This window comes from Paenibacillus sp. alder61, from assembly GCF_020179875.1.
In the GTDB taxonomy this organism is placed as follows: domain Bacteria; phylum Bacillota; class Bacilli; order Paenibacillales; family Paenibacillaceae; genus Fontibacillus; species Fontibacillus faecis.
Genome location: NZ_JAIUDG010000011.1, coordinates 57,672 through 244,801 on the forward strand (window position 1 = coordinate 57,672; position 187,130 = coordinate 244,801).

Sequence of the window (187,130 nt, forward strand, 5' to 3'; positions counted from 1 at the left end):
CGGAAATCTGCCCTTTGGTGGGGACTTCCTCCCGATATATGAGCTTCATAAAAGTCGATTTTCCCGCACCCGACGGGCCGACCAGGTAAACGAATTCATTGCGGTCGATCTTGACCGAGACACCCTTCAGCGCATGCGTGCCGTTCGGGTACGTCTTCCAAATATCCTGCATTTCTATCACTAGATCACGTCCTAAACTTGATTCCAAACCCTAAGTTGTCCATTCGACGGAGTTGCCTCTTTTTACCACATTGCACATTGTTGTACATTCGACATCTTCTCGCCAATTCCTTTAAAAGGCGAGCCATTTCATCAGTCCGTTACTTATTGTAACAAATATGTTACCACTTGAGTACCCGAAAGTTTCCTGAAACAGCAACATATATATGGTTGTACAATCGGGTTCCAAGAAAATTCGGAGCCTGACAAGGAGGCACCATGCAAAAATACATGCGAGTAGGTGCGGTGACACTCGTCGGCTTGGCGCTTGCCGCCGCTTTGCTCTATGGCGGTCTTTGGCTCTATGTATCACGGGATCTCGTACCTGCGGGAACGACGGTCGGCTCTCTCCGGCTCGGCGGCCTTTCCGCCGATGAGGCGCTTCGATTGCTGGACGCCCGAATCGCCGATTTGGAGAGTCGTCGGGTGGAGTTTGCCGACACGGACGTCGCGCTTTCCTGGCGGGAGGCGGGGATCACCTGGAGCTCCCCGGGTTTCCGGGCCGGTCTGCGTTCCCTGACGGAAGGAGAAGTATGGCGGCGGACCCGGGCGCGGTTCCATTTCAAAAAGGAATGGGACCTTGAGGCCTCGTTCCAGGCCTCCTCGTTAAAGCGGACCTTCAGTCCGGATTGGGAAAAACGGCGGTTTGGCAGTCCGGTAAACGCCGTACGCACCATCAACCCGGACGACTCCATCATCTATTCGCCGGGCGCATCGGTTCGGCGCATCGACTGGCCTCTCCTGCAGCGGCGCTTGCTGGCCGCCGCCAAGGAGGCCGAAGGCGGCGGCCAAGCGGGCAAGCCCGGCCCCGGCGGCTCCAGGGGAGGGATCGCCGCCACGGTGCAGCTGCCGCTGATCGAGGTGCCGCCCGCCGTCACGGTCGAGTCTTTGAAGCGGCAGGGCATCCGGCGCAAGATCGCCGAATTCTCGACCGAGCTGGGAGCCAGCGGCGCCGGGCGGGTGCACAACGTGGACGCGGCGGCCCGCGCCCTCGACGGCCTGCTGCTGCCGCCGGACGGCGTGTTCGACTACGCGGCGGTCGTCCGCGCCGCCGAGGAGCAGTACGGCTTCCGCGAAGCCCCTGTCATCTTCGGCGGCCGCCTGGTGCCCGGCGTCGGCGGCGGGATCTGCCAGGTGTCCAGCACGCTGTACAACGCCGCCGTCCGCGCGGGCCTGGACATCGTCGAGCGGCGCAACCACTCCGTGCCGGTCCGCTACGTGCCGCTCGGACAGGACGCCACCTTCGCCGAGGGCCACATCAATTTCCGGTTCCGGAACACGACCGGAAACCACCTTTTGATCGCGGCCCGGGCGGAACATGGGCGGATGACCGTCAAGCTGTTCGGCGATATCCCCGGGAACGTGCTTTACGACATGGAATCCAAGACGGCAAAAATCCTCCCCGCCGCAAATAAATATGTCGTAAATCCCGCCCTGCCCGCCGGCGGACGCAAGGTCATCGTCAGGGGCAAACCCGGGTTCGTCGTCGACACGTACCGGGTCAAGTACGTCGACGGCCGGATCGCCGAGCGCATCCGCCTGTCGCGCGACACGTACCCGGCGCAGCCGAACGTGATCGCCGTCCCGCCCGGCGAGGGCGGTGGCGCGGGAGCGGCGCCGGACGACACGGGCGGGGCGAGCGGCGTGGGCGATGTGGCGGATGGCGCGGGCGGGGCGAGCGACGCAGGCAATGCGGCGGATGGCGCGGGCGGAGCGAGCGACGCAGGCGATGCGGCGGATGGCGCGGGCGATACCGGCGACGCAGGCGATGCGGCGGATGGCGCGGGCGGGGCGGGCGACGCAGGCGATGCGGCGGATGGCGCGGGCGGGGCGGATGGCGTGGGCGATACCGGCGACGTGCCCGCCGAGCGCGGCGCAGGCGATGCGCCAGCCGGGCGAGATCCGCAGCGCGGCGAAGACGCCCGCGAGCGAGGCCAGTCGCCCGAGGCACGCCCCCCGGCTCTGCTCGAGGACGGCGTCGGCGCTCCGCGCTTTCCATAGCCGCCGCGCACACCCGCGTTACCTTCGCCGCCCCCTAGCCGCCGCTCGCCCGCGCTTCCCTCGCGCCCGCCCGCATTAGCGGCATTTTGAGGCGCTATTCCGGCCCGATTCGGCTTTTCGGGCAAAATAGCGGTCAAAAGGGCGCTTATTTTACTGGTACGGGCCCCGAAACCGGCTTTCGGCCCGTTTTTTCCAAAAATAAGGCCTCTTGCGACCGCTATTTCCCTCCATTGAGCCGATTTCGACAAAATAGCGCCCCAAAAGGCGCTTATTCCCCCGACCGCCTCCTTCCGAGGGGGAGGCCATCGCTCGGAGGGCGATACCGGCGACGCTCCCGCTGAGCGCAGCGAGACGATGCTCCCGCCGGGTACGGCGCAGGCGATGCGCCCACCAAGCGCGGTCCGCAGCGCGGTGAAGACGCCCGCAGGCAAGGCCAGTCGCCCGAGGCAAGCCCCCCCGGCCCTGCCCGAGGACGGCGTTGGCGCTCCGCGCTTCCCTTAGCCGCCACTCGCCCGCCCGCGTTCCCCCTTGCCGCTCCCCGCCCCCCTCTCCTGCCCCGTCTCAAAGAGTGAGATCCCGCCCAGCCGAGCTCAGCCGGTATGAGCGAATTCGCTCATTGCCGCTGTGGGGCACGATCCATTTTTTGCGGGCCAGGTCGTACAGTACCGCCCTTGTCTTCTTTTCGCCAATCCCCATGCGCTGCCTGACCTCCCCGGGCGTTAAAGGGCCCCCGTTCCTCAAGAACAGCCGGATGACCTCCTTTTCCAGCCAGTCCGCCTCCGCCGCCGCGTTTTCTTCACCGAGCCAGCGCCCGAGAAGCTGCTGGATTTTCTGCTGGCAGTAGCGGGGACCCTCTTTGACGTCGTCAAAGGAGAACCGCAACACCTTCCAGCCATCGATCATCAAATCGTTCTGTCTCCGACAATGGTCGGAAAACTGGATACGACTGACATTCCTCCAATGAGGGCCGTAACCGTCAATTTCGATGGCCAGTTTCAATGGACCGCGAATGTACGCAAAATCGAGAAACCTGTATCCATCCTTAAAATCACTCACCTCGTATTCCGGATGGAGGTGCTGAAAATGTCCGAAAGCGGGCCACCATACCGCCTCCAAAAACCATTTTTCCGCATAGCCATGCCCTTCCAGCAATCTTCTCGCACGTTCCCCCTCCCTCACTGCCAAGTGTTCTTTTATAATTTTCGTGCGCCTCAGTGAAACCCATGCTTGTTCCCTCCTTTTCTACTTACTTAGGAAAAATGTCTATCGCTGGACTATCAGAGCAAAGCAGATCGATCACGGTTAGCGGCGATTTTTGACGCAATGGATTCATAAGCTCATGAAAACGCAAAAACGCCCTCTGCCCGGAGTTTATCTCCAAGGCAAAAGACGTGTGCTTCACGACTCTGTTCTGACTCTGTTCTGACTCTGCTCTAATATGAATTGGCCGTCTCAGCTATAGATTGACTATGTCAGCTTCAACCTGATTTTACCATTAATTGTACCACAATCGTCCCTCGGAATTCCATAAGTTCTGCCGTTTCCAGCCGGCCAGGGAACCCGGAAAAGAACGGGACTCCTATTGATTAATTTTCTTCTCGTGTGGTAAGGTAAACCCACCTGATTTCCGACGGCTTCGGCTCGGGACCCAGCAGAATTACACAGAAAGGATTCATTGCATAATGAAGTCTAATTCAACGATTTCCGATCTCCTGCAAAAAGAGGAGTCCAATTCGACAAATAACGCGGCAGCCTCAGCTTCTCCTACGACGATCGATTCGATTGCCGAGTCGACACCGGATACAGCGGCCGGGTCAGCAGTCGGGTCAGCGCCCAACTCAACGGCCGGGGCAGCGGCCCAGTCGGCGCCCGACCCGGCGCCCAAGCCCGCGCCGGGCGGCCTCTCGCGCGGCACCGGGACGGCGCTGGCGGTCGCGGCCATTCTGCTTACGGCTGCGACGCTGCGCTCGCCGATCACGGGCGTGGGGCCGCTGATCGGCGAGATCCAGAGCAGCACCGGCCTGTCGCACACCCTGTCGGGTATGCTGACCACGCTGCCGCTGCTCGCCTTCGCCGTATTCGCCCTGGCCGCGCCGCGGCTGGCGGCGCGCTGGGGCAGCGAACCGACGCTGCTCTTTTGCATGATCATCATGACCGGAGGGATCCTGCTTCGTTCCCTGCCGTCAGTTCCCGCCCTGTTCGGCGGTACCGCGCTGGTCGGCAGCGCGATCGCCGTCGCCAACGTGCTGATCCCCGGCGTGATCAAGCGGGATTTCCCGCTGCGGATCGGTCTGATGACGTCGCTGTACACGTCTTTCATGAACATGTGGTCCGCCATTTCCTCGGGCGTCAGCATGCCGCTGGCCCGGACCTTTTTGGGATGGCGCGGGGCGCTCGGCTTCTGGATTCTGCTCTCGGCGGCAACCGCCCTCGTCTGGATCCCGCTCGTACGCCGCTACGCCGCCAACCGGAAGAGTGCAGGCGCAGGGGCCGGGGCTGGCTACCGGAAATCCGGAGCGGTCTGGCGCTCCCCGGTCGCTTGGCAGGTGACCTTGTTCATGGGCCTGCAATCGGTCATGTTCTATATCGGCATCTCCTGGCTGCCGGAAATTTTGCATGAACGGGGGATGAGCATGGACCAAGCCGGGTGGATGCTTTCCATCATGCAGCTGCTCAGCATGGTCGGCTCTTTTACCATGCCGTTGATCGCGGCGCGGACCCAAAGCCAAAAATGGCTGGCCGCCGCTTCCTCCGCCCTGTTCCTCGCCGGTTTCGCCGGCGTATGGCTCGGTCCCGCGTCATGGGCCATGCTGTTCATCATGCTGATCGGCCTCGGCTGCGGCACGACCTTCAGCCTGGTCATCATGTTCTTCGGGCTCCGTGCCCGCTCCGCCGATCAGGCCGCCGAACTGTCCGGGATGGCCCAGTCGATCGGCTATCTGCTTGCCGCGGTCGGGCCGACGCTGTTCGGCTTTCTCCACGACCAAAGCGGCGGATGGACGGTCCCGCTCGCAACGATTACCTCGCTATCCCTGCTTACCATCGTGATGGGTTATGCGGCCGGACGAAAGGGTCATGTCGATCCCGCCTAATTTGTAACGCAAGGCATCATCACAGCCAAAAAAACGCCGCAATCCTCGCGTCTTTCGCAATAAGACGGGGATTCCGGCGTTTTTTTCAAGAAAATTAGGTTTCGCTGTGCCACACACTCCGCACCACTTCGGAACGGGAATCCTGATGGAACCCGGTGCGGTATTCCACGAGTTCAATCCTGCAGTTCGGACCGATCGTGACCTGCCCGCCCCGGACCGTTTGGGCTATCGTGTTTTCCAAGTAGACGTGATCTCCCTCAATGACGTTCGCCACGAGCTCCGGGGATTCCCTGTAAGGCAGCCAGAGCACCCATTTATGCGTAGCATGAAGCTTGACCTCTACCCGGCCTCCGACGATCTCGCCGATGGCGCTTCTGCCCAGCAAACGGATATCGACATGCTCGGCATTCAACATCCCCTCGCTTTGGAGCGATCCCTTCAAATGAAACTGTTCTCCCTGGATCCCGGCCTTTACCGTGCATCCCCCAAAAATATGGATCTCTTCTCCGGTAAGTGCGCCTTTTATATCCAAGTCCCCGGTTACGCGGATACGGGCGGACTCCAACGAGCCTTTTACCGCGAGGTTGCCCGTCGTCTTCAGTTCCCCGCTTTGCAAGCTTCCGTCCACATCGGCGTTCCCGGTACATTTAAAGGAACGGCAATCCACATCCCCGCCAATCTCCACGTCCCCGGTGATGCTTACGTTTCGGAATGCGCCTCCGTTCGCCGTGCTGTTGCCGACCAGCTTCATATCCGCCTGCTGCGGTTCACGGGTGGATTCATACATCTTCCCATCCTCCTTTGATGAATAAACCGATGATTAAAGCTGCACCGCTTTTCCTACCGAAGCCTTGGGATCCGCCTCATAAGCGTGCCTGTATTCGACGACGCCGATTTCGCAGCCCGGACCGATCCGCACCCGGTTGCCGCGCACCACATCCGCCTTCGTATCTTCAAGCACGATATCGTCGCCTTCGATCACGTCCGCCGTCAGACGTATGGCCAGGGAAGACGTGAACAGCCCGAGCAGTTTGCGGGACCCCTTCTTCGCCGCTACCCGGATCCGTTCCCCGCCGATCTCCCGGGCCTGGCAAGCTGCCGCCATTTTAAGTTCCAGCGTTCCCGCGTTCAGCATCCCGCCGACTTGAAAGCCGCCGTACACCTGCACGGTCTCAAATTCAACATTCCCGGACGACTTCAGACTGCCGTCGATCTCGAGAGTGTCCCCGGCAGCGCCGCCTCCGATCCGCAGCATTCCGTTAATATCCATCCGCTCCGAGCGAACGTCTCCATCCACCTTAAGCATACCGTCCACCCGCAAACGCCCGCTTCCCACCTTGCCGCCGACCGAGCTGTTGCCATTGATCCGGATCTCGCCGCCCTGAATCGAATGCTTCGTCTTTAAGCTGCCGTTCACCGTCAGCAAGTCGCAAACCGTATCCCCGTTTAAAGTTCCGATGCCGTCGATGTTGACTTTTCCGTAGGTTCCGCCGGCGGCCTGCCCCAGACCATTGATCTTCAAATCCCTAACGAGTTGTTCGCTCACGAACCTTCACTCCCGTTCATTCTTAATTTCAATTCTTCAGTGCACGCCGGCATGGACAGTCTTGCTACCGTTTTAACCTCGCTGTCCAGATAAACTTCGCCATCGCCCGGCACCAGCAGAAAAGCCGCCACCCCCATCTTCCGGGTCAGCCGGATTCCGCATTCCCTGCCGGTTTTTTCGGGAAAATTGGCCTCCAGCGTTCGGATCAGGAGTCGGCCTTCATCCAAAGAAATATCCCCGCTGCGCAATAGCTTATCGAGCACATAAATTATTAGTATTTTTTCAAAGCCGAGAATAGGCTGTTGTACCGAATCCATGGTCTCCAGATACAAATTTATCGAAACGGATGACACAATGTTTCGTTCCAATATTTCTCCAACACTCATGCTGCTTTCTCCCGGACTGGGAGAAAACATATCCGCCAGCGCATCCAACGACAGATCGTCCTTCATGTTCAGAATCCGGTCGATGCGCTGCAGGATCTTTTCCCGCGGAAAAAACGTCTCTTGCCCCGTAAAGGAAGATTTGCGAATAAACCACTGTTCGGGGATGAGGTTTTTCCGCTTCCAGCGGTACAGCTGACCGTAAGAGATTCCAGTGACGTCAAGCAGTTCCTTTTTTGAGATCAGTTCCTCCGTCATCACCAAACTCCTTTCTTGCTTTTTTAATGTAACATAACATTGTTACGTTGTAAATGAGCAGACCTCGTCATTTTCTGACGGAGTGCGATTACTACTAGGTGCCCCTTCAGACAACCTTGATAACATAGAATTCCTGCATATCTGCATGCTTTTTTCCTGTTTGGACTCAAAATTTCAAAATCCCTGCAAATCTGCAGGAATTTTCGACGAAACCGGCTCGTTTCTCTAAAATCGCTGGAAATTCCTGCAGATTTGCATCTTTTTCTACAATCCCCTCGCGGATCGGCCTAAATACCTGCAGATTTGCATTTTTTTGGAGTTTTAAAGCTTGGAAGCACACTAGGCGTTCTTTGTAGGTGACATATCACTTCGATTAGCCATTAAGCCACCTTTTCCTTTCGTTATACATAGCAGCTTGAACACTCCTATGATAACGAGCCCATCAGTGTTTTTGCTATAAGCATCACTACAACACCCGCAGGTGGTTTCTTGTTTTGTACGCTTCGCGAGCTGAACTAGCTAAAGCCACTAAAAAAAGCGCGCCGGCCGGATCCCACGCAGGGTTCCGGGCAGCACGCTTTTCATTCTAATATCTATTCCAGCTTAAAATGATCGATTTTGGAGTGCATGTCCGCCGCCATCCGGGCCAAGCCGTCCGATGCCGAGGAGATCTCCTCCATCGATGCCAACTGCTCCTGCGTCGCCGCCGTTACGCTCTGGAAGGATTCCAGACTTCTCGAAGAGGTTTCGGCCATTTGGGTCACCGACGCGGCGATTTCATCGGCGCTGGCCGACATTTGCTCCGTAATCGCGGAGACCTCGTGGATCTGTTCGGCGATTTGCTTCGTCGAAGCTTCGATTTGCAGGAACGCGGTCCGCGCCTCCTCCGTAACGGAAATGCCGCGCTCGACGCTTTCGTTCACCTCACGGTTCATCACTTCGTAGGCTTTGGCCGTCAAGCCCGTCATCTGCCCGATGCTGTCTTGAATCTGCTCGGCCGTTACCCGGGACTGTTCCGCCAGTTTGCGCACTTCGCCCGCCACGACCGCAAAGCCTCGGCCGTCCTCACCCGCCCGGGCCGCTTCAATCGCGGCATTCAGGGCCAGCAGGTTCGTCTGGTTGGCGATCTCGGAAATGGCGCTGCTCATGCCGGCCACTTGAGCGCTCAACTCATTCATCTGATGCATTAATTCCGACGACACCCGCGTGGAGCGCCGGATTTCTTCCATCTGCTCGCTTACATGGCTCACTTTCTCGCTGCCGAATCTTACGTCCTCCTCGGTATGGCGCGAGGATTCTACGATGTTGCCCGACGCCTCCGCGATCTTGCGGATACCCATCGACATTTCCTCCATCGTCTTTGCGCTTTCCACGGACATGGCCGCCTGCCTTTCAGCATCCTCGGACGTCTCCTGCACCAGGTTGACCACATGCTCGACCGCTTTGGAGTTCTGTTCCGTCCCGGCCGTCAACTCCTCGCTTGAAGCGGCTACCTGGCTGGACAGCTCCGAAATTCCCAGGACCATGGTGCGGATCGAGCCGACCATCTCGTTGTAGTTCCCCGCCAACTGCCCGATTTCGTCGCGGCGTTTGGTGATGACCTTTTCATTCAGATAACCTTCGCCCACCCGTTTCGCCGAAAGATTCAGCGCTTCGATCGGACGGGTGATGCTGCGGATCACGAAGAACAGAACCACGCCGGCCACCAGCAGGGATACGGCCAAGACGATCAGCGAAGTCCAGAAAATCGGCATCGACGCTTCGGTAAACTCGTTGGTCTCCAGCACCCCGACGATCTTGAATCGGGTCAACTCGTTCGTCGTATAGTAACTGCTTTGCGGTTCTCCCGTCACCGGACTGGTATACCGCATAAAGCCGGACTTCCCGGCCAGAATTTTGGCCACCTGGTCCCCGGTGGCAGGTTCTCCGCTCTTTACGGTCGGATCGGCCACGATTTTGCCCGCCGCGTCCATGATGTAGACATAACCTTTGTTGCCTAACCGCAAGCTGGCCACCTTTTTGTTCAGCTCCGCCATGTTCAGGGACAACGTGATCGCCCCCTGACCATCCGGCAGAGCCCGGCTGATGAACAGATTGTAGTTGCCGGTCGTCGCCGACGTGAACGGATCGAGAATCACCGTCTCATTCGGCGCGGCGAGCGCCTTCTTGAACCAGTCCCGCTCCCGCGGATCATATTCCTGCGCGCCGGGATCCGGCGCTTTCATCCAGGCTCCCGTCTGCGTCCCTACGGTTAGCAGCTCAAGCTCGGGATGCTTCTCCATAAAAAGCTCGATATGCTTGCGCAGCTCCGGGGATTTATCGTTGATCTGCTGCGAGGTTATTTCCATCACAAGCTGCTCGACGTTCCGAACCTCCGCCTCCACGATTTGGCCTAGCAGATCGTTCATCAAGTTAACGCTCGATTGGGTGCTTTGGTCCATCTTGGAACGCAATTGTCCGCTAGCGCTGGTCAAGCTGGAAACAGCGATCACCAGGTTCGGGATGATCAGCGTTATCGCAAACAACAGCAGCATTCGGTTTCGCAGCGTGCGCACTTCAAGAAGGCTCCTCATACGCTTAAATAGGGTCTTCATATTTTTCCTCCCTCAATAAAGTAGCTTTGTTTTTATGTATCTTCCGGATGAATTGCAGGCCGTTAAGTCGGTGTAAGTCTACGGATGTAAAAAAATCCATCATGATACCGCGGCGGTCGGCCTTAGCTTACTCACCTGACATTGACAGTGAGCGATATAACATTTATTTCGACAAAAAGTGACTATCTTTTTATATATTTTTGAAAATAAAAATGAAAATTTTATTTTTACTTTCATCATGAAACTAAAAAAACAGCCTCCGTCAGCAGCAAGGCTGCAAAACGAAGGCTGTCTCCCGCCTCACGGTTATTTGCTTTTCTCCATATAGGACCGGACCCATTCGCCCGTATCCGCCAGCTTCGTTTCGGCCCGGGCAATCGCGGCCGCCACTTGGCCGGAGGCCGTTCCGCCGTATACGTTGCGCGCGTTGACGACCGTTTCGGGCTTAAGCACTTCGTAAATCGTTTCGTCGAACAACGGCGAAAACTGTTTAAACTCTTCCAGCGACAGATCCAGCAAAAACTTTTCGTTCTGTATGCAATACAGCACCGTTTTGCCGATCACCTCATGCGCCTGCCGGAACGGCAGACCTTTGCCCGCCAGAAAATCGGCGATGTCCGTCGCATTGGAGAAGTCCTTGTTCACCGCTTCGCGCATCCGGTCTCCGTTCACCTTCATGGTAGCGATCATCGGGGCGAACAGCCGCAGCGCTCCCTGCAAGGTAGCCACCGTATCGAACATGCCTTCCTTGTCTTCCTGCATATCCTTGTTGTAGGCCAGCGGCAGCGACTTCAACACGGTGAGCAGACCCATCAGGTTGCCGTAAACCCTGCCCGCTTTGCCGCGCACGAGTTCCGGTACGTCCGGATTCTTCTTCTGCGGCATAATGGAACTGCCCGTGCAGAAGGCGTCATCGAGTTCGACGAACCGGAATTCGGTGCTGCTCCACAGGACCAGCTCCTCGCTGAGCCGCGACAGATGCATCATCAAGATGGAGGCGTCGGCCAAAAACTCGAGGATAAAGTCCCGGTCGCTGACCGCGTCCAAACTGTTTTCGTAGACCGCGTCAAAATTCAGCTGCTCCGCCACGAAATGACGGTCGATCGGAAACGTCGTTCCCGCCAGCGCTCCGGCCCCCAAAGGCAGCACGTTTATGCGCTTGTAGCTGTCCTGCAGCCGCTCGATATCCCGCTGGAACATGGACACGTAAGCCATCAAATGATGGGCGAACAAGATCGGCTGCGCCCGCTGCAGGTGCGTATACCCAGGGACGATCGTATCCTGGTTCGCCTTGGCCTGTCCGATTAACGCCTCCTGAAGATCATGGAGCAGTCCCACGAATTCGACGACCCGTTTGCGCAAGTACAGGTGCATATCCGTGGCCACCTGGTCGTTACGGCTTCGGCCGGTATGCAGCTTGCCTCCGACCGAGCCGACCTCGTCGATCAACTGCTTCTCGATGTTCATATGAATGTCTTCGTCCGAAACGGAATACTCCAGCTCGCCTCGACGGATTTTGTTCAGGACGGCATGGAGGCCATCCTTGATTTTGTCCACATCGTCCGCCGGAAGGATGCCGCATTTGCCCAGCATCGTCACGTGCGCGAGACTTCCTTGCACGTCCTCCTCCGCCAGCGCCTTGTCAAATCCGATCGAAGCGGTATATTCCTCCACCAGACGGTTCGTTTGCTTCGTAAAACGTCCACCCCACAGCTTGCTCACCTGATCCACTCCTTAGTTCTAAACGCTCTGAAAAACGTCCCTATGAAAAAACTTGGTTTATCGCATTGATAAACGTTCACGTTCCATAAATGCTCTATAAACGCTCCATCGCTGTTTGAGCACATAAGCACATATAGGTTGAACTCCAATTAAAGGGAATTCTTCCCGTTAATTCGGTGCCTATGCGGCTGCAAAAGCAAATTAACGGGAAAACCTCCCGCTAATTCGCCTGGAATTATATATATCGGCCATTGGACCGCAAAATAGATGGATCTTTTCCCGCTAAATCCGATCGACGGGCCAAGACCCGTACATTAACGGGAGGTTTTCCCGTTACTTACCATAGACCATCCATCTATTGCTTGTTCTGCTCGACGCCCGACCCCACTTTTAAACGCAGCGCGTTCAGCCGGATAAATCCGGTCGCGTCGCCCTGATCGTAAGCTTGCGTCGGATCGGCTTCCATCGTCGCGATGTCCGGATTGTACAAGCTGACCGGACTCTTCACGCCGGCCGCGATGATATTGCCCTTGTACAGCTTGACGCGTACGGTGCCCGTCACGTTCTTCTGGCTTTCGGTAACCAGTGCCTGGAGGGCAAGCCGTTCCGGGGCGAACCAGAACCCGTTGTATACGAGCGTACTGTAACGGGTAATCAAACTGTCGCGCAGGTTCATCACCTCGCGGTCCATCGTCAGCGACTCCATTTTGCGGTGGGCCGTGAACAGAATCGTGCCGCCCGGCGTCTCGTATACGCCCCGGCTCTTCATGCCGACGAAGCGGTTCTCCACCATATCGACGCGTCCGATCCCGTGCTTGCCGCCCAGTTCATTCAACTTCTCCATGACGCGGAGCGGATCCAGCCGCTCGCCGTTCAGCGCGACGCAGTTGCCCTGCTCGAATTCCAGCTCCAGGTATTCCGGCTGGTCCGGCGCATCCTCCGGGGAGGCGCTGAGCAGGAACATTTCCTTGTTCTCCGGCGCCGACGGGTCAAACCAAGGATCCTCCAATACGCCGCTTTCGTAACTGATATGCAGCAGGTTGCGGTCCATCGAGTACGGCTTGGCGGCCGAGGCGGTCACCGGGATGCCGTTCGCTTCGGCGTAGGCGATCATTTCCGCGCGGCCCGGGAAACGGTCGCGGAACTCGCTGAGCCGCCAGGGAGCGATTACGGCGATTTCCGGCGCCAGCGCCGCCGCCGCGAGCTCGAAGCGCACCTGATCGTTACCCTTGCCCGTAGCGCCGTGAGCGATCGCCGCCGCGCCTTCGGCCCGCGCGATCTCCACCATCCGCTTCGCGATCAGCGGACGGGCGATGCTCGTGCCGAGCAGATACTGCCCCTCGTAGAGCGCCCCGGCCTGGAACATCGGGTAGATGAAGTCCTTGGCGAACTCCTCGCGAAGGTCATCGATGTACACTTTGGAAGCTCCGGTGGCCAGCGCTTTTTCCTCCAACCCGTCCAGCTCTTCCTTCTGTCCGATATCCGCCGTAAAGGCGATGATTTCCGCGTCGTATGTCTCTTTTAACCATTTCAAAATAACCGACGTATCCAGGCCGCCCGAATACGCCAATACGATTTTTTCTTTTGCCATGATCGTTAGTATCCTCCCTTATCCCATTAAAGCCGCCATCAGCGCTTTTTGCGCATGCAGCCTGTTCTCCGCTTGGTCAAAAATAATCGAATGCTCGCCGTCGATGACGCCCTCGCTGACTTCCTCGCCGCGATGCGCCGGCAGACAGTGCATAAACAAATAATCCGGCTTCGCGTACGCGGCGAGTTCCTCATCCACCTGGTAGGACGCGAACGCCGCTTCCCGGGCTTTCTGCTCCTCTTCAAATCCCATGCTGGCCCAGACATCGGTGTAAATCACATCGGCGTCCTTCACCGCCTCCCGGGGATCGCGCAGCACCTCGATAACCGCGCCCGTCGCTTGGGCGATATCCCGCGCGGACGCCACCACTTGCGGATCCGGCTCATACCCTTCCGGGCCCGCCACCGATACGTGCACGCCGAGCTTGGCTCCGCCGATCATGAGCGAGTGCGCCATATTGTTGCCGTCGCCGATATAAGCCAGCTTAAGCCCCTTCAGCGTGCCCTTATGCTCATAGATCGTCTGGTAGTCCGCCAGCACCTGGCACGGATGAGCCAGATCGCTCAGCCCGTTAATCACGGGAACCGTGGAATAACGCGCCAAATCCACCACTTTATCATGGCCGAAGGTACGGATCATAATCCCGTCCAGGTAGCGGGACATGACGCCCGCCGTATCGGCGATCGTCTCGCCGCGGCCCAACTGGATATCGTTCTTGCTCAAAAAGAGCGCATGGCCGCCAAGCTGGTACATTCCGACTTCGAAAGACACGCGGGTACGGGTCGACGATTTTTCAAAGATCAGCCCGATCGTTTTCCCCTTGAGCGGCTGGTAAGCCTCACCGCGCTTCTGCTTGGCTTTGATTTCGATCGCCAGATCGATCAAGTATTGAATCTCCTCGGTGGAGTAATCATCCAGCTCCAAAAAGTCGCGTCCGGTAAGATTGAATTTTTTCTGTTCCGTCAGGCTCATAACTTCATTTCCTCCTTTACGGCATCCTTGGCGGCATGGTCGGCGATGAGGCCCGTCAGCGTTTCGACCGCCTGGTCGATCTCCTCGCGGGTCACGAGCAAATTCGGCAAAAGCCGGATAACGTTCGGACCGGCGGTCACGAACAGCAGCTTGTTTTGCTGCCCCGCGGTCACAATCTCTCCGACCGGTCCGGCACACTCGATGCCGATGATCAGGCCGAGGCCGCGAATGTCCCGCACGAACGGTTGGTCCGCCAAGGCCACGCGCAGTTGCTCCATCAAATAGGCGCTCGCCTCCGCCGCCCGTTCCGGCACGCGCTCCTCACGCATCGTCTCGATCGTGGCGATCACCGCCGCCGCGGAAACCGGGTTGCCGCCGAAGGTCGAGGCATGCGTCCCCGGCGTGAACGCTTCGCGCAGGAAGTCCTTCGCCAGCATCGCGCCGGCCGGCAGTCCGCTGGCAATCCCCTTGGCCGTGGTGAAAATATCCGGCTCGACGTCGTACTGCTGATGCGCAAACCAGGTGCCGGTCCGGCCCATACCGGTCTGCACCTCGTCAAGGATCAGCAGCAGCCCCTCCTGTTTGCAGAGCGCCGCAAGCTCCTGAACAAACCCGCGCTCCACCGGGTACACGCCGCCCTCGGCCTGCACCAGTTCCAGCATGACGGCCGCCGTCTTCGGCCCGATCGCCGAACGGAGCGCGTCCAAATCATGCAGAGGCACCGTTTTGAAGCCTTCCGGCAGCGGAAGGAACCCGTCCTTCACTTTCTGCTGGCCGGTGGCGGTCAGCGTGGCCAGGGTCCGGCCGTGGAAGGACTGCTCGAACGTAATGATTTCATAGCGGTCCGCGCCCTTCACCTTCTGATGGTAGCGGCGGGCCAGCTTGATGGCCGCTTCGTTCGCTTCCGCGCCGCTGTTGCAGAAAAAGACCGCATCCGCGCAGCTGACTTCCGTCAGCAGCCGCGCCGCTTTTTCCTGCTGGGGAATGTGAAACAGGTTCGAAATATGCCACAGCTCGTCGAGCTGGGCTTTCACCTTCTCTTTGACTTTCTCCGGGGCGTGCCCCAGATTGGTGACGGCCAGGCCGCTCATGAAGTCCAGGTACCGGTTGCCTTGATCGTCCCAGACCCAGCTTCCGTGCCCTTTGACCAGATTCAGCGGATAGCGGGCATAGGTCGTAAACAGCACGCTTTGCGTCATTTTCCCATCTCCTCTACATTAAACGATTTCTTTTACTGCATGCGCAATATCTTCGTGCCGATCGCCTCTCCGGCCAACACCTTGCCCAGCACGCCGGGGACGCTGCCGTCGACAATGACCACCTCGTTCACTTTGCCGCTGATGCAGGCCACGGCCGCCCGAACTTTCGGAATCATGCCGCCGTAAATTTCTCCGGTAAGAATCATATCTTCAATCTGCTGCACGGTCACTGTCGGCAGGACTCTTTTTTCCCCGTTCACCGTCTTCATAATACCCGGCACATCCGTCACCACGATCATCCGCTGCACGCCGAGCACCGATGCGACGGCGCCCGCCGCCGTATCCGCGTTGATGTTGTAGCGCTGTCCTTCGCGGTCCATGCCCACCGGAGCGATAACCGGAATATAACCCAGCTTCTGCACCCCTTCAATCAGCTCGGCATTGACGCCGGTAACGTCGCCGACCCGTCCGACTTCCGCGGCGTTCACGACCGGCTTCGCCTGAATCAGGCCGCCGTCCACGCCGGACAACCCGACCGCCTTTCCGCCCGCCTGCCCGATCCGGCGGACGATCTTTTTGTTGATGCTGCCCGCAAGCACCATCTCCACCACATCGAGCACCTCTTCGGAGGTATAGCGAAGTCCGTTCACAAAGCGCGATTCAATCCCCAGTTTGCCCAGGTTCTCGGAGATCGCCGGCCCGCCGCCATGGACGATCACGGGCTGAATCCCGTCCTCCTGAAGTCCGGCCAAGTCCTTGTAAAACGAATCCGGCAACTCCTCCAGCGTGCTGCCCCCGCATTTCATGACAAACGTCCGCTTCACGGCAATCCCCGGCGCTCCGGCGGATAATTGGCCGCCTTCCAGTACGATTCTCACTCCCGTTCTCCCCTCTCTGCGTTCACTGAACCGCTCACTGAACCGCTCAGCAACATCGAATTCCTGCATATCTGCAGGTTTTTCCCTGTAAGAAGCCATAAATCTCAAAATTCCTGCAATGGTGCAGGAGCTTACATCGAAATCGGCGCGATTATCAAAAAGCGTCCGAAATACCTGCGGATTTGCAGCTTTTTTCGCATACCCCTCATGGATCGGCCAGAATTCCTGCAGATTAGCATCTTTTCATGCTACGACCTCTCTGATGGGCACCCGTTGGGCACCAGATGGCACCAAACCAACCTGCCATTTCATTTATCTTTCGTCGGCTTATGTCCGATAAGCCGCATTGATTCGCACATAGTCGTAAGTCAAATCGCAGCCCCAAGCCGTCGCGCGGCCGCCGCCCCCGTGCAGGTCGACATGGATCGCAACCGTGTCGCCCTGGAGGTAAGCCAGCGCCTCTTCCTCGTCGAAAGGAATCGGGCGCGAGCCGGCCAAAACGACGATGTCGCCCAGCCGGATATCCACGGTATCCGGATTCACCGGCTCCCCGGCGCGGCCGACCGCCGCGATGATGCGGCCCCAGTTGGCGTCGGCCCCGAAAACGGCCGACTTCACCAGGCTGGAGCCGACGATCGTCTTGGCGATGGCGCGCGCGGAAGCATCGGTGACGGCGCCTTCCACCGTCACTTCGACCAGGCGCGTGGCGCCTTCGCCGTCGCGGGCGATCGCCTGTGCCAGCGTCTGGCACACGTGGCGGAACCCGGCCGCAAAGGCCTCCCAGTCGGGATGGCCCGGCGCCAGCTCCCGGTTGCCCGCGAGCCCGCTGGCCATCGCGACCAGCATGTCGTTCGTGCTCGTATCCCCGTCGACCGTGATCATGTTGAACGTCACGTCGGTGGTGGTGCCGAGCAGGCTTTGCAGCGCCTGCGGCTCGACGGCGGCATCGGTCGTCACGAAGGCGAGCATCGTCGCCATGTTCGGATGAATCATGCCCGAGCCCTTCGCCGCCCCGGCGATCCGCACCTCGCGGCCGTCCACCGCCAGGCTCACGCACACCTCCTTCTTCACGAGGTCGGTGGTGAGAATCGCCTGGCAGAACTGCTCGGCGCCGTCGTCGCCGCCGGACAGCACGCCCGGCAAGCCGGCGATGCCGCCTTCGACGCGGTCCATCGGCAGCAGTTCGCCGATGACGCCCGTGGAGGCGACGGCGACTTCGTGCTCGGCGAGCCCGAAGGCCGCGGCCGCCGCGGCGCGCATGGCGTAGGCATCGGCCTCGCCCTGCTGCCCGGTGCAGGCGTTGGCGTTGCCGCTGTTGACGACGACGGCTTTCAGCCGCCGCCCGCCGGACGCGAGACTCTCGCGCGTCACTTTCAGCGGGGCGGCCTGGAACACGTTCGTCGTATAGACGGCCGCCGCCACCGCGGGCACCTCGCACACAATCGCGCCGAGATCGTTGCGCGTCGTTTTCTTAAGACCGCAATGCAGGCCGCCGGCCCGAAACCCTTTCGGCGAAGTAACGGAACCCTCCGGCGCCACGCTAAACAAACTAACTACTCCCATGACGTTCTCCTTTCGTATTGCCACCTCAATCTTTTTTATATGAAACGTTTTATAGAGCGATTTACGGATACACCGGACTGAGCTGAAGGCCCAATGTCTCGTCCCAGCCCATCATCAGGTTCAGATTTTGGATCGCCTGCCCGGCGGCTCCTTTGACGACATTATCGATGACCGAGATGATCGTCAAACGCCCGGTGCGCGGGTCGGCGGCGAAGCCGATATCGCAATAGTTGGAACCGAACACCTCTTTGGTCGCCGGCCACTTCCCGGATTCCCTGATGCGGACGAACGGCTTTCCTTCGTAATATTGACGATATAGTTCGACGAGATTTTCCTCGGTATAAGTTCCTTTTAAACCGGCGTATATCGTACTCATGATGCCCCGGGTCATCGGTGTCAGATGGGTGGTGAACGTCACGGTCACCGCTTCTCCCGCCACCTCCGACAGGCATTGTTCAATCTCCGGAATATGCTGATGCTTGTTGACTTTATACACTTTCAGATTCTCGTTGATTTCCGCGTAATGCGTTATCAGGCTGGTGCCCCGCCCCGCGCCGGAAACGCCCGACTTGGCGTCGATAATGATCGAGCCGGGATCGATCCAGCCCTCGCGCAGAACCGGTATCAAGCCCAACAGCGTGGCTGTGGGATAACAGCCGGGATTGGAGATCAACTCCGCCCCTTTGACCTGGGCCCCATTGACTTCGGACAGGCCGTAGACCGCTTTTTCCAGCAGCCCCGCTTCGGGGGCCTCATGTTTATACCATGTCTCGTATACCGCACCATCCTTGATCCGGAAGTCGCCCGACAGATCGATTACCCTAAGCCCGGCGGCCAACAGCTGCGGAACCAGTTTCCCGCTTACGCCGGAAGGAGTGGCGGTGAACACCACGTCGGCTTTTTCGGCGATTTCGCGCGGATCGACACCGTCCAAAGGCCGGGTAACGAGGTTGGACAGATGCGGAAACCCTTCCGTGATCGGCGCTCCCGCGCTTGATGCGGAGATGACCGAAGCGATTTCCACCCGCGGATGTCCCAATAAAAAACGAATCAGTTCCACACCGCCATACCCCGTGGAACCGACAATGGCAACTTTAATTTTCTCCATGCTCACCTTCCGCCTCTCTTTCTCCTCCCAAGGACGCTTGGAATATCGGAATCGGAATGTATCCCTTTATTCGTAAGTACGTATTATTATACATTCATATTTATATATATACAACGATAAATTTTCATGACATGTCAGCCTTTTTCATGACACTTCCATTTTTTGGTTTGTATTCTTTGCGCCTTGCCACTATCCTGAATTAAGTGCCTGTTATACCTTGAGGAGGTAGAAATACATATGATTTGTATGCAATGTGGTCAAATTTATGAAAAGGGAAAATTTTGCGTGAAATGCGGAAGTCCCCTGGCGAAGGAACCGGGGCCGTCCGCGGAACCTCAGTCGGCGGCCGCCTCGGAGACCGGGGGTGCCGTCACCTTTACGTTCCCGTCCGCTTCTTCTGCCGCATCCGGCTTGGACAACCCTGACCGGGAACCGGAGACAGCCGCTCCAAACGCTCCAAAGGAATCGGCTACTCAACCTTCCCCCGCTTTCGGCGCGAATCCGGCACCGAACGTGAACCCGACAACTCACGGGGAGCCGGCTCCCGGAGGACATCGGGCCGCCCCGTCCGATTCTTCGGACATTCCCGCGCTGCCGTCGATGGCCAAGGGCTGGGAACAGGTGAAAAAGAGCCAGGTCGTCCAACAGGGAACGGTGATCAGCAAACAGTATTTCGCCTATTATTTGAAGGCGTTGAAGAATCCGTTCGACACGGCCGTTAAACTGGACAAGTCCCATTTTACCAACGGGATGCTGACGATCGTCCTTACCTCGCTGCTGCTTCCGCTCGTGTTCTATTTTACGAGCCTGCAGAACGCTTATTTTCATCTCCCGTTTTTCCGCGGCGTGATCAAACCGTTTCTGCTAATTCTGATCGCCCTGCTTCTGACCAGCGGGATCGTGTTTGGACTCATCCGACTGGCGCGTGTCGCCAGCGACTATATGTCCGTCACCACCAAGCTCGGGACCCTGCTCGTTCCGGCGACCGCTTCCCTGGTGCTGTGTATTGTCAGCGTGATTCTGGAACTCAATCCAAACGTGCCGCTGTTCTTTTTTCTGGTCGCCCTGACGTTCATCTTCACGGCGATTACGGCGGCCCTTCTGGGCAGCCGCAAAGCATCGGCCGGCGGTTTGGATCCGCTGTACGGCGCCGTCGTCGCCTGCATCGCGTTCGGCTATATCCTCTTCAAGTTTGCCGACTTCGGGAGTAACGCGTTTATGGGCGGCATCCTATAACGGAATTTCGGAGGGAATTCGTTTATGGTGAACTACTGTAGTGAATGCGGCGTAAAGCTTGAAGCGGAGTCGCGATTTTGTCATGAATGCGGTACTTTGGTGGAAGACCCTGACCTGGCGGAGGCGGTTCCCGCCGCCGAACCCGCCGGAACGGAAGCTGTGAACCTCCAGAACCAAGCGGCGCCCTCGGGCATCTCTTGGTTGAGGCAGCACAAGTGGGCAGCTTATGGCTTCCTGGCACTCCTGCTTGTGCTCGGCGGTTTGTATTCCGCGGGCGCCTATTTTACCGATGGCAACCGGATCGTGTCCCGGTTCGAACAAGTCGTCAAAAAGGGCGACGCCGCTGCGCTCGCCTCCCTGCTTCAGCCGGGGGACAAAGCGTTGATCGTCAACAAAGATACCGCCCTGCCGCTTCTGAATTACCTCAATAAAGACGAGTTTGCCCGCGCCTTCCTGGTGGAAGAACTGCGGGATCAAGTGGCGAGGGCCAAAAAGGCTAACAAGGCTGACAAGTCTGACAAGGGCAAGGAGGAGTTTACCGCCTCTGAGGGACTTGGCAACAGCATCATTCAAGTGAAGAAGTCGGGGAAAGCGCTGTGGCTGTTCGATCATTATTCCCTAGTCGTGACGCCTATTTATCCCTATGTCGACACGACCTACGAGGGAACCGAAATTTCGGTCGACGGCAAGGCAATCGCAACTTCCGACGACGAGTATTTCGGCGAGGAACTCGGCCCCCTTATGCCGGGCACCCATGACATGACGGCCAAATACGTTGGCAAGTATGCGACGCTCGAAACGAAGGAGACCGTTACCTTCGGCGATGCGCTCAAATATTATGAGGTCGACCTGGACCTGGAAGGCAGCTATATTAACGTGGCGTCCGATGAACGGGATGTCGCTATTTTCATCGATGGCAAGGATACCGGATTGACCACCGGCAGTTTCGAAGATATCGGCCCGCTCCTGCTGGACGGAAGCAGCGAGGTGTATGGACAGAAAGAGTATCCTTGGGGCGTCGTACAAAGTGAAAAGCTCCCCATCAAGAACACTTACATCCGGGTAGAGCTCGAACCGGAAAACGAGGCGTTCCGGACCACCGTTCAGACCGCCGCAAAGACGTTTTTTCAAGAGATGATCACGGCCCTAAATACACAGGACACCTCCAAGGCGGCTCATATGTCGGAACCGGTCAAACAGTCTATTGACACGTTGATCCAGGAACTGAAAGCACAAAAAGCCGTTTACAACGGAAAAGTGAATAAGATCGCGTTTGATATGGACAGCATCAAGCTGTCGGACTGGGGCGGGGAGTATAAAGCTACGGTTAACATGATGGTCGATTTAACCGAATCCGTCCACCTTTCGGTCGACCCTTCGTCCAAAACGACCGAAGATACCAGCATCAAACAGACGCTGGAGCTGACCTATTTGGAGCAGAGACAGTGGATCGTAACGGACTTCTATGACGCCTATTCCTTTAACGGGGCGAATACGGAGGAAATCTTGCTGTAATTAGAAAAAAGGTGCGGGTTTGAAAGGAAAATTCCTTTTAACCCGCACTAGGTTGCATCAAACCCGGCGCCGCATCCCCACGCCACTCCGCCTTTTTGAGGCGGTTGCGGCATTTGATTCGGGGACGCTGTTTCGGCCCAAACCGAAAGCGCGCGTCCATATCGCAAACCAAAATTCCTGCAAATCTGCAGGAATTTTTCGTCGTTTGGAGCCCGAATTATAAAATTCCTGCAAAAGTGCAGGGATTTTCGTCAGAAAAGTGCCCATATCGCGAATCTTCCAAAAATTCCTGCACTATCGCATCTTTTTGCTTGAAGACCGGCAAAAGCCCCGTGAAATTCCTGCACTTCTGCATCTTTTTGTTAGTTTCGACGCTCTGGCAGTTGCGCATCCACCGGTTGCAGCGGCAGTCAGTCCGAGCAGCGCCTGCCACAGTCCGGCTTGCGGCCGCTACGCCTTCTGCTGGTATCTGCAGCAGTTCTAGCAGCTTCTCTGGCGGCCGGCATCCACCAATTGCAACGGCAGTCAGTCTGAGCAGCGCCTGCCACAGTCCGGCCCTGGCAGCTGCGCCTTCTGCCAGTATCTGCGGCTGTCCGAGCGGCATCTCTGACAGCTGCAGCATCTGCTGGCCACGGCTTCTGCCCCCCAGCTTCTGCCGGCTTCTGCGGCAGTCTGGTGGCTGCGCCTTCTACGGCACTCCGCCGCTGCGGCTGCCCTGCAGCCTTGGCTCGCAGCTTTAGCCGCCAAGCCGCCGGCCAAGGCCCCTGCCTCACAGCTCTCTACCCCTGCTCCGTGCGCTTGAATCCCTCGCCCAACACTTCGTGGGCGTTGGTAATAATAACAAACGCTGTTGGCTCCAGCTTTTGGACGAGCGTTTTGAGCCGCGTCACCTCGCTCTGGCCGACGACGACCATCAGCACGGTCCGGTCATCCCCCGTGTAACCGCCGCGGGCGCTCAGCTTCGTCAGCCCCCGGTCCAGCTCCGACAGGACCGCCTCGGAGATGGCTTCGGTATTTTCCGCGATAATATAAGCCACTTTGGTGTAATTGAAGCCCAATTCGATGGAATCGATAATCTTGCCGGTGATGTAAAGACCGATCAAGGCGTACAGCGCCTTTTCCGGAGAAAGGATAAAACCGGCCAGCGCAATCACCGTTCCGTCCATCAGGACGACGCAGACCGACAGGCTGAGGCCGCTGTATTTTTGAATGATTTGGGCCAGGGTGGACAGCCCGCCTGTCGAACCGCGGCCGCGGAACACGATGCCGAGTCCCAGACCGACGCCGATTCCGCCGTAGAGGGAAGCCAGCAGCGGGTCGGTGGTCGGAACGGGGAAATCGCGCGTAATAAACACAAACAGCGGCAGGACCACCGTTCCGAGCAGGGAGCGGATCGCATAGTCGCGCCCCAGCAGCAGGAAACCCGCGATAAACAGCGGGATGTTCAAAGCCCACTGCGTATAAGCCGGCTCGATGCCGAACAGCGACTGGGCGATGACCGACAAACCGGACACTCCGCCCGAAGCGATATGGTTCGGTACGAGAAACAGGTTAAAGGCCAGTGCGGTAATGAACGAACCGATAATAATCATCAATGTATCGATCGTATGCCTTACCGGACCGGTGACGGGAATATATTCATTGAATCTGCGTTTGCGGGTTTTTGGCGGCACCCCTGCCCCTCCTCACTTATCCAAAAAAATTCCTACACCCCCGGCAATCCGCCCTGCCGCCGCGAGCAGCGGGCTCCCGCTTCTCTTCCGGCACATAGGCTTTGCCTTGGTGTAGGAAATCGATTTATCTCTCGGTAAACCTCCGGCTTAGTTCGCCTCGGTTTTGATCTGGCTCCGCAGGTATCCGTCGATGAACGCATCCAAATCGCCGTCCATCACGGCCCCGACATTCCCGGTCTCCACGGAAGTACGATGGTCCTTGACCATGCTGTACGGGTGGAATACATAAGAGCGGATCTGGCTGCCCCACGCGATATCGGATTGCTCGCCGCGGATTTCGTCCAGCTCCTTCTGTTGTTCTTCCAGTTTCCGTTCGTACAGCTTGGAGCGGAGCATCGTCATCGCGCGCTCCCTGTTCTTGATCTGCGAGCGTTCATTCTGGCACGTCACAACCACCCCGGTTGGCAAGTGCGTGATCCGCACGGCCGAGTCGGTCGTATTGATGTGCTGACCGCCGGCGCCGCTGGCCCGGTACGTATCGATTTTCAGATCCTCCGTGCGGATCTCGATTTCGATGTCGTCCGTAATTTCCGGCACGACGTCGCAGGAGACGAACGAGGTATGTCTGCGGCCGGAGGAGTCGAACGGCGAGATGCGGACGAGCCGATGGACGCCTTTTTCCGCCTTCAGGTAGCCGTAAGCGTTATACCCCTTGATCAGCAGGGTTACGCTCTTGATTCCGGCTTCGTCGCCGGGCAGGTAATCCAGCGTCTCCACTTTGAAGCCGCGTTTTTCCGCCCACCGCGTATACATCCGCAGCAGCATTTGGCCCCAATCCTGGGATTCGGTACCTCCGGCGCCCGGGTGAAGCTCCAAGATGGCGTTCATTTTGTCGTACGGCTGGCTGAGCAGCAACTGAAGCTCGAAATCCTCCAGCTTCTTCAATAGCGACGCCACCGAGGCGGCGATTTCTTCCGCCAGCGACTCGTCGCCTTCCTCCTCGGCCAACTCCGCCATCATTTCGGCATCGTCATACTCCTGCTGAAGAGCGGTATACTGGTCGACGGAAGACTTGACGGCGTTCAGTTCCGCAATGACGCTCTGCGCCTTGTCGTTGTCGTCCCAGAAATCGGGGGCGGCCATCTTTTCCTCAAAGTTCGCGATCATTTCCTGTTTGAGGTCTAAGTCAAAGAGACCCCCTAAGATTGGATAATTTCTTGGTTATTTCACGCATGTCCTGTTTCACGTTAGGATCGATCATGCTGGAACTCCACCTTTCGTCATCACATAATATGCAAGCAGAAACGGGGATGCCATCCGACGGACGGCCCCCCGCTTTATCCTTAAACTACCCGAGCCCGTTCTGCTCCTTAAGCGTTCTGTCCGTGGCAGTGTTTGTACTTCTTGCCGCTGCCGCATGGGCAAAGATCGTTGCGTCCGATTTGATCTCCGCGCTGTACCGGACGTTTCTCGGCCGGCTCGCCGCTGGTAGAGATTTTGTCTTCGTCCACGACCGCCTGACGCTCCTGATTGCTCTCCACTTGCGCCTTCATAATGTACGTGGCCACTTCCTCCTGGATGCTGGCAACCATCTGGTTGAACATCTCGTAGCCTTCGAACTGGTATTCGCGAAGCGGATCCGTACCGCCGTAGGCGCGAAGATGAATCCCTTGACGCAGCTGATCCATGGCGTCGATATGGTCCATCCATTTGCTGTCGACGGAACGAAGGGCGATAACCTTCTCGAACTCACGGACCATTTCCGATCCCAGCGCTTCTTCGCGGGCATCGTATTTCTGCATGACGCGTTCAAAAATGAACTCGATCATCTCGTCCGGCTCTTTACCCCACAAATCGTCTTTCGTCAGTGCGCCTTCTTCCAGCAGCTTGCTGTTCACATAATCCGCAACCTCTTGCAGTTCCCAGTTTTCCGGAATTTCATCCGCCGTGTGCGCTTGAACGACGCGTTCAATGACCGGCTTGATCATATCGATGATCAGCGGCTTGATGTTCTCGGATTCCAGCAGCTCGCGGCGCTGTTTGTAAATGATCTCCCGCTGTTGGTTCATGACGTCGTCGTACTGCAATACGACTTTACGTACATCGAAGTTGTTGCCTTCCACCCGTTTTTGGGCGGATTCGATCGCGCGCGTAATCATTTTGCTCTCGATCGGCTGATCTTCTTCGAAGCCTAGGCGGTCCATCATGTTCAGCACGTTGTCCGCCCCGAACCGCTTCATCAGCTCGTCGCCCAGGGACAGGTAGAACTGGGTCGACCCCGGGTCACCCTGACGTCCCGCCCGGCCGCGCAGCTGGTTATCGATCCGGCGGGATTCATGCCGCTCGGTCCCGATGATGTGCAGTCCGCCCAGCTCGGCCACGCCTTCGCCCAGCAGGATGTCCGTACCGCGGCCCGCCATGTTGGTGGCGATGGTCACGGCTCCCGCCTCACCGGCGCGGGAAATGATTTCGGCTTCCTCGGCATGGTACTTCGCGTTCAGGACTTTATGCTTGACGCCTTTGCGCTTCAGCATTTCCGCAATCCGCTCGGAGTTCTCGATCGAAACCGTACCGACGAGCACCGGCTGGTTGTTCTTATGCCGGTTGACGATTTCGTCGACCACCGCTTTGAACTTGCCGTCCACGCTCTTGTATACCACGTCCGGCATATCCTGACGACGGTTCGGCCGGTTTGTCGGCACCTGCAGAACTTCCAGGCCGTAGATTTTCTTGAACTCTTCTTCCTCCGTTTTCGCCGTACCGGTCATCCCGGCCAGCTTGCGGTACATCCGGAAGTAGTTCTGGAACGTGATCGTGGCCAGTGTCATGCTCTCGTTCTGAACCTCGATGCCTTCCTTCGCTTCGATCGCCTGATGCAGACCGTCGCTGTAACGGCGGCCCTGCATGATGCGCCCCGTAAATTCGTCGACGATCAGGACTTCGTCTTCGGTGACCACGTAGTCCACGTCGCGGCGCATGATCACGTTCGCTTTAAGCGCCTGCACCACGTGATGGTTCAGCGTGATATGGTTAGGATCGTACAGGTTGTCGATGCCGAACGCCTTCTCGGCTTTGGCCACCCCTTTTTCGGTCAGGGCTACGGCCTTCACCTTGATATCCACGGTATAGTCTTCTTCCGGCTCCAGCCGTTTCACAAAACGGTCCGCCGCATAGTAGAGCTCGGTCGATTTCTGAGCTTGTCCCGAAATGATCAGCGGCGTCCGGGCTTCATCGATAAGAATGGAATCGACTTCGTCAATGATACAGAAATAGAGCGGGCGTTGTACCATCTGTTCCTTGTACAGCACCATATTGTCGCGAAGGTAGTCAAACCCGAATTCGTTATTCGTGCCGTAAGTGATATCGCAAGCGTAAGCTTCCTGTTTCTCGTGATGTTCCATCCCGTTCAGGTTAACCCCGACGGTCATGCCGAGGAAGTTATAAATTTGCCCCATTTGCTGGCTGTCCCGCTGCGCCAAATAATCGTTGACGGTTACGACATGAACGCCTTGACCCAAGAGCGCATTCAAATAAACCGGCAGGGTCCCGACCAGGGTTTTACCTTCACCGGTTTTCATTTCGGCGATTCTTCCTTCGTGCAAGGCCATCCCGCCGACCATTTGCACATCAAAGTGGCGCATGCCCAGCGTTCTCTTCGAAGCTTCTCTCACTGTGGCAAAAGCTTCCGGCAGGAGCTCATCCAGCGTTTCGCCCTTCTCGATCCGTTCCCGGAACTCGGTCGTCTTCGCTTTCAGTTGCTCATCCGAAAGAGCTTCAAATTGCGGTTCCAATGTATTGATATAATCTACCGTTTTCATAAGACGTTTGACATCACGTTCGTTCGTGTCGCCAAATATCTTTTTCATAATTCCCAGCATGGTTTACCCCTTTCACGCAAAAACAGATGATTTGCCTAAATTGTAACAGTTTGTAGAGCGTGCCGCAACAAGCGGCGTCATGGCATAAATGCCGCCAAACCCTCTTCTATACGAATAAAGAGCCCTATCCGCAGGCGGATAAAGGCTCGTTCCTTGGACTTCAATTGAAACAATTACCACGAACATTCAAACAATCGTCATGTTTGGATACGTTATAATGGCTGTTCAACCCTTATTATTCGGAGGTTGCAGGCTTGAGCCGGCACTTTGGCAATAACGCGCTATGCCTTCTCGATCAGCCCGTATTTGCCGTCGTTTCGTTTGTATACGACGTTGATTTCCTGCGTATCGATATTGGTGAAAACAAAGAAGTTATGACCCACCATGTTCATCTGCAAAATCGCCTCTTCCACATCCATCGGTTTCAGATTAAACCGCTTGGTGCGGACCAGTTCCAGCTCTTCGTCCGTCTCTTCCATCGTGGCTACGGTGTCGCTGCCGTTCTCGACGAACAGGGTCTTCAAGCTGCCTTCCTGGCGGAATTTGCGGTTGATCTTGGTTTTGTGCTTGCGGATTTGCCGCTCCAGCTTGTCCGCGACGGCATCGATCGATGCGTACATGTCATCGCTGCGGTCCTCGGCGCGAAGCACAGCTCCGGTGAGAGGGATCGTGACCTCTACCACGTGCAAGCCTCGTACGACACTCAAGGTGACGTTTCCATCGGAGATAGGGGGTGCATCAAAGTACTTGTCAAGCCGGCTGAGTTTCTTGTCCACGTATTCTCTCAAGGCCTCAGTCACTTCAATCTGCTGTCCACGAATACTATAATTCATTGGGCACTCCTCCTTTGCTTTGCACCTTCATTATAGCATAGATGTCAGCCCAAAGTAAAAAATGTTAACGGGACGTAAAACGCTCTCTTGGTCACTTCCCCCGTTCGATCTTGTGATCCATACGATCACGCTTAACGCGATTCGGAGGCCCGGGACGGGCCTCCTTCTTTCCTTCCGTTGTCCAACGGCCCCTTCCCTCGCTTATGCGCCAGCTTCCGCCCCGTTCTCCATCGCCAAAACAGAATCAGGACCAGCGCGCCGCAGACGGCCCCTGCAGTATCCAGCAGGACATCCTGAACCATTGGGGTGCGATCTGGGGTAAACGCCTGGTGCAGCTCGTCGGAGCACGCATAAAGGAAGGAGATGAACACAGCCAGAGTAAAGTCTCGCCCCCTCCGCCCGGAATTCAGCGCATAGAGGACGAACATTCCCAATAGTCCGTAGATGGAGAAATGGGCGGCCTTACGGATAAAAAATTCGATAAATCCCCCGATCCCCAAACTTTGTATACTCACTTCATGCCCCGCATAGGTAAACGAGAAGCCGCTTAGACGTTCCTTTACGGAGTGTTGTGTAATGCTTTTTTCAATGTCGGTTTTAAGGCTCTGCTGCTGATAGGGCTGCGATGAAAACACGAAAAGCAGCATCATGATCATCACGGCCGGAATCCATTTGTAAAGTTTGCGGAATTGCATGTCGGTCACCTCGTAAATACGGCCATAACTCGGCCGGTGTCTATACTTTTAATAGCAGCCGATTGTAATTTGTTTTAATTCTGCTATCTCCATTATAGACGAGCCAAGAAAGACAACGCCAGGCGGGCTTACCGATTCAAAATAATGACCCTATTTCCTCTAAATAAGTATTGATTATGACGCTCCGGTCGTATTCCTTGACCATTTTGGCCCGCCCCGCGAGTCCCATATACTCCTTCTCCGCATAGGGCAATTCAATGAACCGGTGGATTGCATCCATTAAACTGTTCGCGTTTTTGGCTTCAAAACCGAGCCCGCTGATCCCCTCGTCGAACGTTTCCCGGCATCCCGTCACCCGGGAGGCCAATACGGGCCGGCAGGTGGCCGCCGCTTCAAGCAGGACATTGGAGGCGCCTTCGTGATAAGACGGCAGGATCACCGCGTGCGCATTTTTGATGTACGAACGGACATCCCTCTGTTCGCCGTGGTACTTGATAATCCCGTAATTTTCGTATTCCGCCAGCTTTCTGCCCAAATGCTTCTCCTCCATGCCGCCCACGAGATGAAACCGAACGTCAGGATGCTGGCGCTTGATCCGTTTGGCCGCTTCCAGCAACTCGCCGACCCCCTTCGCTTTCATGATCCTGCCGACGAACAGAAAGTGGATAAGTCCGTCGGGAGGATACGCCTCGCCCCCATGCTCCTCCAGGTTGACCCCTGAACCGGGCAACAGTCGGGTCTTCGAGCGGACAATCCCTTTGTTTAAGAAGTACTGCCGGTTCGATTCATTTTGAAAGAATATGCAGGAAGCATTTTTCAAGCCCACCTTATAAAGCTTTAGCAGGGTCACTTGCAGCACCCCCTTGTTTTCCAAGACAGCGCCCGGATCCGTGATATTGGCCAAATACGGTGTGTTCGTGACCCGGCAGGCGACCCCGCCGTAAATGTTCGGCTTCACGGAATAAGTCAACACGGCGTCCGGCCTCAAGCCACGGATCGTGCGGATATAAAAGCGCAGCAGCCCCCCATCCCTTAAAAGATGGATTCCCCTGCGGTCGATGCGCGTACGGATGAACTTGCAGCCCAACTCTACCAAACGGGCCGTGTATTCGTCTTCAGGAAGCGAAATGTACACTTCATCGTTCTCGGCTATGAGCTTTTGCAACAGTTCTTTCCTGAATTGATACAAGCCCATCCCGGACTCTGCCAATACCAAAATTTTTCTGGCCATCCCTTTGCTCTCCTTGCCGGGACTCCCTTATAGTTCCCGCTCTTCGTGATATCTTAGTTCCTTCCTGGAAAAAATCATACTTCTTTTACGGAGGCGGGTTCTGTAGTCTGGGCTACAATTCGGGTAAATAAAACTTACACTCGTGGAGAAACGGAGTTATGTCTGTGATCACCAACGATCATCGGGAAGAGCAGTGCGTTTCTGGTCATTCTGCAACTTGGATAACGAGCTTTGAAAGGAATTCAAAATGGTGGGAATTCTTTTGGAACTGATGAATAGGGGTTGGGGAGGCGGATGCGTACTACCGGGTTGATGAGTTTTAGTATGGCCGCTGTGGAGTATACAAATAAAGACCCTAGGTTCCCCTAGGGTCGATAGCTAGCGAATCTTCAATTGTTAACCATCGTACCGTATATGTAGGTCGGCTGTGCCGGATGATTATAATTTGATTACGTTAGCGGCTTGCGGTCCACGAGCGCCTTCAACAATTTCAAACTCGACGGATTGGCCTTCTTCCAAAGTCTTGAAGCCTTCGGATTGAATTGCGGAGAAGTGTACGAATACGTCGCCGCCTTCTTCAGTCTCGATGAAACCATAACCCTTCTCTGCGTTGAACCATTTAACTTTACCTTGCATGCACTAACATTCCCTTCATTATCAAATAAGAGTGTGACCCTGTGACCAAGTCCACATTTCTGACTATACCACCCAAACTTATCCAGTGTCAATTCCCAAGGAAAAGGTTTTATTGTTAATAAATGTAACCCTGTGTCGAATTGACGCTTTAGGGAGTTAGTAAGCAGGTGTGGGTGGCGGGTCTAAGTTAGAAATACCCATTTCATCAAAACTTGAAACAGTTTTTCTCAATAAATAAAACTTCAAAGGCAACTTAGGGAATATTTTTTACGAGTTGGAACATTATTCACCTGACCCGTCCCCCTTTCACCTAAAAAGAAGTATAAGCTTGGCCTCCAAGTGAATATCATAAAAATCAAGTATTATGGAGTCGATTGTAGATACTCCTTAATACTATGATTTTAAAGGTTGATATAAAGCATAGGGGATTGCGAGAGAATACAACGCGGATAGAAGAAGCACCTATTTTTATTCCCTGGATATGGAACTAAAGTCTTGGAAACCACTAAAGATCTATGTTAATTATTCAACGATAAAGTCCTGATACTTTCGCTAGTACTTTTTAAAGTAGTCCATGTTAACCCATCCAGGGAATAAAGTAAGTTGTTAGCATATGATCCAACACATAAATTCGAACTTGAATCATACACAACATTATCAGCCTTTATGTTAGTAGATTGTTGACTACTCCATGTTTCACCGTCTATAGATTTCATAATGAATCCACCGCTACCGTACCATTTGTTCCCGTATAAGACGAATTCGTCATTGACGAGCACAAGAGAAGTAAAACTATCATAAATTGTCGAAACAGGAATTTTAATAGATTTCCAATTGACCGCGTCACTCGATGTTGCAACCCATTCCCATGAATGTCCATCTCGGCCATCTGTAAGAGCTATTACATATTTTCCATTACTATATTCCATCCCAACAGGAATTACATTATGCCCACTAATAAATCCATATTTCGGAGTGCCTACTTGCTGCCAATTAACCCCGTCCTCGGACTTTAACATATATAAATTAGTCCCCGCATTTCCAATTGTAAAAAAGGTATTGTTTAAATAATATACTTTAGTAATTGATCCACCGAATATTGTGGGTTTCTGATTTATATCGGTTACATCAAGATTCGATGAATGAGTTGTGGTGAAAGTCTCCCCGTTATCTTTAGATGTCATAATTACTGAGTAGTATCTATCCGTTCCTGGATATACCATCCCTCCAGCCGCTACTATAGTCCCGTTATAATCGGAGGCTATTGCTACTAATGGATCAGCGTTCCCCGCAACTTCTCTATAGTTGACTCCATCCGTGGATTTAAGAACTTTACCAGCATAATTCACCGAGGACTTTGATTCATCGTGTATGTAAGCTGTCATATAAGTGTCAGCCCCCGAAAAAGTTGATCCAGAATATACATAATTATAACTATACATTCTGGATGGAAAGACCAACTTTTCAAAGTTCCCTTTGATATTTCCACTTTTATTTATCCCGTTATTACTGTTACTTCCACCAAACATAATAGCGGGATAGGGAGTATCGGCACTAGCCTGACTTATAAAATTAGTATTGATAACTAGAAATAATGAAAATAAAATCAAACTGAATTTTTTCATAAGTTCTCCTCCTAAGTAATATGAATTGAAACCGCTATTATTTCTTTATCGTCATTAAAATACAATAAAAACCGATGCCCCCTCTCGACATAAAATCGGAGAAAAACAATGTTACACCCATATTTGTATTTTCCTGTATATATTATATCATAGTATGTAACATTGTGATACAAGGGTGATTGAAATTTGATATCATGCCTTTTTATAAATTACAGGAAATTAATTATAAAAGTGAAGGAAGGGAGGAATAAAAAAAGGAGCGCCTTGCATGATAGGATTTGAGGCACTAAAACACAAAAACCTAACATGAAGACGCCAACTTGGTGGAAGTCTCGTCGGAATTTAGCTATTATCATTCAAGTATTTAGGTGATTAATTATTTTTCTAATTCCGTCATCAATCCCATCGTTCCAACTCCAACCCAACTCATTTAATTTTAATGTATTTGCATATGAATCCATGATTTCCGATTCTCGATACGGTAAAGCACCAAATTTCAGCTTGGTTTTAGAGTTTGTTAAAAGATGGGCTGATTCAATAAAATGCCTTATTGATACACTCATTCCTCTTCCGATTTCTATCTCGTTGTAACAATCTGAAAATATATGTAAATTTTTTATCACAAGTCGATATGCAGAGGTAACATCATCTATAAATATAAAGTCTCTTTTTTGTTCCCCTAGAGTCAGATCCAGAGATGGTATATTATTCAACATTTGCGTAATCACATGAGTAGTGAATTTATTGGGGCCATCATTCGGTCCATAGACATGCTCTAAACGTGCATTTATGAATTTTGTCTCCTCTTTATTCTGAAAAAAGGGAACCAACTCTAAAAAATATCGTTTTGTTTTCGAATATGAACCGAGATACTTATAGTTTCGATGAGCTGGTTTATTGAAAAAGGTATCGGTATTTATAAATGCATTGATTTTATGTTCAAGAGCACTTTCCAATAACTTCATAGGGAAAACTACATTACTTTCTATTTGTTCGCTTAAAGACTCTCTACTGCCATAAGATGTTGCCGCGTGGATTACAACATCGATACTTTCATTTTCAAACACACTTTTAATTGTAGTTTTATCGATATCATACGACACTATTCTGTCTAAATAGTTAGAAATACGATCGGTGTTGGAGAAACTCCTTTTTATAATAATTACGTGATGATCATCCTCCAACAACCCTTTGACAAGGTGACTTCCTACGAAACCTGTTCCGCCAGTTACAAGAATTCTCATTGTCCCAATCCTCTAATTTATCGGCTGATATATTCAAGAATTTGATTCTCACAAACTTCTCTCATATCTCTTTCATTCATGTACGCATAATTCCACTCAATGATCTTTTCAATGGATTGTTCCAGTGACCATTTAGGAGCCCATCCCAATTTATACTTTGCTTTTGACCAGTCAAGTTTCAAATAATGCGCTTCATGAAACTGATTGTCACGCCTTATCTGGAAACTTGCCTTCCCATTGCCCCATTTGGAGCAAAATCTTTCAACAATCCACTGAACCGTTCTAGCATCATCGTCTTTCGGCCCAAAGTTCCAAGGTTCTGCATATTCGCAGCCGTAGAGATAAAGCTTTTCTGCCAGCACTAAGTATCCACCCAACGGTTCAAGTACATGCTGCCAGGGTCTAATAGAGTCGGGATTTCTGATAATAATGGGGCTATTGTTTAATAGAGACTTCACAATATCTGGTACAAGTCTGTTATTAGACCAGTCCCCTCCTCCAATGACATTACCAGCCCTTGCAGTGGCTATCGCTACCCCATGCTTTTCATAATTTTCTGAATTAAAGTAGGAGTTTCGATAAGAGGAGGTGACTAGCTCCGAACAAGCTTTACTGCTTGAATAGGGATCATACCCCCCCATCGGTTCATTCTCGCGATATCCCCAGTGCCACTCTTTATTTTCATAGCACTTATCTGTTGTCACGTTTATAACAGCCTTTATATTATTATCCGTTCTCCTAATCGCTTCCAGCAAGTTAACAGTACCCATAACATTTACCATATAGGTCTCAACCGGGTTAATATAAGACTCTGTAACAAGGGGTTGAGCCGCCATATGAATAACGATTTGAGGCCTAGCTTCCTTTAATGATTGTTCTAACAACTCTAAGTTCCTAATGTCACCAATTATACTTTTTTCTATAACCGATTCAATTTTACACGTTTCGAATAAATTTGGTGTCGTGGAAGGAGGTAATGAATAGCCCGTTACCTTAGCACCTAACCGCGTTAGCCACAATGATAACCAAGACCCTTTGAAACCGGTGTGCCCGGTCAAAAATACCTTCTTATCTTTCCAAAAGTTTTTATTTCTCATTGTTTGTCACCACATCCAAACCCCATGTTTTCCACGGAGCTCTCCCCATTTTCCATAACTCTTCAAGGAGGTTCTTGTCTCTGATAGTATCCATGGGTTGCCAAAACCCTTCGTGTTTATAACTCATTAATTCACCGTTTTTTGCCAATCCTTCTAATGGATCTTTCTCGAAGACAGTAGTATCATCAGAAATATAGTTGAAGACCTCCGGTTGCAAAACAAAGAAGCCAGCGTTAATCCAGGCTCCGTCTCCTTTGGGTTTTTCCTGAAAGCCTTTAACTTCATTGCTAGCAGTAATTGTAAGTGCGCCAAATCTTCCGCTTGGTTGTACCGTAGTTACCGTTGCAAGTCTTCCATAAAGCTTATGCTTCTCAACCAATTCCGTTAAATTAACGTCCGAAACCCCATCACCATAAGTAAGCATAAATGGCTCATTTCCTACATATTTTTGAATTCTTTTCACCCTGCCGCCGGTCATGGTATCTAAACCGGTATTCACTAAAGTTACCTTCCAAGGTTCCGCTGTATGGTTGTGAGTAATAAGTTCATTATCATTTCGAAAGTCAAATGTTACATCCGACTCATGTAAAAAATAATGAGCAAAATACTCTTTAATATAGTAACCTTTGTATCCTAAGCATATGATAAAATCATTAAATCCATAGAATGAATAATGCTTCATAATATGCCACAATATCGGACGTTCGCCTATTTCAATCATAGGTTTCGGCTTGAGATGTGACTCTTCACTTATCCTAGTTCCGTATCCACCCGCAAGAATAACTACTTTCACTACGAAGGCCTCCTAGTTAGCAGTTTTTGATAGAACAAATTCTCTTATCTTTTCGATTACATAATCAATCATGGCATTAGTTAGACCAGGATAAACCCCCACTAAGAATGTATCATGTAATATCTTATCCGTATTCGTTAAGTCCCCATACACTCTATAGTTAACACCTTGATATGCAGGTTGACGAATTAAATTTCCAGCAAAGAGCATACGTGTCTGAATTCGGTTTTCCTCAAGAAAATTAACGATTTCGTTCTTTGTAAACTTCGCCCCATCACGAACCGTCAATATGAATCCAAACCAACTCGGATCCGCATTGGCAGTTGCCCTAGGTAAAATGAAGTAATCCTCTAGATCTTTTAATCCCTGGTATAACCGATTGAAATTGTTTTTTCTTGCTTGGACAAAGTCAGGGACCTTCTTCAACTGTGCCACTCCAATAGCAGCCTGCATATCTGTAACTCTCAAATTGTATCCTATATGAGAATAGGTGTACTTGTGGTCATAACCGTATGGCAGAGACCCTAATTCCCAACCAAACCGTTTACCACACGTATTGTCACAACCCGAAGGGCACCAACAGTCCCGTCCCCAATCTCGGAAAGATTCAATTATAGTTTTCAACAGAGCATTATTGGTATATACAGCTCCCCCTTCCCCCATAGTCATATGATGAGGAGGATAAAAACTTGATGTTCCAATATGTCCGTGGGTGCCAGTTAATTTTCCATTGTAAGTAGATCCTAAGGCGTCACAATTATCTTCAACGACCCAGAGCTCGTATTTGTTGGCAATTTCAAGGACTTTATCCAGTTCAAATGGGTTACCCATGGTATGGGCAATCATAATCGCTTTTGTCTTTGGTGTAATAGCTCCTTCGATACGCTCCGCAATGATGTTATATGTTCCTAGCTCGACATCAATAAAAACTGGAATAGCTTTGTTTTGAACAATTGGACCAACTGTGGTGGGAAAGCCAGCCGCCACAGTAATAACCTCATCCCCCGGCATGATGCGCTTCTCTTTTAATTTAGGGGAAGTTAAGGCTGAAATAGCCAATAAATTAGCTGAGGATCCGGAATTTGTTAACAAAGCATATCTTACTCCCAAATACTCGGCAAATTCTTTTTCAAACTGCTTATGGTATCTTCCTGCTGTAAGCCAAAAATCTAATGAGGAATCGACAAGACTTCTCATTTCTTCTGCATTGTAGACTCTGCCTCCATAGACGATAGTAGTAGACTCATTATTATTTTTATTTGAGTGGAATAAGTTATGGTAATTTTCAACACTGTACAAAATCTCTAATCTTAAAATCTTCTCAAGCTCTTTCTTGTCTAGTTCTGAATAGAATTGAATGTCTTCTGAGTTCAAACTAACTTTTTCACGTATATCCAGATATAGCGGAGTAGCAAAATCAGAATGATTAATTTCTAGGTGATAATTGATGGAGAAATCTTCAGGTTGTTTCTTGTGTAACAAATAGCCATAAGCCATCTGTCCATTAGTAATTACTACATGACTATTAATACTTTTAACTAAGACCATATTCCCCTGTTGTTTTAACACTTTTGCGGCACTCCTTCTGACCCTATGCAATTTTAGAAATCCGTTCCGATAATTGGTCATAAAAAAACAGCTGACTGGCAGTTCAATTTACCCTATCTCATTATATACAGTATATCTAAATCAGGACTTAAGGGACATTATAAAGTTACCGAAGGATGCATATTCCATATAATTCAAAATCAGATAATAAATTTAATTTTAACGAATTGTCAAATTACAAAATTATACATCTCTCAATTGGATAAAGTTAATGCTATAATTTACTTAAAAAAGGTGCTGAATTGAAGATGACAGAAAAAGAATTATCAATACAAATCGATCAGGATCTACAAAAAATAGACAGTCTGTTAGACAGTCAATTGATTGATGAAGCATACACGGAGTATGTTAATCTTTTAGAAAAGATAGAAGGTAAGGAATATAAAGATATTAATCGTCAATATAAAGCTAAAGTTTATATCTCTTTTGCTTATTTTCTGTTCAGTGGGTCTCAATTCAACTCTTTTTTTGAAATGCTATTGAAAGCCCAGGAATACGGACACCCAAAAGATGAAATAGAAGAAGTAATTTTAGAAGCTTTTGTTAGGCCTAACCTTAATGAATTTAGAAATCTTTATGAGGCCAATATTAATTTCTTACATAAAAATAATTATATAGATATTGAAAAAATCATACATTTCGATGATCTACCATTCTGGCTCCTTCCCAATGGTATCCCTAATGAATACTATTTATATAATAAGAGTCAGAAGCTTCTACAAGATAAAGTGACTTTATTTACCTACAAGCAAGTACAATCTCTTCCGACTTTGGATGCCTTTTCAGACTATTTATTACTAGGGGATTGGAATTGGAATACTGTATTGGCATATAACAATTCCGCTAGAAAAAGAAGTAAAAAAACTTATGTCGTACTAAAAGATATTGAAAAATCCCTCTCATGCTTACAAGGTGCATTATTAAATAGTGCAATAATCTCTAATGTTGTGATATTTGATTCCCTTGATCGCTTCAGACAATATATGTCCAGTTCTGATTTATTTCTCCCAAGAAATATAATCAACTTATCTGACAGTAGTTCAATGCCTCAATATATTTTGGATGAAATTCATGATAACCGGATTCATAAGGATAATCGAAAGGGCAACCGCGTTTTGCTTAGCGTTTGTATTCCTAGTTACAACAGAGGAAAAAGAGCGTATGAAAATGTAGTTCATCTACTGCAATCCCAATACGATGAGGAAATAGAAATTATTTTATCTAATAACGGGACACAAAATGAAACAAAAGCATACTATGATAAAATAAGTGAAATTGAAGACGCAAGATTAAAATACTTTGCCTTTAACGAGAATCAAGGATTCGCCAGTAACTGCTGCAAAGTCTGCGAATTGGCAAGTGGAAAGTTTATATTATTGTTAAGTGACGAGGATCTTATCAATCTGAATAATTTGCATTTCATTATGAACAAATTATGTATCTCAAATGATACGATATCTGTAATGAGGACCTCCTCCACCACACAATACAACTTATCAAATTTGGTAGCGAATCCCGGAAGGGATGCCTTGATAAATTTTATGTTATCTTCTAATTATATGTCAGGTATTATTCTAAATAATAAACTTCTCAAAAATTATAGAGGAATCGAGTACATTAAAGAAAATCTAAATAACAGTGTTTGTTACTGGTATCCTCATATGTATTGGGAGTTATTGTTGTGCCAATATGGATTTGTTGAGAGTACAGATCTTGTTCTTGTAAACGAAGGAAAAGCTGAAAAGAGTGAATTCGATAAGTTAAAGATAGATGACGAAGTTGTAATACCCTATTATGCATCAATTAAAGGTCGATTGGAGCAGCACGAAGGGTTTACCCATATTTTTCGGGATCTAGAAATTTGCGCTAAGGACCCCGGCCTTTATAGGGAAATGTACCTTCAACTTTGTGCAAAAACTTTGTTTCTAACAACGGTTTCAATAAATGGATACTACAAAAGAACAAGTACGGACTATAAACAATTATATGAACAAGTGTACGAGTTTTGCTCAAGTGAAAGTTTCTATAAAACTAAGATTAGTAATACTAACGACAATTATCGAAGTGATCTAGAAATACTGGCTCAAATTTACGGCCACTTTAAAAAGTCGATATAAAGCATCTAGCGCTTCAAGCAGACGTAGGCACCGTATATATAATTAATCGCCTGAGTTCTTCCTATCTTTGTAAAAAGTTTAAGCGGCCCTAATCCTTTAGATTTAGGCCGCTTATTGGGCTTTTAGTTATCCCCTGCAAGAGAGAATTCTACTGATCACTCTGTCTTCCCATGTAATCAATTCGCTTGATTATATTCTCGCTACTTCTTACCTTTATATCTTCGGTAAATACTCTTCACAGCTGCAATTACACTACTAACATCATCATCAGTCATCTTGGGAAACAAAGGAATTGTAATAGCTGTTCGGTAGTAATTTTCAGCGTGAGTGCAAGGCTCGAAGGAATAGGGTAATTGTTTATAATACGGTTGATTGTAAACGGGAATGTAATGCACATTGACACCTATATTTTCATTACGTAATGCTTGGAACACTTCGCTTCGATCAAAATAATTAGCTTCCCACCTCGTCACATATAAATGCCAAGAGGATTGCGTGCCCTCAAGCTGATATGGGAGAATCAGGCCCTCCATATTGGATAATTCTTCGTTATAAATGTCTGCTATTTCTCTTCTTCTAGCCACAAAATAATCAAGCTTATCCATTTGTGAGATGCCGAGGGCTGCCTGCATATCAGTCATTCGATAATTATATCCTAGGGCCTGCATTTCATAATACCATGGGCCGTCATTTTGGGTTAGTTCATCAGGTTCTCTTGTCATCCCATGATTGCGGAATTGAAGAAGCTTCCGGTAAAACTCTATATTATTGGTTACAATCATCCCTCCCTCCCCAGTAGTTACATGTTTCACAGGATGAAAACTAAACATGGTCATGTCTGCCAATCCCCCAACCTTGTGACCGTTATAACTGGCACCAAGAGAGTGGGCTGCATCCTGTATAAAGATTAAATTATGATCACGTGCGATCATGGAGATGCGATCAGCCTCTACAGGTTGACCTGTTAAATCAACAGCAATAATTGCTTTGGTTTTATCCGTTATTTTAGTTTCTATCTGCTCAGGTGAAATGTTATAAGTACGCATATCTATATCTGCAAAAACCGGCGTTCCCCCTTGATATAGAACACTGTTACTGCTAGCTAAAAAGGTAATGGGACTTGTAATGACTTCATCACCGGGACCTATGCCTGCTGCATAGCACGCGCCGTGAAGGGCCGCTGTCCCATTGGTAAAAGCTACGGCATACATAGCCCCTACATACTTTGCCACCTTTGATTCAAATGCCTTAATAGCAGGCCCCTGTGTAATGAAATCTCCACGAAGCACCTCAACTACGGCGTTAATATCATCTTCATCCAGCCACTGTTGGCCATAAGGTAATAGGCTCGATCTTTTCCCCGTTTCCATTTCAGTCCCTCCTTTAAAGAGAAAGGCTGGCTCAAGCAAGCCCGCCTTCACTGATCCATTCTCTTGTTCTTTTTATCCCCTCTTCCAACGAAACCTGAGGTTCCCAACCAAGTAAATCTTTTGCCTTCCCTGAATTACAGAGGAGTTTCTGAATTTCGCTCTGGGGATGGATATGTGGTACATGTCTGATCCTTGAGGAGTCGCCTGCGATTAATAGAGCCAAGTCGTTCACGGAGATATCCCGGCCTAGACCGGCGTTCACAATTTCTCCATTTACCCGGTCATTAAAACCGGCAGCGACGACAAAGCGGGCACAATCTTCGACATACAACAGGTCTCTTGTTTGAGTGCCTTCACCATAAATGTTTAAAGTTTTACCTTCAAGGTCATTCTTTATAAAGATGGCCACTACTCCACCTTCACCACCCGTTTTCTGGAATGGCCCGTAGGTGTTAAATGGACGAATAACAACTGTAGGAAGACCATATGCGTAATAATAGGAAAGGACCATGTTCTCCGCCCCAATTTTCGCCCCTGCGTAAGGAGAGGCTGGCTTGGTAGGGTGATTCTCATCAATCCCCCTTTCATCATTACAACGATCATAAACCATACAGGTACTCATAAATACAACCTTGGTATTATGCTTACGGCATTGCTCTAATACATAGAAAGTTCCGATCGTATCATTATTGAAAGTTGTCCGCGGATCATCAATGGAGTCTTGAACGTTAATAGATGCTCCGAGGTGATAACAGATTGAGAATTTATTTTCCGTGAACAAATCATCAAGCAGTTTTTCGTCTAAAATACTTCCACGGACAAACGCTTTGAAGTTGGGGTATTCCATCAGTTTAGAAATATTAGATTCGCGCCCATTTGAGAGATCATCTAAGATCCAGAGATTATGTCCCTCGTCTAATAGACTTTTAGCAACCCAGCGGCCAATGAAGCCTGCGCCACCTGTAAGCAAGATATTTTTTGTCAATCTAAATAACCTCCCATGTAAGCGGTGTCCCCTTGCTAACATCGCAAGATACTGCTCTTCCAAGTATTTGATCCAAGTATTTTGTAGGCAAACCAAGGCCGGGACGAATGGCTTTCACGTTATCTCGTGTAAGAATGTCCCCTTTCTTAAGAGTTTGCGAGATATAAAGTGATCGACGGTGCTTTAATGATTCTTTCTCTCTCTCTGTTGCCCCATAAGAAACATTTCCGAGCGATAACCAAGCACGCTCAGTTTCAACAACAAGCGAAGCCATTTCCTCAGGCTCAAGGGAGAATGCAGAGTCTACCCCACCATCAGCACGACGTAGTGTAAAATGCTTTTCCACAACCGTTGCCCCCAGAGCAACTGCTGCTACTGAAACCCCAACTCCCATTGTATGATCGGATATCCCTACTGAACATTTAAAAAGATCTCCCATGTGCGGAAGTGTAAGAATATTGGTATTGTCGGGGGCAGCCGGATAAGTGCTTGTACATTTCAACAGAACTAAATTCCTACATCCAGAAGAACGCGCTTCACGAACAGTTTCATCTAATTCCGCTATGGAGGCCATACCAGTAGAAATAATAAGCGGTTTTCCTGTGGCCGCTACCTTACGAATTAACTGAATATCCGTATTTTCGAAGGAGGCTATTTTATACGCTGGTACGTCAAGACTCTCGAGGAAGTCCACTGCCGTTTCATCAAATGGTGTACTAAATGCCAACATCCCATGTTGAGCAGCACGCTCAAAAATTGGCTTGTGCCATTCCCATGGGGTATACGCTTCTTGATAAAGATGATACAAGGAGTTTCCTTTCCATAAACTATTAGGATCTTCGATATAAAAGTCCCCATCATGAATATCAAGAGTCATTGTATCGGCCGTATACGTTTGCAGTTTCAAAGCATCCACACCTGCGGCGGCAGCCGCATCAACGATTTGCAGTGCACGTTCCAGGGACTGATTGTGATTACCTGACATCTCTGCTATTATAAATGGTTTGTGATTTTTACCAACCCATCGGCTTCCAATTTGAAATTCCATTAGAATTCCTCCTTTAATAATGAGAGTAGAGGATGCTCCCCTTTTTTGATTAGAGGGTCCATAAATTCCAGACATGTCCGACTTCTCTCAGCAATGATCTCTGGATTTCTTATTTTATCTATAAGAAATTCTTCAATGTCATTCGATGTTACGTCAGCCGACTTCCCCAAGTTCCAAATTAACCCTAGACGTTCAGCTTCCTTCACTGCGGCAATTTGATTATCGGCAATGGCGATAACACCTGAAGGTACTCCCATACAGCATCTTTCCCAAAGCGTAATCCCACCAGCCCCTATTGCCAGATCAACTTGTTGAAGCAACTGGTCCATCTCTACTTTTTCAAAATATTCGACGTTAGGGAGGCCATTACAAACAGACTTGATATTTTCCTTATATTTGTTAGCTGGCCCGGCAATAATGTAAAACTTAAGTTTGTCTCCCCTTGACCCTAAACTTTCAATTGCCGATAAGACTTTTTCAATTTCGCGGGTCGGATCACTTCCTCCGAAATTGACCATCACTTTACGCACCCTAGTTCTTGGTTGCTTTATTTGTGCATAGTATTCAGGCTTAAGCAACAAAAAGGCGGGACCCAATAACTTTTGACAATGCAGGGGAACTAGAGCATCATACCTCGAATTAAAATTTGGATACAAATTCTGGTCTAAAAGGATGTCACAATCATGGAATCTATTCGCCAAGTCATCAATAACAATAATTTTTTCAAGAAGCGGTCGAACCCTCTGTTCCCATTTCACGTCAATTTGATAATGATCAACGATTATCCATTGTACTCCCTCTTGGTTTAAGATTTCAATCGTCTGCTCCACATCATTGTTCAAATCGATCCCTGTGTGATTGTCTTTGAAAATAGCTCTCCACTCAAACTTATAATTTAATAATAGATTCGTAAGATCTGTTGGCAAATTCTCATTACATATAAATAACATCCTTACTGGAAAACCTCCAGCTTCCAGCATACGTGCAAGATTGATACAACGCATAAAATGACCAACACCTATTTCCGAAGAGGCGTCCGTACGCATAGCTATTGTCTTCAATTTTTATTCTCCCAATTCTCCATGACTTCAAAGATCTGTAGTAAATTATCCACTTGAAAATCTGCTTGGAATTCTTCCGGTAAAATGGAGCGAAAGAAAGCACCTTGGTTTATCTGAATAGTTTTAATGCCAAGAGGCTTAATACCAACGAAGTCTTTGTTTGGGTTATCACCTACATAGACTATCTCTTCATATGCCGCTTTCTCTGCAAAGGCAATTTTTTGAAAACAATAAGGAGAAGGTTTCGAGTGAATTCGACCGTAGCGATAAGTGATAAAGCACTTCTTCACTCTTTGATCCAGTTTAAGAGCTCTGATTTTGTTATACTGGACGATCTTGTTTCCATCAGTTACGATATAAACCGGTTTCCCTTTTAATCTGTCCAATACCATTTCCGCCTCATTAGACAACTTGATATCTGGTGTATGCCCTCTATATACTGATATACATTTTTTCAAGTTTTTTGAGGTCAACAAATTATGCTCCTTCAACACTCCATTAAATACCGCGCCGCGTCCTTCTTTTTCGAGCAGTTGAAGCATTTTTTTATAAGACCTTTCTGGGTCTATAGCAAAAGAACTATAAAGAAATTCGGCAACTGCTCGAAACCCGCTCTGCACAAACTGAATCTCTTCATACAATGTATCATCCAGATCAAAAACGTAAACTCTGACACTCATATTATATAATCCTCCGGGTAACGGATGAGCATTTTGGGGTGGTTTGATTTTTGAAAAGAAATATGATCTATTGGCTTATTCTGCATCTCTAAGAAAAACCAATAGAAACTATCAAGCCCCATTTCAATACTAAGTGTAGACGCACCGCCAAATCTACAATTGCATTCCAGGACATGAACCTGCTCTTGAGCGTCTACAATAAATTGCAAAAGCACATGCCCTCGAAGTTGCAGCTTTTCCGCGATTGCCCTACTCATATTTTCTAGTTGGGGATTTTCACATGCAATAGTAATTTGCGATTCCCCTCCCTTGACTTGAACCCTTTTTCGGACAACGACTCCCTTGGTCTTTCCTCTTGCATCCATATACATGTCAACGCTATACTCAGTACCTTCAATATATGGCTGATATATCGGTTGCTCCATTTTTTTTGCATGCAGGTTAGCCGAGTGCTGATTGAGATTGATCCCCATGCTTCTTGCTCCAGAGCCAAAACGTTCTTTGACAACATACTTCCTGATCCATGGTTCTGGTTGAAGCACTGTCGGGATAGAGGGAAAGCCCATTTCTGACAGCGTGAGGTGAAATAGATATTTATCCAGACAACGCTCAATCGCCGCACTATCGGAAATCATGACATGTATTCCAAACTTTTGGAAGTACTTCTGATGCTTAGCGAAATAAGTGAGCTCACCATCCCTGCTTGGTAACACGAAAGAGATTTGATGCTTTTTGCAAAAATCAACGAAAGATTCCGGAGTTATTTCTTTGAGTGAAGGACAATTCCAGAATCGATCAACAAAGTACTTTCCAATGCACTCTTCATCTGTATCCATGCCGAATAATATGCTATCTTTCCCCATCTTGTTAAGTGCTTTTCTTACGGCTTTAATCATCGGAATTTTCTTGGAAATACTCGTTATCAAAACATTCATAGGACCTTCACTTCCTTCAGACAATCTTGTTACTCACCAAGTTTTTTTTGAACAACTTCAGAATTAATAAGAACTAGATCAGGTCTAGCTTCCAGCAACGCTCTTATATCCGGCCAGAAAAAAAGGGCTCCTTTATATAATTCCTCGTATATAATACGAATTAATTCCCAGTCCTCTTGAGTATCTAGAGTTATTCGGTAGCGGGACTCATCCGTCAGATTGCTATATGAGTGGTAGTTGAAGATTTCCGGATGCTGGTAGATGTACGGCGTTACGTGCTCAAATTCATATTCTTTGTGGGCATTTAGATACGCCTTCTCCAAAGCAGCAAAAGTAAACACCTCTGTGTCCAGTCCTCTTGGAAAGGTGCCACTTAAACCACTACTCGAGTAATCATAACTATGTTGCAAGAAATGGCGAATTACCTGATCAGAGATGTTGGGATCTAATAATGGACAATCCGAGGTAACACGAACTACCACATCCGCACCCGCCAGTTTGGCAGCTTCATAATAGCGGCTCAACACGTGATCTTTGCTACCACGATAGACAGAGGCCCCATATCTTTCAGCTTCCCGGCAAATTTCATCATCCTCGTCTAAAACGGTTGTAGCCACAACAACCTGATTCACTGAAGGTACAACTTGACATCGAGTGATCACATGTCCTAAAACCGACTTATCAATTAACCTTTTCATTACCTTGCCAGGTAATCTAGTTGAGCCCATTCGGGCCTGAATAATGGCTGTGATGTTCATTAAATTCATCCTTTAAGTTATTACTATATATGAACATAATGGATTAAGAGGACTGCGTTGAATAGCAAATGTATTTAATCCAATAACCTCTTTTAGAGCCTGGGTTTCCCCCGGGAATTTTGAGTAATTAAGTTCATCAAATGCTAGGATCGTTCCCTTAGTAGTGTGCTCCATAATAGCCTCGAGACAATCACGTGTTGGTTTATACAAATCAAAATCAAAATAAGCAAGTGAAATAATTGTTTCGGGATGCTCCTTCAAATATTTACTCACTGTCTCGGAAGCATCACCTTTTATTAATTCATATTTCTTGATATGCGACAAAGGACTTTCCATCTCATGAAAATTCAAGATTTCCTCTAATTGTAGTTCATAGTTATCAGAAACGGAATAATCCCCCGCTTTTACATACCCTCCATCTTCTGGCCCAACATCGATAAAGCCGCTAAAGGTATCGAAACCGACAATTTTTCTATTATAATTATAAGGTTCATAAATACCTCTGAATGATTCATACAAAGCCAAGTTCTGACCCCAACGCACTCCAAATTCCATAATAACTCCATGGACATTGATAATCTTCTTATATAGGTCATGAATATATAATATTCTTGATAAGCTTGGTCTTCTTAAGTATAAACCTAAATTATCAAGCAACTCGGAGTCTGGTATATCTGAATTTCTTAGCCTTTTCGCAACCTCGATTCTACGTTCAATTTCATCATTTTTTGCGTTTCCTATTGTTTTACTCATTTTATACCGCCTTCTCGCTTCTTTTGAAAAAGCCCGTAATCTGCCTACCAATTCCCATTTCTGCATACAATCTATAGAGTTTGTTGGTTTTTTCAATGGAGATATTATGAAGCAAATTCTCTACCTTTAATCTAGCATTATGCGATTCCTTACCAACTTCTGGTTTTATTTTGTAATTTGAATAAGAATTAAATAAATCAAAGTCTATAGCATAGTCAGAGATCATATCAACGCAAGTTAGACCTGCAGTTTTGCATAACTCAATTAATCCATCATTATTAAAGTAAGATATGTGGTCAGGACTTACAATCCAAAATGGTTCTTTTACGTTTCCATTCGAGAGCAGTTCTTTTTGAACCACTGAAAAATCATTTGGCACTTCTATAACCAAGAGTCCCTCATTGGATAATAATGCAAGACAATATTCTAACATGCCCAAGGGATCAATCAGATGCTCCAATACATTATCCAGCCACAAAACGTCATATCTTTGCCCTTCACTCCCTAATCTCTTCAATGATTGAATAGGATCTCCCTCATCAAGGAATTTGAGCATTTCAGGATTATGAGTTTTACATCCATGGACTGAATGATCTAATCCCTTTACGTTCCAGCCGCGCTTCTGAAAGAAGCTAAGCCCCCAACCTTCTCCACACCCAATATCTAAAAAACGCTTGTTGGTAGCGTCCAATATCCCCTGCTCAATTAAAATATGATATTTTTGTTCGAGTTTGTTATTGAAATATATAATTTCCTCATTACTGTACGACCTCGAATAAGTGCTTTTCGATTCTTGATAGTATTTATTTTTGTAATAATCTTGTAGTTCCGTTTCTGATGGTTTATCACTTAATTCAAAAAAACCATATATATTTTTAAGTACTTTATCGTTTAACATAAGTAACCCCTTTTGTGCCGCTCAGTTTGATATCAGTCTAGTAGATTATGATCTCTCAGGAGCTCATTTAATTCATTAGCGCTAATAGGTTGTAAACCATGGGAACTGTAACTTTTTTTCGTACTTGGACTTGCTCCTGAATAATTTTGAGGTGTGAGAAAAGAATTTCTTATAATAAACATATCACTGGTTTCAAGAGCCCCAGTAGATTCCTCCTCAGTCATTAATTCTTCATACATTTTCTCGCCAGGCCGAAAACCTATTTCCTCAATTTTAATGCTATCCGGATCAATTCCTAACGTTGTGGAATAATTCCGAATAATAACTTCTGCCAAGTCTATAAGTTTTACGACCGGCATCTTTAACACAAACGTTTCTCCACCTTGTGCAATTTGCATTGCTTTCATGGTAAGTTCCGTAGCTTGCCTCAGTGTCATCATAAACCGGGTCATATCTCTACAGGTTACCGTAATCTTACGAGACGTTTTGATCTGCTGCTTGAATAAGGGAATTACTGAGCCTCTCGAACCCATTACATTACCGAATCGGACAGCTGCAAAAACGGTTTTCTTGGACCCTGCGTGATATTGAGCGGCAGTAATTAACCTTTCCGCCATCAACTTCGAAGCACCGTAAGTGTTAGTAGGGGAAATTGCTTTATCGGTACTAGTAAAGACAACTCTCTCAACTTCGCAGGCCAGGGCGGCCTGAATTACATTCTGAGTGCCAATGATATTTGTCTGGACTGCTTCAAACGGGTTATATTCACAAGCAGGCACATGCTTCATGGCTGCAGTATGAAATACAAAGTCTATGTCCTGCATGGCTCTTTCCAGTCGGTTATAATCCCGAACATCACCGATAAGATATCGAATGTTGGTAAACTCTTTATACTCTTGCTGGAGTAAAAACTGCTTATATTCATCTCTACTAAAAACTCGAACAACCTGAGGGTGATCAGCCAAAATACTATTTAGTAAGCTTTGGCCAATTGTTCCTGTGCCGCCAACGATTATTATTTTTTTACCACTAAAAAATCCTGTCATCTCGTTCCCCCAAGTTGTTTAAGCGTTTTTTTTCCAAACGAGCTATAGCATTTTCCAAAATTACAATCAAGTGTGGAGTAAATTCGATAATCTTGGTTAAAAGGCTCCCTAAATGCTTAACAATCAACGCCGACTTTTTATAAGGATCCTGTGTTTCTACAATTGTCGGAACGTATCTTAGATAAATATTAATGTATTGTTCTAGGGAAAAAGAATAAAATGTCTTAAATACCTCTTTATTAGTGATCCATTTCCAACTATCGTTTACTTTCAGTAGAGCCCGATTTAAATCCTTGGAATTCCCCCTTTTGCTGCTTAATTTATCTATTGCTTCTTTCAATTCAATTATTTTTTTACTAATCTTATTGGTTTCTTTAAGACTCTGATTGAGCTTGTTTATAATCTTAGTAGTTTCAACTAGATAATTTGGGTTAGACTGATTCGCTTCAAAAATATTGTCGTAATTTTTTGACGGAAGCTCAAGTAGTTCCTTATAAAGTTTATCCATCGACTCCCACAAAGTTCCTTCGATCTTTGCACCATGCTTAGAAGTGTTGATGATGTTAACTTCATCCAAGTTAACTACTTTAATCAACATTTCTATATCTTTTAAGGTGGAGAGCATACTTTCTGTTGTGGGATTTTGATCTCCGTCAACATTGTCCACCCATAATTGGGCTGACTGTAAAACTATATCTTTGGTTTCTTGTGAAATATGATTAACCCCAGGACTGTAAAATTCTTTTTTAGGATATGATAAATCTTGCCCCATTAATATTATTTCTTTGGCACCAACGTACTTGGCAACCTGTATAGCAGTTCCCGTTACTGACATCGTGGATACGAAAACAGGGACATCTTTATCCTCATATAAATAAGAGCTTAATTTATTATTGAACATACCATACATCATGTTAGTCCTATAAATATCTAAAATTCCATAATGAATCTGAGATATAAAAAGTAGTGGAACTTGAGTAGTATCCACATTTTCAAATACTTTGTAATTCGGTAGCCCACCGTCTATTGATATGACTAAATGAGGCTTAATTCCGTAATGCTGTAATGCTTGTATACTTGATCCTGCGGCTATAATAAAACACTTATCTCTTAGTTCAGACAAATAGTGGATATCTTCTTTTAGCGAAGGTCCGGACCCAACAATTATTACTTTGCAATCTTCGAATGCGTTTTTTAAAAAGGAAGCAGTTGGATAAGCTAAAGTATATGGTAAACTAAATAACACGTTCTCCAACCATGCGGTTTGAAAGCTTTGTAACGTATGAAAGTTTGTAATTTGATTAGCAAAGGCTTCTTTGATATGCCCGGTTAGTTCCTCCAAAAAGGTTGCATATAACTTTTGATACACGGGAGGGGCTAATACTAAGAATGACTCACTCACATTTTCTGAAATATGGTAAGCAAGCTGTAGCCTGATAAACTCATCAGCCCCCACAGCAATAGCCTTTATTTTTTTGTTTGAAAACAACTTGGTAATGTCTCTGGATTCTATTAATTTACGAAAAATTTGTCTGTCGGGTTCATAAATAACAATATTATTAATATGGGACAATGCCAAAACAGCCTCTAAGAAATAACCCATCCCCATACCAAATAGAAGAATAAAATTAGCCTCTTTTAATTCTCTTTTCGAAGCTAGCCATTTCCTTGCTTCTTCTGTTGCATTGTATTTACTATGGAGGTGTATATCTTTCCCTTCCTGTTTTACGATCAGATTCACTTCATCATTTAAAGTCTTCGTGTACTTATAACCAATTCTTTGTTCTTCTTCCTCATTTAATAACGGTAGCAAATCAGGGTAGCTTTGCTTAAAGAACTTAATGTTGTTTTCGAATACATTCATGTTTGTTCCCTCTTTGCTGTTCTCAATTGAAACCTTTGGAGATTTTGGGCTAGCTCGTACTGTAATATATCTCCTACCGAGACATAATCTTGATTATTCATACTTTGCTCAAGTTCACCCAAAGCTTTTTCGAGTATTTCTACTACCGAAAGATAATCAGGCACGCTGCTTCCCAATCTTAAATATAGCGTACGTTCAAACTGCAATGCCTGCATGATCCATTCCAAGCCTTGAATAACTTCTGAAAACTTTTGCCACACTTCTTCGTTTACATCCCCATAAAAAGAATCCGAGATCTCATTTACTGCCGGAATAAAATTAACTAAATAATTATTGAGGGAGATTTCCGTATCATCTATACTTTCCAAAAGGGATATTGTATTAATATCAATCTTCTCTATTATATTAATATTGTTAACAATGAACTGTTCATAGCTGCTATAAAGTTTTTGTCCGTCCACCTCCACATAATGAATCAATCTATCTCCACTGTAAATCTCAGCGGTTTCTTGCCTCCACCATTTGTCCAGTTCTTCTATTGAAGGGTTTAAAGTCGCCTTTTTATTACCATCAACATAAAAAATCAATGTAATCACCTTCTTCTAAGTATACTAATTATATCGGCGTAGTTTAAACTTTTCTGTATAGAAAAAATAAAAGGACCCCCGTTGAAGGGGATCCTTTATTTTACAAATCACTTTATTATCCGAGCAATTTAAGCACTGCTTGTGGTGCAGAGTTAGCTTGAGCCAACATTGCTGTACCAGCTTGAACCAAGATTTGGTTCTTCGTGAATGCTGTCATTTCTGTAGCCATATCAGCATCCTTAATACGAGAGTTAGCAGCAGAAAGGTTCTCGGAAGTTACACCCAAGCTGTTGATGGTGTGTTCCAAACGGTTTTGGTAAGCACCAAGAGCGGCACGGTTAGTCGAAACTGTGGAAATGGCAGACTTGATAAGCGCCAATGCAGATTTCGCACCAGTTTGTGTATCAAGCTTAATGTCCTTAATTCCCAGAGCGCTTGCACCGTTCGCAGACAAAGTTACATCCAGTGTTTCAGCTTTAGTTACGCCGATTTGGAAAGAAACTTTAGCGCTACCGCTTTTCAGCAAGCTGACACCGTTGAAATTGGAGTTGTCCGTAATTCTGTTGATTTCATTAAGCAATTCTTTAACTTCCGCGTCAAGATTCTTCCGGTCTTCTGATTGATAAGTACCGTTCGCAGATTGGTTAGCCAGCGTGTTCAAACGTTGCAGCATGGAGTGAACTTCAGTCAAGTCACCTTCAGCCGTTTGCAAAAGGGAGATACCGTCTTGAGCATTACGCTGAGCTTGGTTCAAACCATTGATTTGATAAATCATTTTTTCGGAAATTGCAAGACCGGCAGCATCGTCAGCAGCGCGGTTGATGCGGTAGCCGGAAGCCAGCTTTTCCATCGTTTTACTCATTTGAGTGTTGTTGAAGTTCAGGTTGCGGTTAGCGTTAATTGCGCCAACGTTAGTGTTGATAAACATTCCCATCGTAATCATCCTCCATGATTGGTTTGTATTGGCTACATCCTTGTGGCCTATTATTTATATCGGCAGAAGAAACTAATTATTTAGGTCTTTAGAAGAGTTTTTTTAATTTTTTTCATCAAAATAAAATGAAACAGGTGTTTTGCGGGCTCCACCATAATAAGCGTTCATCAGGGTTCGCTGATCCCTGATATTTTGAAAGTCGCCCCCTAAACTCTCCTTGTAGGCTGTCAACTTTTGTTGTAGCAGACTCATATTTTCGATGCACTCTTGCATAATCTCTACCAGTTCCGAGTCTTGAATACCCATTTCCGGTGCCATTTCATCCAGTTTCTTCTGTATCTCATTAATATCTGACGAAGTACTCTCCCACTGGTCCTGTAATTCCAGGAACTCGGCAGGGAGTTCCTCTTCACTTCTTAACCGGTCAAACAGGCCAAGCTGTGCTCTGGAGCATTGCAGCAGCTTGCCATACAGACTTTTTCGTTCCACCAACAGTGAAGTCACCGACTCAAGATTGTCCAAGTGTGCCTCCTTTTCCAATCTGGTCCCAAGCCTCTCTTAGCTCGTTCAGCAGACCTATAATTTCCTCAATAAAATCAACACGTTTTTTTATATTCGCGTCAATTAGCTTGTTTATCATATAAAAGTATAATTGACGCAAATTTCGTGCAATTTCCCCTCCCTCTTTCATGTTAAGAGAAGAGATCAGCTCATAGATGATATCCTGGGTCTTCTGGATATAAGTATTTGTATCCACGATATTATTTTGCTGAATAGCTGCCTTGGCCTGACCAGCAAATTGGATGGCCCCATTGTAAAGCATTAATGTTAACCTATGAGGGGAAGCCGTCTGGTATTTATTCTTCTGATACGCTTGGTAACCTGCTGTGTTAAAAGCCACTAGCTCCAACTCCCATTAATTGGATGATGAAGATTTAGTCAGAGATGCTACCTGACCCTTAATCCACGTCAATTGATTATTTAAACCTGACATCACTTTTTCCAAGTTCACAAATTTACTTTCCAGTGTCGCTTGTCTCTTTTTTAATCTCAGATCCATATTGTCCAATTGTTCTGTCATAAATTTTATATCGGATTCGTACGCGGTAATTCGTGACGCCATATAGCCGTCGGTACTCCGGGTCCAGGGGGTGAGATTATTTTCGAAAATGGCACCTATCCCATCAACTGCATCCCCTTTAGTTGTACTAGCCGTGAACATCTTTTGAACGGCTTCCGGATTCTCGGCCAGCTTACTCTTAAACAATTCGGTATCAAACTTAATTTCACCAGTCATTAACGCAGCAGTTTTAACGCCCTTATCCACTTCCAGCCCAATATCGCTTAGCAGTTTAAAACCTTGGACATCCCCTACAATGCTGTCCATCCAAGAACCAAGCTCATTACGGAGTGTTCTTAAAGTTGAATCGCCTTGTAAGGTTAGTGTTAAGGACCCGTCACTATTCTTACTGGATTTAGGTGTGTTTGCTTTTATTGTCTTAATAATATCATTATAGGCATCCACAAATGCTTGCACTTTGCTTACGATCTTATCCGTGTCTTGGCTGACCTTGACCGTTGACTCTCCCGTAGCGGTCAATTGCATCGTTACACCCGGGATTGCATCCTTAACCGAATTGGATGCACTGCTTACGGAAACCCCGTTAATTTTCAATTGCGCATCGCTGGCTGCTTGGATATGTGCATCAGCCGCATCGAATCCTAGCGCCGATTTCACGGAGCTAGACATAAAAATAACAGGATGATCCCCCGTCGGCTGCAAAACCTGTTTTCTATCTTCAGGAGTCAATGTACTCCAATTCGTGATAGGCTCCATAAAGTTGATTTCATGAGCAACACCGGTTTCTTTAGAGGTAAGGACCAACCGTTTTTCAGTAGAGGAAGTTTGCACAATCGAAGCAGAAACTCCGGATTTGGTGTTATTATTGATGCTTTTAGCCAAATTATTAAGTACTTCGTCAATATTAGCACCTGTCAATTCAATTTCCGCAATTTCCGAATCCGACACTTTCAATTGAATTTTCTGACCAACTAAGCCGCTAATATCAGCATTCTGTTGCATTACTTTACTTTGATAGACCCCTTGTTTAGCTAGATCAGTCACATTAATGGCATAGCTGCCTGCCAAAGCTGACTCACCCGCAGTTACCGTCATTTTTGTAGCATCCGATACCGTGGCATTGTTTACCGAAAAACTGCCGACTAGTTTCAAATCCGCCGCAGCATCCTTAAACTTAGTTAACTTAGTTCTCAGATTGTCAAAAACGCCCTTATAAGCTGTCGTGATTTCCTTCTTTTCTTCGAGCCTGTTATAAGGAATTCTCTCCGCTTTCATAACCGCATCAATGTATTCTTTCGAGTTAAATCCCGAGGCCAAGCCGGGAAACGTAACTGTTGGCATAAGTACCATCCTTTCTGTGATTTAAATTTTCTTATCGAAAAACATTCCTATCATTTCCTTCATTTTCACAGACAGTTCAATTAAAAACTCCGGAGGGAGACTGGTCAGGACCTCCTTCGTCCTCGAATCGATGATTTCCACATACAATTCTTCGGCTTCATCGCTGTATTTAAACTTTAGCTCTTTACCGGTCGACGCAATCGATTCGTTTAATTTTTTGGCTTGCTTTTCAAGTTCTTCTTGCTGCTCTTTTAAAAACTTTTGCGCTTTCAGCTCATTGATGTTAGCACTGTTGTCTGACAGGGACGGAGCGTTTTTTTTGATTCCGAGTTCCACTGATCTTACGGTGTCCGAAATATTACCATCCACGCGATTCATGTTGATATTCATCCAAACCCACCTGCCTTAAAAATGAATTTACATTTTAAAATTTTTCAGCAGGTTCAGGATTTGCTCTTGTTGTAATTGATTTGTGTGCTCCTTAGCTGCCAAATTCTCGGCAACGATACCTTCGTATAATTCTTGCCTTAAAATCTGTACATCCTTGGGAGCCAAAAACCCCAGCTTAATCTGATCCCCTTCGATCCCCAAAATTTGCACTTGAATATCACTGCCGATCATCACCGTCTCGCCGACTTTTCGTCTCAGCACCAACATTTAGGCTTCCCCCTTCGGTACCAACGGATGACGGACCGGAAGCTCCTGATCCTTGATAATATATTGACATCCTTTCTGGGAATGCGGAGAGAGGAGTATCGGAGCCATCAGGTTAACATAGAGCTCGTCCTGATTGATGTTCACAATTAACATAACCCCGACATCTTCCGGTGATATCAGTTCAAGGAACCCGATGGTCTCATCGGTGATGCGGAAGCTATAATCCTCCACAGCTTCGTGCGATGGCAGCAAAATAAAGCTGACTTCTTCTTCAAGCGCGTGCAGAACGAAAAAAGGAGTGCCTTCCATCGGAAGCAGGGCATACTGCCGGATATCGGGAATTCCCAGAATTCCCGATTCAAACAGATAGATCTGGCTGTCTTCAACTTCAAGCATTCCATATGCCTCACTATGCAATTTTTTCATTTTGGAAGGGCCCCTCTCGGATCAATCGAAATTTCGGGTGGATAGATACGAAAATCTATCACAACGCCCTGGTGAGGAATGGCCTCAACCGTCACTTCCTTTTGGCCGTTGCGCATGTAACGGTCATGAGCGATTCGTCCGAAGACATTTTTCTCCCCGGCGGCTATATTCATCATCCGGTCACCTTCTTGCGCCTTAATAGCTACATTTTGAATCGCCTGGGTACGGGCTTGTTGTTCCAGTTCTTTGCCTAATGTCATCGGTCGCTTTAATTCCAGATCGTTAAATACGCTTGTCCAATCCGTCTCCATTTCGGCCGATTTCATCCGAATATTTAATTCAGCTGGGCGATAAGCTCCCCAATCACTTGACAGCATAGGTTGAATCCCTGGCATATTTCCTCCTTCGCTTTGCAGCCTCACCAATTATCTCAGGAAGTCAACAAGCGAGGTCTGCATAATTCTTGCTCCCGTTGAAAGAGCGGCCTGCAGTACCGTCTCCTTGGACTTTAGATCAATAATCGCGGTAGGAACATCTACATCGGCCACATGCGCACGCTGCTCTTTCAAACTGACTTGATCATCGGAAATCCGATTCTCCATCAGCTCAAACCGATTCATCCGGGCCCCGATTTCCGCCCAGCTTACCGATAAACGGTCCGCCGATGCGTCAATCTTCTCTAATGCAGCACTTATACCAGTACGGTTATCCGTATCAAGAGCAGTAGCAAGATCATCCAACACTTTAAATACGTTGTCCGTCCCGGCAGCTCCGAATACAACTTCACCCGTTATACTAACCGGCACCTTTACGGAAGGACTCACATTCAGGTAAAACAATCCCGGATCCGTGTTTTCGCCGGCTGCTCCAGCAGCTGTGTATGGCGCCTGATCCGTTTTCTGTCCATTAAACAGGTATCTTCCGTTATAGGTACTGTTACCGATCGTCACCATCTGTTCTTTCAATTGCTTAATTTCAGCGGCAATGGTTTGTCTCTGTTCAAGAGCATAAGTTCCGTTAGCCGCTTGCATGGTCAACGTACGCGCACGTTTCAAAACATCCGAAGCCTGCTGCAGCAAGGAATCCATCGTTTTCAGGATTTCCGAACCCGTCTTGGCATTCGTCAGAAACTCCTCGCTCCGCGCAAGGTCCGTGTCATAACGCATTTGATATCCCGTGCCGATCGGATCGTCACTCGGTTTGCTGATTTTTTGACCGGTAGCCAACTGCTGCTGCCCCGTGGTCATGGACGTATTAATGTTGCGTAAGTTTTTCAAAAGCTGAATATTTTGCATCATGCCTGTTACGCGCATGGATGAACCTCCTTCATAAAGCTAGTCAGCTAACTTTGATTTTATAACCCTACCCGTCCCATCTGATTGATTACCCGATCCAGCATTTCGTCGACGGTGGTCATATTCCGGGCGGCCGCATTATACGCTTGCTGAAAACGAATCATATCCGCCAGTTCCTCATCCATGGAAACCCCGCTCACGGATTGACGCTGCATTTGCAAATTGTCGGTCATCGTTTGTTCGTTCTGATGGTTCCGTTCCGTATTGCTGGCCCGAATCCCGAGATCGGCCGTCAACGCGCGGAAATAATCATCCGTCGATCCCTGGGACATGGAGGTAAGCGCATCTGGGAAAGTAAAGATCGCGTCTCGCATACTCGCCAATGCGTTGGCCACGTCGCTGTTCCCGCGAATAACTTTGTTTACGCCGTTCACGGTCTCATACTGCGAGGATGCGGCAATTTTATTCGTGTCCGCCAGAATTTCCGGATTCACTTGAATGCTGTCGATTGTAAAATTGCCGCTAGCGGACGTAAAGAAAGGAATGCCGGAGGTCGTCGGTTCCGTTAAGGTATATCCCAATTGATGCAGTCCATTAAAACCTTTAACCATGACATCCATGGAAGACGTAATCTTTGACCCGGCCGGAATAGATTGGCCCGCAGGGATGACGCCCAATCCATCCACCGTCACATCGTTTAAGGCCACCATATTATTCGTAGTAATATAACCGTTACTCAAGGTCACCTTAACTTCGCCCGTTACCATAGTGCCCACCAAACCGTTCAACTGGTTGCGGATCAGATCGGTTTCTTGAAGGGACCGTGTGTATCCGTGAAGTTGCCCAGCGGTAGCCGTGGCGGCGTTCGCCGCAGTCAGAGGCGTAACGTTCTCGCCTTCCAATACATTCGCACCGGCGGAGATGATACTAACCATACCATTCTCGTCCTCGACATACTGGACATCTACAATCGTCGACAGCTTATCCAGCAGCAAATCGCGCTGGTCCCGATAGTCGTTGGCGTTATCGCCGAAGCTCTCGTTGTCGCGGATCAGCACATTCAATCTTGCGATATTTTCAACGATATTGTTGGCTTCCATTACCTTCTTATCGATGTTGTTGTTCAAGTCATTCGTCAGGTTGGTTAAAGCCTCGCTGATATGTTTCAACGTGTCCACCATGTTGCTGGCCGCACCGGCTACAGCCACACGCGCGCTGAGCAAGGAAGGATCCCGGTTCAATGTTTCCCACGAATTCCAAAAATCGTCCATCACCGCGCTAAGCCCGCTGCCCGATGGTTCGTTCAAGATATTCTGGATGGCGGTCATACTGGCGTTCTGGATTTCCCAGGAACCCAGCAACTGATTCTCGCGCCGAAATTGGGTATCCAGGAAGCTGTCCCGAATCCGCGTAATGCTCGTATACTCGACACCGGTTCCCAATTGTCCGGGCTGCTGGCTCTTCGTCATCCCCATCGCCCAGATCGGGTTGGCCTCTCTCAGGTTCACCCGCTGCCGCGTGTATCCCTCAGTGTTGGCATTGGCGATATTATGCCCCAGCGTTTGCATTGATACGGTATTTACAAACAGAGCGCGCTTGCTCGTTTCGATGCCATGAAAAGTGGAGGTCATCTGCAGTTCTCCTTTAACGTTTCGTAATAATTATGCTCTCGTGTCAAACATACTTCTCGTTGCAGGCTTTCTGTCCTGGCCCTGAGGAGGGGAGTAAGTCGCTCCATCGTCCTCTCCCCCGATCATCAGGTTCAAAGAAAAATCGATGAAGGACAGCGATTGTGTGATCAAATCCTGATTCAAAGCGTTCGCGTGCTTCAATTCCACCAAGCGCTTCCCTAATCTCACTCTTGCCTCATCCAGTGCCCGCTTCTCTTCGGGGTCGAACACCAGTCGGAGAATTTCCGAAATCGTCAGTTCAAGCCGCGATTTAATGCCCTTGGATTGCAAAAATTCCTGCGCCGCGGCCAAAAGCTCCTTCTCGCTCTCTTCAATAACTTTGACCAACTTCGACTCCCTCGACAGGGTCCCCACCAGTTCTTCGTAGTTCCGGTTCAGGATGGATTGTTTCTTCTGCTCCATAATTTCCAGCAACTTGACATGGAGCTCATCCATTTGGGTGAGACCATCGATTAATTTTTGAACTTCCATAGCCGCCCCCTATTATTTATCGGTAAAAGACTTGAAGTACGGAACGAGCTTCTCCGCCAGCTTACCGGCGTCCACATGATAGGTTCCCGAGGAAACCTGGGATTTCAGTTCGGCGATCCGCTCCGCGCGAGCGGAGTCCTGAACGTTGCCCTGAGCTTTGAGCATCTCCATTCCTTCCGTGGAGATCGATACCTCGTCCTTGCGGCGGGTCTTATTGTCAGCGTCTTTTCGATACGTATCCACTTGCCGTTGATAATTATTTATGGCACCAAGCCGTCCGGTCTCATTGATTTTCATAAGGGCTCCACCTTTCTTTCCAAATAAAAAAGCCGATAATCTTTACTAAGTTTATCGGCGTGGATTGAATCATATTTAATAGCGAACCGTTGGATTATAAAGAATATTATGCCAAACTTTCGGGGTTTTTATCTCGAAGGACCACGGAATTTGTCGATAACGCCGTAAGCTCCGCCGGTTTTATTCCCCTCTTCACCGGCTTTCCTTTCTTCCCGGGCAGCGGCCGTCAAATCCCGGGTAAGCCGTCCCCGGCACCCATCGCACATATTGCCTTCACGAATAAGCACACCGCAAACTTCACAGGGATACATCATATTCGGATTATTGGCGATGGAAATCCGACCTTCTTTAATAAATTTCGTAATCTGCCGAACCGAAACTTCCGTAGCGTCGGAAACCTCCTGAATCGTCGCGGTCTTCTCCTGGCGCAGGTATTCAAGACACTTCTCGTATTCCTTCTCGATGTCCTTAATGCAAACCGGACAGATATCTTTAAAATTCTTGGCAAACAGCCTTCCGCAGCGCGGACAATTTTCTACATTTAGAGCCATTCGACCGTTCGTCCTTTCAATATTACGTTATGCTGTTAGATTACCTTATTTAGGGAAGTTCGTCCATGGGTTTTAAAAATATTCCCATTTTCTCGGGTCTCGTGCTCCATTAGTCAGCCTTGGTAACCTGAATTCCTGCATATGTGCATGTTTTTTTTCTGTTTGGAACAATATTTTCAAAATTCCTGCAATTCTGCAGGAATTTTCGACGAAATCGGTTCGTTTCTCTAAAATCGCCAGAAATGCCTGCAGATTTGCATCTTTTTTCCGAATCCCCCCGGGACCAGCCTAAAATACCTGCAGATTTACATCTTTTTGGATTTGGAAAAATCAGAAAGTGCGCCAGGCCTCTTGTTCTCAGTGGGTTAAATACGATTTATCTCCTACTACGATATCTGAAGGGACACTAGGATCTCGCCCAAGTAAGACAATACACTTCCGCCGTACGCCCCCAGTATTCACATAATTCGCGGAGCAGCCCCGCACAGGTATCCACCGTACTCCCGGTAGTATAGACATCGTCTACCAACAGCAGCCGGACCGGCCTTGCTTCGGAGGTTTCAGCGATCATAGCGTCATGCCATGAAAAAACGGACCGTGGAAAAGTTTTGGCGACAGAGCGGTAAAGCGCCGGTTGGAGCAAATCCCATGCGTTGTCCGCGGGGCAAAAGATGCCCTGCAGGTCGCGCAGACGCTGCCAGCGGCTTTTGAAGCTCTGCTTCTCGGTGTGACGGATGCGCTCAAGCAGAGGGAGCAGCGGAGAACCGAGGATGGCGGACGCCTCTAACGCCAGCGTTCTCGCCTGATTAAACCCGCGCTCCATCAGCCGGTCCTCGCTGACCGGCACAAAGGTAACGGCGTCGAAGCGGAAGCGGCTTGTCCCGCCGTTTTTTTCGCTTAACTCCCGAAGCATCCGCTGCGCGGCAAATCCGGCCATGCGCGCGAGAACAGGGCCCAGCGCCTCGTTGCCTCTGAACTTATACTGGGCAAGCCATTCCCGCATCGTGGCATTGTAAGCGACCGCGCTGCGGTTCAGCACAAAATTCCGCGCCGGGACCCCTTCACGGGTACAATCCGGACAGCCTACCGGGCGGCCGCAGGCCGCGCATTTCAAGTTCCTGATCCAAGGGATGGAGGCGTAGCAGGAGGAGCAAATCTCCGGATAGCCTTTTTCGCTGCCCGAGATCATTTTGCCGCAGGTCAGACAGGGAAGGCCGGGAGGAGCGAGCAAATTATGCAATGGAGACAGCACCGCCTCCTTGGCCATGCTCCAGTTGATGCCGGCATAGGATACGGAAGACGCTTCATTTACCAGCCCCGGCCGTCCCTCACCACGTCCCCAATTGTTCAACTGCTCGGACAACACCCCCGCGTTTTTTCCGCATTCCTTAACGGGCCATACCCGATGATTTCTAAGCCGGGTAAGACGTTGCATCTCCTTACAGGCACAAGACGTATCTTTCATTTTTAAACAACCTCCTCATCTTCTTTTAAAAAACCATGCTTATACGCCATTTCATTCATCTCGCGAATTTGACGGACGGCTCCCTTTTGCGAACGGGTCCATTCTGGAGAGGCGAACACGACTCGCCCTTTGGGATCGTCTTTGGACCTTCCCGCCCGCCCCGCCATTTGCACCAACGAGGCCTCGTCGAACAGTTCACTGTCTGCATCCAATATGTATACATCGCTCTTTGGTATGGTTACGCCACGTTCCAAAATGGTGGTCGTTACCAGAATTCGGGTTTGGGCGGCGCGGAATTCGAGCACATGGTCACCTCGCTGCTTGTCCTGCGATGACGTCCCTTCAACGGCCACCGCTGAGAAATGCTTCCGCAAAAGAGCTACGACAGGTTCAATATGGCGAATCCGCGCCACAAAAACAAAAATCTGCGCGCCTCTTTGCATCGACGTCTCCAAAGCAGCAAGCAAGGCCTTGGGCAGCTCCCCCCTACGCAGGCAAACATCGACCGGCTTCATGCCGATCCGCACGGGCAGCGGTAGCGGGTGACCGTGGAACCTCGCCGGAACCTTGGCATGGGGCAGGCTGCCGCTCCGAACCTCACGCTCCAAGCGAGCCGGCGGCGTAGCCGAGAGAAAAACAAACCGGCCGCACGGCTTGCAGGACTGCGCTGCGGCATACGCGAGCATCGGGTCGTTGTGGTACGGGAAGGCGTCGATCTCATCGATAATGACCAGATCAAAAGCCTGGTAAAACCGCATCAGCTGGTGGGTCGTCGACAGAACCAGCTTGGCCTCCGCCCAGCGCTGCGGGCTCCCCCCGTAAAGCACGGCGGTGGGCACTTCCGGGAAAGCCTTGGCGATTCGCGGACCGAGTTCCAGGACGACGTCGCGCCTCGGCGTCGCGACGAGTACTTTGCCGCCGCGGTCCAGGCTGTAGCGGAGCAGCGGAAAGATCATCTCCGTCTTGCCCGCACCGGTCACCGCCCAGAGCAGAAATCGCGGCGGTCCCGGCGTCGGCCCGGACGGAGCCGCGCGGCGCGGCAGCAGTCGGCCAAGAATCGGGATACCGATTCGCGACCAAGCGACGCGCAGCGGGCCGCCGGCCTCGGGGGAGGCGGCCGTGGGGGCTGGCGCAGCCGGTTCCGGCGGCTGCGCCAAAAAACGCAGCGCGGCGGCGGCCGCTTCGCGCTGCGCCGGGCTCAGGCCCCACCGGTCCAGCAGGGACCCGGTGGGGCACCCCGTGCCACCGCCTGCGGCGGGCGGCACCTCGGCGCTGCTGCCGCGCAGCAGCAGCGCACAAGAGCGGCTGCGCCCCAGCGCGAAGCAGGCCTCGCAGTAGGCGCAGCCGCCGCAGCCGCACGACCCGCAGGGCGTGCGACGGTGCACCCCGCTGCCGCAGCGCCGGCAGCGGAGCTCCGGGGCCCGCCGCACCAGCGGGCGGGCCGGCCCGCCTCGGGCGTCCGCTCGCGCGACGCCCGACGTGAGCTGCACGCGCCCCTGCAGGTGCGCGTGCTGCAGCGCGGAGCGCCAGGCCGGGCCCAGCTCCGGCAGGCGTTCCGCCAACAGTTGCTGGAGCTCCGCTTCCAGCAGCGACCGCCCAGCCAGCGCGTCGGCGAGTCGCGACGCTTCAAGCGGCCCCGCTGCGGGGAAGTCCCGCCCGCGCAGCAGGGCCGCCCCCGAGGCCGTAAATCCCCGCCCTCGGACCCACAACCACTTCAAGTTCGCCGCTTCGCCCAGCGAACGGATCCCCATCGGCACGCCTTGTCCTCCGCCAATCACGACCTTCGTTCGTTCCGCCAGCAGTTCCGCGCCTAGAACTCCCTCCATGTACCGGAGCCAATCACGGTCCGACCAACGATCCAACTCCGCCCCCGGACGATGACCGAAATCGTCCCTAAGCGTCACAGCCCATCCCAAAGGCATTGCGGATGAGATCTGAAATACTCCCTCGGCCGCACTAAACCGGCCTCCCGCCTCCTCCAATCTTTTGGACCACCAATCAAGGTCGGTACATAAATCCAAAGTGACCCATAAAGTCCAAGCTTGCTTCCCCCTTACGGCATACAATCCTGCTTTCATTTGGTTCCCCTCTCTTTTAGATAACATTTCATTCTGAATGTAGTCGCTTTCAAACTTCACTCTCAAGTTACTCCGGATTGTAAAAGTCAAAAATACGGATAAATGGGCATAAACGCAAAAAAGCACACTCCCCGGCCTTTCGCCTGAAAGAGTGTGCTTCACACCTTTAACTCATATCCTCTGTAAATTATTGAATTATACCTGGACATAGGGAATTTTCGCCGCCTCCTGCGGCTTGCGAAGATCCACATGAATCAGAGTCTCTTCCCCTGTCAGAGTGCCCGACCCGATTTTTCCCGAATCGCCCGACGCTCGCCATGACCGCAGCGTCAAGTCGATCCCCGGCTGATCCCGCAGCTTGTGCACGATCTTACGGGTATCATCCTGGGAATAATCGTCCAGCACCGTCACCTTAACGGACTCGCCACGAATCCGCGCATACCATGATAAAGCCCTTAAATACCACTCCATTTGGTCCCCGTGATTCCGCGTAACCAAAATATAGTGCGTTCCCCCGGAGTCCTCCGGCGCTTGCCGCCGAAGCCTGCCGTAAGAAAGGTGAACGAGCAGCGCCGCCACCACATAGCCGAACAGAATCCAACCCATGTGAACAACCATGGCCATTCCTCCTTGTAGAGCCCTTCGGCGGCGGGCCTTTCCCACCGCTGCCGAACACCCCTATATAGCGACAATATATGCCGCACCAAGGAAGACGGTTCCAAACGCGTTTTGCTCGTTAAGCTATATTAACAATTTTAATCTTATGTATGCGCCCCGGCAAACCCTCTTACTCTAAAATTTTTTAGAACAAGAGGGCGTCCTCTTATTTCATGTTCCAACAAAATTTGGAACACTAGACCGCAAAAGATCCCTAATTCGTGCTGTACGGCCTGCTTGTCAGTTCCTTTACAGGGTTACCCAGCCGAATTTAATGGCGTTGATAACGGCTTGCGTCCGGTCGTCGACATCCATTTTTTGCAGAATGCTGCTGACATGGTTTTTGACCGTTTTCTCACTGATAAACAAGTGTTCTCCGATCATCTTGTTGCTGCGTCCTTCCGCCATTAACCGAAGCACTTCCGCTTCGCGGCGCGTTAACGGATTATCTTCACCGGCCACGAATTTGACCCCGGCTTCGCGAATCGCATGATCTTCCGCAATGGCGCCGGTTTCGCTCAAATATTCCATACGGCGAAGCTGTTGAATCAATTTGCCCGTTACCTTCGGATGAATGAAGGCGTTGCCCTCCGCCACCGTGCGGATCGCGTTGATCAGCGACTCGGCCTCCATATCCTTCAGCAAATAACCGGTCGCCCCTTTGCGCAGGGTTTCAAATACATAACTTTCATCATCATGAATCGATAAAATAATGACCTTTACCTCCGGAAGCGCATCGCGAAGCTCGGCCGTCGCATCCACTCCGTTCAAGAGCGGCATGTTGATGTCCATGAGTACGATCTCCGGTTCGAGCTGGTGGCAGCACTCCAGAACCTGTGAGCCGTCACCGCATTCCCCCACGACCTCGATATCTTCCTCCATATTCAAAATCCGTTTCAATCCCTCGCGAAACAGCTGGTGATCGTCAGCCAAGAGAACTTTAATTGTTTGTCTACTGTTAGTAACAAGGTTATCCATCCTGGTACTCCTTTCTCTTCTCTGCATTTGTCGGAATGTGGATAATGATTTTGGTGCCTATATTCGCTGTCGACTCTATTTCCATTCTTCCTTCCAGCAATTCTACCCGTTCCCGCATCCCGATCAGACCAAAATGGGTGTGCTCCTTTGTCTTCTGCTCCAACTGGTCAACCTTGAATCCCAGTCCATTGTCCTGAACCACGATTTTGACCATTTGAGCCTGATAGGTGATATCGACGCCAACATAGGTAGGAAAGGCATGCTTGGCTGCATTAGTGAGAGCTTCCTGAACCAGTCTGAATACCGCCGCTTCCATGGGTGAAGACATGCGATGTTCTTTCCCTCTTGTTTCGAAGGTCGTTCTAATTTTGGTCTTCTCTTCGAAATCATGTACATACTTGCGCAAAGTCGGAATCAAACCTAGGTCATCTAAAGCCATGGGACGCAAATTAAAAATGACTTTCCGCATTTCTTCCAGACTGGAACGGACTTGACTCTTCAAGTCTACTATTTCGTCCTGTACCATCTTAAATTCCTGCTTGGCAAGCATTCTTTCCACAATTTCCGTCCTAAGAACTAGATTCGCCAAAAGCTGAGCCGGCCCGTCATGAATCTCCCGCGAGATCCGCTTTCTTTCTTCTTCTTGCGCCAAAATAATCTTTAAACCGATCATCTGACGGTTTTTGGCGGATTCCAAAATCCGGGTCACTTGACCTAGTTCGCCTGACAGGTATTCCAAGACAACGCCCATTTGCGAACTGACGGTTTCCGCCCGTTCCACGGATTTTTCGACATTTCTCGCCCGCTTCTGAAGTTCGTCCCTGCGCGCCTTCAGATACATTTCTTTTTCCCGGTAAATCAAAAGATCCAACTGTAGCTGGGTGGCCTTCTCATACGCCTGCTTGATGTCTTCTTCCTTGTACCGCACAAAATCCCGGCTGACTTCCGTCAGCCGGATGCGGGAACGTCGGTAATTGATTTCCAGTTGGTCGACCTTTTCCACGGTCTCTGCGGTTTCTTTAACGACCTGCTGCAACTCATTGTTGAGCGTCTTCAGCTCATTCCGCGCTGCGTCCAAAATTTCAAGGATCTGCAGCTTGCTATTTTCCATAACGCCTACGGCGTTTTTAATAACGCGGTCAATTGCATCAGCTTGATAGTCTGCCACTTCACCCTTCTCCATTTCCTGTGTCCGTATACTCCGAACTTATCATATCATGATTCAAGGGTAATGGATTTGGTTTTCTTTTCCCAATTTACGGATATCCCTAGCTGCTCCGATACCAACCGTAGCGGGACTAAAGTCCTATTATTGTCAATAATCGGAGAAACCTCGGCCTTTTTCGTCGCTCCGTTAAGGATGAATTCCTTCTTGCCCACGGTTAACTCCAGCACGCTGGTCCCGCGCGTCACGGTGATTTTCCCCGCCGTTTTGTTCCACGCCGCTTCCCCGCCAAAAGCATCCACCACATACTTGATCGGGATATACGTCGTTCCGTCCTTTATAAGCGGAGCCACGTCCATATTTTGTTTTTGTCCGTTTACGGTCATCGATTTCTGTCCTGCCGTCATGATCACCTTAGCGCTCGGCAGGCCGGTATCCAAAGCCGCATTCCCGCCCGTCGCCGGCGCGGTAAACCGGATATTGTCAAAAGATACGCTGCCCGTCAAAGCGCGCTCATCCTGACCGTCCTCCAGATTGACCACATAAAGCCGTTTCAGCTTGGCCGGGTGTTTCAGTCCGCTCGCGGTCAGATCGATCGTCAACGTCTTCCAACCGGTGAAGTCGAGCGGCCGCGCAAGATCCACATAAACGCTCTTTCCGTCCGCTCCGGCAAACTCGGCCCGCAGCCAGTTCAGACTCGAATCCCCGAGAACGTCGATCGCCATCGAAGTGGCCCCTTCAGGAATGGCTTTGCCTGCGGTTCCATTGATCTGGGCGTAACCGAATTTATTGCCGGTTCCTCCGGTGAGGTCATAATCCAGTTGAAGCACCTTGGAGTTGGAGCGCTCTCCAGTGCCCTGCACGATTGCTGCCGTTCCTTTGGCCTCCGCCGGCAACCCTGTGAAGGATACCGGATAGCTCGCGTTTTCAAAGCTTTCCCATACCTGCTCTTCGGAAGAGGACAGCACGATCGGCGTGCCGCTGAATCCGTCATATTTCGGCGTGGCGTAAGCTACCTTCGCTCCGTTGTTAATGGATTGCACCGTCAGAACTCCATTTTGCACGCTTGCCTTCATGCCGGAGAATACCCACTTCACCGCCTCATTCGGCACTTCAACGGTGCGCCCGTTTTTCAATTTGGCGGTCACCGGTACAGATACGGTTGCCCCGGCTTCCAATGGCGCAAACGTCGTTACCGGCGTCAAGCCGTCCAGATCGCTGCCGCCGAGCACGGTCACGTCCATGCTGCTCTTGGCCTCACCGCTTACCGCCGTAATTTTCGCGGTGCCCGCTTTCACGCCCTTGAAGCCCGATCCGGTCCACGCCACATTCCCGTTGCTCGACTTCCAGGTGGCTTGAACGCCCGACGTATCGATCGGGTTGTAATAGTTGTCATAGCCCTTCAAGGTAAAAGACACCGTCTGCCCGATCAGCAATGTCGATGCTCCGCTAACCCGCAGTCCTTTGAGCGTTCCCTGGGGAGCTATCGTGAACACGCCGAGTCCATTGGCCACGGCCCGTTGACCCGCCGACCCGTTGGAGGTCGTAAAGGTCAGTTCGGCTTCCGTCTCCGCGAGCGGACGCGTAACCATCGTCGTCGACCCCCCGCCGTCGAGGTTTAGCCCTTTCCAGACCCCGATCGAAGTCATAAAGCTTTGCAGTTCCTTTAAGGTCATCCCGGGACTGTCGCTGTTCTTCTCGGCCGTGATAATGTAGGCCTTCTTCCCGTCTTGCGAGTAACCTACCGCCGTCCGGGCCACGGAACTGCCTCCGCTGATCGAGGTCGTCGAGCGGGTGAACGAGGAAGCCTTCCCCTGATCAACCAGAAGCGTATGACCCCCGATCATCATTTTGAAATCGGAAGGGTTGATCTCCTGCCCGCTCGTTTGGGAAACCAACTGGTACGTCGTTTCCACCCGCTGCCCAACCGCAAGATGAGCGGATATGTAATCTGCCGCTAGACCATGCGCACGCAAAATATACCCGTCCGCCGGAACCGGACCGGGAATTGCCGACTGAGAAGAAATTTGCTGGACAACTCCGCCCTGAACCAGCACCTCTGTCGGTGTCGTTCCGCTCCCTTTCGGACGGTCTTCGGATTTCCAGGCGCTGGTGTAGATAAACATCTTGTTCACATGGCTGTAAGCCTTCTCCGGCTCCGTTGTATAGGACTCCTGGTTTATCCCCGCCAGCGGGAACGTCGAGCCGTCTTCGGCCAGGATGGTGCCGCTGAAGCCGTAACGATCGATGACCGGCGTATTGTCGCTTTTTACTCCAAAAGCAAACATCCCCGTAAGCTGTGCCGGACTGGTCACCAGCGTGCCTTTGGAAACGGCGGCGCCCATCGGTACCCCTTGTCCCCCGGTGGCAAAGAAGTCCCCGTTCACACCGGCAACGGCGCCGGTTTCCTTGGCCATGCCTTCCACGGCTTGCCGGGTCGTCAATTGGCCTCCCTTGCCCGTCATCACATCCAATTGGACGTACGGGTTACTTAAATCTACTTCGACTACGTCGGCCAGCACATTGACCTGCTTCCCCGAACGTGTAGTCGTGTAACGATATTTTACGAGCTTCGCTCCGGACGTAACGATTTCCTCTCCCAAACGGGTGGCCTGGCTGGCCGCCGCATGAATCGTCGATGCCGAACCCCCGAACAACTCGGGCAACACGACCGGCTGAATCCAGATCAGCCCCGCCAACGAAACTAGAATCCACTTTTTCCCCCGATTTGCAGCCAATTGAACCCGTTTCGTCTTCTTTCCGGTTTCTTCTCTACGAACTACCATTTTATTTTGCTACTCTCCCATCTTTTGTGTGCTATCTATGATCCGGAGACCTCCCCGGGAATCTTCCACCTATTTAATAGACTACAATCGGGCGGAAAAGTTACGAAAAAAAGCAAATTTCATGAGATTTGGCGAAAATTTCTATTTCCAAAAAGAAACAGCCCACTCTCCGAGAAAGAGAGCAGGCCGCATAGCATGGGTCTGCACATATTTTTACAGGTAGTTCAAATTGTTCAAAACCCGCTTAACCATTACTGCAGCTTGGGCACGGGTTGCATTCCCCTTAGGCTGGAACGTATAGGCGTTAACGCCCTGGATAATGCCCGCCTTGACCGCTTTGGCCACCGTTTCCTTGGACTGGATCTTCGAGTTATCTTTAAAGCGGCCGAGCACCTGCGCGGCAGAAGTACCCAGGCTCGTATCCTGTCCGGCATACTCCATCGCCCGTACCATCATCAAAGCCATCTGCTCCCGGGTGATCGGGCTTCCCGGTTTAAACGTCCCATCGGGTGTTCCGTTGATAATTCCCGCTTTCGCCGCCGCGCCAATGTACCCTGCTACCGCGCTTCCCGACGCGACGTCGGAGAACCGGCGTGCATTTGAGGCGTCCGGGGTCAGCCCGAGCCCTTTAGCGATGAACACGGCAAACTCGGCGCGGGTGATGTTTTTGTCGGGTTCAAATTTGGTTCCCGAACGGGTATCGATGATCAGCTTGCTCGCAAGCTCCGTAATATCTTTACTCGCCCAATGCTTCAGGGTATCCGTAAAGTAACTGTAGCCCGCCGCGGGCCCAACCGCTTTGCTTCCGTTGATCTTTCCGCTGAATATAAACGCGTTTCCGGCCCCCTTGACACTCGAAGGTACGAAAGAGGCTGTTCTGCTTAACAGCTCGTATTGAGCCAGGAACGTTTGATTGCTGGCCGTTGTGTTGGGTGCTTTCATGTAAATGGTTCCGGTCGTATTCAACTCGACTGCGTTTTGCGCTGCCGTGTCGCTAAACACCGTCACACCGATTTGAATCGGGTCGATCAAAGGCGTTGTCGTAACCCCATTACTATAGTTCAACGTCGGCATCTGAACCTTCGTTACCGGCTCCAACTGTATGGTGATAAATGCGGAGGTTAGCGCCGATACATTCAAGGATCTCGAGATCTCCATATAAGGGATTTTCTCGATGGGCAGATCATACATTACCGAATTGTATTTCACCGCAAAGTTACCGGTTTTACCGCTGCTGTACATGTCCATCAGGGCGGTTACAGGAACAATCACCTCAGCCGCCTTTTCGGTGGAAGGCACCTCGAACACGATCCGTTTTGTCGCCGCGTTGCTCGCCGTTAGGTATTTGTATGCATTCTGCAGCTTCACCGTATCGATCGTATATTTTTTGATCCCCTGGCCGAATTTGGAACGGCTGTCCGCCGCTTGAGCCGCGCTGATATTCAACAAGTACCCGCCCACGCCAAAATCGACATTCGACATGTTCGTGAGATACTCCGGTTGGGAGGTTGGCGTCGTCGGGGTCTGTCCATTTGGATTCGTTTGGCCCCCCGCCGTATTTTGTACCGCTATGTTGTTAAAGCTTTTCAGTTGATTGCCAAGCGTATCGTAAAGCGGAGCCGCCCCCGTCAAATAAGACAGCGTAACTACCTGCCCGGCCGTTACAGGCGATGCCAGTTTCAGTACGACGGTGTTCCCGCTAATCGTAGCGGATTTGATACCTACGCTAACCTTGTCCACGAATACATTAAATTGATTCACCGGGAGGTAAGACATCCCCCGCAGCGTGTTGTTATAGGTGATCGTCAATGTGTCACCCGTCACTGTGGCGGAACGTACCCCCTCGGCTACCGACGTATAGGTGACAGGCTGCAGATTAATGTAACCCGCCAGATTTCCGTTCAGATCGGCAATCCCGTCACTGCCGTCAGCTACGTAGGAGACGGTTACCGCTTGTGACTGTGTAAAAGAGGAAGCTAAAGTGAGAATAACCTGATTATTCTTAATTTCCACAGCATTTACATATACTGGCGCATTATTAACCAGCACCGAGAACTGGCTTTTTAAAGGTAATTGGGTTGTTCTTAAAGCCTCATTATAGTTTAAAATAATGGTTCTATCGGAGCCTTGCGCACTCTGAAATACGGGTGCCACGGAATCATAAGTATTGCGTACAAAGTAATCATTGAATCCGGCAATTTCCATGCCTCTGTAATCCTGCAACGGATACGAGCCGGGTTTATAAGAGACTTTTACGACTTCACCGTTGGAAATGGAATCGGATAGGTAAAGCGTAATGGTCGATCCACTGTGTGCTAACCTGCTAATGCTCTTTGCCTTGCCGTCTGCCATTATCGTGAATTGCTGATACGCACTGCTCGATGGACTTTTTAATGTTTCGGTAAAGTACAAAGTTACTGTATTTCCGCTAGCTCTACCGTCGCTTGGCTTTGGACTCACCGAATCAATCCCATTGGTAACCACACGGCTGGAGAAAGTCGCAGCGGCATTCCCCGAACGGTCCCTAATCGACTGTCCGGTATAACTAATTTTAACGTCCTGCCCTACCGCTACCCCGGTTCTTAACTCCACGTACACATACTCTCCCGAAACAGAGACGTCATCAACCTTACGGCTTTCCCCATTTACGGTTACCGTAAAACTATCGTCTGAAATATATATGGAGGAATCGAGCCTTTCATTGTACTGCAAACGGATTCGTGTATTGTTATACATCGAAGCATTCTGGAGAACCGGTGCCGTTTTATCGTTATCAGATGCCGTAGTAAAGTACCAACGGCTGCTGCCTGAGAAACCTTCAAAGTATTTGGAACTATCACTAGCGTCCATAATGCCATTGCGGTCAGCTTCCACATAATAAGTCGTTCCCGACTCCAGTGCGGATTTCGGCTTGATCGTGATCGTATTGTAACCGTTGGATGTCACATTAATCGGAACGGAGTAGGAGTTGCTGGATTTGCGAAGCGTAAGCCCCCCCTGCGAAGTATTCAGCTTTACATTTTTATTGAACTGTATGCTCGGCTGGACATTCACACTGACATTCGTGCTCCCGGCAGATGGATAAAAAGAAGACACCGTAATCGAACTTGTGCTTCCGGCGACCGTTCTAAAGGTCCAGTTCTTCACCTCATTCATCGTACCGTCTTCTCCGACAAAGGTACCTCTAGGCACTTCTACCGTATACTGCGTGTTGTAATCAAGCTGTCGTGAGGGAGAAAACTGCACCTCATACGTTGCCGAAGTAACGGTAGCGTTGATTCTTTCCGAACTGGTGGTGCCGCTTTTCGTTAACCAGATCGCCCCATTCGAGGTGACCTTCTGGTTAAACCGCATCGTGATTTTGGTACTGACAGGTACGTTGCTCTCCCCGTTAGCCGGGCTTGAACTGACCAAATCCGTCGGAGAGATGGCCGCCGAAACCGACAAGCTTCCCCAAGCGTTTAACAGATTGATGACCATAAAGATGGCCAAAAATGCCGATACTTTTCGTTTCATTCGTCAAAATTCCCCTTTCACCTGCATCGCTTATGTATCATTTCACGCCATAGGCCATAAAGCGCATACCTATATTTATTAACGGCAGATGAGGGGGCGAAGTTTAGGGAATCCGTGGAAAGGGTTATTTTCAAAATAAAAAACAGGATATCTTACCTCCAAACGGAGCAAGATACCCTGTATGTGTTTTTCTTAGATACCAGCTTGAGCTTTCAAAGCCTCAGCCTTGTCGACGCGTTCCCAAGGAAGGTCGATATCCGTACGGCCGAAGTGACCGTATGCCGCGGTTTGACGGTAAATCGGACGACGGAGATCCAGCATCCGAATAATGCCCGCCGGACGAAGATCAAAGTTTTCGCGAACCAGCTCAACCAGCTTCTCTTCCGCAATCTTCCCTGTTCCATACGTGTCTACGTTAATGGAGACCGGGTTGGCTACGCCAATCGCGTAGGCGAGTTGAATTTCCACTTTATCGGCCAAGCCGGCGGCAACGAGGTTTTTGGCCACGTACCGGGCTGCATAAGCCGCCGAACGGTCAACCTTGGTCGGATCCTTCCCGGAGAAGGCACCGCCGCCATGGCGCGCATAACCACCGTAGGTGTCGACAATAATTTTACGGCCTGTCAGACCGGCGTCGCCTTGCGGACCGCCGATAACAAAACGGCCTGTCGGGTTAATGAAATATTTCGTTTCCCCATCCAGCAATTCCGCCGGAACGACAGGGAGAATGACTTTTTCTTTAATATCTTTCTGGATTTGCTCCAGGGTGATTTCTTCGGCATGCTGCGTGGATACGACAATCGTGTCCACACGTTTCGGTTTGCCATCGATGTACTCGATGGTCACCTGGGTTTTACCGTCCGGACGGAGGTAATCCAGCGTACCATCCTTCCGTACCTCGGAAAGGCGGCGGGCGATACGATGGGACAAGGCGATCGGCAACGGCATTAATTCCGGCGTCTCATTCGTAGCAAATCCGAACATCAAGCCTTGGTCGCCGGCACCGATATTCTCGGTTTCTTTGTCCATTTGAGCCGGATCGCGGCTTTCCAGTGCTGCATTAACGCCTTGCGCAATATCCGCAGATTGCTCGTTAAGCGATGTCAAAACAGCGCAAGTGTTGGAGTCGAACCCGTACTTGGCCCGGGTATACCCGATCTCTTTCACCGTTTTACGCACGATGGCCGGAATATCCACATATTCCGATTTGGTGCTGATTTCGCCGATTACGAGGACAAGCCCGGTAGCGACAGAAACTTCGCACGCCACACGAGCGTAAGGATCGTTCTCAAGGAATGCGTCAAGAACCGCATCGGAGATTTGGTCGCAAATTTTATCCGGGTGCCCTTCGGTTACGGACTCGGAAGTAAATAAGTGTCGCCCTTGGATGGACATGAAAATCAACCTCCCCTTTGGATAGTATGGCAAAAGCCCAAGTATCCAATACTGAATATAATACCGATGAATCCGTGAGGATCAACGATCGGGTGAAATCGACCCTAATCAAAAAATGAACCTTTCCCTTAGCGGAAAAGGTTGAATTGACAATCCTCAAAAGTCATATTAACGTATTTGCCAGGTCATGTCAAAAGAAATAAGGGACAAGTCCGCAGTTTTTATAAAAGAAGCTGTTTTTGCGCCTCAGCGACAAGACGTTTCGTAATTTCCCCGCCGACCGAGCCGTTTTCCCGGGAAGTCATGTATTTCCATTCCGCCCCTGAACCGCCCGAGCCGTAAGCGCCGAGCTCACCGGCAAATTCAGTATCCGCTGAACCTGCCAAGCCAGTACCCGTGGCAACGGGAAGTCCGAATTCCGCGGCAATTTCATATTTCATCTGATTGATCATTTGGCGGCTTTCCGGTACGATTTTACGATTGCTTCTTGCCATTTGGGGTGCACCTCCTGCAGAATTTTTTTCACAGGAATAGTATGTGCACCAACCCTTCGCTTAGCCCTTTTAATGTTTGTTACATCTGGCAAAATCATGCGTATCAGGTTTATGACTTTCTATACTGCTTACTTAACCGAGTAACCCCCACGTACCATGACCGTCAAGTTGTACTTGTTGCCCTCAGCAACCTGAATACCACGTCCCGCACGCGGAAAAGACAGCAAGTGGTTGTTCGCCACAGCCCCCCCGTTGCCGATATCCTTGCCATCGGTCAGATCCGCAACACCACTGGTATCTTCACTGTATACCACCGCTTTACCCGAGCGCACAATAAATTCTGCCCCTGCCGAGGCGATGAGGATCTTCCCTGGCTTCACCTCGACGATCTCGATGGCGTCGGCACTAGCACCGTTGTCTTCATTCTTGGCCGGTGTTGTCGGATTGGTCGTAGACGGCGTAGTCGGTGCCGTAGTTGTCCCTCCGCCTTTTATGGCTTGTTGGATCGCCTGATCCACATAACTCTTCGTCACGACCGGATCATCAGCTGTTCCCGGTTGAGTAGACACGCCGGCCCCTTCTGCCGTTAAATTCATCAATGAACCTGCCCATATTCCTCCGCCAACCACCACAGCGGCCGCGGCTACTTTCCAAGCTATCTTCATGGCTGCTCCTCCTCTATTTCTCCTTTGATGATTCTATCATATTCATTTAATGAGAAAGGAACAAGGCCAAAGTCGTTTATGACTTTGGCCTTGTTTCTGAGTTAGATTAAAGATCAGTATCGGAATAGCCGACTGCTTGAGTAGCAATTTTAGTTTTAACTCCCTGATAGAGATCATAAACAGAAAATTGGAATGAGCCACTTCTGAAATTCGTAAAAATAGGGTCATTGACAACAAAGGTATATTCCCTGTTAGATGCTAATTCAAAATCCTTTTCAAGTTCGATTTCCTTTTCAAACTTGGCTCCGCTCGAGTCCATAACTTCCAACAAGAACTTATGTTGGAACTCGCCCATCTCAAAGGTCAGGTCACGTTTCAGTTCATACTTAAAGCGTACTTCCAGACCTGAGCCACCCGTTTTCCCTTGGATATTTACAATATTCAAAGTGTACGGGAATAGATCGATATCCCGCAACGAAGTTTTAAGATCCCGGCTACCGACATTCAGCTCCATAGCCGACGCGTTCACATAGCCTGTAACCGCCTCTTCTGCAGTACTTGTAAATTTATTTTCCGAAATACTTTCTCCGATTACCAGGTCCCAATTGGAGGCATCCGCATTTTTAGGTATTTGAGCAGAGAAAGTTACAATGCTAGCAGACTTAGGTCCAACCGTACGAGTAACTTGATTAGCAGTTGCTTTATAGTATTGTCCATCTTTTGTACGGAAGTAACCCGTTAGGCGCGAAAGGTTGCTTTGCTTGTCTTCCAGGTTACGCATAATGAGCTCAGTATAAATCACATCATTTGTCGTTCCTTTATACAAGAACGTTTTCCGTGTTTGCAAGTCAGCCTTCTTACCAACTGTGTTCAAATTAAAGAATGCCCCATCAGCTACCAGGTCTAGATCGTTAGTCTTTCCATAATTGGAGAACATGACCCAACTGGATGTTTTATCCGTACCGATTTTTTTCAACAACTGAACTTGAAGTTGCGAGAATTTCAAGCTTGCAGGAACATTGGCTGTTACATAAACATCTACCTTTTCGCCAGCACCCAGTACTTGTGACTTATTGGTACTCACGACATTCACAGTGCTATTCAAGTCCGTTAAATCGAGCTTATAGGCACCGGCAAAATCAGGCAACTTGGCAGCCTGAGTTCCTTTGTTCTCAATTGTAAATTTAGAAGTCAGCAGATTACCGTCATTCCACGGAAGGGTTTGAACACTTTTCAAAGTTACCCCAAATGTACCGTCATTATTTTTTACAGTACGTTCTTGACCCAAAGCATGCTGCATTTCCTCGTAATTAGGCAGTTTATACATTGCGATTGGATAAGTAGCAGCACTGGTTGTTGGTGTTGCCGTGCCTTCTCCCCCACCGCTCGAAGCAGCTGTGGTTGGTGTCTTTAAAACCAACTGAAGCTTCTCGGAATTAGCAATAACTGGAATCGAGCCATCCACAGAAACTATTTCTTCTTCATCCGGCTCCAAAGTAATTTCCGCGAGGTTGCTTGAAGTCAGAGAGTAGGATTTGCCTTCGGCTTGAATTTCGAATAGGTATCCCGGCAAGGTAACTGTGCGATCACCTTTATTTTTTATTGAAAACTGAATAGAAAGAGAACTTTCACCAAAACTTTGATTCCGGGTAACGCTCAGCAATTTAGTAGCTATATTAGTATTCTCTACATCCAACACTTTTTCCTGATTTGCTGCAGTTACCGAGGACTGGCCTTGCTTCGTGCCTAAATTCATGGAAGCTACAGGAAGCTCACTCTTTGCAGTTTCATCCGTCATGGATATCACCAACTGCAAATTATTTAAATTGACTGTACTCGGCAGTTTGGCAATTAGATTTAGTGTCTTGTTCTCTTGTGACAGGATTTGCACATTGGAGCTGGAAGCGTCAGGAGTCAGTGCAAACGGCGTACCGCTTTGGGTTTGTACAAAATACTTAAGCGCCGGATTAACCAGAGATTGCGGACTTGTATTCTTGAGATTTAAAGCGACGTGCACGTAATTATAATTACCTTGATTCAGTACACTAACCGATTTAACGGAGGCCGAAGCTGTCAAGTTGCCCAAAGTTAGTTTCTCTGTGCCTTTTAGCGGTGTTGTGGCGAGGTAATTAGACGGAATACTAATAGTCCCAAGAATCTGCTCATAATTGGCAACATTGAAATTCCACTTTATGACCTGAAAGTTTAAATCACTATATTTCAGCCCTTTAGCGATTTTCGTCGTATATGTAACACTTAATGAGGAACCGGGAACCACCTTTTTTTTGTCTTTATCTGAGCTCAAGACTGTTGCACTATAGACTGTGCCTGTTTTGGTTTTAACCTTTGTCCAATAATCAACTAACGATAAACTTTTGCTCCCATTGTTGTAATAAGTCAGGGTGTAAGTTAACACACTTTGATTATCCTGAGCTAGGATATTCACATTGCTTAATTTGACGGAACTATTTGCCCCCAAATTTACGCCTTTTAGGTCTTTAAGCGTCTTCACAGCCGCTTGCTTTTGTGCATTAGTCGCTTTAGATGCCGCATAAATTGGACTTATCGATGCTGTTCCAACTAAAGTAGCGACAGCCAAAGATGCAGCGATCCATTTGGTTTTATTCAAGTTCAAACCTCCTAAATGCAGTTGTATTTTTCTATCTATAGTATATACGCACAACCTTAAAAAAAGTTTAATAAAGTTTGAGAAAATGACTAAATTCTTTATTTTTATTTACAACAAAAAAAGCGAGCCCCAAAAGGGGCCGCTTTTATGTTGAAACAAATTACTTCTTGTTGTAGTACAAGGATGTGCTAAATTCCAAATCGTTTTCAAACTTATCTTGAATAGCGCCTTTACCACCGTCAAACTCAAGTTTCAATCTATTAAAGCTGAAGTCAGCAGATGGCAATGCAACTTGAATGCGAACAACATTGTTGGTATTGCCATAAGTTACGTTGGTAACAGTAAGTTCTTTATCATCTGCTTTAACTGTGAAGAGGTCATTTACAAATTCCGGTGTGAACTTACCGTCCTTCTTAATTACCAGTTCTTCTGTTGTTGCAACGTCAAGCAAGAGATAAGTTGCATCTGTTGCCGTTTGTACGGAGAAAGTATTGCTAGCTTCTTTTGGCTTCACTTTATCTTTCACAGTATAAGGTTTATCAGCATCAACTTTGTTTCCGTAAACATCGACAGCAGCGTTGCTGTTCGTAACTTCGAAAGTATACGGGCCAGCAGCCTTGAGTTCGTTCTTACCAGTGAATTTCAGGGTAAGAGTCTTTTTATCACTGCTGATACTGATATCATTAGCAGTCTTACCGTCTACACGGAAGTAGTTCTTATTATAGCTGTTAACCTTCGTGTTAAATTTAATTTTAACTTCTTCGGTCGAAACTACTTCGGAATCCTCGGTAACAATTCTGAGCAGATCTTTGGATTCCTTGATTGCGGTGGAAAGTACATAGCCGCCATTGGCGTTCTTGATGTAGTCTCCATCCTTATCGGCAATGTAAGCAACTTCGATTTCAAAGTTACTAGTCAAGTCGGCTGCTTTGCCCTTGAAGTCCTTGAATTTGTCAGCATACAAACGAACACTATCCGCATTGTAGATGTTGACTGTGCCATTGTAAACATATCTCTTCTTAGTTACAGTGTCATACAGCGTGTACTTGTTCTTATCACGTGCATCACCGTTACCGCTTGTAGCCAAGTCTTTGGAGAATTGCAGGTACAGATTATCCCCATCAACCCAAGCTTGCTCCAGCGCGGAATCGCTAGCTTTGGAAGTATTGAGTTCAATCGTTTGCGGCAACATTGTGTTCTTCACATAAGCAGTGTCACCGATACCGCGAACTTCCAGTTGATACTTGGTATCTTTCTCAAGATCTGGACCCAAGTTAACAACTACTTTGTTGTCTTCTGGCAAATCCGTAACGTCAACAGGCAAAGTTGGGTTTCCGTCTTTGTCAATAGTATCAATATCTTTAACTACCTTACCGTCGGCATCTTTCAGTACATAGTTATCCAAATCTTTAGCGTCGTCTTCGCGAACTTCTTCACTGAATGTCAGTGTAACTTTGTAGTCCCCGTCGATCTTCTCAAGTTCGGATTTGATTACTGTAGGACGGATAGTGTCAAGTGTTGGAGTTACTTTCGCATCGCGATCAGCTTTATTTTCGCTGTAGTCTCTTACGCCCTTCACATATACCGTGTTCTCGCCGTAGTTCATCGGGTCGTCAAGAGTAACTTTAATTTCGTTATCCTTGTATTCGATATTGGAAGCGTCGTTAGAAGAAGTATTAACATAAACAGAATCTACACTCTTAACTGTTTCGTTAAATTTGATTGTCAGTTCCTTCAAGTCGTTTGTTTCAACGGAAACAATTTCAGGAGCTTTCGTATCTTCTACAACTTCGAAGCTGTGCTCAACCGGTGCAACCTTCAGACCCGAGAAATCAGCCACATCGCTGATAGCTACTTTATGAGTGCCCACGGAAAGGTTGGCATTCATGATTACGGTATCCGGATAAATGTAGTCCACAGATCCGCCTACAGTTCCTCCATCGATATCGTAGTTGCTGGAAATAGTAGCTTGGTCTTGTTTGATTGGCTCGCTAAATTTAACTTTGAACGCTTTAGTACCCAAGCCAACAACTTCTTTAACCGTCGGAGCTGCTACGTCAGCAGGAGTGAATTTGATTTTGGTATTAAATGTAACAGTACCATCCTCATTTTTCACATTGTTGATTTCGAGCTCGGTTTCTTGTTTGTTATCCAGGTCGCCGCCATTTTCTGTCAACAACAGTGTAACTGATGTTTTATCTTCGGACAATTTAGCGGAATCGATGGTTACGTCGTCGATCTTGTAGTTAGTTTTTGTTTCTGCAGAAGCTTTATCTACAGTACCATCGAATTTAACAACAACTTGTTTCAGGTTGTCGGAAGTAACGCTGCTTACCTTTTGAGCAACAGTTGTTTTGTAAGTCACCTTGTGAGTGTACTCATGGCCATTGTGAGTGAATTTCACTTCAGTCTCTTTGTTCGGCTCAAGAGCTTTCTCCAAAGTTACTTTTACAGTTTCGTCGTTGGAAAGTTTGAATTCTACAACTTTACCAGCTTCGGATACTGTGTAAGAAGAAACTGTTGGGATTTGTCTAGCTTGGTAGATTGCATAAGCTGCAACTACAGCTTGGGAACGAGTAGCGTTAGCTTGGTAGTTGATACCTGCAGGCAGGTAGCCTTTTTCTACAGCAGCTGCTACATAACCTTTAGCCCACGAGTCAGCAGTGTTGTTAGCGTCGGAAGGAACTTCCAGTTTCAGGGCAGTTACCAGAACTTTTGCAAGTTCTTGTACAGTTACGTTACCAGTAGGATCGAACAATTTCGCAGTTGCGTCCTTACCGTTCATGATGCCGGCTTGTGTAGCGGCTTCGATGAAAGGAGCAGCCCAGTGGTTAGCTGTGTAGTTCTTATCTTTGTAAGAAGCAACGCCAGTTACTGGTTGCAAGTCGATTGCTTTAACGATGATTTTAGCCAATTCCGCTCTGGTCAAAGCTTTCCCCAGGCTGGAGCTGCCATCAGGCAAACCAGTCATAACACCGGCTTCTTTCAATGCACTAAACTTTTGCTCGTCAGACAGATTAGCATCTGCACCGAATGCTACGGTAGCAAACATAGAGAATGCCATTGCTGTAGACAAAGCTACGGATAAAATTTTCTTCATAACCTTTTTTTCTCCTCCTTGATTAACTATCGCATGAGAATTTTCTTTAAATGAATAGCTCGTGTTACTCATTAGCCATTGCACCCCCTTTCCAGAGCCTGAGCAGATTTCCTATAAATTAGGTCTGCGATCAACTCGCAGAAACTTGTAAACATAACCATACAAAATAGAATGTAGAAATAGACTAGTTTCCTAATCCTACCTAAACATTATACAATGAGTCCCTAGTGCCGTAAAGCTAAATTTTCTAATAGATAGACAAGTTTCCCCAAAAGGAACAGGTTGGAATGTCTAAATAGGTCATCATTGTCAATGCTCTACATCTTAAACGCACGGGGTTTCAAAAAGTTGCGGTGTTTCGAAAAAAAATTGCAGGATTGTTACCTTTGCTAAGGTTCCCCTCTGTTTCATCTTTTTTCTTGTCCTTCCGCCTTACGGAAATTAGTATAACATCCTTGAATATCCCAGTCATCAAGCAACATTTACCATAACCAATACCCATAATTTATGAGACAAAAACGCAAATAAGACGTCCAAAATGGACGTCTTATTGAATTCTAACAAGGAGACCCTTTCAAGCGCATTATCTTACACGCATAGCCAACTGGATAATACGTGTACGCATAGCCGGATCCGTATTCAGTTTTGCATACATATCGTCGATTGCCTGCTTGTTGTCTTTATACGTCTTCTCATGCTTCATGGTCATGTGCGACCATTCGATGAGTTCATCTTCCGCTGCCCGCAAATCATTAAAGGCATCGTGGAAACCGGTCTCAATGACAAGCTGCTCCATAACCTCTTGGGTTACCTCCTGCAGCTTAGCCGTCTCCTCAATTTTCTTCTCCAATACCTTGGATCTATCCTCAAACTTTCTCTTCGCTTTCGAGTAGCCCAGCTGCGGTTTCGATAAAATCGGTTTCATCTGAATTAGTTCACCCTTTTGCAAAAATATCGATTACTCTGACTATTGTATCTTAATCTCCAACAAATTACAAAATGATGTAATTGGAAAAAAGAAACCTGTCTATGTGATATTCCCATAGACAGGTTCTCAGCTTCGTGGTTTAGCTTAAGTTTTTAGGGAAAATCTTCGTGCTCTTCTTGAGCAGCTCTACCGCAATTTTGCCGGCTTCCGCCCGCGTCATGCTATTCTTCGGATTGAAGTTAATAGAAGCTTTCTTGCTGCCCGGAGTCGTTACGCTCTGTCCATCCATAATTTTGGCTTTATATACAGCTTGGACAGCCGGACGCGCATAGCGGTCAATTTTGCCCGCATCCATGAACTGTTTAGACAGCGCGGCATTCAGCTTATCATCATTTGTGGCCAGCTTCAGCTTGAGCGCACGGGCCACCATCAGAGCAGCCTGTTCTCTCGAGACCGGCTCCTCCACGCCGAAGTAACCTTCGGAGATCCCTGTAATGATCCCCGCTCTGGAAGCCGTCTCAATATACTTGAACTCCCAAGTATCGGTTTTTGCACCCGGCACCACGTCAAAATAAGTTTGTACCTTATTATCATAGTTCAAAGGAATATTCAAACCTTTAACCAGCAGCGTCGCAAATTCCCCGCGTGTAGTCAAGTCATCGGCGCCGAAGGCATTCGCTTGTACGTTCGACATAATTCCTTTGGAATACAAGGCATTCAGAATATTACGTCCCCATGGATGGCTCGTGATATCGCTGAAACCGCGGCTTTGCTTCATGACCATATAATATCCGAAGTCATCGAAAGGAACGGTAACTGTATTGTTCTTGGTATCTACCGCACCGCCAAGGTTTTCCCACTCCGAGTTTTCGTTAAAGCGGAAAACCGTAACGGTTGTTCCCGCTTCATCCACCACGTTTTTGTCAAACTGCAATTTCAATGTTCCCCGTTGCGAAGGAACCAGCTTTCTTTCCGGCTCGCGAATCATAACATCCCGGAAGTTTTGGTTAGTCGAGTATTGCGGCAAGATGGAATATGGCGGCAAGCCGTTGGTTGCCGGTTTATACGTATCCCCACTGCCGGTTTCTCCGATCCCGCCATGAATCCAGTAAACGTTCGAGACACGGGTGAAGTTGCTTGTTTTTGCCGTCGAGTTGAAGAATTCCACCAAGTCTTCCGGCAAAGTAAGCGTTGCTTGTCCGCTTGGCGTTCTTGCGTCTTTATCGATGTTAAAAATATTGCCATAGTCGTTACGGCGTTCCACGATGCCTGTCTTAGGATCGGCAATCCCGAACAGCAGCTTGTTGTCCGGATAAAACTTCGTAACGGAACCCTCAGGCACATTTGCGGTTTTCAAAACCGTACCTTTAGGGAACGACAGCTCAAGCGCCTTATTAAACGCACTATACTTGGTTGCCGGCTTGTCAGTCATATACTGCGTATCCACGGCAATGGCGCTGGTGTAGTATACTTCGATCGTCTCATTGAGCGTTTCTTGACCGCGGACAATTTGAATCTTGATCTTCGTCGATTTGTCCGGTTTCAATCCAACATAATCGTAGATAAACCGTGCCGGTGCGTTATCCGGCAAATCCGTCCGTTTGATGGCTTCGCCTTTATCGATAATAACCTTAGTCGCACCTTCGGCTTCAATATCGAAGCGGACAAAGTTTTTGTTTACGATGATCTGGTCCCCAACCGTAGGAACGGGAGACAAAATACGATACGGCGCCAACACTCGGGTGACTTCCAGTCGCTGCGAAGTACGCGCCCCTGTGGTGTTAATCAACTCGAGGTTGTAAACCTGGCTTCCCAGAGTATCCAGTGAAATATCTTTGATGCGCAATACAAACTTACCGTTATATACGGCCAGGTCATATTGCAAGGTCGGCTGTCCACTGCGGACAATAGAGCCGGTGACAAGTTGTGTGCTAGTCATAGTTGTATTAGTCAGAATGGTATCCAGCCCGGTTCCGTCCGTCTGGGAGGAGAACACACTTTCAGTACCGCGCAGCAAATTGATAATTTTGGCACCCGACCCTTGAATGATCAGATCATATTTTTGCGCGCTCGTCTCATATTTATCGCCCGTTAATTTAAATTCGGGAGAACCAGCCAAAATACTATTTAACTGAGTGTTCGCACCACTGGTGTCCGTTAAATCCAAACCAACAAAGTTTACGGACGGATCAAAAACTTTCGGACGGAACACCGTAATATTCGACACGTTTGTATCTTGAATGTAAATTCTCAGCTCTTTAACAATCTTTCTGGAGTTCCCTTTTCCATCCATCGAAACGCCTACAAACTTAATGCGGTTTTCCCCATAATAAAGAGGTCCGCTGATATCAATGGGAAGTGAAAAATTGAATGTAGGGCTATTTACCGTTGGGTTAAACGTAATCGGTGTGGCCAACTTGTCATTTGAAATCCCGTTCACAAAAAACTGAGGACTAGACAAGTTTTCAAAGTCACGATATTCCCCGGAAATTTCCAAACTAAGGTTTAAATTACTCGAGTCTTTCGTAATTACTTGGCCATCGTAAAGGCCCTCAACATAAATGTAGTTCTTCGTAGCGTAAGAAATCGTTGCTGTCTTCGACGCGTTTGAGTTGCCGATCGAAAATTTCACTTGCTGTTTACCGCTAGAGAAACCAGACACCTTGAAAACTTGCTGATTTCCTGAACCCCCAGCAGGTGTCAAGGTTGGACCTGTATCTCCCTTCGGCATGTATACGGCCTTCAAGTCCGATGCGTTGAAGCTTTGATCAGCCGCAACCAAAATATAAAAATTATCTTTGTCCGCTTCCGTCCCGTCCAAGTCCGGCAAAGTGGTGATATCCGCCGGCGGGGTGGAATTATCCTTCATATACTTCAAATGGGTGATGGAAGCCTCACCAGGCAAGTACTTAAAGTTAATATTTGCAAATGTCGTGTACACATTGTCATATTGCAGATTTAAGCTAAATTTTTGATCCCCGTTAGAGAACGTAATCGGAACTTCAATATCCACGATTCTATAAGCTCTCGTCGTACCGTCCGGAGCCGGAACTTCCGTTTCATTGGTAACGGTAAACGTCGTTACTGGAGTAGCGGTAGGATTGTTCCCATCCGTCAACGTAACGGCACCTTTTCCAGTCCCTTGCGGACCGAAAGGGTTGCCCGTGTCGTTCAGGAGTACCGAGAATTTAATAGTCCCTGTGGACGTAGCCGGCGGGGTCTTGCTGTCCGTAACTACAGCCACTTTATTATTTACGTCGTAGCTTTGCCCGTTATAATCCAATACGATTCTATCGAACGGTTTGTTTTTATCAAAATAATAAATCGAACGATCAATAGTAACGGAATCCGCACCGCTTTTAATCGTAATTTCAATTTTGTTCCGGCCCGGGCTCAGGTTCAGCGACGGCGAGAAAAACTTGCCGGTTTGGGTTAAAGTCGTAACAAGTCCGGTTCCACCGTTAACTTTAACCGTTACTTCGGTGGCGTTCTTTACTTCCCCGGAAATCGAGACGTTGTCCCGGTCGGAGACGACTTCTGCCCCTTCGTTCAAATAAATCGTGCCATAGCTGGATCCAAGCAGCTTCAGGTCTTGAACATATGGCACTTGGTCAAACAAAATATAGAAGGTGTCTTCACGCGTGATGCCGTTCTGGGAACCGGAGAGCGTGATCTTGTTATAGCCTGCAAACAAGGAAAGTTTAGAGACTTTAAACTTTTGCGAATAATCCGTGGAAGTCGTGTCTCGGGAAATACTTCCGTTTTTAAATTGCGAACTGTCGGTTTCCCATTTCTTGGTTTGGGAATTCAACGTCAATCGCTCTACTTTTACTCTCAGTGACTCTTCTGTAACGTGGGAATAGGTCCCCGTAAAGTCTACTGTAGGGCTCGTAGTGATATACATCTTAGAACGGTCTTTTCCGATCTGGTCAGGCGTATCTTCCAAAGTCAAAAACGCAGTGTTTCTAAGCGTGACATCGTCCGGAAGAAAATAGTTCGCAGCCGCAGCGGCGCTCGCCTTTTGAACTATGCCCGGCGGGAATAGGGTGACGATCAAAGCTGCCAGAACGAACCATACGAAAGGCTTTTTGATGCGTTGCATGATTTTATCTCTCCTTTGTGAATATGTCGTGATTTCCGCTGGATACTTACCGGAAACCGTCCAAAAAGTCGTATAGGTTTGTTATCGGACAGCGGGTGCCATTATTTTAGGAAAATAGGTAAATTATACTTAAATTGATTGTTAAAAAATAAAAAGACCCACCCGGCGTTAGCCGGAGGGCCTACTATAGAATGCCTATGAGTTTACTTCGCGAGCTTAATCTCCCGGATATCCGCCTCATGCTCAAGCGAACGGATCGAGAGCTTCTCTAAAATCTTCTCGTGGCGCTCCTGTCCTTCTTTAAGGGACGACAGCTCTCCATGGAGCTTGTGAACGTCCATGCTGAGCGCGTCAAGCTTCGCGTCGGTCTCATCCTGTCTGTCGCGAATCGCTCTGACGATAGCGTTGGTTTCACCAAGCTGCGTCTGCATAAGCTCCTGGGTTTCTTTTAATGACACGACATCCTTCTTCATTGTCTGCATGTCTGAATTCATCGTCTGCACGTCTGTTTCAATCTGATCCAGCTTCTGCAAAATCTGATGGAGTAGTTGCTCGCTCATCCGAATTACTCCCTTCAAAAAATAAACTCGTCCCATGTATTATACCCTTTTCACGGGCATAGCGGCTAGTCCGTTCGATACTTTCCCGAGAAGCATCCGCGAAAGCTAAAACCCCGCCGCTCAACCGAGCTGACGGGGCTTGTCCCTAGCCAAACGTATAATGCATATTATAGCAATTTCCACTAACGGCAAGGCAACACTACTTCGAACCGCGTTCAGCGCCGGCCTTCATCCGAAGCCGGGCAAAAAAGTTCAGCAGCGGACGCTTGGTTTTGCCGATCAGTCCGATCACCTCGGCGCCGATTTGCAGGAAGAACACCATCACGCAAATGACGACGAAAGTAACCCAGTTGGCGTTATACATCGCCGCCGACGATTGGATCACCGCTAACACGCCGAAAAACGCCGCGATCCCGTAAATGATCAGCACCGTCTGGCGGTGGCTGAATCCGATTTCGCGCAAACAATGGTGCAAATGCCCTTTGTCCGGCGAGAAGATCGGCTTCTTCTGCATCCAGCGGCGCACGATGGCGAACAGCGTGTCCGACAACGGCACACCGATCAGAATCAGCGGTGTCAGGAAGGACACAATCGCGACCTGCTTGAAGCCAAGCAGCGACAAGAGCGCCAAACTGAAGCCGAGGAAAAGCGCCCCGGAATCGCCCATGAATATTTTAGCCGGGTGAAAGTTGAAATACAGGAAACCTATAATGCTGCCGAGCAGCAGAAGGCACAGCAAGGCCACAACGAAATTGCCCATCAAAAAGGCCATTACCGTAATCGTCCCGATCGCGATCGCGGATACCCCTGCGGCCAATCCGTCCAAACCGTCGATCAGGTTGATCGCGTTGGTCACGCCGACAATCCACAGGATCGTGAACGGGATCGCAATCCAGCTTTCCACCGAAGCATACGTATGAAATGGAATATTGGCAAATTCAATTCGAATGTCAAAACCGAAAACAACGACGCAAGCCGTGGCGATTTGAACGAGAAACTTCAGCTTGGCCGGCAAATCAAACCGGTCGTCGAACGCCCCAAGCAAAATCGTCATCGTCCCGCCCACGAGGAACGCCTTGATAAAGTTCACTTCGCGTACCGAAATACTATCCGGAAGAAACGGAAGAACCAGGAAGAACGTAAGCACAAAAGATAAGAAAATCGCTAATCCACCGAGTCTCGGCATAATTGTTGTGTGCACTTTGCGGGCATTCGGCACATCCACGGCGCCTACCTTAATCGCAAACTTCTTGACGAGCGGCGTCAGTCCCAATGCCAGCACCAGCGAGACGATAAACCCGATGGTATAAATCATCCACATGTGTATTTCAACCCCCATTTGTTCTGCCGGAATGAATTATACTCCGTTTCGGGAGAAACACAAACCCCGTTTTTGCGCAATTATACGCTGTTTTGGGTAAAATTCAGTCATTTAGCCCATTTTCGTCAGGTTTTCTCCCGCACGCAGTACGCGAACCACGAATTTCGGCAGCGCAAGCATTCTCCGGAAGCGGGTCGGCTCCGACAGCAGGCGGTACAGCCACTCCAGCCGCATTTTCTGGAACGCGACCGGGGCCCGCTTCGTCTTGCCTGAAATAATATCCAGGCTTCCGCCGACGCCCATCATAACCGGAACACCCAAGGTTTGTTTGTATTTTCCGATCCAGGGCTCCTGGGTATCGGCCCCGCGGGCGACAAACAGCAGATCGGGCGCGACCGCCTTAATCGATTCGACGACCTCAAGATCTTGATCCGGCTTGAAATACCCGTCGCGATATCCGACAATTTCCGTGCCCGGATATTGCAATGTTAACCGCCGGGCCGCTTCCTGAATCACTTCCGGGGTTGAACCGAGCAGGTAGACTTTCCAATGACGGCTCTGCCCTTCCCGCATTAGCTCATGCAGCAGGTCAAACCCCGCAACCCGCTCCGTTACCGGCTCGCCGCCCTTCTGGGCGGCCCAAACGAGCCCGGTTCCGTCCGGTACGACCAGTTCGGCCTCCTGCATGATTTTTTTGTATGCGGGATCTTCCATCGCCGCCATCAGCATGATCGGGTTGGCCGTAATGACCTGATGCGGCTTGCGCGAACGGACCGCCTCAATCAGGTAACGGACCGTATCCTGCATGCCCCATTTGCACACGGATACGCCAAAGACGGATACCGTGGGAATAGCCTGATCCTGTTTTTGTTGCGTCTCCACACTAGCTCACCCTTTGCTTCCTAAAAATTCTACGATGCGCCGCGCTGGGGTGCGGGCCTCGCGCTTCAGCTCCGAAATTTTCGGAGCGTGCGCCGTGCGCCAGACATCGCCTTCCAGCAGCAGGCGCTCGGCTTGCGAGGCGACGATCCGGGGATCGAGCTCCTCCGTGGTGCCGACCGGCACACTGCCGAGGCGGCCCAAGAAGTGGTCGATCTTCGGATCGTACGAAACGCCGAGCAGCGGCACTTCCTGCGAAGCCGCATAAATGAGGCTGTGCAGCCTCATTCCGATCAGCAGGCGGCAGCGGCTCACCTCGCGGAGCATCTCGTACGGATGCTCCGTCTCCGCCGCAATACTGACGGTGCTCCCGTGTTCCGCCACATTTCCCAGGCGCTCCATGACGAAGCGCGAAGCTTCGTCATCTCCGGGGACATGAAACGGCAGGAACCGGATATGCACCGGCTTGCGGCGGCAAAGCGAGGCGAGGCCTTCGGCCAGCTTCGCCAGCTCGGTCCGCTCGGAGTTCCAGAAGCGGACCGACACCCCGACCACCGGCAGCTCCTCCCCGCCGGACTCGCCGCCGTTCGGCGACTCGGCGTCGGCAGAAGCACCGCCGATGATAGCGCGCGCGGCCCCCGCCTCCGGCAGGGCCATGCCCATGACCGGGTCCGGAACGACCTGGACGGCCTCCTTCCGGATTCCCATGCTGCGAAGCAGCTCGGCCGATTCGATATCCCGGACCGAAATATATTCGCAGCGGCGGAATACCGAAGCGATCGCCGGCCGGAACAGCTTGCGGCGCACCGGACCGATGCCCTGGGCATAAACGAAGGTCGGTTTGCCCAGCCACTGGGCGATCTTGAGTATTCCCAGATAATAAGGGATCGAGCCAAGCCCGGTCGCGTCCTGCAGCAGGCTCCCTCCGCCGCTGATCAGCCCGTCGCTGTTCTTAATAGCGTTCCTTACCTCTGCCAGTTTCATCCGGTGAACAGCCCGGACCCCGTAAGTCCGGGACGTCCATTCGGGATCGATCGACAACACCACCGGCGTAACGGATATTCCCGCGGTAAGGCTCTCTTCCTCCAGCGCGGACAGAATCGACTGAAGCACGGCCTCGTCCCCGCTGTTGCGGTATCCGTAATAACCGGAAAGGACTATGGTTTGAGAAGACGCGGCGACCATTTATCCCAGCACCTTTCGATAATATGCCAGATCAGAATGGCAATCAGACCGACAAGAAGTCCGAGTCCAAGTCCGAGCAGCCCGCGGATCAACGACAGAACCGCCGGAGTATGAATATGCGCGAACGTATCCACCATGGATAACTGTCCCATAACCGCGACAATCATCGCGTAAATCGCCCAACGGTAACGGAAGGCGGCGAAGACACCGGCAAGGAATAGCGGATGCGCGAGCAAGAACTCCTTGTTGCGCGGACGAACGCCGAACGTGTTTTCCAGGAAGGAGCGGAACTGGGCTTCTCCGGGCAGCAGCGTTCCGGCGTTTCCGGTACGCGACATATAATAGTACGCAACGACGGCAAGCACACCCGCCGCAACCACCCACACCAACGTAATCGGCATACGCATCCAATTGCGAAGTTCCTGCCAAACCGAGCTTCCCTGGTAAAGGAAAACATACACGGCCACCAACAAAATCGGAGCCAGATGCAGCAAACTTACGCCGCGGAATTGGTCAAGCACCAGACTATATGTGATATTGTTCAGCAGTGCAATCACGAACGGGACCGCCGCCAGCGAAATAACCGCCGTTTTGACGTAAAGAACAACCGCGTGGGTCAACCGGCGTCCGGCCGTGAGGCTCGGATGGGCTTCCCGGATGTCCTTCACCTTTCGAATCGCAAGAATGGTCGCGATCGTCGGCGCGCTGATGGCCACGAACAAAGCGAGCACTTTTTCCAGCAAAGAAGGCTGCAATACGTAAAGCCCCGCCGAGCCGATGAGCCCGAGCACGAACGCCAAAAGCGTCAGCGGTGCGATAAAGTAAGAAATCAACAGAGCGATAAAGGCCACTCCGCCCAAAACGACGATGGCTTTCAAATATTTTTGCCAGGAGGCGTCATGAATTTTGAAAGCCTCCGCCTGCCCTATCTCGAAGCCGTTTTGCTGCATGCGTGCAATGGCCCCCTCCGGCCCCTTAAGCGAGTCCACCAAGTTATTGATCGGATTGGTTATGGCCGCTTTGGTGGCGTCCTTGGACGGCGATGCGTTCAAATAAATCATCCGGATATTCCGGTCTTTGGTAGCCAGGGCGAACCGATCGGCCAGCACGGCCTTGTCCTGGCTAGCCTCCGTATCCGCCAGGGAATGCAGGCGGACAACGTTGTAGTCCGTCAAATAGGCCAACTGATTCAACCCTTTTTGCGGGGCTTTCAAGTTTTCGATGGCCGCAAGGCCAATCCCGTGCTTCTTGAGCAGCTCCGCAAAAGATTTAAGGCTGTTCTTCTCGGCGTTTTCCTGAAATCCTTTAACCGCTTCCCCGTCGAACAGAATCCGCTTGACCCCGGTCTCGGCATAGAACGCCAATTGCTGGTCCACCAATTCCTGATCGTAAGGAACATTGTCGGAAAGCCGAGGCAGAATATTGAAACCTTTCTCCCGCAGCATCTCATAGGCGAACGGATCGAGCGGCAATTGTTTCAATACCGCTTCTTCCACACCCATGTGAAGAACAAGCCCCTCATGATCCTCATATTTCCATGGAGCCACGGAAACACCCTGCTTCTCGAAAGTTTCAAGGATCATCGGCCGAAGAATTTCCTCGTTCTCTGGGCTGGTGAAAACGACATACGTATAATTGCTGTCCGGAGAAACGACCGTCCGCGTCAGCCTTGCCGCCTCCGCCGCGCCAAACACCATGATCCGGCGCGTCTTCGACAATTCGTCGAGCGTGCTTTCGAACATCGCCATCGTATTGACGCCGGCCTCTTTCAGCTTGTCCAGCTGTTCATCCAGGTAAGCTGCCGGATTGGCCTGATACGAGGCAATATCCAACAACCCTCTGTAATTAAATACGATTTCCACTTTATTCGCCGACGACTCCGTTTGCACACGCTGCATAATTACGGGCAAAGACGCCACGATGCCGACAATGACCAAGATCCATAACCATTTGCGGGAAGCGTCATTCCACCGCTGCCAACTTCGAATCACAAGGGTACCTCCTCAAAAGTAAAAAAATCACGGCATGGCCGCCCCGCTGAAAAAAGTAATTTTGCGAGGCGGCACCGGTTCGCCGTTAAATCTGTATCTGCTTCCGCCTTTTAAGCGTCTACGCGGGCGAGTACATTCTCCTCCAAACGTGACAGGCGGTCCTTGGCATCTTCATTCGACGTGCCGCGGACGGCAAAGTAGAATTTGATTTTCGGCTCCGTTCCCGACGGACGGAGGCAGAACCACGAACCGTCCTCCAGCAGGAACTTCAGGACGTTCTCTTTCGGGAGTCCCTCGATTCCCTTCAGGTAATCCCGCATTTCCGCAACCCGGATTCCCGCTACATCTTGCGGCGGGTTGGCGCGGAAGTCCTCCATCAATGCCGTGATTTTGGCTAACCCGTCTTTGCCTTTCAATGTGCGGGAAGCGAGGGATTCACGGTAGTAGCCGAATTGCCGGTACAATTCCTCCAGAACGTCGATCAGCGTCTTGCCCTGCCGCTTGTAATAGGCCGCAGCCTCGCAAATCAAGGTAGAGGCAACAATCGCGTCCTTATCGCGGGCATAATTGCCGGCCAGATAACCATAGCTTTCCTCATAACCGAACAAATACGTATGCTGACCGGTTTGATCGAATTCGTTCATTTTTTCCCCGATATATTTGAAACCGGTAAGCGTATTGAAGACGGAGGCCCCGTAATGACGCGCGATCTCCGCTCCGAATTCACTGGTAACAATCGTTTTAACGACCGCCCCGTTCGACGGTAACGCGCCTCTCTCCTTCATTTGGCTGAGCACGTAATGAACGAGCAGCGAGCCCGACTGGTTGCCGGTCAGAATTTCATATTCGCCGTCCTTCGTCCGGACCACCGCGCCCATCCGGTCCGCGTCGGGATCCGTACCGATCAGGATGTCCGCGCCGATTTTTTTACCCAGCTCGATGGCCATCGTAAACGCTTCCCGCTCCTCCGGATTCGGGGATTTCACGGTCGAAAAGTCACCATCCGGCTGCTCTTGCTCGTTAACGACGTGCACCTGCGTGAAGCCGATTTTCTCCAGCGCGCGGCGTACCGGCATATTCCCCGTGCCGTGCAATGGGGTGAACACGACGACGAGATCCTTGGCCGCACCGGCCGCCATCAATTCCCGGTTTACGCTCGTATTCGCCACCGTCTCCACAAAAGCTTCGTCTTCCGCTTCCCCAAGCCAGAGCAGAAGCCCTTTGGCTTCCGCTTCCTCGCGGCTCAAACGCTTGACTTCTTTCAACGAAGTCAAGGCTTGAATGTTTCCGATCACCCGCTCGGCCTCATGAGGGACCAACTGTCCGCCGGAAGCGTTATAGACCTTATAGCCGTTATATTCCGGAGGGTTATGGCTCGCCGTAATGACAATCCCGCCCGTAGCTTTCAAACTGCGCACGGAAAAAGACAGCTGCGGCGTCGGCCGAAGCGATGGAAACAGCTTGGCGACAATGCCGTTGCCGGCCAAAACCAGCGCGGCCTCCAGCGCGAATTCGGGTGAGAAGTGGCGGCAATCATGGGCAATGACCACGGAAGGCCGCCCTTCTTTGCCGGCATGCTCCTCCAGGATATATTGAGCGAAGCCTTGCGTAGCCCGGGCCACGGTGTAGCGGTTCATCCGGTTGCTTCCGGCTCCGATCACACCGCGCAAACCGCCGGTTCCGAATTCCAGATCGCGGTAGAAGCGGTCTTCCAATTCCGCGGGGTTGCTCTCCAAGGAACGGAGCTCTTGTTTGGTCGTCTCATCAATGGATGGATCGTTTAGCCAGCTATCCAATTTCTCTTTAATCGTCACACTCAACTCAGTCATGGTTTCAAAAAGGCCTCCTTACTGGTATCTCAAATCATGGACTCCAAATCCCATTTAGGATAACGCAAACATAATTTCGCCCTCTGCGACAATTTTATCATCGACCTTGGCGACCGCATGCCCCTTGCCGATGGAGCCCTTCATTCGGGTAATCTCCACTTCGAGCCGGAGCGTGTCGCCCGGATAAACCTGTCCGCGGAAGCGAAAACCATCCAGACCGGCCAAAAAGCCGATTTTCCCCTTATTGCTCTCCACGTTCAAGATCGCCGCCGCCCCCACCTGGGCCAGGGCTTCCGTAATCAGTACGCCGGGCATTACGGGAAAGCCGGGAAAATGCCCGGCAAAGAACGGTTCATTGACCGTCACGTTCTTGATCCCTACCGCTCTTTTGCCTTCCTCCATCTCAATAATCCGGTCCACCAAAAGAAACGGCGGACGATGAGGGATGATTTCCTGAATTTGATTAGTATCAAGCATTATGTAATACCTACCCCTTTCCATATCCTTCGTTGGTTTGTTTTCATTTCCGGCCTGCTGGCCTCGCTCATTTTCCGTATAAAAGACACGGTGCGCGGCTACACTGATAGTATCCTCCGCATCTGCAGAAGCGGAGGTTAAGATAAGGGGCTTATCCGCAGACGGTTTACCCGCGTGCGGATCAAGCCCTTTTGATGTTCGAGCCTCGCACATTCCTCCATCATTATACATTTTATGACCCAAAAAAGAAAACTCCCGCCCCCGGGAGTTTCATCCAATCCATGCATTCAGTTTCTTCTATTATAAAAAGCCGAAATTCATTAATACCCTTGTTCATGGGAAGGCCGATCAGGGTGCGAAGACCAGGTCGAATACATGCCTCCATGTATTCCACTGCAAAATCCCCGAAATGTCTTGCTTTCCCAATACGACATAACCGACCGCGGCGCCTCCGATCAGAGCGACGATCAAAAACAACAGAATCAGAAAGATCCGCAAGACGGTGATCCACCCGCTGCGTTTTACCGCTGACGGGGTATTCTCCTGGGTCATGATGCTCCACCTACCCGCGCAAGTTATTCGCCAAGCCCATCATCGTTTCGCTGGAAGTCAGTGCCCGGGCGGCGAGCTGATAAGCGCGCTGCACTTGCATCATCTCGGCCATTTCATCTGCCATATTTACGTTGGAGCTTTCCAATGCACCTTGGCGAAGCGATGCCTGGTTCGTCGTGTCTTCAAGCACATTGTCCTCAATGGCACCCGCAGCTAAGGCGTATAAGTTGCCGTCGACCGATTCGAGGGCATCCGGCCGAAGCGGCGTCTTTAATTGAAAGCGCCCGAGCGCGGTCGCTCCAGCCTCGGTCACCGCGCTGATGTTGCCCCGAGGATCCACCTGCAGTTTGGCGCCGGAAGGCACCGCGATGCGGTCCCCGCCCGCATTTAATACATAGTGGCCCTGCTTGGTTACCAGATAACTGGACTCCGGATCATTCGGGTCCGGCTGGATGCTGAAATCGCCCCCGCGGGTATAGGCCTTGCCTTCAGGCGTCAGTACCGCAAACAAAGCGTTGCCTTCAATGGCGAAATCCGTCGGATTGTCGGTCTCTTTGATCGACCCTTGGGCAAAATTGCTGGTGATCGAGGTCACTCGAGATCCGAAGCCCATATCAAATCCGAGAGGCGTGGCTCTCCCGGGTAAGTCCATCTTGGAAATCTGTTGCTTCACCCGGGTCAGCGTATCTTCAAAAGACGCTTCCTGACGTTTGTAACCGGTGTTGTCCAGGTTGGCGATATTGTTCGAAATCACGTCCAGACGCTTCTGGATTCCGTTCATTGAAACCATCGCGCTGATCATGGAGTTGTTCATGAGGCACCTCCTTGGTTAAAGCCAGATTTAGACGCGTCCGATTTCATTAACGGCCTTCTCCAAGCTTTTATCGTAAAATTGAATAACTTTTTGGTTCGATTCGTAAGCGCGCTGCGCCGCAAGCAGATCCACCATCGCCTGAGCCGTATCGATATTGGAGCCCTCCAGGTATCCTTGCCGAACTTGCACACCTTCCAGCCCTTGCTGCGGAAGCGGCTGAATGTCCGCGGCTTCCGGATCCTTGGCACGGAATACACCGTTGCCGTCGCGCACCAGTTCCTGCGGCCGATTGACTACAGAAACTCCGAGCGTTGCGACATCGACTCTAGTCCCTGTATCGTCATAAGTGAACAGGTTCCCCTGCGCATCGGACTGCATATATTCCAATGACTGACCTTGAGCGAGCACGATCGGGTTGCCCTGGTTGTTAAGCACGCGCTGACCTGTCGAGGTCCGCAGTTCACCGTTGGCGGTTACGGTAAAATTCCCGTCCCGGGTGTAGCGGACTTCGTCATTATTGTCCATGACCGCAAAGAAGGCTTCAGGACGATAGATGACTTCGCCGTCTTCACTGACGTATTTCCCCGAAGCATCGAAAGGAATCGGCTGCCCCGTCGCCGGGTCGTTCAGGCTGAGGCTGGTCATCAGCGCGAAGTTCGAGGCTTTGCCCGTTTCACGCAAGTCCCCCTGCACAAAAGAGGACATGCTCTCCTCCGCAAAAACGCCCGTCGTCAATTTACCGATACGCTTGGCGTATCCGGACTGCTTGTCGCCCATCAGCGAGACCAGCATATCCGGAAAAGAGCGGTTTATCGAATTCACTTGCTTGTAACCCGGGGTGTTGATATTTGCGATATTCTGCGTCACCGTATCATGCCGCCGCTGCTCCGTAATCATCCCGGATGCCGCGGTGTAAAGCCCTCTTAACATGGACAAACCTCCAAACTAAGTTGCCGGTGAATGTTCCGGACCGGATTGATTCATACTATTTATGTCAATCGCGACTCGCGATTGTATTCCTATATCTTTATATCGGCGGATTAGAACTTTTTCTTAACGACCCGGTCCAAATTATCCAGCATGATGCCGGTTCCTTTAACAACACAGTGCATCGGATCTTCGGCAATCAAAACCGGAACGTGAAGCTCCTCGGCCAGCAGCTCGTCCAACCCGTTCAGCAGAGCGCCCCCGCCCGTCAAAATGACCCCGCGGTCGATGATATCGGCGGACAGTTCCGGCGGAGTGCGCTCCAGCACCGATTTCGCAGCGGTGACGATCGAGGATACCGGATCGGCCAAAGCTTCTTGAATTTCGGCGGACGTTACGGTAATCGTAAGCGGAAGCCCGGATACCATATCCCTTCCGCGGATATCCATTTCCGCCACACGTCCGGTAGGATGGACGGTTCCGATCGCGATTTTGATATCTTCCGCGGTGCGCTCCCCGATCAACAGCTTGTACTTCGTTTTAATATATTTAATGATGGCGCCATCAAACTTGTCCCCGGCGATTTTGATGGACGAAGCCGTGACGATGTCTCCCATCGAAAGCACCGCCACATCCGTCGTCCCTCCGCCGATGTCGACAACCATGTTGCCGCTCGGTTCGAAAATGTCCATTCCCGCGCCAATCGCCGCGGCTTTCGGTTCTTCTTCCATAAAAACCTCTTTGGCCCCGCTGTGTTCCGCCGCTTCGCGAATCGACTTCTGCTCGACGGACGTAATGTTCGTCGGCGCACAAATCAGAATGCGCGGATGGCTGTACCAGCTCCGGCCTCCAACACGGTCAATGAAATGCTTGAGCATCGTTTCCGTAATTTCAAAATCGGCAATGACGCCGTCCCTCAAAGGACGGATCGCGATGATATTTCCCGGTGTACGGCCGACCATCTTTCGTGCTTCTTCACCGACAGCCAACACGCGTTTTGCGTCACTATCGATCGCCACCACGGACGGCTCGTCGAGAACGACTCCCTTTCCCTTGACATGAATCAGCACATTGGCTGTGCCCAAATCAATACCAATATCCTTGCTCATCATCACGATGCTCCCCCAAAACGTATTTTCATGACTTAGTATATGGTAAAAGCTTCCCCGAATCACGGAGCCGATATTCGACAAATACGTCGCGAAAAACTGCAAAACTCGGGATTATTGGATAAAAATCCTCATTCTCATACCATATTTAAAAATACCATACTTTGGGGGAGGTGTTCAATCACAATCCTTGCTTGCCGGGTAAATAATCTATTTACCCTCTAACGGGCCGAGCTAATCACTTCCCGCTTCGATTGGCCTTTTTTCTTATACTTGATTTTCGTTGCCTCGCCTCCCCGAAGATGTCTGATCGACTTATGATATTCGAGAATGTGCTTGACCTGGTCCGCCAAATCCGGATTGATCTCCGGCAAACGCTCGGTTAAGTCTTTATGCACCGTGCTTTTCGATACGCCGAATTCCTTGGCAATGGTCCGAACCGTGTGCCGAGTTTCCACAATGCAGCGACCGATTTTTATCGTCCGTTCCTTGATGTAATCGTGCACGCTCCCGCCTCCCTACTCGAGATAGTTTGGTACATTATATGAGGGGCGTGCCTATATATTCTTTGTTTCCAAGCCTGACAAGCCCGGGCGCGGCCAATTATTTTGACCGAGGTTTGTCCGGAGCCGCCAATCACGGGGAGAAAACGGCCGTGGGCATCACAAAAAAACGGGAAGCCCGAAGGGCTTCCCGTTTTGCGGTTAAGTGGCGTATTATTGATTTTTCGGAAGCACTTGGACCGGGTTAACCAGTTCCCCGTTTTCATAAACGGCAAAGTGAACATGGATGCCAAGATCTTTTTCCATCTCGTTCCGGCCGGCCATGGCGATGACATCGCCTTGTTTTACTTCGGCGTTCAGCTTCACTTTCACGTCGGCCAAGCTCTCATACACGGTTTTGAGATTGTTGGCGTGTGTGATTTCGACAACGAAGCCGAGCAGCGGAACCTCTTCCACCCGGGTCACTTTTCCGCCCATCGCGGCGGTAACCTCAAAGGATTGTTTGTCCTCACGGGCCAAATCGATTCCGGTGTTGGCGATAAACGTGTCGTTGTACTGAACCAGCGCAGCTTCGTGATCCTTGGCACTCGCCTCATTGTCGTAAAACGGTCTGACGACGGCCACTTCCGACGCTTTTGCCACCGGCCAAACCAAATCTTCGGCGACCGCTGTCGTTTCGGCCGCTTTCTCATTTCCGGCCTTCGTCTCTTGCGCGGTTTTATCCCCACTCGGCAGGTCCTGGCCGTCCGGCGACTCCACGGAATCCGTCACGCTGGCAGGTGTGGAATCCATCGGCTTCTGGCTGGCATCTTGGTAGACCCACACTAAGGTTAGTATAATTGCCGCTGCTGCCATGTACACCGCCGGGTAAACCCATCTCTTGGACAATAGTTTCTTCCATGCGGATACCGGTACGACCGGCTCTCCCATTGCAATTTTAGGAGATTCCTCATGGGGTTTGTTTTTGTTGTTCTGTTCATTCATTTGCTCATCACCTCAGTAACCAGTGTTACCGCGGCCCGAGCTTTTATACTTCGCTTTATATCAATTTTTAAAAATTTTCAAGAGTCGTGAACTCCCAACTATTTCAACAGATCGACGGTCTCCTCGAAAGAAATTCCGGTATAGTAGTGTTTGAGAATCTCAGCCGCGGTATATCCGTGTTGGGCCATCGCGTTCGCCCCCCATTGGCTCATGCCGACGCCATGTCCATACCCGTAGGTTGTAATCTTCACGTTGTTGCCGTCCACGTCCAGCCTGAACTGGCTGGAGCGCAGCCCCAGCTTCTCCCGCACCTCTCTCCCGGTATATGTTTTGCTCCCTATCTGTATTTCCTTAACGCGCCGGCCCGAAGTATAAGAAAGGATCCGAAAGAGTCGTTCGGGGTACGCCGTTTTCTTCGTTAAGCCCCCGGAGACGGGGGTGGCCGGGACGGTTTGACCCAGCTTGACCAATACCTCACTGACGGGAAGCGTAACGGTTACTTCATGTTTGGGATTCACCCCGGCCTCCCAGGGACTGGCGACACTGCGCAGGTAAGGCACTTTAAGCGACCAGTACTCCTCCGAATTTTCCGTGTAACCCCCGCTCGCCGAAAAAAAAGCGGCCGTGATCGGTCGTCCCTGATACGTCATCACGATTCCGCGGGTTTCCTGTACCGCCCGTTCCAGCTTGGCCAACTGCTCCGTCTTCCCGTCCCGCTTCCAATTCTCCAGCGTCTTCCGGGACAGGTACGCCTGATGGTCCACCGTGTCCTTGACGTCCGCCTTGCCGCCGGGAATGCCGCTTGTATCCCGGGCGGCCAGCCGGCGGACGATAAAGGTGCGGGCCGCGACCGCCTGCGCTTTGAGCGCTTCCAGCTCAAAGTCCGACGGCATCTCGGCCGCCAGCACACCGGTCACGTACTGTTCGAGCGGCAGGGTTTCCACGGACTGGTCGCGCGTGAGGTAGACGCGCACCAGGGTCCGATCCTCGGCGGGCGTGCCCTCCGCCGGGGCAAGCCGCTCCGAGCCCGCGCCGCCTGCGGCCGCGGGCGTCCGGGCCTGCGGCGGCTGCGCGGCCGCAGGAGGGTGCGGCGCCGGCGGCGGGCCCGTGCGGCCGGCCAGCAGCGCCGGCAGCAGCACCGCGAGCGCGGCCAGCGCCACCAGCGCCGCCAGCCCGGCGGCGAGCGTCCCGTCCTTCCTTCCGCTCCTGCGGAAGGAAGGACGCAGCGGCGCGCCGGGCGCAAGGCGCACCCGCAGCGGAGGTTTCCCCGCTGCGGGGCCTGTGCTTGTCGGCCCGTGTGTTCCTTCACGGGCCTCCCCCCTTTCCTGCTCCGCCTCCTTCTTCAAAGCGCTCGGTTCATCCAGCTTCACCTTAATTTTATTTTTTTCATAGATCCATTGTTCTCGAGGTTGGCTCGGGTTCTCTTGCTCCTTCATCTCGTTCTCATCCCCTCCGGATTCCTGCTGCAGCCTCGCTGTGGGCCCAACCGCTTCCATCGAAGCTTGCCTTTGCTGCAACCTAGCTTTTTGGTTCGTACTATTGAATCCCCGATATACTTATAGATATGAGTTTTAACGGATTGCTAGAACTTATTCCGAGAGGGATATAGAAGAAGACATAAGGAGGGAATCCGTGCTTCAATGTTTACTTGTGCCGCCTATTTACGACTTCCCGCCTCGGCGTAGCGGCGCTCAATCCGACGGTGACCGGAATTTTTCCAGCCGCTCGCTGCCATAACGGCCTTTTGGGCCGTTATTTAGACCCGATTCGGCTTCACGGGCATAATAGCGTTCAAAAAGCACTGATGTTGCATTAAAACTAACATGGTGCTGTTTATCCGCAATCTTCCTTATCGCCTGATATATTAGCGGCCTTTTGGGCCGTTATTTCGCCCCGATTTGCGTTTTCGGGAAAAATAGCGGCCAAAAAGGTCCTTATTTCACTGATGCTGGTCCAAAAATCAGGTTTCGGTCCGCTTTTCCCCAAAATAAGGCCCCAAAAGACCGCTATTTCTCACCGAGGGGATGAATTCGACAAAATAGGGCCCCAAATGGTCCTTATCCTCCCGTCAGGCTTCAAAAAGGGAGACGATTACGGTCATTAATCCCTTCGGGTTAATGCAACGCTAGCGGTCAACAAGGGCCTTATTTCCCTTGTGCTAACCCCCGAAACAGGGTTTGGACCGCCTTTTCCCAAAAATAAGCACCCAAAAAGCCGCTATTCGGTTCCGATGAGCCAAAGGAGGGTTTCCTCTTGTTGTGCCCCATAGCAACATGACAAAAAACCACGCCTTCCGGCGTGGTCCGTGTTGTCTTACCTATAGAATTACGCTTGCCGATATCAAGCCCAGGTCGGCTGGACTTTGAACAGCGGCAGTTCCTCTTGTGCTGGGACCGTCGTTTTCTCGGCTACAGCCTCCTTGCCTTCCGTGATCCGCCAAATATCGGCGCCCAGTCCGGACAATTTCTCGGCCAGATGAACGTAGCCGCGGTCGATATGATGAGTCCCGGTCACTTCCGTCGTTCCGTCGGCCACCAGGCCCGCGATAATCAATGCGGCTCCGGCACGCAGATCGGTTGCGCAGACCTTGGCTCCGCTAAGCTTGGCTCCGCCGGTTACGATCGCGCTGCGTCCTTCCACCTTAATCTCCGCGTTCATGAGGCGGAACTGATCCACATGCATAAAGCGGTTCTCAAAAACCGTTTCGGTCACTACGCTGGTTCCTTCGGAAACCAGCAGCAGCGCCATCATCTGCGATTGCATATCCGTCGGAAAACCCGGATACGGCAATGTTTTGACGTCCACCGCCTTTAGAGGCTTATCCGCCATAACGCGCAAGCCATTCTCCTGAATCTCCACGCGCACGCCCATTTCTTCGAGCTTCGAGATGATCGGACCCAAGTGATCGGCGATCGCTCCTTCCACGAACACATTACCGCCGGTTGCCGCGGCTGCGATCATGAAAGTTCCCGCTTCAATGCGGTCCGGGATCACGGTGTGCTCCACTCCATGAAGCTTCTCGACGCCTTCGATTCGAATCACGCCGGTGCCGGCTCCCCGGACGATAGCGCCCATGCCGTTCAAATAATTGGCCAGATCCACGATTTCCGGTTCTTTGGCCGCATTCTCAATCACTGTGGTGCCTTCGGCCAGCGTGGCCGCCATCATGATGTTCTCCGTCGCCCCGACGCTCGCCACGTCCAAATAAATTTTCGCCCCGCGGAGTCTGCCTTGGGATCTGGCTTCGATAAAGCCCTGCCCCAGGTTAATTTCCGCTCCCATCGCTTCAAAGCCTTTGAGGTGCTGGTCGATCGGTCTTGTACCGATGGCGCAGCCTCCCGGCAATGAGATTCGTGTGTATCCCGTTCTGGTCAGCAAAGGGCCCATGACGAGAAAAGACGCCCGCATTTTCCGTACCCATTCGTACGGCGCTTCACATGAAGCGATAGTTTGAGCATCGACCGTAATTACTTCACGGTCGTATGTAACGGTCGCTCCAAGCGATTCCAATACTTTATTTATGGTCATTACATCATCCAAAGGAGGGGCATCACGTATAATGCTTACGCCTTCCTCGCCCAGCAAGGATGCTGCAATGATTGGCAGCACTGAATTTTTAGCTCCGCTAACTTTAACGTTCCCGGCCAAAACATTGCCACCGCGGACGATAAATTTGCTCATCTTGGTTCCCTCCGCGCGTTCATTTTCACCATTTCCCCTAAATTTCATCATATCATCGGTCATTTGAGGCGCACAAGGCTCTAAACCTGTCGAAAAGACGAGAAATACCGAGGAAACGGCGCTGTCTTCAAGCCAGGATCGTCTAAACGTACTGTAGTCCTTATTCACCATTGTTGACACAATGTTTTGATGTTATTCGACAATCTTCCTCGTCCTTAATGTCTAACAGACATATAACCAAAGACTTAGGAATCAAAACATATAGCGCAGCATTTGAGTGTAACCCCAATACTCCAGCACGAAGGAAGCGACGAACCTTCCCAATACGACGGCAAGCAGCAACTGAAGCAGTTTGCCTTGCGGTCCCTTCGGATGCCGGATGAATAAATCGAGCTTGAGGTTTTGCAATGCCCACCAAGACAGGGCCACGCATGCCAGAGACACGAGTATGGCCGTCAAGCCATTCACCCCGACCGATACAGGGACGGACTCGACCGGATTCATAATGAACTCCCTCCTGTCACGTTATATTTATGCCGCAGAGATCTGATCGGTTAATATAACTCCCCTAATATATCGGATAAAGACAAATAAATTTATAGACCTATATATCATACTTGGCTGCGTGATAATAATCCAGCATTTCTTTCGTTTGCAAAGGCTTCCAAGTTCATCTATTCTTCCGAAAATTTAATTTTTGGAAACCTTGAGCTTCCTTATTCATAATATGGACATTCCATGGGGAGGTAATTCCTGAAAAGGCGCCATTTCTCCTGGTTTTATCCAAGTCCGGTTTCCAACGTAAAGATCCCACAAAAAAAGCCGGACACCCTCAGGTGCCCGACTCCCATTTGCTACTCTTTCGAGCGGCTCGAAACATTGATCCGCGTCGTCGCACGCTGCAGGGCCAACTCCGCCCGACGGCGGTCGATGACATCCTGCTTGGTGGCGGACAACCGGCGTTCCGCACGTTCCCTCGCCGCAATGGCACGTTCCACGTCGATCTCTTCCGGCAACTCCGCGCTCTCCGCTAAAACAATCGCTTTATCGCCCTGGACCTCAACAAAGCCTCCGTGCACCGCGATGTTCTTCGTTTTCCCTCCGGCTTTCACGACAATGGGAGCTACCTGCAAAGGGGTAACAAAAGGAATATGCCCCGGCAAAATACCGAGTTCCCCCTCCAATCCGCGGACCGTCAGACTCTCGACCTGTTCGGAGAAGACCACATGCTCCGGTGTGACGATTTCCAATAAAAAGGTGCTCACTTTTCATCCCTCCTGTTCGCGGGATGTTCATTTCTGAAGCATCCGCCCTAACGGTGCGACTTACAGCGTCTTCGCCTTCTCAACGGCTTCTTCAATCGTACCCACGAAGAGGAAGGCCGCTTCCGGAAGGTCGTCGTGCTTGCCGTCCAAAATCTCCTTGAAGCTGCGTACGGTTTCGGCGATCGGCACGTACTTCCCTTTAAGGCCGGTGAACTGTTCAGCAACGTTAAACGGCTGCGAGAGGAAGCGTTCGACCTTCCGGGCACGGGCTACAAGCAGCTTGTCGTCCTCGGACAATTCGTCCATACCCAGGATGGCGATAATATCTTGCAGCTCTTTATAACGAGCCAAAAGTTGCTTGACGCCTTGCGCTACATTGTAATGTTCTTCGCCGACGATTTCCGGTGTCAGAATCCGGGAGCTGGACGCCAGCGGATCCACGGCAGGGAAAATCCCTTTCTCGGAAATTTTACGCTCCAGGTTGGTCGTTGCATCCAAGTGCGCAAATGTCGTAGCAGGAGCCGGGTCCGTATAGTCATCCGCAGGCACGTAAATGGCCTGGATGGAGGTAACCGAACCTTTTTTCGTGGATGTGATCCGCTCTTGAAGCTGACCCATTTCCGTTGCCAGCGTAGGCTGATAACCTACGGCCGAAGGCATCCGTCCGAGCAAAGCGGAAACTTCGGAACCCGCTTGCGTGAAACGGAAGATGTTATCGATAAAGAGCAGCACGTCGCGGCCCTCTTGATCCCGGAAGTACTCGGCCATCGTCAAGCCCGTCAAGGCTACACGCAGACGCGCGCCCGGCGGTTCGTTCATCTGACCGAAGACCATCGCTGTCTTGGCGATAACGCCCGATTCCGTCATTTCCATATAAAGGTCATTACCTTCGCGGGTACGTTCCCCTACGCCGGCAAATACCGAAATACCGCCATGTTCATGAGCGATGTTACGGATCAATTCCTGAATCGTTACGGTTTTACCAACACCCGCACCGCCGAACAAACCGATTTTACCGCCCTTGGCATAGGGAGCCAGCAGGTCGATAACCTTAATCCCGGTTTCCAGGATCTCGGCTTGTGTCGACAGATCCTCGAATTTCGGCGGTTCGCGGTGGATCGGATTACGCAGAGCCCCGTCGATCTGACCTTTGTTGTCGATGGTTTCCCCAAGCACGTTGAAAACCCGGCTTAAGGTTACTTCCCCAACGGGAACGGAGATCGGCGAACCCAAATCTTCGGCTTCCGTACCGCGCACCAAACCGTCCGTCGACGACATCGCGATACAACGGACCAGGTTGTCGCCCAGATGGTTGGACGCTTCCAGCATCAGATCGCCCTTCCCATCCTCCGCGTTTTGCTTCACAATTCTGATGGCGTTAAAGATTTCCGGCAGTTGACCGCGGTCAAACTCGATATCAACAACCGGACCCATTACGCTAACAACGCGTCCTTTGTTCATTTTTTTCGTTCCCTCCTAAAAGTTTTGCGGGGCACATGAAAAAGTTCACAACAAAACTACTCGGAAGATTATCCTGAGCTTTGCCCATCCGCAAACTGTATTCAAACCGTATTAGGCCGTGAAAGATTCCTGAAGCAGGGCTTTCTCCCAACGAAAAAAGCTTGCCTTCAAGGAATCCCCCGGCTTATTGCTGCCCGAACCTGGCTTAATTAGCCTTGCGCGTTCGCGCCTGCCACAATTTCCGTGATCTCCTGGGTAATGGCCGCTTGACGCGCACGGTTATAAGTCAGAGTAAGTTCATTGATCATCTTCGTGGCGTTCTTCGTCGCACTGCCCATCGCTGTCATTTTCGCACCGAGCTCACTCGCTTTACCTTCCAGAAGGGCGCTGAAAATCAGCGTTTCCGCATATTTCGGCAGCAGCACTTCCAGAACCGCTTCCGGTGACGGTTCATATTCCACCTCGGCCTTCACGTCGTGGTTCTGCTCCACCTTGTCGAACGGAAGCAGACGATCCACCGTCGGCCGTTGGGTAATCGCGTTGATGAAGCGGCTGTAACAGAGGTACACCTCGTCATACTGCTCAAGTTCAAAACCCTGCACCGCCGCGAAAGCCAGCGATTTAATGTCGGCGAACTTAGGCGTGTCGGACAGGTCCGTAACCGATTCAACCACAGGAAGTCCCCGGCGGATAAAATAGTCGCGGCCTTTCCGTCCCATCACAAACAAACCGTACTCTTCGGTAGAGGCATGTTTGCGCTTGATTTCATCCATTACCATACGGAGCAGGTTCGCGTTGTAACCGCCAACCAATCCGCCGTCGGACGTAATCACGATGTATGCCGTACGCTTAATTTCCCGCGAAACGAGCATCGGGTGAGAGACGCCGTCCGAGCCGGACGCGATGCTGGTCACCACTTCCTTCAGCTTCTCGACGTAAGGGCGTGAAGCCTGTGCCTTTTCCTGCGCCTTTCTCAGCTTGGCCGAAGCCACCATCTCCATCGCCTTCGTGATTTGACGGGTATTCTGAATGCTCTTGATCTGGCGTTTTATTTCGCGAATCCCTTTTGCCATGATTTCACCACCTTAAAACTTTGGCGGAGCCAAAGTTACTTCGAAAGCATCATCTCAAGTTTTGGCAGAGCCAAAACATAGTCACAAACCGGCGTTCCGGCAAAAAGCCAGGGCCGGTTTATGCGCTATTTATTATACGGAAGCCGCAAAGCCCCTTTTGAACTTCTCGATAACTTCCTTCAATTTCGCTTCATTATCGGCCGTCAGATCTTTCGTATCGCGGATCGACTGCAGCACTTCGTCATGCTGGTTCTTCACGAACGACAGGAATTCCGCTTCGAAGCGGCGCACATCGCCGAGCGCGATGTCATCCAGATAACCTTTGACTGCCGTATAAAGGCTGATAACCTGCTCCTCTACCGGCAGCGGTTGGTTGACGCCTTGCTTCAGAATTTCCATCATCCGGGAACCGCGGGTCAGACGCGCTTGCGTCGATTTGTCGAGGTCGGAACCGAATTGGGAGAACGCCTGAAGCTCACGATATTGGGCAAGGTCGAGACGGAGCGTACCCGCTACCTTCTTCATCGCCTTGATTTGGGCGGAGCCCCCTACCCGGGATACGGAAATACCGACGTTGACCGCCGGACGCTGACCGGAATAGAACAGGTCGGACTCCAGGAAGATTTGACCGTCCGTAATGGAGATTACGTTGGTCGGAATATAGGCGGATACGTCGGACGCTTGCGTTTCGATAAACGGAAGCGCGGTGATCGAACCGCCGCCGAGTTCATCGCTCAGCTTTGCCGCACGCTCCAAGAGACGGGAGTGCAGATAGAACACGTCACCCGGGTAAGCTTCGCGGCCCGGAGGACGACGGAGCAGCAAGGACAACTCGCGGTAAGCCGCGGCTTGCTTGGACAAGTCATCATAAATAATCAGAACGTGCTCGCCTTTGTACATAAAGTACTCGGCCATGGCTACCCCGGCATAAGGCGCGATATACAGGAGCGGGGACGGTTCCGAAGCGGAAGCCGTAACGACGATCGTGTAATCGAGCGCACCATGGCGGCGGAGCGTTTCCACCACGTTGACAACGGTGGACTGCTTTTGCCCGATGGCGACATAAATACATTTTACGCCGTTGCCCTTTTGGTTGATGATCGTATCAAGGGCAATTGCCGTTTTACCGGTTTGACGGTCCCCGATGATAAGTTCCCGTTGGCCGCGGCCGATCGGAACCATCGAGTCGATCGCCTTGATCCCGGTTTGCATCGGCTCATGTACCGATTTCCGTTCAATAACGCCAGGGGCATTATTTTCAACGGGACGGAATTCCGTGGTCGCAATCGGACCTTTACCGTCGACCGGTTGACCGAGCGGGTTAACAACGCGGCCCAGCAGCGCTTCGCCCACCGGAACCTGCATAATTTGCCCCGTACGTTTCACTTGATCGCCTTCGCGAATTTCGCTGTACGGTCCCAGGATAACGACACCGACATTGCTTTCTTCCAGGTTCAACGCAAGGCCAAACACGCCATTCTCAAACTCAAGCAGTTCGTTAGCCATGGCGTTCTCAAGTCCGTGGACACGGGCGATACCGTCGCCTACTTGAATAACGGTGCCAACCTCGGCCACTTCAATTTCCGATTTATATTGTTCAATCTGACTCTTAATCAGTGAACTGATCTCTTCAGGTCTGATACTCAAGTGTTTCACCCCTATCTACAGTGCTTGTCTTCGAAAAGACTTCTCAAGCCGTTCCAGCTTGCCGGCCAAACTTCCATCGTACAGCGTGTCGCCGATTCTGACCTTCATGCCGCCCAACAGATCTTTATCGATCACGTTATCGATGCGGATCTTTTTGTTCACAAGCTGGCCGAATTCGGCTTCTACCTGCCGCTTCTCTTCTTCGTTCAAAGGATACGTGGTATAAACCGTAGCGTTAGCCATACCCAAAGCCTCGCCGGAAATTTGAATGTACCCTTCCAACAGCTCGGGAAGCAGTTCGGTTCTTCCGCGCTCCACCAATAGCTTCATTAAAGATACCACCGGTTTGGACAATTTGCCTTCGATCGCCCGGGAAATCAGTTCCCACTTGGTCTCCGACGAAATATTGGGAGAAGCGATAAATCTCTCAACTTCATCGCCGGCTTTAAAAGAGGACGCCAGCGCTTTCAGCTCGTTCTCTACTTCCAGCGTGCGGCCTTCCTGCGCGGCGATCTCATACAGCGCCTTGGCGTAACGTTTGGCGGCTACGATCTCGCGGCTCATGAGCGGCCACCGACCTCTTTAAGATACTGGTCAACCAGCTCGCCCTGCACCTTCTCCTCGCTGACTTCCTTCTCGATCAACTTGGATGCGATCTTGACGGACACGGCGCCCACTTCGCTGCGAAGCTGCTCGACCGCTCTGTTCTTCTCGCTTTGGATATCGCGTACCGCTTCGTCCTTCAAGCGTTCCGCTTCTTCCTTCGCCTGCTGCAGCAGTTGTGCGGCCTGCTTGCTGCTCGTTTGCTTCGACTGTTCGATAATCTCATAAGCTTCTTTACGCGCTTCCTGAAGAGCCGATTTCTGCTCTTCCACGTAGGCTGCCGCCTGTTCACGGGTTTGTGCGGCTTCGTTAAGCTGCTGCTGCACCAATTCCCGGCGTTTCTCCATCACGGAGAAGAGCGGACCGAAAGCGTATTTATTCAGCAAAAAGTATAAAATCCCGATCGCGATCAGCGCGATGACGGTGTTTTCCCATATGAAACTCAATCAAAGTCACTCCTTTCCGAAGCCCATCCGTTATGTCTTCCCGCCCATGCGGGCTAAAAAGAAGGCGCGGACGGCTGTGGCCTTCCCCGCCAGTTCTTTTTTAGATTCAATTAAGCCTTACCAAAGAACATGAATGCCAAGACCACACCGATGATCGGAAGTACCTCGATCAAACCTACGCCGATAAACATAGTCGTTTGCAGAGTGGATTTCGCTTCTGGCTGACGAGCCATGCCTTCCACCGTTTTGCTGATAACCATACCGTTACCCAATGCAGCGCCGAACGCGCCCAAACCTGCTACGATAGCTGCTGCCAATAATGCCATTGCTCCCATTTTGTATATCCTCCTTAGAATTAAAAATCAAATTTTATGTTCAATCAGGGTGAAGATGGCTTCACACCTTAAGTTGAAACTAATGCTCGTCATGAGTTTCAAGATTCTGCGAGATGTATACCATCATCAAGATTACGAAGACGAAGGCCTGAATCGCGCCGACGAAAATACTGAAACCATCCCATACCATCAGCAGCGGCACCGAGAAGATAGCTCCCATAGCGCTCGCTTTAGCCAAGGTCATAATGGTGGAGATCAACACCTCTCCGGCGAAAATATTCGCGAAGAGACGGACACCGTGCGTGACCAGCTTGGATAGTTGTTCAATCAGGTTTATCGGTAGGAATAACGGGTAAGGCTGGACGTAGTGCTTCAAATAATTCTTCGTGTTCTTAAACAGACCCAAACCGTGGGAAAGCAAAAACACGAGCAAAGCCAATCCCATCGTCACGCTGACATCGGCAGTCGGCGATTTCCACCAGGCCACCTCGGCGTGAGCTTCCTCGCCCGGATGTTTCTCATGCTGCTCATGCAAAACTTCCGTAACTGAGATAATCTCTTTCCCGAAAATCTTGGCTTTATCAGCGTCAGTATACTCGGTGACAACCCCAAACAGAAGGCCGAGCATGTTCGCGACGAAGATGAACATAATCATCGTCATGGCGAGGGAAAGAAACGGCTTGCCTTTCTTCCAGTCCATGGTGCTTGAGATCATGTTCCGGACAAATTCCGCCGCCCATTCCAGGAAATTTTGGAGTTTGCCTGGATTCTCCACCGACAGATTCCGGGTAGCCAGCTTGGCGACGATAAAAACGATCGCGCAGGTAACCACCAGCATAATGACGATGGACAGATCGAGGCGAAAACCGCCCAGATCAATAATCGGAGCTTCATGCATGTTTTCTCACCCCCATTCTAAGGTTGAATGTCCTACTCTGGCTTACGGGAAAATCGGATACCTATTAACAATAGATAGAATTGTGCAAAGACCAGGCCTCCGGCAACCGCATACATATTTAAAAATTGAGGGTTTTTGATCGCGGCAAAAACCGCTAGAACCGCCAGAGCCACCCGAGTCAGAAAACCTAAATTCAGTCGTTTGGAGCCGCCGTTCAAGGCCGCTTCCGACACCTGCCGTACTTTTCGGCCCAGGTAAACCGCGTTGATCGAGCTCACGGCCGAGCCAAGCGCGATTCCGAGAAAAATGCTTTGATATTTCGGCAGCAGAGCGCCTCCGAGAAAACAGAGCATCAGGAAAACCAGGGTTCCGACTGTCAAAGCACGTTGGTATTTCGACAGTTCATCCATCATTTCCCCCCATGACCGACTTGATCAGAGCGATAATCCCCATGATTCCCGCAGCCAGACCGACAAGAACGCCCAGACCGATGCCGAGACCGTTTTCAAACCATTGTCGATCCATCCAGGAACCGAGGTAATATCCTCCCACAGCGCATACCGCAAGGTTTGCCCCCAGCGCCGTCACCAAGGCGACAGCCTTCCAGGGGCCGCCGTTATTGTCAGGTTTTGTCGGATCATCCATTCCATCACCCTAATAATCCCAATTTATTTTACTAATTGTGAAGACTTCTTGTCAATTGAGGTTTTTTAGTGATTTAAAGTTGCGAAATGTTAAATTCGACCTTGCATTCCTGATGCAGCAGCATACACCGTACAGTAATACTGTATACTTTTTTGTGCCTGGGAGCAAAACCTATTTTGCTTACTTTGTGAATTTTCTGTGAAATTGCTCCGGACGATCGCTTATAATTCCAAAATGGTGACGAATCGCATTGACAATTCGTTCCGATGCTTTCCCATCACCGTACGGGTTCGCAGCCCGACTCATAGATTCATATAGCTCGCGATCGGTGAGCAACGCCTTTGTCCGCTCATATACCATCTCCTCATCCGTGCCGATCAGTTCCAGTGTACCCGCTTCGATCCCTTCGGGACGTTCCGTCGTATCGCGGAGCACAAGGACAGGAACGCCAAAAGACGGCGCTTCTTCCTGCAAACCGCCGGAGTCCGTCAAAATAAGGTGGGTTTTTGGATAAAAATTATGCAAATCCACCACATCCAGCGGCTCGATGAGTTTAATACGAGGATGGTTGCCCAAAGTTTCATATGCCGGCTCTTTCACCGCAGGGCTGGGATGTACAGGGTAAACGATGGCGATATCTTCAAATTCGTCCGCGATTCTTTTTACGGCCCGGAAAATATTCCGATGCGGTTCGCCCTGCGACTCCCGCCGATGAGCGGTCATCAGAATAAGCCGCTTCCCTGCGGCCCACTCCAGCACGGAGTTGTTATAGCTTGGCTGTACAGTATATTGAAACACATCCGTTACTGTATTGCCTGTGATATATATGCTTGACTCCGGTTTATTTTCCTTCCTTAAATTCCCAGCCGACCAGTCCGTTGGCGCAAAATGCAGGTCCGCCAAAACTCCGGTCAATTGCCGGTTCATCTCTTCCGGATAAGGAGAGAGCTTGTTCCAGGTACGCAGTCCGGCCTCCACATGCCCGATTTTGATCTGCTGGAGGAAGGCCGCGTAGCTGGCCAAAAAGGTCGTCAGCGTATCTCCGTGCACGAGCACGATATCCGGTTTCGCTTCACGCAGAACCTTCTCGAGCCCCTCCAGTACGCGCAGCGTAATTTCGTTCAGACTTTGGTTCGGCTTCATCACGTCAAGATCATAATCCGGAACGATGCGAAACACGTCAAGCACCTGATCAAGCATCTCCCGGTGCTGTGCCGTGACGCAAACCACCGATTCGATATCCTCGGGGTGTTTTTGCAGCTCCAGGATAAGCGGAGCCATCTTGATCGCCTCCGGCCTTACGCCGAAGACCGTCATCACTTTGATTTTAGACATAGCGGTTCCCTTCCTTAAAAGAGCTTCTCTTATTTCGTTCCGTACAACCGGTCGCCGGCATCGCCCAGACCCGGAATGATGTAACCATGCTCATCCAACCGCTCGTCCAGCGCGGCCACGTAGATGTCCACATCCGGGTGAGCGTCCTGTACCGCTTTGACGCCTTCCGGCGCGGCGATCAGGTTCATCATTTTAATTTGCGTACAACCGCGCTTCTTCAGCGCCTCAATCGCCGCAATGGCCGAACCGCCCGTAGCCAGCATAGGATCGATGACGATCAGCTCGCGTTCCTGCACGTCGGTAGGAAGCTTCACGTAATATTCGACAGGCTGCAGCGTTTGCGGATCGCGGAACAGCCCGACATGGCCCACTTTAGCGGCCGGTAGCAGCTTCAAAACGCCGTCAAGCATCCCAAGTCCCGCACGTAAAATAGGAATGAGTCCCAGCATCCGGCCCGAAATGACCCGCGATTCGGCTTCGGCCACCGGCGTCTGCACTTTGATCGATTCGAGCGGAATTTCTCTCGTAATTTCATAGGCCATCAGTGTGGCCACCTCATCCACCAATTCGCGAAAATCCTTTGTGTTCGTCCGCATATCGCGGATAAATGTCAGCTTGTGTTGAATCAAGGGGTGATCGCATATCACCAGTTTTGCCATGGTTTGTCCCTCCGGTTTTATTGCTAAGTCTTCACTTGCGGTCACGTTCTCATTCTCGAATGTTCCACAAATCTCGTTTATTATATCACTGTCTTTTTACGAATGCCATGAACCGGATTTACCTAACGCTTACGCTTTCCCGTCCCGGTTCCATCACATCGTTACTATACTGCATCACGCCAAAAAAAGAGGAACAAAAAAGGCCCCGCCAGACCGTAATCCCGTCCAACGAAGCCTTCCGCTAAGGCATGCGGCGGCCGTCCGGCCTACACCACCGGGGTCAGCCCCGCAAAGCCGCCTCCGCCAAAGCCAAGGCGCCCGCGAGCCCGGCGTTATCGCCCAGTCCCGGAGGCACGATATATCCGCCGATATGTTCCCGCAAGCTCGGGTGCTGAATGTACCCGTTCAGCTGGGTTTGGAGCTTATCGGCAATCAGCGGGAAGAGCTGACTCTGCTTCATCACTCCGCCGCCCATTATAATTTTCTGCGGGGAAAGAATCAAAATGTAGTTCATCAAGGCTTGCGCCAGGTAATAGGCTTCCATTTCCCAAGCCGGATGTTCCGGCGGCAGATCCGCCCCGTTACTCACGCCCCACCGCTTCACGATCGCCGGCCCGGAAGCCAGGCCCTCCAGGCAGTCCCCATGATAGGGACAAATGCCTTCGTAGGTGTCATCCGGGTGGCGCCGCAATAGGATATGTCCCATCTCTGGGTGGGACAGGCCGTGAATCAGCCCCCCGCCCAGGGCGGCTCCGGCCCCGATGCCGGTTCCGACTGTGATGTACAGGCAGTTGTCCAGCCCCCGGGCCGCCCCCCAGCGCAATTCTCCTAACGCCGCCCCGTTGACGTCCGTGTCGAAGCCGACCTTGCAGCCTTTTGCCGCCTGCATGGTTCCCACGATATTATAGTGGCTCCAGTGCGGCTTTGGAGTCGTCGTAATGTGACCATAGGTCGGGCTTCCCGGAATCGGATCGATCGGGCCGAATGAGCCGATGCCGATCGCTTCTACCGGCTTGTCCCGAAAATAATCGAGCACCTGTCCCATCGTCTCTTCCGGCGTCGTGGTCGGAAAACTGACGCGCTCCAGAATGGTACCGTCCTCATGACCGATCCCGCATACGAATTTGGTTCCTCCGGCTTCAACAGCCCCAAGTAGTTTCAATGTTATGCCAACCTCCCGTAATTTACCCAAAAGTCAGATATGACTAACGTTTAACACATCGGTATTTGCTTGAGATTATACCATGATATCGAGGGGATTGGCAGCATCTTGATTCGTACGGCAATTAGGTATTCATCACTTGTGTGCAAGCTGCTTCTTCAGCAGATCGAATTTATTTTTCACCTTTAACTCACCAACGGTTTGTTCAATGGAAGCAACCAAATATTCGACATCCGCGAGTTTCACGTCCTCATGAAAACTGAGTCTGATGCTGCTGGAAGAAATCGCTTCATCCTGCGTCATGGCCATCAGTACGCGGCTTTGCTTGGCTTTTGACGAGCAGGCGGACTGCGAGGAGACCATGATGCCGCGCTTGCCCAGCATACTGATCATCATCGCTGAAGTCACACCTTTTTTCGGATACGAAAAATTGATGATATGCGGCGAGGAATCCGGAGGCTCCGGGCTGTTTATCACCAGCTCAGGTATCGCCGCCAGCCCGGAATACGCCGATTTATGCAGCAAAGTTAAGTACGCCGCCTTTTCCTCGCGTTCCTCCAAGGCCGTCGCGATGGCTTCGGTGAGTCCCAACACCGCAGGAACATGGGTCGTTCCCGGTCTCACGCCCTGTTCCTGCTCCCCGCCGTACATGAGTGGCTCGAGCTCGATATGTTCTTTGGCCACAAGCAGCCCGATGCCTTTCGGCCCCCCGATTTTATGGCCCGACAGGGTATAGAGGTCGATAGGTTCAAGTTCCACCGGTATTTTGCCAAACCCCTGTACACCATCTACGTGAAATAAAACGTCCGGCATCGATCGGAGTACCTCCGCGATTTCCCCGATGGGCTGTACGGCCCCTGTTTCATTGTTCACATGCATCACGCTCACAAGAACGGTGTTGGCTTGGAGCGCGTCCTTCACGGAAGTCGGATCAACAGTCCCGTTGCGATTGACGGGAAGAAACGACACCTCCGCCCCTTGTTCAACCAGCTGCTTACCGCATTGATAAACGGATGAATGCTCAATCTCCGACATAATAAGATGGGGAGTTCGCCCCGTCTTCTTCATCCAGGCTCGAACGACGCCCAAAATCGCGAGGTTATTGCTCTCCGTGGCCCCGGACGTAAATATAATTTCCGCAGGTTGGACTTGAAGCAGCCGGGCTATCTTCTCTCTAGACTCCTCCACCCGAAGACGGGCCTTAAATCCCATATCATGCACGGATGACGGGTTGGCATAACAATCCCGGGCGGAATCCAGCATGGTCTGAAACACTCGGGGGTGCAGAGGCGTGGAAGCGCAATAGTCTAAATATAAAGGATTCATCATCATGTCCCTCCTCGCATCATTTATTAAGATACCCTGAAGCTGCCCCTCCGCGTATTCCAGCCAGTTCAACCAATTCACGCGAGGTATAGACCGTTCCTTTATGGCATATCCGCTGATGTTCATCGGCAACCAGGACGAAAGGAAAGGTTCGGATGAGAAAGTCGCTCTCCATTTGCTCCGGAGAAAGAGCTAGGATGGGCCACTTCCGCTGGAGAAATTCGTCCAGCTCCTGATGGTCTTCATCGTTCCCCGTAGAAAACAGAAGAAAGCGGGCGGAGGGCTGTTGTATTTCCTGAAGCTCAGCCACCAGTTCCAAGCATCGGACACAGTGCATCGAAATAAACAGCAGCACTTTCATACCCTGGATGGAGTGCATACTCAATACTCTGCCGCTCCGGTCCACGTATTCTCTATTGGGAATGAAACTGCCGAGCGCCGGACCTTGGTCACGAATCACGCTCCTTGCTCCCTCCAGAGCTTTCCCCTCATGCGATAGAGAGTCCGGAAACATACTCACAGGCAGTCCCTGATCACGTCCGGGCCAACCCGGAGAGGACGCCTCCAAGTGATCCCCCAACTGCCCGGGATCGGCCAACTCGTCGACTCTCTCAATGCGTCCCTCTGCGCCTACTGTTACAATAGTGGGGACACGCTGAATTCCAAACACCGATACGACCCTGGATGACCTGAAAATAGGAAATTCATACGATATATCCTCCAAATCGGCGTTTGAGTAAGGCTCGGGATCCCCCTTTATAACCAGACAGTGGTTAGTTCGGGGGGAATGCTCCAGGAGCTTTAGCACTTCAATACACGAGGCGCAGCTATCGCTTAAAAAAATGAGCTTCGTGACCCGGCCGGGAAACGTCTCCGACCTCACTTTCCTTCCCATCTGGTCCCTTCCTTTAAATAAAGGAAGATAATCGCCGACATTCCCGCCCCGGGGGATCCCACCCTCCGTGAGCGCCGTATTCTGCGCCTTGCCTCTAGAGGAAACAAATAGCGTTTTTAATGAATCCAGCGTTTTTCTCATGCGATCACTCCGTTCATGTCATACCATTGGGACTGGGCCTCATACATGCGCGCATACTCCCCTTGGCGCTGAAGCAGTTGCACATGCGTTCCCTGTTCTACTAGGCGTCCGTCTTTCAGCACCAGAATCAGATCCGCATGGCGGCAGCTTCCGAGCCGATGGGAGATCATGATACTCGTTTTCCCTTCCACCAATTCCGAAAATCGTTCAAACAAAGCGGCCTCGGCAATAGGGTCTAATGCGGAAGTGGGCTCGTCGTATATAACCAGCTCGGCATCCGTATTAAAAAAGGAACGGCTTAGCGCCACCTTTTGCCATTGTCCTTGGGACAACTCTTTGCCTCCTTCATATTCGTAGCCCAGAAGCGTGTCATATCCATACGGAAGCGAGCGGGAAATCGAATCCACTCCCGTCTTGACCGCCGCCATCTCCAACCGGCCCTGGTCCTCCAGCGCTGAAATCCGGCCGAATCCGATATTTTCTTTCAATGTTAATTGGTACTGCATAAAGTCTTGAAAAACGGCACTGAGCGGCTTGTATTCCTCATCCATGGAAATCTCCTTGCCGTTCCAAAGCACTCTTCCATATTGAGGGTTATATAGGCCAAGCAGGCATTTGGCCAACGTACTCTTTCCGGCTCCATTGTGTCCGACAATAGCCACACGCTGTCCGGGCTTGACGTGAAACCCGACATCCGCCAAAGCCGGCGTCCGCTGATTGGGATAGGTGAAGCTCAACCCCTCTACCACAAGGCCCTTTTGTACCGCTTCACGAGGTTCGGGCGATAGCTCCGGTAAATCCGTGCGATCCTTCGGTTTCTTCTCCGACAGATGCATAAATTGGATCAGTTCGCTGGTAAACAAAGCGTTTTCGTAAATGCCCGATAGATTGGCGGCGATCAGCATCACACTGTCCTTGGCTGTCGTCACGGTCTGGATCATGGCCACAAAAACCCCGATCGTCAGACCGCCCGTATCGCTCATTAGAAGGACGATCACGGTGGAAAGCGCCGTAAACGCATAGGAGAAAAACTCGGAGAAACCGCCGAGCCATTGCCCCGACTTTTCTAAAGCAGCCTTTTCCCTGGCATTTTTCCAATACAACTTTCCCCATTGGTCGATGATGTAAGGATACAACTTGAACAGCTTCATTTCTTTGGCGGACTCCCTGCCGGTCATCAAGCCCATGAAATAATGGACTTTGCGGCTCGAAGGCGTTTGGGCGATCATCTGTTTGTATCTTTTTTGACCCAGCTTCATATTGATTAAGAAGGAAGGGATAATCAGACACAGTACGCCTGCGGACAGCATCCTATGAAACCCGGCCAGAACCACAAGCAGTGAAGTTAACGTAATGAGGCTTTGCAGGACCAGAAAAAAATGATCCAACACGGATAGCCCGCGATAAGCCAGTCCTTGAGTGACTCTCTGCAGGCGGTCGTAATATTCGGACTGCTCGAAGTAAATATAATCCAGTCTGGAGCATTTTTCCGCGATCTCCCGGTCCAATCGAAACTGCGCTTTTTGCTTGATGACCAGAAGAAGCATATGGGAAAGCGACCTTAAGCCCAGAGCGGTCAGAAAAAACAAGGCCTGCCAACCGATCGTCGTCAGCGCGGGCAGCAGCATTTCCTTATTCCCTTGAAACAAAAGGGAAGCTTGCTCCACCAGCCGCTTGGTCAGGTAAATTTGAACCGCCGGCTGCAAAGCCTCCAAAGTACGAATGACCATCATCACGGCCAATCGGACAGGGGCCGACCTCCATATAAACGGAACGATCTCAATCAGCAATCCTCGAAGGACTCCCTTATGGTTCACTTCGGCTACACTCTTTCTTCTTAGGTTTGCATCTGGGCGTTGGCCCGAATCATATTGATGAATTATCACTTTAACCAATACACTACCTGCATTTGGTCCATCACTCCATAATAAATGAAAGGTCTGCTGTCTATATCGGACAGCAGACATCTTCATTTTGTTGCTTAGTTAACACCCGCACTTACAAACGGAGCAGCCGCTAGAATAGTATTGACACGATTGTTGCTTAGTAGTTCCATTGCAAGGATATTCAAGCTGTTGACAATACGTATACAAATAAGATCCGGAGCACATAATTTTTCACCTCCTTTCAAAGAGGTTTTTTATAGGTAAGGCTGGAATCGCCTTAGCTAACTCAGTTCAAGGAACCGACATTTCATCGATCCACCGGCCCTTCCCCTTACGCCGAAACTCGCTCTTCCCCATGCGAGACCAGCGCTTGCAGATGGCCTTCGTTATTTATAATTCCTTTCGCTCGGATCAAGCCATCCGGGGACACATAGTATCCAAACGGAACGAAGGGAGTTTGCAGATCCTTGAAATTTTCCACATGAATAATCGGAACCTGGAGTTCATACTCCTTAATGACGGCGTTTACCTCGTCCTCCGGACCGGACATCATGAACAGATACTGATACACCGACATTTTCTTCTGTACATCGTTAATGACCGAGTACAGCTTTTTGCAGGCCAAGCATTGGGAAGAAGTCAAAAATATAAGTGTGCCGAGCTTGCCATGGTCCTTAAGGGGCACGGCTCGTCCGTCCATGGGAATGCGGCCCCCAAGCGGAAACTCCGCCCCTTCCGGCAAACCCTCTTGTTGTTCATAGAGCATACTTCTGGCTGTGATGGCGCTCTTTAAAATGACAATCACGACGTAAGAAATCAGAATCACAATGACCCACAAGAGCAAATATGAGATTTCATACATGTTCGGCATAACGTGTCACTCCTTTAGTCGGTTGTTGTGCTATTCCTGGTAGAGCTGATGGTACTGTCGCAGCGTTAAACCCAGCGCATAAATCACCAAGATCCCTACGGAGGAGAGCACCGCCAGCGCTATTTCCCCAAAAGAAGCCGAGGCCCGTGCGGACGAGACCGGCGAAGCAAGAAGATAAACGCTCAAGAGGAAGAGGACAAAATGTCTGGTATACAGCGCCATGCTGAACTTTTCCGAAATAAGCCCCCCAAACCACTGGTAGATCACCATTCTGCCTTTGGCTCTCCAGGCCCCCCAAGCAAAGGAACAGAGCAGAAGCAGAGCAAGCGCCGCACCAAATCGCAATGTCATAGGAAACCACAACAACACGCAAACGGCCAACTCGGCCAAGGGAATGGCGGCTCCAGCTCTTTTCGCCCATAAAGGAACGATTCTCAGCTGCCTTAGCGTGTCTCTGAAGGATGACAATTTACTTAGTTTGGACGCTGATGATACACCAAATAAAACGCTTACAAATACCTGGACCAAGGAAATCGACTCCATCTTTAATCTCATCTCCTGTTTTCGTATTAACCCATGCATTCATACAAAACGAGAAATCGCGCAATCGTTTGCATTTTTGAGAATAAAAACGTGTCATCATGAAAACCCTGAGTACGCCATCTAACGGTGAGGTGCAGAAAAGTAGGAAGAGGCATAACTGCCGAATAAATGCATTAATGCAAGCGTTTGCTCAATTGGCTGAAGTAGACCCTTTGGAGAAAATCATTACGGTGGAGTGTTACTGGGATGTTATTTGTTACCATTTGACTTAATTATATCCTTCTCTTTCTCGCTGTCAACTACTTGCCCGCAAAAAAAACCAACCAGTATAACTGGTCGGCCTTCCTTCCATTTATTCGACACATTTCTCCACACTTACCGCAAAGGCATGTAGCCAAGCCGGTCCAGTTCCCTGGCAATGACGCGGTAGCCCCTCGCGTTCGGGTGAACCCCATCCAAAAAGAGCAAGTTCCTTTCGTTGCCTTCGAACGCCGAGTAAATGTCGGCCACACGATAATTCGGCCCGCCCAGGGAATAGAGAAACGAGTTGTACTGACGCGCGTACCTTCCCGCTTCCCTGTTCGGAAAGGGGTTGTACACGCCTACCATCCGAATGATGAACGGCCTGGGCTGCCCGTATTTTATCCGGTACAGGTCATGGACAATTTGCCTCACATTCTCCTTCGTCCGGCCCAGCGCTTGCGGGATGCGGGAAGCGTCTAGCCGGGATCCGCCGCGGACGGCTCCGGCATAAGGCCGGAGATCGTTCGCGCCGATCGATACGGTGATGATATCGGCCCGCCGGATCGCCGCCCGGAAGCGCGGGTCCCCCTGAATCTTGGCAAGCAGCCTCTGTGAGGTCAACCCGTTAATCCCTAAATTCTCATAGTTTACCGAGGTATGGAGACGTCTTTCGGCCATGCGCCGATAGACGGGGGCAAATCCGCCGCTAAGCCAAGCTCCCGCCCCCGTCGTCAATGAATCCCCGATCGCCGTATAATGGTAGCCCACCTGCAAAACCTCCTCCGTCCTGCCTCTCCCGAATGCGGGTTAACCGGACCATCCACGGTGGACGATTCCGGTTCCCGCCGCATGATATCTTATGCAATAAGGGAAGGACAGGACAGGGGGATTCGCATATTCCGTACCAAAAAAAAACGATAAAGCCTAATGTTCAACGCTTACTATTCATCTCCCAAACCCAACACTCGAGTGGTCCACTTTTGGATCAGGCGTTCGCGGTTCCTTCCGGCCCATTCAAGGTCGTATGGAATGGCGTTCAGCTTCTCCAAAGGGATGGCTTCTTCGGGAGGAACAGCGTCCGGATTGGTCAGCTGCTGATAGTTCCCGACCTGCTTGCCCAGATCCTGAGCCTGCTTGCTCAACGCCCAGTCGACGAACTCCCGGGCCTCTTTCTGGTTCGGCCCGCCTTTGATGACGCCGACCGCTCCGATTTCATATCCGGTTCCTTCATTAGGGAAGCTAATGATGAGATCCTGGAACCCTTCCTTGTAGTATTTGAGTGCATCATGTGCGAACATGACAGCCGTTCCCGAATCCCCCATGCCCACCGTTCGACCGGGAACGCTACCGGATGTAGTGTAAACGATGCTTTGCCGATGAAGCCGCCGCAAGTAATCAAACGCCTCATCCTCGCCAAACAACTGCACCAGCGTAGCCATCGTCGTGTAGGCCGTTCCCGATGAACGGGGATCCGCCATGGAAATCATCCCGCGGTACTCCGGCTTCAGCAAGTCGCTCCACGAGTGAGGAGCTTGCAGCCCCACCTCCTGCAGCCAGGTTTTGTTGGACACAAAGGCGATGGAACCGATGTAAATGCCTGTCCAATACCCGTCAGGGTCCCGATACTCCGGAGGGATCGACTCGGCCTGTTTGGAATTGTACGGCTCCATCAAACCCTCTGTCTTCGCCTGAATAAAGGTATCCGCCGGCCCGCCATACCATATACTGGCTTTCGGCGCATTCCGCTCCGCGCGGATTCGCGCCAGAATTTCCCCGCTCGACATACGCACATAATTCACTTTGATGCCGGTCTGTTTTTGGAAGGTTTCGATCGCCTTTATGGCATGATCCTCATACAAACCGGCGTATACCGTTAACGTTCCTTGTCTTTCCTTGCCGCAGGCCGACAATAATGTGAACAGAAGGGACAGCAGAAGTACGCCTAACGTTATTCGTTTCATGCCGTCCGTCCCCCTTTTCCTGATGTCGTCCCGAGTTCACTGTGTTGGGTTAAATCACATGAAGCGCATCTTCGGCAAATTGCACGGAAACGGAGGCTCCGACCGCATGGACCTTTTCCTGGATCGGATTGTGCTCGGTTATTTGGAACAGCTGGCCTCCAAACTGTACTTCGTATTCCTGCGTTTGTCCCATAAACACGCTTTTTTGCACGATACCCTTACGCTCCGGCCCGTTTCCCAACGATACGGCTTCCGGTCGGATCACGACGGTCACACGGTCCCCCGTCTTAAAACCGTCCCGGTGAACCCGCAATAATCCAGCGGCCGTATCCACCAGCAGCCTGCCTTCCTCCGTCCCTTTGACCGTACCCTCCATAAAATTGGCGGTCCCGATAAAGTCCGCCACGAACTGTGTTTTGGGGCGCTGATAAATCTCCATCGGCGTACCCATTTGCTCGATTCTCCCTTTATTCATAACGATAACCTTATCGCTCATGCTCATCGCTTCGCTTTGATCATGCGTAACATAAACCGCCGTAATGCCGATCTGCTGTTGAATCCGCCGAATTTCATCCCGCATGACCAGGCGCAGCTTGGCATCCAGGTTAGACAGCGGCTCGTCGAACAGCAGTACGCCGGGCTCCATCACGAGCGCTCGGGCCAAGGCCACCCGCTGCTGCTGCCCGCCCGACAATTGATTGGGCATCCGATCCCGATAATCTCGCAGATTCATTATATCCAATACGGATTCAACTTTCGAGATGATATCGGGTTTGGACATCTTTTTAATCTTAAGCCCGTACGAGATGTTGTCGAAGACGTTCAAATGAGGAAACAGGGCATAGGATTGAAACACCATCGTACAGTCTCTTCGGTTCGGGGGAATCTGGTCCACCGCTTCATTTCCGAAGTAAATATGCCCCTCGGTGATGTCCTCAAATCCGGCGATCATGCGAAGTGTCGTCGTTTTTCCACAGCCCGACGGGCCGAGAAGGGTAACGAACTCTCCCTCCCCGATGTTGAGATCCACCCCTTTTACCGCGTACGATCGTTCCCCTTTATCGTTCAAGAAAGCCTTCGATATATTTTGGAGCGTTACAGATTTAGCCATGAACAATACCTCCTTCAAGAATGGACGCCCTTTAAGCGGAGCGTTCTTTACCGCCCATCCATTTCACCAGCAAGTTGATTAACGCCAACGCCACGATCATGATGAGAATCAGGATGGTACAGTAAGCGCTGGCCACACCGATCCGCCCCGCCTCGACCTGTGCCAGAATCGATGCGGTAATCAGGTTATATTTGGCCGAAATGAGGAAAATGACGGCGCTCATCGCGGTCATGCTTTTAACAAAGCTGTTGACGAGACCGCTGAAAAAGGCGGACTTGATCAACGGGAGTACTACGCTGGTGAACACTTTGCTCCCCCCGGCCCCCAGGTTCGTCGCGGCCTCTTCGATGCTCGGGTCGATCTGCTGCAAGGCGGCGACACCCGAGCGAATGCCCACCGGCATCGAGCGTACGACAAACGCGGCCACGATAATCAGTCCCGTTCCGGTTAAAGCGAGCGGCGCCTTATTGAAGGCCAGAATGTAGCCGATCCCGATCACCGTTCCCGGTACGGCAATCGACAGCATGCTGATAACTTCGAGCGCTCTTTTGCCCATGAATCTTTTACGAACGATCAGGAACGCAATAATCATCCCCAAAAGTCCCGCGATCGGCGTGGCGACGATGGCCAGCATCAGCGTATCTTTTACCGCCTTCTGCCCGATGGAGAAAACGTATTTGTAATGATCCAGGGTAAGGCTGTTATTGATCCCCCACAGTTTGATAAACGAACCGACGGGGACGAGTGTGTAAAAGGCGATAACGGCGAGTGACATAATCATACAAAAAACGAATAACCCGTGTTTGATCGCCCCGGACTCGATCATCCTGCGCTGTCCGGTCGGCTTGCCCGTTACCGTGACATAGCTCTTCTTGCCGACCCAGAAGTTTTGCAGGATATACACGATGATCGTCACGGTCAGCAAAATCATGGCCAGCGCCGCGCCCGCCTGCAAATTATAGCTCCCTACCGCCTGCAAATAGATTTCTCTGGCCACCGTAGAGTAATTTCCTCCGATCGTCATGGGGTTGCCGAAATCCGCAAGAGACTGAACAAATACAAGCAAGAATGCATTGGCGATCCCCGGAACGGATAGCGGCAACGTCACGCTGAGAAACGTTTTTAAGCGGCTGGCCCCCATATTTTGACTCGCCTCTTCCAGGGAAGGACTAATCGAGCGAAGCAAGCCCGACAGCGTCAGAAACGCGATGGGAAAAAACGATAGCGTCTGCACGAGGACCAACCCATGCAGCCCGTAAATGTTGGCGTTTTCGAGGCCAAGCAAATTTTTGGTCACCAATCCTTGTTTTCCGAACAACAGCATCGCGGACAACGCGATGACAAACGGCGGTGAAATCACCGGCAAGATAGCGATGCCGTTAAACAACTTTTTAAAGGGTACCTTTACATAGGCAAACGTATAGGCGAAAACATAGGCGATGGCCGTGGACAGCGTGGCCGTTAGGACGGCCAGCACCAGCGAATTAACCAGGGCCTGGAACAATCCTCCTCCGGAGAGGACACGCAGGTAACCCTCCAGACCAACCTCGCCGGACGAACCGACGAAGCTGGATTTAAAGATTTGGAATAATGGATATACGATAAAAACGAGTAAGCAGAGCATGACCAACACGATAAGAATCGGCAGGAGCGGCTCGCGCTTGAATCTCTTGAACATGGCGCTCATTCAAGCTCTCTCCTCTCTAGATAACAACTTTGGAGGTAGTCCCCAGTTATTTATTTTTTGACCTCGGCGCTCCATTTGTCGATCAGGCGTTGACGTTCTTTACCGGCTTCAACTACGTCGTAATCAACCATACGAATATCGGACAAATTCAAAGCCTGTTCCGGTCCTACGGCATCCGGATTCGTCAAGTTTTGGAAGCTTCCCACCGTCTTGCCAAGTTCCTGAGCGGCCGGTGACAAGGCCCAATCGACAAATTTCTGGGCGAGCTCTTCGTTTTTGGTGTTTTTGATGATGCCGATCGATCCCGTCTCGTATCCCGTACCGTCCTCAGGAACCGTCAGCACAAGGCTGTCGAAGCCTTCTTCCTGGTATTTAATGATGTCGTGCGCGAACAAAATGCCTACGCCGGCTTCTCCCATGCCGACCATTCGGCCCGGTGCGGAGCCGCTAGTCGTATACTGCTGGACTTGGGGGTGCAGTTTTTTAAGGTAATCGAAGCCGCCCTCCTCGCTCCCCATCACCTTCAGGACGGAATACATCGCCGTATAAGCCGTACCGGAGGACGCCGGGTCCGCCATGACGATTTCGCCTTTAAAGGCCGGATTCAGAAGGTCCTCCCACCGCCGCGGAGTCTCCACGCCTTTCTTCGCCAGAAACTCCTTATTGGACGCAAAGCCGACCGCTCCGACATATACGCCCGTCCAATAGCCGTCCGGGTCTTTGTACTTGGCGTCTATCTTTTCGGCGACAGGCGACTGGTAAGGCTGCAGCAATCCCTCGTTTGCCGCTTGGACGAACGTGTCGGCCGGGCCCCCATACCAGACATCCGCCTGCGGGTTGTCTTTCTCGGCCCGGATCTTAGCGAGAATTTCCCCGGCCGACATCCGAATCATACTCGCCTCGATCCCGGTGTCTTCCGTAAATTTTTTGATGGCGGCTACCGCGTGATCTTCCTGAAAGCCGACATAAACCGTCAATTTGCCTTGCGGCTTGTCCGCAGCCCCGGCATTTTGCCCCGTCTTATCCCCCGCGGTGCCGGAGTTTCCCCCGGATGACCCGCAACCTGTAAAGAGCAGCGCCGCCACCGCTAATACGGCTACCGAACTCATCCATCTCTTTTTACTCATCTTGAAATCCCCCTTTATCATTTATGACTTAATTATATTGGTTGCGCTTACAAAACTGTGAGTCCAAGTCTCTGCCACTTCTTGCGGCAAAAAAACGGGCGGACCAAAAAGCCCGGCCCCGCCTTCTTGTGGAAATCCCAATGTATCGGCCCAGCAGGAAGGGATAGAACCAGTTCGTGTGAAAATTCATATAAAACTAATGAATTAGGACGAACGAAGGGACTAGACACCGGCTGCGCCAGCTCTCTATGCCTCCAATTTCCTCCATTAACCGAAAAGGGAAATAAGCCGATTCGTCTGAACCCATCAAGACCGTCCGTTTCAGATGAAGACGAATACCTGATTTACAGAGATACACAAAAAGCGCTTCAATTTCGTTATCCCAAGGATTGGACGGTCGAGGAATTGAAAGAGGAAAACGTACTGCTGATTATGGCTCCCGATGCGGAAGCCAATTGGCAGACGAATGTTTTGATTGAAATCCGGGAACAAACAGAAGCAGCACTTCCGCTGGAAGAGGAGCTGGATGCGCTGCTGATCCACTTTCCCGATTATAAAGAGGGTTTTACATTCAAGAGCAGGGATGTCATTACTACAACAACGGGTTTAACAGCAGGGGTGCTTACGTACGAGCATGATCCCGAAATCGGGTTGTTTGAGAAGGAATATGTGATCCATGGAATAGACAATAAAATGCTGTATGCTACGGATTCGACCGTCATCGCATTGCGGGAGAAGTACGAATCCCCGGTCAACCGGATTCTGGACTCGATAGACAAGCTTTAGGATGGATTTTCTTTCGTAAAGAAAGAACGGGCTGGTCCCACCGTCGAAGTCTACACTATTAACGGGAAAACTTCCCGTTAATATACCGCTCTTGGCTCTTCGATCCGATTTAGCTGGAAAAGCTCCATCTATTTTGCGGCCCAATTGCTGATATACGCTATTTCAGGCGAATTAGCGGGAGGTTTTCCAGGTAATTCGCCTCTACAGCCGCCCACGCACCAAATTAACGGGAGGAATTCCCTTTGATCGAAACCAAACCATTAGTTGCAGTCCAAGCGTGTGCGTAAGAATCCTTTACACCGCTCGGGTGGCTTTCCCTTGCCCACAACCTGCTGAAAAAGCGCACAGCGGACCAAAACCGCAAAGCGGCCGTCCAAGGGTAAGCCCCTTGAACGGCCGCTATCCCAGCAACCAACCGAATAACTTATGGACCATCACACCGATGACCGAAAAGTCGCTATCGGCGAAGGTCGCCCGCAAATAACCGAGATTGGACAGCAGGGGAATCAGTAATGTCGGAAGCATGGTAATCGCAAACCCATGGCATAGCGAAGCGACGACCAAGCCCTTGCGGCCTCCCATCTTATAGGCGATAACGCCGGCCGTCCCCCCCGAGAAAAAGTGCGGAATTACCCCGGGGATGATCACCGTGTACTGAACCTGGAATAGCACGGCCATCGCCACAAGCCCCCCCGCGAAACTCAGAAGAAAGCCGACCATGGCCGAAAAAGGCGAAAACTTGAACATCACCGGGCAATCCAGAGCAGGGATAGCCCCCGGAACAACGCGGTCGGCAATCCCTTTGAAAGCGGGGACGATTTCGGACAGGAGCATGCGTACGCCCGCCAGGATAACGTAGCACCCTCCCGCGAACCAGGTTGCCTGAATCAGGGAAACGACCAGAAGATGGCGGCCGGAGAACATCTCGGCAATCCCTCCGGAAGAGGCGAACAGTCCCGAAAAAAGGAAGAGGACGAACGTGAACCCTGTGATCACGACCATATGATCCTGAAAAAAAGACCGAAGCCTTTGCAGTCCAGGCGACTCCGGCGGCTCGGGCCCCTTCTTGAACCACGAGGCGATAAACCCGCTTAGAACATATCCGACGCTATTGAAGTGCCCCAGCGCAAAGTCATCGTTTCCCGTCACCCGTCGAACATAAGGCTGGGCGATCAGCGGGGCAAACGACATGCACAAAGCCAAGACCAAACCGCCGCCCGCCATCACCTGCCATAACGGCATGGACATCGAAACCAGAACGCCCGCCAGCAGCGAGGCCATGAACAGCATATGATGCCCCGTCAGAAAGATGTATTTGACCGGAGTCAGGCGGGCAATCAAGAGATGGACGATCATCCCGGCCAGCATAATTAGCGCGATCTCTTCACCGTAATTAATCTGGGCCAAAGCGGTTATCGTCTCGTTATGCGGGATGATCCCGATAATTTGAAATCCTTTCTGGATGACCGCCGATAAATTGGATAAGGATGAGCCGGCGGCGTTGGCGCCGATTTGCAGCAAAGTGTACCCGAGCATGGTCTTGATCGTGCCATGAATGAGCCGTTGAAACGACTGCTTCTGCAGCAGCAGTCCGATAAACGCGATTAATCCGAGCAGCAGGGCAGGTTCCCCGAGTAGTCCCTTGCTGATGACTTGCGTCGCATTCATGGGGTAACCTCCCGTCTAGGTATTCATATCCTTCATTTTATTTCATTTGTCAGGCGAACCAGTCCCGGAGCGTTCCGGATCCCATAAGCCGGGCTTTCAGATGCTGCCGGTCCGTAATGTCCTCCAGTCCGATCAGTTCAGCCGTCCCGGCCAAGTGCAGGGATTCTATAACATAGCTGGAACCTATAATCAGATCCGCATCATAAGCATCCAACGAGGTGATATCCGTATGCTCGATTTGAGCCTGTACGCTCAACTCCTTCATAAGGGCCTCCACATTTAACCGGATCATCAGGCTGGTCCCCAGACCGCTGTTGCAAGCGATGACGATCTTCTTCATTTGCCCTCCTTCTCCCGCAGCCTTCGCCACAGGCCGTCCGCATCCGCGGTTTGCCTCAAATCGGCCATGAACGATTCGTCGTTCATAACCTCCAGCAATGTCCCGAGCGCAGCCACATGCCGCTCCTTATCGATGGCCGCCAGCGTAATAACGAGCCAAACCGGTTGAGCGGAGGGTCCGAACGCCAGCGCCTCGCGAAAGGTCATTAAGCTGAAGCCCGTTGCCGCCACACACTCCGGCATATATACATGGGGAAAGGCCACTCCGGATCGGATGATAAATGAATGCTTATTGGATTGGATGATTTCGACCAGGGCATCTCCGTATTTTGCGTCCGAAACCCCTTTTGCCATCAGAATCCGGTTCCCCTCCCGAACGGCTTCCTCCCACGGAACGGAGGCTAATCCAAGGCGGATGGAATCCGGCGGTAATAACGAAGTAAGGGTATACTCCCCGGCCGGCCGCTTGTCCCGACCGCTTCCGCCCTGGAACAAGTGCAGCAGTTCCTCCAGCAAGCCGTTGCGGTTATGGATATGGGCATTTCGCTCAACCGCCTCGAGAATGTCATTAACCGCTTGGACGGAAGCAGCAGCCGCCGCGGATTCCCCCGAAGGTGCGACACCCAAGAAGCTCGCGATTCGCTTCTGGTCCGATTCGTCGAGAAGCGGGGACACTTTGACCCAGGGCACCTGCAAAGCGTGGCTGATTTCCATCGTGCTGACGATGGCATCCACTTCGACGATCTTGATGCCTGCCGACTCTTTATACGAGTATGTCCCCACAGCATCAACCTGGGGAAAAACCACGGCCATCCGCCGCTTCAGCATGGCCGAAGTGCCGAGGCCCGAACCGCATACGATCGCCACGCGCTTGCGCAGAGGAGCCTGCGGAGGGATCAGCCCGCTCCCGATATGGAGCATAATATAACCGACCTCGTCCCGATCAAAAAGAACGGACCAGGGTTTCATCACGTCATTTACAACCCGCTCCACCAAATCGAGCAATGTTCCGTACTGGGCTTCCAATTGCCGCATCAAAGGATTTTTCGATTGCAGCCCGAACTTGGCCCGGTAAATGGCCGGCTTCAAATGAATGGCCAATCCCTGGACAATTTGGTCGGATAACTGCAGCTTTCGCCCCAAATCCCGCTCGATACGAACCACCATTTGCTCGGCCAGCTCGACGATCATTTGTTCCTCGGCCGGCAGACTTTGTTTTTGAGCCCCGAGAATATGCTGGGTGATATAACCGATTTCCGCCGCGGGAAGCTTCACCCCAAAATGCTCCTCAATCCGCGGGCCCGCCTCTGTCCTCACCAATTCATACGCATCATGGCCTTTTAGCTCGGACAGGGATTCGGGATCCATTTCGATCGAATGCGTCCCCCGCAATCGTTCCATCGCCATGAGGATGTGAAGAATTAGGGTGGAGTACCCGGCATCCGTAAATTGAACGCCCATTTTCTCCTCCAGGCGTTGCATCGTATCGAATAGCATAGCGGTATCTTCGGTGTTGAACCAATCTTTCCAAGGCGTGATCGGTAACCGCGGTTCCCCATATTCCCGTTGATCCAGAATATATCGGAACAACCGGTCGTCGGTCATCTCGGCGCGCAGCAAACTTAAATAAGCGCTTCGCTTGAGTTTCTCCGCACCCGTGACGCAAAGCACCCCCCGGTCCCGGACCAGGGTTAACTCCCAGCGCTCCAACCGCCGCTTAATTTCGCTTAAATCCTGCAAAAGCGTATTTTTGCTGATCCCGAACTCCTTCATGACCTCTTTGACGGGCAGCTTCGCCTCTTGCAGGAGCTGCTTGAGCAGCAGTCCGATCCGTTGCTTCGCATCCATATAGTCGGGACGCTGCTGCGTCTGCGCGGCAAGCCGTATCGACTGGTCGCTGCCGAGCCGAAGCCGGACACCGGCGGTACGATCGCGCTCCAGGCGCACCCCCCGCTCCATGAGCCAATCCTCCAGCCCCAACAAGTCGTTTCGTACCGTACGCAAAGAGATCCCATACTCCTCCGCCAAATTTTGCAAAGATATATAAGTGGCCCCGTCGTTCTCCATCAATTGTTTGAGCATTCGCTGTTGTCTGCTTGATACCATGTTCTCACCCGGCGGTCATCGTTTTGTATGCGCTATCATAGATTAATTATTGCATATTTAGCTAGCAAGATATAGGGTGTTCTCCGAAAAAAAAGGCCGACCCGCATCGACGGGTCAACCTTCCGCTAAATCAGGCGCTTATTCGTAGCTGAGTTCCGGATAAATCGGAAATTTATCGGTTAGTTCGACAACTTGCTGACGGGCTTTCTCCAGAGACGCCTCGTCTTTAGGGTTCTTCAGGACCAATGCGATCGTCCGACCGATGACTTTCATCGCTTCCTCGTCCATTCCCCGGGAGGTTACGGCCGGCGTTCCGATGCGGATGCCGCTGGTCACGAACGGGCTGGTCGGATCGAACGGAATCGCGTTTTTGTTGACCGTAATGCCGATCGAATCAAGCACATGCTCGGCGTCCTTGCCCGTGATGTTCAGGTTGCGCGTGTCCACCAGCATCAAGTGGTTGTCCGTGCCGCCTGAAACGATGTTCAGACCTTCCGCCATCAGCGTTTCCGCGAGGACTTTGGCATTCTTGACCACATTCTCCGCATAGGTCTTGAAGGAAGGCTGCAGCGCTTCGCCCAGCGCCACCGCTTTGGAGGCGATCACATGCATCAGAGGTCCGCCCTGCGTACCCGGGAATACCGCCTTGTCGATCGCAGCAGCCCATGGCTGGCGGCACAAAATCAGGCCGCCGCGCGGTCCGCGCAGCGTTTTGTGCGTCGTCGTCGTCACGAAGTGAGCATGCGGTACCGGATTCGGATGCAGCCCGGCAGCGACGAGACCGGCGATATGCGCCATGTCGACCATGAACAAAGCGCCGACATCATTGGCGATGGAAGCGAGCTTTTCAAAGTCGATGACGCGCGGGTACGCGCTCGCCCCCGCCACGATCAGGCGCGGACGGTGTTTGAACGCGGCTTTGCGCACTTCGTCGTAATCGATCAGGAAGGAATCTTCCTGTACGCCGTACGCCACGAAATTATAAAGAAGGCCGGATGCGTTGACCGGGCTGCCGTGCGTCAAGTGTCCGCCATGGGCCAGGTTCATCCCGAGTACGGTATCTCCCGGCTTCAGCGCGGCCAGATAGACCGCCATATTGGCCTGTGCGCCGGAATGCGGCTGAACGTTGGCATGCTCGGCGCCAAACAGCTCCTTGGCCCGGTCGCGGGCGATATTTTCCACGATATCGACGCGTTCGCAGCCGCCATAGTAGCGTTTCCCCGGATAACCTTCCGCGTATTTGTTGGTCAATACGGAACCCATCGCTTCCATGACCGCTTCACTGACGATGTTCTCCGAGGCGATCAGCTCAATGTTGTTCCGCTGACGCTTCAGTTCCAGATTCATCGCTTCCAATACCGCCGGGTCTTGCTTTCTCAATTGATCCATGTCCATAGTCCTCCTATGTTAAATAATAAACAACTTCAATCACACAACCGCGAATCCCCGTTTTTGGGCAACGCGTATACCGCACGCTCTCCTCCGATCAGCTTCGGACGCGTCCAGGCCGCGTTGACCCGGGCCTTCCCGACATACCGCAGGGTGGGGCGGAAAGGGACCGCGACGCGACGCAGATGCATGCCGATCAAGGTCTCTCCGATATCCAAACCGGCGTGGGCTTCAATGCTTTCGGCCAAACACGGTTCGAACAAGCTGCGGTATGCGACCGCCGCCATCGAGCCGCCGGCCTTCGCTACGGGAACCGCGGCTACCTCCGTAAGCCCGAGGCGCTCCAGCACGGCCCGTTCCACCACAAGCGAACGGTTCAGGTGCTCGCAGCATTGGAAGGCGACGTCAAATCCGTACTTGCGGCGAACCTCGTCGATACCGGCGAACAGCTCGGCCGCAATTTGCTCCGCGCCGCCCGTGCCGATTCGGGCTCCCGCCACCTCGCTCGTGCTCACGCCAAATACGACGACCCGCCCCGGCCGGAGTCCGGCGGCCTGCACCAGCTCCTCCAGGATTTCAGCAACCTGCTCCCGGATCTCTCCGGCGTTTGCCGTTTCCATCGTGATACCCCTTCTTTCCGAAAAATGTCGGTTCTCGTCATACAACTATCCTTATTATACCTAAAACGGCAAGGATATTGACGATAAAGAAGTCCCGCTTACGAAAAAAGAGCATGACGCTACCAACGCGTCTTGCTCTTTGCCCAGGCGACCGGCCGTATATTCCGATGCTCCACCGTGGTTTCATCCACTTTCGTCGCCAGTCACATCGGATCTTCATTTCTAGCTTAAGAATAAAGCATAACCCTCACAAATGCAACCGGCAATTCATCCCCATCCGGTATCGCCGGAATGATCCCGGTCGCTCGCCAGCCTGTCGGCCAACTTCTCCAAAGCCGCCCGGATTTCGGCCGCGGCCCGATCGTAATCTTCCCGCGAACCGCCGAAAGGATCGGAAATATCATATACCGGCAAGCGGTGAAGCAATTCGTTCAATCTGCGCCTAGCCGCGTCGTCCGGCTTTTTCCCAAGCGCCCGGTCCAGTTCCAGCTCGGCCGCCAAGCGCTGCAGCTCTTCCTTTTCAGCCAGTACGTCAGCATTATCCTCGACATATTCCTTCAGCGTATATGTTTTGTCCACCGCCGCCGGAAATGTATACACGATCTGCCGCTTATGCCCTTCCGTCAAGGCTAGAATCAAATCGGCCCATTCGACCAACTCCCCGTGGAGCGAGGTCGATACGATCCGGTCCATGATTCCCTGTTCCTTGAGAACCGATTCCGCATGACGAGACATCGATGATCCATCGCTTGCGGCTACCCCCGCCGAGCGCACCTCGACATCAAGCCCGCGCTCTTTGGCGATTTGGCGCATCATCCCTTCAGCCATCGGGCTCCGGCATGTATTTCCCGTACATACAAACAAAATCCGCATTCGCTAGTCACCTCCGTCAAAACGCCATAGCCCTTCATCTCTCTTCGGTTCGGATCAGTGTTATTGTATCAAAAGATAAACAGGAGTCCAAACGTGAATAGTATCGAGCCGCCGGCCGCCTCGCCATATTCTCCGAACTTCGGGCCGACGCTACGTCCGAGAGCCAGGCCCATCAGGGACATCAATCCGCCGCAGATCCCGAAGGCCAGCACCGTCAACAGCAAGTCGGAACGAAACATCCCCAAGGAGACCCCGACGGAGAAGGAATCGATGCTCACGCTCAGCGAGAAAAGTACGACTCCCCACAAAGTTCGGTGGTCGATGGATTGAAACCCGCTGCCCTTCACGGAACTGAAGATCATGTGAGCGCCCAAAAGCAGCAGCAATCCCCCCGAAGCATACCGCGCCAGATGACCGAGCAGGTCGCCGACATACTGGCCGGCGGAAATGCCGATTAAGGGCATGAGGATATGAAAAAGAGCCACCGTCGCGCCAATGCGGACCGCATCCTTTCTCCCTACCCCTTTCATTCCGATGCCGACGCCGAGCGAAAAAGCATCCATGCCCAAGGCTACGGCCATCAGCAGAACCGTCATCCATTCCCCCAATCGGGCAAAAGCCTCCGTCATACCTGCACTCCCCCATGTCCAAAAACTACTTGTACAACCATATGCGGACAATGGGCAAGTCATGATCGTTATTCGGTTTCGCCAAACAAATCAAGCTGCTGAGGCGGCAGGCCCGCCGTTTCCAACCCTAAGAGATCCATCATTTCGAGCGCGTTCGGAGCGGCGTCCCCGCCGGAATTATTGTTAAAAATCATACAGATCTCCCGGGTGCCCTTCTCTTCCAGCATCGCCAATTTATCGCGCCAGTCCGACAGCTCATCGCGATTGTACCGGTACAAATTGCGAACCTCCCGCCAATTGGGCGCGCCGCCCTGCAGCCAGCCGCCTTCGTTTCGGCCGTGAAGCCGGACGATCGTCAAGTTCGGGTCGGTCGGTTCCAAGACGGCGGGAACCGAACCCTGTCCCACCTGGGGTTCGTCGCAAATAATGTGAATCCAGCCCTCGTCCCGCATGAAGGAGATCGTGTTGTCGCGCACCCCGGCGGCATACCAGCTCTGATGGCGGAATTCCAGGCCCAAAGGAAGGTGCCCCATCCATTTTCGGACCGCGCGCAGGCGCCGGATATGGTCGGCGGTACAATCAAACCAGGGCGGAAATTGAAACATGACGGCTTTCAATCTGCCCGATTCCACCATCGGGCGAATCGAATCCAGGTAAGCCTGAAACATCTCACCCGGCCCGCCGTAGGGGCTTTTGCCGCGGTTGTGCCCGGTCATGCCCCGGTAAGCCTTCAAGATAAAGGTGAAATCGGCCGGCGTTTCGTCCAGCCATTTTTGGTAAGTGTGCTCGCCCAGAACGGCATAGAACGAACTGTCCACCTCGACGATCGGAAAATGCCTCGCATACAGCGACAATTTCATTCTGGCCGGAGTCCCCGGCGGATACAGCGCTTCGTGGTCTCCCCAGCCGGTCAGCCCGATCGATATCATTTCGCCTTCGACCTCCCTCCGTTAAGGATATCCGATATCTCCCTACACCTTTATTACCTTTCCGCCCGCCGCTTTAAGCAGGCGGTTCATCACGGCGGCGCCGAGTCCTTCCCGCGGGCAGGACTCGGCCAGAATGAAGGTGACGCCGCCGTCGTCGAAGCGGCGGAGCGCCGCGTAAAGACGATGCGCCGCCGTCTCCAGCGCCGTCAGGCTGCCGAGCGAAAGCACGCAGTCGGCGCGGTAGAGCGGAAGGTGCTCGTCAAAGGCGAGCACGCCCGTGACCTCCCCGCGCGCCTTGGCCGCGTCGAGCTCGGCCTGGATGGCGGCCGCCACCCGCTCCGGGGCGGCGCCGGTCACCACACGCAGCGCCCCGCGGGGGGCGTAGTGCGTGTACTTCATGCCCGGCGAGCGCGGCGCCGGCATGTCCTCGTCGCGTCCGCCCGCCTCCGCGGCGCTTTGCAGGGCGGCGTCCAGCCGCACGTCCGCCGCATGGCGGGCGAGCTGCTCCGCCGTGATCCCGCCGGGGCGGAGCACGGTCACGATGCCGTCGTCGCCGGCCACCACCACCGTCGACTCGAGGCCCACCCCCGTGGGCCCGCCGTCGACGATACCGTCGATACGGCCGGCGAGATCGTCCCCGACGTGGCTGGCCAGCGTCGGGCTCGGACGCCCGGACCGGTTGGCGCTGGGCGCCGCCACCGGGCACCCCGCTGCGGCGATCAGCCGCAGCGCGATGTCGTGGGCCGGCATCCGCACGGCCACGGTGTCCAGCCCCGCCGTCACGCGGGGCGAGACGGCGCCGGGGGCCGCGGGCAGCACCAGCGTCAGCGGCCCCGGCCAAAACGCATCCATCAGCCGCCGCGCCGTCCCGTTCACCTCCGTGACGAGGCCTTCCAGCTGGCTGAGGTCCGCGATATGCACGATCAGCGGATTGTCGGACGGCCGCCCTTTAGCGGCAAAGACCGCCTCCACCGCCGCCGTGTTCCGCGCATCCGCACCGAGCCCGTAAACCGTCTCGGTCGGAAAGGCCACCGTTCCGCCCGCCGCCAGCACCCCGCCCGCTTCCGCCAAGCCCTGCTCCGCTTCCAGGCGCGCCTGTACCTCCGGGGTTGCCCCATCTATTAAAACGGACACATCCCACCAGCGCGTGCGCCGGGATTGCCCCGCTTCCTCATTCGGTAAAAACTGATGATGTTCCATAAGCAAACCGTCCCAACTTTTTATAATATACGAACCCTTCTATTATAACCGAAACAAAAACCGCGCAGAGCCTCCATCTGCACGGTTTGCTTTGATACCCGTATATTTTTATCGAAACAGCCCGGCGATCCAATCCCACAAGCGCACCAGCATATCCCACAAAAAGAAACGCACCTTCGTCTCCCCAGGCTCGGCCTGAACTGGCTTATCCGCTCCTCCCTTGGCAGAGACCGCCTGGCTTCCCTGACCGTTCTGCAGCGCATCCCCGCTTCCCGCATCGACAAAACACAACGGCGGAAACAAAACGCACCACCAGTTCTTGCCGTTCCCCTCTCCCAAAGTAACGCGAAGCGCCTCATAGTCCCCCGCGGGATAAACCGCGCCCCCGTACATTTTCGTCGGAAAAGGAACCATCCCCAGTTCCACCTTATAGCCGTACTTTTTTCCGCTTTCCGCCAACGTTTCCCCGACCCGCTCCCCGATTTCGTCCAGATGCTCCCGGATCACGCCGCGGGCGGCTTCCAGGCTTTGCGGGTCCTCAAGCTCGCCGACCCAGGCGTTCATCTGCTCGACCACCGCGTCGCGTACCCGGCGTTTGACGATTTGATCGCCCACGCCGTCCGAATGGGCCAAAATCCGCAGCCGGATCGATTGCTGGGGAATCGCCCCTTCGGCCGCCGCCGAATCTATTTTTTGCCCCTCCCAGGACATCAATAAAATCATCAAACTGAAGATAATAAGTCCGTATTTTTTTCCCCGCCGCATAGCCCTTCCACTCCCTGCACTCTATGATGTCTATCAGTATGTCCGTTCAAGAGAGAAGTAAACCTATGAATCTATGAAATCGCAAGGCGATGCGAGGCCGTGGGAAAAACGTCCACCAGTCAAAGACAAAACCTAAATCTGTCTTTTCAAAAGTGGACAAAGATACATCCCCCATCCCGTACCCGTAAAAAGAATTTTTGCGACGAGGACGAGTTAAAAGGTTCCATAGTTACCCTGCATCTCGGGGCGTGACGCTGTCACTATACGAAAAGAGGGCATCCCTCGTCATTCAAGATGACTTACGGGACACCCTCCGGACAAACCTTCGTTCTCGGACTTCCGAACAGCACGGGTCTCTGAGCATTTACCGGTTTCCGAGCATTTTACTGGTTTTGCGATTTGACCCGCGTGTAACGCGTTGTCGTAAGCGGCTGATCTTCTTCCGCCTCATGTCCATGGATCCGAATACTCATCGCTACGCCAATGCAGGCCATGTTGATCAGCAGCGAGGTTCCTCCGTAACTGACGAACGGGAGCGTGATCCCGGTCAAAGGCATCAGGCCGATAAACATGCCGATATTTTCAAACACCTGGTACAGGAACATCGCAACGATCCCTACGATGACATAAGGTCCGCTTCGGTCCCGACAATCCAGGGATATTAAAATGAGCCGATGAATCAGTACAAAATAGAGCAGCAGGAGCACCGAACTCCCGATAAATCCAAATTCCTCGGCAATCACCACGAAGATGGAGTCGGAATACGTCAGCGGAACCCGTTCCGACTGGACGGTCTCCCCTTGCAGGTATCCCTCGCCGGTCATTCCCCCGGAGGCGATCGCCAACTTGGCGTTTTGCGTATGGTAGATCGCGTCCCTTGAAGCTTTCTCCGGCATCAGCCAGGGATCGATCCGCGCCATCCAGTGGGCCCGCCCGATCTCTTCGAAAAATTTGTAAACTTGTTCGTGATACACCTTATAAGCGGTGATCCCCCCGAATACCGAGCCGGCAAAGAGCACCAGGGCGATCAAGGCGTGGGTATATTTGATGTTGCCGATCCACAGCATCCCGGCCAAAATGACGAGGTAGCTGAGCGCATTCCCCAGATCGTTTTGAGCCATGACGAGCACAAACGGAATAAAGGTCACCAGCAGGATCGGCACCACATCGCGCCAAAACATCAGCTTCGGTTTTCTTTTTCGGAGGAGCATGAAGCCCAGAAACAGGACGAGCAGCAGTTTGAAAAATTCCGCCGGCTGGAAACTGAGCCCCCCGGGCAGCGTAAGCCAACCGGTCGCATTGTGGTACGTATTACCGGCAAACATCACGACGATGAGCAGGCCGATACCGAACGAGTAAATATAAACCGCATATTTGATAAGCAGTCTGAAATCTATCAGGGACACGGAAAAGAACACCGCAAACCCCAGTAAATAATAGACGAACATCCGGATATGATAGCCGTCGTATTTTGTTCCCGAAGTGGCGCTGTAGAGCACCGCAATACTGATTCCCATCAGAAGCAGCAGGATGAACACGATTGTAAAGTCGATTTTTTTAAATTTGGTCAGCATTTCCTCTGTCCTCCGCCATCCTGATTTTATCCTCTTCCCATTGTATAGGAATTCTCCGGTTAAAGTCTATTGGGCGTTCTGCCCAATCCTTCCGCGGAAAATTTGGATACGGGAGTATGGTGAGGCCGCTTTTTACGGTCCGGTGAACGAAAAAGCACCGCCCTTTAGGCGATGCCCAATACGTGCCGGTCGATACCGGCCAGATCCGGGATCGTCACGATCTCGCTCCAGCAGCCGGCTTGGCGCAGCAGCTCGGCGACCTCGCCGGCCTGCCCCATCCCGAGCTCGAAGCCGATCAGCCGGGGCGGACGGGGCAGCAGCGGCAGCTGCGCCATCATGGTCCGGTAGGGCGCCAGCCCGTCCGGACCGCCGTCGAGCGCGCCGCGCGGCTCGTGGTCGCGCACTTCCGGCTGCAGGTGCGCGATCGTATCCGCCGGAATATAAGGCGGATTGCTGACCACGATGTCCAGCGGCTCGCCCGCGAACGGTTCAAGCAGGTTGCCCTGCTTGAAAGCGACGTCCAGGCCGAGCCGCCGGACATTCTCCTGCGCCACCGCGAGCGCTTCCGGCGAGATATCGCTCGCCGAAATGCGCCAGGACGGGCGCAGGTGGGCCAGGGCGGCAGCGATCGCGCCGCTGCCGGTGCCGATGTCGGCGGCCTGCGGAGCGCCGCCGGGCCACAGGCGATCGGCCGCCTGGACGATCGCCTCCACGAGCAGCTCCGTTTCCGGACGGGGAATCAGGACGGCCGGCGTGACCTTGAAGGTCAGGCCGTAAAAATCCTGTTCCCCGATAATATACTGCGCCGGCTCGCCCGCCGCTTTGCGGCGGATGACCTCCTCCCACTCGGCTTTGCGCTCAAGCGGGAACGGATCGCGCAGGGCGGCCAAATACGCCGCGCCCTCCAAACCGAGCACATGCCGCAGCAGCAGCTCGGCATTCGACTCCGGCTCGGCCACGCCGCGCGCCGCTAAAAAAGAGGAAGCCTCTCTGCGGGCTTCCGAAATATTCAGGTCTCCAGATAACACATATCCGTTACCGTTCAACATTATTCTCCTTTATCCATCAGTTCGGCCTGTTCCGCCAGCGTCAACGCCGAGACGATTTCCTCGATCTCTCCGTTCATGACTTGATCCAGCTTGTGCAGAGTCAGTCCGATCCGGTGATCCGTCACCCGGCTCTGCGGGAAGTTATATGTCCGGATCCGCTCGCTGCGGTCCCCGGTTCCCACTTTACTCTTGCGTTCACCGGCATATTTCGCTTCCTCTTCCTGACGCTTCATATCGGAAATCCGCGCCCGCAGTACCTGGAGCGCCTTTTCCTTATTGGAGTTCTGCGATTTGCCGTCCTGACACGTCGCTACAATGCCAGTAGGAATGTGCGTAACCCGGACCGCCGATTTCGTCGTGTTGACGGATTGGCCGCCCGCGCCGCTCGAGCAGAACGTGTCGACGCGAATATCCTTGTCGAGAATTTCCACGTCGACTTCCTCGGCTTCCGGCATGACCGCCACCGTCGAAGTCGAAGTGTGAATCCGCCCGCCGGACTCCGTGGACGGAATCCGCTGCACGCGGTGAGCGCCGCTCTCATACTTCATCTTGCTGTACGCGCCGCGGCCGTTGATCATGAAAATAACCTCTTTAAAGCCGCCGAGGTCGCTTTCATTGACGTCCATGACTTCCACTTTCCACCCCTGCGTATCCGCATAACGGGTGTACATGCGATAAAGATCGGCCGCAAACAGCGCCGCCTCATCGCCTCCGGCCGCCCCGCGGATTTCGACGATGACATTCTTGTCGTCGTTCGGATCTTTCGGCAGCAGCAGAACGCGGATTTTTTCCTCCAACTCCTGTTGGCGCCCCGTAAGGTCTTCGATTTCCATCTTGACCATTTCGCGCATTTCGTCATCCAGTTTCTCGGCCTGCATCGCTTTTGCGGCTTCCAGTTCTTCGATGACCTGCTTGTATTCGGTATACGCCTCATAGGCCGGCTGTAAATCGGATTGTTCTTTGGATAAATCCCGAAGCTTCTTGGTATCATTGGCCACATCCGGGTCGCAGAGCAGCTCGCTCAGCTTCTCGTACCGGTCAGCCAGGGATTGCAGACGGTCCAACAAAGGAAGTCACCTCTCTCTATGACAATTTTCGCGAAGAAAATAATCGATGATTTGTAAAAACGATTTTTAGGTAAACAACATAACATTATACCATATAGCCATACGATTGAACAGAGGGGATGCGCCCCGTGAAATCATGGCCAGGAGGTCTCCGGGTCCGTATAAAAAAAGCCTGCCGCAACAGCGGCAGACTTGTGATCGGCGGCGCCCGCTTGCTTGAAAACGAAGTTGCAAGGGGCCCGCTTGCCCATCTTTGCCCTACACGTTAAACCGGAAATGCATGACATCGCCGTCCTGTACGACGTACTCCTTGCCTTCCAGGCGAAGTTGTCCGCGTTCCTTGGCGGCATTCATCGAACCGGCGGCAACGAGATCGTCATAGGATACGACCTCCGCGCGGATAAAGCCGCGCTCAAAGTCGGAGTGAATGACGCCCGCCGCGGCCGGCGCTTTCGTCCCCTTGCGGATCGTCCAAGCGCGGACCTCCTGAACCCCGGCGGTAAAATACGTATAAAGACCAAGCAAACGGTATGCCGCTTGAATCAACCGGTCCAGGCCGGACGCCTGCAATCCCAGCTCTTCCAGGAACATCGCCTTGTCCTCGCCTTCCAGCTCGGCGATTTCCGCCTCCACCTTGGCGCTGATCGGCACGACCTCGGCATTTTCCGCGGCCGCGAAATCCCGGACCTGCTGCACGTAAGGATTGCTGTCCGCATCGGCCACGCCGTCCTCGCTGACGTTAGCCGCGTATAGTACCGGCTTCAGCGTCAACAGATGCAGATCGCGGATGATCAGCTTCTCATCGTCGGTCAGTTCCACGCTGCGCGCCGGTTGATCGTTGTAGAGCGCTTCTTTGATGCGTTCCAGCAATTCCACTTCCTGCGCGTATTGCTTGTTGCCGCCCTTCATATTTTTGCGGGAGCGCTCGATCCGCTTCTCGACGCTGTCGAGGTCCGCCAGGATCAGCTCCAGATTGATCGTCTGAATATCGCTGATCGGGTTGATCTTGCCGTCCACATGCGTGATGTTCTCGTCTTCAAAGCAGCGGACCACATGAACGATGGCATCGACCTCCCGGATATGGGCCAAAAACTTGTTGCCCAGCCCTTCGCCCTTGCTCGCGCCGCGCACCAGTCCGGCGATGTCCACGAACTCAAACGCCGTAGGCACGGTGCGGTTCGGCACGACCAATTCGGTCAATTTGTCCAGGCGCGGGTCGGGGACTTCCACAACCCCTACGTTCGGATCGATCGTACAGAAGGGATAGTTCGCGGATTCCGCACCCGCCTGCGTAATTGCGTTAAACAACGTGGATTTTCCGACGTTCGGAAGGCCCACGATTCCAGCCTTTAAAGCCATATCTATGACAACTCCTCATTCTTGTAATTGCTCATCTTCTTCAACCATAGTACCTATCCCCCGGGCAGATTTCAAGAAGACCCCGAAAATTACGGTAAAATCCGGCCAACTCCGCATTCGGCAACACATCATTCAGCCACAGCATTCAGTCACACAGCATTCAGTCACACAGCATTCAGTCACACAGCATTCAGTCACACAGCATTCAGTCACACAGCATTGGGCAACCCACAATTCGCCCCCCCCCCAATTTGACGCCCCCAATTCGGCTGCGCCTGCCATTCGGGAAAAGGGAGGCCCCTACCTAAACCTGCAACTAAGGGGTTGGTTCGAAATAAAGGGAATTCTTCCCGTTAATTTGGTACGTATGCGGCTGCAGAGGCGAATTAGCTGGAAAATCTCCCGTTAATTCGCCTGAAATTGTGTATTTTGGCAATAGGGCCGCAAAATAGATGGAGCTTTTCCAGCTAAATCCGATCGAGAGGCCAAGAGCGGGACATTAACGGGAGATTTTCCCGTTAATTTAAGCGCAGCCCGGAAGGAGCCGCCAGCCGCCCCACGTTCAAAACGCCGCGGACTTGTGCCGGTTGCCGTACGCCCAGACCGCCGGGAGACCCAGGACGATAAAGACGAAGACGTTGGCGATTCCGGCCGAAATCACCTGAGTAATAGCGATTTCATCGGGAAATTTCATCACATAGATATCGAACCAGCCCGTAAAGGCGAGCGCCCCGAAAATGCCAATCACCCCGAAGATAAGCAATATTAACATATGGCCTTTACGGATCCTCCCGGCTTCCGGATCGAAATCCCTCGCGAAATAGACAAGGCCCATGCAGGCGCCCGTGATGCCCGAGGCCAGGGCCCAGCCCCAGGACACCTCGCTGGCGAAGATCAAATCGTTGATGACGTGTCCGGTAAACCCGGCAATCAGACCGGAAAACGGCCCGAAAATCGCGCCGAATATCGCCAACAAAGCGATGGCCGGCCTGAGATCGGTATCCGGCACGATCGGGATGCCGATCCAGCTCGTTAATCCGTACATCACCGCTCCGATCGCCGTACCCGCGGCCATACGCCGGTTCCATTTCCAAACGGATGCTTTCACTGGCTTGTCCCCCTACTCGCGCCGGACCAGGCGCGGCGTATTCCGCAGCGCCGCCACCGTCCCGGCGCCGACCCCGAACATGGCGGTGCGAAGCTCCAGCTCAACGCGCTCCAAGAGCGCGTCGAGCCGCTCCTCCGAATGCACCGCCGGTTCCAGCAGCGCCCGGCCGAACCCGGCCAGGTCCGCGCCAAGCGCCAGCGCTTTGGCGGCGTCCACGCCGGTGTTCAGGCCCCCGCTGCCGATCAGGGCTGCGTCCGGCACCGCCGCCCTTACCTCGCGGATGCATTCGGCGGTGGGGATGCCCCAATCCGCGAACGCTTCCGCGGCCGCGCGGCGCACCGGATCGGCGCTGCGGAACTTCTCGACCTGGCTCCAGGAGGTGCCTCCGGCGCCAGCTACATCGATGAAGGCAACGCCGGCTTCCCGAAGCCGTTTGGCCGTCCCCCCGTCGATGCCCCAGCCGACCTCCTTGACGCCGACCGGGACAGGCAGCGTCCGGCAGACCGCCTCGATCCGGGCGAGCAGCCCGCCGAAAGCGGTGTTCCCCTCCGGCTGGAACACTTCCTGCAAGCTGTTCAAATGCAGGACCAACATGTCCGCTTCGGCGATCTCCACGGCGCGCCGGCATTCGTCCGCGCCGAAGCCGTAGGCCAGCTGGACCGCGCCCAGATTGGCGATGATCGGGATGCTCGGCGCCTTGCGCCGGACCGCGAACGTGGGAGCGAGCTCCCCGCGTTCCACCGCCGCGCGCACCGAGCCGACGCCCATCGCCCAGCCCCGCCGCTCCGCCGCTTCCGCCAGGCGGTCGTTGATTTGCCCGGCGAGCTCGCTCCCGCCGGTCATGGAGCTGATGAGCAGCGGCGTCCGTACCGGAGCGCCGAGGAACGTCGTCTTCAGGCTGACCTCCTCGAAATTCAGCTCGGGCAGCGCATTATGCCGAAACCGGTATTTTTCGAAACCGGTCCGGATTCCTTCGCCCTCGACCCGCTCCTCCAGGCAAATACGGATATGTTCGGACTTGCGCCCGGATGTGTCCGCCATCTTTTTTCCTCCTTAAAATTACGCTCTTCCGCCGAAAACGGCCGCTTGCCCCTCTTACAACAAGGGGGACATCAGCCTTGCGGCCGATTCCATCAACCGGACGACGATTTTCTTCTTCATAAAGGCCTTCCTTTTAATTCGGGTCGTCGACAGCAAATCGCGCTCGAAATCTTGGACGATTTTGGAAATACTGTCGGCCTGGACGAGCAGGACGTTGACCTCGAAATTCAAGTGAAAGCTGCGCATGTCCATATTGGCCGTTCCCACCGTCGCCACCTCGCCGTCCACAATCAGCAATTTGGAGTGCAGAAAACCCTTCTCATACTCAAAAATCTTCACCCCGGCCTCCAAAAGCGACGGAAAATAGGAGTGGGAAGCGAGAAACGGCAGCCACTTGTCCGGCTTGGCCGGAAACAGGATCCGCACGTCGATGCCAGATAATGCGGCTACCCGTAATGCCGTCTGAATATCCTCATCCGGGATAAAATACGGCGTTGCCAGCCAGACCGACTTTTTGGCCGAAGTAATCATGGCGAAGAAAATGTTCTTCAGCGCCTTGCTCTCGTTGTCCGGGCCGCTCGGTATAACCTGTACCGCACCGCTGCAGCCCTGCTCCATCTCCGGGGACAAATATTCGACGTCCATGATCCTTTCGCCGGTCACATACTGCCAGTCCTGCAGAAAGATGACCTGCATCGACCGCACGGCCTCCCCTTTGACGAGCATATGGGTATCGCGCCAAAAGCCGTAGGTTTTGCTGCGGCTCAAATATTCGTCCCCCACATTCAGCCCGCCGATGAAGCCCGTATTTCCGTCGATCACGACGATCTTCCTATGGTTGCGGTAATTCACCCGGCTGGACAAGGCCAGAAAGCGCACCTCGCCGAAAATGCCCACCTTGACCCCGGCCTCCCGCAATTCGTTCACAAACGATTTCGGCAGCCCCAGGCTTCCGACCGCATCGAACATAAAGCGGACTTCCACCCCGGCTTTCGCCTTTTCGATCAGCGTCTTCTGGATTTCCCGGCCGATGTCGTCCGCTCGATAAATATAGTATTCCATATGAATGTGATGCTGCGCTTTTTTCAATTCCTTCAGCAGCGTCGAGAACGTTTCTTCCCCGTTGGTCAGAACCCGCGTACGGGTAGCCATGGAAAACGGAGTCCTGGCGATCCGCTGCGACATTTGCAGCAGCCGCTGCTGTCCCGGCGTAAATTGCGACAAATCCCGGGGCAGCATGCTTCCGTTATGATCGATACGTTCGTAGCTTTTCCGGTCCTCCTCCGCTTTCTTATCGAATTTCCGCCGTTTGAAATAGTTTTGCCCCAGTAAAAAATACAGGATCAGACCGACGACCGGCAGCAAGGCCAGCACCAAAATCCAGGCCATCGTGCTGGAAGGATTGCGGTTTTCCATAAATATGGCGAGACCGATGGTAACAACGGTCAAGGTTTGAAATATACTGACGAGCATCCCTCCGAACTTTCCGAACACCCCGAAGCCGAAAAAATAGAAAGCAAAGAGGATTGCCGCGATTAAAATAATTTGTAGTCCCCGCCTCATCGTTGTACTCCTTTTCTATTCTGCACGTTTCTCCCTTCCATTTTACATGAAGCTTGAGTTTCTTCCTACTGTAAGACAAAAAAAGGCCGGGCGAGTTAAGTCCCGCCCTGCCTTTCTCTTCCCCGTCTTCCTATTCCAGTCTGCTCCGCCACAGGTGAAGCTGCTCCAAATCCATTTCCAGAAACTCCACGAGCAACTCGGCCAGCCCCGTATATAGCGGGCTCTCCGTCGCCTCGGCCAATTCGGCGGCAAAGCGGGGAGCCCAGCGCATGAGATGCGACTCCAAAAAGGAAATCTGCACCCGAATCAAGTCCCGGTCATGTCCGGGCAGGCTTGATCTGTCCAGCATTTCCTCGCTAAGCACAGCCATAAACTCCAGCTCCAAAGCGATATGATCGTCGCTCTCCCCCGAGAGCTTGTTAAATACCACACTGTTCTCCAAATAGAATTCCCGAATCTCGGCCAAGCAGGAAAAGGCGCTGACGCCTTCTACTTTGGCGCGAAACAGACTCTCGCGGGCGGTCATCACCGCCTGATGTCCCACGAACAACCGCCTGTATTCTTCCGCTTCATCGGCAAACACCGAACGCAGCTCTTCCTCGCGGATTTGCCCCAGATACTCCTTCAGCCTCTTCCCGCCCCGGCTCATAGGAATCACCGGGCTCTTCCGCTCCACCCGATTCCGCCATTGAGCGATCAAGGACATGCGCGGGGGACGGCTCAAAAAATCCATCAGCAACTGATATACCCAACCTCGGAGTTCCAACCAGCGCGCCTGTTCTTCCGGAATGTCCATCGGCTTCTTGTACAGTGTGGTCATATCGTCATCTCCCTGCTTATATAGCTTGACACAACAAATGTATTCGACTGTTAAAAAAAGATGACTTCCTGTCAACGGAAATCATCTCTCATTAATCAAACCGACACATGATTAAGGGGGATCATGCATCTTCCAACCTTATTATACCTCAAAATGTAAGCGCTTCATGCGTTATTTTTGACAATCTCTCAACATCTTCCTTCTAAACCTCTTCGCCAGGCGGGGATTCCGCCCATGCCAAAGCTTGCCGATAGTCTTCGGGCCGGTTCATGTTGAAAGGAATCCGCTCCGCGGGAATGCCCGCCGCTCGGGCCATGGCCGCCCCGTCCGGATAGTCGGCCTTCAGGCCTTCGGTCCAGCGGGTTAGCTTGAGCTGCCCCTCCTTCAGCGTCCGTTCCAATCCCGGGAGTACGCTTCGGCGATAAGCCGCAAGCAGCGGCTGTTCCCTTCCTTCCACGACCGGAATCACGGCCTCTTTGCCTTCCTTCTCCGCCTGTAGGGTCCGTTCGGCCAGCCAGCGGACGGCTTCCCGGCCGGCAAACGGCATATCGCACGCCACGACTACGGACCAGGTCGTCGCTGCCGCCTTTAACCCCGCGTGCAGTCCGGCCAACGGACCCGCGCCGGGGAACGTGTCGGAAATCATCTCCGCCTCCAAATAGGAGTATGTCTCTTTGGGCCCTCCTGCGATCAAGACCGTTTCCGTTACTTGGCTTAATTCCTTAACGAGCTTTTCGATGACCGGGATACCCCCGATCGGCAGCAACGCCTTGTTTCGGCCCATTCGACTTGATCGCCCTCCGGCAAGAATAACCGCTGTTATCGCCATTATACAGCCTCCCCAAAATCTAAAAACTGGCAAAACAAAAAGAAGTTGGTTTGTATCCCCTTTCAGGTGTATGTTACATTGAGGACATAGTCATTTTTGCGCTTCACACCAAACTGGAGTCGGACAGAAAGGAATGGCACTCTTGCGGGACAAAACCCAACCCTATTCCACAATAAAACTGCCACTCGGGCTGCTTAACTTTTTCACTTACGGCACCATGGTCATCTTTGCCGCGTTCTTTCAATTATATTTGCTGGACATCGGCATGGACAAGCTCGAAATCGGCAGTCTGATGGCGGCCGGGCCGCTCGTTTCCCTGCTGGCTCACCCCTTTTGGAGATCTTTGAGCGATCGCGGGCGAAATATCCGCGTGATGCTCTTAATGATGATGGTTGGCCTGCTGATCGTCGGCCATCTTGTTTTTAAAGTGAACACCTACCCGATGCTGTATTTATCGATGATACTGCTGTTCTTTTTCCAGACCCCTCTGCTGGCTCATACGAACAGTCTCACCTTGGGGTATATCGAGGACATGGGGCAGAAATTCGGAGCCTACCGGTTATGGGGCTCTCTGGGATGGACCTTCGTCGCCCTTACGGCCGGACCGATCATCGACAGCGTCGGGCAAAACGGGATCTCCCTCCTGTTCAGCGTAACTTTGATGCTGGCGATCGGGTCCGCGCTTTTGCTGCCGACGATCCGCAAGACGACGAACACGCCGATCGTGACGCCCGTCCAAATTCGCCGGACGCTGCAAAACAAATACTTTGTCGCATTCGTGCTGTTCGGAGCGCTCGTCTCTTTGCCGAATGCCGTCAACAGCATTTTTTTGCCGCTGTTTATCAGCGATCTCGGAGGAACCCGGTTTCAAATCGGCGTTGCGTTCTTTCTTTCCACCCTATTCGAGGTGGGCGCTTTCGTTCTGCTGAATCTATTTTTGAAGAAAAAGCTGACTTACCTCATGGGCTGCCTTACCGTGGTAAGCCTGCTGTTTGCGCTGCGCTGGGATCTGATGGCCGGGGCGACAAGCCCGGTGCAGGTCATCCTGATCCAGGTGCTGCATGCCGTGACCTTCGGCGGCTTCTTTCACGTCGGCACCCGGCTGACCGCCTTGCTGCTCCCGAGGCCGCTTCGCTCCGCCGGACAGGCGGTCTACACGGTGGCTCTCAGCGGCATCACGGGTATCGTCGCGGGGCTGCTCGGCGGCTGGATTTTTCAAAACTTCGGGCCTGTGGTGATGTATAAGATGGGGGTCATTCTTACGGTCATCGGAGCCATCGGCTTTGGCCTGATGTGGAACCGTCTCGGTAAAAACGGATACGCCCCGGCCTTACCGCAGCCCGAAGAAGATTAACCTGAACTTGCCCGGTACCACCGCCATAAAAAAACAGGCCGGATCGCGTTACGCCCGCCCTAAGTGGACGGTTACGCCGCTGATTCCGAGCCTTTAATTTAAGTCTATATTATGAAATGCTTTTCAGATCAAGCGTTTCTTCCATTTTGTCATGTTTTGTTGAAGGAGGCGTCCCGCATTGGCCAATATCAAACAAATCGCCAAAGCCGCCGGTGTGTCCGTCACCACCGTGTCCCGGGTGCTGAACGCGCATCCTTATGTCAGCGAAAGCAAGCGGAAAGCGGTCGAAGAAGCCATCGAACGGCTGCATTACGCCCGAAATATGAATGCCGTGCATCTCGTCAAAGGCATGACGCAGACGATCGGCGTCATTCTTCCCCAGATCCAGACCGCCTATTTTTCCAAACTGATCGAAGGAATCGCCGCGGAGGCGCTTAAACATAACTATCAGTTAATGCTGTGCCAGACCGGTTACCGGCCCGAGGAAGAAATCAAAGTGCTCGATCTGCTGCGCAATAAACGGATCGACGGCGTCATCATCTGCTCGCGGTCTCTGTCGCTCGACCAAGTGGAGGACTATGCCGGATACGGCCCGATCGTCCTCTGCGAAGACGTTCGGCAGCGCAAGCTTTCCTCGGTCTACTACGATCACTATGCCAGCTTCCGAAACGCTATCCGCTACCTCTGGGACCGGGGACACCGCCGGATCGGTTTCACCCTGAACCGCCGGAACAGCCAAAACAGCCTGCGGCGCCGTCAGGCCTACGCCGATATTCTGCGGGAGCTTGGCGGCGAAGCGCGCGACGAATGGCTGCTGGACGGCTGCAGCGAAATCCGCGACGGCCGTCTCGTGGCCGATTGGCTGCTGCGCATGAAGGAACGGCCCACCGCCCTGCTGCTCACCGGAGATGAAATCGCAGCCGGATTCCTCGTCGCCATCAAGGAACACGGATTCGGCATACCGGAGGATGTCGCCATCGTCGGGTTCGATAACCAGCCGATCTCCGAAGTGTTCGGAATCACCACGATCGACAACCGCCTCATGGATATCGGCAAACAGGCTTTTCACATCGCTTATAGTCGAATCCAGGACCCGGCCCTGCCTCCGGTAACCGAGGAGCTTCAGTTCCGCCTGATTGAGCGCAGCAGCGTCTGACCCCGGGCCAACCCGATTTTCCTGGCGAGGATCGGCGGGCTAGCGATCTTTTTGTTGGGCGGCGTGCCGTCCCAGGGTTTGTTTTAGCAGAAACGGGGTGACTAATGTGGTCAAAATGACCACGATGACGAGGACCGTAAAGTACTTTTGCTGCAATAGTCCGCTCTCCAGCCCGATGGTAGCAATAATTAGCGCCACCTCCCCGCGCGACACCATCCCAGAGCCGATCCCGGCCGAAGATGACCACGAAAACCCGGTCAACTTGGCCCCGAGTCCGGAGCCGACCAGCTTGGTCAGCAGGGCCACCATGAAAAGAACGATCAGCAAGCCCCATTGCGATCCCAATCCTTCGAACGAAACGGAGAAGCCCACGCTTACGAAGAAAACCGGCACGAATATCGTATAAGCGATCGGCTCGAGTTTATGCTCCACTTCTTTTTTATAGTCGGTTTGCGAGATGGCCAAACCCGCCGCAAACGCCCCGATAATGCCCGCCACACCAAGCTCTTCGGCGACAAAAGCCAGAAAAAAGCAAAGGATCAGCCCGCCGCTGATGATCGACTCGGAAACCCGCAGCGGAGCCAGCCACTTCATGACCCATTTGCCTCCCTTCCAAATGAAGAATCCGGCGATGAGGAAAAAGATCAATTTCTTGCCGATGACGAGCGTCAAGTTGACTTCCTCCCCACCGAACAGGCTCATTACGAAGGCCAGCAGCACGACGACCAGAATATCGTCGATGATGGCCGCTCCGAGAAGCGTCGTACTTTCCCTGCTGTTCAACAAATTCAGATCTTTCAACGACTGGACGGAGATACTGACCGATGTGGCCGACAGCAACAGCCCCATAAATATCGCCTGGGAAACCGTCAGCCCAATCACAGCCCCCGTAATATAACCGCCGACAAAAGGTACGATGATTCCGCCCACAGCGACCGCCGTCGCCGACTTATAAGCTCGCTTTAAATCGTCCAGATCGGTCTCCAACCCGGCCATGAACATCAGTAAAAGCACGCCGATTTCGCTCAATTCCTCAATGATATGCGAATTTTCCACCCATCCGAGCAAAGCCGGACCAATCACAATCCCGACCAGCAGCTTCCCCACGACCGCGGGCTGGCCTAAGCGGGCACTCAGGTCCCCCGCCAGTTTCGTCGCCAATAAAATAATAAGAATCGTAAAAAAGAACATCCGCATCCCTCCACTATTTTTGTTTATCATGCCTAAAAAAGACAAAAAGGAGCCTGGTTTGACCAGGCTCCTCCATAAAAAACGAAATATTTGATTATTTAAATTCAAGCTAGCTACATTATACCATCTTACTTCGGAAGTTGAAACGAACTTTTCAGCGAAACGATCAAATTGAACACCGGATGCCCGGGTTTCGAGTATTTCGGGTCGACATTGAAATAACCGTGCCGGAAAAATTGGAACTTGTCATGCGGCTTCGCGTCCTTCATTCCCGGCTCTACGAAGCCATGCTTGATCGTCAGGGAGTTCGGATTGATCCGTTCCAGGAACGGCTTCTCCTCCGCCCCTTCATCCTCGGGCTCCTCATCCAGAATCAGCGGCTCATACAAGCGGAATTCCGCAGGCACGGCGGCGCTGGCGTCCACCCAATGGATCGTCCCCTTCACCTTTCGACCGGTAAACCCGCTGCCGCTCTTGGTTTCCGGATCATAGGTGCAGTGAATTTCCGTAACCTCGCCGTTCTCGTCCTTGATCACGTCATGGCATTTGATAAAGTAAGCGTGCTTCAAACGCACTTCGTTTCCGGGGAACAACCGGAAGTATTTACTTGGCGGATCCTCCATGAAATCATCGCGTTCAATATAGATCTCACGGGAGAACGGAATTTGCCGGTGACCCATCTCTTCGTTCTCGCTGTTGTTCTCGGCGTCGAGCAGCTCCGTTTGCCCTTCGGGATAATTCGTGATAACCACCTTCAGCGGATCGACGACCGCCATCGTACGCGGCGCCTTCAGCTTCAGATCCTCGCGGACAAAATGCTCCAGCATTTTAACATCGATCGCACCGTAGGCTTTGGAGATACCCGCTTCGTAAACGAATGCCTTGATCGCCTCCGGCGTATAGCCCCGGCGGCGAAGCCCCGAAATCGTCGGCATGCGCGGATCGTCCCAGCCGTCGACGATCCCTTCGTCGACCAGCATTTTGAGCTTCCGCTTGCTCGTGACGGTTTGCTCCAGGTTCAACCGGCCGAACTCATATTGACGCGGAACGTTCGGCATTTCCGTTTCGGCGATCACCCAGTCATAAAACGGACGTTGATCCTCGAACTCCGTGGTGCACAGGGAATGGGTCACGCCTTCGATCGCGTCCTCCAGCGGATGGGCATAGGAATACATCGGGTAAATGCACCATTGATCCCCCGTATTGTGATGGGTCGCATGCACAATCCGGTAAATGACGGGATCCCGGAGGTTGATGTTCGGCGACGCCATATCGATCTTGGCCCGTAGCACTTTCTCTCCGTCCTTGAATTCCCCGGCGCGCATCCGGGCGAACAGGTCGAGGTTCTCCTCGACCGACCGGTCCCGGTAAGGGCTGTTTTGCCCCGGCTCGGTCAGGGTTCCGCGGGTTTCGCGGATTTGGTCGGCGCTGAGGTCGTCCACATAAGCCTTGCCTTTTTTGATCAGCAGCACGGCCCGGTTGTACATCTCCTCAAAATAATTCGAGGCGAAATGGAGTTCTTCCCACTCGAAGCCGAGCCACTTCACGTCCTCTTTAATGGAGTTGACGTATTCGATATCTTCCTTGACCGGGTTCGTATCGTCAAACCGCAGATGGGTGCGGCCTCCGAATTCATCGGCCAGCGTGAAATTGATCCAGATGGCTTTCGCATGCCCGATATGCAAATAACCGTTCGGTTCGGGCGGAAAGCGGGTCACGATCTTGTCCACTTTGCCGTTCTTTAAATCTTCGGTAATGATATTTTTAATAAAATTGGGAGGGGTTAAATTGTTGTTCTCCACGGTGATCAACCTTTCCATTCATGGAATCTCTGCCAAAAGTTTCTCCGATTTTTCTTCTTCTAAATATACCGATATCTCGCCAAATGATCAATGGCCGGCCACGGGGCACCACATCAGGATATCATCCACGTAACGGCCGCCGATCCAAAACTCCTCGACCAGCCGCCCCTGTTCCACAAATCCGCACTTTTTATAAAAAGCCAGCCCTCCGGGATTGGACGCCAGCACGCGCAGGCACAACTTCCGGACGCCTCTTTCCGCGGCCATTTCCTTGATGGCCTCCATTAACGTCCGCCCTATCCCGCGTCCCTGGTAATCGGGGTGAACCGCGATATTGAGTTCGTACACGTGGCGGTTGCTCTCCAAAGGCGTGGGATAATCAAATCCCACATACCCGCATATCCGGTCTCCGACGCCGGCAATCAACTGGGTTCCTGGCGGGCATTTCTGGAGGTAGTGTTCTCGCGACTTCCAAACGATGGGGGTAGGGGAAGTGTTCTCCTCCCATACGAGCTTGTCCAGCTCCATCAAAGCCTCGGCATCCCGCATTTGCGACAGGCGGGTCCATATTATATCAGACATATATAGTAACTCCTTCCTAAGCTTATATATGCGTACCTTATGCTTACCTTTAAATGCTGTCCGCCAATTTGCCCCGGGCGCTTTTGTTAAGTGAGGAATGTACCACAAACGCGCTTACGGATAAGACGGAGATAATAACGGCCAGCCAGGCCACCGGCACAAAACCGTTCCAGTCAAACAGCACGCCCATGGCGTAAGGACCGACCACTTTTCCGGCCGCTCCCATCCCGCCGACGACGCCCAGATAGAAGGGCGCGGCCTTCCCCGTCCGGTCGGAAATAAACGAAGGAATGGCCGGTGAGATCAACATCTCGCCAAAGGTGGTCAGAATCATCGCCGCCACCATGCTGGGGTAAGTGGGGAAACACAGCATCGTGACATAGCCGAGAAAATAAAAGATGGCGCTGGCCGTAAGCTGCGCTTCCGACGAGCCTGCGAACGTCCGTTTAATCCATAAAATAAACGGTTGGCCGACAAAGATCAAGATCCCGTTCAGCGTCCAGAGTATACTGTAATTCCATTCCGGCATCCCCCGTGACATCGTAAAGGGCGAAACCCCGTTATTCCAGATACAATTGCCGAGCCACAGGAAAAAGGAGCCGATCCCCATAAACAGATAGACATTGTAGCGGCCCAGCAGCCTCCAGGTGTCTTGTCCCTCCGGGGTGGTCTTGCGTTTCGCGAGTTGGACCTCTCCCTCGCTTTTTTGAACTTTGTTCAAATAAAACCAGAAAAACAGCGCAAAACCGGCGGAGACCAGCCCGTTCAAAGTAAAGCTCATATTGTAAGAAATCTGCGCCAAAAAGCCGCTAAGCGCGGTCCCCAGCGCAACGCCGATATTGTTCGCCACATAGATGACATTGAACAATTCCCCCCGCCGCTCCGCAAATCGGAAGCCGATAAAGGCCTGGATCGCAGGCATGGACATCGCGTTGAAGAAACCGACGAGCCCCATCAACACGATAAACAGGGACCAGTTGCCGCTCCCGTACGGCAGCAGCAGGAGGAACATCGCGTACAGCCCCACTCCGCCGACGATCAGCTTTTTCACGCCCAGTTTATGATACAAGGAGCCGCCGAGAACTTGCCCGGCAATCCCTCCGAGGGACATAACCAAGATAACCAGACCGGCGTCCGTCACCGTGCGTCCCAGTACCTTGAATACGAACATCGTGATCAGTGGCCACATTAAAGAGCCCCCGGCCGAGCTGATCAGACTCGCCACCAGAAAAATTTTGACCTCCCGCGGATACGACTGCAACCATTTCATAGGCTTCTCTCCTCCTTTGCCCGCGCCACGCTTAACCCATAAAGTCATCCTTAAAAACACAAAAAGAAGCCCCTAAGGGCTTCTCCATACCATATACCATCACAGTGAATGTAACTATAATTACGCCCAGATTATCATAGTATCGCCGAAAAGGAGAAAGTCGGCAAGTACATCTATTGCCGCTTTACATCGACAGCGGTCGAGAAGAAGACGGCCCCTCCGCCCATATCGGCCAGCCGATCCGGCGTCAACGCATTGGCCCGGCTCCGTTTGCCGTCCCGATCCCACCATAGCCCCTGGCTGATGACGACGCCCGGCAGCATTTTGTCGGTCACGGCCGCGAGGGCTTCATAACTTCCCCGCTCATTCCATACGACGACCCGTTCCCCGTCCGCAATGCTCCGGGCCTCCGCGTCCTCCGGATGGATCTGCAGCGTAGGCTGCTTTTCCAGCGCGGTGAGCTTCTCCACATTGCCGAACGTGGAATTCAGGAAGCTGTGGTTCGGCGGCGAAATGAACATCAGCGGATACGCCTCCTGCGTTCCCGGCCGGTTCTCCCCGTCGTACCCTTCGCGCAGCGGCGTATAAGTCGGCAGCGGCGGCAGGCCCTCCTCCGCCATTTGGGCCGAATACAATTCGATCTTGCCCGAAGGTGTCGCCAAGTTGTCCAGATACCGCTCCTTGTGTGTCATGTCCAGCTTGATCATGCGCCGCTCTTTCAGACCTTCCAGCGTAACGGTCCGCAAATACGGGTTGGCCGGATAATCGAGCGCCTGGCGGATCAGATCCTCTTCCGTATCGCGGAACGCCGCCCCTTCAAAACCCATAGCGGCCGCCAGAAGACGAAATACTTCCACATTGCTTTTGCTCTCGCCCTGCGCAGGGATGACCGGCTCTTGAATTTGTACGTAGTGATGCCAATAAGAGGCGTAAAGGTCCGTATTTTCAAAGGTGGATGTGGCCGGCAGGACAATATCCGCATACTTGGCCGTATCCGTCAGGAACAGATCGTGCACAACGGTAAACAAGTCCTCGCGGCTTAAGCCGCGTTCCACCTTCCCGGTGTCCGGAGCGACGACCGCCGGGTTCGCACAGTACACGAACAGCCCATATATCGGCGGGTCCAGCGTCAGCAGCGCCTCGCCGATACGGTTCATGCTTATCGTCCGGGCCGCCGGATTCGGCCGCAGATCCGGGCGTTCCAACGCCTCCGCGTTCATTTTGTTATAACCCCCGTTAGACTTGTACGCTCCGCCGCCGGGAACGAGCCACTGCCCGGTCAGCGCCGGCAAGCAACTGATGGTCCGTACCGTCATTCCGCCGTTGTCATGGTGCTGGAGGCCGTTGCCGATATGGATGTACGCCGGAGAGGTTTCGCCGTACATGACGGCCAGTTGGACGATGTCATCCGCCGGCACGCCGGTGATCGCCGAAACGCGCTCCGGCGTGTACTGCTTCACATGCTCGCGCAGTTCGGCATAGCCGGTTGTGTAGCGCTCCATGAACGGTTCGTTGACGAGACCGCGTTCGAACAGAACATGCATCATACCGAGCGCAAGCGCGCTGTCCGTCCCCGGGTACAGCGGGATAAACCAGTCCGCCCGCTGCCCTGTGCGATTGCGGTGCACGTCGATGACCACAAGCTGCGCTCCCTGCTTGCGGGCCTTTTCGATCAAGGCGATCTGGTGCATGTTCGTACTGACCAAATTGCCGCCCCAAATGATAATCAGCTTCGCCTTAACCGTATCCTCCGGACTGGTGCCCCCGCCGAAGCCCATCGTATACTTCCAGCCGGCGCTTCCCGCGGAATTGCAAATCCCCTGCTGCAATTGGGACGACCCCAGCCGGTTGAAAAAGCGCCGGTCCATGCCGTCCACACTAAGAATCCCCATGTTGCCGTAGAAGCTGTACGGAAGAATGCTCTCCGGACCATGCTCTTTAATCAGCTTGCGATATCTATCGGCGATTTCGGCCAACGCCTCATCCCAACTGATCCGCTCGAACTTCCCCTCGCCTTTGCGCCCCACCCGTCTCAGCGGATAGAGCACGCGCTCCGGATGGTAGACCCGCTCGGTCATGTTCCGCACCTTGTTGCAGATGGCCCCCTGGGTAATCGGGTGGTCGGGGTTTCCCGTCACCTTGACGATTTTTCCGTTCTCTTTATGCAGCAGCAAACCGCAGGTGTCCGGGCAATCCAGTGGACACACCGCGGGAAAAATTCCGTTCTCCTCACGAATCATAACTTCGTCCCCCATCTCAAACTAGCAGATTCTATAATCTTAGAAAAAAGACGGAACGATGTCTACTGGTTCCCCGTAAGACATTATAGAAAGAGAGCATGAGAATACGCGCTCTCGCTCGAAAAGTACACATTCTCAAGCCCGCGGACCTCCAAATCGTATTGGGCCTATGGCGGTCAAGGTGTCGGTGCACTCCAATATCTCCAGCAACTCCAACCGATCCCGCTCCTTCAACTCCAAAAAGATGCAAATCTGCAGGTATTTTAGGCCGATTCCCGAGGGGATACGGAAAAAGATGCAAATCTGCAGGTTTTTCTAGCGATATGAGAGAAACGGGCCTACTTCGTCGAAAATTCCTGCAGATTTGCAGGAATTTTGAAATTGAGGTTCATAATAGGAATAAAACATGCAGATTTGCAGGAATTTTATGTTTAACCAAGGTTGCCTTCAGAGGGCACTGATAATAAGGAGGATTTCGGCGCTTTGTCCCTCGCATGCCCCTCTCGAACAGACACAGGAGGAGTAAGCGGGACCGGGTCTATAAAGGCATTACGCGCCGCTAATTTGTCGAATTCGCTTCATAAAGGTGAAATAGCGGTCTTTCAGCGTCTTATTTTTGGGAAAAACGGACCAAAACCCGATTTTGGGGTCCGGTGCCGGGAAATAGGCCCTTTTAGACCGCTATCTAACCGCGGAGCCGAGTCAGCCCGAAATAGCGCCTCTAAAGGCCGCTAATCCGAAAACTACATCAAAAAGACGGCCTCCCGCAGGAGACCGTCTCTCAATCGAGCCACAGCGGCAACCGGCTTCTTACGCGTGCTTGCTCACCGGCGCGGTCACGGCATCGCCGGCCGCCTCCGCTTTCTTTCCTCCGTCTTTCAGGTAAGCAGTCCAATAGGCTCCGGCGACGAACAGCGCGCCCCCCGTCAAGTTGCCGAGCCAAACCGGCACAAAGTTCTTGAGATATTCCCCCCAGGAGAAATATCCCTCGAAGATCGCTGCGGGAATCAGGAACATATTGGCCACGACGTGCTGAAATCCGATCGCGACAAAGGCCATCGTCGGGAACCAGATGCCGAGGATTTTACCGCTCATATTATCCGCTCCGTATGAAAGCCAAACGGCTAGCGCCACCAACCAGTTGCAGCCGATTCCGGACACAAAAGCCTGCAGGAAGCCGGCCTCCAGCTTATGCCCGGCCATCTCCACAAGCTTCTCCAAGTACACGCCATCCGAAGTCAAGCCGACGATATGACCGAAGAAGTAAGCGACAAACAGGGCGCCCACAAAATTGCTCAAGGTAATGAGTACCAGATTTTTGCACATCTCCCCGGTCGAAATCCTCCGGGCCATCCGCGACAACGGCACGGCCATCATATTTCCGGTCAACAGCTCTCCTCCGGCCAGCAGCACAAGGATCAGGCCGATCGGAAACACCGAGGCCCCGATAAAATTGGCGAAGCTGCCCCATTCTTTCGGCGCGCCGGCGATGACGCGAATATCCAGCAGGAACCCGAGCGCGATAAAGGCTCCGCCCAAAAAGCCGAGCACCAGCACCGTCAGCAGAGGATTGTGGGCTTTTTTCACCCCCATGTCAACCGTCACTTTCGCAATTTGATCCGGTTTGTTGTATGCCATTCTCTCCATTCTCCTTTAGAAGCAGTCCATGAACTGCGGTCTTTACGTTCATTGTATCTTGGCCCCTGGTACGGATAAGTAACATTAGTCACGTTACCGCTTTCAATAGTGAAATATTTCACGTAATATCCCTGCAAAAAAATGCTTTGTGCGACGTAATGCAATGAAGTATCTTGGACTTAGGAAAAAAACGGTAATACGGAAGGAAGGTGCAGGCATATGGATTCTCAACAAAACAGGTTGATGGAGCAACCCGACACGGAAACGCTGCTGCGAATGATTTTCCAATATGCGGCCAGGATCGCCAACGAGCGTCACCTTGACCGGATTCTGATGCATATGGCCGACCTGGGGCGGGGGATGATCGGGGCCGACCGCTGTACCGTCTGGCTGCTCGACCGTCAGAGAAATGAACTGTGGACCACGGCCGCTCACGGGGTTCGGGAGCTTCGGATCCCTGCCGATGCCGGGCTCGTCGGGCTCGCGGTCGCCACGGGCCAACCGTTGTTCATCGATGACGCCTACACGAATGAGCCCTACGGCCACCTTCTGAAACACGGTGCGCTCCGAACCGACAAAGAGACCGGGTACCGTACAAAAGCGCTGCTGGTCATTCCGTTCGGCAACAGCGAAGGCGAGATCATCGGCTGCTTCCAGGCGGTCAACAAATTGACCCCGCCGGGCGTTTTCACCGAAAAAGATTTGGAGTACCTTACGCTCGCCGCATCCTATTCCGGCAAATCCCTGGAATCGGCCATGCTTTTAAACGAAATCGAAGAGACGCAAAAAGAAATTATCCTCTCCATGGGCGAGATCGGTGAAATGCGCAGCCGGGAAACCGGGCACCATGTCAGAAGAGTCGCGGAATATTCCCATATCCTTGCGCTCGGCTACGGACTCCCGCCCGATCAGGCGGAGATGCTGCGCATCGCCTCTCCGATGCATGATATCGGAAAGGTCGCCATTCCCGACGCCATCCTCAACAAACCCGGCAAATTGACGCCGGAAGAGTTCTCCGTCATGCAGACCCATACCGAGATCGGTTATCGGATGCTGAAAAAATCCCCCCGCCCCCTGATGCAGACCGCGGCCATTGTCGCCCACCAGCACCACGAAAAATGGGACGGCAGCGGATATCCGCAAGGCTTGTCCGGCGAAAGCATCCACATCTTCGGTCGCATTACGGCGATCGCCGACGTTTTTGATGCGCTGGGCAGCGAACGTACTTACAAAAAAGCATGGCCTTTGGACAAAATTATTGCCCTGCTGCGCGAAGAACGCGGACATCATTTCGACCCGGCCCTCGTGGATGTCTTCCTCGATCGGTTGCCCGAATTGCTGGAGATTCGGCGGGCTTATACCGAAGACTAAAACAGCCGCCCCTGAATGCACCCGGGACGGCTGTTCGAAAACCATGGGAGGTAAAGTTAAAGTTAAACGGTAACGGCCTCGCGTGCCGGCACTTCCGGCAGCGCGGCCAAGCCGGCGCTGTTAAGGAAGTTCCACGGTTTGTTGTAATGCGGCTGGAAGAAGAAGTCGACGAAGGCCAGCTCCTCCATTTTCATGCCGTTTTGGATACAGACCGAAATGGTATTGATCGATTGGGTCAGATCGACTTTCGACATGATTTGAGCTCCGAGAATCCGGCGCGTGTCTTTTTCGTAAACAACCTTCAGCATGACCGGTTCATGCGTCGGCATAAACTCCGGACGGTAGTTGTCGGTAATCATGACCGCCTCCGCGTCGATGCCCGCTTCCTTCGCCGAGGCTTCCGTCATCCCGGTACCGGCAATATTGTCCTCATAAATTTTGATCCCTGATGTGCCTTGCGTTCCCATATATTTGACGGTCGGGGCAACCAGGTTGCGGGCAACCAGCGTTCCCATCCGAACCGCGTTGGTGGCCAGCGGAATGTAGGCGTGCTCCCGGGTCGGATTGTAAAAGACCGCGCAGCTGTCGCCCGCCGCATAAACATCCGGTTTGCTGGTCCGCATGTACTCGTCGACGATAATCGCGCCGTTGCCGAGCATATCCACTTGACCCTTCAACAGCTCGGTATTCGGGCGGAAGCCGATGCAGAGAATCACCAGGTCGGCTTTATATTCCCCGCGGTCCGTGACCACCGTGCTTACTTTTCCTTCACCGACAAACTTGGTCACCTTTTGGTTCAAAGCCAGCGTAATCCCGTGATCGCTCAACGATTGCTCGATTTTGTCCGTATATTCGGCATCGAGGTATTTGCTCAGGATGCGCTCTTCCGCATCGATCAGCGTCACTTGTTTACCGTTCAATTGGAAAGCTTCCACCAGCTCGACGCCGATGTAACCCGCGCCAACCACAACGATATTATTGGCTTGTTTCGACTTTTCTATAATGGTGTTCGAGTGATTGAAATTTTTCGAGAGCAGGATGTTTTCGAGCTCAATGCCTTCAAATTTAGGGACGACCGGCCACGATCCCGTCGTCACGATCAACTTGTCGAACGTATCTTCAAACTCGGTTCCGTTCTCCAGATTGCGGGCGCGCAGCGTCTTGCTCTCCGTATCGACCGCGATGACTTCATGCCGCATGTTCGTTTTGACGCCCAATTCCGCGAGTTGGGCCGGCGACGAATAAAACAGACCCTGCGGGTCCTTAACCATTCCCCCTACATAGAGGGCAATCCCGCACGAAAGGAAAGAAATATTATCATTGCGTTCGTAAACGGTGATCTCGGCTTCGGGATAAAGCTTGGCGGTATTTACAATAGCTGCGGTTCCTGCGTGGGTACATCCGATCACGGCGACTTTCATGGTTTCTTCCTCCTCAATTTCCCATCGTCCTTAAAATCGTAACGATCAGGGTTATCTCTTGTGAAATATGTCACTTATAACATAACGACTTTGTGATTTCGTTCACCTTATGACTCTATTATAGTGTGACATTTTTCACATTGCAAGTGGCAAACGGGATATTCTTGAAATATTAACAATTTAAAATAAAATTTTAAGCACTAAGAGTCGGCGGCTTTGTAGCTTCATCTTCCGGGGTCTGTCTTCTCGGGGCAAAATACCGCTATCTCTATTGTTCCAGCTCCCGCACAAAATTACCCGCCGAATAACAGAAAAACCGGCCGGTGATTTCCGGTCGGTTTTCCTTTTCTTATTTGGCGCCGGCGCGGCTCCCTGCCGAGCGCATCAACCATAGGAAGTACGGCGCGCCGAGCAGGGCCACAACCAGGCCGGACGGTATTTCCTTGGGCGCGAGCAGCACCCGCCCCACCAGATCCGCAAGCACCAGGAATACGGCCCCCAGCAGGGCCGAGAGCAGAATCAGCTTGCGGTTCGCGTTCGGCACGAGCAAGCGGGCCGCGTGCGGCGCCAGCAGGCCGACGAAGCCGACGGTGCCGACCGTCGCGACGGCCGACGCCGCCAGCGCCGCGCCCAGCAGGCCGCCGAGCAGACGCGTCCGCTCCGCGGAGACGCCGAGGTTGATCGCGGGGGCGTCCCCGAGCGCGAGCAGGTCCAGCCGGCGGGCCAGCACCCAGGCGAGCGGCAGCAGCGCCAGCGGCCAGGCGAACAGCCAGGCCAGCTCCTCCCAACCGCGGGCATAGGTACTGCCCGAAAGCCAGGTGAGCGCCGAGGCCACCCGCAGCTGGGCCTTGACCACCAGCGCCTGAATGCCGGCGGAAGCGAAGGCGGACACCGCCATGCCGATCAGCGCCACTTTGGCCGGCTGCAGCCCGCCTTTGCGGCTGATCGCGAAGATCACCAGCGCCGCGCCCACCGCGCCGGTGAAAGCCGCCGCCGGCACGAGCGCGCCCGGCAGCTGGGGCAGCGCAATCAGGAAGACGAGCGCGCCCAGGCCGGCGCCGGACGTCACGCCGATCACCGAAGGATCGGCGAGCGGATTGCGCACGACGCCCTGCAGCAGCGTCCCGCTCCCGGCCAGCGAGGCCCCGGCGAGGGCCGCGATCAGCAGGCGAGGCAGCCTCGTTTCGATCACCATGTAATGGGTGATCTTGCTCGCCTCGCCGCGAAACGCGGCCCACACTTCCGGCAGCGGCACGGTCTTGCCGCCGAAGACGAGGCCGGCGCCCAGCGCGAGCAGCAGCAGAAGCCCCGCCCCCGCCAGCAGGGCGGGGTAGGGCAGGGAGCGGCGGAAGCCCGCTCCCATGCCGGAGGAGGCGCCCTGCACGTCGCCGCGCGTCGGCTTCATGCGGTACACGAGCCAAACCAGCCACGGCGCGCCGAGCGCCGCCGTCGCGGAGCCGGCCGGCAGCAGGCCGAAGGCCGGCTCCAGCAGCAGCACGGCCAGATCGGCCGCCACCAGCACGATCGCCCCCCAGATCGCTGCGCCCGGGATCAGCAGCCTATGGCGGTGCAGTCCCATCAGGCGCAGCAAATGCGGTGCGATCAGGCCGACGAAGCCGATCGGCCCCACTGCGCTGACCGTGACCGCAGCCAGCAGTACGGCGGTCAACACGCTGATGGTACGCGTCGCGGCGATACGCTGGCCCAGCGATTTGCCGACCTCCTCGTCCATCAGAAGGACGTCGAGGTTGCGGCTGAACAGCGCGGCAAGCAGCAGCCCGCCCGCAACCCACGGCCAGATCGCCGTAACGTTCTGCCAGTCGTTCTGAATGAGCGAGCCGGATCCCCACAGGAACAGGCCCGCCGTTTCATTCTCAAACAGCAATTGCAGCGTTCCGGTCAACGACGAAAGCACTAGCGTCAGGGACATGCCCCCCAAGGCCAAGCGAACGGGTCCGCTCTGCCCCCTTCCGGCCAGCAGGAACACGATCGCCCCGGCAAACAGCCCGCCGGCCATAGCGGTCAACAGCGGAAATCCGCCCATCAGCGAAGGAAAGAATATCGTCGCCACCACGACCGCCAAATAGGCGCCCGCATTAATGCCCAGCGTTCCGGCGGAGGCGAGCGGATTGCGCGTTAATGTCTGAAGCAGGACGCCGGCTACGGAAAGCGCGGCTCCCGCCAGAGCCCCCATCACGGCCCGGGGAAGGCGGACCCCCCGGACGATTTGATGAAGCGGATCCTCCGCGGCCGGGTGAAACAGCGCATCCCCGATCAGGGCGAGGGAAATGCCCGCGGTGCCCTGCGTAATTTGCAAACATAGCAGCAGCGCCAGAATCAGCGGGCCCGCCGCAAACACAAGAAAAAGCGAACCCCGGGGGGTCCGCTTCTGAGGGGCTGCCGGTACCGATTTTTGCGAAGTTACCCCGGTCACCGTCCTCATGGCGCGATCACAGAGACGGCTTTATCGACGAGCGTTTTTGCCGACAACGGTCCGCCGAACACCCATGAGTCTCCCCCCAGCGGATAGGTGCGGTTCTCCTTGACAAAGTTCAGGTTTTTCCAAACCTGGTTCTCCTTCATATACGTTTCAAACACATTATCGTCCTGCTGCACGATATACAAAAAGTCGGAGTCCTGCACGGCGGGAAACGCTTCGACCGATTTCTCGGCATAACCGTACACTTCAAACGCCGGATCCTTAAACGCGTTTTGCAGGCCGATTTTATTCAGGATCTGGATCGCCATCGAGTTGTCGGTAAAGATGCGGAACACCGGAGAATTCTGATTACTGAAGGCTTGAACGAGAGTAACCTCGGCATTCTCTTTGCCCGCCGCCTTGATTTTCTCAGCGGCTTCTTGATAGGTTTTGTCCAAATCTGCCAGCACCTGTTTGGCTTCCTCCTGCTTGCCCACCACATTGGCGATCGTATTGAACGTATCGATCATTTCCTGATACTGATCCACGCCGTTCTTCTCATCTTGATAAGGGCTAAATGCCAACGTTGGCGCAATTCCCTCCAGCTTGTCGTAAATATCCTTCGACCGGAAATCCGTGGTGATAATCAAATCGGGCTCCAGGGCCATGATCGCTTCCAGGCTTGGCTCCTGACGCGTCCCTACATCCTGAACGCTGTCATCCAGTCCCGGGGTCGTATTGACCCAGGTTTGATATCCCTTCACGTCCGCCACCCCAACGGGCTGAATGCCCAAGGCGAGCAAATCCTCGGCATACGTATATTCCAGCGCGACGATCCTTGTCGGAGTCCCTTCGATATGGGCCGTTCCCAAGGCATGCTTGATCTCCAGGCCTCTCCCGATATCCACTTTGGCATCCGCGCCTTTGGGTTCGGCGGAATTCACCGGGGATGTCCCCTTCCCGGCCGAATTCGCGGCCCCCGCGTCCTGGTTGGCGTTTCCGCAGCCCGCCATCATGAATACCAGCATCAGCACGGCCATCCACCCTATGATTCCATTTCGTTTCCCTATTTGTAACGGCATATTAACGACATCCCTTCCGATTTCCATTATGTAAAAAGAGCCGCTACCCCTTAGAGGCCGCAGCCACCAAAATTTCTTGACGCTTGGCTTCCCGTTCTTCCTTCGAAAGTTTGGGGCAGCCGTAACAATAGCCATGGCCGGAGTCCGTCCGGTACGCCAGACAGCAGGTCGGTTTCATCCGGGTCTGTTCCCCGGGCCGGTAAGGATCGTCAAGCCAGACGGCCTTCACGTCGAACGGATTCCGTTTCAGACCGAACCATTCCGCCCCCAACCGCTTACTGAAAAAAACATACTGCTCGCCGAGCCGTTCCTTCAGCGGTAAATCGCTCGATTGGTCCGCCAAGTAGTTCAAATAAAACTCGACCCCGAGCGGCATCTGCCCCCAGACTTGACCGAGCGGCAGACCGGAGAGCGATGCGGCCGTCTCCAAAACCGGACGGAGGGTATCCTTCACGAATTCGCCCAATACGCGCTCGCGCCAGGTCTCCTTCGGTCCGGCCGGCCAAGGAAGCGTGTCGCTTCGCTTCAGCACGAAAAAAAACCGCGGATAATCATTTACTATGTCAATCTGAATAGTAAGGTTAGATAGCGAAAAATCCACTCTGCCGTCGCATGCCTCGAGCATGTACAGCAGAGCGGCGGGAACCACGCGCCAACAGGCGGCGTAATAGGTCGAAGCGACCTGGATATCCCGTCCTTTAATCTGTTCCTGGTAAACGGTGAGCAGTCGCAGAGCTTGCTCGGGCTCGGACAGCCGTTCCGCCGAAACCGTGACAAGCGCGTTCTCCCTCTCTTCCGTCACGATGGAGAGCGCGCGGTCCAGCAGCTCAAAATTGATCGTCATCTTGAATACCCTCCCGATCTTTAAACCGCCATCCCTAAAGGATGGATGCTACTTTACCGTCCAGAATCCCCTTCTTCCCGGCCCGTACCCGGCCCTCCGTCGCCGCGCGGTAGAGCTCATAAGGCAGACACAGCGGCACCCCGCTGCGAGGGTCGGTGACAATATCCGCTTCGATACCGAACACTTCACGCAGCACCTCGGAGGTCACCACTTCTTCGGGAGCTCCCACCGCGATCGCCTGGCCTTTCTTAATGGCGATCATGTGATGCGCGTATCTCGCGGCATGGTTCAAGTCGTGCACCACCATCACGATGGTTCGCCCCGATTCCGCGTTCAATTCCTCCAGCAGCTGCAGCACTTCCAGTTGATGCGCCATATCGAGGAACGTGGTCGGCTCATCCAGGAACAAAATATCCGTCTCTTGAGCCAGGGCCATGGCAATCCAGGCCCGTTGACGCTGTCCGCCGGACAGATGCTCCAATGCCCGGTCGCTGAATTCATTCATGCCCGTTGCCTCGATTGCCCAGTTGATGACGTCCCGGTCCTCCGACTTCAAACCCCCGAAGCCTTTTTGATGCGGAAACCGCCCATAGGATACCAGTTCATAAACCGTCAACCCTTCGGGCGCCGTTGGGTTTTGCGGCAGTATCGCCAATTGTTTGGCGACTTCACGGGTGGACTGCTTGTGAATCGACTTTCCGTCCAGCAGTACACTGCCGCCTTTAGGATGCAAAATGCGGGCCATCGTCTTCAAAATCGTCGATTTCCCCGAGCCGTTGGCTCCGACCAAAGCCGTTATTTTCCCTTGCGGGATGGATATATTCAGGTCCTGAACGATCAACCGGTCCTCATAAGCGATATCCAAATGCGAGGTGTTCAACGTCGCCATCATTCATCTTCCTTTCGTGTCTATGACCTGAAATCGGGATAACGCACCGAACCCGACCTTTATCTTTAATGTCTTTATCTTCTTCATCGGATCTTCATCATCTCTTCTTTTTAAAGATACTGATAATCATTATCATTTGTCAATAAGAACTTCTTCCTCAAACGCAAAAAGGACGCCCAAAAGGCGCCCGGATCGTACTTTGCCTATATTCCGCACATTTATTTGCCTAAGCGGGCTTAAAAGTCACTTAATAGCCGCTTATGCTGTTTAATGTGCTTTTTGTGCCAGTCTGACCAGCATATGGGCCAGCGCATGGCGATGCTCCTGATCGCCGGCATTCCACAACTCCTGCAGCAGCTTCTCCTCGCGGTTGCGCGGATCTTCCTTGGCGGCCAGGTAGTTGCCGACCTTCTCGGCGGCCTGCGCCATCGTTTCTTCGCTCATCCCCATGCTTTGGGCGAGTTTGACCCGCTCTCCCAGGTATTTTTTAAACGATTCGAAACTCTGCAAAATCTCTTCCTGCCGCTCATCATCAATCCGGTTGAGGGCATCATCCACTTTTCCCAGCGCCACTTCGCCGTCTTTGTTCACCACATGGTTGTGTTCGGACATGCTGATCGCCTCCTTGAATGAGTTATGCGGTTCGTTACTACATAACCCGTTCACGGAACGATGAACCAGAATAGCGCGTTGGAATTGCCGCCCGTCAAGTTAAGGGTTCGCGGAAACCGGCACGGCGTCGTAATACTCTTCCAGCGTGATCTCGCGCTCAACGATATCCGCGGCGATCTCCTTGCCTACATAACGCAGATGCCAAGGTTCGTATTTATATCCGGTGATATTTTCTTTTCCTTCCGGATAGCGAATGATAAACCCGTATTTATGCGCGTACTTTGCCAGCCAATCGGCTTCCTTGGTACCGCCGAAACAATCTTCGGCCGCACATTTTCCGTCGCTGCCGCTCACATCGATCGCCAATCCGGTCTCATGTTCGCTGTGCCCGGGAACGGCGCTGTAGGTTTTGGCTTTCTCCAGCCCGTCCTTTTTCACATATCGGTTAAAAAGCGATGTCTGCGTGCTGTGCGACCGATAAGCCGAAACGCCGGCCAGGTAAATGTTGTCTTTCTCGGCTCCCGCAAACAGCTCCTCCAGCGCGGAGGCCGCTTCTTTGCGCATTTTTCGCTTCTCGATCTTCTCCTTAAACGTAAAACGGACATCCGGATAGACCAGGTCCTCCGGCTTGTAATCCTCCGGCAGCGCATACTCCTTGTTAACCAGCACCGCAACACTCTCCGGGTCCGCTGCAGTGGCTTTGCTTCCGCCCTTCGCATCGTCCGCCGAGCCCTGCAGCTCAGAATGGCTTTGGTTCTTCGTCCCGCTACCCGCTTTACTTCCGGCCTTTACGGTGTCCGCGTCAGTAGAATTGGCGGCGGAATTCCCTGCGGCTTCATCGCCGGTGCCGTTGCCCGTATTTCCGGCGTTTCCAGCGTTTCCAGCATTTCCGGTATTCCCCGCATTTCCGGCATCTTCCGTAACGCCCGAGTTCGACGTTTTAGCCGTGTTCGGAATGTCGCTGGCGCAAGCGCCAAGAAGCATAGTCATTAGAACAAAGACAAGAGCGTATCCCACTCCCTTGCCCGTCCGGTTTCTCATCTCGATTCCTCCCATATAAGTTTGCGGTTTCTCTCTATACAGACGTGCCGATGTTTTAATAAGTTACCGCTGCCCGTTTTTTTCCACAATACCTCGTGCTTCATCAGACAAACTTGATTACATATAAACCCTGCTTGTCCGCCATTTTTCTGTTCGGAGCAAAAATGGTTATGACTCCTGCAATTCCAGGATAACAGCCATCTATTACGCCGCGAATTTGCCGAATTTGGCTCATTGAAGCACTGACGTTGCATTAAACCTGACATAGTGCTGCCGGTCCGCAACTTTTTCTGGCCGTCCGTTATAATAGCGGCGGTTTGGGCCGCTATTTCGCCCAGATTCGCTTTTTCGGGAAGAATAGCGGCCAAAAGGGGCCCTATTTCTCTAGTACGAGCCCAAAAATCCGGTTTTTGCCCGACTTTCTCTAAAATAAGGCCCCAAATGACCTCTATTTCACCTCGAAGAGCCAAATTCGACAAAATAGCGCCGCAAAAGGCCCTTATCCACCGGCCTGGCTTCAAAGGGAGGCGGTTACGGCCATTGGCCCCCACGCCCCACGAGCTCAGGCGAACTTCGCAAAAGCTCCTAGCGTCCCCGGCGGCCGCCGTCATTCCGGCCGCGCCGCCCGCCCTGCTGCTCCCGGCCGCCACCGCGTCGGCCGCGCCCGGATGCCGCGCTGCCATCGCTCCCGCGCTTGGCGCCGCCTCCGCCGCGGCTGCCGCCTTGGCCGCGCGAGCCGCCCTTGGCGGGCGCCGTGTCCGGCTTCCGCCGGCCGGCGGAAGCCCCTTCCCCGCGGCGCTCGCCTTGCGCGCGGCCGCGCTCCGCCGCTTCGTCGGCGCCGCGGCGGTTCTGGGCGACGTTGCCGACGGCCTCCACGCCGCCCTTCTCATACCGCCGCCGCTCCAGGCGGCGGGAAATGCCGCGCTCGATGTTGCGGAGCGCTTCCACATCCTTCGGGGCCGCGAAGGTCACCGCGATCCCTTTCTCCCCGGCCCGGCCCGTCCGGCCGATCCGGTGAATGTAACTTTCGACGTCCTGCGGGATGTCGTAGTTGAACACATGCGTCACGCCCTCGACATCGATGCCCCGGGCGGCGACGTCCGTCGCCACCAGCAGCTCGAGCTTGGCCTCGCGGAAGGCGCGCATCACTTGCTCGCGCTTGGACTGCGACAAGTCCCCGTGCAGCTCATCCGAAGCGAATCCGGCTGCTTGGAGCGCCTCATTCAGCGTGCTTGCCCGCCGCTTCGTCCGGCAAAAGATCACCGCCAGATACGGCCGGTGCTGGCGGATCATCGCGATCAGCGCCTCCTGCTTGGTGCGGTCGGTGCATTCCACGAGAATCTGCTGGATGCTGTCCAGCGTCACCCGCGACGTTTCCGCGATACGGATATCCCGGGGCTGCTGCATATACGTTCTAGCCAGGTGCCTTACGTTATCGGGCATCGTCGCCGAGAACAGCATCGTCTGGCGGCTGCGCGGCACTTGGCGGATAATCTCCTCCACTTCCGCCAAAAAGCCCATGTGCAGCATCTGATCCGCTTCGTCCAGCACCAGCATGCGCACAGCGCCCAGGGTGAGCGAGCCGCGGCGCAAGTGGTCGAGCAGCCGTCCCGGGGTGCCGATCACGAGCTGCGCGCCGTTCTGGAGCTTACGGAGCTGCCGCTCCACATCCTGGCCGCCGTAGGCGGCGAGCACAGACATCCCCTCGCGGGCGTCGGCCAGCTTGCGAGCTTCCACCGTAATCTGCAGAGCGAGCTCACGCGTCGGAGTAATGATGAGCGCCTGTGCTTCCGGACGGTCGGCCCGGATCTTCTCCATGATCGGCAGCAGAAAAGCCAGTGTTTTTCCCGTACCCGTCTGGGCCTGGACAATCACGTCCTCACCGGCAAGGAGCTCGGGAATCGCCTTTTCCTGCACCGGAGTCGGATTCACGATCCCTTGTCCCCGCAATATTTGCAAAATGGCCTTCGAGAGACCCATACTTTGAAAAGTCGCCAAAAAATTCACCTCATTAGTTAGTCGCCGCTTTATCGGACATTCTGCGGGCCTTCCTATTGTACCAGAGATTTCCCCAAAATTCCGTCCGGCATGCAAGTTTTCGCACACAACCCCCTGAATCATGAAAAGAACCCCGTCTTCGTCCCCAAGGACCGCTCAACGGAGTTCACCCGGCGATATTCCTGAAGCATAGCGGCATAGCGGGATTTCCTTGACAATCGATCTACTCCCGCATTTTTTCGGCTAAAACCGCCCCGACTTGAATATCGAGTAAAGCAGCCAGATGACCATCAAAGCGGCGACGATAAAGCCGATCTCGATCGCAGGAATATTCCAGAGGATGGTCGGCCTGCGCGTCAATGAAGAGCCGACGATCAACCCGACCATAATGATACTGAACGCGAGAAGCACGATGCTGAAGGAGAGCCGATTCCCGATCTGATCCAGCTTCCTCAGAAATTGTTCCGTTTCGGGAACACTCATCTCCAGCTTCACCTTCCCTTTGCCGATTAAGGTGAAGAGGCGGTCAACCTGTCCGGGCAACCCCGTCAGGGCGTCCGCCAGGTCGATCGCTCCCCCGATGAACCGTTTGCCGAGGCGGCGGGTGTCGAACTTCTCGCGCAGCAGCTTCTTGCCGAACGGCTCGGCCAAATCGAGGATGCTCAAGTGCGGATCCAGGCTGATGGCCACCCCCTCCAGGGTAAGCAGCGCCTTACCTAAGAGCAGAAAATCCGGGGGAAGAATGATGCGATGCCGCTGGGCGGTCGCAAACAAATCGTTCAGCGCCTCCCCGATGCTGATTTCCGAAAACGGAATATCATAGTATCGGTCATGCAGCCGGTTCAAGTCGTTCCGCAAACCGTTCAGGTCGGCGTCTTCTTCCAGCAATCCCATCCGCAGGATGGCCCGGAGCATGCCCTCGTTGCTCCGCCGCATCAAGGCGATGACCAATGAGGATAGATGATCGCGCATCTCCGGACTGAGCCGTCCGATCATGCCGAAATCAATAAAAGCCAGCTTCCCGTCCGGCGTCATCAGCAGGTTGCCCGGATGAGGATCGGCATGGAAGAATCCGCCCGCAAATATTTGATGCAGCATGGCGTTCACCAACGCCTCAGCGATCCTTCTTGTCTCGAAACCGCCCCGTTTCAAATCAGCCAGCCGATTCAGATGAATCCCCTCAACGAAATCCATCGTCAGTACCTTGGACGTCGAACAGTGCCAATGGACGCGAGGAATGCAGATCGCTTCACTGTCCGTAAACTGTCGGCGGATTTTCTCCATATTGCGGCCCTCGATGCTGTAGTCCAGCTCCGCCGAGATGGAGCGGGCAAATTCGTCGACCATCTGAGGGATTTGATACCGCTCCACCCAGGGCCATCTTTTGTGCGCCAGGGAGGTCAAGTTCTTTAAAATATCCAAATCCCGCTCCACCTGCGGGACGACGCCGGGGCGTTGAATTTTGATGGCCACTTCTTCCCCCGTAACCAGCCTGCCCTTATGAACCTGACCGATGGACGCGGCGGCGATGGGAATTTCCTCAAAATGGTCCAGCAGTTCAGAAGCGGGCATGCCGAATTCTTCCTCTATAATGCTTAAAGATTCTTTTGCCGAAAAAGGCGGAACCTGATCCTGCAATTTTACGAGTTCGGCGATAACCGGTTCCGGAAGCAGGTCGGAGCGGGTACTGGCCAATTGACCCAGCTTAATGAACGTCGGACCGAGCTCCTCCATCACCAGGCGGATGCGTTCCGCCAACGTCAAACTCTCCGGCTCCGTTTTAAAGATCCAACGATGCGGGGCGGCAAACAGGCGGGTGAGCCCGATTTCCTCGGCCAAATAGCCAAAGCCATGGCGCCCCAGCGCCATGGCAATCTCCCGGTACCTGCCGGAATGACGGACACGGATCCCCATCGTTACGGTTGCTGCAGCTCGGCCAGTTTAATTTCCAGCTCGGCCACCCGCCGCGTCAGTTCCTCTACTTCCTTCGCCGAAGCAAGCCCCATGGTTTGAAGCACCGACTTTACTTGCTCATTCACCAATTCCTTGAAGCGGTTCTGCTCCTCCGCTCCTCTATCGATGAGACGTTCCACAAGCTGCTTGGATTCCGAAGGGGCGAGTTCACCGCGCTTGACCAAATCGTCGACAAGGCTCTCGACCTTCTCCTTGCTGACAATCGTAAGTCCCCATCCGAGCGAGATGGCCTTCTTTAACAGATCGCTCATGTTCAACATCCTTTCACCATGGAATTGAATTGCATGACAAGACAATGCACTCGTTACTTAGTAATACCCTATGACATGCCCGGATGTACTCGCAAATCCATAATTTTTTCGTTTACCGGCGATCCCGGTTCGTCCGGGCCTCGACTTCTCCGGCATAATAACGGGCCAGTTCCACCATCATGCTGCCCATCCGCTCTTCGCGGGGAGCCACGACGCAGGGAACCCCGGCCTCAAACAGCCCCTGGGCCGTTACCTTGCCGACCGCCACGGCGATCACCGGCCCTTCCAGCGCTTCCATAAGCGCCGCCAGCTTTCCTTCCCTGGAGGCGTGCTCCATCAAAAATCGGACCTGCGGCCCGCTCGTAAATGTCACGGCATCCACCTCGCCGCCGATGAGATCGGACAACAGCCGCTCCAGATCCTCGGCAGGCGGGGCCGTGTGGCGGTAGGGCAGGATCTGCCGGCATTCGGCCCCTTGCTGTTCAAGCCAGCTCGTCAACCGTGGCGCGGGATCTCCGTGCAGCTGCAGGAACACTTTTTTTCCCGCAAAAGAATGCTCCGCCAGCCCGCGGATCAATCCCTCGGTGCTGCCATCGTCATCCCGCACAAGCGGCGTAAGCTGCCGCTTTTTTAAAGCGTTCGCTGTTTTGTACCCCCTGGCGGCGATGTGCCCGCTGCGGAGAATATCCCAGTAGGCCTCGGCGATTCCCATGTCCTCGGCCATATCAAACAGCGCGTCGAGACCTGCTCCCGTGGTGAAAATCGACCATTCCGGCGGCCGGTTCACCCAAGATACGAGACCGTTCCGCAAATCCAGGTCATCGAGCAGCACCGTCCCTTGCGCCGGCCTAAAGAGAGGAGTGCCCCCCATATTCTCGACAAGCTTTCCAAGTTCCTCGGCTCTTCGCGGACCGGTGATGGCCACCCTTTTGCCCTCTAACCTGCGTGCCATAAATCTCCCCCTCCGTCTCGGCCGACCCGCGGCCGTATTCTTTATTTCAGATTAAACGACATCATGCAAGAAGTCATGCTTATTTTAAAGCCGAGTCATGATAATCGCGACGCTAGTTTCCCCCCCATCTATGAGACAACGTGGATAACATAGAATTCCTGCATATGTGCATGTTTTTTTCTTATTTGGGGTCAAAATTTCAAAATTCCTGCGATTCTGCAGGAATTTTCGACGAAACCGGCTCGTTCCTCTAAAATTGCTAGAAATTCCTGCAGATTCGCATCTTTTTTCGCATCCCCACGGGAATCGGCCTAAATGCCTGCAGATTTGCATCTTTTTGAATCTTTTTGGAGTTAGAAGTTAGAAGGTTGGAGGTGGGAAGTGTCGGGAGTACGCTAAGCACCTTGATCGCCATGGGCCTAATACGATTTGGATGTCTATGGGTGTGAAGACTGCGTACTTACCGAGTCCTCCACCCCAAATCATCGATCCATGTTAATTTGGCGCTTATACGGCTGTTCAAATTAACGGGAATTCTTCCCGTTATTTTGGTACGTAGGCGGCTGTAGAGTTGAATTAGCGGGAAAATCTCCCGTTAAATCGCCTGAAATTGTGTATTTCGGCAATAGGGCCGCGAAATAGATGGAGTTTTTCCAGCTAAATCGGATCGAAAAGCCAAGAGCGGTATATTAACGGGATATTCTCCCGTTAAATGGTGTAGACTCCGACGGTGGGAGTTTATATCTACAATTGAGGATGTTGCTTGAATGGCTGTCGACCATAAGACTTATTCGCCGATTTTAGCGGCGGCGTGGGAAACGGGGTCTAGTCTGGTACCCGCGGCTTCTCTTGCCTCCCATCGAATAACGGCCTTTTGGGCCGTTATTTCGGTCCAACTAGGCTCCACGGGCATAATAGAGGTCAAAAAGGGCCTTATTTACCTTGTACTGGCCCCAAATCAGGGTTGGACCGCTTCTTTCCAAAAATAAGCGCCTTAAAAGCCGCTATTCGGTTCCGATGAGCCAATTTCGACAAAATCGCGCCGCTAAAGACCCTTATTCACTTCCCTTACCTCAAAACGGAGTTGGCCACCGACAAATTTGCTCAAGTTTAATTTGTTTAATGAAACGCTAGTGCCTATCATCCCCGCGAAACCGAATCGGGCTGAGATCACACCAAAAGACCGCTATGATCGAGCGGCCAGGAAAAATAACAGGCGCCGGATCCAGTTCAGCACGCCGCCGCTTCTTAACTCGGCGAGTCGGCTTCAAAATGGTCGACGCCACGTCAGGTTTAATGCAACATCGGCGGGCAATTAATCCGCCAACCGATAACCCACGCCTCTTACCGTGGAAATATAAGTGGAGTTTACGGCGCGGTCGCCGAGTTTCTTGCGAAGACTTTTGATATGCACGTCCACGATGTTGCTTCCGCCCAGGAAGGAGGTGCCCCAGACCTCGGCTAGCAATTCCTCCCGCGATAGGACCCGTCCCTCCTGCTCCAGCAGCTTGACCAGCAGTTCGTACTCCGTCTTGGTCAGGGCGATTTTGGAGCCGCTGCGATAGACCGCCATCTTCTTGCGGTCGATCCACAGGTCCTTGAAGATCGCCGGAGAGGTTCCCGTTAGCAGCCGGGAAGCCTGCGCTCGCTTGCCTCCGTTTCGGATGATCCGCTGGGCGTGGTAGACAATTTCGCCGGGGCGCGCCGGCCAAAGCAACAGCTCCTGATTCATCAGCCCCTGGTCCAGACCGGAGAGCAGCCGATCATTCACCAACAGTAAGGACGGTACGTTTCCGGCCTCTTGGGCGATCGCTCTGATCGGCAGAATCTCTTCGGCATCGCGGTATGGCGTCAGATCGAAGATCAGCAGGTCCGCGGCCTGCGCATTGCGGATTCCCTGCTCCCAGTGATGGAATACCAGGACGTCGAAGCAGCCCTCCGATAAATCGCGGACAAGTTCGTGAATGCCGCCCGGAAAAGGGCTGACGAGAATAACGCGCTGCGTGACCGGACACATTTGCGGGCCGTCATAGCTCTCGTCGGTCAACGTCGTCCCGAATGCTTCGGGCCGCCTGATCGGCGTCTTATGTCCTGCAGTCATACGATCACGCTCCTTCACTTCTTCTGCCGGCATGATGGGCACACTCCTCCGAATACGACGTGGGCATGATGGACATCATAACCGGTTTCTTTGGCGACGGCTTCGCTCCATTCCTCGGGAACTTGGGTCATCACCTCGTCGACGCGACCGCATACTTCACATAAAATATGCTGGTGATCGTCCATTTTGGCATCATAACGGCTGGCGGCCTCGCCGAGCTTCAACTCGCGAATCAACTCTTTATCCGTCAAATAACGAAGGGAATTATATACCGTCCCGTAAGCAAAGTTGTAGCCTTGTTCCACCAGGCGGTTCATCACCTCGGCCGCGGTGGGATGGTCGTTCGCATTCCGGACGACATCGTAGACGGCCTGGCGCTGGGTCGTCAGATTAAGGGATTTCATATCTATGATCATTCCTTTGAAATCATTGTTTTAGAATTAGTATAAGTCTTATTTCACTATTCGTCAATTTCCCCTTTCCTGTGCCCAGTATTTGCTTTTCATTCCGTTTTCATGCGAAATCTCCGGCCTTCCTCCCGCTCGTTTCTAAAGACCTCAAGGTGGTAATAATGAGAAAAAAACGTAAGGAGGAGCAAATTCATGAACAGCACGCCGCAAGATGCAACTGGGCTGCCTCAATACCCGAAATCGCTCTGGAAGGACACGACCTCGTTTCCTTCCTTCCCCGCTCTCCAGGAGGATATCCAGACCGATGTTCTGATCGCCGGCGCGGGGATTACCGGAATCACGGCCGCTTACCTTCTGGTCAAGGCCGGACTGAGCGTTGCCGTAGTCGATGCCGGAAACATTCTGGACGGAACCACAGGCTACACCACCGCGAAAATCACCTCCCAGCACGGCATGATCTACGACAGCCTGATTTCCCATTTCGGCGAAGAGGCGGCCAGATTGTATTTCGAGGCCAATGAGGAAGCGCTGCGCTTTATGGATGAAACCGTTCGCGAGCACCGGATCGACTGTCAATTCAAACGAGAGGACGCCTACTTGTACGCCGACTCCGAAGAGCAGCTAACACAGCTCAAAAATGAATGGGCGGCTTACGAAAAGTTAAACCTTCCGGGCAAGTGGGAGGACGCTCTTCCTTTGCCGGTCGAGGCCCTCGGGGCGATCCGGATGCCGGACCAGGCCCGGTTCCATCCGCTTCAATATTTGCGCACCCTGGTGGATTTCGTGTCCGAGCATGGCGGGAAATTTTACGAGAACAGCACCGTGGCGGATTCCGCGGAAGAAATGGGCGACGGAAAACTGCTGCTCAAGACGGAGTCCGGCGTCATCATTACCTGCCGCCACGCAATTTCCGCCTCGCATTATCCATTTTTCGACGGCGGCGGGCTTTACTTTACCCGGCTTCATGCCGACCGCTCCTACGCGGTGGCCATCGAGCCGGAAACGCCGTTTGAAGGCGGCATGTACATCAACTGCGGAAATCCGAAGCGATCGCTCCGCGCCGCCGAGTTCGACGGCAAGCAGTTGATTCTGGTCGGAGGCGAATCGCATAAAACCGGACAAAGCGACTGTACGATCAAGCATTACGAAGAGCTGGAAAAGTTCGGCGGCTTGACTTTCGGCATCAAGTCGATCCCTTACCGTTGGTCCGCGCAGGATCTGGTCACCATCGACCAAGTACCGTACATCGGGCCGGTGACTTCAGACCATCCCCGGATTTATGTAGCAACCGGCTTCGCCAAATGGGGCATGACCAGCGGCACCTTGTCCGCCCTGCTTCTGTCCGATTTGATTCAGGGAAAAGAGAACCGCTATGCGGATTTATTCACCCCTTCCAGATTCAAAGCCAACCCGAGCATCAAAAACATCGCGGTGCAGAATGTCGACGTCGCCAAACAGTTGATTGCCGGGAAGGTGGAAATCATCCACCGCAGGCCGGAGGAACTCGGTCCGGACGAAGGGGGTACCGTACGGCACCTCGGCAAAAGGGCGGGCGCTTACAGAGACCCCGACGGCCATCTTCACCTCGTGGACACAACCTGTACGCATATGGGGTGCGAATGTAATTGGAATCAGGCCGAACGCACCTGGGATTGCCCTTGCCACGGCTCCCGGTTCGATCACACGGGAGCCGTCATCGAGGGTCCGGCAACGGAAAACCTTAAGCCGCTCAGTGCCCAGTAAACAAACGCAAACTCTTCTTCATCAAAACGAGGCGACCGGAGAACGCGATTTATCCGGCTCGCCTCTTTTTTGGCTTCGGTCTAATCTGTGTTCACTATGTTGCATTATTCAGTACTGTGTGGTAGTATGTTCCCGATGATACTAATCAATATTCAGTACTGATGTTCAATAAACAGCGGAAATGAGGCGATGTCGTTGGATATAAGCGTCCAATTCAAGAAAGGCGCCTTGGAATTATGCGTTCTGGTGCTGATCCACGAACATGACCGTTACGGTTATGAACTGGCCCAATCCGTCTCCCAGCATATCGAGGTCGCGGAAGGCGCCCTGTATCCCCTGCTCCGCAGGCTGGTGGGTGAAGGGTATTGCACGACCTATCTGCAGGAATCTTCGGAAGGACCACCGCGCAAATATTACAAGCTGACACCCGAAGGTGAAAGTTACATGCGGAAGCTCGTCGTGGAGTGGAAGCAATTCGTCAAAAGTGTATCAAATCTAATCGAGAGAGGAAGCCGCTTATGAATAAGAGCGAATTTTTAGCCCAACTTCATGATCATTTGTCGGTTTTGCCGCCGGAAGAACGCCAAGAGTTGATGGAAGACTACGAAGCTCACTTCACCTTTGCCCTGCAAAACGGCAAGACGGAAGAAGAGATTGCCATGGAACTCGGCAATCCGGCCGAACTGGCCAAAGAAGCCATCGACGGGCGCTTTTCCGCCAAAGAACCCGTATACTGGTTCAATCCGAACGCCGTACCCGAACCGACGGGTCCCCCGATCGCTTCGGCGGCAAGACCGGGCCGCAGTGGATTCGCCTCGGCGATGGTGTATACCGGGCTTTTCTTTTTGAATATGGTTGCCGTTCCGCTGCTGATCTCGCTCTGGATGCTCGGAGTCAGCCTGGCCACGGCCGCGGCTGGCATGCTGCTCAGCCCGGTGTCGCTCGGCCTCGAATATCTCGTCGGCAACAGCGTTTTACCGGCCAAGAACTATGCCGTTCTCGTTCTTATGGGATTAGGCATCCTTCTGGCGCTCGCGTCGAAGCCGGTTTTTAAATGGTTGATCCGTATTAGCAAATCGTATTGGACATGGAATGTTCAAACGGCACATGGAGGGAATAAAGCATGAGAAGGAACACGAAAAAATGGTCCGTCGTGGCCATCGCTTTGATTATTGCGGGTTTTGCCGGCATGGCTTACCAAGGCTTCAAATTCGGGGAGGAAAAGCCGCATTTTGAACAAAAATGGGTGGTTTCCGATCTCCAATCCTTGAAAGTGGACAGCAACTACGATATGGACGTTGAGTTTATCGAAAGCCCGGACGGAACCGACTATATCGAGCTCAGCGGCAACATGGATCAGGGGCTGATCGACAAATTAAAGAACAGTTCTTTTACGGGGCCCGACGTAACGATGAGCTTAAAGGAAGACTTCAAACTGACCTTCCTCTCCATTAACTTTCAAAGTTCGAGGCAGCATATGACCGTCGCCCTGGCTGACCCCGGCATGATCGATCGGATCAAGTTCAATCTGCTGTCCAACAGCGGCCGGTTTACAGGGCTTCGCGCCAAGGATATTGAACTGACGACCACTTCGGGGAATCTGACCGCCACCGATGTAACAACCGAACATTTGCGGCTTAAGGCTACGTCGGGTAATCTCGAAGCCTCCGACGTCCAGGGGGAAACCGAGATTAAAAACGGATCCGGCAATATTAAGGTGGGGAATCTGGAGGGAAAACTGGCCGCGCACGGCACCTCCGGCAATCTTTCGTTCGATGGCGTGAACGGATCGATTGAAGTCGGCTTGACCTCCGGCGATATTGATATTAATAATTTTACCGGAGACGGATCCATCAAAAATCAATCCGGCAGCGTCACGCTGACCGGCCAGCGCTCCGATTCCCTGGATATTTCCGTCACTTCGGGCGACGTTAGGCTATCCAACGACCCCGGCTTCCAAGGCATCTACGATTTGAAGGCAACCTCCGGGGATGTGCATGCCCCCGACTCCCCGATGGTTACGAAGGATGTCATCAAGGTGAGAACCACGTCGGGAAATATCTCGATCAAATAAAAAAAGGGTTGAGCCCCCGGCCATCCGGGGGTCCAACCCTTCTATTTATGCGGGATTTAGGCAATTTCCTGGGCCGATTCCAGCGCGATCGCTTCGCGGTAAGCCTCCAGGGAATAAAATATCACCGTCTCCATCATCTGACGATCTTGAACAGGCACCAGATTACGCGCGTAATCCCAAGCGTTCTCCTCGATCCGCAGGGCAATCCGCTTTCGTTCCAACCCGGTTTGACACATATCCATCTCTTCGCTTAATTCGCTTAACATAGGATCTTCGGCATGCCCGAGCTCATGGGCGAACACGATGCGCAGCATCGCCTCATACCCGTCGAGCGAACCGAACAGCGTCATGCATTGCTTCTTGATTTCGCCAAGGTACATCGTAACCGAGTGGTCCCCGATGCTGTATTTCCCGCCGACGTTGCGCCCTCCAGGAAACCTGGATTTTATATTAACGGAAACCCCGCTGCCTGACATGTCCAGCAATTCGTCAAAAATTCGCTTCGCTGTTGTTCTTTCCAATTAGGCTCCCCTTATCCTTTATAAAATTGACGTAATCGCAGCCGCAAAACAAACGGCCGCTTTTTTTGTCTATCGAAGATTATATAGGAAAAAAAGGAGGAAATAAACAACAAACCAACTATTACCCGATAAAAAGCGCTCTGAAACATTAAAATTTTGTGAAGCTAAATGGCTGTCTATGCTTGATTTTTCCAACTTCTTCTCGTATACTCTTTACATCTTGTTCAGAAAAGGAGGTGGGTAGAGTGGATCGCAAGTTTGCGTGGAGTCGAGTGGGCCAACTGCCATTGGTAATGTTTGGCATTACCTATGCTGTATCTGTCAACGGGATAGGTCTGTCCATTTTTAAGAACTCGATATCCAACAACTATTGCGAAATGCCGCTCCTACCCTGACCTCACGGATTAAGTTTAATACGTGTGTTCGGAAGGCTGCAGGATTTCCTGCAGCCTTCTTTTGTTATTCTTCGGAGCGGCGAATTCCGAAGGAGAGAAAATACGATGATAATTCAATGTAACCATATCCAGAAATATTACGGTGCCGAGCTGGTGCTCAGCGATGTATCGTTCGAAATCAAGGAAGGCGAAACCGTGGGCCTGATCGGCAGAAACGGAACGGGCAAAACTACGCTCATGCGGCTTCTCACTGGCAGCGAAGCCCCCGACCAAGGCCAACTTAGCATCCGCAAGGGGGCCGTCATCGCCTCCCTGGCCCAAATCCCCGACTACGGCAACGAAGAAACCGTTTATGGCGTGCTGCAGTCAGCCTTTCAACCTCTGCTGGAGGCCCGGGCCGAGATGACCAGGCTCGAGGAAGAGATGTCCGCCATGGCCGCGGCCGGACGGGAATCCCATATGGAGCCGCTGCTGAAGCAGTACGGCCGCCTTCAGGAAAGCTTCGAGCGCGGCGGCGGATACGAGATGGAGGCCAACATCGAGCGGATCGCGGCGGGCATCGGCATTCCGGAGCAGCAATACGCGCGTCCTTTCGCCTCCTTGTCGGGCGGAGAGAAGACCAAGGTTGGCCTGGCCGTCATCCTGCTGCAAAACCCGGATCTCCTGCTCCTCGATGAGCCGACCAATCATCTCGATATGTCCGCTATCGAGTGGCTGGAGGGCTTTATTCGCTCCTTTGGCGGCACCGTCGTGGTTATCTCCCATGACCGGTATTTCCTGGACGCGGTGGCGGAAAAAATCATCGAAATCGAAGATGGCGAAGCCTTCACCTACCACTGCAACTACAGCAAGTATAAGGAAGAGAAGGAAGCTCGGCTGCTACAGCAGTTTGCGGATTACCAAGAGCAGCAAAAGAAAATCAAAAAGATGCAGGAAACCATCAAGCAGCTGATCGAGTGGGGAAATCGCTCGAATCCGCCGAACCCTGGATTTCATCGGCGCGCCGCTTCCATGCAAAAGGCGCTCGACCGGATGGTCAAGCTGAAAAAGCCAATCCTGGAGCGTAAGCGCATCGACCTCCAGTTGGAACAGTCGGACCGGTCGGGTAAGGACGCGATTATCCTGTCCGAGGTCGGCCAATCCGCTGGAGGGCGCGTGCTGTATCGGGGGATTACCCGGACGCTGCGGTACGGGGAATCCGCCGCGCTGATCGGTGCTAACGGCACCGGCAAGAGTACGCTGCTGAAAAGCATCCTTGGTCGACAAACCCCGGATGAAGGGGAAATTCGGCTCGGGGCGCGGGTGGATACCGGCTACCTGGCCCAGGAATCCGCCCCTGCCGACGAGGACGGCACCGTGCTGCAGTACTTCCGCGACGAACTCGGCATGGAGACCGGGGAGGCCCGGAATCAGCTGGCGCGCTTCCTCTTTTACGGCAGCGACGTGTTCAAAAAGGTGAGCAGCCTGTCCGGCGGGGAATGGACCCGGCTGAGATTGGCGATCCTCATGTACCGCAAGCCGAACCTGCTGCTGCTCGACGAGCCGACCAACCATCTGGATATCGACTCGCGCGAAGCGCTGGAAGAAGCGCTGGAAGAATATGCCGGCACCCTGCTCGCCGTTTCGCATGACCGGTATTTCATCAACAAAATCGCCGGGCAGGTGTGGCATCTGGAGCACGGGCAGCTCCGCGTCACGATCGGCAACTTCGACGACTTCCGCGCGGAGCGGCTGAAGCAGGAGACGGCCGCGGCCGGAGCGGCGGCGACTAGGGCGGGTACCGGGCCGCAGGCGGCGGAAACGCCGGCGAGCCCCGCGAAGCCCGAGCCGCGGGCGGGCGGCGACGCGGACAGGGCCAGCAGCGGGCCGAAGGCTGGCGAAGGCGGCAGGCCGAAGGCCAATCCGGCGGCGGTAAGCAAGCTGGAGCGCGACATCGCCGCCGCGGAAGCGGAGCTGGCCGCGGTCGACGCGGCCATGCTGGCGCCGGAGGCCGCCTGCGACGCGGGGCGGCTGAGCGAGCTGCAGGCGGCCCGCGATGAAATCCAGCATCGAATCGATGAAATGCTGGAACAATATTTGGGCATGGTCGAATGATTTCGGTCCCATGCCTCTATGGTTAAAACTTTTGGCCGGCAGTCATGCCGGCCGCTTTCTTTTTCCAAGCTGCAACTTTACGGGCCTCATCAGCGTCGTACCATTGTGTCCGTTCTTTAATGGCTATAAACTGATATAATGGGTTTGAAAGTAAATGAAAAAGAATCAGAACAAAAGGAGTGGGTCATTTGTTCTCACTATCGGGAATGAACTGGAAGGACCGGCGGCTGTTATTCGGTCTGATTGCATTTGTAGCCATTCTTTCCAGTATTATCGTCCTCGTATATAACGATTACTTTCTGCTGGGGGATCCGATTAAGCCCAACAATGACGATGTCAAATACATTAAAAGCTCACGGTTGCTGCTGAATGAAGGGGTTCTGGCCTACAACACGAAGGATCAGCCTTCCGCCTTCATCATGCCCGGCATGCCGTTTCTGTTGGCCGGATTTATGGCCATCTTCGGCCAGGACCAGGGCGGCGTAATCGCCTTCCGGTTGTTTCAATGCCTGGAACAGGCCTTCTCCGTCTACCTGATCTTCTGGATCGGCCGGCGTATATTTAATACGCGGGTGGGTCTGATCGCCGCGGGGATCAGCGCGCTGTATTTGCCCGACTATTTTTCGTCCGGCGTCATATTGTCGGAAACGACCTTCCGCATGCTGCTGTTGCTGATGGTGTGTGTCACGATTCTGGCGGTGGAAAAAGACCGGACGAGCCTCTATATTTGGCTCGCCGTTTTGACCGCGGCCGCGGCCTATTTTAAACCGCACGCTTCCCTCTATCCCGCCGTTCTACTCGTGCTGTGGTGGAGGGACAAGCTGCCTTGGCGGCTGATGCTGAAGTATATGTCGCTGATGATCCTCGTCTATGCGGCTTTGCTGACGCCATGGTGGATTCGGAACTGGATCACGTTTCATGAATTCATTCTGTTCACCAATTCTGGCGGTAGCCCATTTTTGCTCGGAACGCGGATTCGGGGACAACTGCCCCCGCCCGGCTTCTTTGAGGCTTATCCGCAGTATGATCCGGAAACGATATTCCAAGGGGCCGACAGTTCCGCCGTGCAAAAAGGCAAGGATATTATCGCCTACGGCTTCAAGCACGAGCCGCTGAAATATCTATACTGGTTCACGATCGGCAGATGGGTCGAGCTGTACTTCCATCCGTTCTATTCCCGTCCGTTCTGGCCGGTGAGCCGGCCGGTGATGAACGTGATTCAGATCGGGCTGATGGTCGTCAACATGATCGGCATCGTTTGGGCACTGCTCAAATGCCGCCTTTCCCGGCTGCTTCCGCTGCTGCTGGCGTTGGGCTATTTTACGGTGATTTATCTTCCGTTCGTCGCTTTTAACCGTTACGGGTACCCGAACATGGCGCTTCTGATCTTGTTCGGCTCGTTCCTGATCGAACGACTGCTGTCGCGGTTTCTGCCCCGGCGGCCTGACATAAACGACTTAAGGGGGCCCTATTTGTCATGAAGACGCTGATCATTATTCCCGCATACAATGAAGAGGGCAGCATCGCCGGCGTGATTCAGGACATACATCGGCACGCTCCGAAAGCCGACGTTATCGTGGTCAACGACGGGTCAACCGACCGGACCGCGGAGCTCGCCGCCGCAGCCGGAGCCAAGGTGCTGACGCTGCCCTACAATGTGGGGATCGGCGGCGGCATGCAGACGGGCTATCTGTACGCCCAGCGAATGGGCTATGACATTGCGGTGCAAATGGACGCCGACGGCCAGCATCCGGCCGAGGAACTGCCCAAGCTGATTGCGAAGGCTCGCGAGGCCGATCTGGTCATCGGCTCCCGGTACGTGGAGACGACGTCCTACCGTTCCTCGCGGATGCGCCGCGCGGGGATGGTGTTCTTCTCCGGGCTGGTTTCGCTGGTGACCGGACAGCGGTTTACCGATACGACCAGCGGCTTCCGGGCCGCCGGGCGCAAAGTGATTGAACTGTACGCGGCCTACTATCCGATCGACTATCCCGAGGTGGAATCGATTGTCTATCTGAAGCGAAAAGGATGCCGCATAACCGAGGTGGCGACGGAAATGCATCACCGGAAAGCGGGCAAATCCTCGATTACCCCTTGGAAATCGGTATATTATATGGTTAAAGTAACGTTAGCCGTTCTGATGAGCGCGATCCGATATGACCGCGGACCGGCGGTGTCCAAGCTATGAGCATATATGCGCTGTCGGTCGGACTTGCCTTTCTGTTTCTGCTGCTGGTGCTCGAGCTGGTACGGCGGCAAAAGCTGAAGGAGCAGTACTCCCTGCTGTGGATTTTGTTCAGCGTCGTCCTGTTGATCATTTCGTTTAACGTTACATTGATCGAATGGATCGCCGATCGTCTCGGCGTAAAATACGCGCCGGCGCTTCTGTTTCTGTTCGGCCTTTTATTCTGCTTCGCCTTTATACTTCATTTGACGATCGTCATTACGCGGCTGTCCGCTCAAGTGCTGCGTCTCACTCAGGAGTTGACGATTCTTAAGGAACGGGAGGCTCTCCATGGACAAAACGATTAGTTATCTGCTTCTGCTAGGGAATATTGTGCTTCTGGTCACGGGCCAGATGCTGTTTAAAATCGGGCTTGGCCGTTCGGGCGGACTGCACTGGGTCAAGCTGGCGACATCGCCCGCCGTCATCGGCGGGGTCGCGCTGTACGGCATCGCCACCCTGCTCTGGTTCGCGGTGCTGACACGGATGCCGCTGAGCGTGGCGTACCCGATGCAGGCGTTCGCTTACGTACTGGCTATGATCCCCGCCTATTTCATGTTCAACGAAACGATTACGCCGACCAAGTTGGCCGGGGTAGCCGTCATCCTGATCGGGGTTTACCTGCTCGCCCGATCTTAATCGGCGAACGCCGTCTTCGCCCCCCCCTCTGTACAAAGTGAGGAGGGGGATCTCGCCGGGCGGGTGGAACAAAAAGTGCCGGAACCCCCTGCATGGGGGCGGGTACTTTTTTTGTATGTGCCGCTCACTTACGTCCACTTTTTAACGGGAAAACCTCCTGTTATTTCTCTGCTCAAGCTCCCTCGACATGAATTACCTGGAAAAATGCCTTCTATTTTGCGGCCCAATCGCAATATTCGTTAATTTCAAGCGTATTAGCGGGAAGTTTTCCAGCTAATTGGCCTCTGCGCCGAAAATGGCTCCGATTAACGGGAGGATTTCCCGTTAATTGCGTCTCCTCCCTCCCCGGGAAACGGTGAGATGCCCGGGAGTGGGAATGCCCGGATGTGGACGGGGGAGTAAAGCGTGCTTGGTGGGCTTGGTGGGATTTGGTGTACTAGGTTACTCTGCGTGCTCGTATACTCTGAGCGCTCAGAGTACTGGGGTGCTCAGTGTGCTCAGTGTGCTCGGAGTGCTCGGGGCACTCGGTTACTCTGCGCGCTCGTAAACTCTGTGCACTCAGAGTATTCGGGTGCTCGGAGGTGCTCGATATGCTCAGTTTACCGGTCTACTTGGTGCAATCAGGGCACTCGGTGCTCGGTGGATTCGGTGGTTCGGTGGATTCGGTGGTTCGGTGGGTTCGGTGCACTCGGTACTCAACATCGGTGCTCATTATACTCAGTGAGTTCGGTGCATCGATGAGCTCAATGTACTCAGTGGGTTCGTGTGGAGGCCGGGGCTCCGTTGATCAGAACGGGAAAGGGGCCTTCAAGTTGAGTACTTAAAAGCCCCCCATCCAGGGTGTACCGGCGCCCCATAGTAAAAAGATGCAAATCCGGCGAGGCCCCCTTATTTCGGAGTCCTACCCTACAATGTTTATGAATTCACAGGATTGCTCCTTATTCTGCCGTATTACACCGCTCTATGAAAGGCAGAGGTGTCTTTCAGTGTCCTCACCCATAT

Annotated in this window: 162 protein-coding genes and 1 riboswitch (1 of these 163 only partly in view); of the genes, 19 read left to right on the plus strand and 143 right to left on the minus strand. The window is 52.2% G+C overall.

Annotated features, from left to right (window positions below):
• Positions 1-181 carry the beginning of a cell division ATP-binding protein FtsE gene (ftsE, locus tag LBW89_RS13030; protein WP_148452832.1) on the minus strand. 506 nt of this gene lie to the left of the window's left edge, so only the first 181 of its 687 coding nucleotides appear in the window; the start codon lies at positions 179-181; its stop codon lies off the left edge, out of view.
• A 257-nt stretch (positions 182-438) separates the two neighbouring features.
• Between ftsE and LBW89_RS13035 the strand changes: the two genes are divergently transcribed.
• Entirely contained in the window at positions 439-2,220 is a 1,782-nt protein-coding gene (locus LBW89_RS13035) for a VanW family protein (protein WP_225039307.1), read from the plus strand.
• Between the two features lie 561 nt (positions 2,221-2,781).
• On the opposite strand, the gene LBW89_RS13040 is transcribed toward LBW89_RS13035, so the two are convergent.
• Positions 2,782-3,372: an endonuclease domain-containing protein gene (locus tag LBW89_RS13040; RefSeq protein WP_225039308.1), complete on the minus strand. Its 591-nt coding sequence runs from the start codon at positions 3,370-3,372 to the stop codon at positions 2,782-2,784.
• 530 nt (positions 3,373-3,902) lie between these two features.
• Here LBW89_RS13040 and LBW89_RS13045 point away from each other — a divergent pair.
• Positions 3,903-5,312, plus strand: a complete 1,410-nt coding sequence (locus LBW89_RS13045; RefSeq protein ID WP_225039309.1) for a CynX/NimT family MFS transporter — start codon at positions 3,903-3,905, stop codon at positions 5,310-5,312.
• A gap of 94 nt (positions 5,313-5,406) precedes the next feature.
• On the opposite strand, the gene LBW89_RS13050 is transcribed toward LBW89_RS13045, so the two are convergent.
• From LBW89_RS13050 to argC, 11 genes are all read right to left on the minus strand, one after another.
• Positions 5,407-6,099: a DUF342 domain-containing protein gene (locus LBW89_RS13050; RefSeq protein ID WP_148452843.1), complete on the minus strand. Its 693-nt coding sequence runs from the start codon at positions 6,097-6,099 to the stop codon at positions 5,407-5,409.
• A 33-nt stretch (positions 6,100-6,132) separates the two neighbouring features.
• Positions 6,133-6,858: a hypothetical protein gene (locus LBW89_RS13055; RefSeq protein ID WP_225039310.1), complete on the minus strand. Its 726-nt coding sequence runs from the start codon at positions 6,856-6,858 to the stop codon at positions 6,133-6,135.
• Positions 6,855-7,499, minus strand: coding sequence for a YhbD family protein (locus LBW89_RS13060; RefSeq protein ID WP_225039311.1), 645 nt, complete (start codon positions 7,497-7,499; stop codon positions 6,855-6,857). The genes LBW89_RS13055 and LBW89_RS13060 overlap by 4 nt, the downstream gene beginning before the upstream one ends.
• A 593-nt stretch (positions 7,500-8,092) precedes the next feature.
• On the minus strand, positions 8,093-10,093 hold the full coding sequence (locus LBW89_RS13065; RefSeq protein WP_225039312.1) for a methyl-accepting chemotaxis protein: 2,001 nt from the start codon (positions 10,091-10,093) through the stop codon (positions 8,093-8,095).
• A 306-nt stretch (positions 10,094-10,399) separates the two neighbouring features.
• On the minus strand, positions 10,400-11,815 hold the full coding sequence (gene argH, locus LBW89_RS13070) for an argininosuccinate lyase (RefSeq protein WP_148452851.1): 1,416 nt from the start codon (positions 11,813-11,815) through the stop codon (positions 10,400-10,402).
• A gap of 355 nt (positions 11,816-12,170) precedes the next feature.
• Complete coding sequence (locus tag LBW89_RS13075) at positions 12,171-13,406, minus strand: argininosuccinate synthase (protein ID WP_148452853.1); 1,236 nt, start codon at positions 13,404-13,406, stop codon at positions 12,171-12,173.
• Between the two features lie 18 nt (positions 13,407-13,424).
• Positions 13,425-14,378: an ornithine carbamoyltransferase gene (argF, locus tag LBW89_RS13080; protein ID WP_148452855.1), complete on the minus strand. Its 954-nt coding sequence runs from the start codon at positions 14,376-14,378 to the stop codon at positions 13,425-13,427.
• The gene (locus LBW89_RS13085; RefSeq protein ID WP_148452857.1) at positions 14,375-15,577 is read right to left on the minus strand and encodes an acetylornithine transaminase; all 1,203 of its coding nucleotides are present in this window, start codon (positions 15,575-15,577) and stop codon (positions 14,375-14,377) included. The genes argF and LBW89_RS13085 overlap by 4 nt, the downstream gene beginning before the upstream one ends.
• A 32-nt stretch (positions 15,578-15,609) precedes the next feature.
• Positions 15,610-16,383, minus strand: a complete 774-nt coding sequence (argB, locus tag LBW89_RS13090) for an acetylglutamate kinase (protein ID WP_225039365.1) — start codon at positions 16,381-16,383, stop codon at positions 15,610-15,612.
• Positions 16,384-16,782: 399 nt separating this feature from the next.
• Complete coding sequence (gene argJ, locus LBW89_RS13095; protein ID WP_148452859.1) at positions 16,783-18,018, minus strand: bifunctional glutamate N-acetyltransferase/amino-acid acetyltransferase ArgJ; 1,236 nt, start codon at positions 18,016-18,018, stop codon at positions 16,783-16,785.
• A gap of 61 nt (positions 18,019-18,079) precedes the next feature.
• Positions 18,080-19,126 carry an N-acetyl-gamma-glutamyl-phosphate reductase gene (gene argC, locus LBW89_RS13100; protein ID WP_148452861.1) on the minus strand — a complete coding sequence of 349 codons (1,047 nt, stop codon included), beginning with the start codon at positions 19,124-19,126 and terminating at the stop codon, positions 18,080-18,082.
• Positions 19,127-19,411: 285 nt separating this feature from the next.
• Here argC and LBW89_RS13105 point away from each other — a divergent pair, with 285 nt between their 5' ends.
• Complete coding sequence (locus LBW89_RS13105; RefSeq protein ID WP_148452863.1) at positions 19,412-20,362, plus strand: hypothetical protein; 951 nt, start codon at positions 19,412-19,414, stop codon at positions 20,360-20,362.
• Between the two features lie 24 nt (positions 20,363-20,386).
• A complete protein-coding gene (locus tag LBW89_RS13110) occupies positions 20,387-21,877 on the plus strand; it encodes a zinc ribbon domain-containing protein (RefSeq protein WP_148452865.1) in 1,491 nt (496 codons plus the stop codon).
• Positions 21,878-22,094: 217 nt separating this feature from the next.
• Here the strand turns inward: LBW89_RS13110 and LBW89_RS13115 are convergent, their stop codons facing one another.
• The 13 genes from LBW89_RS13115 to rfbH all read right to left on the minus strand — a co-directional run bounded on the left by LBW89_RS13115 (position 22,095) and on the right by rfbH (position 37,151).
• On the minus strand, positions 22,095-22,499 hold the full coding sequence (locus tag LBW89_RS13115; RefSeq protein WP_148452867.1) for a hypothetical protein: 405 nt from the start codon (positions 22,497-22,499) through the stop codon (positions 22,095-22,097).
• Between the two features lie 157 nt (positions 22,500-22,656).
• Positions 22,657-23,550, minus strand: a complete 894-nt coding sequence (locus LBW89_RS13120; RefSeq protein ID WP_211373303.1) for a YitT family protein — start codon at positions 23,548-23,550, stop codon at positions 22,657-22,659.
• A 147-nt stretch (positions 23,551-23,697) separates the two neighbouring features.
• Positions 23,698-24,811 (minus strand): peptide chain release factor 2 gene (gene prfB / locus LBW89_RS13125; protein WP_148452869.1). Its coding sequence is split into 2 segments (ribosomal slippage): positions 23,698-24,738 and positions 24,740-24,811, totalling 1,113 coding nucleotides; the frame shifts between segments, so codons are not numbered across the junction.
• Positions 24,812-24,920: 109 nt separating this feature from the next.
• Positions 24,921-27,428: a preprotein translocase subunit SecA gene (gene secA / locus LBW89_RS13130; RefSeq protein WP_148452871.1), complete on the minus strand. Its 2,508-nt coding sequence runs from the start codon at positions 27,426-27,428 to the stop codon at positions 24,921-24,923.
• Positions 27,429-27,709: 281 nt separating this feature from the next.
• Positions 27,710-28,261 (minus strand): ribosome hibernation-promoting factor, HPF/YfiA family, encoded by a 552-nt coding sequence (gene hpf, locus LBW89_RS13135; RefSeq protein WP_148452872.1) that lies wholly within the window; start codon positions 28,259-28,261, stop codon positions 27,710-27,712.
• Between the two features lie 131 nt (positions 28,262-28,392).
• The gene (locus LBW89_RS13140) at positions 28,393-28,956 is read right to left on the minus strand and encodes a VanZ family protein (protein ID WP_148452874.1); all 564 of its coding nucleotides are present in this window, start codon (positions 28,954-28,956) and stop codon (positions 28,393-28,395) included.
• Positions 28,957-29,092: 136 nt separating this feature from the next.
• Positions 29,093-30,187, minus strand: a complete 1,095-nt coding sequence (locus LBW89_RS13145; protein WP_148452876.1) for a glycosyltransferase family 4 protein — start codon at positions 30,185-30,187, stop codon at positions 29,093-29,095.
• A 438-nt stretch (positions 30,188-30,625) separates the two neighbouring features.
• A complete protein-coding gene (locus tag LBW89_RS13150; RefSeq protein ID WP_007132290.1) occupies positions 30,626-30,823 on the minus strand; it encodes a cold-shock protein in 198 nt (65 codons plus the stop codon).
• 518 nt (positions 30,824-31,341) lie between these two features.
• Positions 31,342-32,448 carry a hypothetical protein gene (locus LBW89_RS13155; RefSeq protein WP_148452878.1) on the minus strand — a complete coding sequence of 369 codons (1,107 nt, stop codon included), beginning with the start codon at positions 32,446-32,448 and terminating at the stop codon, positions 31,342-31,344.
• A gap of 356 nt (positions 32,449-32,804) precedes the next feature.
• A complete protein-coding gene (locus LBW89_RS13160) occupies positions 32,805-33,692 on the minus strand; it encodes an NAD-dependent epimerase/dehydratase family protein (RefSeq protein WP_148452880.1) in 888 nt (295 codons plus the stop codon).
• A 17-nt stretch (positions 33,693-33,709) separates the two neighbouring features.
• Positions 33,710-34,789, minus strand: a complete 1,080-nt coding sequence (gene rfbG, locus LBW89_RS13165) for a CDP-glucose 4,6-dehydratase (protein WP_148452882.1) — start codon at positions 34,787-34,789, stop codon at positions 33,710-33,712.
• Positions 34,779-35,582 (minus strand): glucose-1-phosphate cytidylyltransferase, encoded by an 804-nt coding sequence (gene rfbF / locus LBW89_RS13170; RefSeq protein ID WP_148452884.1) that lies wholly within the window; start codon positions 35,580-35,582, stop codon positions 34,779-34,781. Before rfbF ends, rfbG begins: the two co-directional genes overlap by 11 nt.
• 12 nt (positions 35,583-35,594) lie before the next feature.
• Positions 35,595-37,151 (minus strand): lipopolysaccharide biosynthesis protein RfbH, encoded by a 1,557-nt coding sequence (gene rfbH, locus LBW89_RS13175; RefSeq protein ID WP_225039313.1) that lies wholly within the window; start codon positions 37,149-37,151, stop codon positions 35,595-35,597.
• A gap of 287 nt (positions 37,152-37,438) precedes the next feature.
• On the opposite strand from rfbH, the gene LBW89_RS13180 reads away from it, so the two are divergent.
• Entirely contained in the window at positions 37,439-39,307 is a 1,869-nt protein-coding gene (locus LBW89_RS13180) for a glycosyltransferase (RefSeq protein ID WP_148452886.1), read from the plus strand.
• A gap of 200 nt (positions 39,308-39,507) precedes the next feature.
• Here the strand turns inward: LBW89_RS13180 and pseC are convergent, their stop codons facing one another.
• From pseC to LBW89_RS13570, 78 genes are all read right to left on the minus strand, one after another.
• On the minus strand, positions 39,508-40,677 hold the full coding sequence (pseC, locus tag LBW89_RS13185) for a UDP-4-amino-4,6-dideoxy-N-acetyl-beta-L-altrosamine transaminase (RefSeq protein ID WP_225039314.1): 1,170 nt from the start codon (positions 40,675-40,677) through the stop codon (positions 39,508-39,510).
• A 31-nt stretch (positions 40,678-40,708) separates the two neighbouring features.
• Positions 40,709-41,662 (minus strand): dTDP-glucose 4,6-dehydratase, encoded by a 954-nt coding sequence (locus tag LBW89_RS13190; RefSeq protein WP_225039315.1) that lies wholly within the window; start codon positions 41,660-41,662, stop codon positions 40,709-40,711.
• Position 41,663: 1 nt separating this feature from the next.
• On the minus strand, positions 41,664-42,710 hold the full coding sequence (gene pseI / locus LBW89_RS13195; RefSeq protein WP_211373304.1) for a pseudaminic acid synthase: 1,047 nt from the start codon (positions 42,708-42,710) through the stop codon (positions 41,664-41,666).
• Positions 42,710-43,771, minus strand: coding sequence for a UDP-2,4-diacetamido-2,4,6-trideoxy-beta-L-altropyranose hydrolase (gene pseG, locus LBW89_RS13200; protein ID WP_148452890.1), 1,062 nt, complete (start codon positions 43,769-43,771; stop codon positions 42,710-42,712). The genes pseI and pseG overlap by 1 nt, the downstream gene beginning before the upstream one ends.
• Positions 43,768-44,451: an HAD family hydrolase gene (locus tag LBW89_RS13205; protein WP_148452892.1), complete on the minus strand. Its 684-nt coding sequence runs from the start codon at positions 44,449-44,451 to the stop codon at positions 43,768-43,770. Before LBW89_RS13205 ends, pseG begins: the two co-directional genes overlap by 4 nt.
• Positions 44,448-45,386 (minus strand): ATP-grasp domain-containing protein, encoded by a 939-nt coding sequence (locus tag LBW89_RS13210; protein ID WP_148452894.1) that lies wholly within the window; start codon positions 45,384-45,386, stop codon positions 44,448-44,450. Before LBW89_RS13210 ends, LBW89_RS13205 begins: the two co-directional genes overlap by 4 nt.
• Positions 45,387-45,415: 29 nt before the next feature.
• Positions 45,416-46,144 (minus strand): cytidylyltransferase domain-containing protein, encoded by a 729-nt coding sequence (locus LBW89_RS13215; protein ID WP_148452896.1) that lies wholly within the window; start codon positions 46,142-46,144, stop codon positions 45,416-45,418.
• A 12-nt stretch (positions 46,145-46,156) separates the two neighbouring features.
• A complete protein-coding gene (locus LBW89_RS13220) occupies positions 46,157-46,897 on the minus strand; it encodes a crotonobetainyl-CoA--carnitine CoA-transferase (protein WP_148452898.1) in 741 nt (246 codons plus the stop codon).
• A 1-nt stretch (position 46,898) separates the two neighbouring features.
• The gene (locus LBW89_RS13225; RefSeq protein WP_148452900.1) at positions 46,899-47,795 is read right to left on the minus strand and encodes a class I SAM-dependent methyltransferase; all 897 of its coding nucleotides are present in this window, start codon (positions 47,793-47,795) and stop codon (positions 46,899-46,901) included.
• Between the two features lie 32 nt (positions 47,796-47,827).
• Positions 47,828-48,841: a UDP-N-acetylglucosamine 4,6-dehydratase family protein gene (locus tag LBW89_RS13230; RefSeq protein WP_148452902.1), complete on the minus strand. Its 1,014-nt coding sequence runs from the start codon at positions 48,839-48,841 to the stop codon at positions 47,828-47,830.
• Positions 48,825-50,705 (minus strand): motility associated factor glycosyltransferase family protein, encoded by a 1,881-nt coding sequence (locus LBW89_RS13235; protein ID WP_148452905.1) that lies wholly within the window; start codon positions 50,703-50,705, stop codon positions 48,825-48,827. Before LBW89_RS13235 ends, LBW89_RS13230 begins: the two co-directional genes overlap by 17 nt.
• Positions 50,702-51,292, minus strand: a complete 591-nt coding sequence (locus LBW89_RS13240) for a hypothetical protein (protein ID WP_148452907.1) — start codon at positions 51,290-51,292, stop codon at positions 50,702-50,704. Before LBW89_RS13240 ends, LBW89_RS13235 begins: the two co-directional genes overlap by 4 nt.
• Positions 51,293-51,407: 115 nt before the next feature.
• Positions 51,408-52,226, minus strand: a complete 819-nt coding sequence (locus LBW89_RS13245) for a flagellin (RefSeq protein WP_148452909.1) — start codon at positions 52,224-52,226, stop codon at positions 51,408-51,410.
• Positions 52,227-52,328: 102 nt separating this feature from the next.
• Positions 52,329-52,748 (minus strand): hypothetical protein, encoded by a 420-nt coding sequence (locus LBW89_RS13250; protein ID WP_148452911.1) that lies wholly within the window; start codon positions 52,746-52,748, stop codon positions 52,329-52,331.
• Complete coding sequence (fliS, locus tag LBW89_RS13255; RefSeq protein ID WP_148452913.1) at positions 52,735-53,127, minus strand: flagellar export chaperone FliS; 393 nt, start codon at positions 53,125-53,127, stop codon at positions 52,735-52,737. The genes LBW89_RS13250 and fliS overlap by 14 nt, the downstream gene beginning before the upstream one ends.
• Positions 53,128-53,142: 15 nt before the next feature.
• On the minus strand, positions 53,143-54,648 hold the full coding sequence (gene fliD, locus LBW89_RS13260; protein ID WP_170287092.1) for a flagellar filament capping protein FliD: 1,506 nt from the start codon (positions 54,646-54,648) through the stop codon (positions 53,143-53,145).
• Positions 54,649-54,669: 21 nt separating this feature from the next.
• The gene (locus LBW89_RS13265) at positions 54,670-55,038 is read right to left on the minus strand and encodes a flagellar protein FlaG (RefSeq protein ID WP_148452917.1); all 369 of its coding nucleotides are present in this window, start codon (positions 55,036-55,038) and stop codon (positions 54,670-54,672) included.
• 27 nt (positions 55,039-55,065) lie between these two features.
• Entirely contained in the window at positions 55,066-55,305 is a 240-nt protein-coding gene (gene csrA / locus LBW89_RS13270) for a carbon storage regulator CsrA (RefSeq protein WP_148452919.1), read from the minus strand.
• Positions 55,306-55,701, minus strand: coding sequence for a flagellar assembly protein FliW (gene fliW / locus LBW89_RS13275; RefSeq protein WP_225039316.1), 396 nt, complete (start codon positions 55,699-55,701; stop codon positions 55,306-55,308).
• 26 nt (positions 55,702-55,727) lie between these two features.
• A complete protein-coding gene (locus tag LBW89_RS13280; protein WP_148452923.1) occupies positions 55,728-56,126 on the minus strand; it encodes a DUF6470 family protein in 399 nt (132 codons plus the stop codon).
• A gap of 30 nt (positions 56,127-56,156) precedes the next feature.
• Positions 56,157-57,044, minus strand: a complete 888-nt coding sequence (gene flgL / locus LBW89_RS13285) for a flagellar hook-associated protein FlgL (RefSeq protein WP_148452925.1) — start codon at positions 57,042-57,044, stop codon at positions 56,157-56,159.
• 41 nt (positions 57,045-57,085) lie between these two features.
• A complete protein-coding gene (gene flgK / locus LBW89_RS13290; protein WP_148452927.1) occupies positions 57,086-58,657 on the minus strand; it encodes a flagellar hook-associated protein FlgK in 1,572 nt (523 codons plus the stop codon).
• A gap of 30 nt (positions 58,658-58,687) precedes the next feature.
• Positions 58,688-59,188, minus strand: coding sequence for a flagellar protein FlgN (locus LBW89_RS13295; protein ID WP_148452929.1), 501 nt, complete (start codon positions 59,186-59,188; stop codon positions 58,688-58,690).
• 12 nt (positions 59,189-59,200) lie between these two features.
• Entirely contained in the window at positions 59,201-59,485 is a 285-nt protein-coding gene (gene flgM / locus LBW89_RS13300) for a flagellar biosynthesis anti-sigma factor FlgM (RefSeq protein WP_148452931.1), read from the minus strand.
• A 128-nt stretch (positions 59,486-59,613) separates the two neighbouring features.
• Positions 59,614-60,036, minus strand: a complete 423-nt coding sequence (locus LBW89_RS13305) for a TIGR03826 family flagellar region protein (protein ID WP_148452933.1) — start codon at positions 60,034-60,036, stop codon at positions 59,614-59,616.
• Between the two features lie 406 nt (positions 60,037-60,442).
• Complete coding sequence (locus LBW89_RS13310; RefSeq protein ID WP_225039317.1) at positions 60,443-61,501, minus strand: ComF family protein; 1,059 nt, start codon at positions 61,499-61,501, stop codon at positions 60,443-60,445.
• 2 nt (positions 61,502-61,503) lie between these two features.
• Entirely contained in the window at positions 61,504-63,579 is a 2,076-nt protein-coding gene (locus LBW89_RS13315) for a helicase-related protein (RefSeq protein WP_148452935.1), read from the minus strand.
• Between the two features lie 195 nt (positions 63,580-63,774).
• Positions 63,775-64,197 (minus strand): hypothetical protein, encoded by a 423-nt coding sequence (locus tag LBW89_RS13320; protein WP_148452937.1) that lies wholly within the window; start codon positions 64,195-64,197, stop codon positions 63,775-63,777.
• A gap of 288 nt (positions 64,198-64,485) precedes the next feature.
• Positions 64,486-65,214, minus strand: a complete 729-nt coding sequence (locus LBW89_RS13325; protein ID WP_148452939.1) for a response regulator — start codon at positions 65,212-65,214, stop codon at positions 64,486-64,488.
• The gene (locus LBW89_RS13330) at positions 65,207-66,382 is read right to left on the minus strand and encodes a sensor histidine kinase (RefSeq protein WP_225039318.1); all 1,176 of its coding nucleotides are present in this window, start codon (positions 66,380-66,382) and stop codon (positions 65,207-65,209) included. Before LBW89_RS13330 ends, LBW89_RS13325 begins: the two co-directional genes overlap by 8 nt.
• 47 nt (positions 66,383-66,429) lie before the next feature.
• Complete coding sequence (locus tag LBW89_RS13335) at positions 66,430-69,165, minus strand: stalk domain-containing protein (RefSeq protein ID WP_148452944.1); 2,736 nt, start codon at positions 69,163-69,165, stop codon at positions 66,430-66,432.
• A 213-nt stretch (positions 69,166-69,378) separates the two neighbouring features.
• Positions 69,379-72,681: a SwmB domain-containing protein gene (locus LBW89_RS13340; protein WP_148452946.1), complete on the minus strand. Its 3,303-nt coding sequence runs from the start codon at positions 72,679-72,681 to the stop codon at positions 69,379-69,381.
• 192 nt (positions 72,682-72,873) lie between these two features.
• Positions 72,874-74,076 carry a methionine adenosyltransferase gene (gene metK, locus LBW89_RS13345; protein WP_148452948.1) on the minus strand — a complete coding sequence of 401 codons (1,203 nt, stop codon included), beginning with the start codon at positions 74,074-74,076 and terminating at the stop codon, positions 72,874-72,876.
• 221 nt (positions 74,077-74,297) lie between these two features.
• Positions 74,298-74,570 (minus strand): alpha/beta-type small acid-soluble spore protein, encoded by a 273-nt coding sequence (locus LBW89_RS13350; RefSeq protein ID WP_148452950.1) that lies wholly within the window; start codon positions 74,568-74,570, stop codon positions 74,298-74,300.
• A 128-nt stretch (positions 74,571-74,698) separates the two neighbouring features.
• Positions 74,699-75,235 (minus strand): hypothetical protein, encoded by a 537-nt coding sequence (locus tag LBW89_RS13355; protein ID WP_148452952.1) that lies wholly within the window; start codon positions 75,233-75,235, stop codon positions 74,699-74,701.
• A gap of 106 nt (positions 75,236-75,341) precedes the next feature.
• Positions 75,342-77,864: a hypothetical protein gene (locus LBW89_RS13360; protein ID WP_148452954.1), complete on the minus strand. Its 2,523-nt coding sequence runs from the start codon at positions 77,862-77,864 to the stop codon at positions 75,342-75,344.
• Positions 77,865-78,024: 160 nt separating this feature from the next.
• A complete protein-coding gene (locus tag LBW89_RS13365; RefSeq protein ID WP_148452956.1) occupies positions 78,025-81,036 on the minus strand; it encodes an S-layer homology domain-containing protein in 3,012 nt (1,003 codons plus the stop codon).
• A gap of 511 nt (positions 81,037-81,547) precedes the next feature.
• Positions 81,548-81,889 carry a hypothetical protein gene (locus tag LBW89_RS13370; RefSeq protein WP_148452958.1) on the minus strand — a complete coding sequence of 114 codons (342 nt, stop codon included), beginning with the start codon at positions 81,887-81,889 and terminating at the stop codon, positions 81,548-81,550.
• Positions 81,890-82,031: 142 nt separating this feature from the next.
• Positions 82,032-85,994: an S-layer homology domain-containing protein gene (locus LBW89_RS13375; protein WP_148452961.1), complete on the minus strand. Its 3,963-nt coding sequence runs from the start codon at positions 85,992-85,994 to the stop codon at positions 82,032-82,034.
• Between the two features lie 203 nt (positions 85,995-86,197).
• Positions 86,198-86,554 (minus strand): hypothetical protein, encoded by a 357-nt coding sequence (locus tag LBW89_RS13380; RefSeq protein WP_225039319.1) that lies wholly within the window; start codon positions 86,552-86,554, stop codon positions 86,198-86,200.
• Positions 86,555-86,753: 199 nt separating this feature from the next.
• Entirely contained in the window at positions 86,754-87,875 is a 1,122-nt protein-coding gene (locus LBW89_RS13385) for a glycosyltransferase family 4 protein (protein ID WP_148452963.1), read from the minus strand.
• 111 nt (positions 87,876-87,986) lie between these two features.
• Positions 87,987-88,757, minus strand: a complete 771-nt coding sequence (locus tag LBW89_RS13390) for a WecB/TagA/CpsF family glycosyltransferase (RefSeq protein ID WP_225039320.1) — start codon at positions 88,755-88,757, stop codon at positions 87,987-87,989.
• Positions 88,758-88,763: 6 nt separating this feature from the next.
• Positions 88,764-89,939, minus strand: coding sequence for a polysaccharide pyruvyl transferase CsaB (gene csaB / locus LBW89_RS13395; RefSeq protein ID WP_225039321.1), 1,176 nt, complete (start codon positions 89,937-89,939; stop codon positions 88,764-88,766).
• Entirely contained in the window at positions 89,912-91,837 is a 1,926-nt protein-coding gene (locus LBW89_RS13400; RefSeq protein ID WP_412067003.1) for a DUF5693 family protein, read from the minus strand. The genes csaB and LBW89_RS13400 overlap by 28 nt, the downstream gene beginning before the upstream one ends.
• A gap of 203 nt (positions 91,838-92,040) precedes the next feature.
• On the minus strand, positions 92,041-93,759 hold the full coding sequence (locus tag LBW89_RS13405) for a phospho-sugar mutase (RefSeq protein WP_225039323.1): 1,719 nt from the start codon (positions 93,757-93,759) through the stop codon (positions 92,041-92,043).
• Between the two features lie 54 nt (positions 93,760-93,813).
• Positions 93,814-94,236 (minus strand): 3-hydroxyacyl-ACP dehydratase FabZ, encoded by a 423-nt coding sequence (fabZ, locus tag LBW89_RS13410; protein ID WP_148452968.1) that lies wholly within the window; start codon positions 94,234-94,236, stop codon positions 93,814-93,816.
• A gap of 348 nt (positions 94,237-94,584) precedes the next feature.
• Positions 94,585-94,788, minus strand: a complete 204-nt coding sequence (locus tag LBW89_RS13415; RefSeq protein ID WP_148452969.1) for a DNA-directed RNA polymerase subunit beta — start codon at positions 94,786-94,788, stop codon at positions 94,585-94,587.
• A gap of 10 nt (positions 94,789-94,798) precedes the next feature.
• Entirely contained in the window at positions 94,799-95,602 is an 804-nt protein-coding gene (locus LBW89_RS13420) for a flagellar hook-basal body protein (RefSeq protein ID WP_148452970.1), read from the minus strand.
• A 27-nt stretch (positions 95,603-95,629) separates the two neighbouring features.
• Entirely contained in the window at positions 95,630-96,532 is a 903-nt protein-coding gene (locus LBW89_RS13425; protein ID WP_148452971.1) for a flagellar hook-basal body protein, read from the minus strand.
• A gap of 110 nt (positions 96,533-96,642) precedes the next feature.
• Positions 96,643-97,641 (minus strand): rod shape-determining protein, encoded by a 999-nt coding sequence (locus LBW89_RS13430; protein ID WP_148454466.1) that lies wholly within the window; start codon positions 97,639-97,641, stop codon positions 96,643-96,645.
• A 218-nt stretch (positions 97,642-97,859) separates the two neighbouring features.
• Entirely contained in the window at positions 97,860-98,144 is a 285-nt protein-coding gene (spoIIID, locus tag LBW89_RS13435) for a sporulation transcriptional regulator SpoIIID (protein ID WP_114497259.1), read from the minus strand.
• A 210-nt stretch (positions 98,145-98,354) separates the two neighbouring features.
• Positions 98,355-99,125 carry a M23 family metallopeptidase gene (locus LBW89_RS13440; protein ID WP_148452972.1) on the minus strand — a complete coding sequence of 257 codons (771 nt, stop codon included), beginning with the start codon at positions 99,123-99,125 and terminating at the stop codon, positions 98,355-98,357.
• 98 nt (positions 99,126-99,223) lie between these two features.
• The gene (gene spoIID / locus LBW89_RS13445; protein ID WP_225039324.1) at positions 99,224-100,561 is read right to left on the minus strand and encodes a stage II sporulation protein D; all 1,338 of its coding nucleotides are present in this window, start codon (positions 100,559-100,561) and stop codon (positions 99,224-99,226) included.
• Positions 100,562-101,465: 904 nt separating this feature from the next.
• Positions 101,466-102,806, minus strand: a complete 1,341-nt coding sequence (gene murA / locus LBW89_RS13450; RefSeq protein ID WP_225039325.1) for a UDP-N-acetylglucosamine 1-carboxyvinyltransferase — start codon at positions 102,804-102,806, stop codon at positions 101,466-101,468.
• Positions 102,807-103,058: 252 nt separating this feature from the next.
• Positions 103,059-103,310, minus strand: coding sequence for a DUF1146 family protein (locus LBW89_RS13455; protein ID WP_148452978.1), 252 nt, complete (start codon positions 103,308-103,310; stop codon positions 103,059-103,061).
• 350 nt (positions 103,311-103,660) lie between these two features.
• Complete coding sequence (locus LBW89_RS13460) at positions 103,661-104,071, minus strand: F0F1 ATP synthase subunit epsilon (RefSeq protein WP_148452980.1); 411 nt, start codon at positions 104,069-104,071, stop codon at positions 103,661-103,663.
• A gap of 60 nt (positions 104,072-104,131) precedes the next feature.
• The gene (atpD, locus tag LBW89_RS13465; protein ID WP_148452982.1) at positions 104,132-105,532 is read right to left on the minus strand and encodes a F0F1 ATP synthase subunit beta; all 1,401 of its coding nucleotides are present in this window, start codon (positions 105,530-105,532) and stop codon (positions 104,132-104,134) included.
• 209 nt (positions 105,533-105,741) lie between these two features.
• Complete coding sequence (gene atpG, locus LBW89_RS13470) at positions 105,742-106,605, minus strand: ATP synthase F1 subunit gamma (RefSeq protein WP_148452984.1); 864 nt, start codon at positions 106,603-106,605, stop codon at positions 105,742-105,744.
• A 132-nt stretch (positions 106,606-106,737) separates the two neighbouring features.
• Positions 106,738-108,252 (minus strand): F0F1 ATP synthase subunit alpha, encoded by a 1,515-nt coding sequence (gene atpA / locus LBW89_RS13475; protein ID WP_225039326.1) that lies wholly within the window; start codon positions 108,250-108,252, stop codon positions 106,738-106,740.
• A gap of 15 nt (positions 108,253-108,267) precedes the next feature.
• On the minus strand, positions 108,268-108,816 hold the full coding sequence (locus LBW89_RS13480; RefSeq protein WP_213507712.1) for a F0F1 ATP synthase subunit delta: 549 nt from the start codon (positions 108,814-108,816) through the stop codon (positions 108,268-108,270).
• Positions 108,813-109,301: a F0F1 ATP synthase subunit B gene (gene atpF, locus LBW89_RS13485; protein WP_225039327.1), complete on the minus strand. Its 489-nt coding sequence runs from the start codon at positions 109,299-109,301 to the stop codon at positions 108,813-108,815. Before atpF ends, LBW89_RS13480 begins: the two co-directional genes overlap by 4 nt.
• A gap of 110 nt (positions 109,302-109,411) precedes the next feature.
• Positions 109,412-109,636 carry a F0F1 ATP synthase subunit C gene (atpE, locus tag LBW89_RS13490; protein WP_148452992.1) on the minus strand — a complete coding sequence of 75 codons (225 nt, stop codon included), beginning with the start codon at positions 109,634-109,636 and terminating at the stop codon, positions 109,412-109,414.
• A 79-nt stretch (positions 109,637-109,715) separates the two neighbouring features.
• On the minus strand, positions 109,716-110,534 hold the full coding sequence (gene atpB, locus LBW89_RS13495; protein ID WP_148452994.1) for a F0F1 ATP synthase subunit A: 819 nt from the start codon (positions 110,532-110,534) through the stop codon (positions 109,716-109,718).
• Positions 110,535-110,566: 32 nt separating this feature from the next.
• Positions 110,567-110,947 (minus strand): ATP synthase subunit I, encoded by a 381-nt coding sequence (locus tag LBW89_RS13500; protein ID WP_225039328.1) that lies wholly within the window; start codon positions 110,945-110,947, stop codon positions 110,567-110,569.
• On the minus strand, positions 110,937-111,179 hold the full coding sequence (locus tag LBW89_RS13505; RefSeq protein WP_148452996.1) for an AtpZ/AtpI family protein: 243 nt from the start codon (positions 111,177-111,179) through the stop codon (positions 110,937-110,939). The genes LBW89_RS13500 and LBW89_RS13505 overlap by 11 nt, the downstream gene beginning before the upstream one ends.
• Positions 111,180-111,359: 180 nt before the next feature.
• Positions 111,360-112,514 (minus strand): non-hydrolyzing UDP-N-acetylglucosamine 2-epimerase, encoded by a 1,155-nt coding sequence (gene wecB, locus LBW89_RS13510; protein ID WP_225039329.1) that lies wholly within the window; start codon positions 112,512-112,514, stop codon positions 111,360-111,362.
• A 29-nt stretch (positions 112,515-112,543) separates the two neighbouring features.
• Positions 112,544-113,173 (minus strand): uracil phosphoribosyltransferase, encoded by a 630-nt coding sequence (gene upp / locus LBW89_RS13515; RefSeq protein WP_148453000.1) that lies wholly within the window; start codon positions 113,171-113,173, stop codon positions 112,544-112,546.
• Positions 113,174-113,453: 280 nt separating this feature from the next.
• A complete protein-coding gene (locus LBW89_RS13520) occupies positions 113,454-114,335 on the minus strand; it encodes an ROK family protein (protein WP_148453002.1) in 882 nt (293 codons plus the stop codon).
• A gap of 135 nt (positions 114,336-114,470) precedes the next feature.
• Entirely contained in the window at positions 114,471-115,664 is a 1,194-nt protein-coding gene (locus tag LBW89_RS13525) for a cysteine desulfurase family protein (protein WP_225039330.1), read from the minus strand.
• 16 nt (positions 115,665-115,680) lie between these two features.
• Entirely contained in the window at positions 115,681-116,556 is an 876-nt protein-coding gene (locus tag LBW89_RS13530) for a hypothetical protein (protein ID WP_225039331.1), read from the minus strand.
• A gap of 137 nt (positions 116,557-116,693) precedes the next feature.
• Positions 116,694-118,487, minus strand: coding sequence for an ABC transporter ATP-binding protein (locus tag LBW89_RS13535; protein WP_225039332.1), 1,794 nt, complete (start codon positions 118,485-118,487; stop codon positions 116,694-116,696).
• Between the two features lie 427 nt (positions 118,488-118,914).
• Positions 118,915-119,454, minus strand: coding sequence for a hypothetical protein (locus tag LBW89_RS13540; RefSeq protein ID WP_225039333.1), 540 nt, complete (start codon positions 119,452-119,454; stop codon positions 118,915-118,917).
• A gap of 30 nt (positions 119,455-119,484) precedes the next feature.
• Entirely contained in the window at positions 119,485-120,036 is a 552-nt protein-coding gene (locus tag LBW89_RS13545; protein ID WP_318249378.1) for a MauE/DoxX family redox-associated membrane protein, read from the minus strand.
• A 336-nt stretch (positions 120,037-120,372) separates the two neighbouring features.
• Positions 120,373-121,008, minus strand: coding sequence for an SGNH/GDSL hydrolase family protein (locus tag LBW89_RS13550; protein ID WP_225039335.1), 636 nt, complete (start codon positions 121,006-121,008; stop codon positions 120,373-120,375).
• A 173-nt stretch (positions 121,009-121,181) separates the two neighbouring features.
• A complete protein-coding gene (locus tag LBW89_RS13555) occupies positions 121,182-122,201 on the minus strand; it encodes an ABC transporter substrate-binding protein (RefSeq protein WP_225039336.1) in 1,020 nt (339 codons plus the stop codon).
• Positions 122,202-122,250: 49 nt separating this feature from the next.
• Positions 122,251-123,312 carry an ABC transporter ATP-binding protein gene (locus LBW89_RS13560; RefSeq protein ID WP_225039337.1) on the minus strand — a complete coding sequence of 354 codons (1,062 nt, stop codon included), beginning with the start codon at positions 123,310-123,312 and terminating at the stop codon, positions 122,251-122,253.
• Positions 123,313-123,343: 31 nt separating this feature from the next.
• Positions 123,344-124,999 (minus strand): ABC transporter permease, encoded by a 1,656-nt coding sequence (locus LBW89_RS13565; RefSeq protein ID WP_225039338.1) that lies wholly within the window; start codon positions 124,997-124,999, stop codon positions 123,344-123,346.
• A gap of 50 nt (positions 125,000-125,049) precedes the next feature.
• Positions 125,050-126,126 carry an ABC transporter substrate-binding protein gene (locus LBW89_RS13570; protein WP_225039339.1) on the minus strand — a complete coding sequence of 359 codons (1,077 nt, stop codon included), beginning with the start codon at positions 126,124-126,126 and terminating at the stop codon, positions 125,050-125,052.
• Positions 126,127-126,531: 405 nt separating this feature from the next.
• Between LBW89_RS13570 and LBW89_RS13575 the strand changes: the two genes are divergently transcribed.
• Entirely contained in the window at positions 126,532-126,912 is a 381-nt protein-coding gene (locus LBW89_RS13575; RefSeq protein ID WP_225039340.1) for a hypothetical protein, read from the plus strand.
• Between the two features lie 399 nt (positions 126,913-127,311).
• Here the strand turns inward: LBW89_RS13575 and LBW89_RS13580 are convergent, their stop codons facing one another.
• From LBW89_RS13580 to LBW89_RS13670, 19 genes are all read right to left on the minus strand, one after another.
• Positions 127,312-128,580 (minus strand): PTS ascorbate transporter subunit IIC, encoded by a 1,269-nt coding sequence (locus tag LBW89_RS13580; RefSeq protein WP_148453027.1) that lies wholly within the window; start codon positions 128,578-128,580, stop codon positions 127,312-127,314.
• Between the two features lie 49 nt (positions 128,581-128,629).
• Positions 128,630-128,920, minus strand: coding sequence for a PTS sugar transporter subunit IIB (locus LBW89_RS13585; protein ID WP_213507682.1), 291 nt, complete (start codon positions 128,918-128,920; stop codon positions 128,630-128,632).
• On the minus strand, positions 128,917-131,001 hold the full coding sequence (locus LBW89_RS13590) for a BglG family transcription antiterminator (RefSeq protein WP_263639153.1): 2,085 nt from the start codon (positions 130,999-131,001) through the stop codon (positions 128,917-128,919). The genes LBW89_RS13585 and LBW89_RS13590 overlap by 4 nt, the downstream gene beginning before the upstream one ends.
• Before the next feature lie 162 nt (positions 131,002-131,163).
• A complete protein-coding gene (gene glyA, locus LBW89_RS13595) occupies positions 131,164-132,414 on the minus strand; it encodes a serine hydroxymethyltransferase (RefSeq protein WP_225039342.1) in 1,251 nt (416 codons plus the stop codon).
• Positions 132,415-132,449: 35 nt separating this feature from the next.
• Positions 132,450-133,034, minus strand: coding sequence for a TIGR01440 family protein (locus LBW89_RS13600; protein ID WP_213507677.1), 585 nt, complete (start codon positions 133,032-133,034; stop codon positions 132,450-132,452).
• A 134-nt stretch (positions 133,035-133,168) separates the two neighbouring features.
• Positions 133,169-133,251, minus strand: a riboswitch (ZMP/ZTP riboswitch).
• A 50-nt stretch (positions 133,252-133,301) separates the two neighbouring features.
• Entirely contained in the window at positions 133,302-133,907 is a 606-nt protein-coding gene (locus LBW89_RS13605; protein ID WP_225039343.1) for a low molecular weight protein arginine phosphatase, read from the minus strand.
• 68 nt (positions 133,908-133,975) lie between these two features.
• Positions 133,976-134,536 carry a manganese efflux pump MntP family protein gene (locus LBW89_RS13610; protein ID WP_148453040.1) on the minus strand — a complete coding sequence of 187 codons (561 nt, stop codon included), beginning with the start codon at positions 134,534-134,536 and terminating at the stop codon, positions 133,976-133,978.
• A 68-nt stretch (positions 134,537-134,604) separates the two neighbouring features.
• Positions 134,605-135,465, minus strand: a complete 861-nt coding sequence (locus LBW89_RS13615) for a DUF72 domain-containing protein (RefSeq protein ID WP_225039344.1) — start codon at positions 135,463-135,465, stop codon at positions 134,605-134,607.
• 42 nt (positions 135,466-135,507) lie between these two features.
• A complete protein-coding gene (locus LBW89_RS13620; RefSeq protein WP_225039345.1) occupies positions 135,508-136,665 on the minus strand; it encodes an L-threonylcarbamoyladenylate synthase in 1,158 nt (385 codons plus the stop codon).
• A gap of 108 nt (positions 136,666-136,773) precedes the next feature.
• Positions 136,774-137,430, minus strand: a complete 657-nt coding sequence (gene spoIIR, locus LBW89_RS13625) for a stage II sporulation protein R (protein WP_225039346.1) — start codon at positions 137,428-137,430, stop codon at positions 136,774-136,776.
• 383 nt (positions 137,431-137,813) lie between these two features.
• Positions 137,814-139,004 carry an FtsW/RodA/SpoVE family cell cycle protein gene (locus LBW89_RS13630; RefSeq protein WP_225039347.1) on the minus strand — a complete coding sequence of 397 codons (1,191 nt, stop codon included), beginning with the start codon at positions 139,002-139,004 and terminating at the stop codon, positions 137,814-137,816.
• Between the two features lie 164 nt (positions 139,005-139,168).
• Positions 139,169-140,053, minus strand: coding sequence for a peptide chain release factor N(5)-glutamine methyltransferase (prmC, locus tag LBW89_RS13635; RefSeq protein WP_225039348.1), 885 nt, complete (start codon positions 140,051-140,053; stop codon positions 139,169-139,171).
• A complete protein-coding gene (gene prfA / locus LBW89_RS13640) occupies positions 140,053-141,120 on the minus strand; it encodes a peptide chain release factor 1 (RefSeq protein ID WP_148453052.1) in 1,068 nt (355 codons plus the stop codon). The genes prmC and prfA overlap by 1 nt, the downstream gene beginning before the upstream one ends.
• A gap of 258 nt (positions 141,121-141,378) precedes the next feature.
• Positions 141,379-142,479: a redox-regulated ATPase YchF gene (ychF, locus tag LBW89_RS13645; protein ID WP_148453054.1), complete on the minus strand. Its 1,101-nt coding sequence runs from the start codon at positions 142,477-142,479 to the stop codon at positions 141,379-141,381.
• A gap of 562 nt (positions 142,480-143,041) precedes the next feature.
• Entirely contained in the window at positions 143,042-143,587 is a 546-nt protein-coding gene (locus LBW89_RS13650) for an ECF-type riboflavin transporter substrate-binding protein (protein ID WP_225039349.1), read from the minus strand.
• Positions 143,588-143,599: 12 nt separating this feature from the next.
• Positions 143,600-144,628 carry a type 2 isopentenyl-diphosphate Delta-isomerase gene (gene fni, locus LBW89_RS13655; RefSeq protein WP_213507666.1) on the minus strand — a complete coding sequence of 343 codons (1,029 nt, stop codon included), beginning with the start codon at positions 144,626-144,628 and terminating at the stop codon, positions 143,600-143,602.
• A 54-nt stretch (positions 144,629-144,682) separates the two neighbouring features.
• Positions 144,683-146,191: a cardiolipin synthase gene (gene cls, locus LBW89_RS13660; protein ID WP_148453058.1), complete on the minus strand. Its 1,509-nt coding sequence runs from the start codon at positions 146,189-146,191 to the stop codon at positions 144,683-144,685.
• Positions 146,192-146,321: 130 nt separating this feature from the next.
• Positions 146,322-147,011 (minus strand): molecular chaperone, encoded by a 690-nt coding sequence (locus LBW89_RS13665; RefSeq protein ID WP_213507664.1) that lies wholly within the window; start codon positions 147,009-147,011, stop codon positions 146,322-146,324.
• Between the two features lie 202 nt (positions 147,012-147,213).
• The gene (locus tag LBW89_RS13670; protein ID WP_148453062.1) at positions 147,214-147,840 is read right to left on the minus strand and encodes a molybdenum cofactor guanylyltransferase; all 627 of its coding nucleotides are present in this window, start codon (positions 147,838-147,840) and stop codon (positions 147,214-147,216) included.
• A gap of 133 nt (positions 147,841-147,973) precedes the next feature.
• Between LBW89_RS13670 and LBW89_RS13675 the strand changes: the two genes are divergently transcribed.
• Together LBW89_RS13675 and LBW89_RS13680 are read left to right on the plus strand one after the other, a co-directional pair.
• The gene (locus tag LBW89_RS13675) at positions 147,974-149,194 is read left to right on the plus strand and encodes an MFS transporter (protein ID WP_225039350.1); all 1,221 of its coding nucleotides are present in this window, start codon (positions 147,974-147,976) and stop codon (positions 149,192-149,194) included.
• A 178-nt stretch (positions 149,195-149,372) separates the two neighbouring features.
• Positions 149,373-150,350 carry a LacI family DNA-binding transcriptional regulator gene (locus LBW89_RS13680; protein WP_225039351.1) on the plus strand — a complete coding sequence of 326 codons (978 nt, stop codon included), beginning with the start codon at positions 149,373-149,375 and terminating at the stop codon, positions 150,348-150,350.
• Between the two features lie 39 nt (positions 150,351-150,389).
• On the opposite strand, the gene LBW89_RS13685 is transcribed toward LBW89_RS13680, so the two are convergent.
• The 6 genes from LBW89_RS13685 to LBW89_RS13710 form a co-directional block, all read right to left on the minus strand.
• Positions 150,390-151,541, minus strand: coding sequence for a cation:proton antiporter (locus tag LBW89_RS13685; protein WP_225039352.1), 1,152 nt, complete (start codon positions 151,539-151,541; stop codon positions 150,390-150,392).
• Positions 151,542-151,669: 128 nt separating this feature from the next.
• On the minus strand, positions 151,670-153,361 hold the full coding sequence (locus LBW89_RS13690) for a glutamine--tRNA ligase/YqeY domain fusion protein (protein ID WP_213507654.1): 1,692 nt from the start codon (positions 153,359-153,361) through the stop codon (positions 151,670-151,672).
• 69 nt (positions 153,362-153,430) lie between these two features.
• Positions 153,431-153,925, minus strand: a complete 495-nt coding sequence (locus LBW89_RS13695) for a GNAT family N-acetyltransferase (protein WP_148453073.1) — start codon at positions 153,923-153,925, stop codon at positions 153,431-153,433.
• Positions 153,926-153,974: 49 nt separating this feature from the next.
• On the minus strand, positions 153,975-155,195 hold the full coding sequence (locus tag LBW89_RS13700) for an MFS transporter (protein ID WP_225039353.1): 1,221 nt from the start codon (positions 155,193-155,195) through the stop codon (positions 153,975-153,977).
• Between the two features lie 173 nt (positions 155,196-155,368).
• Positions 155,369-157,435, minus strand: coding sequence for a molybdopterin-dependent oxidoreductase (locus tag LBW89_RS13705; protein WP_225039354.1), 2,067 nt, complete (start codon positions 157,433-157,435; stop codon positions 155,369-155,371).
• A gap of 810 nt (positions 157,436-158,245) precedes the next feature.
• Positions 158,246-159,073: a formate/nitrite transporter family protein gene (locus LBW89_RS13710; RefSeq protein ID WP_225039355.1), complete on the minus strand. Its 828-nt coding sequence runs from the start codon at positions 159,071-159,073 to the stop codon at positions 158,246-158,248.
• A gap of 219 nt (positions 159,074-159,292) precedes the next feature.
• On the opposite strand from LBW89_RS13710, the gene LBW89_RS13715 reads away from it, so the two are divergent.
• On the plus strand, positions 159,293-160,444 hold the full coding sequence (locus LBW89_RS13715) for an HD domain-containing phosphohydrolase (protein ID WP_148453080.1): 1,152 nt from the start codon (positions 159,293-159,295) through the stop codon (positions 160,442-160,444).
• Between the two features lie 62 nt (positions 160,445-160,506).
• Here LBW89_RS13715 and LBW89_RS13720 read toward each other — a convergent pair whose 3' ends face one another.
• The 13 genes from LBW89_RS13720 to LBW89_RS13780 form a co-directional block, all read right to left on the minus strand.
• On the minus strand, positions 160,507-161,865 hold the full coding sequence (locus LBW89_RS13720; RefSeq protein WP_148453082.1) for an FAD-dependent oxidoreductase: 1,359 nt from the start codon (positions 161,863-161,865) through the stop codon (positions 160,507-160,509).
• Positions 161,866-162,214: 349 nt separating this feature from the next.
• Complete coding sequence (locus LBW89_RS13725; RefSeq protein WP_225039356.1) at positions 162,215-164,224, minus strand: iron ABC transporter permease; 2,010 nt, start codon at positions 164,222-164,224, stop codon at positions 162,215-162,217.
• A gap of 80 nt (positions 164,225-164,304) precedes the next feature.
• On the minus strand, positions 164,305-165,366 hold the full coding sequence (locus LBW89_RS13730; protein ID WP_225039357.1) for an ABC transporter substrate-binding protein: 1,062 nt from the start codon (positions 165,364-165,366) through the stop codon (positions 164,305-164,307).
• 43 nt (positions 165,367-165,409) lie between these two features.
• Positions 165,410-166,210 carry a (2Fe-2S)-binding protein gene (locus tag LBW89_RS13735; protein WP_225039358.1) on the minus strand — a complete coding sequence of 267 codons (801 nt, stop codon included), beginning with the start codon at positions 166,208-166,210 and terminating at the stop codon, positions 165,410-165,412.
• A 34-nt stretch (positions 166,211-166,244) separates the two neighbouring features.
• Positions 166,245-167,099, minus strand: coding sequence for an ABC transporter ATP-binding protein (locus tag LBW89_RS13740; protein WP_148454475.1), 855 nt, complete (start codon positions 167,097-167,099; stop codon positions 166,245-166,247).
• A 267-nt stretch (positions 167,100-167,366) separates the two neighbouring features.
• Positions 167,367-167,711 carry a DUF3243 domain-containing protein gene (locus tag LBW89_RS13745; protein WP_225039359.1) on the minus strand — a complete coding sequence of 115 codons (345 nt, stop codon included), beginning with the start codon at positions 167,709-167,711 and terminating at the stop codon, positions 167,367-167,369.
• 99 nt (positions 167,712-167,810) lie between these two features.
• A complete protein-coding gene (locus LBW89_RS13750) occupies positions 167,811-168,752 on the minus strand; it encodes a D-alanyl-D-alanine carboxypeptidase family protein (protein WP_225039360.1) in 942 nt (313 codons plus the stop codon).
• A 585-nt stretch (positions 168,753-169,337) separates the two neighbouring features.
• A complete protein-coding gene (locus tag LBW89_RS13755) occupies positions 169,338-170,732 on the minus strand; it encodes a DEAD/DEAH box helicase (RefSeq protein WP_225039366.1) in 1,395 nt (464 codons plus the stop codon).
• Between the two features lie 261 nt (positions 170,733-170,993).
• Entirely contained in the window at positions 170,994-172,664 is a 1,671-nt protein-coding gene (locus LBW89_RS13760; protein WP_225039361.1) for an ABC1 kinase family protein, read from the minus strand.
• Positions 172,665-172,666: 2 nt separating this feature from the next.
• A complete protein-coding gene (locus tag LBW89_RS13765) occupies positions 172,667-172,975 on the minus strand; it encodes a phasin family protein (RefSeq protein ID WP_148453101.1) in 309 nt (102 codons plus the stop codon).
• Positions 172,976-173,087: 112 nt separating this feature from the next.
• Positions 173,088-173,927, minus strand: a complete 840-nt coding sequence (locus LBW89_RS13770; RefSeq protein WP_225039362.1) for a uroporphyrinogen-III synthase — start codon at positions 173,925-173,927, stop codon at positions 173,088-173,090.
• A gap of 1,315 nt (positions 173,928-175,242) precedes the next feature.
• Positions 175,243-176,061, minus strand: coding sequence for a winged-helix domain-containing protein (locus LBW89_RS13775; protein ID WP_148453106.1), 819 nt, complete (start codon positions 176,059-176,061; stop codon positions 175,243-175,245).
• Entirely contained in the window at positions 176,043-176,432 is a 390-nt protein-coding gene (locus LBW89_RS13780) for a Fur family transcriptional regulator (protein ID WP_148453109.1), read from the minus strand. The genes LBW89_RS13775 and LBW89_RS13780 overlap by 19 nt, the downstream gene beginning before the upstream one ends.
• 198 nt (positions 176,433-176,630) lie before the next feature.
• Between LBW89_RS13780 and LBW89_RS13785 the strand changes: the two genes are divergently transcribed.
• From LBW89_RS13785 to LBW89_RS13800, 4 genes are all read left to right on the plus strand, one after another.
• Positions 176,631-178,181, plus strand: coding sequence for an FAD-dependent oxidoreductase (locus LBW89_RS13785; protein ID WP_148453111.1), 1,551 nt, complete (start codon positions 176,631-176,633; stop codon positions 178,179-178,181).
• 195 nt (positions 178,182-178,376) lie between these two features.
• On the plus strand, positions 178,377-178,703 hold the full coding sequence (locus LBW89_RS13790) for a PadR family transcriptional regulator (RefSeq protein ID WP_148453114.1): 327 nt from the start codon (positions 178,377-178,379) through the stop codon (positions 178,701-178,703).
• Complete coding sequence (locus LBW89_RS13795) at positions 178,700-179,308, plus strand: DUF1700 domain-containing protein (protein ID WP_148453117.1); 609 nt, start codon at positions 178,700-178,702, stop codon at positions 179,306-179,308. Before LBW89_RS13790 ends, LBW89_RS13795 begins: the two co-directional genes overlap by 4 nt.
• The gene (locus tag LBW89_RS13800; RefSeq protein WP_148453119.1) at positions 179,305-180,255 is read left to right on the plus strand and encodes a DUF4097 family beta strand repeat-containing protein; all 951 of its coding nucleotides are present in this window, start codon (positions 179,305-179,307) and stop codon (positions 180,253-180,255) included. Before LBW89_RS13795 ends, LBW89_RS13800 begins: the two co-directional genes overlap by 4 nt.
• 56 nt (positions 180,256-180,311) lie before the next feature.
• Here the strand turns inward: LBW89_RS13800 and LBW89_RS13805 are convergent, their stop codons facing one another.
• A complete protein-coding gene (locus LBW89_RS13805) occupies positions 180,312-180,776 on the minus strand; it encodes a hypothetical protein (RefSeq protein ID WP_211373305.1) in 465 nt (154 codons plus the stop codon).
• 293 nt (positions 180,777-181,069) lie between these two features.
• On the opposite strand from LBW89_RS13805, the gene LBW89_RS27720 reads away from it, so the two are divergent.
• The 6 genes from LBW89_RS27720 (at position 181,070) to LBW89_RS13830 (ending at position 186,128) form a co-directional block, all read left to right on the plus strand.
• The gene (locus tag LBW89_RS27720) at positions 181,070-181,171 is read left to right on the plus strand and encodes an RAxF-45 family protein (RefSeq protein ID WP_306433503.1); all 102 of its coding nucleotides are present in this window, start codon (positions 181,070-181,072) and stop codon (positions 181,169-181,171) included.
• A 105-nt stretch (positions 181,172-181,276) separates the two neighbouring features.
• The gene (gene abc-f / locus LBW89_RS13810) at positions 181,277-183,265 is read left to right on the plus strand and encodes a ribosomal protection-like ABC-F family protein (protein WP_148453122.1); all 1,989 of its coding nucleotides are present in this window, start codon (positions 181,277-181,279) and stop codon (positions 183,263-183,265) included.
• Positions 183,266-183,453: 188 nt separating this feature from the next.
• Positions 183,454-184,746, plus strand: a complete 1,293-nt coding sequence (locus tag LBW89_RS13815) for an ArnT family glycosyltransferase (protein ID WP_225039363.1) — start codon at positions 183,454-183,456, stop codon at positions 184,744-184,746.
• On the plus strand, positions 184,743-185,453 hold the full coding sequence (locus tag LBW89_RS13820; RefSeq protein WP_148453125.1) for a glycosyltransferase family 2 protein: 711 nt from the start codon (positions 184,743-184,745) through the stop codon (positions 185,451-185,453). Before LBW89_RS13815 ends, LBW89_RS13820 begins: the two co-directional genes overlap by 4 nt.
• Positions 185,450-185,797 (plus strand): DUF2304 domain-containing protein, encoded by a 348-nt coding sequence (locus LBW89_RS13825; RefSeq protein WP_148453128.1) that lies wholly within the window; start codon positions 185,450-185,452, stop codon positions 185,795-185,797. The genes LBW89_RS13820 and LBW89_RS13825 overlap by 4 nt, the downstream gene beginning before the upstream one ends.
• The gene (locus LBW89_RS13830; RefSeq protein ID WP_148453132.1) at positions 185,781-186,128 is read left to right on the plus strand and encodes an EamA family transporter; all 348 of its coding nucleotides are present in this window, start codon (positions 185,781-185,783) and stop codon (positions 186,126-186,128) included. Before LBW89_RS13825 ends, LBW89_RS13830 begins: the two co-directional genes overlap by 17 nt.
• Positions 186,129-187,130: the final 1,002 nt, after the last annotated feature.

Coding starts and splice junctions, on each gene's coding strand:
- LBW89_RS13035 (WP_225039307.1), top strand. CDS start 439: ATGCAAAAATACATGCGAGTAGGTGCGGTGACACTCGTCGGCTTGGCG.
- LBW89_RS13045 (WP_225039309.1), top strand. CDS start 3,903: ATGAAGTCTAATTCAACGATTTCCGATCTCCTGCAAAAAGAGGAGTCC.
- LBW89_RS13050 (WP_148452843.1), bottom strand. CDS start 6,099: ATGTATGAATCCACCCGTGAACCGCAGCAGGCGGATATGAAGCTGGTC.
- LBW89_RS13060 (WP_225039311.1), bottom strand. CDS start 7,499: ATGACGGAGGAACTGATCTCAAAAAAGGAACTGCTTGACGTCACTGGA.
- LBW89_RS13065 (WP_225039312.1), bottom strand. CDS start 10,093: ATGAAGACCCTATTTAAGCGTATGAGGAGCCTTCTTGAAGTGCGCACG.
- LBW89_RS13075 (WP_148452853.1), bottom strand. CDS start 13,406: ATGGCAAAAGAAAAAATCGTATTGGCGTATTCGGGCGGCCTGGATACG.
- argF (WP_148452855.1), bottom strand. CDS start 14,378: ATGAGCCTGACGGAACAGAAAAAATTCAATCTTACCGGACGCGACTTT.
- LBW89_RS13085 (WP_148452857.1), bottom strand. CDS start 15,577: ATGACGCAAAGCGTGCTGTTTACGACCTATGCCCGCTATCCGCTGAAT.
- argB (WP_225039365.1), bottom strand. CDS start 16,383: ATGAAATGCGGGGGCAGCACGCTGGAGGAGTTGCCGGATTCGTTTTAC.
- argJ (WP_148452859.1), bottom strand. CDS start 18,018: ATGGGAGTAGTTAGTTTGTTTAGCGTGGCGCCGGAGGGTTCCGTTACT.
- argC (WP_148452861.1), bottom strand. CDS start 19,126: ATGGAGAAAATTAAAGTTGCCATTGTCGGTTCCACGGGGTATGGCGGT.
- LBW89_RS13110 (WP_148452865.1), top strand. CDS start 20,387: ATGGTGAACTACTGTAGTGAATGCGGCGTAAAGCTTGAAGCGGAGTCG.
- LBW89_RS13115 (WP_148452867.1), bottom strand. CDS start 22,499: ATGCTGCAGCTGTCAGAGATGCCGCTCGGACAGCCGCAGATACTGGCA.
- secA (WP_148452871.1), bottom strand. CDS start 27,428: ATGCTGGGAATTATGAAAAAGATATTTGGCGACACGAACGAACGTGAT.
- hpf (WP_148452872.1), bottom strand. CDS start 28,261: ATGAATTATAGTATTCGTGGACAGCAGATTGAAGTGACTGAGGCCTTG.
- LBW89_RS13140 (WP_148452874.1), bottom strand. CDS start 28,956: ATGCAATTCCGCAAACTTTACAAATGGATTCCGGCCGTGATGATCATG.
- LBW89_RS13145 (WP_148452876.1), bottom strand. CDS start 30,187: ATGGCCAGAAAAATTTTGGTATTGGCAGAGTCCGGGATGGGCTTGTAT.
- LBW89_RS13150 (WP_007132290.1), bottom strand. CDS start 30,823: ATGCAAGGTAAAGTTAAATGGTTCAACGCAGAGAAGGGTTATGGTTTC.
- LBW89_RS13155 (WP_148452878.1), bottom strand. CDS start 32,448: ATGAAAAAATTCAGTTTGATTTTATTTTCATTATTTCTAGTTATCAAT.
- LBW89_RS13160 (WP_148452880.1), bottom strand. CDS start 33,692: ATGAGAATTCTTGTAACTGGCGGAACAGGTTTCGTAGGAAGTCACCTT.
- rfbG (WP_148452882.1), bottom strand. CDS start 34,789: ATGAGAAATAAAAACTTTTGGAAAGATAAGAAGGTATTTTTGACCGGG.
- LBW89_RS13180 (WP_148452886.1), top strand. CDS start 37,439: ATGACAGAAAAAGAATTATCAATACAAATCGATCAGGATCTACAAAAA.
- pseC (WP_225039314.1), bottom strand. CDS start 40,677: ATGGAAACGGGGAAAAGATCGAGCCTATTACCTTATGGCCAACAGTGG.
- pseI (WP_211373304.1), bottom strand. CDS start 42,710: ATGGAATTTCAAATTGGAAGCCGATGGGTTGGTAAAAATCACAAACCA.
- LBW89_RS13205 (WP_148452892.1), bottom strand. CDS start 44,451: ATGAGTGTCAGAGTTTACGTTTTTGATCTGGATGATACATTGTATGAA.
- LBW89_RS13210 (WP_148452894.1), bottom strand. CDS start 45,386: ATGAATGTTTTGATAACGAGTATTTCCAAGAAAATTCCGATGATTAAA.
- LBW89_RS13215 (WP_148452896.1), bottom strand. CDS start 46,144: ATGAACATCACAGCCATTATTCAGGCCCGAATGGGCTCAACTAGATTA.
- LBW89_RS13220 (WP_148452898.1), bottom strand. CDS start 46,897: ATGAGTAAAACAATAGGAAACGCAAAAAATGATGAAATTGAACGTAGA.
- LBW89_RS13225 (WP_148452900.1), bottom strand. CDS start 47,795: ATGTTAAACGATAAAGTACTTAAAAATATATATGGTTTTTTTGAATTA.
- LBW89_RS13230 (WP_148452902.1), bottom strand. CDS start 48,841: ATGACAGGATTTTTTAGTGGTAAAAAAATAATAATCGTTGGCGGCACA.
- LBW89_RS13235 (WP_148452905.1), bottom strand. CDS start 50,705: ATGAATGTATTCGAAAACAACATTAAGTTCTTTAAGCAAAGCTACCCT.
- LBW89_RS13245 (WP_148452909.1), bottom strand. CDS start 52,226: ATGGGAATGTTTATCAACACTAACGTTGGCGCAATTAACGCTAACCGC.
- fliD (WP_170287092.1), bottom strand. CDS start 54,648: ATGCCAACAGTTACGTTTCCCGGCTTGGCCTCGGGATTTAACTCGAAA.
- LBW89_RS13265 (WP_148452917.1), bottom strand. CDS start 55,038: ATGAATATCAACATGAATCGCGTGGATGGTAATATTTCGGACACCGTA.
- csrA (WP_148452919.1), bottom strand. CDS start 55,305: ATGTTGGTGCTGAGACGAAAAGTCGGCGAGACGGTGATGATCGGCAGT.
- fliW (WP_225039316.1), bottom strand. CDS start 55,701: ATGCTTGAAGTTGAAGACAGCCAGATCTATCTGTTTGAATCGGGAATT.
- LBW89_RS13280 (WP_148452923.1), bottom strand. CDS start 56,126: ATGCCAGGGATTCAACCTATGCTGTCAAGTGATTGGGGAGCTTATCGC.
- flgL (WP_148452925.1), bottom strand. CDS start 57,044: ATGCGCGTAACAGGCATGATGCAAAATATTCAGCTTTTGAAAAACTTA.
- flgK (WP_148452927.1), bottom strand. CDS start 58,657: ATGACCTCCACTTTTCATGGCATCGAAACGAGCAAGCGCGCTCTGTTT.
- LBW89_RS13295 (WP_148452929.1), bottom strand. CDS start 59,188: ATGGAAGTTCAAAAATTAATCGATGGTCTCACCCAAATGGATGAGCTC.
- flgM (WP_148452931.1), bottom strand. CDS start 59,485: ATGAAAATCAATGAGACCGGACGGCTTGGTGCCATAAATAATTATCAA.
- LBW89_RS13305 (WP_148452933.1), bottom strand. CDS start 60,036: ATGGCTCTAAATGTAGAAAATTGTCCGCGCTGCGGAAGGCTGTTTGCC.
- LBW89_RS13310 (WP_225039317.1), bottom strand. CDS start 61,501: ATGAAAGATACGTCTTGTGCCTGTAAGGAGATGCAACGTCTTACCCGG.
- LBW89_RS13315 (WP_148452935.1), bottom strand. CDS start 63,579: ATGAAAGCAGGATTGTATGCCGTAAGGGGGAAGCAAGCTTGGACTTTA.
- LBW89_RS13320 (WP_148452937.1), bottom strand. CDS start 64,197: ATGGTTGTTCACATGGGTTGGATTCTGTTCGGCTATGTGGTGGCGGCG.
- LBW89_RS13325 (WP_148452939.1), bottom strand. CDS start 65,214: ATGGATAACCTTGTTACTAACAGTAGACAAACAATTAAAGTTCTCTTG.
- LBW89_RS13335 (WP_148452944.1), bottom strand. CDS start 69,165: ATGGTAGTTCGTAGAGAAGAAACCGGAAAGAAGACGAAACGGGTTCAA.
- LBW89_RS13340 (WP_148452946.1), bottom strand. CDS start 72,681: ATGAAACGAAAAGTATCGGCATTTTTGGCCATCTTTATGGTCATCAAT.
- metK (WP_148452948.1), bottom strand. CDS start 74,076: ATGTCCATCCAAGGGCGACACTTATTTACTTCCGAGTCCGTAACCGAA.
- LBW89_RS13350 (WP_148452950.1), bottom strand. CDS start 74,570: ATGGCAAGAAGCAATCGTAAAATCGTACCGGAAAGCCGCCAAATGATC.
- LBW89_RS13355 (WP_148452952.1), bottom strand. CDS start 75,235: ATGAAGATAGCTTGGAAAGTAGCCGCGGCCGCTGTGGTGGTTGGCGGA.
- LBW89_RS13365 (WP_148452956.1), bottom strand. CDS start 81,036: ATGAGTAACACGAGCTATTCATTTAAAGAAAATTCTCATGCGATAGTT.
- LBW89_RS13370 (WP_148452958.1), bottom strand. CDS start 81,889: ATGAAACCGATTTTATCGAAACCGCAGCTGGGCTACTCGAAAGCGAAG.
- LBW89_RS13375 (WP_148452961.1), bottom strand. CDS start 85,994: ATGCAACGCATCAAAAAGCCTTTCGTATGGTTCGTTCTGGCAGCTTTG.
- LBW89_RS13380 (WP_225039319.1), bottom strand. CDS start 86,554: ATGAGCGAGCAACTACTCCATCAGATTTTGCAGAAGCTGGATCAGATT.
- LBW89_RS13385 (WP_148452963.1), bottom strand. CDS start 87,875: ATGTGGATGATTTATACCATCGGGTTTATCGTCTCGCTGGTGCTGGCA.
- csaB (WP_225039321.1), bottom strand. CDS start 89,939: ATGGTCGCCGCGTCTTCTCAAACCATAGTCCTTTCCGGTTATTACGGA.
- LBW89_RS13400 (WP_412067003.1), bottom strand. CDS start 91,837: ATGCAGCGTGTGCAAACGGAGTCGTCGGCGAATAAAGTGGAAATCGTA.
- LBW89_RS13405 (WP_225039323.1), bottom strand. CDS start 93,759: ATGACTGAGTTGAGTGTGACGATTAAAGAGAAATTGGATAGCTGGCTA.
- fabZ (WP_148452968.1), bottom strand. CDS start 94,236: ATGCTTGATACTAATCAAATTCAGGAAATCATCCCTCATCGTCCGCCG.
- LBW89_RS13415 (WP_148452969.1), bottom strand. CDS start 94,788: ATGACCCAGGAGAATACCCCGTCAGCGGTAAAACGCAGCGGGTGGATC.
- LBW89_RS13420 (WP_148452970.1), bottom strand. CDS start 95,602: ATGAACAACTCCATGATCAGCGCGATGGTTTCAATGAACGGAATCCAG.
- LBW89_RS13425 (WP_148452971.1), bottom strand. CDS start 96,532: ATGTTAAGAGGGCTTTACACCGCGGCATCCGGGATGATTACGGAGCAG.
- LBW89_RS13430 (WP_148454466.1), bottom strand. CDS start 97,641: ATGATGAGCAAGGATATTGGTATTGATTTGGGCACAGCCAATGTGCTG.
- LBW89_RS13440 (WP_148452972.1), bottom strand. CDS start 99,125: ATGAATGAACAGAACAACAAAAACAAACCCCATGAGGAATCTCCTAAA.
- spoIID (WP_225039324.1), bottom strand. CDS start 100,561: ATGAAGGAGCAAGAGAACCCGAGCCAACCTCGAGAACAATGGATCTAT.
- murA (WP_225039325.1), bottom strand. CDS start 102,806: ATGAGCAAATTTATCGTCCGCGGTGGCAATGTTTTGGCCGGGAACGTT.
- LBW89_RS13455 (WP_148452978.1), bottom strand. CDS start 103,310: ATGAATCCGGTCGAGTCCGTCCCTGTATCGGTCGGGGTGAATGGCTTG.
- atpD (WP_148452982.1), bottom strand. CDS start 105,532: ATGAACAAAGGACGCGTTGTTAGCGTAATGGGTCCGGTTGTTGATATC.
- atpG (WP_148452984.1), bottom strand. CDS start 106,605: ATGGCAAAAGGGATTCGCGAAATAAAACGCCAGATCAAGAGCATTCAG.
- LBW89_RS13480 (WP_213507712.1), bottom strand. CDS start 108,816: ATGAGCCGCGAGATCGTAGCCGCCAAACGTTACGCCAAGGCGCTGTAT.
- atpE (WP_148452992.1), bottom strand. CDS start 109,636: ATGGGAGCAATGGCATTATTGGCAGCAGCTATCGTAGCAGGTTTGGGC.
- atpB (WP_148452994.1), bottom strand. CDS start 110,534: ATGCATGAAGCTCCGATTATTGATCTGGGCGGTTTTCGCCTCGATCTG.
- LBW89_RS13500 (WP_225039328.1), bottom strand. CDS start 110,947: ATGATGGATGAACTGTCGAAATACCAACGTGCTTTGACAGTCGGAACC.
- LBW89_RS13505 (WP_148452996.1), bottom strand. CDS start 111,179: ATGGATGATCCGACAAAACCTGACAATAACGGCGGCCCCTGGAAGGCT.
- wecB (WP_225039329.1), bottom strand. CDS start 112,514: ATGTCTAAAATCAAAGTGATGACGGTCTTCGGCGTAAGGCCGGAGGCG.
- upp (WP_148453000.1), bottom strand. CDS start 113,173: ATGGCAAAACTGGTGATATGCGATCACCCCTTGATTCAACACAAGCTG.
- LBW89_RS13525 (WP_225039330.1), bottom strand. CDS start 115,664: ATGATGAATCCTTTATATTTAGACTATTGCGCTTCCACGCCTCTGCAC.
- LBW89_RS13530 (WP_225039331.1), bottom strand. CDS start 116,556: ATGGGAAGGAAAGTGAGGTCGGAGACGTTTCCCGGCCGGGTCACGAAG.
- LBW89_RS13540 (WP_225039333.1), bottom strand. CDS start 119,454: ATGCCGAACATGTATGAAATCTCATATTTGCTCTTGTGGGTCATTGTG.
- LBW89_RS13545 (WP_318249378.1), bottom strand. CDS start 120,036: ATGCATGGGTTAATACGAAAACAGGAGATGAGATTAAAGATGGAGTCG.
- LBW89_RS13555 (WP_225039336.1), bottom strand. CDS start 122,201: ATGAAACGAATAACGTTAGGCGTACTTCTGCTGTCCCTTCTGTTCACA.
- LBW89_RS13560 (WP_225039337.1), bottom strand. CDS start 123,312: ATGGCTAAATCTGTAACGCTCCAAAATATATCGAAGGCTTTCTTGAAC.
- LBW89_RS13565 (WP_225039338.1), bottom strand. CDS start 124,999: ATGAGCGCCATGTTCAAGAGATTCAAGCGCGAGCCGCTCCTGCCGATT.
- LBW89_RS13570 (WP_225039339.1), bottom strand. CDS start 126,126: ATGAGTAAAAAGAGATGGATGAGTTCGGTAGCCGTATTAGCGGTGGCG.
- LBW89_RS13580 (WP_148453027.1), bottom strand. CDS start 128,580: ATGAATGCGACGCAAGTCATCAGCAAGGGACTACTCGGGGAACCTGCC.
- LBW89_RS13585 (WP_213507682.1), bottom strand. CDS start 128,920: ATGAAGAAGATCGTCATCGCTTGCAACAGCGGTCTGGGGACCAGCCTG.
- LBW89_RS13590 (WP_263639153.1), bottom strand. CDS start 131,001: ATGCTCAAACAATTGATGGAGAACGACGGGGCCACTTATATATCTTTG.
- glyA (WP_225039342.1), bottom strand. CDS start 132,414: ATGGATCAATTGAGAAAGCAAGACCCGGCGGTATTGGAAGCGATGAAT.
- LBW89_RS13600 (WP_213507677.1), bottom strand. CDS start 133,034: ATGGAAACGGCAAACGCCGGAGAGATCCGGGAGCAGGTTGCTGAAATC.
- LBW89_RS13605 (WP_225039343.1), bottom strand. CDS start 133,907: ATGCGGATTTTGTTTGTATGTACGGGAAATACATGCCGGAGCCCGATG.
- LBW89_RS13610 (WP_148453040.1), bottom strand. CDS start 134,536: ATGACGGAGGCTTTTGCCCGATTGGGGGAATGGATGACGGTTCTGCTG.
- LBW89_RS13615 (WP_225039344.1), bottom strand. CDS start 135,465: ATGATATCGATCGGGCTGACCGGCTGGGGAGACCACGAAGCGCTGTAT.
- LBW89_RS13620 (WP_225039345.1), bottom strand. CDS start 136,665: ATGGAACATCATCAGTTTTTACCGAATGAGGAAGCGGGGCAATCCCGG.
- spoIIR (WP_225039346.1), bottom strand. CDS start 137,430: ATGCGGCGGGGAAAAAAATACGGACTTATTATCTTCAGTTTGATGATT.
- LBW89_RS13630 (WP_225039347.1), bottom strand. CDS start 139,004: ATGCTGACCAAATTTAAAAAAATCGACTTTACAATCGTGTTCATCCTG.
- prmC (WP_225039348.1), bottom strand. CDS start 140,053: ATGTTGAACGGTAACGGATATGTGTTATCTGGAGACCTGAATATTTCG.
- ychF (WP_148453054.1), bottom strand. CDS start 142,479: ATGGCTTTAAAGGCTGGAATCGTGGGCCTTCCGAACGTCGGAAAATCC.
- fni (WP_213507666.1), bottom strand. CDS start 144,628: ATGGCGGACACATCCGGGCGCAAGTCCGAACATATCCGTATTTGCCTG.
- cls (WP_148453058.1), bottom strand. CDS start 146,191: ATGAGGCGGGGACTACAAATTATTTTAATCGCGGCAATCCTCTTTGCT.
- LBW89_RS13665 (WP_213507664.1), bottom strand. CDS start 147,011: ATGACCACACTGTACAAGAAGCCGATGGACATTCCGGAAGAACAGGCG.
- LBW89_RS13670 (WP_148453062.1), bottom strand. CDS start 147,840: ATGGCGATAACAGCGGTTATTCTTGCCGGAGGGCGATCAAGTCGAATG.
- LBW89_RS13675 (WP_225039350.1), top strand. CDS start 147,974: ATGGCACTCTTGCGGGACAAAACCCAACCCTATTCCACAATAAAACTG.
- LBW89_RS13685 (WP_225039352.1), bottom strand. CDS start 151,541: ATGTTCTTTTTTACGATTCTTATTATTTTATTGGCGACGAAACTGGCG.
- LBW89_RS13690 (WP_213507654.1), bottom strand. CDS start 153,361: ATGGAAAGGTTGATCACCGTGGAGAACAACAATTTAACCCCTCCCAAT.
- LBW89_RS13695 (WP_148453073.1), bottom strand. CDS start 153,925: ATGTCTGATATAATATGGACCCGCCTGTCGCAAATGCGGGATGCCGAG.
- LBW89_RS13700 (WP_225039353.1), bottom strand. CDS start 155,195: ATGAAATGGTTGCAGTCGTATCCGCGGGAGGTCAAAATTTTTCTGGTG.
- LBW89_RS13705 (WP_225039354.1), bottom strand. CDS start 157,435: ATGATTCGTGAGGAGAACGGAATTTTTCCCGCGGTGTGTCCACTGGAT.
- LBW89_RS13710 (WP_225039355.1), bottom strand. CDS start 159,073: ATGGCATACAACAAACCGGATCAAATTGCGAAAGTGACGGTTGACATG.
- LBW89_RS13715 (WP_148453080.1), top strand. CDS start 159,293: ATGGATTCTCAACAAAACAGGTTGATGGAGCAACCCGACACGGAAACG.
- LBW89_RS13720 (WP_148453082.1), bottom strand. CDS start 161,865: ATGAAAGTCGCCGTGATCGGATGTACCCACGCAGGAACCGCAGCTATT.
- LBW89_RS13730 (WP_225039357.1), bottom strand. CDS start 165,366: ATGCCGTTACAAATAGGGAAACGAAATGGAATCATAGGGTGGATGGCC.
- LBW89_RS13735 (WP_225039358.1), bottom strand. CDS start 166,210: ATGACGATCAATTTTGAGCTGCTGGACCGCGCGCTCTCCATCGTGACG.
- LBW89_RS13740 (WP_148454475.1), bottom strand. CDS start 167,099: ATGGCGACGTTGAACACCTCGCATTTGGATATCGCTTATGAGGACCGG.
- LBW89_RS13745 (WP_225039359.1), bottom strand. CDS start 167,711: ATGTCCGAACACAACCATGTGGTGAACAAAGACGGCGAAGTGGCGCTG.
- LBW89_RS13750 (WP_225039360.1), bottom strand. CDS start 168,752: ATGAGAAACCGGACGGGCAAGGGAGTGGGATACGCTCTTGTCTTTGTT.
- LBW89_RS13755 (WP_225039366.1), bottom strand. CDS start 170,732: ATGGGTCTCTCGAAGGCCATTTTGCAAATATTGCGGGGACAAGGGATC.
- LBW89_RS13760 (WP_225039361.1), bottom strand. CDS start 172,664: ATGGGGATCCGTGTCCGTCATTCCGGCAGGTACCGGGAGATTGCCATG.
- LBW89_RS13765 (WP_148453101.1), bottom strand. CDS start 172,975: ATGAGCGATCTGTTAAAGAAGGCCATCTCGCTCGGATGGGGACTTACG.
- LBW89_RS13770 (WP_225039362.1), bottom strand. CDS start 173,927: ATGGCACGCAGGTTAGAGGGCAAAAGGGTGGCCATCACCGGTCCGCGA.
- LBW89_RS13775 (WP_148453106.1), bottom strand. CDS start 176,061: ATGCCGGCAGAAGAAGTGAAGGAGCGTGATCGTATGACTGCAGGACAT.
- LBW89_RS13780 (WP_148453109.1), bottom strand. CDS start 176,432: ATGAAATCCCTTAATCTGACGACCCAGCGCCAGGCCGTCTACGATGTC.
- LBW89_RS13785 (WP_148453111.1), top strand. CDS start 176,631: ATGAACAGCACGCCGCAAGATGCAACTGGGCTGCCTCAATACCCGAAA.
- LBW89_RS13795 (WP_148453117.1), top strand. CDS start 178,700: ATGAATAAGAGCGAATTTTTAGCCCAACTTCATGATCATTTGTCGGTT.
- LBW89_RS13800 (WP_148453119.1), top strand. CDS start 179,305: ATGAGAAGGAACACGAAAAAATGGTCCGTCGTGGCCATCGCTTTGATT.
- LBW89_RS27720 (WP_306433503.1), top strand. CDS start 181,070: ATGTTTGGCATTACCTATGCTGTATCTGTCAACGGGATAGGTCTGTCC.
- abc-f (WP_148453122.1), top strand. CDS start 181,277: ATGATAATTCAATGTAACCATATCCAGAAATATTACGGTGCCGAGCTG.
- LBW89_RS13820 (WP_148453125.1), top strand. CDS start 184,743: ATGAAGACGCTGATCATTATTCCCGCATACAATGAAGAGGGCAGCATC.
- LBW89_RS13825 (WP_148453128.1), top strand. CDS start 185,450: ATGAGCATATATGCGCTGTCGGTCGGACTTGCCTTTCTGTTTCTGCTG.
- LBW89_RS13830 (WP_148453132.1), top strand. CDS start 185,781: ATGGACAAAACGATTAGTTATCTGCTTCTGCTAGGGAATATTGTGCTT.